Origin of the sequence: Streptomyces sp. NBC_00009, assembly GCF_045040855.1 — a bacterium.
GTDB classification, from domain to species: Bacteria; Actinomycetota; Actinomycetes; order Streptomycetales; family Streptomycetaceae; genus Streptomyces; species Streptomyces aureus.
In genome coordinates this window covers 6,731,794-6,960,832 of the sequence record NZ_CP108312.1, presented here as the reverse complement: position 1 = coordinate 6,960,832, position 229,039 = coordinate 6,731,794, and the positions used below count along the sequence as shown (strand labels likewise).

The 229,039-nt window shown below is 71.2% G+C and carries 204 protein-coding genes, 3 rRNA genes, 1 pseudogene and 2 riboswitches (2 of these 210 running past the window's edge); of the genes and pseudogenes, 78 read left to right on the top strand and 130 right to left on the bottom strand.

Annotation, left to right across the window (positions count from 1 at the left end; all coding sequences use genetic code 11):
- Positions 1-667, top strand: partial view of a GNAT family N-acetyltransferase gene (locus OHA58_RS31500; RefSeq protein ID WP_405482953.1) — the 3' portion only. It extends 785 nt beyond the left edge of the window; the window shows 667 of its 1,452 coding nt (coding positions 786-1,452); its start codon lies off the left edge, out of view; its stop codon occupies positions 665-667.
- Positions 668-755: 88 nt separating this feature from the next.
- Here OHA58_RS31500 and OHA58_RS31495 read toward each other — a convergent pair whose 3' ends face one another.
- Entirely contained in the window at positions 756-1,967 is a 1,212-nt protein-coding gene (locus OHA58_RS31495) for a trans-sulfuration enzyme family protein (RefSeq protein WP_405482952.1), read from the bottom strand.
- Positions 1,968-2,027: 60 nt separating this feature from the next.
- Between OHA58_RS31495 and OHA58_RS31490 the strand changes: the two genes are divergently transcribed.
- Positions 2,028-2,522: an Lrp/AsnC family transcriptional regulator gene (locus tag OHA58_RS31490; RefSeq protein ID WP_266566899.1), complete on the top strand. Its 495-nt coding sequence runs from the start codon at positions 2,028-2,030 to the stop codon at positions 2,520-2,522.
- 35 nt (positions 2,523-2,557) lie between these two features.
- Positions 2,558-4,261, top strand: coding sequence for a DUF885 domain-containing protein (locus OHA58_RS31485; protein ID WP_405482951.1), 1,704 nt, complete (start codon positions 2,558-2,560; stop codon positions 4,259-4,261).
- Between the two features lie 59 nt (positions 4,262-4,320).
- On the opposite strand, the gene OHA58_RS31480 is transcribed toward OHA58_RS31485, so the two are convergent.
- The gene (locus OHA58_RS31480; protein ID WP_405482949.1) at positions 4,321-4,806 is read right to left on the bottom strand and encodes a rhodanese-like domain-containing protein; all 486 of its coding nucleotides are present in this window, start codon (positions 4,804-4,806) and stop codon (positions 4,321-4,323) included.
- Between the two features lie 146 nt (positions 4,807-4,952).
- On the opposite strand from OHA58_RS31480, the gene OHA58_RS31475 reads away from it, so the two are divergent.
- On the top strand, positions 4,953-5,408 hold the full coding sequence (locus OHA58_RS31475) for an Lrp/AsnC family transcriptional regulator (protein WP_116500112.1): 456 nt from the start codon (positions 4,953-4,955) through the stop codon (positions 5,406-5,408).
- Between the two features lie 27 nt (positions 5,409-5,435).
- Here OHA58_RS31475 and OHA58_RS31470 read toward each other — a convergent pair whose 3' ends face one another.
- From OHA58_RS31470 to OHA58_RS31460, 3 genes are all read right to left on the bottom strand, one after another.
- Positions 5,436-8,432, bottom strand: coding sequence for an AAA family ATPase (locus OHA58_RS31470; protein ID WP_405482947.1), 2,997 nt, complete (start codon positions 8,430-8,432; stop codon positions 5,436-5,438).
- Positions 8,429-9,592: an exonuclease SbcCD subunit D gene (locus OHA58_RS31465; RefSeq protein WP_405482945.1), complete on the bottom strand. Its 1,164-nt coding sequence runs from the start codon at positions 9,590-9,592 to the stop codon at positions 8,429-8,431. The genes OHA58_RS31470 and OHA58_RS31465 overlap by 4 nt, the downstream gene beginning before the upstream one ends.
- Positions 9,593-9,688: 96 nt before the next feature.
- Entirely contained in the window at positions 9,689-10,315 is a 627-nt protein-coding gene (locus OHA58_RS31460) for a YigZ family protein (protein ID WP_266566891.1), read from the bottom strand.
- Between the two features lie 172 nt (positions 10,316-10,487).
- Here OHA58_RS31460 and OHA58_RS31455 point away from each other — a divergent pair, with 172 nt between their 5' ends.
- The 4 genes from OHA58_RS31455 to OHA58_RS31440 all read left to right on the top strand — a co-directional run bounded on the left by OHA58_RS31455 (position 10,488) and on the right by OHA58_RS31440 (position 14,383).
- On the top strand, positions 10,488-12,464 hold the full coding sequence (locus tag OHA58_RS31455) for an amino acid transporter (RefSeq protein WP_405482944.1): 1,977 nt from the start codon (positions 10,488-10,490) through the stop codon (positions 12,462-12,464).
- A 76-nt stretch (positions 12,465-12,540) separates the two neighbouring features.
- Positions 12,541-12,957, top strand: a complete 417-nt coding sequence (locus OHA58_RS31450) for a BlaI/MecI/CopY family transcriptional regulator (RefSeq protein WP_405482943.1) — start codon at positions 12,541-12,543, stop codon at positions 12,955-12,957.
- 8 nt (positions 12,958-12,965) lie between these two features.
- Positions 12,966-13,898 carry a M56 family metallopeptidase gene (locus OHA58_RS31445; RefSeq protein WP_405482941.1) on the top strand — a complete coding sequence of 311 codons (933 nt, stop codon included), beginning with the start codon at positions 12,966-12,968 and terminating at the stop codon, positions 13,896-13,898.
- A 77-nt stretch (positions 13,899-13,975) separates the two neighbouring features.
- The gene (locus OHA58_RS31440) at positions 13,976-14,383 is read left to right on the top strand and encodes a CoA-binding protein (RefSeq protein ID WP_405482939.1); all 408 of its coding nucleotides are present in this window, start codon (positions 13,976-13,978) and stop codon (positions 14,381-14,383) included.
- A gap of 39 nt (positions 14,384-14,422) precedes the next feature.
- Here the strand turns inward: OHA58_RS31440 and OHA58_RS31435 are convergent, their stop codons facing one another.
- The 4 genes from OHA58_RS31435 to OHA58_RS31420 form a co-directional block, all read right to left on the bottom strand.
- Positions 14,423-15,193: a cupin gene (locus OHA58_RS31435; RefSeq protein WP_405482938.1), complete on the bottom strand. Its 771-nt coding sequence runs from the start codon at positions 15,191-15,193 to the stop codon at positions 14,423-14,425.
- A gap of 115 nt (positions 15,194-15,308) precedes the next feature.
- On the bottom strand, positions 15,309-16,145 hold the full coding sequence (locus OHA58_RS31430) for a hypothetical protein (protein WP_405482937.1): 837 nt from the start codon (positions 16,143-16,145) through the stop codon (positions 15,309-15,311).
- 113 nt (positions 16,146-16,258) lie between these two features.
- A complete protein-coding gene (locus tag OHA58_RS31425; protein WP_405482936.1) occupies positions 16,259-16,816 on the bottom strand; it encodes a YbaK/EbsC family protein in 558 nt (185 codons plus the stop codon).
- A gap of 43 nt (positions 16,817-16,859) precedes the next feature.
- The gene (locus tag OHA58_RS31420; RefSeq protein ID WP_326714133.1) at positions 16,860-17,432 is read right to left on the bottom strand and encodes an XRE family transcriptional regulator; all 573 of its coding nucleotides are present in this window, start codon (positions 17,430-17,432) and stop codon (positions 16,860-16,862) included.
- Between the two features lie 103 nt (positions 17,433-17,535).
- On the opposite strand from OHA58_RS31420, the gene OHA58_RS31415 reads away from it, so the two are divergent.
- Entirely contained in the window at positions 17,536-18,402 is an 867-nt protein-coding gene (locus OHA58_RS31415; RefSeq protein WP_405482934.1) for an EamA family transporter, read from the top strand.
- 197 nt (positions 18,403-18,599) lie between these two features.
- Here OHA58_RS31415 and OHA58_RS31410 read toward each other — a convergent pair whose 3' ends face one another.
- Positions 18,600-19,364 (bottom strand): acyltransferase, encoded by a 765-nt coding sequence (locus OHA58_RS31410; protein WP_405482933.1) that lies wholly within the window; start codon positions 19,362-19,364, stop codon positions 18,600-18,602.
- 144 nt (positions 19,365-19,508) lie between these two features.
- Between OHA58_RS31410 and OHA58_RS31405 the strand changes: the two genes are divergently transcribed.
- Entirely contained in the window at positions 19,509-20,042 is a 534-nt protein-coding gene (locus tag OHA58_RS31405; protein ID WP_405482932.1) for a gamma carbonic anhydrase family protein, read from the top strand.
- Between the two features lie 9 nt (positions 20,043-20,051).
- Here the strand turns inward: OHA58_RS31405 and OHA58_RS31400 are convergent, their stop codons facing one another.
- Complete coding sequence (locus OHA58_RS31400) at positions 20,052-20,687, bottom strand: DedA family protein (protein WP_405482930.1); 636 nt, start codon at positions 20,685-20,687, stop codon at positions 20,052-20,054.
- Positions 20,688-20,788: 101 nt separating this feature from the next.
- Positions 20,789-21,226 (bottom strand): DUF4442 domain-containing protein, encoded by a 438-nt coding sequence (locus OHA58_RS31395; protein WP_376692806.1) that lies wholly within the window; start codon positions 21,224-21,226, stop codon positions 20,789-20,791.
- Positions 21,227-21,313: 87 nt separating this feature from the next.
- Here OHA58_RS31395 and OHA58_RS31390 point away from each other — a divergent pair, with 87 nt between their 5' ends.
- The 3 genes from OHA58_RS31390 (at position 21,314) to OHA58_RS31380 (ending at position 24,931) form a co-directional block, all read left to right on the top strand.
- Positions 21,314-22,288: a hypothetical protein gene (locus OHA58_RS31390; RefSeq protein ID WP_405482928.1), complete on the top strand. Its 975-nt coding sequence runs from the start codon at positions 21,314-21,316 to the stop codon at positions 22,286-22,288.
- 95 nt (positions 22,289-22,383) lie between these two features.
- Entirely contained in the window at positions 22,384-23,421 is a 1,038-nt protein-coding gene (locus tag OHA58_RS31385) for a hypothetical protein (RefSeq protein ID WP_405482926.1), read from the top strand.
- 205 nt (positions 23,422-23,626) lie between these two features.
- Positions 23,627-24,931: an MFS transporter gene (locus OHA58_RS31380; protein WP_405482925.1), complete on the top strand. Its 1,305-nt coding sequence runs from the start codon at positions 23,627-23,629 to the stop codon at positions 24,929-24,931.
- Here the strand turns inward: OHA58_RS31380 and OHA58_RS31375 are convergent.
- The 4 genes from OHA58_RS31375 to OHA58_RS31360 all read right to left on the bottom strand — a co-directional run bounded on the left by OHA58_RS31375 (position 24,893) and on the right by OHA58_RS31360 (position 29,076).
- On the bottom strand, positions 24,893-25,738 hold the full coding sequence (locus tag OHA58_RS31375) for a spermidine synthase (protein WP_405482924.1): 846 nt from the start codon (positions 25,736-25,738) through the stop codon (positions 24,893-24,895). The two genes, OHA58_RS31380 and OHA58_RS31375, sit on opposite strands and share 39 nt — an antisense overlap.
- Before the next feature lie 199 nt (positions 25,739-25,937).
- On the bottom strand, positions 25,938-26,777 hold the full coding sequence (locus OHA58_RS31370) for a patatin-like phospholipase family protein (protein WP_405482923.1): 840 nt from the start codon (positions 26,775-26,777) through the stop codon (positions 25,938-25,940).
- 88 nt (positions 26,778-26,865) lie between these two features.
- Positions 26,866-28,044: an elongation factor Tu gene (gene tuf / locus OHA58_RS31365; protein ID WP_362909984.1), complete on the bottom strand. Its 1,179-nt coding sequence runs from the start codon at positions 28,042-28,044 to the stop codon at positions 26,866-26,868.
- A 327-nt stretch (positions 28,045-28,371) separates the two neighbouring features.
- The gene (locus tag OHA58_RS31360; protein WP_405482922.1) at positions 28,372-29,076 is read right to left on the bottom strand and encodes a DNA alkylation repair protein; all 705 of its coding nucleotides are present in this window, start codon (positions 29,074-29,076) and stop codon (positions 28,372-28,374) included.
- 50 nt (positions 29,077-29,126) lie between these two features.
- On the opposite strand from OHA58_RS31360, the gene OHA58_RS31355 reads away from it, so the two are divergent.
- Positions 29,127-29,852 (top strand): TVP38/TMEM64 family protein, encoded by a 726-nt coding sequence (locus OHA58_RS31355; protein ID WP_405482921.1) that lies wholly within the window; start codon positions 29,127-29,129, stop codon positions 29,850-29,852.
- Positions 29,853-29,886: 34 nt separating this feature from the next.
- Here the strand turns inward: OHA58_RS31355 and OHA58_RS31350 are convergent, their stop codons facing one another.
- Positions 29,887-31,056, bottom strand: a complete 1,170-nt coding sequence (locus OHA58_RS31350) for a thiolase family protein (protein WP_405482920.1) — start codon at positions 31,054-31,056, stop codon at positions 29,887-29,889.
- Between the two features lie 119 nt (positions 31,057-31,175).
- On the opposite strand from OHA58_RS31350, the gene OHA58_RS31345 reads away from it, so the two are divergent.
- Both OHA58_RS31345 and OHA58_RS31340 read left to right on the top strand, forming a co-directional pair.
- The gene (locus OHA58_RS31345; protein WP_405482919.1) at positions 31,176-31,646 is read left to right on the top strand and encodes a winged helix-turn-helix transcriptional regulator; all 471 of its coding nucleotides are present in this window, start codon (positions 31,176-31,178) and stop codon (positions 31,644-31,646) included.
- A 193-nt stretch (positions 31,647-31,839) separates the two neighbouring features.
- The gene (locus OHA58_RS31340; RefSeq protein ID WP_405482917.1) at positions 31,840-32,715 is read left to right on the top strand and encodes an undecaprenyl-diphosphate phosphatase; all 876 of its coding nucleotides are present in this window, start codon (positions 31,840-31,842) and stop codon (positions 32,713-32,715) included.
- Positions 32,716-32,752: 37 nt separating this feature from the next.
- Here OHA58_RS31340 and OHA58_RS31335 read toward each other — a convergent pair whose 3' ends face one another.
- The gene (locus OHA58_RS31335; protein ID WP_405482916.1) at positions 32,753-34,381 is read right to left on the bottom strand and encodes a TROVE domain-containing protein; all 1,629 of its coding nucleotides are present in this window, start codon (positions 34,379-34,381) and stop codon (positions 32,753-32,755) included.
- Between the two features lie 487 nt (positions 34,382-34,868).
- Here OHA58_RS31335 and OHA58_RS31330 point away from each other — a divergent pair, with 487 nt between their 5' ends.
- Positions 34,869-35,045 (top strand): hypothetical protein, encoded by a 177-nt coding sequence (locus OHA58_RS31330; protein ID WP_165914285.1) that lies wholly within the window; start codon positions 34,869-34,871, stop codon positions 35,043-35,045.
- A 49-nt stretch (positions 35,046-35,094) separates the two neighbouring features.
- Here OHA58_RS31330 and OHA58_RS31325 read toward each other — a convergent pair whose 3' ends face one another.
- Positions 35,095-35,733 carry a hypothetical protein gene (locus OHA58_RS31325; RefSeq protein WP_405482913.1) on the bottom strand — a complete coding sequence of 213 codons (639 nt, stop codon included), beginning with the start codon at positions 35,731-35,733 and terminating at the stop codon, positions 35,095-35,097.
- A gap of 86 nt (positions 35,734-35,819) precedes the next feature.
- Between OHA58_RS31325 and OHA58_RS31320 the strand changes: the two genes are divergently transcribed.
- On the top strand, positions 35,820-36,332 hold the full coding sequence (locus OHA58_RS31320) for a nuclear transport factor 2 family protein (protein ID WP_405482912.1): 513 nt from the start codon (positions 35,820-35,822) through the stop codon (positions 36,330-36,332).
- Between the two features lie 93 nt (positions 36,333-36,425).
- Positions 36,426-38,120, top strand: coding sequence for an apolipoprotein N-acyltransferase (gene lnt, locus OHA58_RS31315; protein ID WP_405482911.1), 1,695 nt, complete (start codon positions 36,426-36,428; stop codon positions 38,118-38,120).
- Here the strand turns inward: lnt and OHA58_RS31310 are convergent.
- Together OHA58_RS31310 and OHA58_RS31305 are read right to left on the bottom strand one after the other, a co-directional pair.
- Positions 38,044-38,949: a Gfo/Idh/MocA family protein gene (locus tag OHA58_RS31310; RefSeq protein ID WP_405482909.1), complete on the bottom strand. Its 906-nt coding sequence runs from the start codon at positions 38,947-38,949 to the stop codon at positions 38,044-38,046. The two genes, lnt and OHA58_RS31310, sit on opposite strands and share 77 nt — an antisense overlap.
- A gap of 35 nt (positions 38,950-38,984) precedes the next feature.
- Entirely contained in the window at positions 38,985-40,247 is a 1,263-nt protein-coding gene (locus OHA58_RS31305) for an FAD-dependent monooxygenase (protein ID WP_405485273.1), read from the bottom strand.
- Positions 40,248-40,403: 156 nt separating this feature from the next.
- On the opposite strand from OHA58_RS31305, the gene OHA58_RS31300 reads away from it, so the two are divergent.
- Positions 40,404-41,018 carry a TetR/AcrR family transcriptional regulator gene (locus tag OHA58_RS31300; protein WP_405482907.1) on the top strand — a complete coding sequence of 205 codons (615 nt, stop codon included), beginning with the start codon at positions 40,404-40,406 and terminating at the stop codon, positions 41,016-41,018.
- Positions 41,019-41,094: 76 nt separating this feature from the next.
- Positions 41,095-41,562, top strand: coding sequence for a hypothetical protein (locus OHA58_RS31295; protein WP_405482906.1), 468 nt, complete (start codon positions 41,095-41,097; stop codon positions 41,560-41,562).
- A gap of 79 nt (positions 41,563-41,641) precedes the next feature.
- On the opposite strand, the gene OHA58_RS31290 is transcribed toward OHA58_RS31295, so the two are convergent.
- The 7 genes from OHA58_RS31290 to OHA58_RS31260 all read right to left on the bottom strand — a co-directional run bounded on the left by OHA58_RS31290 (position 41,642) and on the right by OHA58_RS31260 (position 47,812).
- Entirely contained in the window at positions 41,642-42,193 is a 552-nt protein-coding gene (locus OHA58_RS31290; protein ID WP_405482905.1) for a hypothetical protein, read from the bottom strand.
- A 164-nt stretch (positions 42,194-42,357) separates the two neighbouring features.
- Positions 42,358-43,041, bottom strand: a complete 684-nt coding sequence (gene ung / locus OHA58_RS31285; RefSeq protein ID WP_266668154.1) for a uracil-DNA glycosylase — start codon at positions 43,039-43,041, stop codon at positions 42,358-42,360.
- A 105-nt stretch (positions 43,042-43,146) separates the two neighbouring features.
- Complete coding sequence (locus OHA58_RS31280) at positions 43,147-44,652, bottom strand: ABC transporter substrate-binding protein (RefSeq protein WP_405482904.1); 1,506 nt, start codon at positions 44,650-44,652, stop codon at positions 43,147-43,149.
- 240 nt (positions 44,653-44,892) lie between these two features.
- Positions 44,893-45,660 (bottom strand): SDR family oxidoreductase, encoded by a 768-nt coding sequence (locus OHA58_RS31275; protein WP_405482902.1) that lies wholly within the window; start codon positions 45,658-45,660, stop codon positions 44,893-44,895.
- Between the two features lie 17 nt (positions 45,661-45,677).
- Positions 45,678-46,439, bottom strand: coding sequence for a 3-oxoacyl-ACP reductase FabG (fabG, locus tag OHA58_RS31270; RefSeq protein ID WP_266566823.1), 762 nt, complete (start codon positions 46,437-46,439; stop codon positions 45,678-45,680).
- A gap of 159 nt (positions 46,440-46,598) precedes the next feature.
- Positions 46,599-46,988 (bottom strand): DUF3037 domain-containing protein, encoded by a 390-nt coding sequence (locus OHA58_RS31265; RefSeq protein ID WP_376569977.1) that lies wholly within the window; start codon positions 46,986-46,988, stop codon positions 46,599-46,601.
- Positions 46,985-47,812 (bottom strand): HipA family kinase, encoded by an 828-nt coding sequence (locus OHA58_RS31260; RefSeq protein ID WP_405482900.1) that lies wholly within the window; start codon positions 47,810-47,812, stop codon positions 46,985-46,987. Before OHA58_RS31260 ends, OHA58_RS31265 begins: the two co-directional genes overlap by 4 nt.
- Positions 47,813-47,931: 119 nt before the next feature.
- Between OHA58_RS31260 and OHA58_RS31255 the strand changes: the two genes are divergently transcribed.
- Positions 47,932-48,390: a Rieske (2Fe-2S) protein gene (locus OHA58_RS31255; protein ID WP_405482899.1), complete on the top strand. Its 459-nt coding sequence runs from the start codon at positions 47,932-47,934 to the stop codon at positions 48,388-48,390.
- Between the two features lie 9 nt (positions 48,391-48,399).
- Here the strand turns inward: OHA58_RS31255 and OHA58_RS31250 are convergent, their stop codons facing one another.
- Positions 48,400-49,044: a cysteine hydrolase gene (locus tag OHA58_RS31250; protein ID WP_405482898.1), complete on the bottom strand. Its 645-nt coding sequence runs from the start codon at positions 49,042-49,044 to the stop codon at positions 48,400-48,402.
- Between the two features lie 124 nt (positions 49,045-49,168).
- Between OHA58_RS31250 and OHA58_RS31245 the strand changes: the two genes are divergently transcribed.
- On the top strand, positions 49,169-49,636 hold the full coding sequence (locus OHA58_RS31245; RefSeq protein ID WP_405482897.1) for a pyridoxamine 5'-phosphate oxidase family protein: 468 nt from the start codon (positions 49,169-49,171) through the stop codon (positions 49,634-49,636).
- A 44-nt stretch (positions 49,637-49,680) separates the two neighbouring features.
- On the opposite strand, the gene OHA58_RS31240 is transcribed toward OHA58_RS31245, so the two are convergent.
- On the bottom strand, positions 49,681-50,601 hold the full coding sequence (locus OHA58_RS31240) for a LysR family transcriptional regulator (RefSeq protein ID WP_405482895.1): 921 nt from the start codon (positions 50,599-50,601) through the stop codon (positions 49,681-49,683).
- Positions 50,602-50,676: 75 nt separating this feature from the next.
- Between OHA58_RS31240 and OHA58_RS31235 the strand changes: the two genes are divergently transcribed.
- The gene (locus tag OHA58_RS31235) at positions 50,677-51,666 is read left to right on the top strand and encodes a DMT family transporter (RefSeq protein ID WP_405482894.1); all 990 of its coding nucleotides are present in this window, start codon (positions 50,677-50,679) and stop codon (positions 51,664-51,666) included.
- Here OHA58_RS31235 and OHA58_RS31230 read toward each other — a convergent pair.
- Positions 51,657-52,988 carry an aminotransferase class I/II-fold pyridoxal phosphate-dependent enzyme gene (locus OHA58_RS31230; RefSeq protein ID WP_405482892.1) on the bottom strand — a complete coding sequence of 444 codons (1,332 nt, stop codon included), beginning with the start codon at positions 52,986-52,988 and terminating at the stop codon, positions 51,657-51,659. The genes OHA58_RS31235 and OHA58_RS31230 overlap by 10 nt on opposite strands.
- Positions 52,989-53,023: 35 nt before the next feature.
- Between OHA58_RS31230 and OHA58_RS31225 the strand changes: the two genes are divergently transcribed.
- The gene (locus OHA58_RS31225) at positions 53,024-53,722 is read left to right on the top strand and encodes a pyridoxamine 5'-phosphate oxidase family protein (RefSeq protein WP_405482891.1); all 699 of its coding nucleotides are present in this window, start codon (positions 53,024-53,026) and stop codon (positions 53,720-53,722) included.
- A gap of 75 nt (positions 53,723-53,797) precedes the next feature.
- Here the strand turns inward: OHA58_RS31225 and OHA58_RS31220 are convergent, their stop codons facing one another.
- From OHA58_RS31220 to OHA58_RS31210, 3 genes are all read right to left on the bottom strand, one after another.
- Positions 53,798-54,703: a DMT family transporter gene (locus tag OHA58_RS31220; RefSeq protein WP_405485271.1), complete on the bottom strand. Its 906-nt coding sequence runs from the start codon at positions 54,701-54,703 to the stop codon at positions 53,798-53,800.
- 283 nt (positions 54,704-54,986) lie between these two features.
- A complete protein-coding gene (locus OHA58_RS31215) occupies positions 54,987-56,048 on the bottom strand; it encodes an EamA family transporter (protein ID WP_405482890.1) in 1,062 nt (353 codons plus the stop codon).
- A 235-nt stretch (positions 56,049-56,283) separates the two neighbouring features.
- Positions 56,284-56,796, bottom strand: a complete 513-nt coding sequence (locus tag OHA58_RS31210; RefSeq protein WP_405482889.1) for a Clp protease N-terminal domain-containing protein — start codon at positions 56,794-56,796, stop codon at positions 56,284-56,286.
- A gap of 220 nt (positions 56,797-57,016) precedes the next feature.
- Here OHA58_RS31210 and OHA58_RS31205 point away from each other — a divergent pair, with 220 nt between their 5' ends.
- Positions 57,017-57,184, top strand: a complete 168-nt coding sequence (locus OHA58_RS31205) for a hypothetical protein (protein WP_405482888.1) — start codon at positions 57,017-57,019, stop codon at positions 57,182-57,184.
- Between the two features lie 123 nt (positions 57,185-57,307).
- Positions 57,308-57,736 carry an SRPBCC family protein gene (locus OHA58_RS31200; protein ID WP_116500040.1) on the top strand — a complete coding sequence of 143 codons (429 nt, stop codon included), beginning with the start codon at positions 57,308-57,310 and terminating at the stop codon, positions 57,734-57,736.
- Between the two features lie 90 nt (positions 57,737-57,826).
- Here OHA58_RS31200 and OHA58_RS31195 read toward each other — a convergent pair whose 3' ends face one another.
- Positions 57,827-58,444, bottom strand: a complete 618-nt coding sequence (locus tag OHA58_RS31195; protein WP_405482886.1) for a PadR family transcriptional regulator — start codon at positions 58,442-58,444, stop codon at positions 57,827-57,829.
- A gap of 140 nt (positions 58,445-58,584) precedes the next feature.
- Between OHA58_RS31195 and OHA58_RS31190 the strand changes: the two genes are divergently transcribed.
- Positions 58,585-59,394, top strand: coding sequence for a PhzF family phenazine biosynthesis protein (locus OHA58_RS31190; protein WP_405482885.1), 810 nt, complete (start codon positions 58,585-58,587; stop codon positions 59,392-59,394).
- 68 nt (positions 59,395-59,462) lie between these two features.
- Here OHA58_RS31190 and OHA58_RS31185 read toward each other — a convergent pair whose 3' ends face one another.
- Positions 59,463-60,263, bottom strand: a complete 801-nt coding sequence (locus OHA58_RS31185; RefSeq protein ID WP_405482883.1) for a CPBP family intramembrane glutamic endopeptidase — start codon at positions 60,261-60,263, stop codon at positions 59,463-59,465.
- A gap of 164 nt (positions 60,264-60,427) precedes the next feature.
- On the opposite strand from OHA58_RS31185, the gene OHA58_RS31180 reads away from it, so the two are divergent.
- Positions 60,428-62,200 carry a substrate-binding and VWA domain-containing protein gene (locus tag OHA58_RS31180; protein ID WP_405482882.1) on the top strand — a complete coding sequence of 591 codons (1,773 nt, stop codon included), beginning with the start codon at positions 60,428-60,430 and terminating at the stop codon, positions 62,198-62,200.
- Positions 62,201-62,224: 24 nt separating this feature from the next.
- On the opposite strand, the gene OHA58_RS31175 is transcribed toward OHA58_RS31180, so the two are convergent.
- Complete coding sequence (locus OHA58_RS31175) at positions 62,225-63,745, bottom strand: glutamate-cysteine ligase family protein (RefSeq protein ID WP_405482881.1); 1,521 nt, start codon at positions 63,743-63,745, stop codon at positions 62,225-62,227.
- Positions 63,746-64,236: 491 nt separating this feature from the next.
- Here OHA58_RS31175 and OHA58_RS31170 point away from each other — a divergent pair, with 491 nt between their 5' ends.
- Together OHA58_RS31170 and OHA58_RS31165 are read left to right on the top strand one after the other, a co-directional pair.
- On the top strand, positions 64,237-64,824 hold the full coding sequence (locus OHA58_RS31170) for a hypothetical protein (protein ID WP_405482880.1): 588 nt from the start codon (positions 64,237-64,239) through the stop codon (positions 64,822-64,824).
- Between the two features lie 341 nt (positions 64,825-65,165).
- Positions 65,166-65,363 (top strand): DUF5999 family protein, encoded by a 198-nt coding sequence (locus tag OHA58_RS31165; protein WP_165914281.1) that lies wholly within the window; start codon positions 65,166-65,168, stop codon positions 65,361-65,363.
- A gap of 89 nt (positions 65,364-65,452) precedes the next feature.
- Here the strand turns inward: OHA58_RS31165 and gcvP are convergent, their stop codons facing one another.
- On the bottom strand, positions 65,453-68,338 hold the full coding sequence (gene gcvP, locus OHA58_RS31160; RefSeq protein WP_405482879.1) for an aminomethyl-transferring glycine dehydrogenase: 2,886 nt from the start codon (positions 68,336-68,338) through the stop codon (positions 65,453-65,455).
- Positions 68,339-68,522: 184 nt separating this feature from the next.
- A riboswitch (glycine riboswitch) is annotated at positions 68,523-68,618 on the bottom strand.
- A 114-nt stretch (positions 68,619-68,732) separates the two neighbouring features.
- Between gcvP and OHA58_RS31155 the strand changes: the two genes are divergently transcribed.
- The gene (locus OHA58_RS31155) at positions 68,733-69,116 is read left to right on the top strand and encodes a PRC-barrel domain-containing protein (protein WP_405485269.1); all 384 of its coding nucleotides are present in this window, start codon (positions 68,733-68,735) and stop codon (positions 69,114-69,116) included.
- Here the strand turns inward: OHA58_RS31155 and OHA58_RS31150 are convergent.
- The 13 genes from OHA58_RS31150 to OHA58_RS31090 form a co-directional block, all read right to left on the bottom strand.
- Positions 69,102-70,532, bottom strand: a complete 1,431-nt coding sequence (locus OHA58_RS31150) for a DNA polymerase IV (protein WP_405482877.1) — start codon at positions 70,530-70,532, stop codon at positions 69,102-69,104. The two genes, OHA58_RS31155 and OHA58_RS31150, sit on opposite strands and share 15 nt — an antisense overlap.
- 56 nt (positions 70,533-70,588) lie before the next feature.
- Positions 70,589-71,233, bottom strand: coding sequence for a MerR family transcriptional regulator (locus OHA58_RS31145; protein WP_405482876.1), 645 nt, complete (start codon positions 71,231-71,233; stop codon positions 70,589-70,591).
- 197 nt (positions 71,234-71,430) lie between these two features.
- Positions 71,431-71,904, bottom strand: a complete 474-nt coding sequence (locus OHA58_RS31140) for a bifunctional nuclease family protein (protein ID WP_100597640.1) — start codon at positions 71,902-71,904, stop codon at positions 71,431-71,433.
- Between the two features lie 86 nt (positions 71,905-71,990).
- Entirely contained in the window at positions 71,991-72,734 is a 744-nt protein-coding gene (locus OHA58_RS31135; RefSeq protein WP_405482874.1) for a MerR family transcriptional regulator, read from the bottom strand.
- A gap of 16 nt (positions 72,735-72,750) precedes the next feature.
- Entirely contained in the window at positions 72,751-73,596 is an 846-nt protein-coding gene (locus tag OHA58_RS31130) for an FHA domain-containing protein (protein ID WP_405482873.1), read from the bottom strand.
- A 199-nt stretch (positions 73,597-73,795) separates the two neighbouring features.
- On the bottom strand, positions 73,796-74,665 hold the full coding sequence (locus OHA58_RS31125; protein WP_405482872.1) for a DUF881 domain-containing protein: 870 nt from the start codon (positions 74,663-74,665) through the stop codon (positions 73,796-73,798).
- Positions 74,666-74,670: 5 nt separating this feature from the next.
- The gene (locus tag OHA58_RS31120) at positions 74,671-75,003 is read right to left on the bottom strand and encodes a small basic family protein (protein ID WP_100597644.1); all 333 of its coding nucleotides are present in this window, start codon (positions 75,001-75,003) and stop codon (positions 74,671-74,673) included.
- Positions 75,000-75,908, bottom strand: coding sequence for a DUF881 domain-containing protein (locus OHA58_RS31115; RefSeq protein ID WP_405482870.1), 909 nt, complete (start codon positions 75,906-75,908; stop codon positions 75,000-75,002). The genes OHA58_RS31120 and OHA58_RS31115 overlap by 4 nt, the downstream gene beginning before the upstream one ends.
- 89 nt (positions 75,909-75,997) lie before the next feature.
- The gene (locus OHA58_RS31110) at positions 75,998-78,493 is read right to left on the bottom strand and encodes a sugar phosphate nucleotidyltransferase (protein WP_405482868.1); all 2,496 of its coding nucleotides are present in this window, start codon (positions 78,491-78,493) and stop codon (positions 75,998-76,000) included.
- A 115-nt stretch (positions 78,494-78,608) separates the two neighbouring features.
- Positions 78,609-79,217: a CDP-alcohol phosphatidyltransferase family protein gene (locus OHA58_RS31105; RefSeq protein ID WP_227293547.1), complete on the bottom strand. Its 609-nt coding sequence runs from the start codon at positions 79,215-79,217 to the stop codon at positions 78,609-78,611.
- Positions 79,218-79,388: 171 nt separating this feature from the next.
- A 5S ribosomal RNA gene (gene rrf, locus OHA58_RS31100) occupies positions 79,389-79,505 on the bottom strand.
- Positions 79,506-79,595: 90 nt separating this feature from the next.
- Positions 79,596-82,720, bottom strand: a 23S ribosomal RNA gene (locus tag OHA58_RS31095).
- A gap of 311 nt (positions 82,721-83,031) precedes the next feature.
- Positions 83,032-84,559: ribosomal RNA gene (locus OHA58_RS31090) — 16S ribosomal RNA — on the bottom strand.
- Together the 16S, 23S and 5S rRNA genes form the textbook arrangement of a ribosomal RNA operon.
- A 693-nt stretch (positions 84,560-85,252) precedes the next feature.
- Here OHA58_RS31090 and OHA58_RS31085 point away from each other — a divergent pair.
- Together OHA58_RS31085 and ptsP are read left to right on the top strand one after the other, a co-directional pair.
- A complete protein-coding gene (locus tag OHA58_RS31085; RefSeq protein WP_361046331.1) occupies positions 85,253-85,702 on the top strand; it encodes a PTS glucose transporter subunit IIA in 450 nt (149 codons plus the stop codon).
- A 74-nt stretch (positions 85,703-85,776) separates the two neighbouring features.
- The gene (gene ptsP / locus OHA58_RS31080; protein WP_405485267.1) at positions 85,777-87,447 is read left to right on the top strand and encodes a phosphoenolpyruvate--protein phosphotransferase; all 1,671 of its coding nucleotides are present in this window, start codon (positions 85,777-85,779) and stop codon (positions 87,445-87,447) included.
- Positions 87,448-87,509: 62 nt separating this feature from the next.
- On the opposite strand, the gene OHA58_RS31075 is transcribed toward ptsP, so the two are convergent.
- The gene (locus tag OHA58_RS31075) at positions 87,510-88,412 is read right to left on the bottom strand and encodes a hypothetical protein (RefSeq protein ID WP_405482867.1); all 903 of its coding nucleotides are present in this window, start codon (positions 88,410-88,412) and stop codon (positions 87,510-87,512) included.
- A gap of 78 nt (positions 88,413-88,490) precedes the next feature.
- Entirely contained in the window at positions 88,491-90,467 is a 1,977-nt protein-coding gene (locus OHA58_RS31070) for an acetoacetate--CoA ligase (protein ID WP_405482865.1), read from the bottom strand.
- 214 nt (positions 90,468-90,681) lie between these two features.
- On the opposite strand from OHA58_RS31070, the gene OHA58_RS31065 reads away from it, so the two are divergent.
- Positions 90,682-93,039: a glycoside hydrolase family 31 protein gene (locus tag OHA58_RS31065; protein ID WP_405482863.1), complete on the top strand. Its 2,358-nt coding sequence runs from the start codon at positions 90,682-90,684 to the stop codon at positions 93,037-93,039.
- A gap of 37 nt (positions 93,040-93,076) precedes the next feature.
- Here the strand turns inward: OHA58_RS31065 and OHA58_RS31060 are convergent, their stop codons facing one another.
- Positions 93,077-93,610, bottom strand: coding sequence for an NUDIX domain-containing protein (locus tag OHA58_RS31060; protein ID WP_405482862.1), 534 nt, complete (start codon positions 93,608-93,610; stop codon positions 93,077-93,079).
- Positions 93,611-93,682: 72 nt separating this feature from the next.
- Between OHA58_RS31060 and OHA58_RS31055 the strand changes: the two genes are divergently transcribed.
- The 6 genes from OHA58_RS31055 to glpK all read left to right on the top strand — a co-directional run bounded on the left by OHA58_RS31055 (position 93,683) and on the right by glpK (position 100,704).
- Positions 93,683-94,507, top strand: a complete 825-nt coding sequence (locus tag OHA58_RS31055) for a M15 family metallopeptidase (RefSeq protein WP_405482861.1) — start codon at positions 93,683-93,685, stop codon at positions 94,505-94,507.
- A gap of 59 nt (positions 94,508-94,566) precedes the next feature.
- Entirely contained in the window at positions 94,567-95,013 is a 447-nt protein-coding gene (locus OHA58_RS31050; RefSeq protein WP_329058326.1) for a zinc ribbon domain-containing protein, read from the top strand.
- Entirely contained in the window at positions 95,010-96,200 is a 1,191-nt protein-coding gene (locus OHA58_RS31045; RefSeq protein ID WP_405482860.1) for a lipid-transfer protein, read from the top strand. The genes OHA58_RS31050 and OHA58_RS31045 overlap by 4 nt, the downstream gene beginning before the upstream one ends.
- A gap of 106 nt (positions 96,201-96,306) precedes the next feature.
- Entirely contained in the window at positions 96,307-97,995 is a 1,689-nt protein-coding gene (locus OHA58_RS31040) for an EAL domain-containing protein (protein WP_405482859.1), read from the top strand.
- A 363-nt stretch (positions 97,996-98,358) separates the two neighbouring features.
- Positions 98,359-99,111, top strand: a complete 753-nt coding sequence (locus OHA58_RS31035) for an MIP/aquaporin family protein (RefSeq protein WP_405482857.1) — start codon at positions 98,359-98,361, stop codon at positions 99,109-99,111.
- Positions 99,112-99,186: 75 nt separating this feature from the next.
- Positions 99,187-100,704, top strand: a complete 1,518-nt coding sequence (gene glpK / locus OHA58_RS31030) for a glycerol kinase GlpK (RefSeq protein WP_405482855.1) — start codon at positions 99,187-99,189, stop codon at positions 100,702-100,704.
- Between the two features lie 129 nt (positions 100,705-100,833).
- Here the strand turns inward: glpK and OHA58_RS31025 are convergent, their stop codons facing one another.
- The 5 genes from OHA58_RS31025 to OHA58_RS31005 form a co-directional block, all read right to left on the bottom strand.
- The gene (locus tag OHA58_RS31025) at positions 100,834-101,439 is read right to left on the bottom strand and encodes a GTP-binding protein (RefSeq protein WP_405482853.1); all 606 of its coding nucleotides are present in this window, start codon (positions 101,437-101,439) and stop codon (positions 100,834-100,836) included.
- Entirely contained in the window at positions 101,420-105,067 is a 3,648-nt protein-coding gene (locus tag OHA58_RS31020) for a hydantoinase B/oxoprolinase family protein (RefSeq protein ID WP_405482851.1), read from the bottom strand. The genes OHA58_RS31025 and OHA58_RS31020 overlap by 20 nt, the downstream gene beginning before the upstream one ends.
- 73 nt (positions 105,068-105,140) lie before the next feature.
- Positions 105,141-105,545: a DUF742 domain-containing protein gene (locus OHA58_RS31015; protein ID WP_405482850.1), complete on the bottom strand. Its 405-nt coding sequence runs from the start codon at positions 105,543-105,545 to the stop codon at positions 105,141-105,143.
- A gap of 9 nt (positions 105,546-105,554) precedes the next feature.
- Positions 105,555-105,995 (bottom strand): roadblock/LC7 domain-containing protein, encoded by a 441-nt coding sequence (locus OHA58_RS31010; protein ID WP_100597501.1) that lies wholly within the window; start codon positions 105,993-105,995, stop codon positions 105,555-105,557.
- On the bottom strand, positions 105,992-108,853 hold the full coding sequence (locus tag OHA58_RS31005; protein ID WP_405482847.1) for a nitrate- and nitrite sensing domain-containing protein: 2,862 nt from the start codon (positions 108,851-108,853) through the stop codon (positions 105,992-105,994). The genes OHA58_RS31010 and OHA58_RS31005 overlap by 4 nt, the downstream gene beginning before the upstream one ends.
- Positions 108,854-109,267: 414 nt before the next feature.
- Between OHA58_RS31005 and OHA58_RS31000 the strand changes: the two genes are divergently transcribed.
- On the top strand, positions 109,268-109,705 hold the full coding sequence (locus tag OHA58_RS31000) for a hypothetical protein (protein ID WP_405482846.1): 438 nt from the start codon (positions 109,268-109,270) through the stop codon (positions 109,703-109,705).
- A 136-nt stretch (positions 109,706-109,841) separates the two neighbouring features.
- On the opposite strand, the gene OHA58_RS30995 is transcribed toward OHA58_RS31000, so the two are convergent.
- Both OHA58_RS30995 and OHA58_RS30990 read right to left on the bottom strand, forming a co-directional pair.
- Entirely contained in the window at positions 109,842-111,029 is a 1,188-nt protein-coding gene (locus tag OHA58_RS30995) for an NAD(P)/FAD-dependent oxidoreductase (protein ID WP_405485265.1), read from the bottom strand.
- A 32-nt stretch (positions 111,030-111,061) separates the two neighbouring features.
- The gene (locus OHA58_RS30990) at positions 111,062-111,382 is read right to left on the bottom strand and encodes a bifunctional 3-phenylpropionate/cinnamic acid dioxygenase ferredoxin subunit (RefSeq protein WP_116503570.1); all 321 of its coding nucleotides are present in this window, start codon (positions 111,380-111,382) and stop codon (positions 111,062-111,064) included.
- Between the two features lie 176 nt (positions 111,383-111,558).
- On the opposite strand from OHA58_RS30990, the gene OHA58_RS30985 reads away from it, so the two are divergent.
- From OHA58_RS30985 to OHA58_RS30945, 9 genes are all read left to right on the top strand, one after another.
- Entirely contained in the window at positions 111,559-112,377 is an 819-nt protein-coding gene (locus tag OHA58_RS30985) for an IclR family transcriptional regulator (protein ID WP_405482844.1), read from the top strand.
- A gap of 203 nt (positions 112,378-112,580) precedes the next feature.
- Positions 112,581-113,666 (top strand): S-(hydroxymethyl)mycothiol dehydrogenase, encoded by a 1,086-nt coding sequence (locus tag OHA58_RS30980; RefSeq protein ID WP_405482843.1) that lies wholly within the window; start codon positions 112,581-112,583, stop codon positions 113,664-113,666.
- Entirely contained in the window at positions 113,663-114,283 is a 621-nt protein-coding gene (locus OHA58_RS30975; RefSeq protein ID WP_405482841.1) for an MBL fold metallo-hydrolase, read from the top strand. The genes OHA58_RS30980 and OHA58_RS30975 overlap by 4 nt, the downstream gene beginning before the upstream one ends.
- Positions 114,284-114,316: 33 nt before the next feature.
- Complete coding sequence (locus tag OHA58_RS30970) at positions 114,317-116,785, top strand: FAD-dependent oxidoreductase (RefSeq protein ID WP_405482840.1); 2,469 nt, start codon at positions 114,317-114,319, stop codon at positions 116,783-116,785.
- An 18-nt stretch (positions 116,786-116,803) separates the two neighbouring features.
- Positions 116,804-117,958, top strand: coding sequence for an N-methyl-L-tryptophan oxidase (gene solA, locus OHA58_RS30965; RefSeq protein ID WP_405482839.1), 1,155 nt, complete (start codon positions 116,804-116,806; stop codon positions 117,956-117,958).
- 41 nt (positions 117,959-117,999) lie between these two features.
- Positions 118,000-119,100, top strand: coding sequence for an aromatic ring-hydroxylating dioxygenase subunit alpha (locus OHA58_RS30960; RefSeq protein WP_405485263.1), 1,101 nt, complete (start codon positions 118,000-118,002; stop codon positions 119,098-119,100).
- Positions 119,093-120,595, top strand: a complete 1,503-nt coding sequence (locus OHA58_RS30955; protein WP_405482838.1) for an aldehyde dehydrogenase family protein — start codon at positions 119,093-119,095, stop codon at positions 120,593-120,595. Before OHA58_RS30960 ends, OHA58_RS30955 begins: the two co-directional genes overlap by 8 nt.
- Positions 120,592-122,163 (top strand): APC family permease, encoded by a 1,572-nt coding sequence (locus OHA58_RS30950; protein WP_405482837.1) that lies wholly within the window; start codon positions 120,592-120,594, stop codon positions 122,161-122,163. The genes OHA58_RS30955 and OHA58_RS30950 overlap by 4 nt, the downstream gene beginning before the upstream one ends.
- Positions 122,164-122,183: 20 nt before the next feature.
- The gene (locus tag OHA58_RS30945) at positions 122,184-123,734 is read left to right on the top strand and encodes a GMC family oxidoreductase (protein ID WP_405485261.1); all 1,551 of its coding nucleotides are present in this window, start codon (positions 122,184-122,186) and stop codon (positions 123,732-123,734) included.
- Positions 123,735-123,747: 13 nt separating this feature from the next.
- On the opposite strand, the gene OHA58_RS30940 is transcribed toward OHA58_RS30945, so the two are convergent.
- The 4 genes from OHA58_RS30940 to OHA58_RS30925 all read right to left on the bottom strand — a co-directional run bounded on the left by OHA58_RS30940 (position 123,748) and on the right by OHA58_RS30925 (position 131,887).
- The gene (locus OHA58_RS30940; protein ID WP_405482836.1) at positions 123,748-128,463 is read right to left on the bottom strand and encodes a hypothetical protein; all 4,716 of its coding nucleotides are present in this window, start codon (positions 128,461-128,463) and stop codon (positions 123,748-123,750) included.
- 66 nt (positions 128,464-128,529) lie between these two features.
- Entirely contained in the window at positions 128,530-129,426 is an 897-nt protein-coding gene (locus OHA58_RS30935; RefSeq protein ID WP_405482835.1) for a hypothetical protein, read from the bottom strand.
- 91 nt (positions 129,427-129,517) lie between these two features.
- The gene (locus tag OHA58_RS30930; protein WP_376541420.1) at positions 129,518-131,044 is read right to left on the bottom strand and encodes a hypothetical protein; all 1,527 of its coding nucleotides are present in this window, start codon (positions 131,042-131,044) and stop codon (positions 129,518-129,520) included.
- A gap of 138 nt (positions 131,045-131,182) precedes the next feature.
- A complete protein-coding gene (locus OHA58_RS30925; protein ID WP_405482834.1) occupies positions 131,183-131,887 on the bottom strand; it encodes a GntR family transcriptional regulator in 705 nt (234 codons plus the stop codon).
- A gap of 159 nt (positions 131,888-132,046) precedes the next feature.
- Here OHA58_RS30925 and OHA58_RS30920 point away from each other — a divergent pair, with 159 nt between their 5' ends.
- The 5 genes from OHA58_RS30920 to OHA58_RS30900 are packed head-to-tail and all read left to right on the top strand — an operon-like array spanning position 132,047 to position 136,510.
- On the top strand, positions 132,047-133,348 hold the full coding sequence (locus OHA58_RS30920; protein ID WP_405482833.1) for an MFS transporter: 1,302 nt from the start codon (positions 132,047-132,049) through the stop codon (positions 133,346-133,348).
- Positions 133,345-134,202: a putative hydro-lyase gene (locus OHA58_RS30915; RefSeq protein WP_405482832.1), complete on the top strand. Its 858-nt coding sequence runs from the start codon at positions 133,345-133,347 to the stop codon at positions 134,200-134,202. The genes OHA58_RS30920 and OHA58_RS30915 overlap by 4 nt, the downstream gene beginning before the upstream one ends.
- A gap of 33 nt (positions 134,203-134,235) precedes the next feature.
- The gene (locus OHA58_RS30910) at positions 134,236-135,027 is read left to right on the top strand and encodes a LamB/YcsF family protein (protein ID WP_405482830.1); all 792 of its coding nucleotides are present in this window, start codon (positions 134,236-134,238) and stop codon (positions 135,025-135,027) included.
- Positions 135,024-135,644 carry an allophanate hydrolase subunit 1 gene (locus OHA58_RS30905; protein WP_405482828.1) on the top strand — a complete coding sequence of 207 codons (621 nt, stop codon included), beginning with the start codon at positions 135,024-135,026 and terminating at the stop codon, positions 135,642-135,644. The genes OHA58_RS30910 and OHA58_RS30905 overlap by 4 nt, the downstream gene beginning before the upstream one ends.
- Positions 135,641-136,510 (top strand): biotin-dependent carboxyltransferase family protein, encoded by an 870-nt coding sequence (locus OHA58_RS30900; RefSeq protein ID WP_405482827.1) that lies wholly within the window; start codon positions 135,641-135,643, stop codon positions 136,508-136,510. Before OHA58_RS30905 ends, OHA58_RS30900 begins: the two co-directional genes overlap by 4 nt.
- Positions 136,511-136,588: 78 nt before the next feature.
- Here OHA58_RS30900 and OHA58_RS30895 read toward each other — a convergent pair whose 3' ends face one another.
- From OHA58_RS30895 to OHA58_RS30875, 5 genes and pseudogenes are all read right to left on the bottom strand, one after another.
- Entirely contained in the window at positions 136,589-137,446 is an 858-nt protein-coding gene (locus tag OHA58_RS30895; protein WP_405485259.1) for an SGNH/GDSL hydrolase family protein, read from the bottom strand.
- 108 nt (positions 137,447-137,554) lie between these two features.
- A pseudogene (locus tag OHA58_RS30890) lies at positions 137,555-138,685 on the bottom strand (glycosyltransferase); the annotation flags it as partial.
- Complete coding sequence (locus OHA58_RS30885; RefSeq protein ID WP_405482826.1) at positions 138,682-139,806, bottom strand: glycosyltransferase family 4 protein; 1,125 nt, start codon at positions 139,804-139,806, stop codon at positions 138,682-138,684. The gene OHA58_RS30885 and the pseudogene OHA58_RS30890, both read right to left, overlap by 4 nt.
- A gap of 140 nt (positions 139,807-139,946) precedes the next feature.
- Positions 139,947-141,365, bottom strand: coding sequence for a HEAT repeat domain-containing protein (locus OHA58_RS30880; protein ID WP_405482825.1), 1,419 nt, complete (start codon positions 141,363-141,365; stop codon positions 139,947-139,949).
- Positions 141,366-141,643: 278 nt separating this feature from the next.
- Entirely contained in the window at positions 141,644-142,036 is a 393-nt protein-coding gene (locus tag OHA58_RS30875; protein ID WP_405482824.1) for an ankyrin repeat domain-containing protein, read from the bottom strand.
- Positions 142,037-142,318: 282 nt separating this feature from the next.
- Between OHA58_RS30875 and OHA58_RS30870 the strand changes: the two genes are divergently transcribed.
- Both OHA58_RS30870 and OHA58_RS30865 read left to right on the top strand, forming a co-directional pair.
- Positions 142,319-142,513, top strand: coding sequence for a hypothetical protein (locus OHA58_RS30870; protein ID WP_266668277.1), 195 nt, complete (start codon positions 142,319-142,321; stop codon positions 142,511-142,513).
- 36 nt (positions 142,514-142,549) lie between these two features.
- Complete coding sequence (locus OHA58_RS30865) at positions 142,550-144,190, top strand: hypothetical protein (RefSeq protein ID WP_405482822.1); 1,641 nt, start codon at positions 142,550-142,552, stop codon at positions 144,188-144,190.
- A gap of 19 nt (positions 144,191-144,209) precedes the next feature.
- Here OHA58_RS30865 and OHA58_RS30860 read toward each other — a convergent pair whose 3' ends face one another.
- Positions 144,210-145,709: a PLP-dependent aminotransferase family protein gene (locus OHA58_RS30860; protein WP_405482821.1), complete on the bottom strand. Its 1,500-nt coding sequence runs from the start codon at positions 145,707-145,709 to the stop codon at positions 144,210-144,212.
- A 99-nt stretch (positions 145,710-145,808) separates the two neighbouring features.
- Here OHA58_RS30860 and OHA58_RS30855 point away from each other — a divergent pair, with 99 nt between their 5' ends.
- From OHA58_RS30855 to OHA58_RS30840, 4 genes are all read left to right on the top strand, one after another.
- Positions 145,809-146,477: a YitT family protein gene (locus tag OHA58_RS30855; RefSeq protein WP_405482820.1), complete on the top strand. Its 669-nt coding sequence runs from the start codon at positions 145,809-145,811 to the stop codon at positions 146,475-146,477.
- On the top strand, positions 146,474-147,241 hold the full coding sequence (locus OHA58_RS30850; RefSeq protein WP_405482818.1) for a glycerophosphodiester phosphodiesterase: 768 nt from the start codon (positions 146,474-146,476) through the stop codon (positions 147,239-147,241). The genes OHA58_RS30855 and OHA58_RS30850 overlap by 4 nt, the downstream gene beginning before the upstream one ends.
- Positions 147,242-147,287: 46 nt before the next feature.
- Positions 147,288-148,646, top strand: coding sequence for an MFS transporter (locus tag OHA58_RS30845; protein WP_405482817.1), 1,359 nt, complete (start codon positions 147,288-147,290; stop codon positions 148,644-148,646).
- A gap of 254 nt (positions 148,647-148,900) precedes the next feature.
- Positions 148,901-149,275 carry an RNA polymerase-binding protein RbpA gene (locus OHA58_RS30840; RefSeq protein ID WP_081223278.1) on the top strand — a complete coding sequence of 125 codons (375 nt, stop codon included), beginning with the start codon at positions 148,901-148,903 and terminating at the stop codon, positions 149,273-149,275.
- Between the two features lie 151 nt (positions 149,276-149,426).
- Here the strand turns inward: OHA58_RS30840 and fxsA are convergent, their stop codons facing one another.
- The 4 genes from fxsA to OHA58_RS30820 form a co-directional block, all read right to left on the bottom strand.
- Positions 149,427-150,008, bottom strand: coding sequence for an FxsA family membrane protein (fxsA, locus tag OHA58_RS30835; RefSeq protein WP_405482816.1), 582 nt, complete (start codon positions 150,006-150,008; stop codon positions 149,427-149,429).
- Between the two features lie 69 nt (positions 150,009-150,077).
- Complete coding sequence (locus OHA58_RS30830; protein WP_405482814.1) at positions 150,078-150,845, bottom strand: polyprenol monophosphomannose synthase; 768 nt, start codon at positions 150,843-150,845, stop codon at positions 150,078-150,080.
- Between the two features lie 518 nt (positions 150,846-151,363).
- Entirely contained in the window at positions 151,364-152,998 is a 1,635-nt protein-coding gene (locus OHA58_RS30825) for an amidohydrolase (protein WP_405482812.1), read from the bottom strand.
- 69 nt (positions 152,999-153,067) lie between these two features.
- Complete coding sequence (locus OHA58_RS30820) at positions 153,068-153,508, bottom strand: Lrp/AsnC family transcriptional regulator (protein ID WP_100597468.1); 441 nt, start codon at positions 153,506-153,508, stop codon at positions 153,068-153,070.
- A 245-nt stretch (positions 153,509-153,753) separates the two neighbouring features.
- On the opposite strand from OHA58_RS30820, the gene OHA58_RS30815 reads away from it, so the two are divergent.
- A complete protein-coding gene (locus OHA58_RS30815; protein WP_405482811.1) occupies positions 153,754-154,194 on the top strand; it encodes a hypothetical protein in 441 nt (146 codons plus the stop codon).
- Positions 154,195-154,201: 7 nt separating this feature from the next.
- On the opposite strand, the gene OHA58_RS30810 is transcribed toward OHA58_RS30815, so the two are convergent.
- The gene (locus OHA58_RS30810; protein ID WP_405482810.1) at positions 154,202-155,296 is read right to left on the bottom strand and encodes a phosphotransferase family protein; all 1,095 of its coding nucleotides are present in this window, start codon (positions 155,294-155,296) and stop codon (positions 154,202-154,204) included.
- A 12-nt stretch (positions 155,297-155,308) separates the two neighbouring features.
- A complete protein-coding gene (locus OHA58_RS30805) occupies positions 155,309-156,433 on the bottom strand; it encodes a hypothetical protein (protein WP_405482809.1) in 1,125 nt (374 codons plus the stop codon).
- 409 nt (positions 156,434-156,842) lie between these two features.
- Between OHA58_RS30805 and OHA58_RS30800 the strand changes: the two genes are divergently transcribed.
- On the top strand, positions 156,843-157,103 hold the full coding sequence (locus OHA58_RS30800; protein ID WP_405482807.1) for a hypothetical protein: 261 nt from the start codon (positions 156,843-156,845) through the stop codon (positions 157,101-157,103).
- Here OHA58_RS30800 and OHA58_RS30795 read toward each other — a convergent pair.
- On the bottom strand, positions 157,066-158,238 hold the full coding sequence (locus tag OHA58_RS30795; RefSeq protein WP_405482805.1) for an acyl-CoA dehydrogenase: 1,173 nt from the start codon (positions 158,236-158,238) through the stop codon (positions 157,066-157,068). The genes OHA58_RS30800 and OHA58_RS30795 overlap by 38 nt on opposite strands.
- A 479-nt stretch (positions 158,239-158,717) precedes the next feature.
- Here OHA58_RS30795 and OHA58_RS30790 point away from each other — a divergent pair, with 479 nt between their 5' ends.
- On the top strand, positions 158,718-159,959 hold the full coding sequence (locus OHA58_RS30790; RefSeq protein ID WP_326714029.1) for a glycosyl hydrolase family 18 protein: 1,242 nt from the start codon (positions 158,718-158,720) through the stop codon (positions 159,957-159,959).
- Between the two features lie 61 nt (positions 159,960-160,020).
- On the opposite strand, the gene OHA58_RS30785 is transcribed toward OHA58_RS30790, so the two are convergent.
- Positions 160,021-160,680, bottom strand: a complete 660-nt coding sequence (locus OHA58_RS30785) for a TetR/AcrR family transcriptional regulator (RefSeq protein WP_405482803.1) — start codon at positions 160,678-160,680, stop codon at positions 160,021-160,023.
- Between the two features lie 111 nt (positions 160,681-160,791).
- On the opposite strand from OHA58_RS30785, the gene OHA58_RS30780 reads away from it, so the two are divergent.
- The 3 genes from OHA58_RS30780 to OHA58_RS30770 are packed head-to-tail and all read left to right on the top strand — an operon-like array spanning position 160,792 to position 163,228.
- Positions 160,792-161,397, top strand: a complete 606-nt coding sequence (locus OHA58_RS30780; protein WP_405482802.1) for a DUF6230 family protein — start codon at positions 160,792-160,794, stop codon at positions 161,395-161,397.
- Positions 161,394-162,329, top strand: coding sequence for a DUF6114 domain-containing protein (locus tag OHA58_RS30775; protein WP_405485257.1), 936 nt, complete (start codon positions 161,394-161,396; stop codon positions 162,327-162,329). The genes OHA58_RS30780 and OHA58_RS30775 overlap by 4 nt, the downstream gene beginning before the upstream one ends.
- Positions 162,326-163,228, top strand: a complete 903-nt coding sequence (locus tag OHA58_RS30770) for a hypothetical protein (RefSeq protein WP_405482801.1) — start codon at positions 162,326-162,328, stop codon at positions 163,226-163,228. The genes OHA58_RS30775 and OHA58_RS30770 overlap by 4 nt, the downstream gene beginning before the upstream one ends.
- Here OHA58_RS30770 and OHA58_RS30765 read toward each other — a convergent pair.
- Complete coding sequence (locus OHA58_RS30765) at positions 163,206-163,352, bottom strand: SCO1431 family membrane protein (protein WP_116503494.1); 147 nt, start codon at positions 163,350-163,352, stop codon at positions 163,206-163,208. The two genes, OHA58_RS30770 and OHA58_RS30765, sit on opposite strands and share 23 nt — an antisense overlap.
- A 282-nt stretch (positions 163,353-163,634) precedes the next feature.
- Complete coding sequence (locus tag OHA58_RS30760) at positions 163,635-165,002, bottom strand: peptidase C39 family protein (protein WP_405482799.1); 1,368 nt, start codon at positions 165,000-165,002, stop codon at positions 163,635-163,637.
- Positions 165,003-165,203: 201 nt separating this feature from the next.
- Between OHA58_RS30760 and OHA58_RS30755 the strand changes: the two genes are divergently transcribed.
- Positions 165,204-165,845: a uridine kinase gene (locus OHA58_RS30755; RefSeq protein ID WP_405482798.1), complete on the top strand. Its 642-nt coding sequence runs from the start codon at positions 165,204-165,206 to the stop codon at positions 165,843-165,845.
- A 433-nt stretch (positions 165,846-166,278) separates the two neighbouring features.
- A complete protein-coding gene (locus tag OHA58_RS30750; protein ID WP_405482796.1) occupies positions 166,279-168,153 on the top strand; it encodes an AAA family ATPase in 1,875 nt (624 codons plus the stop codon).
- Between the two features lie 54 nt (positions 168,154-168,207).
- Here OHA58_RS30750 and OHA58_RS30745 read toward each other — a convergent pair whose 3' ends face one another.
- The 9 genes from OHA58_RS30745 to OHA58_RS30705 form a co-directional block, all read right to left on the bottom strand.
- Entirely contained in the window at positions 168,208-169,305 is a 1,098-nt protein-coding gene (locus tag OHA58_RS30745; RefSeq protein WP_405482794.1) for a hemolysin family protein, read from the bottom strand.
- Positions 169,302-170,636 carry a hemolysin family protein gene (locus OHA58_RS30740; RefSeq protein ID WP_405482792.1) on the bottom strand — a complete coding sequence of 445 codons (1,335 nt, stop codon included), beginning with the start codon at positions 170,634-170,636 and terminating at the stop codon, positions 169,302-169,304. The genes OHA58_RS30745 and OHA58_RS30740 overlap by 4 nt, the downstream gene beginning before the upstream one ends.
- A gap of 231 nt (positions 170,637-170,867) precedes the next feature.
- The gene (locus tag OHA58_RS30735) at positions 170,868-171,329 is read right to left on the bottom strand and encodes a PH domain-containing protein (protein ID WP_405482791.1); all 462 of its coding nucleotides are present in this window, start codon (positions 171,327-171,329) and stop codon (positions 170,868-170,870) included.
- Positions 171,330-171,340: 11 nt separating this feature from the next.
- Positions 171,341-172,189, bottom strand: coding sequence for an ATP phosphoribosyltransferase (hisG, locus tag OHA58_RS30730; RefSeq protein ID WP_266566648.1), 849 nt, complete (start codon positions 172,187-172,189; stop codon positions 171,341-171,343).
- Positions 172,190-172,251: 62 nt separating this feature from the next.
- A complete protein-coding gene (locus tag OHA58_RS30725; RefSeq protein WP_100597453.1) occupies positions 172,252-172,524 on the bottom strand; it encodes a phosphoribosyl-ATP diphosphatase in 273 nt (90 codons plus the stop codon).
- 34 nt (positions 172,525-172,558) lie between these two features.
- Positions 172,559-173,044, bottom strand: coding sequence for a 6,7-dimethyl-8-ribityllumazine synthase (gene ribH / locus OHA58_RS30720; protein ID WP_100597452.1), 486 nt, complete (start codon positions 173,042-173,044; stop codon positions 172,559-172,561).
- A 66-nt stretch (positions 173,045-173,110) separates the two neighbouring features.
- Positions 173,111-174,409 carry a bifunctional 3,4-dihydroxy-2-butanone-4-phosphate synthase/GTP cyclohydrolase II gene (locus tag OHA58_RS30715; protein ID WP_405482790.1) on the bottom strand — a complete coding sequence of 433 codons (1,299 nt, stop codon included), beginning with the start codon at positions 174,407-174,409 and terminating at the stop codon, positions 173,111-173,113.
- Positions 174,406-175,050, bottom strand: a complete 645-nt coding sequence (locus tag OHA58_RS30710; protein WP_326778742.1) for a nicotinamide mononucleotide transporter family protein — start codon at positions 175,048-175,050, stop codon at positions 174,406-174,408. Before OHA58_RS30710 ends, OHA58_RS30715 begins: the two co-directional genes overlap by 4 nt.
- Before the next feature lie 2 nt (positions 175,051-175,052).
- Positions 175,053-175,661 (bottom strand): riboflavin synthase, encoded by a 609-nt coding sequence (locus OHA58_RS30705; RefSeq protein ID WP_100597450.1) that lies wholly within the window; start codon positions 175,659-175,661, stop codon positions 175,053-175,055.
- Between the two features lie 302 nt (positions 175,662-175,963).
- A riboswitch (FMN riboswitch) is annotated at positions 175,964-176,094 on the bottom strand.
- Between the two features lie 130 nt (positions 176,095-176,224).
- On the opposite strand from OHA58_RS30705, the gene OHA58_RS30700 reads away from it, so the two are divergent.
- Entirely contained in the window at positions 176,225-177,106 is an 882-nt protein-coding gene (locus OHA58_RS30700) for an RNA polymerase sigma-70 factor (RefSeq protein WP_405482788.1), read from the top strand.
- Positions 177,107-177,209: 103 nt separating this feature from the next.
- A complete protein-coding gene (locus OHA58_RS30695) occupies positions 177,210-177,956 on the top strand; it encodes an SDR family oxidoreductase (protein WP_405482786.1) in 747 nt (248 codons plus the stop codon).
- A 19-nt stretch (positions 177,957-177,975) separates the two neighbouring features.
- On the opposite strand, the gene OHA58_RS30690 is transcribed toward OHA58_RS30695, so the two are convergent.
- Positions 177,976-179,166 carry an ROK family transcriptional regulator gene (locus OHA58_RS30690; RefSeq protein WP_405482785.1) on the bottom strand — a complete coding sequence of 397 codons (1,191 nt, stop codon included), beginning with the start codon at positions 179,164-179,166 and terminating at the stop codon, positions 177,976-177,978.
- A gap of 141 nt (positions 179,167-179,307) precedes the next feature.
- On the opposite strand from OHA58_RS30690, the gene OHA58_RS30685 reads away from it, so the two are divergent.
- The gene (locus OHA58_RS30685; protein ID WP_405482784.1) at positions 179,308-180,528 is read left to right on the top strand and encodes an MFS transporter; all 1,221 of its coding nucleotides are present in this window, start codon (positions 179,308-179,310) and stop codon (positions 180,526-180,528) included.
- Here OHA58_RS30685 and OHA58_RS30680 read toward each other — a convergent pair.
- Positions 180,488-180,946, bottom strand: coding sequence for an acyl-CoA thioesterase (locus tag OHA58_RS30680; RefSeq protein WP_405482782.1), 459 nt, complete (start codon positions 180,944-180,946; stop codon positions 180,488-180,490). The genes OHA58_RS30685 and OHA58_RS30680 overlap by 41 nt on opposite strands.
- Positions 180,947-181,043: 97 nt before the next feature.
- On the bottom strand, positions 181,044-182,315 hold the full coding sequence (locus OHA58_RS30675; protein WP_405482781.1) for an alginate lyase family protein: 1,272 nt from the start codon (positions 182,313-182,315) through the stop codon (positions 181,044-181,046).
- Positions 182,316-182,519: 204 nt separating this feature from the next.
- Between OHA58_RS30675 and OHA58_RS30670 the strand changes: the two genes are divergently transcribed.
- Positions 182,520-183,929 carry a uracil-xanthine permease family protein gene (locus OHA58_RS30670; protein ID WP_405482779.1) on the top strand — a complete coding sequence of 470 codons (1,410 nt, stop codon included), beginning with the start codon at positions 182,520-182,522 and terminating at the stop codon, positions 183,927-183,929.
- On the opposite strand, the gene OHA58_RS30665 is transcribed toward OHA58_RS30670, so the two are convergent.
- The gene (locus OHA58_RS30665) at positions 183,911-185,035 is read right to left on the bottom strand and encodes a glycoside hydrolase family 6 protein (RefSeq protein WP_405485254.1); all 1,125 of its coding nucleotides are present in this window, start codon (positions 185,033-185,035) and stop codon (positions 183,911-183,913) included. The two genes, OHA58_RS30670 and OHA58_RS30665, sit on opposite strands and share 19 nt — an antisense overlap.
- 180 nt (positions 185,036-185,215) lie before the next feature.
- On the opposite strand from OHA58_RS30665, the gene OHA58_RS30660 reads away from it, so the two are divergent.
- Both OHA58_RS30660 and OHA58_RS30655 read left to right on the top strand, forming a co-directional pair.
- Positions 185,216-185,920, top strand: coding sequence for a DUF5995 family protein (locus OHA58_RS30660; RefSeq protein ID WP_405482777.1), 705 nt, complete (start codon positions 185,216-185,218; stop codon positions 185,918-185,920).
- Positions 185,921-186,024: 104 nt separating this feature from the next.
- Positions 186,025-186,954, top strand: a complete 930-nt coding sequence (locus OHA58_RS30655) for an LLM class F420-dependent oxidoreductase (RefSeq protein WP_405482776.1) — start codon at positions 186,025-186,027, stop codon at positions 186,952-186,954.
- A 40-nt stretch (positions 186,955-186,994) separates the two neighbouring features.
- On the opposite strand, the gene OHA58_RS30650 is transcribed toward OHA58_RS30655, so the two are convergent.
- The 11 genes from OHA58_RS30650 to fmt form a co-directional block, all read right to left on the bottom strand.
- Positions 186,995-188,698 carry a flavin monoamine oxidase family protein gene (locus OHA58_RS30650; RefSeq protein ID WP_405482774.1) on the bottom strand — a complete coding sequence of 568 codons (1,704 nt, stop codon included), beginning with the start codon at positions 188,696-188,698 and terminating at the stop codon, positions 186,995-186,997.
- Positions 188,699-188,757: 59 nt separating this feature from the next.
- Positions 188,758-189,555, bottom strand: a complete 798-nt coding sequence (locus OHA58_RS30645; RefSeq protein WP_405482773.1) for a carbon-nitrogen hydrolase family protein — start codon at positions 189,553-189,555, stop codon at positions 188,758-188,760.
- Positions 189,556-189,943: 388 nt separating this feature from the next.
- Complete coding sequence (locus tag OHA58_RS30640; protein WP_127828554.1) at positions 189,944-190,396, bottom strand: Lrp/AsnC family transcriptional regulator; 453 nt, start codon at positions 190,394-190,396, stop codon at positions 189,944-189,946.
- 10 nt (positions 190,397-190,406) lie between these two features.
- Positions 190,407-191,903, bottom strand: coding sequence for an amino acid permease (locus tag OHA58_RS30635; protein WP_405482771.1), 1,497 nt, complete (start codon positions 191,901-191,903; stop codon positions 190,407-190,409).
- Between the two features lie 335 nt (positions 191,904-192,238).
- Positions 192,239-193,681, bottom strand: coding sequence for a GuaB1 family IMP dehydrogenase-related protein (locus tag OHA58_RS30630; protein WP_405482769.1), 1,443 nt, complete (start codon positions 193,679-193,681; stop codon positions 192,239-192,241).
- 109 nt (positions 193,682-193,790) lie between these two features.
- Positions 193,791-194,147: a barstar family protein gene (locus OHA58_RS30625; protein WP_405482768.1), complete on the bottom strand. Its 357-nt coding sequence runs from the start codon at positions 194,145-194,147 to the stop codon at positions 193,791-193,793.
- Complete coding sequence (locus OHA58_RS30620; protein ID WP_405482767.1) at positions 194,144-194,572, bottom strand: ribonuclease domain-containing protein; 429 nt, start codon at positions 194,570-194,572, stop codon at positions 194,144-194,146. The genes OHA58_RS30625 and OHA58_RS30620 overlap by 4 nt, the downstream gene beginning before the upstream one ends.
- A gap of 69 nt (positions 194,573-194,641) precedes the next feature.
- Complete coding sequence (locus OHA58_RS30615; RefSeq protein ID WP_227293623.1) at positions 194,642-195,685, bottom strand: sugar-binding transcriptional regulator; 1,044 nt, start codon at positions 195,683-195,685, stop codon at positions 194,642-194,644.
- Positions 195,686-195,763: 78 nt separating this feature from the next.
- The gene (rpe, locus tag OHA58_RS30610; RefSeq protein WP_405482765.1) at positions 195,764-196,450 is read right to left on the bottom strand and encodes a ribulose-phosphate 3-epimerase; all 687 of its coding nucleotides are present in this window, start codon (positions 196,448-196,450) and stop codon (positions 195,764-195,766) included.
- 658 nt (positions 196,451-197,108) lie between these two features.
- Positions 197,109-198,575, bottom strand: coding sequence for an RsmB/NOP family class I SAM-dependent RNA methyltransferase (locus OHA58_RS30605; protein ID WP_383095343.1), 1,467 nt, complete (start codon positions 198,573-198,575; stop codon positions 197,109-197,111).
- Between the two features lie 34 nt (positions 198,576-198,609).
- Positions 198,610-199,554, bottom strand: a complete 945-nt coding sequence (fmt, locus tag OHA58_RS30600; protein WP_405482764.1) for a methionyl-tRNA formyltransferase — start codon at positions 199,552-199,554, stop codon at positions 198,610-198,612.
- 260 nt (positions 199,555-199,814) lie between these two features.
- Between fmt and OHA58_RS30595 the strand changes: the two genes are divergently transcribed.
- A complete protein-coding gene (locus tag OHA58_RS30595) occupies positions 199,815-200,354 on the top strand; it encodes a hypothetical protein (RefSeq protein ID WP_405482763.1) in 540 nt (179 codons plus the stop codon).
- 145 nt (positions 200,355-200,499) lie between these two features.
- Here OHA58_RS30595 and OHA58_RS30590 read toward each other — a convergent pair whose 3' ends face one another.
- The 14 genes from OHA58_RS30590 to pyrR form a co-directional block, all read right to left on the bottom strand.
- Positions 200,500-202,650 carry a primosomal protein N' gene (locus OHA58_RS30590; RefSeq protein WP_405482762.1) on the bottom strand — a complete coding sequence of 717 codons (2,151 nt, stop codon included), beginning with the start codon at positions 202,648-202,650 and terminating at the stop codon, positions 200,500-200,502.
- A 124-nt stretch (positions 202,651-202,774) separates the two neighbouring features.
- Positions 202,775-203,983, bottom strand: coding sequence for a methionine adenosyltransferase (gene metK / locus OHA58_RS30585; RefSeq protein ID WP_405482761.1), 1,209 nt, complete (start codon positions 203,981-203,983; stop codon positions 202,775-202,777).
- Between the two features lie 249 nt (positions 203,984-204,232).
- Entirely contained in the window at positions 204,233-205,483 is a 1,251-nt protein-coding gene (gene coaBC, locus OHA58_RS30580) for a bifunctional phosphopantothenoylcysteine decarboxylase/phosphopantothenate--cysteine ligase CoaBC (RefSeq protein WP_405482759.1), read from the bottom strand.
- 131 nt (positions 205,484-205,614) lie between these two features.
- The gene (rpoZ, locus tag OHA58_RS30575; RefSeq protein ID WP_005319902.1) at positions 205,615-205,887 is read right to left on the bottom strand and encodes a DNA-directed RNA polymerase subunit omega; all 273 of its coding nucleotides are present in this window, start codon (positions 205,885-205,887) and stop codon (positions 205,615-205,617) included.
- A gap of 91 nt (positions 205,888-205,978) precedes the next feature.
- Entirely contained in the window at positions 205,979-206,536 is a 558-nt protein-coding gene (gene gmk, locus OHA58_RS30570) for a guanylate kinase (protein ID WP_405482758.1), read from the bottom strand.
- Between the two features lie 58 nt (positions 206,537-206,594).
- The gene (locus tag OHA58_RS30565; RefSeq protein WP_026246651.1) at positions 206,595-206,918 is read right to left on the bottom strand and encodes an integration host factor; all 324 of its coding nucleotides are present in this window, start codon (positions 206,916-206,918) and stop codon (positions 206,595-206,597) included.
- 481 nt (positions 206,919-207,399) lie between these two features.
- Positions 207,400-208,245 (bottom strand): orotidine-5'-phosphate decarboxylase, encoded by an 846-nt coding sequence (pyrF, locus tag OHA58_RS30560; RefSeq protein WP_266668356.1) that lies wholly within the window; start codon positions 208,243-208,245, stop codon positions 207,400-207,402.
- The gene (locus OHA58_RS30555) at positions 208,242-209,351 is read right to left on the bottom strand and encodes a quinone-dependent dihydroorotate dehydrogenase (protein WP_405482756.1); all 1,110 of its coding nucleotides are present in this window, start codon (positions 209,349-209,351) and stop codon (positions 208,242-208,244) included. Before OHA58_RS30555 ends, pyrF begins: the two co-directional genes overlap by 4 nt.
- A 57-nt stretch (positions 209,352-209,408) precedes the next feature.
- A complete protein-coding gene (gene carB, locus OHA58_RS30550; protein WP_405482755.1) occupies positions 209,409-212,717 on the bottom strand; it encodes a carbamoyl-phosphate synthase large subunit in 3,309 nt (1,102 codons plus the stop codon).
- Complete coding sequence (gene carA / locus OHA58_RS30545) at positions 212,710-213,861, bottom strand: glutamine-hydrolyzing carbamoyl-phosphate synthase small subunit (protein WP_405482754.1); 1,152 nt, start codon at positions 213,859-213,861, stop codon at positions 212,710-212,712. The genes carB and carA overlap by 8 nt, the downstream gene beginning before the upstream one ends.
- Positions 213,858-214,541, bottom strand: a complete 684-nt coding sequence (locus tag OHA58_RS30540; RefSeq protein WP_405482753.1) for a hypothetical protein — start codon at positions 214,539-214,541, stop codon at positions 213,858-213,860. Before OHA58_RS30540 ends, carA begins: the two co-directional genes overlap by 4 nt.
- On the bottom strand, positions 214,538-215,824 hold the full coding sequence (locus OHA58_RS30535; RefSeq protein ID WP_405482752.1) for a dihydroorotase: 1,287 nt from the start codon (positions 215,822-215,824) through the stop codon (positions 214,538-214,540). Before OHA58_RS30535 ends, OHA58_RS30540 begins: the two co-directional genes overlap by 4 nt.
- Positions 215,825-215,829: 5 nt before the next feature.
- Positions 215,830-216,807 carry an aspartate carbamoyltransferase catalytic subunit gene (locus OHA58_RS30530; RefSeq protein WP_100597419.1) on the bottom strand — a complete coding sequence of 326 codons (978 nt, stop codon included), beginning with the start codon at positions 216,805-216,807 and terminating at the stop codon, positions 215,830-215,832.
- Between the two features lie 81 nt (positions 216,808-216,888).
- Complete coding sequence (pyrR, locus tag OHA58_RS30525; RefSeq protein ID WP_405482751.1) at positions 216,889-217,464, bottom strand: bifunctional pyr operon transcriptional regulator/uracil phosphoribosyltransferase PyrR; 576 nt, start codon at positions 217,462-217,464, stop codon at positions 216,889-216,891.
- Between the two features lie 243 nt (positions 217,465-217,707).
- On the opposite strand from pyrR, the gene bldD reads away from it, so the two are divergent.
- Positions 217,708-218,208: a transcriptional regulator BldD gene (gene bldD, locus OHA58_RS30520; RefSeq protein ID WP_100597417.1), complete on the top strand. Its 501-nt coding sequence runs from the start codon at positions 217,708-217,710 to the stop codon at positions 218,206-218,208.
- A 170-nt stretch (positions 218,209-218,378) separates the two neighbouring features.
- Here the strand turns inward: bldD and nusB are convergent, their stop codons facing one another.
- The 11 genes from nusB to alaS all read right to left on the bottom strand — a co-directional run.
- On the bottom strand, positions 218,379-218,813 hold the full coding sequence (gene nusB / locus OHA58_RS30515) for a transcription antitermination factor NusB (protein WP_100597416.1): 435 nt from the start codon (positions 218,811-218,813) through the stop codon (positions 218,379-218,381).
- A 2-nt stretch (positions 218,814-218,815) separates the two neighbouring features.
- Positions 218,816-219,382 carry an elongation factor P gene (gene efp, locus OHA58_RS30510; RefSeq protein WP_266566568.1) on the bottom strand — a complete coding sequence of 189 codons (567 nt, stop codon included), beginning with the start codon at positions 219,380-219,382 and terminating at the stop codon, positions 218,816-218,818.
- Positions 219,383-219,433: 51 nt separating this feature from the next.
- Positions 219,434-220,552, bottom strand: a complete 1,119-nt coding sequence (locus tag OHA58_RS30505; protein WP_405482749.1) for an aminopeptidase P family protein — start codon at positions 220,550-220,552, stop codon at positions 219,434-219,436.
- Between the two features lie 93 nt (positions 220,553-220,645).
- Positions 220,646-221,620 carry a Pro-rich N-terminal domain-containing protein gene (locus OHA58_RS30500; protein WP_405482747.1) on the bottom strand — a complete coding sequence of 325 codons (975 nt, stop codon included), beginning with the start codon at positions 221,618-221,620 and terminating at the stop codon, positions 220,646-220,648.
- Positions 221,621-221,743: 123 nt separating this feature from the next.
- On the bottom strand, positions 221,744-222,838 hold the full coding sequence (gene aroB, locus OHA58_RS30495; RefSeq protein WP_266668377.1) for a 3-dehydroquinate synthase: 1,095 nt from the start codon (positions 222,836-222,838) through the stop codon (positions 221,744-221,746).
- On the bottom strand, positions 222,835-223,317 hold the full coding sequence (locus OHA58_RS30490; RefSeq protein WP_405485252.1) for a shikimate kinase: 483 nt from the start codon (positions 223,315-223,317) through the stop codon (positions 222,835-222,837). The genes aroB and OHA58_RS30490 overlap by 4 nt, the downstream gene beginning before the upstream one ends.
- 29 nt (positions 223,318-223,346) lie before the next feature.
- Complete coding sequence (aroC, locus tag OHA58_RS30485) at positions 223,347-224,531, bottom strand: chorismate synthase (protein WP_405482746.1); 1,185 nt, start codon at positions 224,529-224,531, stop codon at positions 223,347-223,349.
- A gap of 144 nt (positions 224,532-224,675) precedes the next feature.
- A complete protein-coding gene (locus OHA58_RS30480) occupies positions 224,676-225,500 on the bottom strand; it encodes a shikimate dehydrogenase (RefSeq protein WP_405482745.1) in 825 nt (274 codons plus the stop codon).
- Positions 225,500-227,155 (bottom strand): endolytic transglycosylase MltG, encoded by a 1,656-nt coding sequence (gene mltG / locus OHA58_RS30475; protein ID WP_405482744.1) that lies wholly within the window; start codon positions 227,153-227,155, stop codon positions 225,500-225,502. The genes OHA58_RS30480 and mltG overlap by 1 nt, the downstream gene beginning before the upstream one ends.
- Before the next feature lie 123 nt (positions 227,156-227,278).
- Positions 227,279-227,743, bottom strand: coding sequence for a Holliday junction resolvase RuvX (ruvX, locus tag OHA58_RS30470; protein WP_116503402.1), 465 nt, complete (start codon positions 227,741-227,743; stop codon positions 227,279-227,281).
- On the bottom strand, positions 227,743-229,039 hold the 3' portion of the coding sequence (gene alaS, locus OHA58_RS30465; RefSeq protein ID WP_405482742.1) for an alanine--tRNA ligase. The gene runs 1,373 nt beyond the window's last position; only the last 1,297 of its 2,670 coding nucleotides appear in the window; its start codon lies off the right edge, out of view — the gene reads right to left on this strand; its stop codon occupies positions 227,743-227,745. The genes ruvX and alaS overlap by 1 nt, the downstream gene beginning before the upstream one ends.

The following is a 229,039-nucleotide window of genomic DNA, read 5'->3' as shown; positions in this document are numbered from 1 at the left end:
CGAAGGCGGCGTGATCACCGTGGAGCGGCCGTATCTGCCGTTCACGCCCACCGAGTTCGCGCGCGCCCGCGCCCTGGTCGAGCTCGACGCGCGGCTCGGCCCGCGCATCCCCCGCAGCCAGGACGTCCTGACGCTCCCCGAGGGCAAGGCGATCACCGTGCGCCGGGCCGACTCGAACGACGTGGAGGCGGCCAAGGCGATGCAGGAGCGCTGCTCCCGCGCGACGCTGAGCAAGCGCTACCACGGGCCCGTCGGCGACGCGGACCGCTACCTCAACCACCTGCTCAGCCCCCGCTTCGGCCGCACGCTCGCCGCGCAGACGGCGTCGGGCCGGATCGTCGCCCTCGGGCATCTGCTGTGGGACGGCGACGAGACGGAGATCGCACTGCTCGTCGAGGACGACTGGCAGCGCCGCGGCATCGGCACCGAGCTGCTCGGCCGCCTGGTGGCGATGGCGGTCGAGGCGGGCTGCGAGAGCGTGTACGCGGTCACGCAGGCGTCCAACACCGGGATGGTCGCGGCGATGCGCGGCCTCGGGCTGCCCCTCGACTACCAGATCGAGGAGGGCACGCTGGTGATCACGGCTCGTCTGGAGGCGACTCCGGTCAGGTCGCGGCTGCCGTACGAGGGGCCCCGCTCGGCGTACGAGCAGGCCGAACAGCACTGAGGGCCGGGCCGGCCGGGACCGACTCCACGCGAGCCGGCCCGGACCGGTCCCCTCCTCTTTCCGGCCGGTCCGGGCAGGCGGCTCTACGTCACCTGGGAACCCCCAGGCGCGCCGCGGTCGCACGCCCCGTACCACCGCCCGGCTCCCCCAGCGCCTGGTCCAGGTCCGCCCACAGGTCCTCGACGTCCTCGAGACCCACCGACAGCCGCAGCAGCCGGTCGCTCACCCCGGCCGACCTGCGGTCGCCGGCATCGACGATGCGGTGGCTGATGGACGCCGGGTGCTGGATGAGCGAGTCGACGCTGCCGAGGCTGACCGCCGGTGTGACCAGCCGGACCGTTCGGATCACTTCGTGCGGGTCACCCACGGTCTCGAAGGCGACCATCGCGCCGCCGATTCGCGGATAGTGCACGCGAGCCACGCGCGGGTCCCGGGACAGCCGCGCCGCCAGTTCGGCCGCCGTCGCCGACGCAGCCCGCACGCGCACCGGCAGCGTCGCGAGGCCGCGCAGCAGCAGATAGCCGGCGAGCGGATGCAGCACGCCGCCCGTCGCGAACCGCACCTGGCGCAGCTGCCGGGCGAACGCCTCGTCGCACGCCACGACCCCGCCCATGACGTCCCCGTGCCCGCCGAGGAACTTGGTCGCGCTGTGCAGCACCAGCCGCGCGCCGTGCTCGACGGGCCGCTGGAGCACCGGCGTGGCGAAGGTGTTGTCCGCGAGGAGCGGGACCGTTCCGCAGGAGTGGGCCACGGCCCGCAGATCGAGTTCGGCGAGCGTCGGATTGGCGGGTGACTCCACCATCACGAGCCCGGTGTCGGGCCGGATCGCGTCCGCGATGCCCGCCGGATCGACCCAGGTCACCTCGGTGCCGAGCGCCCCGGCGGTGAGCAGGTGGTCGCTGCACCCGTACAGCGGCCGGACGGCGACGACATGGCGCAACCCTGCGCCGTTCCGTACGAGCAGCACCGCGGTCAGCGCGGCCATGCCGCTCGCGAAGGCGACCGCGCTCTCGGTCCCTTCGAGCCGGGCGAGCGCGGTCTCGAAGCGGCCGACGGTCGGGTTGCCGAGCCGGGCGTACACCGGCGGGCCCTCGTCGACGACGCCGTCCGCCGCGAACGCGTCGATGCGGGCGGCCTCGCCGCGGCTGTCGTACGACGGGTACGTGGTGGACAGGTCGATGGGCGGGGCGTGCAGCCCGAGTCCGGCGAGGTCGTCGCGGCCGGCGTGCACGGCTTCGGTGGCCAGGGCCCGCCGGTGGGCGGGGCCCGGGCGCGTCCCTGCGTACAGGTCGTTGTCCATGGACGACAGCCTGAACAACGGCCGGGCTTCACTGGAGGAACCCCGTGCTATGTTCGGATGATGGCCGATTCTGTCGTACTCGATCCGGTTGATCTGCACATACTGCGCCTCCTCCAGAACGATGCCCGCATCACCTACCGGGACCTCGCCGCGCAGGTCGGTGTCGCGCCGTCCACCTGCCTCGACCGCGTGACCCGGCTGCGCCGGTCCGGCGTGATCCTCGGGCATCAGCTGCGCCTCGACCCGGCGAAGCTGGGCCGCGGGCTCCAGGCCCTGCTCTCGGTGCAGGTGCGGCCGCACCGGCGCGAGCTGGTCGGCCCGTTCGTGGAGCGGATCCGGGCGCTGCCGGAAGCGCGGTCCGTCTTCCATCTGACGGGCCCCGACGACTACTTGGTGCATGTCGCCGTCCGCGACACCGCCGATCTCCAGCGGCTCGTGCTCGACGAGTTCACCGCGCGCCACGAGGTGGCGCGCGTCGAGACGCGGCTGATCTTCCAGCAGTGGGAGTGCGGCCCGCTCCTGCCCCCGTCGGCCGACGCCGTCGGTGAATCCTGATGACGCGGCCCCCCACCCCGTACGACGATGGCGGCATGTCAGATTCGTCAGCCACAGCAGCCGCTGTCACCGGACCGCTCCCGCGCGAAGTCGCCGACGCCTACGTCGACGAGCTCATCGCCCTCGACCCCGTCACCGGCACCTACCTCGGCGTACCCGAGAGCCACAGCAAGCTGCCCGACCTCTCACCCGCCGGTCTGGAGGCCCTCGCCGCTCTCGCGCGGGCGACCCTCGCGCGGCTCGACGAGGCCGAGCGCAGGCCCGGCGCCGACAGTGCGGTCGAGCGCCGCTGCGGGCGGCTCCTGCGGGAGCGGCTCACGGCCGAACTCGCCGTGCACGACGCGGAGGAGAACCTTCGGGCCGTCACCAACCTGGGCGGGCCCGTGCACAACGTGCGGGAGGTCTTCACCCTCACGCCGACCGCGACGGACGCGGACTGGGCGGCCGTCGCCGAGCGGCTGCGCGCCGTGCCGGGGGCGCTCGCGGGATACCGCGAGACGCTGTCGCTGGGCCTGGAGAAGAAGCTCCACGGGGGACCGCGTCCCACCGCCACGTTCATCGAGCAGCTCACCGAGTGGGCCGGCGAAGGGCGCGGCTGGTTCGAGGACTTCACCGCGGACGGGCCCGACGCGCTGCGCGCCGAGCTGGACGCGGCGGGCGCCGCCGCGACGGCCGCGGTGGTCGAGCTTCGCGACTGGATGCGCGACGTGTACGCGTCCGCGATCGAGGGCTCCCCCGACACGGTGGGCCGTGAGCGGTACGCCCGCTGGTCGCGCTACTACAACGGCACGGACCTCGACCTGGACGAGGCGTACGCGTACGGCTGGGCGGAGTACCACCGCCTCCTCGGCGAGATGAGGACCGAGGCGGAGAAGATCCTGCCGGGCGCCGCGACGCCGTGGGTCGCGCTCGCGCACCTCGACGAGCACGGCACGCACATCGAGGGCGTGGAGGAGGTGCAGCGCTGGCTGCAGGAGCTGATGGACGAGGCGATCGAGGCCCTCGACGGCACCCACTTCGAACTCGCGGAGCGGGTACGGAAGGTGGAGTCCCGGATCGCCCCGGCGGGCAGCGCCGCGGCGCCCTACTACACGGCGCCGTCCGAGGACTTCACGCGGCCGGGGCGCACCTGGCTGCCGACGATGGGCCAGACCCGGTTCCCCGTCTACGACCTGGTCTCCACCTGGTACCACGAGGGCGTGCCCGGCCACCATCTCCAGCTCGCGCAGTGGACGCACGTCGCGGACAGCCTCTCCCGCTACCAGGCGGGCATCGGCACGGTGAGCGCCAACGCAGAGGGGTGGGCGCTGTACGCGGAGCGCCTGATGGACGAGCTGGGCTTCCTCACGGACGCCGAGCAGCGGCTCGGGTATCTGGACGCGCAGATGATGCGCGCGGCCCGCGTCATCGTCGACATCGGTATGCATCTGGAGCTGGAGATCCCGGCGGACTCTCCGTTCCACCCGGGCGAGCGGTGGACGCCCGACCTCGCGCAGGAGTTCTTCGGGGCGCACAGCAGCCGGCCCGCGGACTTCGTGGAGAGCGAGCTGACCCGCTACCTGTCCATCCCCGGGCAGGCGATCGGCTACAAGCTGGGCGAGCGCGCGTGGCTGCTCGGCCGGGCCAACGCGCAGGGCAGGCACGGGGACGCGTTCGACGCGAAGGCCTGGCACATGGCGGCTCTCTCGCAGGGGTCGCTCGGCCTCGACGACCTGGTGGACGAGCTGTCCCAGCTGTAACTCCGTTGCGGGCGGCGGCTGTTGTAGCCGCCGCCCGCACGGCGTTCCCTCTCGCGGTGTCAGCAGCCGCAGTCGTCCGAGTCGACCGGCGCCGTCAGCGGGTCGGCGTCGCGCCGCGCGGGCCCCTCCCACGTCTCGTACGCGAAGCCCTCCCGCGCCCAGTACTCGAAGCCGCCGAGCATCTCCTTGACCTGGAAGCCGAGTTCGGCGAGGGCGAGGGCCGCGCGCGTGGCGCCGTTGCAGCCCGGGCCCCAGCAGTACGTGACGACGGGCACCGTCCTGTCGAGGAGCTGCCCGGCCTGCTCGGCGATGAGCGCGGTGGGCAGGTGGACGGCGCCGGGTACGTGTCCCTGGTCCCACGAGGCGGTGGAGCGGGTGTCGATGACGACGAAGCCCGGGTCCCCGTCGGCGGCGAGCGCCGAGGCGACGTCGGACACGTCGGCGTGGAAGGCGAGGCTCGCGCCGAAGTAGGCGGCGGCCGCGGCGGGGGACGCCGGGGGCACACGGAGCACGGCGTTGGGGGTGACGGTGGTGGTCGCGGTCATGATGTCGGCCTCCCTGGCGGATCTCTGCGGGCCGCACGACCGTGCCGCCCTCGACCAGAAATCTACGGTCCGTGACGATCTTCCTGAAGTGACGATCCCCGGCATCCCTCTTGATCGGCCGGGGATGTCCCTGCTATTCCTGCCACATGACCGGTGAATCCCCGTACACCCCCGATGCCACCGACTGGCGCATCCTCGACGTCCTCCAGCGCGAGGGCCGGGCGAGCTACGCCGAGCTCGCGCGGGCCGTCTCCATGTCCGCGAGCGCCGTCACCGAGCGGGTGAAGCGCCTCGAGGAGGCCGGGGTGATCGCGGGGTACGCGGCGGTGGTCGTCCCCGAGCGGATCGGCCTGCCCATCCTGGCGTTCGTACGGCTGCGCTATCCGAACGGTCACTACAAGCCCTTCCACGACCTCGTCGAGGTGACGCCAGAGATCCTTGAGGCGCATCACGTCACCGGCGACGACTGCTTCGTCATCAAGGTCGCGGCGCGCTCGATGAAGCACCTGGAGGAGGTCTCCGGCCGGATCGGTGCGCTCGGCTCGGTGACGACCAGCGTGGTCTACTCGTCCCCGCTCCCCCGGCGGCCGCTCGGCCACTGACCCGACGCCGGGCGGCCACGGCCGGGCTCAGGTCCGCTGCCGTACGACCGACCCCGACCGCCCCTTCACGATCTCGAGCTGCGCGTGCACCCGGCGGCGCAGGTCGGCGACGTGGCTGACGATGCCGACGCTGCGGTCCCGCTCGCGCAGGGAGTCCAGGACGTCGAGCACCTCGTCCAGGGTCTGGTCGTCGAGGCTGCCGAAGCCCTCGTCGATGAAGAGGGTGTCGAGACGGACACCGCCCGCCTCGTCCGTGACGACGTCCGCGAGGCCGAGGGCGAGGGCCAGCGACGCGAAGAACGTCTCCCCGCCGGAGAGTGTCGCGGTGTCCCGCTCGCGCCCCGTCCACGCGTCGACGACGTGCAGGCCGAGGCCCGAACGGCCGCGCCCCGTACGGCCGTCGGAGTGCACCAGCGTGTACCGGCCGGACGACATGCGGGCCAGTCGCGCGGTCGCCGCGGCCGCGACCTGTTCGAGCCGGGCCGCGAGCACATAGGACTCCAGGCGCATCTTGCGCTCGTTGTCCGCGGACGTGCCGGCGGCGAGACCCGCCATGCGCGCCACTCGGTCGTACGCGGCGCGCAGCGGCGCGAGCCGGCGCACTGCCGTGGCGCAGCGGGCCGAGAGCCGGTCGATCTCGGTGCAGCGGCGGTCCGCGTCGTCGCGCGCGGAGGCCGCGTCGCGCACCCTCCGGTCGGCCGCCTCGGCAGTGTGCTGCGCCGCGGGCACATCGGCGGGCGACTGCCGGGCCGCCGCCGCGGTGTCGTCCTCGGCGAGCACGGCGCGCACCGAGGCCTCCTCGGACTGGCGGGCGTCGAGCCGGTGTTGAAGGTCTCTGTGCTGGGCGTCGTCCAGGAGGGCGGCGTCCGCGGCTTCCGGCGTGTCGAACCCGGCGCGGAACGCCGCGTCGGCGAGTCGCGCGTCGGCGTCCTTGAGCCGCTTGGCGGCCTCGTCGGCGCCCCGGGCGGCGTCCGCAGCGGCCGTGAGCTGCGCGGCGAGGCGCTCCAGCTGCGCGGCGCGCGCACCCACACTGGCCTCCGACCCGCGCGCCTGGGCCAACTCACGCTCCAGGACGCCCTGTTCGCGATCGACGCTCTCGCGCAGGGTGGCTCGGGCGACGGCGCGACGTGCGGCTTCCTGCTGCGCGGCGAGTCTGCGGTCGCGCTCGCCCTCGGCCTGGCCGAGGGCCTCACGTGCGGCGTGCAGCCCGGAGGCGAGGCCGCGCGCCTCGGCGTGTCGGGCGCGCAACTCCTCGGCCGCATCGGCGAGTTCCCGGGCGGATGTCTCTCCGGCGGCGGCCGTCGCGCCGGCGAGGGACTCGCGCACCGCGGCGAGCCGGCTCTCCTGCGACGTGCGCGCGTCCTCCGCGCGGCGGTACGCGGCGAGGGCGGACTCCTCGGCGTCGCGGCCGACATGCTCCGCCGTCTTGCGCATGGGGTCGGGGTGCTCGGTGGATCCGCACACGGCGCAGCTCTCGCCGGGGACGAGCTGCGCGGCCAGTTCGGCCGCGATCCCGTTCAGCCGCTGTTCCTTGAGGCCGAGCCAGTGTTCATGGGCGGCCGCGGCCTCCTCGCGGGCCCGCAGGGTGCGCGTCCGGGCGTCGGCGGCCTCGCCGGAGAGCCGGTCGCGGCGCCGGGCGGCCTCCAACCTCTGCTGTGCGGGCTCCAGTTGACCCGCCAGGTGCTCGGCGCGCGTCGCGGCCTCCTGTGCGGACTCGACGGCTTCCTGGAGCGCGGCCCGGGTGCTGTCCCAGCCGTCGAGCCAGCTCGCCGCGTCCTGGAGCAGCTCGTCGTCGGCGCGCTCCTCGCGGTCGAGTCCCCGGCGCTGCCCGGCGAGTTCCGTCAGGCGCAGTTCGGCGCGCCGGGCGGACTCCAGGCCGCCCAGCTCCTCGGCCGCCTTCCGCGCAGCGGCGGCGAGGCCCGACGCGCCGGCGCCGTCGAACGACTCGGGCAGCGCTGCACGCGCGCGTGCGTCCTCGCTCGTGGCCCTGCGGTGTTCGGTCTCCGCGGCCTCGCGCAGCGCGAGGGCGGGCGCGACGGCCTCGGCCTTGCGGCCCCGCTCCATGCGTTCCTGGACCCGCCGGTGCTCGTCGGCCCGCTCGTCGAGCCGCGCGGCCCGCTCCCGCGCCTCCTCGAACCGCCGCTGGAGCCGGTGCACTTCCTGTACGCCGGTCAGGTCGCGCTGTGCCTCGGTGCGGGCCGCGTCGGCGGCGGTCAGCGCGAGGTGCGCGACGGTGAGCCGCTCGCGGGCGGTGGAGCGGGCGACGGCGGCCCAGGTGAGGACGGAGTCGGCGAGCCCGGGGTCACCGGGCGCGGCGTCGGTGGCGGGCAGTTCGACGATGTTCCCCGCGGCCTGCTGCATGCGGTGCGCGTCGGCGAGCAACTCGGCGTCCGCCGCGCGTACTTCGCTCTCGGCGGCGCGGCGCTGCTCGGCGAGCCGCTGCTCGGCCGCGGCGAAGCGCCGCGTGTCGAAGAGCCGGCCGAGGAGCTTGCCGCGGGCCTCGGCGTCGGCCCGCAGGAACCGTGCGAAGTCCCCCTGCGGCAGCAGGACGACCTGGCAGAACTGCTCCTTGCTCATCCCGAGGAGCTGGCTGATCTCCTCGCCGATCTCCTGGTGGGAGCGGCTGAGATCCTTCCAGGTGCCCGCCGTGGCGTCGTACTCGCGCAGCCAGCTCTGGGCCTTGTCCATGGTGGTGCCCGTGCCGCGCTTCTTCGGGCGCTCCCACGGGGGCTGCCGCGTCAGCTCCAGACGGCGTCCCGCGACGGTGAGGTCGAGGGTGACCTCGGTGCGGGTGCCGGGCGCGGCGTGGTCGCTGCGCAGGGACGTGCCCTGGCCGCTGCCCTGCCGGGCGCCGGGTACCGAGCCGTACAGGGCGTAGCAGACGGCGTCGAGGACGGAGGTCTTGCCGGCGCCCGTCGGGCCGTGGAGCAGGAAGAGGCCCGCCGAGGACAGGTCGTCGAAGTCGACTTCCTGGCTTGCCCCGAAGGGTCCGAAGGCGGTGATCCGCAGCTGGTGGAGCCTCATCGGGCGACCTCGCGCCGGGTGTCGTCGACGCGTACGGCGTCGAGTACCTCGCGCAGGACGGCGCGCTCGCGCTCGTCGGGTCCGGCGCCGCGCACGTGCGTCACGAAGTCCTCCGCGATCTGCTGGTCGTCGCGCCCCTTGAGGCGCTGCGCGTACGAGACGTCGGGGTCCTCGGGGGCGCGCTGCGGGTCGAAGGCGAGGCTGAGGGTGTGCGGGAACCGCTCGGTGAGGCGGGCCATGGGGTCGTCGGGCCTGACCGGGTCGGTGAGGGTGGCCTCGACCCAGGACTCCTCGTGCGCGGTGAGGTCCGGGCGCGCGAGCAGGTCCGCGAGGTCCCCGCGGATCCGGGCGAGCGGCCTGGGCACCGGGCAGTCGACGCGCTCGGCGGCGGCGAAGCCGTCCGCGTCCAGGTCGACTAGCCACATGCTCTTGCGGTGGTCGGCCTCGGAGAAGGAGTACGGGAGCGGCGAGCCGGAGTAGCGCACGCGCTCGGAGATGACCTGGCTGCCGTGCAGATGCCCGAGCGCCACGTAGTCGACGCCGTCGAAGACGCCGGAGGGGACGGCGGCGACTCCGCCGACGGTGATGTCGCGCTCGCTGTCGCTGGCCTCACCGCCGGTGACGAAGGCGTGGGCGAGGACGACGGACCGGGTCCCTGCCGGGCGCTCGGCGAGATCGGCCCGCACCCGGTCCATGGCGGCGGCCAGGACGGCCTCGTGGCCCGGCTTCGACACCGCGAACTCGTCCTTCACCAGCGCCGGTTCGAGATAGGGCAGCCCGTAGAAGGCCACGTCACCTGTGGCGTCCGGGATCAGCACGGGGGTCGCGCACGCGCCGGGGTCGGTACGCAGGTGGATGCCGGCGCGGCCGATGAGCCCGGCGCCGACGCCGAGGCGGCGCGCCGAGTCGTGGTTCCCGGAGATCATCACCGTGGGGATGCCCTGCTCGGCGAGGCGGTGCAGGGCGTCGTCGAACAGCTCGACCGCGGCGAGGGGCGGCACCGCACGGTCGTACACGTCGCCCGACACGACCACCGCGTCGACGCCCCGCTCACGGACGGTCGCGACGAGGTGACCGATGAACTCGGCCTGGGCGCCGAGCATGTTCACCCGGTGGAACGCCCGGCCGAGATGCCAGTCGGAAGTGTGCAGCAGCCTCATGATCCCCGAGACTAACGGGCGGGTCGGACATCACGGGCGGCTACTGGCGTATCGGCCCCCGCTCCGCCGCGCACGGGCCCCGCCCGCCGGTGCCGGTCACGCGTCCCCGTACGCCTCTCCCCCGAGCTCGAACTCCGCGGTGCCTGCGGTGACATCGGCCAGCCACGCGCGGAACGCGTCCACGTCGGCGTCCGGCAGACCGATCTCGATCGTGACCGCCTCCCCGTAATGGACGTCACGCACCTCACGTCCCGTGGACCGCAGATCGTTCTGCACCTTGCCGGCGCGCTGGTGGTCGACGGTGACGGTGGCGAGCCGGAAGCGGCGCCGGGTGAGGGTGCCCAGCGCGTCGAGCGCCTCGCCGACGGCTCCTCCGTAGGCGCGGATGAGACCGCCCGCGCCGAGTTTCACGCCTCCGTAGTAGCGGGTCACGACGGCGACGACGTACCGCATCTCGCGGCGCGTGAGCATCTGGAGCATGGGGACGCCGGCCGTGCCGCCCGGTTCGCCGTCGTCGCTCGCCTTCTGCACGGAGGCGTCGGCGCCGATGACGTACGCGTAGCAGTTGTGGGACGCGGTGGGGTGCTCCTTGCGGATGCGCGCCACGAAGTCCTGGGCCTCGCGCTCGGTGGCCGCAGGCGCGAGGGCGCACAGGAACCGGGAGCGGTTGATCTCGGTCTCGTGCACGCCCTCACGGGCCACGGTTCGGTACTCGTCCTGCATCCGGCCAGCGTATGCCGCATGCCGGCGTTCGCTCGCCCCCGCCCGTCGCCCCGGTCACGCGGTGGTGAATACTCGCTCGTCGTCGCAGCGCTGGCGGGACGTCCCTTCCCGTGGCTTCCTGCGCGGATGCACCCCCGGGTCCGTACCGGCACGACAGAAAGCAGTTTCGCCCATGACCGGCACGCAGGCCGAACGCGTCGAAGGCACGGCCGTCCGGCCACCGTCCCCACGATGGCGGCCCTGGCTCCTCCAAGGTCTGAGCGAGACGACGGCCCGGCATCCGGGACCGCACGGCACGCCGCCGGCCGAGCACAAGGGCCACACGTGGTGGCGGGTGATGTGCCTGACGGGCGTGGACTACTTCTCGACCCTCGGCTACCAGCCGGGCATCGCCGCCCTCGCCGCGGGGCTCCTGTCCCCGCTGGCCACCCTCGTCCTGATCGCGCTCACGCTCGGCGGCGCGCTGCCGGTCTACCGCCGCGTCGCCAAGGAGTCCCCGCACGGCGAGGGTTCCATCGCGATGCTGGAGCGGCTCCTGCCGTGGTGGGCGGGGAAGCTGTTCGTCCTCGTGCTGCTCGGGTTCGCCGCCACCGACTTCATGATCACGATCACGCTGTCGGCGGCCGACGCCGCGGCGCACGTCGTCGAGAACCCCTTCGCGCCCGCGTCGCTCGACGGCGCGAACACCTGGATCACGCTGTTCCTGGTGGCGGGGCTCGGCGCGGTGTTCCTCAAGGGGTTCCGTGAGGCGATACGGGTGGCGGTCGTGCTCGTCGCCCTCTATCTCATACTGAACGTGGTCGTCCTCATGACCGCCGCCTGGCACGTCCTGACCGAGCCGGTGAAGATCGGCAACTGGTGGGACGCCATGACCGCCGCGCACTCCTCGCCCGCCGCGATGATCGGAGTGGCGCTCCTCGTCTTCCCGAAGCTGGCGCTCGGCATGTCCGGCTTCGAGACGGGCGTCGCCGTGATGCCCCAGGTGCGCGGCGACGCCACGGACACGTACGCGCATCCCAAGGGACGGGTGCGGGACACCCGCAAGCTGCTCACCACGGCCGCGCTGATCATGAGCGGTTTCCTGCTGCTCTCCAGCCTCGCGACGACGATCCTCATCCCCCAGTCCGCGTTCGAGAGCGGCGGCCCGGCCAACGGCCGCGCCCTCGCGTTCCTCGCGCACCAGTACCTGGGCGAGGCCTTCGGCACGGTGTACGACATCTCGACCATCGCCATCCTGTGGTTCGCCGGAGCCTCTGCGCTCGCGGGGCTCCTCAACCTCGTGCCGCGCTACCTGCCGCGTTACGGCATGGCCCCGGAGTGGACGCGCGCCGTCCGTCCGCTGGTGCTCATGTTCATGGCGATCGCCGTCTTCATCACGCTCTGGTTCAACGCGAACGTCGACGACCAGAGCGGCGCGTACGCGACCGGTGTCCTGGTCCTGATGCTGTCGGCGTCGTTCGCCTCGACGGTCGCGGTGCGCTCGCGCGGGCGCAAGGCCGCGACCGTCGGCTTCGGGGCGATCACCGCCGTGTTCGGGTACACGCTCGTCACGAACGTCATCGAGCGGCCCGACGGCATCAAGATCGCCCTCCTCTTCGTCGTCGGGATCCTCCTCACCTCCTTCGCGTCGCGCGTGCACCGCGCCTTCGAACTGCGGGCGGGCGACGTGACGTTCGACGAGACGGCGGCGCGGATCGTCGACGAGGCCGCGGGCCACGGCCCGCTGCGGATCATCGCGAACGAGCCCGACGAGCACTCCAAGGCCGAGTACCGCGCCAAGGAGTACAGCCAGCGCGAGCAGACCCACATCCCGGACGGGCGGCCCGTCCTGTTCCTGGAGGTCTTCGTCCACGACTCGTCGGACTTCACCGCGCCGGTCGAGGTCCACGGCGACGAGAAGCACGGCGTACGCCGCCTGCGCGTCCAGGGCGCGGGCGTGCCGAACACCATCGCGGCCGTCCTGATGAGCCTGCGGGCCCGCACGGGCGAGGTGCCGCACGCGTACTTCAACTGGACCGAGGGCCATCCCGTCAGCCATCTGCTGCGCTTCCTGGTGTTCGGCGACGGCGAGGTCGCGCCGGTCACCCGCGAGGTGCTGCGCCGCGCCGAGCCCGACACCGCCCGGCGGCCCCGCGTCCACGTGGGCTGACCTGCGCCCGCATCCCTGCGGAATAGGATGTGGCGCCCACGTGTGGGTGACGGCCGGGGCGGAGGGCGGACGGGACATGACGCGGGACGGACACGACGGCCGGCGGCCGCGGCGCCGGGGGCAGGGCGAGCTGGAGGCCCAGGTCCTCTCGGCGCTGTGCGAGGCGCCGGGTCCCGTGACGGCGGCCTGGGTCCAGGAGCGGGTCGGCGGCGACCTCGCCTACACGACCGTGGTGACGATCCTGACGCGGCTCCTCGCGAAGAGCGCGGTGACCCGCGCCCGCGACGGCCGCTCCTTCCTGTGGACCCCGGCTGCCGACGGGGCGGGGCTCGCCGCGCTGCGGATGCGCAAGGTGCTCGACGGCGAGACGAACCGCGAGGCGGTCCTCGCACGCTTCGTCACCGCGCTTCCTCCGGGCGACGAACAACTGCTGCGGGACCTCCTCGAACAGGCGGAACGGCCGGACGAAGCCCCCGGCCCCGGCGAGGGCTGAGCCGGGCGATGGGGGTCTTCGTCTTCCTGCCGCTGGTGCTGCCGCTGACGGCGTGGCCTGTGGCCCGCCTGGCCGAGCAGCATCTCCACCCGCGCACCGCGACCCGTCTCCTGACGGCCGTCACGGGAGTGATGGCCCTGTGCAGCACGCTGTGCCTGGCGCTGCTCATGGTCGTCGGCACGGCCCAACTGCCCGGAAACCCCCTCCCCGACGGCTGGTCGGACCCCGAGGTGCGGGCGGCCGTGCCGTACGACGAGGTGGCGGGCAGGGCCGCGATCCCCGCCCTCGCCGTCGTGCTCGTAGTCTGTACGCGGGTCGTCGTCCGGCACCACTTGGTGCGGCGCCGGGCCCGGCGGGCGCTCGCCGGGCTGCACGACCGGGGTGTCGCGGTCGTGCCGGACACGGTGCCGTACGCGTATGCCCTGCCCGGTGGCGACCGTGACCGGGTGGTGGTCACGACCGGGCTCCTGGGCGTGCTCACCGGGCCGGAGCGCAGGGCGCTGTTCGCGCACGAGCGGGCCCATCTGGCGGCCCGGCACCATCGTCATCTGCTGGTGGCGCAGTTGGCGGCGCGAGCCAATCCGTTCCTGCTGCCGCTGCGCACGGCGGTGGCGTACTCGACGGAGCGGTGGGCCGACGAGGACGCGGCGCGCTCCGTGCACGACCGCCGCGTCGTGGCCCGTGCGATCGGCAAGGCCGCTCTCGTCTCGCGCGCCGCGCCGGCCCCCACGCTGGCGGGCCTCGCGGCGCCGGGCCCGGTCCCGCGCCGGGTCGCGGCCCTCCTGCGCCCGGCCCCTACGGCGCACAGCTGGCCACCGGTCGGCACGGGGATCGGCCTCGCGGCGTGGGCGGCGGCCGTGGGCACGGCGGTGTCGGCGATGTCGTCGGCGAACTCTGCGGTGACCATGATCCGCATCCTGCACGCGGCCACGTTCCTCTGACCTCGTCCGGGGGGGAATCCCGCACGGCACCGCCCTGTTGACCACGGTGGACACCCGTCGACCCCAGGAGGCAGCGCATGTACGGCGATCAGGAGACGGTCCGCAGGATCCTCACGGAGCTCGGTGACACCTGGGCGGTCGTGGGCCTCTCCTCGAACAGGGCACGCGCCGCGTACGGCGTCGCCGAGGTCCTCCAGCGCTTCGGCAAGCGCGTCGTCCCCGTCCACCCGAAGGCCGAGACGGTCCACGGCGAGCAGGGCTACGCGTCCCTCGAAGAGATCCCGTTCAAGGTCGACGTGGTCGACGCGTTCGTCAACTCCCATCTCGCGGGCCAGGTCGCCGACGAGGCCCGGTCGATCGGCGCGGAAGCGGTCTGGTTCCAGCTCGGCGTGATCGACGAGACGGCGTACGAGCGCACGCGCGATGCGGGGCTTGCGATGGTCATGGACAAGTGCCCGGCGATCGAGATCCCCCGCCTGGGCTGAGTCGCTCCACCCCGGAACCTGTCGCACTCGAGGCGGCAGTTACCCGTCACGCTGCGGCAGCGTCATCCCGGGCAGCTCGTACTCGTCGCGGCGGCCGCACATGCCGTAGCCGCCCCGCCGGGTGGGACCCGTGTCGTACGAGGCGGATCCCGTGAGGTAAGAGGGGTCGCCGGATTCGAGGGCCGCGAGCTGGGCGCCGGTGCGCTCGGCGGCGGCCAGCGCGCCGGCCCGCCACAGCTCGCGCCAGGCGGGCACCTTGTCCCGGACGAGGCGCGCCGCGGCCCGCTGGAACTCCAGGTAGGGCACGTCGTCCCCGGCCAACAGCGCCTCGCGCAGCGGCAGATAACCCTCGACGGCGAGGTCGCGCCGCCGCCGTGCGGCCGCCTCCGCCAGGGGTCCCGTCCGCGCCGGGAGTGTCGCGGCAGCGGCATAGCGCTCGGGGTCGGCGAGCACATCGGGCGGGAAGGTGAAGACGGCGTCCCCGGCCTCGGGCAGACCGCTGTTCTGCATCAGGACGGTGATGCGCAAGTCGCCGCGCTGCACCATCCGGTGCACGGTGCCCGGCGTGAACCACGCCACCGAGCCTGCTTCCAGGGGGACTTCGCGGTAGCCGCCGGGGCTGAGTGTCTGGACGGCGCCGCGTCCGCCGGTGACGACGTAGGCCTCCGTGCACACCAGGTGCAGATGCGGGGTGCCGCCGCACACACCGTCGGCGGCCTCCCACTCGTAGGCGTTCAGATGGGAGAGGCCGACGGCGCCGGGCAGCGGATGTGAGAAGTCGGTCGACGGGAGGGCGGTTTCGGAGGGCATACGGGGGCTCCTCATCCAGGCCGTGCGGAGCGGGACAGGGGCGAGCGGGACAGAGGCGAGTGGGACAAGGCATGGAAAGCGCTTGCCCCTGGAGGGAGCCTAAGCGCCCCCGTCCTCACTTGCACGCGATCCGCTCGATCGCCCCCGGCCACCGCTCCACGCCGCCCCCGGTCCTCACATACGCCTCGGACCCGTCGGCGGAGAGCCACAGTTGGCGCCGCCCGTCGCGGTACCCGGTGTCCCTGGCCCCCGCGGGCAGCCGCGTCTTCGGCGCGTACGAGGAGTGCAGGAGTTCGCGGGGCAGCGCGTGCTCGGGGTCCCGGAGGTACTGGCGGTCGCCGAGGTGCAGGAACTCCGCCGACTGCCAGTCGCAGTGCTCGGGCCCGGCCGCGCTGAAGATCTCGGACGTGGGGACCGGACGCCCCTCCCGGTCCGCCCACACCCGGATGTCGAGGTGGGCGCGGTCCCGGCGGGCGAACTCGGACGGATCGCACTGGGCATACGTCTCCAGACCCCAACCCGGCCTGCGCGGCAGGTCCTTGGCGACGATCACGGCCACACGGGTGCGGCCGCCGACGTCGTACGAGTACAGGACGCGGCGGCCCGCCTCGCGCTCGACGCGATAGCCGCGCCGTGGCAGGGACCGGGCGAACTCGTCGGCCACGAGCGCGTTCAGGGCCTGGTCCGGCGCGTCCGCGCCGTCCGACGCGCCCCAGCCGTCGTCCCCGCCGCCGCCCTGGTACGGCTTGCCCGCGCATTCGAGGGCGAGGACGGAGGCACCCCCGCCCTGGACGTTGTCCTCGTCACCGTCGATGTCGGGCGCCTTCGCCTTGAGCGGACCGCGGTAGGGGGCGGCCGGCGCGGAGCCGGTCACCACCAGATCCTCGGGGACTTCCGTGCCACAGGCCGCCACGGACGCCAGCGACCCCAACGCCGCAGCCAGCACGGCCACCGTCCGGATTCTCATACCTCGCCCCACCCGTTTCTCCGCCCCTGCCCCGCGCCGCTGCGCGGAGCCGCTCCTCAGACGCGGCGGCCTCCGGATTCGTTCACCGGCGGGCGGGGTCAGTTCACGCCGAGCCCCTCGAGGACCACCGCGCCGGGCAGGTCGAGGAAGGCCTTGCCGGGCACGATGAGCTTGCCGCGGCGCGTTCCGCTGCCGATCAGGACATGCGGCCGGTCGACGACGGCCGCGTCCACGAGGAGCGGCCAGTCGGCGGGCAGCCCGATCGGGGTGATGCCGCCGTACTCCATGCCGGTGGCGCCGGTGGCCGTCTCCATCGGGGCGAACGACGCCTTACGGGCGCCCAGTTGACGGCGTACGACTCCATTGACGTCGACCCGGGTGCCGGAGAGGACCAGGCAGGCGGCGAGGGTCGTCTCGCCGCCGCGCTTGCCCGCGACGACGACACAGTTCGCGGAGTCCTCGAGCAGCTCGGGGCCGTAGTGCTCGACGAACGTGGCCGTGTCCGCCCACTCGGGCTCGGTGTCGACATGGATCAGCTGCTCCGCCGGGACCGTGCCGTGCCAGTTGCGTACGGCGTCGGCCACCGGGTCCGTCAGCAGGTCGAGCGCCTCGGGAGCGGGGCGGACGTGGTCGAAGTTTCCGATGGGTGCGCGCATGTCGGCACGCTAACAGCCGTTCGCGGCGGCCGAGTCGGGCGTCTCAGCGTACGGGCGGCACCGACACGGCCATGGTCATCTCCATCGTCTCGGTGCCGTCGTTGCGGTAGGTGTGCGAGGCGTCGGCCTCGAACGAGACGCTGGATCCGGCGGGCACGCGGTACTCGGCGCCGTCCACGACGAGGGTCAGCTCCCCGGCCGTCACATGGAGCAGCTCCACCGTGCCCGCGGGGTGCGGGTCGGAGCCGCTGCCGTCGCCGGGTTCCAGGTGCCAGTCCCACATCTCCAGGGGGCCGGGGGCCTCGGTTCCGGCGAGCAGCCGGTTGTAGCTGCCGGCGTCCGTGCTCCACAGGCGTACGGCCTGCTCGGGCGGGACGATGCGGACCTTCGGGCCCTGTTCGTAGTCGAGCAGGGTGGTGATGCTGATGCCGAGCGCGTCACCGATCTTGACCACGGTGCCGATGCTGGGGTTGGTGCGGGCCTGCTCGATCTGGATGAGCATGCCGCGGCTGACTCCGGCGCGCGTCGCGAGACCGTCGAGGGTGAAGCCTCGCTCGGTGCGCCAGCGCTTGACGTTGCGGCCGAGGGACTGGGTCAGCAGGTCGAGGTCCGACACATTCCGTCCAATATTCTGGATGACAGCGTTCAATTCATTGAACTAGCGTGTGGTGCAACAAAGCATTCACCGATGTTCACCACACTGTACTGCGAGGCAGACCATGACAGCACTCTTCGCCCTGGCCACGAGCCTCATGTGGGGCCTGGCCGACTTCGGCGGAGGGCTCCTCACCCGACGAACGCCCGCACTCACGGTCGTGGTGGTCTCGCAGAGCATCGCCGTCGCGGTGCTCGGCGCGATCGTGGCGGCGACGGGCGCCTGGAGCGAGGCGGGACCGCAGCTGTGGTTCGCGGTCGCGGCCGGTCTCGTCGGCCCGGTCGCCATGCTCGCCTTCTACAAGGCGCTCGCCCTCGGCCCGATGGGCGTCGTCTCGCCCCTCGGCTCGCTCGGCGTCACCGTCCCCGTGGCCGTCGGCCTGGTGCTCGGGGAGCGTCCGGGACTGCTCCAGTTCGCGGGCATCGGCGTGGCCGTCGCGGGAGTCGTCCTGGCCGGCGGTCCGCAGTTCAGGGGCGCGCCCGTGCAGCGGCAGGCCGTCCTGCTCACGCTGCTCGCCGCGTTCGGCTTCGGCGCGGTGATGGCCCTGATCACGGAGGCCTCGACCACCGTGACGGGACTCTTCCTGGCGCTCTTCGTGCAGCGGGTGACCAATGTGGCGGCGGGCGGCACGGCCCTGTACGTGTCCGTGCGGCGCGGCGGCCGGGCGCTTCCCGAGGACGGCGGGATGCAGGTCGTCCGGTCGGCGCTCCCGGCGCTCGCGTTCGTGGGCCTCGCCGACGTGGCGGCCAACGGCACGTACGCGATGGCGGCGCAGCAGGGCCCGGTCACCGTGGCCGCCGTGCTCGCCTCGCTCTACCCCGTCGTGACGGCGCTGGCCGCGCGCGGATTCCTGGGCGAGCGGCTTCGCGGGGTGCAGGCCGCGGGGGCGGGCCTCGCACTGGTGGGCACGGTGCTGCTGGCGACGGGTTAGGGCCTTTCGTTTGGATCGGGCTGGATCAGGGAGCGGGGTCATGGGGGTCCCCCCTGCTCGAGCGAAGCCGAGAGCTTGGGGGAGCGTGCAGCTGCAAGGCGGAGGATTGAGGCGACGCGGAGCGTCGGTGATTGACGACAACGCGGCAGATGTGCGTGCCAGACCCCGCGAGCCCAGCCTGATCCAAACGAAAGGCCCTAGGCGCTCGCGCCCGGCTGGACGCCCTCTTCCAGCTCCTCCAGGTCGGCGAGCGCGAGGAGCTGCTCGGGGGTGACGCCTTCGGGGATCGGGGCGGGGGCGGGTGTGCGCAGCGGCGGCTGCCACCCGTTCTCCTCGTCCCAGCTCCGTACGACTCGGGCGGGCGCACCGGCCACGACCGCGTGGTCCGGCACCTCTCCGCGCACGACGGCACCGGCGGCCACCACGACGTTCCGGCCGATCCGCGCGCCCGGCAGGATCACCGCACCGGTCCCGATCCAGCAGCCGGGCCCGATCTCCACCGGCTCCATGCGCGGCCACTGCTTGCCGATGGGCTGGTGCGGGTCGTCGTACGAGTGGTTGGTCGAAGTCACGTAGACGTACGGCCCGAAATAGCAGTCGCTGCCGATCGTGACCGTCGTGTCGGCGATGACATGGCTGCCGCGGCCGAGGACGACGCCGTCACCTATGCGCAGGATCGGCTCGGACCCGAGGTCGAGGTCGGGCATCAGGCCCGCGGTGAGAGTGACCTGTTCGGCGATGATGCAGTGCGCGCCGAGATGGATCCAGGGCTCGCCGAAGACCGTGCCCTGCGGGAAGGCCAGCTTGGTGCCGCGCCCGAGGGATCCGAAGCGGTAGCGGCCGGGATGCGCGGCGGTCACGGCGCCCGCACGCTGCGCCAGGCGCCAGCCCGCCTGCACCGCGCGATGGGCGAGGCGTCCGGTGAAGTCGCGGGATGAGAACGCGTTCCAGTTCTTCGGCACAGCCTCACGTTACTCAGCCGTACGCCACCGCGCAGAGCCGTGGCCTGTGATCTTCGCCCCACGCGCCACCGGCTCGGGGCCGTCCCGTACGGTTCGCTCTGGCGCGACACAGTCGGTGCGGAAGACGGAAGAGGAGACACAGCGATGGGCCAGCAGGCACTCATCACCGGGATCGGCGGCAAGGACCCGGACCTCGACCAGGAGGCGTTCGCCGCGCCGACCTCGGTCGTGATCGGCGAGGTCACCCTGCACGCCGGGGCGAGTGTCTGGTACGGCGCGGTGCTGCGCGCGGACTGCGGCCCGATCGTGCTCGGCGCCGACAGCAACATCCAGGACAACTGCACCGTGCACGTCGACCCCGGCTTCCCGGTGACGGTCGGCGAACGGGTCTCCGTGGGACACAACGCGGTCCTGCACGGCTGCACGGTCGAGGACGACTGCCTCGTGGGTATGGGCGCCACGGTCCTCAACGGCGCGGTGATAGGCGCCGGTTCCCTGGTCGCCGCCCAGGCGCTCGTCCCGCAGGGGATGCAGGTCCCGCCGGGTTCACTCGTCGCCGGGGTGCCCGCCAAGGTGAAGCGGCCCCTGACCGACGAGGAGCGCGTGGGCATCACCCTGAACGGCACGCTCTACGTGGAACTGGCGAAGGCGCACCGCGCGGCGCACGAGGACAGCTGACCGGCCTGGTCAGTCGGCGGCCGGGACCGGCTCTGCCTCGGCCGCCGCCTTCTTCGCCTTGCGCCTGACGATCAGCATGGACGCCAGGCCGATCAGCGCGGCCGCGGCGAGCCCGTAGTACGAGAACCGCTTGAGCCAGTCCTCGGCGACCACACCGATGTAGTAGATGACGGCGGTCGTGCCGCCGGCCCAGACGACCCCGCCGAGGAAGTTCGCGATGAGGAACTTCCAGTACGGCATGTGCAGCACGCCCGCGAGCGGGCCCGCGAAGATGCGCAGCAGGGCGACGAAGCGGCCGAAGAAGACCGCCCACATGCCCCACTTCTCGAAGGAGCGCTCGGCGGTCGCGACATGGGCCTCGCCGAAGTGGCGTGGGAACTTGTTGCCGAGCCAGGCCAGCAGGGGGCGTCCGCCCTTGCGGCCGATCGCGTATCCGATCGAGTCGCCGACGACGGCTCCCGCGCTGGCGCAGGCGCCGAGGATGATCGGGTTGACGTCACCGTGCTGGGAGGACAGCAGCGCAGCCGAGACCAGGACGATCTCTCCAGGCAGCGGGATGCCCAGGCTTTCGAGCCCGATGACGCCGGCCACCAGGGCATAGACGGCGACCGCCGGTACCGTGTCGAGCCACTCCTGGACGTGCAACGCCGATTCCTCCCGTGTCGGTGGGCGTGTGCCCGGCGCACGCTCCCCCGGGTGCGCATGCCGGGCAGCCTACCTGTTCAAGGCAAACGGAGATGTCCGGCTCAGCTGTTGGGGCGCAGCGTCCAGACGACGGACATTTCCCCCGTCACCGCACCGTCGGCGCGCTGGATCGCGACGGTCACCGGGAACTCGGGGCGCTCCCCCGCGTCGAGCTCGGCGACCACGTCGGCGGCCGGTCGGCCGAGCGTGGCCGTCGCCGTGACGGGGCCCATGGCGAGCTTCTTGTACGCGATGTCGGCGCGCACGGCGAGCGGCACCGCCCGCGAGAGCTGGTCCCCGAAGGCGGCGAGGACGATCGCGCCACTCGCGGACTCGCCGAGCGTGAACATCGCTCCGGCGTGCGGTCCGCCGACGTGGTTGTGGTACTCGCTCTGGTCCGGCAGGGCCACGACGGCCTTCTCCGGGGTGGTCTCGAGGAATTCGATGTTCAGGGTCCGGGCCATCGGCACGGTGGCGGCGAGCATCTCGCCGATCGACATCTGTTCTGCGCTCATGGTGCGTGATGTTACCCGCGAGTAGCGACCTTGGCCATCCTCGCTCCGGCGGCGGCTCTATCGTTGCTCGCCATGTGGCCAGGAGAGCAGGGTCCCGGGGGCGAGCAGAACCCGCAGGGCCGCCAACCGAATCCGTACCAGCAGCCGAACCCGTACCAGCAGCCGAACCCGTATCCGCAGCCGTCCGGACAGCAGGTCTGGAACGCGCCCACGATTCCCGCCGGTTCACCCCAGCCGTCGCCCGAGCCCCCGAAGCGCGGACGGACGGCTCTCATCGCCGTGGTGGCCGCCGCCGCGGTCGTCGTCGCGTCCGTGGTCACCGGGGTCCTGGTCCTCGGCGGCGATAAGGACAAGAAGGACGACAACGCCGGGCCCGGCCCCACGAAGTCCTCGGCGGCCGCGCCGAGCGCGACCGGCAACCCGCGCGCGGGCGGCGGTGTCGAACCCACCGTGCACGGCTGGAAGACCGTGGTGAACACCGACCACGGCATGGCGTTCGACGTTCCCTCCACCTGGCTGGTGAAGTCGAACGGCTGGGTCAACTGGGTCTCCAAAGACGGCGACCCGCGCGAGAAGCCGCTCATCGCCATGAGCAACCCGGCGTTCCTCGAAGAGAAGTGGTGCGTCTCCGACGACGACAAGGACGGCAACGAGGAGGAGTCCTCGCTCGGCGCGACCGGGTCGCGGGGCAACAACGGCTCCAAGAGCACCGAGGACGCCGCCACCAAGGACGCCACGATGTGGGTCTACGGCGCGTACTCGCAGCCCGACAAGAAGAGCATCGCCACGAAGCCGGCGGAGTCGTACACCACCGCGTCCGGCCTCACCGGCAGCCTGGTGACCGCCTCTTCGACGGGCGTCAAGCAGAAGAAGCACGGCAAGTGCTCCTCCGACGGCAAGGCCGCCGTGTTCGCCTTCAAGGACGCCGACGGCGACTTCGCGTCCTGGTCGTTCTTCGGGCCCACGGGCGTCAAGGGCGAGGTACCCGACGCGACGGTCAGGAAGATCGTCAGCACCGTGCGGCTCGTGGACGTCAGCGACTCCTGAGACACGGCGCGCCAACGCGGCTGCCGGCGAACCGTTGCACGTCCGGTACAGGGCGACGGTGCCGGCGGCTGCCGGGACCTCTATTGTTGTGCGCCATGTGGCCAGGACAGCAGCCGCCCGGGGGCGAGCAGAACCCGCAGGACCAGAATCCGTACCAGCAGCCGGGGTACCAGCAGCAGCCCAACCCCTATCAGCAGCCGGGCTACCAGCAGCAGCCCAATCCGTACCAGCAGCAGCCCGGGCAGCAGCCTCCCGGGCAGTGGGGCGCCCCCACCGTCCCGCTCGGCGCTCCCCAGCCGCCGAGCGGTAACGGCGGCGGCAACAAGACGAAGATCACCGCGATCGTCGCGGCCGCGGCCGTCGTGGTCGCCGCCGGCGTCACCGCGTTCCTCGTACTCGGGGGCGACAAGGAGGACAAGGCGGACCCCAAGCCGTCCAAGTCCCCCACGAAGTCCGCCTCCAAGGACCCGAGCCCCGACGCGAGCGACGACGTCAACCCGCGCGACCCGTCGAACGCGCCGAAGGCCACGATCGCGGGCTGGCAGGTCGTCGTGAACCCCAAGTACGGGACCGCGTTCGACGTACCGGCCGACTGGGCCGTCAAGTCGGACGGCCTGATCACCGGCTTCGACGATGCGAAGGACGACGGCGCCAAGCCCCTCATCACGATGTCCGCACCCGCGTTCCTCAAGGAAAAGTGGTGCACGTCCGACGACGACAAGGACGGCACCGAGGACGACAGCGCCCTCGCCGCGGCGGGCACCAAGGGGCAGAACGGCGCCAAGAACACCCAGGACGTCGCGCGCAACGACTCGGCGTGGTGGGTGTTCGGCGGCTACACCGACCAGAAGGACTCGTCGAAGAAGCTCCTGAAGATCGGTAAGCCGAAGGACTTCACGACCGCTTCCGGCGTCAAGGGCAGCGTGGCGACCACTACATCGTCCGGTGTGCCGAAGACCGGCAAGTGCGACACGGACGGCAAGGCCACCGTGTTCGCCTTCAAGAACTCCCAGGGCGACTTCGTCTCCTGGACGTTCTACGGCGCCAAGGGCGTGAAGGACGAGGTCCCCGACGCCACGGTGCAGAAGATCCTCAGCACCGTACGGCTCCAGGGCGACCCCAGCGTGGACTGAGCCGCACACAGCACAGCGTCCGGACCGCCCGCGGTGCAGGGCAGGCCGGACGCTGTCAGCGGCGTCGTGATCCGATCAGCGCAGGTTCACGGCCGCGTTCGCCGAGAACGAGGAGTGGACCGGCACTTCTCCTCGGCGATCACGTTCGGCCAGGCCGAAAGAATCTCGTTTGGCAAGTCGGACCCACTGCGGCGATAGTCCCTCAGTGAACTCTGCCGCCGCCTCCCCGCTCAGACCCCGCCGACCCGCGTGGGCGGGCCGCAACTACAGCCTGCTGGCGTTGGCGGCGTTCGTGACGACCCTCGGCAGCAATGGCGCGCTGATCGCGTCCGCGTTCGCGGTGCTCGAGACCGGGGGCGACGGCGGGGACGTCGGCCTCGTCGCCGCGTCACGCACCCTGACGCTCGTCCTGTTCCTGCTCGTCGGCGGAGCCGTCGCCGACCGGCTGCCGCGCCACCACGTGATGGTCGCGGCCAACGCGCTCAACTTCCTCTCCCAGGGCGCCTTCGCGCTGCTCGTCCTGACCGGGAAGCCCGAGCTGTGGCAGATGATGCTGCTCAGCGCGCTGGGCGGCACCGGGCAGGCCTTCTTCAACCCCGCCGCCGAAGGCATGCTGATGTCGTCGGTCGAGCGGGAGCAGGCGAGTCGCGCCTTCGCCCTCTTCCGGATGGCGATGTCGGGCGCGGCCGTGGGCGGCGCGGCGCTCGGCGGCGCGATGGTCGCGGCCGTCGGGCCCGGCTGGGTGCTCGCCGTGGACGCGGTCGCGTTCGCCGTCGCGGGCGCCCTGCGCTCGTTCCTCGACGTCAGCCACATCGCGCCGCGCGAGCCCGGCGGTGGCCTCCTCGCCGATATGCGGGACGGCTGGCAGGAGTTCATCGGCCGGCCGTGGCTGTGGGGCGTCGTCGCACAGTTCTCCGTCGTGGTCGCGGTGGTCGGCGCCGCCGACGCGGTCTTCGGCCCGCTGGTCGCGCGCGACTCCCTCGGCGGACCCGGGCCCTGGGGGCTCGCGCTCGGCGCGTTCGGCGTCGGGACCGTCGCCGGGGCGTTGCTGATGATGCGGTGGAAGCCGCGGCGGCTGCTGCTCGCCGGGACCCTGTGCGTGTTCCCGCTGGCGCTGCCCTCGGCGGCGCTCGCGGTACCGGTGCCTCTTGCCGTGCTGGTCTGCGTGATGTTCGTGAGCGGCGTGACGATCGAGGTGTTCAGCGTCTCCTGGATGACAGCACTGCACCAGGAGATCCCGGAGGACAAGCTGTCCCGCGTCTCGGCGTACGACTGGTTCGGCTCCGTCGCGATGGTGCCGGTCGCCACCGCGCTCGCGGGCCCCGCGGAGGCCGCCTTCGGCCTGACCCCGTCGCTGTGGGGCTGCGCGGCGCTCGTCGTCATCGCGACGGGCGCGGTCCTGTTCGTGCCGGAGGTACGCCGGCTGACGCGCCGCCCCGACACCGCCGAGCAGCCCGCGCCGGAGCTCGTCTCAGCCGATGCCGAAGGAGCCGCCGGGCGGCTCGGGTGACGGCACCGCCTCCTCGTCCCGTACGGGCTTCGCGTTTCCGGTGAAGCGGCGCAGCTGAGCGCCGTGCTCGACGCGGGCCGGGAACGCGTCGGCCGCGGCGCGCCGGGCGAGCCCCGCGATGTCGAGTTCCTCGTGAGAGGCCACGAGGACCGTGTTCCCGAAGCGCCTGCCGCGCAGCACGGCGGGCTCCGCGATCAGCGCGAGATGCTCGAACACCGTTGAGAACGTGGCGAGTTGGGAGCGGAGGAAGGCGAACGGCGTGCCGTCCGCGAGGTTCGCCGCGTAGATGCCCGTGGGGCGCAGGACCCGCTCGGCGGCCTCGGCGTACGCCACGGTGGTCAGGTGGGCCGGGACGCGGGAGCCGCCGAAGACGTCCGCCACGAGTACGTCGGCACTCTCGGCGTCGGCCGACTCCAGCCAGGTGCGGGCGTCGGCTCCGTGGACGGTGATCCCGGCGCCGTCGGGGACGGGGAGGTGTTCGGCGACCAGGGCGAGCAGCCCCCGGTCCGCCTCGACCACGTCCTGACGCGAGCCGGGCCGCGTCGCCGCCGCATAGCGCGGCAGGGTCAGCGCGCCACCGCCGAGATGCAGCACGTCGAGCGGCTTTCCGGGTTCGTCCGCACAGTCGAGGACATGCCCGAGCCGGCGCGCGTACTCGAATTCGAGGTGTTCCGGCGCGTCCAGATCGACGTACGACTGCGGCGCCCCGTCGACCGTGAGCAGCCAGGCCCTGCGCCGGTCCACGTCGGGCATCAGCTTGGCGGTGCCGTGATCGACGGTCCTGGTCACGGGTATCGGCTCGTCCACGCGTCCATTGTGCCGGGCGGTGGGGGTGGCGGGGGCCGGGCGGGGTTCACGGGGGGCCGCAGGGAGCTTGACGGGCGGCGTTTTGCCGGGCGTGCCGGGTGTGCGGGCGGTGGGGCCGGGCGCCGCACGGCACTCGCCACGGCGCGGGCAGCGAGGCCGCCGGCTGCCGGCTGCCGCACGGCGCTCGCCAGGGCGTTGCTCAGCCCCACACCTCTGCCACGCCCGCCGCGTGCGCCGGCGCCTGTTCCCGGCCCGCGCGGGCCGAGGGGGCGCGGTGTGTCGGGTCGAGGCTGTTGTGGCCCATCGCCTTTCTGGTGGTGCGGTTCGGGGTGATGAGCGTGACCCTCGCCCCGCCCGAGGTGAGGCGTTCCGCCTGGGCGCGGGCCGATTCGAGGGTGCCGCCGCCCACGGCGATCGGGGCGATGATCACGATACGGTCGTGGCCTTCGGCGAGGTGCGCGTTGGCCGGGGAGCGGACGCCGCCGTCGATCCACCGGCCGTCCTCGAACGTGACCGGCGGCCAGACGCCCGGCACGGCGCAGCTGGCCGCGACGGCGTCGACCAGGCCGACGCCACTGCCCCGGTCGAGGACACGGAACTCGCCGGTCGTCGCCCGTACCGCCGTCACCAGGAACGGCCGCTCGGGCCAGCTGTGGGAGACGAGCCGCCCCGCGATGACCGCGCGGCGCGTCGCCTCGTCCGGGGTGTCGGCGGCCAGCGCGATGTGCCCCACCTTGCGGCCGAAGTCCTCGGGCGTACGGGAGGAGAGCGCGGCGCGGGCGTGGCGGAGGGTGGCGGCGGCGCCCAGGTGCCCGGCGATCTCCCCTACGGGCGCGGCGAGTTGGCGCTCGTACAGCTCGGCGGGGGTCAGTCTGCCGGAGGTGAGCTGGGCGCCGACGACGGAGCCCGCGGAGGTGCCGATCACGGTGTCGGCGTCCCACAGGTCGGCGCCGGCCTCGGCGAGGCCGTGGAGGATTCCGGAGATCCAGCCGATGCCGGAGAGGCCGCCGCCCCCGAGTACGAGTGCCCTGCCCGCCACTTGAGACCTCCCTGCCGGCGCCGGCGTCCAGTGTGGCCGACGTGCGACCGCCCGCCTCCCGCGGGGTGCGGGAGGCGGGCGGTGCGGTTCAGCCGACGGAGCTGACGGTGCCCGCGCCGACGGTGCGCCCGCCCTCGCGGATGGCGAAGCCGAGGCCCGCCTCCAGGGGCATGTCGCGGCCGAGCTCGACCGTCATCGTGACGGTGTCCCCGGGCCGGGCGACGGCGCTCTCGCCGAGGTCGACGTCGCCGACGACGTCCGCGGTCCGCAGGTAGAACTGCGGCCGGTAGCCGGTGGCGACCGGTGTCGTGCGGCCGCCCTCGGCCGCCGAGAGGACGTACACCTGGGCCGTGAAGCGGCGGCTCGGGCTGACGCTGGCCGGGGCCGCGACGACGTCGCCGCGGCGGACTGCGTCGCGGGGCACTCCGCGCAGCAGCAGCGCCACGTTGTCCCCGGCCTGCGCCTCCTCCATGGGCTTGCCGAAGGTCTCCAGGCCGGTGACCACGGTCGCCGCCGCGTCGGTGTCCGCGCCGAAGATCTCGACGCGGTCGCCGACGCGCACCCTGCCGCGCTCGACAGCCCCGGTGACGACCGTTCCGCGTCCGGTGATGGTGAGCACGTTCTCCACCGGCAACAGGAACGGCGCGTCCACGTACCGCTCGGGCATGGGCACATACGTGTCCACGGCGTCGAGCAGCGCGTCGATCGCCCCGGTCCAACGGGGGTCGCCCTCAAGGGCCTTGAGCCCGGAGACCCTCACCACGGGGACGGAGTCGCCGCCGTACCCGTGCGCGGAGAGCAGCTCGCGGACCTCCAGCTCGACGAGGTCGGTGAGCTCCTCGTCCCCCGCGTCCGCCTTGTTCAGCGCGACGACGATGTGGTCGACGCCGACCTGGCGGGCGAGCAGGACGTGCTCGGCGGTCTGCGGCATGATCCCGTCCAGCGCGGAGACCACGAGGATCGCCCCGTCGAGCTGCGCGGCCCCCGTGACCATGTTCTTGACGTAGTCGGCGTGGCCGGGCATGTCGACGTGCGCGTAGTGGCGGGTGTCGGTCTCGTACTCGACGTGCGCGATGTTGATGGTGATGCCGCGGGCTGCCTCCTCCGGGGCGCGGTCGATGCGGTCGAAGGGCACGAACGTGCCGGCGCCGCGCTCGGCGAGGACCTTGGTGATGGCGGCGGTGAGGGTCGTCTTGCCGTGGTCGACGTGGCCCATGGTGCCGATGTTGAGGTGCGGCTTGGTGCGCACGTATGCCGTCTTGGGCATGACTGGGTGGTTCCTCCCGGAACGTGCTCCTCGGCGGAGCAGGGTGTGAAGGCCTCCTTGATGAGGCGGGGACCCCGGATTCCTACCGACCCTCCCCCTGCGGGGTCCGCCGGAATGTCCGGAGAGGGTCAGCTTCGGGCGCCGTCTGCTGCGGCGGCCAGGAAGACGGCAGCCTTCGCAGCGTCCGCGACTGCGGACGTGGCTGCGGGGAAGGCGTACCGGAACATGACGCCGATCATTGCCGAAGAAGCGGCGCAGGTCGAATGGTTTTCCGGCGGCACGGGCGGCTCGGCGGGTGGCCCGGACTTCCTTGGGGCGTAAGGGAGTTCAGGGTCCGATGTTCTTCAGGGCCTCGCGCACCGACAAGGGCGCGAGCCGGTCCCGGTGGGCGGCGACGAAGGAACGTACGGCGTCCGGGTCGGTCTTCGCGTACTCACGCAGGCACCAGCCGACGGCCTTGCGGATGAAGAAGTCGGGGTGCGGCGCCTGGCGCAGGCAGTAGCCGAAGAGGCGCTCCGTGTCGGTCGTCTCCCTGCGGCGGAGCTGGTGCAGGAGCGCGGTGCGGGCGGTCCACAGGTCGTCGTCCTCGATCCACGCGTCCATGTCCTTCGCCAGGCGCGGGTCGGCCTCGACGAGCGCGCCGACGACGTGCGCGGCGAGCAGGTCGACGGTGTCCCACCACGGGACCGTCGACACGAGGTGCCGGGCGACGGGCAGGAAGCCGGACGAGCAGCGACCCGCATGCCGGCGCAGGTAGTCGACCGCGAAGTACGCGTACTCGCGCTCGGGCAGCTCCCAGCAGCGCAGCGCGAGCGCGGTGCAGTCGGTCTCGTCGGGGCGCGGGGCACCGGCCAGGACCGTCCGCGAGAGTGTGCGGCGTACGGGGGTGGTGAGACCGAGGAAGGGGGCCACGTCCTTCATGTACGCGCGCATCTGCCCGGCCCGCTCGGGGTCGGCCGCCGTGGGGTACACGGCGGTGAGCCGCTCCAGCAGGGTGTCGGCCAGCGCGCTGCGCGGGACTGTGACGGTCATGCGACACAACCCTACGGCGAACTTACATATCGGTCGGTTAGTCTCCCCGGATGCCCGACACCGTCGCGACCCGTCCCGAGGGACTCGCCGCCGCCCGGCCGGCGGGCCTTGCCCTGCGTTGCACGAGAGTTCTGCTGTCGCCGTGGTCGCGGCTGTCGCTCCTGGTGGCGCTGCTCGCCGCGGGCGGGGCCACGGTGTTGCTCCTTCAGCCGCAGCGGCTGCTCGCGGACGGCCGGCCACCCCAGATGAGCGGCGCCGCCGCGGTCGTCCTGTTCGGCGTCGCGTACGGCCTGTGCACGGTGGCCTTCGTTCCGCGGCCTTTGCTGAACCTCGCGGCGGGCGCGCTGTTCGGTTCGCAGCTCGGCACCCTGGCGGCGCTCGGTGGGACGGTGCTCGGCGCCGGGGTGGCGTTCGGGCTCGGCCGGGTGCTCGGCCAGGAGGCGCTGCGGCCCCTCGTACGCGGCCGCTGGCTGAAGGCGGCCGACGGGCAGCTCAGCCGGCACGGCTTCCGGTCGATGCTGGCGGCGCGGCTGTTTCCGGGGGTGCCGTTCTGGGCGGCCAACTACTGCGCCGCGGTCTCGCGCATGCGCTGGGCGCCGTTCCTTCTCGCCACGGCGATCGGCTCGGTCCCCAATACGGCGGCGTACGTCGTCGCCGGGGCCAGGGCCTCGACTCCGACGTCGCCCGCGTTCCTGATCGCGATGGGGTTCATCGCGCTGACCGGCCTCGCGGGTGCGGTGGTCGCGTGGTGCAAGCGCCACCGCCTCCGCGGCTGACGCACCCCCGGAAGCTCAAAGCGCTTCCGAAGACTCAGAGCGCTTCGAGGACGGTCGCGTTGGCGAGCCCGCCGGCCTCGCACATCGTCTGGAGTGCGTAGCGTGCGCCGCGGGCGCGCATCGCGTGGACCAGGGTGGTCATCAGGCGGGTGCCGCTCGCGCCGAGCGGGTGGCCGAGCGCGATGGCGCCGCCGTGCACGTTCAGCTTCGCCGGGTCGGCTCCGGTCTCCTGGAGCCAGGCGAGGACGACGGCCGCGAACGCCTCGTTGACCTCGAACAGGTCGATGTCGCCCAGCTCGAGACCCGCCCTGCGCAGCACCTTCTCGGTGGCGGGGATGACGCCCGTGAGCATCAGCAGCGGGTCCGAGCCCGTGACGGCGAAGCTGTGGAGGCGGGCGAGGGGGCGCAGGCCGAGCCTGGCCGCGTTCTCGCTCGTGGTGATGAGGACGGCGGAGGCGCCGTCGTTGATGGGGCTCGCGTTGCCCGCGGTCACCGACCAGTCGATCTGCGGGAAGCGCTCGGCGAAGTGCGGATCGTAGTAGGCGGGCTTGAGCCCGGCGAGGATCTCGGCGGTGGTGCCGGGGCGCACGGACTCGTCTCGGGTGACGCCTTCGAGGGGCGCGACCTCGGCGTCGAAGAGCCCGTCCGCCCAGGCCTGGGCGGCCTTGCGGTGCGACTCGACGGCGTAGGCGTCCATCAGGTCACGGGACAGCGACCACTTGGCGGCGATCAGCTCCGCACTGACGCCCTGCGGGACCAGCCCCTCCGGATAGCGCGCGGCGACGCCGGGACCGAACGGGTCGGCGCCCTCGGGCACGTTCGACCACATCGGCACGCGGCTCATGGACTCCACGCCGCCGGCGATCACCATGTCGTAGGCGCCGGAGATCACGCCCTGCGCGGCGAAGTGCACGGCCTGCTGGGACGAGCCGCACTGGCGGTCGACGGTCGTGGCGGGCACGGACTCCGGGAAGCCCGCCGACAGGACGGCGTACCGGGTGGTGTTCATGGCCTGCTCGGCGACCTGGTCGACCGTGCCGCCGATGACGTCGTCGATCTGCGCGGGGTCTACCCCGGCGCGGCGGACGAGGGTGCGCAGGGTGTGGGCGAGGAGTTCGACGGGGTGGACGTGAGCGAGCGTCCCGTTCGGCTTGCCCTTCCCGACGGGGGTGCGTACGGCTTCGACGATGACTGCGTCACGCATGGTGCGGGCCTCCTTGGCCGACGGGTCGGTGCCCGGCACCGATTACCAGTGAGTAGGAAAACTGAACTCACCATAGCCCCGTCGGTTGGAAAAACAAACCCTCGCTTACACTGATGCGCATGCCAGCTGCCAAGGACCCGCGCCCCTGCTCGATCGCCGACACGCTGGCCGTGGTCGGCGAGAAGTACTCACTCCTGGTCCTGCGCGAGGTGTGCCTCGGCAACGGACGCTTCGACCAGCTGGTGCGCAACATCGGGGCGCCGCGCGACATCCTGGCGACGCGCCTGCGCCGCCTCGTCGACGCCGGCATCCTCAAGAAGGTCGCCTACCAGGAGCGCCCGCAGCGCTTCGAGTACCGGCCCACCACGGCGGGGCTCGAACTGGAGCCGGTCCTCATGACCCTCATGGCGTGGGGCGACCGTCATCTGCGCGACGACGGCGACCGCCCGATGGTGATCGAGCACACCTGCGGCAACGAACTGGCCCCCGTCGTGACCTGCTCCGCGTGCGGCGGCACCGTCCACCACGAGGACCTCAGCGCCCATCCGCAGGCCCCGGGCTGGACCACGGCGGGCCCGGCCGCGGCGTAGCGCCGTCCGGGTGAAGAGGCCCTGTCATCGTCTCTTCACACAAGGGCGCTACGCTGCCCCACGGCGGGCGCCCTTCCACTTCCGTACCCCTTGACCCGTACGGCCTCGCCCGCCCGTCCGTCCTTCCTCCGTGTCCGCCTCTGGCCTGCGCGTCTGCGGTCAGCTCACGTCAGCACTTGGATCGCGTAACTTCATGTCTTGGTTCGAATCATTCATCCTCGGGCTCGTCCAGGGGCTGACCGAGTTCCTGCCCATCTCGTCGAGCGCGCACCTGCGGCTGACCGCGGCCTTCGCGGGCTGGCACGACCCGGGGGCCGCGTTCACGGCGATCACCCAGCTCGGCACGGAGACGGCGGTGGTCATCTACTTCCGCAAGGACATCGCGCGGATCATCTCCGCATGGTTCCGCTCCCTCACGAACAAGGCGCTGCGCAGCGACCACGACGCGCAGATGGGCTGGCTCGTGATCGTGGGCTCGATTCCGATCGGCGTGCTCGGTGTCGCGTTCAAGGACCAGATCGAGGGCCCGTTCCGCGATCTGCGCCTGACCGCGACGACCCTCATCGTGATGGGCATCGTCCTCGGTGTCGCCGACCGTCTCGCGGCGCGCGACGAGGTCGGCGGCAAGCACCGCGCGGTGCGGGAGCGCAAGGGGCTCAAGGACCTGAGCGTCAAGGACGGGCTCATCTACGGCATCTGCCAGGCCATGGCCCTGATCCCCGGAGTCTCGCGCTCCGGCGCGACCATCAGCGGCGGCCTCCTCATGGGGTACACCCGTGAGGCCGCGGCCCGTTACTCGTTCCTCCTCGCGATCCCCGCGGTCCTCGCCTCCGGAGTCTTCGAGCTGAAGGACGCCGGGCAGGACGGCTCCGTCTCCTGGGGCCCGACCGCCTTCGCGACGATCATCGCCTTCGGGGTCGGGTACGTGGTGATCGCCTGGTTCATGAAGTTCATCTCGACGAAGAGCTTCATGCCGTTCGTCTACTACCGGATCCTGCTCGGCATCGTGCTGATCGCGCTGGTGACGGCGGGCGTCCTGAGCCCGCACGCCGGGGAGTCGGCGGGCTGACCCCGCCCGGCCCGAGCCGGACGGGACCACCCCTCGCTCACCTCTCCCGCTGCTTCTCCCACGGCCAGCGCGCGTCGCCGCCCCGCTCGATGAGCGGGATCAGGCGGAACGCCTGGTCGGTGAGGCCGCCGAAGGCGTGCCGGTTCGCGCCGCCCGAAGGGGTCGCGCTCACCTTGTATCCGGCCATGTTCCACATGTAGACGGGCACATCCCTCGGCACGAGCGCGTCGATCTCGGTCTCGGCCATGCCGCCGTGGTCGCGGGCGTTCGACGGGAACCAGCCGGGCCGGGTCTGCTCGTCGGTGACGACGACCACGCGGTCGTGCCCGGTGAAGTGCTTCTTCACCGCGGTCGGGATGTCGGTGCCGGAGATCTGCCCGAACCGCTCGACGAGCCGCAGAAGACTGCCGCCCTTCCGGAAGTTCAGGCGCCGGCTCTCCATCCCGAACTCGACGAGCGTCGGCACCTCCGCGCGCATGGCGAGCGCGGCGCCGAACACCGCCGCCTGCTCGGCGAGCGGGATGTCCGAGCGGTGCGGCGTCGAGAACCCGTAGCCGGGGAACATCGACGGCGACCGGTCCACGAGGATCAGCGAACGGCCGGGCAGCGCGGGCACACCGGCCAGCGAGTGCGCGAGCGCCCGCTCCAGAGCGTGCCCCCAGCGCAGCGACGGGGCGTGCTTGTACGCGGCCCAGAAGCGGAACGGGAACATGCGCGAGCGACGCACCTCGTCCGCGTCGGCGAACCGCGCCGCCACCCGCTGCGCGACCTCGTCCGGGACACCGGCCTCGTCGAAGTTGCGCAGGTTCCGCGCGAGAGCCATCAGACCCATGGACGGAATGATCGCCTCCCACGCCGCCGCGTCCATCGGCCGCTGAAGCCAGCCCGCAAGCGACTCCCACGTCATGGCCGCCTCGGCGAGCCGGCCGGTGTCCGTGGTGAGCACCGCGTGACGCTCCTCCACCGGTACGCGCATCAGCCGCTCGCGGGCGCGCAGGGTGCGCAGCCGCTCCGGGATCTCCTCGGCGTTGCCGTGCCGGCGGTCGAGGGCGTGCTGGAACAGGTCGCCCTGCCACGGCTTGTCGGTGGCGGGCGCCGGGTGCGCGAGGTTGAGGACGTCACCGAACCGGTAACCCTTGGAGTCGGTGTCGTACTTGAGGAGCGAACGCTCGTTGTAGAGCCGCTGGACGGCGTCGGCGATGCCGCGCTTCACCGGCTTCGGCAGGCGCCGGCCGTGCCGCGAGGTCCAGTAGCCGAGCAGCTCGCCCGGCTCGTCGGCGCGCTGGAGGACGCTGTCGACGGCCTGACGGGAGTGGCCGGGCTCGCCCGCGTCGATGCGGGCCATGACGAACTCGGCGGCGCCGACGAGCGCGGCGGTCCGCATGTTCCCCTCTCCGCGCAGCCAGCCGAGCAGGCCCGCGGTCCACTCGGGGTCCTCGACGGCGAGCTGCCGTACGAGGGCGCTGTAGCGGTCGTCGCGGTCGTCCGCGGACTCGTAGAAGGCGTCCGTGGCGACGAGGTTCGAGACGGCGAGCAGGAACAGTTCGCTGCGCGCGTCGCGCAGGTATCCGGTCGCGCCCTCGTGCGTGCGCGCCCGCTCGCCCGCCACGGTGGCGATCGGCGACCGGCCCACCGGGCGGGTGCCGCGGGTGTTGAAGCGTGCCATGAGGCGGCCCCTCTCTGTGGAGAGGAGGCACCGCGTGCGGGCATGCCGAACCGGGGCGCGGCGCTGCTGGGTGCCTCCCGAGATCGGATCGGTCCGCGGCGTGCGTTCACCACAAGAAGTAGCCGCGGACCTGCGCACCGGGAGGTGCGTGACGTGTGCTGCCCAGAGATCAAGTTCGGTGCAGGTACAAGGTGCTCTAACCGACTGAGCTACGCCGACCTGAAGCCGACGACGGGACTCGAACCCGCGACCACCCCATTAACAGTGGAAGTAACCCGCTCCTTCGCACCTGGGCATGCTGCAACTGTAGTGACGGGACGCGACGCTGCCACCTGGTTTTTCACCGGCCGGTCCAAACATGATCCGCCCCTCCCCGACGGCCGTTGCCAGGGACTGGCAGCCAACTGATCGATGTTTACGATCACTTGGCGAATATGTTCCGTCGCTTAGGGTTCCCAGTGGGCGGCACGCACCCTAGCCTTACCGCATGCCGCTTGAGTGTTCGGGTTCCGCGCGGTCTGCCGAGGAAGTCAACGAGCAGATCCGCGGGTTGTGGTTGCGCGCGGGTGGCCGGCTCTCCACCGAGCAGCGCGCCCAGTACGCGCGGCTCGTCACCGAGTGGGCGATCGCGGTCCGTACGGAGGTCGTCCAGGCCGCGGCCTGACGTTCCGTCAATTTCTTGTCGTGTCCGGCTCGGTCAGCGTGTCGGACTGTTAGCGCACTTCGGCGTTCCAGCGCCAGGACGTGAGCCGCTCCCTGCCGGGCAGCTCGCCGCGCCCCGTCGCCCACAGCAACGTACGCCAGGGGTCGTCGCCCTGCGGCGCGCCGGGGAACAGCCGGGCGAGAGCCCGGGCGCAGAGGCCGGCGGGCGGGGTCCAGTCGAGGCCGAGGCCTTCGGCGATGTCCTGCGTGTGGACGAGGGTCTCCACGACGCCCATCGCGCCGAAGCCCGCGGGGTCCGAGAGGCCGAACACGTGGTGGGCGCGGGTCTCGGGCGCGGCCGTCCGCACCATCGCGACCAGCAGGGCGCCGCTCGCGTCGAGCACCTGGAGCAGTCCCGCCGGGCCCGCGTCGCGGTTCGCGAAGATGACGTTCGCGGGGCCGTCCGGCCTGCGGCGCGTCCAGTCGAACGGCACTTCGGTGTCCAACGGCGGCTTCGACGGGCCGAGTTGGGCCGCGTACGCGAACAGGTCGTCGGCCAGATGCTCGGCCGTCTCCCAGCAGTCCCACTCCAGCGAACCGGCCCTGACGCCCCAGTCGGCGCCCAGGGCCCCGCCGAAGGTGTCCACCGCGAGCCGCACGGAGTGCGCGAGGTCGTCGGCGGCGGTCTGTGAGGTGCTCTCTCGGGACATGCCGAGAAGGTACCGATGATCACTGTCGCGGGCCTCTCCCCGTCGCGCCCCTTGGATCTGCGGTTCCGGTGCCCAAGACTGACTCAATGACACAGCGCGTAGAACTCGCCACCGTGATGGACCGACTCGCCATCGAGGAGCTGATCACCGACTACGCGGTGTCCGTGGACGACGGGGACTGGACGGCGTACCGCGGACTCTTCAGTCCCGACGGGCGCGCCGACTACCGGCGGGCCGGCGGCATCGAGGGCAGCGCGGCCGAGATCACCGAGTGGCTGACCCGGACGATGGAGCTGTTCCCGATGCGCCAGCACCTGATCGCCAACCGGCGCCTGCGCTTCGGCCGCCTCGACAACGACATCGGGGACACGGCCGAAGTGCAGGCCGACTACATCAACCCGATGCGGTTCGCCGGCGACGGCGCGGGCAGCGCCTCTGACGCGCCCTCCAATGCGCCCGCCGGTGCGCCCGACTTCGTGTGCGGCGGCCGCTACGCCTTCACCCTGGTGCGGACGCACTCCGGCTGGCGGCTGCGCGGGGTGACGGTGCACGAGAAGTGGCGCCGCACCGAGGGCGCCGCGGCGGCCACCGCGCCCTGACGCGAGCGCCCCCCGATGCCCACTGTCAAAGATCGTCCCGGGCGCGCACACTGAAAGCACGTACCGGGCGTCGGACGACGAGGGAGGCGGCGCATGGACGGGTCGGGCGGGAACGGTCGGTCGCGCTCGTCGAGTACGACGCAGTCGTGGCCGGCGTCGGCGCTGCCGGCGGCGTGGGCGGCGCCCGCCGCGTCGTGGCAGGGCATCGCTCCCCGCCTCGCGGCGTCCCCCTGGTGGCGTGGCGTCGCCGCCGTGTGCGCCGGCGCGCTGCCCGCGCTCGCGTTCCCGGCGCCGTCGCTGTGGTGGCTGGCCTACGTCGCGCTGGTGCCGTGGATGCTCCTTGCCCGCTCCGCCCGCACACCGCGCCGCGCGGCCCTCGACGGCTGGCTCGGCGGGCTCGGGTTCATGCTGGCGGTGCACAACTGGCTGCTGCCGAGTCTGCATGTGTTCACGGTTGTGATCGCGGCGCTGCTCGGCGCGCTGTGGGCGCCCTGGGGCCGGCTCGTGCGGCGGCTGCTCGGCGGCACGCCCACGCGCGGGCAGGCGGCCGCTGCCCTGGTCGCGGTGCCGTCGGCGTGGCTGATGGTCGAACTGGTGAGGTCCTGGCAAGGGTTGGGCGGCCCGTGGGGGCTCATCGGGTCGAGCCAGTGGCAGGTGCAGCCCGCCCTGCGCGTCGCGTCGGTGGGTGGGGTGTGGCTGGTCAGCCTCCTCGTCGTGGCGGTCAACACCGCCGTCACGGTCCTCCTCGTGACGCGCAGCGCCCGTACGCCCGCGGTGGCGGGGCTTCTGGTGACGGCCACGGTGACGACGGCCTCCTGGGCCTGGGCCCCGCGCCCTGAGCCGGATGGCCAGGTCAGGGTCGCCGTCGTCCAGCCGGGCCCCATAGGCGGCGCCGGCAGCGGCGAGAAGCGCTTCGACCGGGAGGAGCAGCTGACGCGCGGCCTGGCCGGGCAGGGCGTCGACCTGGTGGTCTGGGGCGAGAGCAGTGTCGGCTTCGACTTCTCGCAGCGGCCGGACCTCGCGCGCCGGGTCGCGGCGCTCTCGCGCGAGGTGGGCGCGGACGTCATGGTGAACGTGGACGCGCGACGCGTCTCACCCGGGGGCGCCCCCGGCATCTTCAAGAGCTCGGTCCTGGTGGGCCCGGACGGTCTCACGGGGCAGCGCTACGACAAGATGCGGCTCGTCCCCTTCGGTGAGTACATCCCGGCGCGCCCTCTGCTCGGCTGGGCCACGTCGGTGGGCAAGGCAGCGGGCGAGGACCGGTTGAGCGGCACTCGGCAGGTCGTGATGGACGCACGGTCCGCGCGGGACAGCGACCTGCGGATCGGCCCGCTCGTGTGCTTCGAGTCGGCGTTCCCCGACATGACGCGGAGGCTCACACGCGACGGGGCTCAGGTGCTGCTCGCGCAGTCCTCGACGTCGACGTTCCAGCACAGCTGGGCGCCCGAGCAGCACGCGTCGCTCGCGGCCGTGCGCGCCGCGGAGACGGGCCGTCCGATGGTGCACGCGACGCTGACCGGGGTGTCGGCCGTGTACGGCCCGGACGGATCACGCGTCGGTCCCTGGCTCGGCACATCGGCGAGCGCGGCCCGGGTCTACGAGGTGCCGACGGCGCACGGCACGACGCTGTACGTACGGTTCGGCGACTGGCCCGTGCACGCGGCCGTCACCGTGCTCGCCCTGCTGGGCGCGGCGGAGGCCGTCCGCCAGTTCAGGCGGCGAACCGCTGCACCTCACGTACGACCTGCTCGCACAGCACATGCGTCTCCAGCGCGTCCTTGGCGCTGACGACCTTGCCCGCACGCACGGCGTCGAGGAAGCCGAGCACCACCTGCTCGATGCCGCGCTGGCGGGCCACCGGCACCCAGTCGCCTCGGCGGCGCACCGTCGGCTGACCCTTGTGGTCGATGACTTCGGCGAGGTTGACGACCTGCCGCTTGGTGTCCTGCCCGGAGACCTCGACGATCTCCTCTGTCGAGCCGCTGAGCCGGTTCATGACGCCGATCGCCGTGAACCCGTCCCCGCAGAGCTGGAGCACCACGTGGTGCAGCAGGCCGTCCTCGACCCGGGCGCGCACCGACACGTCGTCGATCGGACCGGGCACGAGGTAGCGCAGGGTGTCGACGACGTGGATGAAGTCGTCGAGGACGAGCGTGCGCGGCTCCTCGGGCAGCCCGATCCGGTTCTTCTGCATCAGGATCAGCTCGCGGGGGTGGTCGGCGCACTGCGTGTAGCCGGGCGCGTGACGGCGGTTGAAGCCGACGGCGAGGCTGACCCCGCGCTCCTCGGCGAGCCGCACGAGGCGCTGCGAGTCGGCGAGTTCGTAGGCGAGCGGCTTGTCGACATAGGTGGCGACGCCCGCTTCGAGCAGCCGCGTCACGATCTCGGGGTGGACGGCGGTCGGCGCGTGCACGAAGGCCGCGTCGAGCCCCTGCGCGAGCAGCGCGTCCAGGTCGGTGTGCCGGTGTTCGGCGGGGATGTGATGCGTGTCCCCGACCCGCCGGAGCGTCGCGGGCGTGCGGGTCTGCAGGTGCAGCTCGACCCCCGGCAAGGTGGTGAGCACCGGCAGATACGCCTTCTGCGCGATGTCTCCGAGTCCGATGCAGCCGACCTTCACGTCCGTCTTCCCCTCGCCCCGGGCCGTCCGTCCGGCTAAGCCCTCTGTGTCTGGGCAGCATACGGCCGCTGCGGTGGCCGCCAGTCCGCGATCTCGTCGAATCCGCGCAGCATGACGGCGGGTCCGGTCTTGTCGAGAGCGGCGATGAGGGTGTTGCGCAGCGCCATCGCGGGCCGGTTGCTGAGCATGTTCACCCGGCCGACCGCGACGGCCTTGCGGGCGATGGCGGTCGTACGCGGCCTGCGTGCGGCGGTGTACGCGGCGAGGCCCGGGGCGTCGGGCTGCGCGGGGTCCGCGTGGTGGGCGAGCACGACGGCGTCCTCGATGGCCTGGTTGCCGCCCTGGCCGAGGGTCGGCGGCATGGCGTGGGCCGCGTCGCCGAGGAGCGCGACCCGGCCGTGGTGGAAGGCCGGCAGGGGTTCGGTGATGTGGTGGACGTCGTGGCGCAGGATCTCGTCGGGCGCGGCCGCGTCGATGATCGCCGGGATCGGGTCGTGCCAGTCGCCGAAGCGGCGCAGGAGCTCGTGCTTCTCGTCGTCGGGGGCGTGCTCGCCGGCGGGTGCGACGGCGGCGCCGTAGGCGTAGACCGTGCCGTCCGCGAAGGGGTGCGTCCCCCAGATGCGGCCGCGTCCCCAGGTCTCGTGCTGGGCGAATGGCCGGCCGAGGGACGGGACGAGGAGGCGCCAGGTGGTGAAGCCGGCGTAGACCGCGCCCGGGTGGGCGGGGAAGAGCGCCGTGCGCACGGCGGACCTGATGCCGTCGGCGCCGACGACGAGTTCGGCTTCGAATGCGCCTTCCGGAGTGGTCACCCGGGCGGGGCGGGCCGGGTCGCCAACGACGCCGGGGTCGGCGAGGGCCGCGGCGGACGCGGTGTGGACGACTCCGTCGGGGAGCCGGGACGCCAGCTTGTCGATCAGGGTCGCGCGATGGAGGAGCACGAGGGAGCCGCCGAAGCGCTCGGCGGCGGCCTTCGCGTCGGAGCGCGAGAGCCAGCGGCCGCTGGGGGTGCGCAGGCCGCCCTCGCCCTCCCAAGCGGCGAGAGACCGGATCTCCTCGCCGAGGCCGATGACGTCCAGGGCCCGCTGCGAGTTGGGGGCGAGGGAGATCCCGGAGCCGACGGGCTTCAGCTCGGCGGCCCGTTCGAGGACGGTGACGTGCCAGCCGCGCAGGTCGAGCGCCACGGCGGCGGTGAGGCCGCCGATTCCGCCGCCCACGACGACCGCGCGGGGCCGCCGCCCGCGGCCGGCGGCGGTGCGTGCTTCCGGTCTCGCCGGCGTCTTCCCCGTCGAGTCGGTCAGTTCGGTGGGAACCGCTGAATCCATCGGTTCGGCAGTCATGGCTTCGCGCTCCTTACGTCTCACAACGCCCGGCTCGGCCCGTCAAGGCTCACTACACCTGTAGTGTGCCCGGTTCCGAACGTACTACATCTGTAGTTCCGGCGGTAGGTTGGGATCATGCCCCCTCGCAACAGCGCCACCGGCGCCACCGGCGCACCTCGCGCCGAAGTCATCGCCGACGCCGCACTCGATCTGCTCGCCGAGCGCGGGATGCGGGGCCTGACGCACCGAGCTGTCGACGAGACGGCGGGCCTGCCACAGGGGTCGACGTCGAACTACGCACGGACCCGGCTCGCCCTCCTGGAGGCGGCGGTGCGGCGCCTCGCCGTGCGCGAGTCACGGGTGCTCGCCGTGGACGAACTGCCGGATCCGGCCGGCGGGATCCACTCGCTCGTCGACGGCATGGCGCTCGCGCTGCACCGCTATCTGACCAGCCACCCTCAACTGCTGGTATGCCGTTACGAGTTGGCGCTGGAGGCGACGCGGCGGCCGGAGTTGCGGGCGTTCTTCGACGAGACGGGTCGGCAGTTCCACGAACCGCTCACCGCGCTGCTGCGGGCCGCGGGGTCCCGGGATCCGGAGCGGCACACGCTGTCGCTGGTGGCCTGGTCCGAGGGGATCATGTTCTCGTGCGTGGCCGGGGCGTTCCACGCGTCGGTCCCGGACCTGGCGGAACTGCGGGCGGGATTCGGGGAACTGCTGCGCGGGATGCTCGACGCGTCCCCGTCCTGACCTGCGCGTCACCCGTGCGGGGCATCATCGGCCGACGGGCCCGCCACGAGGTTCCGTACCCGACAGAGTTGCGCGAGTGCATCGATCGACGACCTCAGCAGCGCTTCTGCTCACGGTGGCGGCCACGGCCGCCGCGGTGTCCGGTTGCGTGAGCGTACGGCAGCCGGAGCCTCCGGCCGCGTCCCCCAGCGCCCCCGCCGTTCCGGCGGCGCCCCGCCCCGACGGCCGGGCGGACCCTCAGGTCGTGCAGGCGCCGGTGCGGGAGGCGCTGGACAGGATGGGCCGCACGCCACCGGCCCACTCGCCCTCACCCGAGCCGACCCGTGCGCCACGCCCGCCGCAGCCGCCACGCCACGAAGCCCCGCACCGGTCGGGCCCCGGCCACGCGGCACGCCCTGCGGCGCCTCCGCCGCACCACCCGCACACCGCCGCCCCCGCGGCACCCGGCGTCCCGGGCGATGTGTGCGCCCTGGGCAACCAGTACGGCAAGTGGAACCCGGACAGCCCCGAGGCCCGCATCTGCCGGGAGACGTACGGAGGGTGAGCCGGGCGGAAGGTGAAGTGCGACGGAGGATGAGGCGAGGCGGCGGCGCATCGAGCGGGGCCGGTGAGGGGGCGGCCGCCTACGAACTCCGTCTGGGCGGCCCCAGCGGCTCGCCCCCGGCGGAACCGCGGCCGGGGCCCTCGTCCCTTCCGGGCGGCATCGCCGCGACCCGCGTTTCCAGGCGGGCGATGGCCGCCCGTACGCCGTCCCCGTAACCGTCGTCCCCGAGCGCGCCCACCACGGCGCGCGCCTGCGTCAGATGGCAGCGGGCCGCGTCGGGGCGGCCGAGCTTCACATAGTCCGCCGCCAGGTTGAGATGCAGCGAGGGGTAGAGCGCGCGGACCGCGAGCGACTGCTCGTGGCGCGCGAGCCGCGCCTCGGTCAGGCCCTCGGCGGCGGACAGGGCCCGCAGGTCCCACGCCAGCTCGTCGTCCGGGTCGTCCTGGGCGTCCGCCATGTAGTGCGCGAGCGTGCAGCGGTGGAGGGGGTCGCCGTCCTCTCCGATCTCCGCCCAGAGGCCCAGGTACCGGTCCCTGGCCTCCTCTCGGTCGCCGGCGTGATGGAGCATGATCACCTGCCCGATCCGGGTCATCATGACGTCGTCCGCCGCCTGCTCCCGCTGCTCAGCCACAGGTCCTCCACGCTCGTATGCCGATCGTCCAAGCTGATAACGATTCCGACGCTATAGGCAGCCGCTGACAATCCCGGTCAGGCGCGGGCGGGGGTCCCTCCGGGGGCCGGGCGATCACCGCACGCGGAGCTGCACGCACCCGGAGGGACAAGCACCCGGGGGCGTCAGCCCAGGTTCGGAATCCGCCAGTCGATCGGCGTGTGGCCCTGCGCGGCCACCGCCTTGTCGATCTGCGTGAAGGGATGCGAGCCGAAGAACTTCTTCGCGGAGAGCGGCGAGGGATGCGCGCCCTTCACGACGACGTGGCGCTCCTCGTCGATGAGGGGGAGCTTCTTCTGCGCGTAGTTCCCCCACAGGACGAACACGGCCGGGTCGGGACGGTCGGCCACCGCGCGGATCACCGCGTCGGTGAACTTCTCCCAGCCCTTGCCCTTGTGCGAGTTGGCTTCGCCGGCCCGCACCGTGAGCACCGCGTTCAGCAGGAGGACGCCCTGCTCGGCCCACGGCATCAGATACCCGTTGTCCGGGACCGGGTGGCCGAGCTCCTCCTTCATCTCCTTGTAGATGTTCCGCAGGGAGGGCGGTGTCTTCACGCCGGGCCGCACGGAGAAGCACAGACCGTGCCCCTGCCCCTCCCCGTGGTACGGGTCCTGGCCGAGCACAAGGACCTTGACCCGGTCGTACGGAGTCGCGTCGAGCGCCGCGAAGACCTCCTCGCGCGGCGGGTAGACGGGACCCTTCGCGCGCTCCTCCTCGACGAACTCGGTGAGCTCCTTGAAGTAGGGCTTCTGCAGCTCCTCGCCGAGGACGCCGCGCCAGGACTCGGGCAGCATCGCGGTGTCGGTCACGTCAACAACCTCCGGGGTACGGTCACTTCACGGCCGTACGAGGCACGGCCGCTGCACACCCCAGAACCTACCCGCGGCCACTGACAACGGGCCCCGGCGGCCCGCCTACCAGCTGGTCTTGCGCTGCAACTCCCACATCATCATGATCGTCGACGGGTCGAGGGCCCGCTCGCCGCCCGAGATCTCCTCGCTGGCCGCGATGTACTGCTTGCCCTGCCACAGCGGCAGCAGCCGGGCGTCGTCGACGAGTATCTGCTGGGCGCGCTTGAACTGGCCCACCACGGCGGCGCGGTCGCTCTCGCGGCGCGACTGTGGCAGCAGATCGTCGGTGATCTCCTTGGACGCGTAGGGCGTTCCGAGCGCGTTCTGCTGGCCGACGAAGGGGGCGATGAAGTTGTCCGCGTCCGGGAAGTCGGGGAACCAGCCGCGTCCGAAGACGGGGTACTCGCCCTTGCGGTATCCGGCCTCGAACGTCTTCCAGGGGCGTCCCTTGACCGTGACGTCGAACAGTCCGGACGCGTCCAGCTGTCGCTTGAGCTCGGTGAACTCGGCGCCGGTCGCGGACCCGTAGCGGTCGGTGGTGTACCAGAGGGTGAGCGGGACCCGGTCCGTGATGCCCGCCCGGGTGAGGATGTCCCTGGCCTTGGCCGTGTTCGGGTCGCCGAAGTCGTCGAAGAAGCCGGTGGTGTGCCCGGTCAGGCCCCTCGGGACCATCGAGTAGAGCGGTTCGACGGTGTCCTGGTAGATCTTGTGGGCGATCGCGCCGCGGTCGACGACCTGGGCGACGGCCTTGCGGACGGCGGACTTGCGCGCCCAGGGGTCCTTGGGGTTGAACACCAGGTAGCTGATCTCCATGCCCGCGCCCTCGACGAGCTGGATGCCGTCCTTGGCCTGCTTGCCCTGGAGCCCCACGACGTCCGACGCGGCGAGCCCGCGGTACGTGGCGTCGATCTTCTTGGCGCGCAGGGCGCCGACCATCGAGGCGGAGTCCTTGAAGTAGCGGATGGTGACGGCGCTGTTCTTGCGCTCGGCGAACCCGTCGTAGTGGTCGTTCTTGACGAGCTCCGCCTTGTCGCCGTCGGTGTACGCGTCGAGCGCGTACGGCCCGGAGCCGGCGATCTGGCCGTCGTCGCGGACCGCGTCGGCCGGGTACTCGGCGGGGTCCACGATGGACATCGCCGGTGTCGCGAGCACGAAGGGGAAGGTCGCGTCGGGCTTGTTCAGTTTGAAGGTGACGTCACGGTCGCCCTTGACCTCGACCGACTTCAGGCTGCCGAGGAGCCCCTCGGGGCCGCCCTTGACGTTGATCCTGCTGATGCGGTCGATGGAGTACTTGACGGCCGCCGCGTCGAGCTTGTCGCCGTTCGAGAACTCCATGCCCTCGCGCAGCTTGCAGTGGTAGACGCTGTTGGAGGGGTCGGTGAACTCGCAGCGCTCGGCGGCGTCGGGCTTCGGCTCGGAGGCGCCGGAGGGGAAGCTGACGAGGGTCTGGTAGACGTTCCTGAACAGCTCCCAGGAACCGTCCCAGGACGCGGCCGGGTCGAGGGTGCTCGGCGCGCTGGTGGTCCCCACGACGATGGGTTCGGTGTCGTCGGACTCTCCGGAGGACATCAGTCCGCATCCGGCAAGGAGCGATATGCACGTTATCGCCGCCAGTTGACGGGGGCCCTGGATCCGGTTGAACACGCGCGCGCTCCTCGATCGGCCATGCCACAGGTCGGCAGACCATACCGCAGTGCCCCGCCGGGCCAACGAGGCACTCCGGCAGGGCACTTGATGCGTACGTACGCGACGTACGCGGGGAACTTCACTTAGGCGAACTTGGTCCGATACGCCCCCTGCGGGGGTTTGTCAGGCGACGCCCGCATTGAGGAAGATTCCGCCGTCCACCACGAGGGTCTGACCGGTGATCCAGTCGGACTGCTGCGAGGTCAGGAAGGCGGCGGCGCCGCCGATGTCCTCGGGCACGCCGAGCCGGGCCAGCGGGTAGGCGGCCGCGGCCTCCTCCTCGCGCCCCTCGTAGAGGGCCTGCGCGAACTTCGTCTTGACGACCGCCGGGGCGATCGCGTTGACCCGCACCTTGGGCGCGAACTCGTGCGCGAGCTGGACGGTCAGGTTGATCATCGCCGCCTTGCTGATGCCGTACGCGCCGATGAACGGGGACGGGGCGAGGCCCGCGACGGAGGCGATGTTGACGATCGCCCCGCCGTTCTCTCCCTGCCACGCCTTCCACGTCTGCTGGGCGAAACCGAGCGCGGAGACGACGTTGGTCTCGAAGACCTTGCGCGCCACGTTCAGGTCGAGGTCGGCGATGGGGCCGAACACCGGGTTCGTACCGGCGTTGTTGACCAGGAAGTCGACGCGGCCGAAGGCCTCCATGGTGCGCTCGACGGCGGCGGCCTGGTGCGCCTCGTCGTGGGCCTTGCCGGCGACGTACATGGCCCGGTCGGCGCCGAGCTTCTCGACAGCCTCCTTGAGGGCGTCCTCGCCGCGTCCGGTGATGCACACGCGGTCACCGCGGGCGACGAGCGCCTCGGCGACGCCGTAGCCGATGCCGCGACTCCCGCCGGTGACGAGGGCGACCTTGCCGGAGAGCTCCGGGAGCTGGGATGAAGTCATGTCCGTTTCCCCCGGCCCTAGTTGAGCGGTCCGCCGGCGACGTACATGACCTGTCCGGAGACGAATCCGGCCGCCTCGCCGGTGAAGAAGGCGATGGCGTTGGCGATGTCGTCGGGCTTGCCCACGCGCTGGACCGGGATCTGCGTGGCGGCGGCGGCCTGGAACTCCTCGAAGCCCATGCCGACGCGGGCGGCGGTGGCGGCCGTCATCTCGGTGACGATGAAGCCGGGGGCGACGGCGTTCGCGGTGACGCCGAACTTGCCGAGCTCCTTGGCGAGGGTCTTGGTGAAGCCCTGGAGGCCGGCCTTGGCCGCCGAGTAGTTGACCTGGCCGCGGTTGCCGAGCGCCGACGACGAGGACAGGTTGACGATGCGGCCGAACTTGGCGTCCACCATGTGCTTCTGGACGGCCTTCGACATCAGGAACGCGCCGCGCAGGTGCACGTTCATGACGGTGTCCCAGTCCAGGGCGCTCATCTTGAACAGCAGGTTGTCGCGGAGCACGCCCGCGTTGTTGACGAGGATCGTCGGCGCGCCGAGCTCCTCGGCGATGCGCGCGACCGCGGCCTCGACCTGCGCCTCGTCGGCGACGTCGCAGCCGACCGCGAGGGCCTTGCCACCGGCGCTGGTGATCTGCTCGACGGTGTCCTTGCAAGCGGCCTCGTCGAGGTCGATCACGGCTACGGCGCGACCCTCGGCGGCCAGACGTACGGCGGTAGCGGCGCCGATGCCGCGTGCGGCACCGGTGACGATCGCGACGCGCTGCTCAGTGGTGGACATGCTCTTCGGTCTCCTCGCCCTAGAGTGCGGCCCTCACGTCCCAACTCGGTGAGCGACCGCTTAGTACCCTGTGGACGTGACGCTAGAAGTCCTGGCACCCGGTGTCAACGTACCCACCGGGTGCGCCTGATCACTCACCGCGAAGGGGCCGCCGCGAGGTCACCTCACCAGGAGGTCGAGAAGCCTGTCGGCCTCGGCCTCGGGGTCCTCGGTGAGACCGGTGTGCACGGGTCCCGGCTGCACGACCGTGGAGCGCGGCGCGACCAGCCACCGGAAGCGCCGGCCCGCGTCGTCGTCCGCCGCCTGGCCCGCGTCGCCGCCCCCTCGGCAGTGGCTCTCGACGGCGGCGAGCGACGCGCGGACGCCGGTCACGTCCGCCTCCGGGTCGAGGGCGCGCAGTTTCGTCTCGTCGAGGTGCGTGAGCGCGCGGACGTAGGACTTGGCGCGGCAGTAGACGACCACGCCGGCGTTGATCTGCTCGCCGCGCTCGACGCGCGGGACGACGCGCAGCAGCGCGTATTCGAAGACGTCTCGGGTGGTCGTGGTCACCGGGTGCCGCCCTTCACACTCGCCGTGCCGGTCAGCCAGCCCGGGGTGCGCTGGACGCGGTCGGGATCCGGCTCGGGCAGGCCGATCCGCTCGTGGACGGTCGCCGCGCGGGGCAGCAGCACGGCGGCGTACGCGCGCCGCACCGCGTCCGGGTCGTCGAAGCCCGGCTCGTCGGCGAGCCAGGCGTCCGGGACGTCGGCGGTGACCTCGGCGAGCAGCTCCTCGGTGAGGCGCGGCGCCAGCTCCGCGGCGGCCGCCGCGACGTCGGGCGCGAAGGGGGCGAGGGCGTGGTCGAAGGCGTCGAACGGCCGGGCCGCCGCGGCCTGGGCGCCGCGCCAGTTGTGGTGCCAGATCATGCTCGCGCCATGGTCGATGAGCCACAGGTCGCCGTGCCAGACCAGCATGTTGGGGTTGCGCCAGGAGCGGTCGACGTTGTTGATCAGGGCGTCGAACCAGACGACGCGGCCCGCCTCCACGGGATCCACCGCGTAGGCGAGCGGGTCGAAGCCGAGGGCGCCGGAGAGGTACTCCATCCCGAGGTTCACGCCGCCGCTCGACTTGAGGAGGCCCTGCACCTCCTGGTCGGGCTCGCCGAGGCCGATCACGGGGTCGAGTCCGATCCGTACGAGCCCGGGCACCCGGAATCCGAGCCGCCGCGCGAGCCCCCCGCAGATCACCTCCGCGACGAGCGTCTTGCGGCCCTGTCCCGCGCCGGTGAACTTCATGACGTAGGGGGCGAGATCGTCGGCCTCGACGAGCCCGGGGAGCGATCCGCCCTCCCTCATCGGGGTGACATAACGGGTCGCCGTGACTTCGGTGAGCATTGCCCCAGGTTAGGCGAGACATCATCGCCGTACGAAAGTCCGTCCGGTGTTGAACATTCCGGTCCCGCGGCCCGTACGGGAGTGGGCCACCCCCCTCGAACCGAAGGGAAACACCAGTAATGACCGCTTCGCGAGAGTCCGTATCCGCCCCGACCCGCCGCACCGTCGTCGCGGCCGTGGGAGCCGCCGGTATCGCCGCCGCGCTCACCGCGTGCGGGAGCTCGGACGATTCGTCGTCCTCCGAGCCGGCGGGAAACGCGGCCAAGGACGGCGCGGCCAAGGACGGGGCAGGCAAGGAACTCGCCAAGACCGCCGACATCCCCGTCGGCGGCGGAAAGATCTTCGGTGACGCGGGCGTGGTGGTCACGCAGCCGAAGAAGGGCGAGTTCAAGGCCTTCACGAACATCTGCACCCACAAGCAGTGCCCGGTCACCGCGATCGAGGGCGGCACCATCAACTGCCCGTGCCACGGCAGCAAGTTCTCCATCGAGGACGGCAGCGTGAAGCACCCGCCCGCCGCGCAGCCCCTGGCCGCCAAGGAGATCACCGTCTCCGGCGACTCGATCACGCTCGCGTAGCGACGCGGGTCAGCGGCCTCGGCGCGGGCGCTTCCAGCAGGTGAGCACGTCCTGTGTGGACGTCACGGTGGCGACGAGGGCGAGCGTGTTGCGGATCATCGCGGGGGTGTAGTCGGACGGCACCCCCGCGACGGCGTCGGCGGGCACGGCGACGGTGTAGCCGCGGTTCACCGCGTCGAAGACGGCGTTCGGTATGGCGACGTTCGCCGAGACGCCGGTGACGATCAGCGTCCGGCAGCCGAGGTTGCGCAGCAGGGCGTCCACGTCGGTGCCCGCGATGGGTGAGAGGCCGTGCAGCCGGCGTACGACGATGTCCTCGTCCGCCACCTCGACGGGCGGCGCGATCCTGACCGCCTTGGTGCCGGAGATCTGCTGTACGGGCAGGCGCGCGGCGGCACGGAACAGCCGTCCGTTGTGGTTGGCACCGCGCCCGTCGGGCCGCCGCTCCGCCACGGCGTGCAGCACCTGTACGCCGCTCTCGTGGGCGCCCGAGACGAGTCGCGCCACATTGCCGAGCGCCCCGGACGACCTGGCCTCCTGGGCGAGTTCGGGCAGGGCGCTGTCGGGGCCGACGACCCCCTGCTGGCACTCCACGGTCAGCAGCACCGTGGTGGCCGGATCGAGCAGTTCGGCGAGCTCTTCGTACGACGGCACGGGGTCCCCCTGTCGCAGGCGTCCTGAGCGGCGAGAGATTAGCCACCATTGCGCCATGGGGGAAGACACCGCATGCTTCTGATCTGACACACCGTCAGCGAGAAGCCCGCGAAGGGGAGTACGCATGGCCGTCACACAGCGTCGGGGCCGCAGGATCATGATGACGCCGGCCGAGCTGGACGAGTTCCTGGGATCCCAGCGCACCTGCCGCGTCGCCACGGTCTCGCCCGACGGCTCCCCGCACGTCAGCACCCTGTGGTTCGTCTGGGACGGCGCCTGCCTGTGGCTGTACTCGATCACGCGCAGCCGCCGCTGGGCCGACCTCCTCAAGGACCCGCGCATCGCCGTCGTGATCGACGCGGGCGAGGAGTACGGGGAGCTGCGCGGCGCCGAGCTGTCGGGCACGGTGGAGTTCGTCGGGGAGAGCCCGCGCACCGGCGAGCCCGTACCCGAACTGGACGTCCCCGAGCGGCTGTTCGCCCGCAAGAACTTCGCGATGGACGAGATGGTGCACGACGGCCGGCACGCCTGGGCCCGGCTCACGCCGGACAAGATCGCGTCGTGGGACTTCAGGAAGCTGGCGTCGCTCTAGCTCTCTCCTGTGGAGCCCTCTCCCGGGCTCTCTCCTGGGGAGCCCTATCTCGGGGCGACGTCCCCGCCCAGACTCGCGCCCACACTCCGGAGCGCCTTCACCGCCGCCCTGATCGACGGCCGCCGGTCCGCGTCGGCCCGCCACACGACGTAGACGTGCCGGCGTACGCGCTGACGCACCGGCACGGTCACCACGCCGTCCGGCACCGGATCGCGCCCGAGGAGCGGTGCCACGCACACACCGAGCCCGGCGGCGACGAGGCCGAGCTGGGTGTGGGTCTCGGCGGCGCGATGGCCGATGCGGGGCTCGACGCCCTTGGCGCGCAGCGTGAAGAGCAGCCACTCGTGGCAGAACTCGCCCTCGCCCCACGTGATCCACTCGTCGTCGGCGAAGTCCTCCAGGCCCACCTCGCGGCGACCGGCGAGGGGGTGGTCCGCCGGCATCGCGACATCGGCGGGATCGTCGAGGATCGCCGCCTTGACGAGGCCGTCGGGGAGCGGCATCGGCTTGTTGTACCAGTCGAGCACGACCGCCAGGTCGAGGTCGCCGCGCACGACCCCGGCGACCCCCAGTTCGGGCTCCAGTTCCTGCGAGCGCAGCCGCAGGCCCGGGTGCTCCGCGCGCAGGTCCGCGAGGGCGCGCGGGAAGAGGCCGCGGGCCGCGGTCGGGAACGCGGAGATCCGCAGCTCCCCCACGACCTGCCCGCGGTGCGCCTCCAGGTCCGACTGCGCGAGCTCGACCTGGGACAGGATCCGCCCCGCATGCTCGGCGAGCAGCCGCCCGGCGTCGGTGAGGCGCACTCCCCTGCCGTTCTTGGCGAGAAGCTGCTGGCCGACCTCGCGTTCCAGCTTGGCCATCTGCTGCGAGACGGCGGACGTCGTGACGTGCAGCCCTGCCGCGGCGCCGCTGACGGACCCGTGGCGGGCGAGGGCGTCGAGGGTGCGCAGGCGCTCCAGGTTCAACATGTAAGCGATGCTAAGCGATACCAGGGAACAAGTCTCGCTTGTGCTAAGAGGTTGTGGGGCGGCATCGTTACGCCCATGAGCACCGTCGCCTCCTCGTCGCCCCCTGCGACTCCGGCCCCCGCGCCTTCCGGCATTCCTACGGAAACACCTGCCTCCGCACGGCCCCGCCGCGCCCTCGACTGGCGCGTCCGCTTCGGCGTCCTGTCGCTGATCTGGGGCTTCAGCTTTCTCCTCATCAAGGTCGGCACCGACGGCTACGCGCCGTTCCAGGTGACGCTGGGGCGGCTCGCGTTCGGTACGGCGGTGCTCGCCGTGGCCATGGCCGTGAAGCGTGAGCGGCTGCCGAGGGGCCTGCGGACGTGGGGGCACATCGCGGTGGCGGCGCTGCTGCTCAACTCCCTGCCGTTCTCGCTGTTCGCGTTCTCCGAGCAGACGATCCCGTCGACGCTCGCCGGTATCTGCAACGCGACGTCTCCGCTGTGGGGCATGGCCCTGTCGCTGGTGGCGCTCTCCGAGGACCGGCCCACGCGCCGCCGGGTCGCGGGGCTCGGCATCGGCTTCCTCGGGGTGCTCACGGTCCTCGGCGTGTGGCAGGGCTTCCACGGCCTGGACCTGTCCGGCACGGCGATGGCACTGCTCGCCTCGCTGAGCTACCCGGTCGGCTGGATCTATCTGCGCCGTACGCTGGCCGGGACCGGCCACTCGAACCTGTCGCTCTCCGGCGCCCAGCTCCTGATGGCCACGGTCCAACTGGCCGTCGTCACCCCGGTGTTCTCCACACTCCCGGCTCACCTCCCAGTCGTGCCCCTGCTCGCGATCGTCGCCCTGGGCGCACTCGGCACCGGCCTCGCCTTCCTCATCCAGTACGGCCTGGTGGCGGAGGTCGGTCCGACCACGGCGCAGATGGTCACCTATTTCATCCCGGTGATCGCGACGGCCGCGGGGGTCGCCCTGCTCGGCGAGTCCCTGACCTGGTCCACCCCGATCGGCGCGGTGATCGTGCTGGCGGGCGCGGCGCTCACACAGTCCAGGGCGCGGCCCCCTCGGCGCAGCGCTCAGCCGTAACGGCGCGCGGGGGCCGGCCCGGTGGCGGACGCGACGGCGTCGGCCACCGGGCCGATGTCGTCCGCGCCGAGCGTCGACACGGTGATGCGCACCCCGGGCGCCGCCCCCATCCGGAAGCGCGCCCCGGGCGCAACGGCCCACCCGGCGTGCAGCAGCCGCGCGACCGCCCCCGTCTCGTCCGGTACGGGCACCCACACGTTCATGCCGCTGCGCCCGTGCGCCTCGACCCCGCGCTCGGCGAGGGCCGCGATGAGAGCGTCGCGCCGCTGCCCGTACGACGCGGCGACGGCGCGCGTGTCCACCGCGCCTTCGGTCCACAGTCGGGCGACGGCCCGCTGAAGGATGCGGCTCACCCAGCCGGGGCCGAGGCGCTGCCGCCCCTCCACCCGGTCGACCGTGACCGCGTCGCCCGTCAGCACGGCGAGCCGCAGGTCGGGCCCATAGGCCTTGGCGGCGGAGCGTACGAACGCCCAGTGCCGCGTCACACCGGCCAGCGGATGCAGCGGCAGGTCGACGATCCCGTGCCCGTGGTCGTCCTCGATGAGCAGTACGTCCTTGTGGGCCGCCAGAACTTTGCGCAGCGCACGCGCGCGTGGCGCGGTGACGGCGGCGCCGGTGGGGTTCTGGGCGCGGTCGGTGACCACGAAGGCTCGCGCGCCCGCGCTCAGGGCCCGCTCCACCTCGTCGGGCAGCGGCCCGTCGTCGTCCATGCCGACGGGCACCAGACGCAGCCCGAGCGCCGGAACGAGGTCGAGCATGCTGCCCCAGCCCGGGTCCTCGACGGCGACGCCGTCTCCGGGCTTGAGGTGCGCGGCGAGCACCCGCTCAATGGCGTCGAGGGAGCCCGATGCGACGGCGACGGGGCCCTCCGGGATCCCGTCCTTGTCGAAGGCCACGCGCGCGTGGCGTGCCAACTCCGGCTCCAGTGGCCCGTCGCCGTACAGGACGGGCGCCTTGTCGGCCTGCGCGGCCGCCCAGGCGAAGGCCTCGGCGAGCGGGGGCAGCAGGGCCGTATCGGGGTTGCCGTTCGAGACGTCGCGCACGCCGGCCGGTACGTCGACGCGGATCAGCTCGCGCGCCGTCGTGGCCGGCTTGGACCGCACGCGGCTGCCGCGGCGCCCGGCGGTCTCGATCACTCCGCGCTCACGGAGGGTGCGATAGGCGGCCGCGACCGTATTGGGATTGACCCCGAGATGCTGGGCCAACTCCCTCATCGGCGGCAGAAGTTGACCCGGCTGCAGGTCACCCCCGCCCACCGCGCGCTCCACGCTGGCGGCAATCTCTGCTGCGCGCCGTCCTTCGATCGGATACTCTCCTAGCACAAAGCAGATTATGCACTAGTGCAATGGAGTTTGCAATGAGCGTGGCATCCGAGCCCGGCACCGTCGCTTCCGGGGACGCCTCCGCCTCCTACCCGGCGACCGACCGCACCGTCCCGGCCCGCATGCGCGAGCGGACGCACTACGACCGTGAGCTGGTCCACTCGATACTCGACGAGGCGTACATCTGCCATCTCGGGTTCGTCCGCGACGGCTCCCCCGTCGCGCTGCCGACCCTGTACGGACGCGTCGGCGAGACCCTCTACGTGCACGGTTCGACGGGCGCGCGCGTCCAGCGCATGGCGGGCGCGGCCGACCCCGGACTGCAGGTCTGCCTGACGGTCACCCACGTCGACGGTCTCGTGCTCGCGCGCTCCGCCTTCCACCACTCGCTCAACTACCGCTCCGTGGTGGTGCACGGCCTCGCCCACCAGGTGACCGACCCCGACGAGAAGCGCACGGCCCTCGACGCGCTCGTCGACCACGTGGTGCCGGGCCGTTCCCAGGACTCGCGCCCCGGGAACGACAAGGAGCTCGCGGCGACATCCGTCCTGCGCCTCGACCTCGCAGAAGTCTCCGCGCGGGTCCGCGCCGGCGGCCCGGACGACGACGAAGAGGACCTCGGCCTGCCGTACTGGACCGGCGTCGTCCCGCTCACCAAGGGCCACGGCGCGCCGATCCCGGCCGACGACCTCGCGCCGGGCATCGCGGTGCCGGACTACCTGACGGGTCTGTAGGGCGCTTCTATGGCGCCTGTTGGGACGAGCCCGCCCCGGTGAGCGTCGGTACGCGCACCGGGGCGCCCTCCCCGGCTACCTCGCGCGCGCCTCGGCGACGGCGAGCCCGGTCACCGCGGCCAGCATCAGGACCGTGCCCGCCACCGTCGGCGCGGTCAGCCGCTCACCGAGGAGCACGACCGCGATGACGGCGGCGCTCACCGGTTCGAGCAGCATGATCACCGAGACGGTCGCGGACCTGACGACCGCGGCGCCCGAGAAGTACAGGGCGTAGGCGAGCGCAGTAGGTACTGACGCGATGTAGACCAGCATCCCCAGCACCTGGAGCGGCTGGGAGGTGTGCGGCACCAGACCCTCCAGCGCGCCGAGCGGCAGGAGGCTCACCGCGGCGACGGCGAACGTCAGGACGGACGTGTCGAGTTGATCGCCCGACCGGCCGTCCCGCCCGAACCACCGCGTCAGCAGGGTCATCACGGCGTAGCCGGCCGCGGAGACCAGGGCCCAGGCGACCCCGGCGGGACGCACGGCCGCGCCCCCGCCGCCGAGCACCAGGACGGTAAGGCCCGCGAGCGCGCCCAGGACGGCCAGCAGCCCGCCGCCGCCGAGGCGTTCGCCCATGGTCAGGCGCGCGCCGAGCGCGATGAGTACGGGTCCCGCGCCCAGGGTGACCACGGTGGCGACGGCGAGTCCGGTCGCCTGGACCCCCGCGAAGTACGCGGTCTGGAAGACGCTCAGGGCGATCCCGGTGACGACGATCCGCACCGCCTTGCGCAGGCGCGGTTCCGCCGCGGGCCGGGTCCTGCGCGGTCGCAGGGCCCGCGCCACGAGCAGCAGGGCGAGGCCGCCCAGGCAGCGCCAGAACGACAGGGCGGCGGGGCCGAGGTCACTGGCCCGGAAGACCAGCGAGGCGGCCGCGCCCGCGGTGCCCCAGGCGGCGCCGGCGACGACGAGGTAGAGGAGCCCGCGCCCGACGGGCAACAGCGGTGCTGCTCCGGCGGGCGACGTACGGGACGAGGTGTCGGCTGAGTCAGCCGCGACAGTGTGCGACACGTGGTTCTCCACGAGGAATGGCCTCCGCGCCCCATGGATGGGGGCGGGGCAGGGACACGGACTGTCGTCTGCGGGCAGCCGTGACCCGCTCGGGTCGTCCCGAGCCGGATCTTCGTCAGATGGGCCGCCGGAGCGCGATGCTCCGGACGGCCACCGCCCGCGTCAAGCGACCGGGGGCGGAAGCACGAGTGCGCGTGAATGCATGATCAACACCTTAGTTCGCGCTGCCACGGCCGGACAACGTCATATCCGGCGACTCCGGGGACGCCTCGTTCGGGGCAGCCCTGTCCGAGGCAGCCCTGTCCGAGGCAGCCTCAACGGCAACGGCGACGACCTCGGGCTTCGCCGGAGCCGAGGACTGCGCGATGAACGCACCGACCAGGACGACCGCGCCGCCGACGATCTGCGGTGCCGACAGATGCTCGCCCAGGAGCACCCAGGCCAGCACGGTCGCGATGACCGCTTCCAGGCAGGCCACGACCCCGGCCACCTGCGGCGAGAGCCGGCGCACCGAGAGGACTCCGGTGACGTAGGCGATGACCGTGGCGATCAGCACGATCCAGCAGAGCAGCAGCCACGCGGGCACGGAGGTGCCGTTCATCGAGGCGCTGCCGCCGAGCACGGACCAGTCCATGCCCCAGGGGCGCGCCACGACCGTCAGGACGAGGGTGCCGACGAGCAGCCCGTACGCGATCACGCCGAGCGGGTCCGGCGCCCGGTCCCCCGCGTCGCTGCCCTGGTCGGACAGGACGAAGTAGCCGACCTGGCAGCAGGCGGCGGCGAGGGCGAGCAGCAGGCCGATCAGGTCGACGCTGAGGCCCGCCCACACCTCGACGACGCAGGCGAGGCCGCCGACGGCGAGGACCACGCCGAGCGCGGCGGCGCGCGTCACGGGCCTGCGCTGCACGAAACGCACCCAGCCGAGGACGAGCGCGGGGGCGAGGTACTCGATGAGGAGCGCGACACCGACGGGGATACGGGAGATCGCGGCGAAGTAGCAGGCCTGTACACCGGCGACGGCGAGCAGGCCGAAACCGGCGAGCAGCGCGGGCCGCTGGACGACCAGGGCGCGGTGCCGCCAGGCGACGGGCAGCATGACGAGCGCGGCGCCGGCGACGCGCAGCCACACCACGTGGAGCGGGTCGAGACCCGCCTCGATCAGCGGCTTCGCCGCCACACCGGAACCGCCGAAGGCGAGCGCCGAGACAAGGGCGAGCCCCAGTCCGACACCTCGCCCGCGGTTCGCCTGAATCCCCTGAGACGCATGCACCGGCACATCATGACAGCCGGCGTCATGACCGTCATCCCCGATGACCCCTGTCTCACGTGCCGGACGCGCCGGGCATGACGAACGGGGGCACGACCTCAGGAGCCGCACCCCCAAACAGAACCAAGCCTCGACACAAAGCCGGGCCTCGACACAAAGCCGGGCCTCAGCCCGAAAGCGCTCGCCTCAACCCGAAGCGCTCACCTCAACCCGAAGCGCTCACCTCAGCCCGAAGGCGCTCGCCTCAGCACCCGGCCTCGACATGCCGCCGCAGGCTCTCCGCATCGACCCCGGCCCGCCCGAGCACCTCGACGGCGCGGCACTCCCGGTCCGCCGCGAGCGAGGCGAGGAGGTCGACGCCGCGCGCACGCGGGTCGCCGCGGCGCTCGGCGCGGTCGAGCGCGGCTTCCATCGCGGCGGCCGCGGTGGGCGACCAGCCGAGCCCCGTCACGACGGGCACGGCTCCGGAGTCCTCGACCCTGCCCTGCCACTGGAGGCCGTAGCCGATACTCCGCTGCACGAGGTAGCCGAGGAGGCGGGCGAGCTGCGGTCCGCCGTCGAAGGCCTCGCGCACCTGCGGGTCGGTCTCGAGGAGCGAGTGCAGGAGATGCGCGGTGTCGATCTGGCGGTCCCCGTCACGGACGGCTCTGCGGCGCGCGCCGGCCACCACCGAGGCGAGCTCGGGACTGAGCCTGGAGTCAACATCTGCACGGCTGTGGCCGCTTGCGGCGGCCTCGGACGGGGTAGGGCTTTGCACATCTCCCACCTCATCAGCCCCTGTCCGGCCGGGCATCCCCGGCGGGAAGCATTTCCACGTCCGACACAAGGTGGGCACGCATGAGCGGGTTCTCCTCCTTACGGATGAGATCGCGCCTTTTTACCCCGAGGGGCGCGCGCCGCCTTGCATTGCGCCCCTCACGCAACCGCAGACGTACCGGAACTCGTCCTTCACAAGTATGAAGAGCAGGTGCTGGCTCGTGGCCCTGCCAGCGATCGACGGCAGACAGTACGTGTACCGGGTGTACGCACCTGACGACGCGCTGCTCGCCGACCTGTTCTGGGACGCCTGGCACTGCCACGACGAGGGGCCGTTCCCGCGCGCCCCGGACCTCTTTGACGCCGCGGTCATCGAGAAGCTCGGCTGACCGCGGTTCCTCCCCCAGCTGTTTCTGACACTTCATCAGTATTGAATGTTCGAGGCCCTGCGGCTACTTTCCGCGACACCACGGCTGCGCCCGCCGCAGCTCTCGTCGAGAAGGGGTGGTCGCATGGCCGAAGTCAGCGCGGAAGCACGGATCGGGGCGCCCGCGGAGAAGGTCTGGGCCCAGCTCACCGACTTCACCGCGTACGGGGAGTGGAACGCCACACACACGAGCTTCCCGAAGGGCGCCCCCACGGCGCTCGAAGTGGGCGGCACGTTCGAGGAGAACATGAAGCTCATGGGCTTCCCGGCGGAGGTGACCTGGACCGTCGAGGACCTGGAGACCACCCGCACCCTCGCCATCAGGGGCAAGGGTCCGATGGGCGTCAACGTCGGCACGCGCTACACCCTGACCGCGGACGGCGACGGCACGACGGTCCGCATCGACGGCGAGTTCACCGGCGCCGCGGTGTCCCTGATGGCGGGCAAGCTCAAGGACTCGGCGACCGCCGCGCTCAACGAGTCGCTGCGCAAACTGGCCGGCCTCGTCGCCTGAGCCGGACACGCCGGCGAACACGCGAAGGCGCCCCGCACACTCGGTGCGGGGCGCCTTCATCTGTCGGTACGGGGCATCACCCCGAGGACGTCAGTCCTCGTCGGCGAGGATCAGGTACAGCTTCTTGCGGGCGTCGTTGATGACGGTCAGCGCCTTCTCGCGCTGCTCCTTGCTGCCGGTCTTCCAGACCTGCCCGAACGCCTCCATCAGACCGAAGCCGGCCTGCCGGATCTCGTTCAGGGTGTCCCAGTCGACCCCGCGCCCGGCCTCTTCCCAGGGGGCGTCGGGTCCTTCGTCGGCCGCGGAACGGCCCGAGTCGGTGAGCGCGAACAGCTTCTTGCCGCCCTCGCTCTCGCTGGCGATGAGGCCCTCGTCCTCCAGCAGCTGGAGGGTCGGGTACACCGAACCCGGGCTGGGCTTCCACGCCCCGCCGCTGCGCTCGGCGATCTCCTGGATCATCTCGTAGCCGTGCATCGGACGGTCCTTCAGGAGGGCCAGGATCGACGCGCGTACGTCGCCGCGTCGTGCCCTTCCACGAGGTCCGCCCCGGCCGTCGCGCCCGCCGCCGCCCCAGGGTCCCGGACCGAAGCCCGGCCCGAAGGGGCCGAAGGCGGCGCGCCGCCCTTCGAAGCCGCCCCGACCGGGATGGCCGGGCCCGCACTGTCCATGTCCGTGTCCGTGCTCATGCTCGTGGCCATGGGAACGCATCGCAATCATTCCTTCCATCGTTGATCGGTCGCGATGCGTCAACGATATATCGGAACTGTTCGGCTGACAACCCTCGGCCGGTCCAGCTCTTCCGAATTGGCCTTGGCCTGCGCTTTCGCCGTCCCCGTAGCGTCGGCCCCATGCGCATTCGAATCGTGGACGCCTTCACCGACCGCCCCTTCGCCGGCAATCCCGCCGGGGTACTACTCCTCGACGCCTTCCCCGACGACACCCGCCTCCAGACGATCGCCACCGAGGTCAACCACGCCGAGACGGCTTTCGCCCACCCGCTGCCCCCGGGCGGCGACGCGGACTGGGCGCTGCGCTGGTTCACCCCCGCCACCGAGGTCGACATGTGCGGCCACGCCACCCTGGCCACCGCGCACGTGCTGCACAGCACCGGCGCGACCCACGGCCCGGTCCGCTTCGCCACCCGCAGCGGCGTGCTCGTCGCGACCCCGCGCGAGGACGGCACGATCACGCTCGACTTCCCGACCGCGCCCCTGACCCGTATCGACAGCCCCGAAGGGGTTGCGGCAGCCCTGGGCGCCGAGCCGCTCTCGGTGCACGACACGGGCCGTCAGGTGGGCGACCTGCTCATCGAGCTCGCGGACGAGAAGACCGTGCACGCCCTCGCACCCGACCTCAAGGCACTCGCCGCCCATTCGGAGCGCGGCGTGATCGCCACCGCCCGCGCCGCGGACCCCGACGGCGCCTACGACTTCGTCTCCCGCTGCTTCTTCCCGCGCGTCGGCATCGACGAGGACCCGGTCACCGGCAGCGCCCACACGGCCCTCGCGCCGTTCTGGTCCGCGCGCCTCGGCCGCGCCGAACTCACCGGCCTCCAGGCCTCCGCCCGCACGGGCTTCGTGCGCACCGAACTGCGCGGCGCCCGCACCCTGCTGACCGGCCGCGCCGTCACGGTCATCGAGGGCGACCTGCTCGCCTAGGGCCTTTCACGCCGCAGGGGGCGTACGAAGATCTCGTACGCCCCCTGCCTCCGGCACCCGCCCCGGCCTCACGCCGTGGGCAGCCACCCGACCTTCCCCGCGAGCAGCGCATATCCGACGAACGCGCCGATGTCGAGCAGCGAGTGCGCCACCACCAGCGGCCCGACCCGCCCCCACCGCCGGTACAGATACGCGAAGACCAGGCCCATCGCGAGGTTCCCGAAGAAGCCGCCGATGCCCTGGTAGAGGTGGTACGAGCCGCGCAGCACCGAACTGGCCACGATCGCCGTGCCGGGCGTCCAGCCCAACTGCCCCAGCCTGCGCAGCAGATAGCCGACGACGATCACTTCCTCGAGGACGGCGTTCTGGATCGCCGAGAGAATCAGGACCGGGAACTTCCACCACACGTCGGGCAGCGCCTCCGGCACCACCGTGAGGTTGAAGCCGAGGCCACGGGCCGCCAGGTAGAAGGCGATGCCTGTGCTGCCGATGACCGCCGCGATCACCGCGCCGCGGGTCGCGTCGAAGAGTGGTCTCGTACGGTCGAAGCCGATCGTCCGCATCCCGACACCCTCGCGCAGCAGCAGGTGCGCGACGAGCGCGACCGGGACGAGCGCGCTCGCGATCCCGAACAACTGCCATGCCAGATCAAGCCACGGCCGCCCGGGAGCCGCCGAGGCGTTCAGGGTCGCCGCCTGGTCCTTCAGACCCCCCGGTTTGGTGACCGATCCGACAAAGCTGATCAGCGCGGACACTCCGCTCGCACCGAGCGAGAGCGCCAGGACGAGCAGTGTCTCGTTCCGAAGAATCTGTCGCGAGAGCCGCTCGTTCGGAAAAGAATCGGCCACCGCACCCGCCTCCGCCTGCACACCTGCCTCCAGTTGAGTAATCCCGCCTCATCCCCCACTCAGCCCCGCTAGGGTCTCGAATACAGGTACGAAGATCGCGCGCGACAGGCCGGGGGGACGAAGGCCGTTCTTTGGTGTACCTCTCCCCTTCCGTCGGGCCGGGACCCGAGGAAGGGCACCACCGCATGGGACGTCACAGCTTGCCCGACGAGTATGGGACGGACCCGGTCGCCCCCCGCCCTCGCACGCGCGGCCGGACCGTCGCCATCGCCACGGCCCTGGTCCTCGTGGTCGCCGGGGGCACGGCTCTGGCGGCCAGGAACGGCCTGCTCTCCTTCGGCGGGGCCTGCGACGGCAAGACGGTCCACCTCGACATCGCCGCCTCGCCCGACATCGCCCCCGCACTGCGCGACGCCGCGGACCTCGCCCGCAAGAACCATCTGACCTCCGACGGACAGTGCCTCGACACCCGCGTGCAGGCGGGCGACTCGTACAAGATCGCCGATGCCCTGCGCAAGGGCCGCAAGGGCACCGGGGACTACGAGGCGTGGGTGCCGGATTCGAGTCTGTGGATCCAGCGCGCCGGCCTCGGCGGGAACGCCACTCCGGTCACGGCGATGGGCAACATAGCCTCCTCCCCCATCGGCATCAGCATGGTGCCGTCGGCCGCGAAGAGCATGGGCTGGCCCGCGAAGAAGTACACCTGGGCGCAGTTGACCGGCGCGGCCATGGAGGGCGACAAGCTGCGGCTCGGGACCGCGGACCCCGCGCGCAGCGCGACCGGTCTCCTCGCCCTGACCCAGCTGGGCGCCTCCGCCAAGAAGTCCGGGTCGGAGGGCGACACCCAGGCGGCCGCCATGGCCAAGGCGCTCTCTCAGCGCACCACCGACAGCGACGGCCAGCTGACCGACACCCTGGCGCGCGACTCCTCCGGCACCGAGCAGGGCAATCCGCGCCGCAATCAGGCGCTGATCCTCTCCGAGCAGTCCTCGTTCCGGTACAACGCGACCGCCGGCGACAAGGACGGGCTCGAACTCTTCTACCCGAAGGACGGCTCGCCGCAGCTGGACTACCCGTTCGCGCTGGTCGACGAGGGCGTCAAGTCGACGGACGAGCGACGGGCCGCGATCCGCTTCATGACCCTGCTCGGCGAGGACGCCGGCATCAGGATCCTGGACAAGCACGGCTTCAGGACGGACGACGAGGAGCCCTCGGACGCGCTGGTCGCCGGGGCAGGCGGCCGCAGCCCGCAGCCGTACGCGGCGTCGGACTCCGAGCCGCCGACGGACAAGGAGCTCCAGGAGACCCTCGGCATGTGGACGATCACGGTGCAGAGCGCCCGGATCACCGTCGTCGTGGACGCCTCCGCCTCCATGGCGAACTATGTGCCGGGCCGCAACCAGTCCCGTATGGAGGTCACGAAGGCCTCGATGCTCCAGGCGCTCGCCACGTTCACGCCCGAGGACGAGATCGGCCTGTGGGAGTTCGCCACGCTCCTCGACGGGACCCGCGACTACCGCAAGCTCGTACCCACCGAGCGCCTCGGCGACCGCAAGGGCGGCGGCACCCAGCGCGACAAGCTGTCCGAGGCCTTCAGCGGCCTGCAGCCCGTGCCGGGCGGCGCCACGGGTCTTTACGACACCACGCTCGCGGCCTACGAGGAGGCCACCTCCTCCTACCGGAACGGCAAGTTCAACGCCCTCGTGGTCGTGACCGACGGCGCGAACCAGGACCCCGGGTCCATCTCGCGCAGCAACCTCGTCTCACGGCTCCAGAGCCTCGCCGACCCGCAGCACCCGGTGCCGCTCATCGCCATCGCGGTCGGCCCGGACGCGGACAAGGACGAGGTCGAGCAGATCGCCGGGGCCACCGGCGGCTCCGGGCACCAGGTCAGCGACCCGGCCGAGATCCACGCGGTGATCCTCAAGGCGATCGTGGAGGCGGGCGCCAAGGGCTGAACCCGGGCTGAACCGCCGCGCCGGTCAGCCCAGTTGCACCGCCGGCGCCGGGAGCCCCACCGGCCACGTGTGCACCGGGTCGCCCGCGTGCATCAGCTCGCAGTAGCGCCGGGTGGTCGCCGCGAGCGCCGCGTCGCGCTCCAGGCCGCTCTCCAGCGCGCAGTGGAACGTGGCCGCCTGCCACGAGGCCCCGTTGACCCGCCGCCGGCAGCGCTCCTCGATCACCCCGAGGTAGAAGTCACGGTCGGCCGCCTCGACCCCCCAGGCGTCGAGCCCGGCAGCGGCCAGCGGCAGCAGCTCGTCCCGTACGAGGTTGACGGCGGGCACCTTCTCGACCCCGCCGAAGCGGCCCCGGCGCGGCCAGTCGAGGCGCGCCTCGATCCCGTACCGGCAGGCCTCGTCGAAGTTGCGGGCCGCCGCGTCGAAGGGCAGCCGGGTCCAGACGGGGCGGGCGTCCTCGGCGAGGGCGCGTACGACGCCGTAGTAGAAGGCGACGTTCGCGATGACGTCGGTGACGGTGGGGCCCGCGGGCAGAACGCGGTTCTCCACGCGCAGGTGCGGCATGCCGTCGGCTATGCCGTACACGGGCCGGTTCCAGCGGTAGACGGTGCCGTTGTGCAGGACGAGCTCGCCGAGCGCCGGCACTCCGTCGTCGTCGATGACGCGGAGCGGCTCCTCGTCGTCACACAGGGGCAGCAGCGGGGGGAAGTAGCGCAGGTTCTCCTCGAAGAGGTCGTACGCGCTGCTGATCCAGCGCTCGCCGAACCAGGTGCGCGGCCGGACCCCTTGGGCCTGGAGCTCGGGCGGGCGGGTGTCGGTCGACTGCTGGAACAGGGGCGGCCGCGATTCGCGCCACAGCTCATGTCCGAACAGGAACGGAGAGTTGGCGCCGACCGCGACCTGCACGGCCGCGACGGCCTGCGCCGCGTTCCACACGTCGGCGAAGCGGGCGGGCGTGACCTGGAGGTGCAACTGCACGGAGGTGCACGCCGCTTCGGTCGCTATGGACCCCGAGCTGCAGCGCAGGTGCTCCACCCCGTCGATGTCGACCACGAAGTCCTCGCCGCGCGCGGCCACCATCTGGTCGTTGAGGAGGCTGTAGCGGTCCACGTCCGACAGGTTCGCGGAGACGAGATCATCGGGCACGAGCGTCGGGAGAATGCCGATCATCACGATCCCGGCGTCCACCTCGTTCGCTTTCCGGTGGGCATAGGCGAGGCCGGTCCTGAGCTCCTCGGCGAGCCGGTCGAGAACGCGGCCTTCCAATCGATGGGGGGCAATGTTCACTTCCAGATTGAACATTCCGAGTTCGGTCTGGAAATCACGGCTCGCGATGCGCTCGAGAACTTGCGCATTCATCATTTTCGGCATGCCGTCGGGCCCCGCGAGATTCAACTCGATCTCCAGGCCCATCAGATTCCTCGGACGATCGAACCTCTCCTCCTCCAGGAGTCTCGCCAGCCCCGCCAGACACTGCTGCAGCTTCCTGCGGTAGTGCCGCCGATCGGACAGGTCGAACGCGCCCGCCACGACCTTCTCCCCCATGGAAGCGTCCCTCCTCACATGGACGACACGGCCGCCCGGCCGCTGTGTCACGGTGGATGATGCCCAGGCAATGTGATCGATAACGCCCCGCTCTTCGCCGCGGGCGAGTAGGCTCGCAGCAGTTGTCACGGGGCACATTCACGGGGCATGCAGCATGTCGAGGAGTCGATTCCACCTAGCCTGGTGATAAACACCGACGAGAATCGGCCGTCCGCTTGCCGTGAAGATTACGAGGTCACGAACCCAACCCCGCTGGAAATCGGGAGATTTCCCTCATCTCGGCGACCGGATAACGCCTTGCCGAGCATTTTCGCGACAGCTAGCCGAAACACTGCGTGAACACGTGTCGTATAAACTTCGCGAACGAGGCAGAGAGTTGGCGCTCGCGGTACCTGCCCCCGCCCCCTCTGGCCCGGTCAGCAGACAGCGCCGTCCGCTCGTCCCGCCACGCCCTCGATCCACCGTGCCTGTCGAATGAGAGGCGACCCACCATGCCGCTGCATGTCCCTCCGGCTCCCGCGCCCGCCCTGCGCACCGTCCTCACGGCCCTCGGTTCCCCCACCGCAGTCCGCGAGGCCCGCACCCCTTCCCTGCGCTCCGCCCAAGGACCGGCGAGCCCCGAACTCCCCTTGCCCGTCCACGTACTGGACCGGGTCACGGGCAGCGCGGGCCCCTCGCCGACCCGACTCGCCGGCTGGCGGTTCCTGATCCGCTGCGGGGAGCGCGCGGTCGCCGCCGCCGACACGATGCTGACCGCCGACGGCTGGGCGTTCTCGCACTTCTTCGAGGGCCCGTACGTCGCGGCCACCGAACGCGCGCTGCGCCAGGCCGAGTCCATGCCCGCGGCCTACCAACCGCGCCTGCTCTCGGTCCCGGAGCTGTACATGCTCACCCTCTGGCTGCACGGGGACTGCAACGCCGACGCCTCCACGGGACATCCCGCGGCCAGTGACCTCCTGGTCCCGCTCGCGCCCGCGCCGCCCGGCATCGCCGCCCACCGCCCCCACCGGGTCGCCGAACTGCTGCCCGTCCTCACCCATCGACTGACCCCCGCACCACTTCTGGGCTCACCCGCCTGACGCGACCGGGCCGTCCGACGCGCCCGCGCCCCGCTGCCGATGCCGACCGGTCGCGGGGCGCAGCCGTGCCCGCGCGGGCACGTCCGGACTAGCCCGGTCAGGCCACCCCGAACCACCCGAAGGGACAGTGCAGTTGGGGTGAACCGTCCGCACGGGTGACGCGTCCTCATCCAGTGAGGACCGCTGCGACGAAATACCTGCGGATTGACGCCCGTGGGGCAACACTGGGTTCCGGACCGACCGACAAACGGGGGGCGGCCATGAACAACGCTTCGAGCCGCAGGACAGACAGCGACATCACACCCATCACCGACATCACTTCACAGGGAAAGATCCCATCCATGTGCCAGCACCAGCCACCGTGCCCGTCCGCAGACTCCGCCGACCGCGAGGCCGCGCTCCCTGTGGCCCACCACCCCGAACAGGGCTGGAGTCTGCTCTGCAACGGCGTCCTGCTCTTCGAGGACACCGGTGAGCTGCTGCCCAACGGCCAGATCATCGCTCCGCACCGCCCGGTGCACGTCGTGACCGCAGCCTGAGCGCATCCGGACGCCGACGGCGTCCCCAGTACGAAAGGGCCGGCCCCGGGAAACCCCGGAACCGGCCCTGACGCATGTCAGCGTGAGTATCAGTCCTCGTACGCGTCCATGGGCGGGCACGAGCAGACGAGATTCCGGTCGCCGTACGCCTGGTCGATGCGGCGGACCGGCGGCCAGTACTTGTCGGCGGCCACGACACCGGCGGGGAAGACGGCCTCCTCGCGGCTGTACGCGTGCTCCCACTCACCGCCGAGCGCGGCCGCGGTGTGCGGCGCGTTGCGCAGCGGGTTGTCCTCGGCGGGCCACCGGCCCGAACCGACCTTCTCGATCTCCCCGCGAATGGCGATCATCGCCTCGCAGAACCGGTCGAGCTCGATCAGGTCCTCGCTCTCGGTCGGCTCGATCATGAGCGTCCCGGCCACGGGGAACGACATGGTCGGCGCGTGGAACCCGTAGTCGATGAGCCGCTTGGCGATGTCGTCGACGCTGACGCCGGTCGCCTTGGAGATCGGGCGCAGATCGATGATGCACTCGTGCGCGACGAGGCCGCCGGGGCCCGTGTACAGCACCGGGAAGTGCGGCTCGAGCCGCTTGGCGATGTAGTTGGCGCTGAGCACCGCGACCTGCGTGGCCCGCTTGAGGCCCTCGCCGCCCATGAGACGCACGTACGCCCATGAGATCGGCAGGATGCCCGCGGAGCCCCACGGCGCCGCGGAGATCGGGCCGACGCCGGTCTCGGGTCCGGCGGCGGGCTGCATCGGGTGGTTGGGCAGGTACGGCGCGAGGTGCGCGCGGACGCCGACCGGGCCGACGCCGGGGCCGCCGCCGCCGTGCGGGATGCAGAACGTCTTGTGCAGGTTGAGGTGCGAGACGTCGCCGCCGAAGTGGCCCGGCTTGGCGAGGCCCACCAGGGCGTTCAGGTTGGCGCCGTCGACGTAGACCTGACCGCCGGCGTCGTGCACCTGCGCGCAGATGTCGGCGACGTGCTCCTCGAACACACCGTGCGTGGACGGGTAGGTGATCATCAGGACGGAGAGCTCGTCGGCGTACTGCTCGATCTTGGCGCGGAGGTCCGCGACATCGATCTCGCCGTCGTCGGCCGTCTTCACGACGACGACCTTCATGCCGGCCATCACGGCGCTCGCGGCGTTCGTGCCGTGCGCGGACGACGGGATGAGGCAGACGGTGCGCTGGTCGTCGCCGTTGGCGCGGTGGTAGCCACGGACGGCGAGCAGACCGGCCAGCTCGCCCTGCGAGCCGGCGTTCGGCTGGAGCGACACGTTGTCGTAGCCGGTGACCTCCGCGAGGCGCTCCTCCAGCTCACGGATGAGCGTGAGGTAGCCCTGCGCCTGCTCGGCGGGCGCGAAGGGGTGCAGCTGGCCGAACTCGGGCCAGGTGACCGGCTCCATCTCCGTCGTCGCGTTGAGCTTCATCGTGCAGGAGCCCAGCGGGATCATGCCGCGGTCGAGCGCGTAGTCACGGTCGGCCAGCTTGCGCAGGTAGCGCAGCATCGAGGTCTCGGAGCGGTGCGTGTGGAACACGGGGTGCGTCAGGTAGTCGTCGCCGCGCAGGAGGCCCGCGGGCAGCGTGTCCACGGCCGCCGCGTCGAGCGCGTCGACATCGGCCTCGACACCGAACGCGGTCCAGACGGCGCCCAGTTGGGTACGCGTCGTGGTCTCGTCGCACGAGATTGACACATGGTCGGCGTCCACGAGGTGGAGGTTGACGCCACCTTCGCGCGCGGCGCTCACGACGTCGGCGGCCCGGCCCGCGGCCTTCACGGTCAGGGTGTCGAAGTACGCGCCGTGCACGACCTCCACACCGCCGGCCTTGAGGCCCTCGGCGAGCAGCGTCGCGAACCGGTGCGTGCGCCGCGCGATGCCCTTGAGGCCGTCCGGCCCGTGGTAGACGGCGTACATGCCGGCCATGACGGCGAGCAGCACCTGAGCGGTACAGATGTTGCTGGTGGCCTTCTCGCGCCGGATGTGCTGCTCACGGGTCTGCAGCGCGAGGCGGTACGCCTTGTTGCCGTCGGCGTCGACGGAGACGCCCACGAGGCGGCCGGGCAGGCTGCGCGCGAACTTCTCGCGTACGGCCATGTAGCCGGCGTGCGGACCTCCGAAGCCCATGGGGACACCGAAGCGCTGCGTCGTACCGACGGCGATGTCGGCGCCGAGCTCACCGGGCGAGGTCAGCAGCGTGAGGGCGAGCAGGTCGGCGGCGACGGTGACGACGGCGCCCAGCTCGTGGGCCTGCTCGATGACGGGCTTGATGTCGCGGACGGCACCGGAGGCGCCCGGGTACTGGATCAGGACGCCGACGACGCCGCGCTCGGCGACCTCGGCCGGGATGCCCTCGGACAGGTCCGCGACGACGACCTCGACACCGGTCGGCTCGGCACGCGTCCGGATCACGGCGATGGTCTGCGGCAGCGCGTCCGCGTCAACCACGAAGGCGCCGTTCTTGATCTTGCCCATGCGCCGGGACAGCGCCATGGCCTCGGCCGCGGCCGTGCCCTCGTCGAGCAGCGAGGCGCCCGAGGTAGGCAGGCCGGTCAGCTCGGCGACCATCGTCTGGAAGTTGAGCAGCGCCTCGAGCCGGCCCTGCGAGATCTCCGGCTGGTAGGGCGTGTACGCCGTGTACCAGGCCGGATTCTCCATGACGTTGCGCAGTATGACGGGCGGCGTGAACGTGCCGTAGTAGCCCAGTCCGACCATCGAGTCGAGGACCTGGTTGCGGTCGGCGAGGGAGCGGAGCTCTGCGAGCACCTCGGCCTCGGTGCGGGCCCCGGGAAGATCGAGCGCCTCGGCGCTCTTGATCACGTCCGGGACCGCGGCCGCCGTCAGCTCGTCGAGCGAGCCGTACCCGACCTGCGCGAGCATCTTGGCCTGCGCTGCTTCATCCGGACCGATATGGCGCTGCTCGAAGGGGATTCCCTGCTCCAGCTGGGAGAGCGGAATACGGTTGGCGGTCATTGGCGAGGCCTCCTGGTCATTGCGACCTGCGAGGGGCACCACGGCGCGGGTGCCCGGACGGCCTCCCCCTCTGTCATCTCAACCTGAGAGTTTCACCGGCACACCCCACATCACGAAGGGCATGACGACTTTCACCGTCGGTGAGAGCGGAGGCCTGAACGCCCGCCCTGCTTTCCAGAGTGACCTCGTCCGTGCGGTACAGGGGCCTGAGAGATTCCGGGGAGGAGTTGCTCCTTCGGCGCCTCCGGTGTCATCCGGAGGACTCTCCCGCACGGGGTCAGCAGCCATCGCCAGCCTACCAGCGGCAACAACACCCCCAGCCTCGAGTGGCCGCCTTCCCCAATGTGCACTTTGGTAGTGCTTACGGATGAGTTGCGAGCAGCTGGAGGGCCCCGTGCAGACCGATGTCGATCCGCGCAACCTGATCGGCCGCAAGGCGTTCGACCGCAACGGAGCCAAGATCGGGACCGTCGACGAGGTCTATCTCGACGACGCGACCGGTGTCCCCGAGTGGGCGGCGATACGCACTGGCCTGTTCAGCCGGGACGCCTTCGTCCCCCTGGAGCCGAGCGAGCTGGTGGAGGGCACCCTGCGCATCCCCTTCGAACGCTCCCTGATCAAGGACGCCCCCGACTTCGGGGTCGGCCGTCACCTCTCCCCCGAACAGGAGCTCCAGCTCTACCACCACTACGGTCTCGACATCTCGGCCCCGGACGACCCCGAACCCCCTGAGGACCGCGAATTCGGCAAGATCGCCCGCCCGTCAGACGACACCTGACCCGGCATCCGGCTCCCGCGCCGCAAAGCGCCCGGCCCCGCCCTCCACCAGCGGCAGCGGCTCCGCCGGTACGAGCGCGGGGTCGTCGGTCCGGAACGTACGCACCCGCCCCGGCTCCGAGTACGGCGTCTCGAAGCGCACGGTCACCCGCCCGAGCCCGCTGCCCTGCACCCACCCGTGCCCGAACTGCTCGTGCCGCACGTCGTGCCCGGCCACCCAGCGCCGGTCCGCGGCCTCGGCGACCTCTTCGGCAGCCGCCTGCCCCTCGTCCCCCGCACCACCCGCACCTTCCGCCTCGCCCTCACGCTCCCCCTCGGCCGCGTGCGCATCGGCCTCGGCCTGCGCCCGCGCCTGCGCGAACAGGTCCTCCTGCGTGTAGTCGGCCAGGCCTGTTACCCCCACGCCGAGCAGCCGCACCCCGCCCGTCGTGTCCACGGACTCCAGGAGCCGGGCGGCCGCCTCCCGCACCACGGCGGGGTCGTCGGTGGGCCCGCGCAGCGTTTCTGATCTCGTCAGCGTGGAGAAGTCGTAGCGCCGCACCTTGAGGACCACGGTCCGCCCGGACCGCTCCGCCCCCCGCAACCGCTGCACGCACCGCTCCGCAAGCCGCTGCACCTCGGTCCGCACCCGCACCCGGTCGTGGATGTCCACGTCGTACGTGTCCTCGACCGACACCGACTTGGCGTCACGCTCGGCGACCACGGGCCGGTCGTCGTGCGCGAGGGCCATGGCGTACAGCGACGCCCCGTGCGACTTCCCCAGCAGCCGTACGAGCTCGTCCTCGCCTGCCTCGGCGATCTCTTCGACCGTGGTGATCCCGGCACGTCTCAGATGGTCCCCGGTCGCCGGCCCCACGCCGGGCAGCGTGCGCACCGACATGGGCCCGAGCATGGCGCGCTCGGTGCCGGGCACGATCAGCACCAGACCGTCCGGCTTCGCTTCCTCGGAGGCGATCTTCGCCAGCATCTTCGACGCCGCGAGCCCCACCGACCCGGTCAGACCAGTCACGGCCTTGATCTCGTCCCGCAGCCGCTCACCGACGAGCCGCGCCGACGCGGCGTCCCAGGCCGCCTCACCGGCCTCCAGATCGACGAACGCCTCATCGAGGCTCAGCGGCTCCACGAGCGGCGACAACTCCCGCAGCAGCCCCATCACCTGCTCGCTGACCTCCCGGTACAGCTGGAAGCGCGGCACGAGATACGCGGCATTGGGCGCGAGCCTGCGCGCCTGCCCTATAGGCATCGCCGAGTGCACCCCGAACACCCGGGCCTCGTACGAGGCGGTGGCCACCACCCCACGAGGCCCGATCCCGCCCACGACCACGGCTTTCCCGCGCAGACTCGGCTTCGATGCCTGCTCCGCCGAGGCGTAGAAGGCATCCATGTCGAGATGCAGGATCGTGGGCGCGGTTCTCACATGTCCGATGCTGCCCTACGGCACTGACAATGCCCCGGCTGACGCATCGGCCCCGCTCACACCGCGCGGTGGCGCCGTCTCGCCAGCTCGTCCGCCGGGTTGTTCCCGAGGAGCGTCTCGCCGGTGTCGATGCGCTCCCCGTGCAGCTGCGACAGGGCGCTCTCGACGTCCCGCCACACCACACCGACAGCGATACCGAAGATTCCCTGACCGCCCTGGAGCAGATCGTGGACCTCCGCCGGCGAGCTGCACTCGTAGACCGTGGCGCCGTCGCTCATGAGGGTCAGCCGCTCCAGATCGCTGAAGCCGCGCTCGCGCAGATGCTGCACCGCGGTGCGGATGTTCTGCAGTGAGACACCGGTGTCCAGAAACCGCTTCACGATCTTCAGGACGACGACGTCCCGGAAGCTGTAGAGCCGCTGGGTCCCCGACCCGTGGGCCGGGCGCACACTCGGCTCGACCAGTCCGGTCCTCGCCCAGTAATCCAGTTGCCGATAGGTGATACCGGCCGCCGCGCACGCGGTGGGTCCCCGGTATCCGACCTGCTCGGGCGTCGCGTCGTCATCCCCCTGAGCGACCACCGGCAACACCGTCGGCCGACGCGGAATGTGACCGGCCGCGTGGCCGTGAAGCGAGTACGGGCCGCTCTCCGCCGGACTGTGTCCGCCGCCCCCAGCCGTACCGTCGCCGCTGCTTCTCACGCCGACCTCCTCTTTGACCTGCCTTCTCGACGGTAGGCAGTCACCAGGGGTGCGTCAACGATCGCCACACTCGGCACGCCGAGTGATAATCACCCTACGAGTGGTTTCCCGTGCCTCACCGCGGGGAAAGGCTAGCCGAATGGTCCGGCCGGGCCCCCGGCGCGGCAGCGGCCGCCTTGCGACGGCCGCTCGCGTCGTCACTGACTGTTGGTCCCGAAATCCTCAGGCGAGATCTGGTCGAGGAACTCGCGGAACTTCTCCACCTCGTCCTCCTGCTCATCCGGGATCGCGATCCCGGCATCATCGAGCACACCGTCACTGCCGTAGATCGGCGTACCGGTGCGCAGCGCGAGCGCTATGGCGTCCGACGGGCGGGCACTGACCTCGACCCCGCTCGAGAACACCAGTTCCGCGTAGAAGACGCCTTCGCGCAGGTCCGTGATGCGTACTTCCGTGAGCTCCTGCCCGACCGCCTCCAGCACGTCCTTGAAAAGGTCGTGCGTCAGCGGGCGCGCGGGGGCCATGCCCTGCTGTGCGAAGGCGATGGCCGTCGCCTCCCCCGGTCCGATCCAGATGGGGAGGTAACGGTCGCCTCCCACTTCACGCAGGAGCACGATCGGTTGGTTGGAGGGCATTTCGACCCGGACACCTACGACGTCGAGCTCGTTCACACAGCAACCCTAGGACGTGCCCGGCAGGTTTGGGTAGTCGGGCACCCTTCGATCGCCGGACGCACACCGAGCGCGCACCCCTCGGATCAAGGCAGACGCACGCCGAGCGCGGTCTGCACAAGCGCGCCGTGAAGCTTCACCGTCAGCCCCGCCAGCTCCTTCGCGCGGGCCTGCGCATGCGCCCTGGTCTGGGGATTGCGGTGCCGTCGCAGCGGCGCGACGACCTGGTCGACCAGACCGGCCTCCCGGTCAGCCGCGGCCTTCATCGCCCGCAGATGCCGCGGCTCGATCCCGAAGCGGCCCAGTTCCATGACCAGCTCGGCGACGGTGACCGCCTCCGCGTCGTATCCGCCGTCGGGCAGCGGCGCGATGAGGCCGTACGACTCCCACTCGTCGAGCTCGGGAGACTCGATGCCGGCGGCGGCAAGCAGCTCGTCACGGCCCACACGGGCCACTGTCGGCCCTTCGCCGCCCTCCGGGGCCCTGCCGTCCTCGCCGTCGCCCTGCCGTCCCGGAGAGGGCAGCGTGATCGCTTCTCCCCGCTCCAGGGCGTCGAGCTGTTCCTTGATGACCTTCAGCGGCAGGTAGTGGTCCCGCTGCATACGCAGTACGTGGGCGAGTCGCTCGACGTCGTCCGGGCCGAACTTGCGGTACCCCGAGGGGGTTCGCTGCGGCTCGATCAGCCCCTCCGACTCCAGGAACCTGATCTTGGAGATGGTGACTTCGGGGAACTCGTCGCGCAGCACGTTCAGCACGGTGCCGATGCTCATCAGCCGACTGTCCGTGAGGGCGATGCCGTGACCGGCACCGCCCTTCGGTGTTTGAAGCATGGACCTTCCTGACAGGTCAGATGCCCCGCTGGCTCGCGTAGAAGACCAGCCGGTACTTGCCGATCTGCACCTCGTCGCCGTTCGACAGCGTGACCGAGTCGATCCGCTCCCGATTGACGTACGTGCCGTTGAGGCTGCCCACGTCGCTGACGGTGAAGGCGCCGTCGGCACCGCGACGGAACTCCACGTGGCGGCGCGAAACGGTCACGTCGTCAAGGAAGATGTCGCTCTGCGGGTGCCGTCCCGCCGTGGTCAGTTCGCCGTCGAGGAGGAAGCGGCTGCCCGAGTTCGGACCGCGTCGCACCACCAGGAGCGCCGAGCCGAGCGGCAGGGCGTCGACAGCGGCCTGCGCCTCCGGGGAGAGCGCCGGCGACAGCGTCTGACCGGTGACTTCGGCGTCGTAGGCCTCAAGGCCCGAAATGGAAATCGTCGAGGTCGTCTCGGACGGACGCTCGGCTGCGGCGCGCAGAGGCGCCCCGCAGTTGGAGCAGAACCGGCTCGCCTCGGCGTTGCGGTTTCCGCACCTCGTACACACCAGTGCCGACATGGACGGATCCTCCTGCCGCTGCTGCCCCGCGGGGGCATGGGACGCATACGGATCGGGGGTAAACCCTCCACCCGCACTTGAGGTTGACGATTCCCCGAAACCTATGCGGCCGGACGCGGCAGGGTCAACAGACGACGCGCCCTGTCCGCCCGAAATGTCACCACCCTGAGGACCGACCTCATCGCGGAACAGCGGACGCTCCGTCCCCTGCACCTCCACGTCCTGGGTGCGCGGTGCACGGTGGCGGGCAGTGGCATTGGCGTTGCCGCTGTCCTCACGTGCGCTCTTGCCGAACAACTTCGCAAACAACTTCACGGGCGATTCCCCTTGACCGAAACAGACCCGCCCGTGGGGCAGGACGAACCCTGATTGCACACACCGCCGTACATCGGCGACACAGACATCCTCACAACGTCCGTATCCGCCAAACAGTTTCCACCACGCACCCCGCTTACGGTGCGCCGACCCCCCGCAACCTCATGCCCTGGCCGGAACGCCGCCATGCGCCCCCGTCTCACTGGGACGACGACTGAGCGTAGTCAGGCCGCTTCGCCGGTCGCAAGGCGTCCACGACGATCTTCTGCGCCTGTGTCACGGTAACGGTGGCCTGCTCCTTCTCCAGAGTCTGAACCACCCCACCAGGGATGTTGAGCGCCGGCTCCAGGTCCTGCGGCTTGCCGATGACCTTGAAGACGAAAGGCTCGCCGATCTTGTGACCGTCCACACTCACCTTCCCGCCGCTCGCATCCGTCAAATACGTGTCGGCCACGACCCGGACGTCGTTCACCTGGATCGCCTCGGCACCCGCCGCGCGTAGCTCCTGGATCGCATCGAGCAGCATGTCCGCCTGCACCGCGCCCTTCTTGTCGGTGATCGTCAGCGTGATCCCGGGGCCCTGCGCCGCCACGGTGCCCGCCAGAATGCCGAGTTGCCGTTCCCTCTCGACCGTCTGCTTGCGGGCCTCCTCGGCCTGGTCCGAGCTGTTCTCCAGCTCGGTGCGCTGCCCCTCGAGACGCTGCTTCTCATCTCCCAGACGCTGAGTACGGTCATCCAGTTCATCGAGGATGCGTACGAGATCTTCCTGACGTGCGCCGCGCAGCGCGCTGCTGTCGCTGTTGGACCGGACCTGGATGGCCAGGCCCAGGCCGAGCACGAACAGCAGGACGGCGACGATGAGTTGCGCACGGGAGACCCGCGGCGGCCACAGACCCTTGGCCAGCCGCTGACGTCCGGTCAGTGACGGGTTCTTCGTCTCCGCGGCCGGCGTTTCCTCATCGTCAGCGCCGTCTGCGCCGTCCGCCGCTTCGGGAGCGACCTCGTCCGGCAGTTCCTTGCGCAGGCGGTGCTGCTCGTCGTTCTTGTTCTTGTTCTCGTCCTCGGACATCGGCCTCACGCCCGGAAGATGTGCCGCCGGATGGCGGCCGCGTTGGAGAAGATGCGGATTCCGAGCACCACGACGACGCCGGTGGACAGCTGCGCGCCCACGCCGAGCTTGTCGCCCAGGAACACGATCAGGGCCGCCACGACGACGTTCGACAGGAACGACACGACGAAGACCTTGTCGTCGAAGATCCCGTCGAGCATCGCCCGCAGGCCCCCGAACACCGCGTCGAGGGCCGCCACCACGGCGATCGGAAGATAGGGCTCGACCACCGCCGGAACCTCGGGCCGGACGAACAGTCCGACCACAACTCCCACGACGAGGCCCAGTACGGCGATCACGATGTGCCCTTCTCTGTTCTCGGCTGTGCTGTACGTACGGTCACGCTCGGCGCTGCGGGCAGGCGGACGTCGTCCTGGGCGGAAATGCTGGTCCGGATCCCGAAGTTCTCCTGCAGGGCGTGCAGGTACAGGCCGTCAGGGCTGTTCTGGAACCGGGTACTCAGCCGCTGGCCGTCCCCCACCGCGAGCACCGTGTACGGCGGCACGAGCGGTCTGTTGTCGACCAGTATCGCGTCACCTGCCGCGCGGATCGCGGACAGGGCCGTCAGCCGCTGTCCGTTGATGGCGACCGCTTCGGCACCGGACTGCCAGAGCCCGTTGATGACCCGCTGCATGTCCCGGTCGCGCACCCGCCCGGTGTCCGAGAAGCCGGCGCTCTCGCGCGGCCCCCCTCCGCCCTGGTCGGCCTCCTTGGCGTCGTCGACGACCAGCTTCACTCCCGGACCGTGCACCGCCGTGGCCCCGGAGAGCAGACCGACCAACTCGCCTTTGTCGCCGCCGTGTTTCTTCAGCGCCTCACGCTGGCGGTCGCTCACGTCGTTACGGAGCGTGTCCACCCTGCGCTCGAGCTTGTCCGCGGCCGCCGTCTCCCGGTCGATACGGGCGATGAGCTCCTCGCGCTCCTTCGCCACGACCGGCGCCGCGACCCGCGCCTGCGCCGCCCCCACCGTCACCACGAGCGCCGCGAGGACGAGCCCCGCCGCGAGCCCGAGCTTGGCCCGCAGGGTGCGCGGCATGCCTCCGCTGCCCTCGGCCTTCTTACGGGCCGCCGCCTCCGCGTATCCGTCGTCGAGGCTGTGGTCCATCACGTTCGTCAGCAGCGACATGGAGGCGTCGAGACGCCTGGGGCTCACGGGGCGTGAGGGACTGCTCCGATCGGGGGGCTGCTGAGGCATGCCGCACATCGTCGCACGTGCTGGCCCCTACCTCCGAATGGCCCCACCGGCGTACCGGTCGGCGCCCGTGACAGGCGCCGACCGGCCCGTACGACGGCTCAGCGACCAGCGCTGTCCACGACGGCCGCCCACTCGTCGAGCAGCTGTTGTGCCGACGCGTCGTCGGGCCCCTCGGCCCACAGATGGGTGACTGCCTCGGCCGGGTCGGGCAGCACCATCACCCAGCGCCCGTCGGCCTCGACGACCCGCACACCGTCGGTCGTGTCGACGGACCGGTCGCCGGCCTCCTCGACGACCCGCCGCATCACGAGCCCCTTCACCGCCCACGGAGTCGCAAGGTCCCGCTTGAGCACGTGCGCCCGCGGGATCCGCGCATCGATCTGGCTCAAGGTCAGCTGCGTCCGCGCCACGAGCCCGATCAGCCGGACAAAGGCGGCCGCGCCGTCGAAGACGGAGCTGAACTCGGGAATGATGAACCCGCCCCGACCGTCACCGCCGAAGATGGTCCCCTCGTCCCGTCCGACCCGCGTGAGGTCGTCGGGCGACGTGGTCGTCCACTCCACCTGCGTCCCGTGGTACGCGGCCACCTGCTCGGCGATACGCGTCGTGGTCACCGGCAGCGCGACCCGGCCGCTGCGCCGCTCGGCGGCCACCAGGTCCAGCATGACGAGCAGAGCACGGTCGTCCTCGACGATGCGGCCCTTCTCGTCGACCAGCGACAGCCGCTCGCCGACCGGGTCGAACCGGACGCCGAACGCGGCCCGCGCGGACGCCACGATCTCACCGAGGCGCACGAGCCCGGACCGGCGCGCGTCCCGCGTCTCCGTCGGCCTGGACTCGTCGAGCCCCGGGTTGATCGTCAGCGAGTCGACACCGAGCCGTCCGAGCAGGCTGGGCAGCACCAGACCGGCACTGCCGTTCGACGCGTCGACGACGACCTTGAGCCCCGCCTCGGCAATCCCCGTCGTATCGACATTCCGCAGCAGGGAACCGGTGTACGAGTCGAAGACGCTCGACGGGAAGTGCAGATCGCCGATCTCCCCGGGGAACGCCCGCCGGTACTCCTGCCGCGCGTACACCCGGTCCAGCTTCCGCTGGCTGGCCTGCGAGAGGTCCGCTCCCCGCTCGTCGAAGAACATGATGTCGACGGAGTCCGGCACGCCAGGCGTCGTACGGATCATGATCCCGCCGGCGCTGCCCCGCGCGGTCTGCTGCCGCGCGACGGGCAGTGGCACGTTCTCCAGGTCGCGTACGTCGATTGCGCTCGCCTGCAACGCGGAGATGACCGCCCGCTTCAAGGCTCGCGCACCACGCGAGTGGTCACGGGCCGTGGTGACGGTCGAGCCCTTCTTGAGCGTCGTGGCGTACGCCCCCGCGAGCCGCACGGCGAGCTCCGGGGTGATCTCCACGTTGATGATGCCGGAGACGCCACGGGCGCCGAAGAGATGTGCCTGCCCCCTGGACTCCCAGATCACCGAGGTGTTGACGAAGGCACCGGCCTCGATGGTCTTGAACGGATAGACCCGTACGTTGCCCTGGATAATCGATTCCTCGCCGACGAGGCACTCGTCGCCGATGACGGCGCCGTCCTCGACGCGGGCGGCCCGCATGATGTCGGTGTTCTTGCCGATGACGCAGCCGCGGAGATTGCTGTGCGGCCCGATGTACACGTTGTCGTGGACGACGGCCTTGTGCAGAAAGGCCCCGCTCTTCACGACGACGTTCGAGCCGATCACGGTGTGCTCGCGCATCTCCACGTCGGCTTCGACCTTGGCGTAGTCGCCGATGTACAGCGGACCGCGGAGCACGGCGTCCGGATGGACCTCGGCACCTTCGGCGACCCACACTCCGGGCGAGATCTCGAATCCGTCGATTTCGACATCGACCTTGCCTTCGAGCACGTCGGCCTGCGCCTTGACGTAGCTCTCGTGCGTGCCGACGTCCTCCCAGTAGCCCTCGGCGATATAGCCGTAGACCGGCTTGCCTTCCTTCATGAGCTGCGGGAAGACATCACCGGACCAGTCGACCGACACATCGGCCTCGACGTAGTCGAATACCTCGGGCTCCATGACGTAGATGCCCGTGTTCACGGTGTCGGAGAAAACCTGACCCCAGGTGGGCTTCTCGAGGAAGCGCTCGACCTTTCCCTGTTCATCGACGATGGTGATGCCGAATTCAAGGGGGTTGGGAACGCGGGTCAGGCAGACCGTGACGAGCGCGCCCTTTTCCTTGTGGAAATTGATGAGGTCGGTGAGGTCGAAATCGGTCAGAGCGTCACCGGAGATCACAACGAAAGCATCGTCCTTGAGTGCTTCCTCTGCGTTCTTCACGCTGCCGGCTGTGCCGAGTGGCTTCTCCTCATTGGCATAGGTGAGCTCCATTCCGAGCTCTTCGCCGTCCCCGAAATAGTTCCTGACGAGAGATGCCAGGAACTGCACGGTGACGACGGTCTCGGTGAGCCCATGCCGCTTGAGCAACCGCAGCACATGCTCCATGATCGGCCGGTTCACAACCGGCAGGAGCGGCTTGGGCATACTCGAGGTCATGGGGCGCAGGCGCGTGCCTTCGCCTCCAGCCATTACGACGGCCTTCATGTCGGAAGCGTCCTCCTTGAAGAGACGACTGTCTAGCCGACTTCGCCCGTCCGGATGGACCCGCAGATCTCAGACTGCGGGCCGACCTGGCCTCGAATACCGCCATATGGAGAGCTCAATCGGCCGTGGAGTCCGCCCTGACCAGTCGGCGGACCTGTACTACGTAGAGGATCCCTGCCCACCAGTAGAGCGTTGTACCCCATCCTGCGAACGCCCATCCGAAAATAGCAGCGAGCGTGTTGATCCAGCCGCTTCCGTCGCTGAGGAGCAACAGGGGGAACGCATACATGAGGTTGAACGTGGCGGCCTTGCCGAGGAAGTTCACCTGCGGCGGCGGATAGCCGTGCCGGCGGAGGATACCCACCATCACCAGGAGAACCAGTTCCCTGGCAAGCAGTACGGCCGTCAACCAGATCGGCAGAATCTCGCGCCAGGTGAGTCCTACCAGCGTGGACAGAATGTAGAGCCGGTCGGCGGCAGGGTCGAGCAGCCGGCCGAGGTTGCTGATCTGATTCCAGCGCCGGGCGAGCTTCCCGTCGAGATAGTCGCTGACACCGCTGAGCATCAGGACCAGGAGGGCCCAGCCATCGCTTTTGGGCCCGCCGAACTCGGGCCTGAGGATGAGCCACAGGAACAGGGGTACGCCAAGGAGACGCGCCATGCTGAGGATGTTCGGGATGGTGAGCACCCGGTCCGTCTGGACACGGGTCTCCTGGACCTCCACCCGGGGGCCTCCTGTGGGGAAACGAGCCAACGATGCCCCCTGACCCTACCCTCAGCTCACATGGGGCCCTACAGAGGGGTGCACAAGAATTGCCGCACAACGCTTGACGCACAACGCAGAAAACCCCCGTAACAGGATTCTCATCCGTTACGGGGGTTTTCTTCAAAAATTGTTCGGCGGCGTCCTACTCTCCCACAGGGTCCCCCCTGCAGTACCATCGGCGCTGTGAGGCTTAGCTTCCGGGTTCGGAATGTAACCGGGCGTTTCCCTCACGCTATGACCACCGAAACACTATGAAACTGTCAACCGCACCAAAGTCGTGGCCCGACAATGGGGTTGTTCGTGGTTTCAGAACCAACACAGTGGACGCGAGCAACTGAGGACAAGCCCTCGGCCTATTAGTACCAGTCACCTCCACCCGTTACCGGGCTTCCAGATCTGGCCTATCAACCCAGTCGTCTACTGGGAGCCTTAACCCCTCAAAGGGGGTGGGAATACTCATCTCGAAGCAGGCTTCCCGCTTAGATGCTTTCAGCGGTTATCCTTTCCGAACGTAGCCAACCAGCCATGCCCTTGGCAGGACAACTGGCACACCAGAGGTTCGTCCGTCCCGGTCCTCTCGTACTAGGGACAGCCCTTCTCAATATTCCTACGCGCACAGCGGATAGGGACCGAACTGTCTCACGACGTTCTAAACCCAGCTCGCGTACCGCTTTAATGGGCGAACAGCCCAACCCTTGGGACCGACTCCAGCCCCAGGATGCGACGAGCCGACATCGAGGTGCCAAACCATCCCGTCGATATGGACTCTTGGGGAAGATCAGCCTGTTATCCCCGGGGTACCTTTTATCCGTTGAGCGACGGCGCTTCCACAAGCCACCGCCGGATCACTAGTCCCGACTTTCGTCCCTGCTCGACCCGTCGGTCTCACAGTCAAGCTCCCTTGTGCACTTACACTCAACACCTGATTACCAACCAGGCTGAGGGAACCTTTGGGCGCCTCCGTTACTCTTTAGGAGGCAACCGCCCCAGTTAAACTACCCATCAGACACTGTCCCTGATCCGGATCACGGACCCAGGTTAGACATCCAGCACGACCAGAGTGGTATTTCAACGACGACTCCCCCTGAACTGGCGTCCAGAGTTCAAAGTCTCCCACCTATCCTACACAAGCCGAACCGAACACCAATATCAAACTGTAGTAAAGGTCCCGGGGTCTTTCCGTCCTGCTGCGCGAAACGAGCATCTTTACTCGTAGTGCAATTTCACCGGGCCTATGGTTGAGACAGTCGAGAAGTCGTTACGCCATTCGTGCAGGTCGGAACTTACCCGACAAGGAATTTCGCTACCTTAGGATGGTTATAGTTACCACCGCCGTTTACTGGCGCTTAAGTTCTCAGCTTCGCACACCCGAAAGTGCACTAACCGGTCCCCTTAACGTTCCAGCACCGGGCAGGCGTCAGTCCGTATACATCGCCTTACGGCTTCGCACGGACCTGTGTTTTTAGTAAACAGTCGCTTCTCGCTGGTCTCTGCGGCCACCCCCAGCTCATGAAGTAAATTCAATCACCGGTGATGGCCCCCCTTCTCCCGAAGTTACGGGGGCATTTTGCCGAGTTCCTTAACCATAGTTCACCCGAACGCCTCGGTATTCTCTACCTGACCACCTGAGTCGGTTTAGGGTACGGGCCGCCATGAAACTCGCTAGAGGCTTTTCTCGACAGCATAGGATCATCCACTTCACCACAATCGGCTCGGCATCAGGTCTCAGCCTTAATGTGCGACGGATTTACCTATCGCACGGCCTACACCCTTACCCCGGGACAACCACCGCCCGGGCTGGACTACCTTCCTGCGTCACCCCATCACTCACCTACTACAAGTCTGGTCCGTCGGCTCCACCACTTTCCTTTCCCCGAAGGGTCCGGAACGGCTTCACGGACTTAGCATCGCCTGATTCAATGTTTGACGCTTCACAGCGGGTACCGGAATATCAACCGGTTATCCATCGACTACGCCTGTCGGCCTCGCCTTAGGTCCCGACTTACCCTGGGCAGATCAGCTTGACCCAGGAACCCTTAGTCAATCGGCGCACACGTTTCTCACGTGTGTATCGCTACTCATGCCTGCATTCTCACTCGTGAACCGTCCACAACTCGCTTCCGCGGCTGCTTCACCCGGCACACGACGCTCCCCTACCCATCCATACTCCCGTTGGGGATATGTGTATGAATGACACGACTTCGGCGGTACGCTTGAGCCCCGCTACATTGTCGGCGCGGAATCACTAGACCAGTGAGCTATTACGCACTCTTTCAAGGGTGGCTGCTTCTAAGCCAACCTCCTGGTTGTCTGTGCGACTCCACATCCTTTCCCACTTAGCGTACGCTTAGGGGCCTTAGTCGATGCTCTGGGCTGTTTCCCTCTCGACCATGGAGCTTATCCCCCACAGTCTCACTGCCGTGCTCTCACTTACCGGCATTCGGAGTTTGGCTAAGGTCAGTAACCCGGTAGGGCCCATCGCCTATCCAGTGCTCTACCTCCGGCAAGAAACACACGACGCTGCACCTAAATGCATTTCGGGGAGAACCAGCTATCACGGAGTTTGATTGGCCTTTCACCCCTAACCACAGGTCATCCCCCAGGTTTTCAACCCTGGTGGGTTCGGTCCTCCACGAAGTCTTACCTCCGCTTCAACCTGCCCATGGCTAGATCACTCCGCTTCGGGTCTTGAGCGCGCTACTGAATCGCCCTATTCGGACTCGCTTTCGCTACGGCTTCCCCACACGGGTTAACCTCGCAACGCACCGCAAACTCGCAGGCTCATTCTTCAAAAGGCACGCAGTCACGACTGTATGTGCAAGCACATACAGCGACGCTCCCACGGCTTGTAGGCACACGGTTTCAGGTACTATTTCACTCCGCTCCCGCGGTACTTTTCACCATTCCCTCACGGTACTATCCGCTATCGGTCACCAGGGAATATTTAGGCTTAGCGGGTGGTCCCGCCAGATTCACACGGGATTTCTCGGGCCCCGTGCTACTTGGGTGTCTCTCAAACGAGCCGCTGATGTTTCGACTACGGGGGTCTTACCCTCTACGCCGGACCTTTCGCATGTCCTTCGCCTACATCAACGGTTTCTGACTCGTCTCACAGCCGGCAGACTGTGAAAGAGAGATCCCACAACCCCACATGCGCAACCCCTGCCGGGTATCACACGCATATGGTTTGGCCTCATCCAGTTTCGCTCGCCACTACTCCCGGAATCACGGTTGTTTTCTCTTCCTGCGGGTACTGAGATGTTTCACTTCCCCGCGTTCCCTCCACATACCCTATGTGTTCAGGTATGGGTGACAGCCCATGACGACTGCCGGGTTTCCCCATTCGGAAACCCCCGGATCAAAGCCTGGTTGACGGCTCCCCGGGGACTATCGTGGCCTCCCACGTCCTTCATCGGTTCCTGGTGCCAAGGCATCCACCGTGCGCCCTTAAAAACTTGGCCACAGATGCTCGCGTCCACTGTGCAGTTCTCAAACAACGACCAACCACCCGTCACAACCCACCGAAGCAGATCTTTACCGGGGTCGGCATCGAAGGACAGGCTCTAGCCCGTACCTTCAGACACCCAACAGCGTGCCCGACCCAGTCAGTTGATGTGATTCGCGTTCCACGCCGAAGCAGTACTGGCAAACCCATCTAACTCACTGTGCCGAATAGTCAACGTTCCACCCTTGAGCAACCACCGTCGAACATTTGCCGACGAAATGGCTCTTGGACCACCAAGTGAAACCTGGCAGCCAAAGTGCTCCTTAGAAAGGAGGTGATCCAGCCGCACCTTCCGGTACGGCTACCTTGTTACGACTTCGTCCCAATCGCCAGTCCCACCTTCGACAGCTCCCTCCCCACAAGGGGGTTGGGCCACCGGCTTCGGGTGTTACCGACTTTCGTGACGTGACGGGCGGTGTGTACAAGGCCCGGGAACGTATTCACCGCAGCAATGCTGATCTGCGATTACTAGCAACTCCGACTTCATGGGGTCGAGTTGCAGACCCCAATCCGAACTGAGACAGGCTTTTTGAGATTCGCTCCGCCTCGCGGCATCGCAGCTCATTGTACCTGCCATTGTAGCACGTGTGCAGCCCAAGACATAAGGGGCATGATGACTTGACGTCGTCCCCACCTTCCTCCGAGTTGACCCCGGCAGTCTCCTGTGAGTCCCCATCACCCCGAAGGGCATGCTGGCAACACAGAACAAGGGTTGCGCTCGTTGCGGGACTTAACCCAACATCTCACGACACGAGCTGACGACAGCCATGCACCACCTGTATACCGACCACAAGGGGGGCACCATCTCTGATGCTTTCCGGTATATGTCAAGCCTTGGTAAGGTTCTTCGCGTTGCGTCGAATTAAGCCACATGCTCCGCTGCTTGTGCGGGCCCCCGTCAATTCCTTTGAGTTTTAGCCTTGCGGCCGTACTCCCCAGGCGGGGAACTTAATGCGTTAGCTGCGGCACCGACGACGTGGAATGTCGCCAACACCTAGTTCCCACCGTTTACGGCGTGGACTACCAGGGTATCTAATCCTGTTCGCTCCCCACGCTTTCGCTCCTCAGCGTCAGTAATGGCCCAGAGATCCGCCTTCGCCACCGGTGTTCCTCCTGATATCTGCGCATTTCACCGCTACACCAGGAATTCCGATCTCCCCTACCACACTCTAGCCTGCCCGTATCGACTGCAGACCCGGGGTTAAGCCCCGGGCTTTCACAACCGACGTGACAAGCCGCCTACGAGCTCTTTACGCCCAATAATTCCGGACAACGCTTGCGCCCTACGTATTACCGCGGCTGCTGGCACGTAGTTAGCCGGCGCTTCTTCTGCAGGTACCGTCACTTTCGCTTCTTCCCTGCTGAAAGAGGTTTACAACCCGAAGGCCGTCATCCCTCACGCGGCGTCGCTGCATCAGGCTTTCGCCCATTGTGCAATATTCCCCACTGCTGCCTCCCGTAGGAGTCTGGGCCGTGTCTCAGTCCCAGTGTGGCCGGTCGCCCTCTCAGGCCGGCTACCCGTCGTCGCCTTGGTGAGCTTCTACCTCACCAACAAGCTGATAGGCCGCGGGCTCATCCTGCACCGCCGGAGCTTTCAACCCCCTCCCATGCGAGAGAGGGTGTTATCCGGTATTAGACCCCGTTTCCAGGGCTTGTCCCAGAGTGCAGGGCAGATTGCCCACGTGTTACTCACCCGTTCGCCACTAATCCACCCCGAAGGGCTTCATCGTTCGACTTGCATGTGTTAAGCACGCCGCCAGCGTTCGTCCTGAGCCAGGATCAAACTCTCCGTGAATGTTTCCGGGTAATCCCGGTGAACACCACGAGAGCGGAACCGTCGGGAGGAATAATCCCCACGATTCACTGCGTCCTCGCTAGTGCGCCTCACCCCGGTGTGGGAGTGAGGACTTTTTCAAAGGAACCTCCAACCCACCAAAGGTGGGCCGGGGTTGTCAATCTGGCGTTGACTTTTGGCACGCTGTTGAGTTCTCAAGGAACGGACGCTTCCTTTGTACTCACCCGAGAGACTCTCTCAGGCTTTCCTCCGGGCAGTTTCCCTTCGATCTTGCGTTTCCGACTCTATCAGACTCTTTCGTGTCCGATTTCCTCGGTGCCTTTCAGGTTTCCGCTCCGGCCTTTCGGCTTTTCGCGTTTCCCTTTCCGGCGGTCCAAACACTATCAGTCATTTTCCGCTGCTCTGACCGTGAGCTCCTGCGGGCATGCGGAAGTCGATCAAAGCTAGGATCTGTCGTGATAGTTGCCGCTGAGCCGCCAGGCACTCGAAGGTGCCGCTCGGCCTCAAGCAGAGGTACGACAGTACATGGGGGTGAAGGGCAGGCGCAAATCGTTTGCGTGCACCCTCTACGTCAGCCAACCGGTACCTCTCATGCGGAACCGGGACTTTTTATGACTTACGCTTCTGAAACGGTACGCCGTCCAGGACAGGCAGTGACGGTGACCATCAATCTCCACCCCTGGGAGGCTTGCCATGACCAGTGTGACGTCCCCGCTCGCCGGACGCGCCATTGGACTCACCGCCGTTCCTGACCCGGTCTTTTCCGGTGCGATGGTCGGTCCCGGCACCGCCATCGACCCGGTGCGCGAGCCCTCGGCGGCTGTCGCACCCGTCGACGGCATCGTCGTCTCTCTTCACCCCCACGCCTATGTAGTAGTGGACGGGCAGGGCCACGGCGTCCTGACGCACCTGGGCATCGACACCGTGCAGCTCAACGGCGAGGGCTTCGAGCTGCTCGTCAACAAGGGCGACACCGTGCAGCGCGGTCAGGAGATGGTGCGCTGGGACCCGGCCGCCGTCGAAGCCGCCGGCAAGTCCCCGATCTGCCCGATCGTTGCCCTCGAGGCCACCGCCGAGTCCCTCTCCGATGTGATCGAGGACGGCGACGTCAAGTCCGGCGACGCGCTGTTCAGCTGGAAGTGACGCGGGCCGTCGCTGGCGGCATGCAGGTCAACCACCGCGGCGGCTGGGCCCGCCGCACTATCGGAGACGGTGAGATGGAGACAACGCTGCGAGGCGTCGGCGTGAGCCACGGTGTGGCGATCGGCGAGGTTCGGCACATGGGGACGGCGGTTCTCGAGCCGCCGGCCAAGCAGATTCCGACGGAGGACGCGGAGCGCGAGCAGGGGCGCGCCCGTCAGGCCGTGGAAGCTGTGGCGGCCGATCTGGTTGCACGCGGCAATCTGGCCGGTGGCGAGGCACAGCACGTGCTCGAGGCCCAGGCCATGATGGCGCAGGACCCGGAGCTCATGGCCGATGTCGACCGCCGTATCGCGGTCGGCAGCACGGCGGAGCGTGCGGTGTACGACGCCTTCGCGTCTTATCGGGCGTTGCTGGCCGGTGCCGGTGAGTACCTCGCGGGTCGTGTCGCCGACTTGGACGATGTGCGGAACCGGATCGTGGCGCGGCTGCTCGGGGTACCCATGCCCGGTGTCCCGGACAGCGACAAGCCCTACGTGCTGATCGCGCGGGACCTGGCTCCCGCGGACACGGCGCTGCTCGACCCGACGCTCGTACTGGGCTTCGTCACCGAGGAGGGCGGGCCGACCAGTCACAGCGCGATCCTGGCGCGTGCGCTCGGAGTGCCGGCCGTGGTCGCGCTGCCCGGCGCGGGTGAGCTCGCCGAGGGCACGGTGATCGCTGTCGACGGCAGCACGGGCGACATCTTCGTCGATCCGAGTCCGGAGAAGCGGGCCGAGCTGGAGGCCGCCTCCGCCGCGCGGAAGGCCGCGCTGGCCGCGTCGTCCGGTCCGGGTGCGACGTCCGACGGTCACAAGGTGCCGCTGCTGGCCAACGTCGGCGGTCCGGCCGACGTGCCTGCTGCGGTCGAGGCCGGTGCCGAGGGTGTCGGTCTCTTCCGTACCGAATTCCTGTTCCTTGACGACAGCAGCAGGGCTCCTTCCGAGGAGAAGCAGGTCGAGGCGTACCGGAAGGTTCTCGAGGCGTTCCCCGAGGGCCGAGTCGTGGTGCGCGTCCTCGACGCCGGTGCGGACAAGCCGCTGGACTTCCTGACGCCCGCCGACGAGCCGAACCCGGCTCTGGGTGTGCGTGGTCTGCGTTCTCTTCTCGAGCACCCCGAGGTTCTGCGTACGCAGCTGACCGCGCTGGCCAAGGCCGTTGAGGGGCTGCCGGTCTACCTCGAGGTGATGGCGCCGATGGTCGCCGACCGTGCCGACGCGAAGGCCTTCGCCGACGCGTGCCGTGAGGCGGGTCTTGAGGCGAAGTTCGGTGCGATGGTCGAGATTCCGTCGGCCGCTCTGCGGGCGCGTTCGATCCTTCAGGAGGTCGAGTTCCTTTCGCTGGGGACCAATGACCTCGCGCAGTACACATTCGCCGCTGACCGGCAGGTCGGTGCGGTGTCCCGGCTTCAGGACCCGTGGCAGCCCGCGCTGCTCGACCTGGTCGCGCTGTCCGCGGACGCGGCGAGGGCCGAGGGCAAGAGCTGCGGTGTCTGCGGTGAGGCCGCGTCCGACCCGCTGCTCGCGTGCGTCCTGACCGGTCTGGGCGTCACCTCCCTTTCCATGGGTGCGGCGTCGATTCCTTACGTGCGGACGGCGCTCGGCAAGTACACGCTGGCGCAGTGCGAGCGTGCGGCCTCGGCCGCGCGTGCCGCGGACTCCGCCGAGGAGGCCCGCAAGGCCGCTCAGGCGGTGCTGTCCGGCGAGTAGCCGGAGGCCGGTTCGTTGTCGTGGGGCGCTTCACCTTCGTGGTGAAGCGCCCCACGGTCGTTTCAGTGGGTGTGCCCGCCCTGGGGACCGGTGTCTCCGAGGTCGGGTGCCGCGCAGTAGTCGACGCCGGACTCGGGTGCGACGAGGTCGCCGGACTGGGCGTCGGTGCAGTAGGCGTCGAATACTTCCGCCGCGGTGAGGGGTAGCAGGCGTTCGTCGCGCAGGCGCCAGCCCTGGACGCGGTCGTCCCTGTCCGGGGTGGTGGTGCGCATGACGAGGCCGCCCGGGCTTGCGGTGGCGAGGCCGAGGGCCAGGACCGTGGTGAACTCGAGCGCCTCCTTCTCGTCGAGTCGTGTGCTGTCCTCGGTGTAGCGGTCGACGTGGAGCACCGACAGCAGTGATTCGGCGTCGGTGGGGACGCTGCACACGAGGTGGTGGGCGCCGATACCTGCCGTGTCGAGGACCCGCGTCAGGAGGAGCGAGGCGCGGGCGAAGGCGTCCCTCCCGATGTCCCGGCCGCAGGCGCCGCACACTCCGATCCGGGCGAGGACGGACGAGGCGTACTCCCAGGTGGCCTGCCGGACGGCTTCGTCGACGAGGTCGGGCAGGAGGTCGGCCAGGGGCTGGCCTTCGTAGGGGACGGTGGCGCCCATGACGGCCAGTTCGGCGGTGAACCGGGTGCGGCTGGTGGGGGTGTCCGGTTCGAGGCCGCTCTCGGCGCAGAACTCCGCGTACTCCTCGGGGTCGAAGAGGGCGACGGTGGTGTGTCCGCCCTGGGCGGCGAGGGCCTGGAGGAGGCTCTCGACCTGCTGGAGGTACGTGTCGTGGTCGTCGAAGGCGAAGGTGCGGTAACTCCGCATCGCCGTGAAGTCGCGTTCGTCGGCGAGGAGGCCGATGATGCCCGCGACTTCACGGCGCAGGACGCGTCGCATGCCGGCGTGCCGGGTGTTCTGGGTGTGCGCCATGGTTCCCCCTGAGAGCTGTAGGTCAATGCTCACTCACAGTAATCGTGGGCACTGACAACGGCGGGGAACCGGGTTCGGTCAGGTGCGGTTGCGGGCGATGTCCTCGTAGAAACGCAGGAGTTCGACGCTGTCGACCGAGCCGAGGTTGACGGCCTTTTCCAGGGGTGTGCCTTGGAGGAGGCGTTTGACGGGGACCTCGATGCGCTTGCCGGTGAGGGTGTGCGGGACGCCGGGGGCTTCGATGATGTCGTCGGGGATGTGGCGCGGGGAGAGGTTCTCGCGGATGGTCTGCTTGATGCGGGCGCGGAGGTCGTCGTCGAGTACGGCGCCCGGTGCGAGGTGGACGAACAGAGGCATCCAGTAGCCGCCGTCGGGCTGTTCGAGTCCGATGACGAGGGACTCGCGGATTTCGGGGAGGCGTTCGACGGCCTCGTAGATGTCGGCCGAACCCATGCGGACGCCCTGGCGGTTCAGGGTGGAGTCCGAGCGGCCGTGGATCACGACCGAGCCGCGGGAGGTGAGGGTGATCCAGTCGCCGTGCCGCCAGACGCCGGGGTAGGTGTCGAAGTAACTGTCGTGGTAGCGGCTGCCGTCGGGGTCGTTCCAGAAGCGGATCGGCATCGAGGGCATGGGGTTGGTGACGACGAGTTCACCGACCTCGTCGATGAGCGGCTTGCCTTGCGGGTCCCAGGACTGGAGGTCCGTGCCGAGGCAGGGGGCCTGGAGTTCGCCGATGTGGACGGGCAGGGTCGGGACGGCTCCGGCGAAGCAGGAGCAGACGTCCGTGCCGCCGCTGACGGAGGCGATCCAGAGGTCTTCTCGCACCTCGTCGTGCAGCCAGCGGAAGCCGTCGGGCGGGAGCGGCGAGCCGGTCGTGGCGACGCACTTGACGCGGGAGAGGTCGTGGTCGCGCGAGGGGTGGACGCCGGCCTTGCGGCAGGCCATGACGTAGGCGGCCGAGGTGCCGAAGAGGGTGGCTCCGGTGCGTTCGGCGACGGCCCATTGGGCGCCGGTGTCGGGGTAGCCGGGGCTGCCGTCGTAGACGACGATCGTGGTGCCCGTGAGGAGGCCGGAGGCAAGGAAGTTCCACATCATCCAGCCGGTGGACGTGTACCAGAAGAAGCGGTCGCCGGGGCCGAGGTCGCAGTGCAGGCCGAGCTGTTTGAGGTGCTCGATCAGGATGCCGCCCTGGGACTGGACGATCGCCTTGGGGAGTCCGGTCGTGCCTGAGGAGTACAGGACCCACAGCGGGTGGTCGAAGGGGACGGCTTCGAAGACGGGCTCGGTGTCGGCGGAGGTGAGCTCCGACCACTCGAGGGCCCCTTCGGGGGCGTCCGTGCCGAGCAGCGGGATGTGGACGACCGCGCGGAGGGTGGGCAGTTCGGCGCGGAGTTCGCTGACCGTGTCGCGGCGGTCGTGCTCCTTGCCTCCGTAGCGGTAGCCGTCGACGGTGAACAGGACGACGGGCTCGACCTGCTGGAAGCGGTCGAGGACGCTGCGGGCGCCGAAGTCCGGTGCGCAGGACGTCCAGACTCCGCCGACGGCCGCGGTCGCGAGGAGGGCGACGACGGCCTCGGGGATGTTCGGCAGGTAGCCGCTGACGCGGTCTCCCGGGCGTACGCCGATGGCGCGCAGTTCGGCGGCGAGCGAGCCAACCTGGCGGCGCAGTTCGGCCCAGGTCACGGGGCGGGGCTCGTGTGTCTCGTCCACATGGAGGATGGCCGGGGTGTCCGCGCGCGCGGGGTCGGTGGCCGTGCGCAGGGCGTGTTCGGCGTAGTTCAGGGAGGCGCCGGGGAACCATTCGGCTCCGGGCATGGAGCGGTCGCCGAGCACGCGCGTGTAGGGGGTGGTGAACCGGATGTCGAACCAGTCGGCGACGGCCTTCCAGAACGTGTCGAGTTCGGTCACCGACCAGCGGTGCAGTGCTTCGTAACCGCCGTCGGCGGGGGCTCCGTAGTGTTCGGACGCCCAGGCCTGGAAGCGCGTGATCTGCGCCTCGGCGATGAATTCCTCGTCGGGCTTCCAGAGCGGCGTCGGATTCGCTGCGGACGGCATGGGGCGGCTCCCGGATGTACGCGTGGTGTGCGTCGGTCCCGCGCACGGGCCGGTGTGTGCGCGTGACGCGGCTGACAGGGACGATGCCACGTGATCGACTTCCGCACCAGGTTGTGCCCCACATAGTCCGTGTTGTGAAGGTGTGCTGCCACCACGGATGAACGGCAGTTGAACGACTCACCTTTGCGCGCCGCGCAATGACAGGGTGAGCAGCATGAACGGTCGTGACCTGGTACGCGCGGTGAGGGCGGTTGGCTTGGTGGGTGCGGTCCAGGGGTTGCGGGCGGTGCGGTCCTCGTGGCGCAGGAGGCGGGCCGACGCGGTGGGTCTGCGGCGCCGGGGGCCGGAGCGGGCGAGGGTGCCGGGGCAGGTGACCGGGGCCGAGCCGGCGCCCGGTGGTGGTGTCGTCCGGTTCACACGGTCCCAGCTGCGGATCACGGTGACGGTGACGGGTGCGGTCTTCTGGGGCTGGGACGGGGCGAATCCCGAGCCGTCGTACGCGCTGGCGGGTTCCTGTCCGCAGCCGGATCCGCGGGCCGTCCTGGAGCCGGACAAGGACGGTGGCTGGCGGGTGGTGTCGGAGCGGGTGACCGTCGTCGTGTCGCGGCACGGCGCTGTCTCCGTGTGTACGCCGGGCGGTGTGGTGCTGCGGCGGGATCTGCCGCCGCGCTGGTGGGAGCCGGTGGATGGCGGCGAGGCGCGGTGGGTGCAGCGGTCCGAGGTGGCCGCGGATGCGCGGTTCTACGGTCTGGGCGGCCGGGCCTCGGGGCCACGGCTGCGGGACGGCGCGTACCGGCTGTGGAACACGGATCCGGGCGGTTCGTTCGGGCCGGGGGACGATCCGCTGTATCTGACCATGCCGGTGCAGATGGTGGTCGCCGACGCGGGCACCCATCTGGTGTTCCACGACAACTCGTGGGACGGCATGGTGACGCTTTCGGAGGGCGAGGAGGGGGCCGGTTCCGGGCACGACCGTGCGGGGACGTGCGAGGTTCGGATGGAGGGCGGTCCGCTGCGCTGTTGGGTCATGGTGGGTGCCCCCGCGCGCGTGCTGCGCGCGTGGGCGTCGCTGACCGGCGCGCCCGCGCTGCCGCCGGCCTGGGCGCTCGGGTATCAGCACGCGCGCTGGGGCTTCGGCGGGGGGAACGAGGTGCGGCGGATCGTCGCGGGCTACCAGGAGCGGGGGCTTCCGCTCGACGCGGTGCATCTGGACATCGATCATCTCGACGCGTTTCAGGTGTTCACGGTCGACCAGGAGACGTATCCGGGGCTCCCGCGGCTCGCCGAGGACCTTCGCCGGGACGGTGTGCGGCTGGTGTCGATCGTCGACCCCGCGGTCAAGGCGGAGGCGGGGAACGCCGTGTACGACGCAGGAACGTCCGCTGACGCCTTCGTGAAGGACGCGGCGGGGAGGCCGGTGCGGGGCGTGGTGTGGCCGGGTGAGTCCGTGTACCCCGACTTCACCGACCGCGCGGTGCGCAAGTGGTGGGGCGGTCTGTACGAGGAGCGGCTCGCCCAGGGGTTCTCGGGGTTCTGGCACGACATGAACGAGCCGGCGTCGTTCGCCGCGTTCGGTGACCCGACACTGCCCCGCTCGGCACGGCACTCCCTGGAGGGGCGGGGCGGCGACCATCGGGAGGCGCACAACGTGTACGGGCTGTGCATGGCGCGCGCCGGCCACGAGGGGCTGCGTGAACTGCGGCCCCAGGAGCGGCCGTTCCTGTTCTCGCGCTCGGGCTGGGCGGGGATGCAGCGCTACGGAGGGACGTGGTCGGGGGACGTTGCCACGGGGTGGCCCGGTTTGCGCGCCTCGTTGTCCTTGGTGCTCGGGCTCGGGCTGTGCGGGGTGCCGTACTCGGGGCCGGACGTGGGCGGGTTCGACGGGGAGCCGTCTCCGGAGCTGTATCTGCGGTGGTTCCAGCTGGGTGCGTATCTGCCGCTGTTCCGTACGCATGCGGCGCTGCGGGCGGGGCGCCGGGAGCCGTGGGAGTTCGGTGACGAGGTGCTGGGGCATGCGCGCGTGGCGCTCGTCGAGCGCAGGCGGCTGCTGCCGTACTTCGTGACACTGGCCCATCTCGCGCGGCGTACGGGTGCTCCGTATGTGCGGCCTGTGTGGTGGGGTGCTCCGGAGGACAGGGCGTTGCGGGACTGCGAGGACGCGTTCTTGTTGGGTGACTCCTTGTTGGTGGCTCCGGTCCTGGAGCCGGGTGCGGACCGGCGGGCGGTGCGGCTGCCGCGCGGGCGCTGGTACGACACGGAGAGCGGGCAGGCGCACGAGGGGCCCGGTCAGGTTCTGGTGGACGCGCCGCTGTCCCGTGTTCCCGTCTTCGCGCGCGCGGGCGCGGTGATCCCGGTGCGGGGTGAGGACGGGGAGCTGTGCCTGGAGGTGTGGGCTCCGGCGCGGGGGCGCACCGGCGGCGGGGTTGTCGTGCCCGACGTCGGTGACGGCTGGGAGACGCCGGACGTCCAGCGCTACACCTCACGGTGGAGCGGCGGCAGTCTGGTGGTGGAGCGGCAGGACGAGGGCGGGCCGGCCGAGCCCGCGTACCCGGTGCGGATCCGCGGGCTCTGAGCGTTTCAGAGGGCTGGGTGGTTCATGCGGCGGGGTGTCACACGTAGCGGCCCTCGAACCAGGCGCGGACGGCCAAGGTATGGAGGGGGAAGGCGAGTTCGGTCGGGCGGCGCAGGAGGTGCCAGCCTTCCGTCTCGTCCGTGACGGCGGGCTCGGGCAGTTCGGCGGCCGGGCGTTCCGGGAGGAGGCCGAACAGGAGCAGGTGTCCGTCGGGTGAGCTCATCGCGTCGGCGAGGCGTACGTCGCGGCTCGCCGCCTCGATGCCCGTCTCCTCCTTGAGCTCACGGACGACGGCGTCGCGCCAGTCCTCCCTGTGGTCGACGAACCCGCCGGGCAGGGCGACTCCCCCGCGCGCGGGGGCGATGGTTCGAGTGATCACGACGAGAGCGGAACCGCGGCTGTCGTAGACGGCCTGGAGGGCGACCGCGACCGGCAGAGGGTTGCGGTAGCTCACGTCGGCGCAGGCCGGGCACGTGCGCGGCCATCCCGAGACGTCGGGTCCGTAGGCGGTTCCACAGCTCGAACAGTGGGAATCCGGAACGGGGTTGGTTATGCGGTGGGGTGCTGACACGCCGCGGACTGTATCCGATCGTGAAGCGCGGCTCTTCCCTGGCCACCATTGATCCTGATAGATGCAGGGTTCATGACACGAACCGCAACTGCCGTACGCAGACTCGCCGTCACCGCCGCCGCCGCGCTCCTGTGGACGGCCACCGCTCCCGGCGCCGCCCAGGCGAAGCCCGAGCCCAAGGCTCCCCCGCAGTTCGTGGCGCTGCGGGACGTCGACCCGACGATCATCCAGGAGATCCGCTACATCACTCCGCACAACTTCGTCGGGGCGCCCGTCGACGGCTACGAGAAGCCGATGTGCATCCTCACCCAGCCTGCCGCGAAGGCGCTCCACAAGGCGCAGGCCGGGCTCCTGAAGCGGGGTTACTCGCTGAAGGTGTACGACTGCTACCGGCCGCAGCGGGCGGTCGACCACTTCGTGCGCTGGGCCAAGGACCTCGACGACCAGCGGATGAAGGCGGAGTTCTATCCGCAGGTCGACAAGACGCGGCTGTTCGCGGACGGTTACATCGCGGAGAAGTCCGGGCACAGCCGGGGCTCGACGCTCGATCTGACCGTCGTGAAGCTGCCGGCGCTGCCCACGCGCGCGTACGTGCCCGGTGAGCGGCTGGCGCCCTGTTACGGGCCGAAGAAGGAGCGTTTCCCCGACAACTCGGTGGACATGGGCACGGGCTTCGACTGCTTCGACACGCTCGCCCACACCGACGACCCACGGATCAAGGGGGCGCAGCGCGCGAACCGTGACCTCCTGCGTGACGCCCTGGCCGCGCAGGGGTTCGCGAACCTGCCGGAGGAGTGGTGGCACTTCACGTACAAGCCGGAGCTCTTCCCGGACACGTACTTCGACTTCCCCATCTCGCGGCGTTCCCTGAGTGGCCAGCCCATGGCACACTTCTGACGGTCCATCAGATCTGCTGGTGTTCTGGTGGCGTCGTCGGATCCAGCGCGGGAGGGGCCTTGTCGCGTACGCGCACACCTGTCGTGGCCGATTGGTTCACCGGGGAGGGAGAGGACTTCCGGCTGCTCGGCACGCGATGCTCGGCCTGCGCCTCGGTCTTCTTCCCCCGCGAGGACACCTTCTGCCGCAACCCCGGCTGCGCCGGAGGGGAGCTGCTCTCCGTGCCGCTCTCCCGGCGCGGCCGGGTCTGGTCGTACACGGACAGCCGGTACCGGCCTCCGGCACCGTACGTGTCCGATCCGGAACTTCCTTGGCAGCCCTACACGTTGATCGCTGTGGAGCTGGAGGCGGAGCGCCTGGTGGTGCTCGGGCAGGCGGTTCCCGGGGTCTCCGTGGCCGACCTGGAGGTGGGCATGGAGGTGGAGGTCGTGCCCGGCGTGCTCGACGAGGACGGGGACACGACCTGGACGACGTGGCACTGGCGGCCGACGGGGGTGGCGGCATGACGGACGACGTGGCGGTGCTCGGCGCGGGCATGCACCCCTGGGGCAAGTGGGGGCGCGGCTTCGTCGAGTACGGGACGGTGGCGGCGCGGGCGGCGCTCGCCGACGCGGGGGTCGACTGGCGCGACGTGGACTCCGTCGTGGGCGCGGACACGGTACGGGGCGGGTACCCGGGCTACGTGGCGGGCGCGACGTTCGCGAAGGCGCTCGGCTGGCAGGGCGCGCGGGTCGCGAGCGTGTACGCGGCGTGCGCCTCGGGCGCCCAGGCGGTCAACGCGGCGCGTACGCAGATCCTCGCGGGGCTCGCCGACGTCGTGCTCGTGGTGGGTGCCGACGCCGCGCCCAAGGGGTTCTTCCGGCCCGCGGGCGGGGACCGGCACGACGACCCGGACTGGCTGCGGTTCCGGGTGCTCGGCGCGACCAATCCTGCGTACTTCGGTCTGTACGCGCGCCGGCGCATGGCCGTGCACGGGGACACGCTGGAGGACTTCGCGCAGGTCAAGGTGAAGAACGCGGCGGCGGGCGCGCTCAATCCGAACGCCCGGTACCGCAAGACGGTGACCGCCGAGGAGGTGGCCGCGTCGGCTGTCGTCGCCGATCCCCTGCGGCTCCTGGACATCTGCGCCACGTCCGACGGGGCGGCCGCGCTCGTGCTGTGCGGCATGGACTTCGCACGCAAGCACGGAGTGCGCAACCCGGTGCGGATCCGCGCGGTGTCGACGGTCACGCCGACGTATCCGAACACGGTGCTCGACCTCCCGGACATCGCCACCGACTCGGCCGCGGTCGTCGAGCCGGACGGCGTCACCTTCCGCGCCTCGATCGCGCGGGCGGCGTACGAGGAGGCCGGGATCGGCCCGGAAGACCTCTCCCTCGCCGAGGTGTACGACCTGTCGACCGCTCTGGAGCTCCAGTGGTACGAGGATCTGGGGCTGTGCGGCGAGGGCGAGGCGGCGAAGCTGCTGAGGGAGGGCTCGACGGCTCCCGGCGGGCGCATACCCGTGAACGCCAGTGGCGGACTCGCGTCCTTCGGAGAGGCGGTCCCCGCGCAGGCCATTGCCCAGGTCTGCGAGCTGACGTGGCAGTTGCGCGGCACGGCGGGCGCCCGGCAGGTGGCTGACGCGCGCGTGGGGATCACGGCGAATCAGGGACTGTTCGGGCACGGCTCGTCCGTGGTCGCGGTCCGCTGACCGGCGCCCGCCGGGGGATCCGTACGCTGCGTGTTCGGCCGAAAAGGGTGCGTGAACAGCTCGTGAACTGCGCCTGGGCGCGCGCCGGGGGCGCCATTATGCTTCCGTGCCTTCCTGGACGGACGCTCTCCGTTTCGCCTTCCAGCCGGTCGTCAATCTGACGACCGGAGCCGTGGCGGCCCTGGAGATACTCGCCCGTCCGGAGGTCGGCGACGTGCTGGCGCAGGCCCGGCGCGACCCCGAACTCGACGGCCGTCTGGCCGCGTTGGCGGTGCGCTCGGCGGCGCAGCGGGAGACGCTGCTGCCGCTGCACGTCAATGTGTTCGCCGGGACGGTGGCGGATCTGGGTGGCCTCGCCGCGCTGCGGGACGCCGTCCGGGACGTGGGGCGGCTGCCCTGGGAAGTGACGGTCGACATCGGTCCCCCGTTCACCCACGTGCCGCACCGGGCGCTCCTGGAGGGGGTCACGGCCCTGCGCGACGAGGGCTTCCGGGTCAGCGCGGACGGCGTCGGTGACGGCGACCTGCCGCTGCGGCTCCTGGTCGACCTTGCGCCGGACCTCGTAAAGCTGGATCCCTCGTTGCTGTCGCGTCCCGCGTCGGTGAGCGCGATGCGGACGCTGTGCGAGGGGCTGGGCGCACTGCTCGCCGTCGAGGGCGTGGAGACGGAACTGCAATGCGGCGCCGCACGGGAAGCCGGGGCGCAGCTGGCGCAGGGCGAGCTGTTCGCGCCGCCGTCGCGGCTGCCGGCGGCCGATGTGTACGTGCCGGCGCTCACTCCCCCGGTGGCGGCGCCGCCGCCTTCGGGGCCGCCGGTGCGCCAGTTCGTGCGGCCTGCCGCGCTGCTGCCCGCTTCGGCCTCGGCGGGGCGGGTACGCGCGCTGCTCACCGGGTCGCCCGACGTGTCCGGCGTGCTGCTGGTGGACTCGGCGGGCGCACCGGTGCGTTCGGTGCAGCGGGACCGCTTCCTGTTGTCGCTCTCGGGCCGCTACGGGCATGCGCTCTACGCCGATCGGCCGGCCGCCCGCCATGGTGACCGGCCGCGCACGGTGGGCGTGGACGCCACCGCCTGGGAGGTCCTCGACGTGCTCGCGGACGGCGAGCGCAGCCGTACGGCCGACGATGTCGCGGTCGTCGACAAGCGGGGGCGGTGCGTGGGCATCGTACGACTCGCCGATCTCGTACGCGCTCTGGCCGAAAGCCGCGTCGAGGAGGCGGCCGCGCTCAATCCGCTGACGCGGCTGCCCGGTTCGGACGCCATCACGGGCGAGGTGGACCGGCGGATCGCGCAGGGGCGCGGGTTCGCCCTGAGCTGGCTGGACATCGACGGGTTCAAGCAGGTCAACGACGGTGCGGGGTTCGCCGCGGGTGACGATCTGATCCGTGAGGTGGGCAGGTCCCTGGAACGGGCCGCGTCGGGCACGACCAGGGTGGGGCACATCGGGGGCGACGACTTCCTGGTGCTTGCCGATCAGGACGGGCTCGATCCGCTGGCGTCCGCGGTGCTCGACGTGCCCTGGGCGGCGGGCGGGCGGCCCGTCACGCTGTCGCTCGCCACGGTGCTGTGCGCGGCGGGCAGCGTCGCCGACCACCGGCAGGCGGCGGCGTCGCTGGCGCCGCTCAAGCAGGCCGCCAAGGCGCTGCCGGGGGCGAGTTGGGTCATCGGCCGCTCGGACACTCCGGGACACGAGGTGCGACGGGGTGTGCGTGCGGGGGTGGCCCCGGCGTCCGGGACGGCGTGGACGGGGACCGGGCCGCGCGCGGAAGCGGAATCGGGCCGAGCAGCCGCTGGATGACGCGGGCGCGGGCCGTGCGTGCGGGCGCCACCAACCGTTCCGGTCCACGACCTTGACGCTCCATCACGGCCGGTGAACACTTCCGGGTGTCAGTCGGCATCGCCGCACGTCGTCCCACCGCCGCTCAGGGCCCCAGCCTGTCCGTCGGGCTCCTCCTGTCGCGTTCGGGCAGGTCAGGGCCTTCCCCCACCGGCGAAACGAGTGATCCGACTGAACGGGAACGCCTGTCGCGGGCGCCGGGCGGGGCGCGGGAGACCCTGCCGTCGGCCGTTGCAGCCAGAGCCGTCCGGAACCAGCCATGGAAAACGCACCCTGCACTGAGGACCGGGGCGTATCGCTCCGGGCGAAGGCCTAGGAGCCGCCATGAGCAATGGAGACATCTTCGTCGGTGAGGTCATCGGGACCGCGATCCTGATTCTGTTCGGCGCCGGCGTGTGCGCCGCGGTCACGCTCAAGCATTCCAAGGCGAGAGCCTCGGGATGGGTCGTCATCGCGTTCGGGTGGGGCTTCGGCGTGCTGGCCGGGGCGTACACCGCCGCGCCGCTGTCCGGGGGCCAGCTCAACCCGGCGGTGACGATCGGCATCGCCGTGGACACCGGCAAGTGGGACAAGGTCTGGGTCTATCTGCTCGGCCAGATGGTCGGCGCGATGCTGGGCGCCGTGCTGGCCTATCTCGTCTATCTGGCCCAGTTCAACGCCAACGTCACGTCGGGGTCCGGCGAGAGCGAAGCGGACGACGACGGGCCCACTCCGACGCTCGGGATCTTCTCCACGATCCCCGAGATCAACAACCCCGTGGCCAACCTGATCACCGAGATCATCGCGACGATCGCCCTCGTGCTGCCCATCCTCGCGTTCGGGCTCACCAAGGGGCTCGGGGAGTCCGGCACGACGGTGCTCGTCGTGGCTCTCCTGGTCGTCGGGATCGGTCTCTCGCTCGGCGGGCCCACCGGGTACGCCATCAACCCTGCGCGCGACCTCGGGCCGCGCATCGTGCACTCGTTCCTGCCGATCCCCAACAAGGGCACGTCCGGCTGGGGTTACGCCATCATCCCGGTGGCCGGGCCGCTGATCGGCGGCGCGCTGGCGGGACTCATCTACAACGCGGCGTTCTGACCGCGGCCGGGCCGCGCCACGTCGCTATCGCGTCCCCGCGCGCGGGGACCTCAGACGAAGACGAAGGGGAGTCACATGCCCGACAACAATGTGAAGTACGTCGCCGCCATCGACCAGGGCACCACCTCGAGCCGCTGCATCATCTTCAACCACGGCGGGGAGATCGTCGCCGTCGACCAGCGCGAGCACCGGCAGATCTTCCCGAAGCCCGGCTGGGTGGAGCACGACGCCACCGAGATCTGGTCCAAGGTGCAGGCCGTGGTCGCCGGCGCGCTCGCCAAGGCCGGGCTGCGCGCCGACGACCTGAGCGCGCTCGGCATCACCAACCAGCGGGAGACGACGGTCCTTTGGGACCGGGCCACGGGCCGGCCGGTGCACAACGCGATCGTGTGGCAGGACACCCGTACGTCGGCCCTGTGCAACGAACTGGGCGGCGCGGACGGGCAGGACCGCTTCCGCGAGCAGACCGGTCTGCCGCTCGCGAGCTACTTCTCCGGGCCCAAGGCGGCCTGGCTGCTCGACCACGTGCCGGGGCTGCGCGCCCGCGCCGAGCGGGGCGAGATCGCGTTCGGCACCATCGACTCCTGGCTCATCTGGAACCTGACCGGCGGCACGGACGGCGGCGTGCACGTCACCGACGTCACCAACGCCGGTCGCACCATGCTGATGAACCTGGAGACGCTCCAGTGGGACCAGGGGATCCTGTCGGCGATGAACGTGCCGGAGGCGGTGCTCCCGGAGATCAGGTCGTCGGCCGAGGTCTACGGGACGGCCGTCGGCCAGCTCTCCGGGGTGCCGGTCGCGTCCGCGCTCGGCGACCAGCAGGCCGCGATCTTCGGGCAGGCCTGCTACGACACGGGGACGGCCAAGAACACGTACGGCACAGGCAGTTTCCTGCTGCTCAACACCGGGAACCGGCCCGTCCCCTCGAAGCACGGACTGCTCACCACGATGGGCTACAAGATCGGCTCCGAGGCGCCGGTGTACTGCCTCGAAGGGTCGATCGCGATCACCGGCGCCCTGGTGCAGTGGTTCCGCGACCAGCTCGGGATCATCCGCACGGCCGACGAGATCGAGACGCTCGCGGCGAGTGTGAGTGACAACGGCGGCGCCTACATCGTGCCGGCGTTCTCAGGCCTGTTCGCGCCGTACTGGCGCTCGGACGCGCGCGGTGTCGTCACGGGGCTGACGCGGTACGTCACCAAGGCCCATCTGGCGCGGGCCGTCCTGGAGGCGACGAGCTGGCAGACGCGCGAGGTCGTCGACGCGATGTACCAGGACTCCGGCGTGCAGATCACGACGCTGAAGGTCGACGGCGGCATGACCAAGAACAATCTCCTGATGCAGCATCAGGCAGATGTCCTCGGGGTGCCGGTGATCCGGCCGCGGGTGTCGGAGACGACGTGCCTGGGCGCCGCGTACGCGGCCGGGCTCGCGACGGGGGTGTGGAACGACCTGGACGAGCTCAAGGCGCACTGGCAGCGCGACGCGGAGTGGACGCCGGCCATGGACGGCGCGACGCGTGAGCGCGAGTACCGCAACTGGCGCAAGGCCGTGGAGAAGAGCTTCGGCTGGCACGACGACGAGGCGTGACGGTCGGCGCGCGCCTCTTGTGACTGGCGCGTGGTCCTGGTGAGGGCCACGCGCGCGTGGACGACGGTCCGCACCCCGGTCGGCGAGGGTGCGGGCCGTTCCCATGTCCTCCGTCGGCGCGCGGGCGGTTCAGGTGGTGGCCGGCTGGCGGCGGCGCGCGCCCACGGCCATCGCGTGCTCGACGACACCGATGAGGACCTCCTTGACGGTCTCCTTCTCGCGCGCGTCGCAATGCAGGACGGGCACGTCGGAGTCGAGGTCGAGGGCCTGCCGTACGTCGTCGGCCGGGTAACGAGCCGATCCCTCGAAGCAGTTGACGCCCACGACGAACGGTATGGAGCGCCGCTCGAAGTAGTCGACGGCGGCGAAGCAGTCCTCCAGGCGGCGGGTGTCGGCGAGGACCACGGCACCCAGAGCGCCGGTCGCCAGCTCGTCCCACAGGAACCAGAAACGGTCCTGCCCGGGGGTGCCGAAGAGGTAGAGCACCAGGTCCTCGCGGAGCGTGATCCGGCCGAAGTCCATGGCGACCGTGGTGGTGTGCTTGCCCTCGACGCCCCGGGTGTCGTCGAGCGGGCGGCCCGCCTCGCTGAGCAGCTCCTCGGTGCGCAGGGGTTTGATCTCACTGACCGCACCGACGAGCGTCGTCTTGCCCACGCCGAATCCGCCGGCCACGAGGATCTTGAGCGTGACGGGCTCCACGGGGGGCTTGCCGCGCTCAGAACGCCCGAAGATCATGGGTCTCTTCTCCTGCCTCACTGCTGTCGCTGTGGTCGTTCCCGGCGGGCGGCGGCGGACCGTATCCGCCGCCTCCGGGGGTTTCGATGACGAGTACGTCGCCGGGGAGCACGTCCGCCGAGTCGCTGCCAGCGAGCCGGTCGACCGTGCCGTCGGGGTGCTCCACGGAGTTGGCGCCCAGGGCCCCCGGCCCGCCGCCCGCCATGCCGTACGGCGGGACCCTGCGGTGCTGCGAGAGGGTGGACACGGTCATGGGTTCGAGGAAGCGGAGGCGGCGTACGGCGCCGTCGCCGCCGTGCCACCGTCCGGGGCCCCCGCTGCCGCGCCGCACGGCGAACTCCTCGAGCAGGACGGGCAGTCGCCACTCCAGAACCTCGGGGTCGGTGAGCCGCGAGTTGGTCATGTGGGTCTGTACGACGGGCGCTCCGTGGAAGCCGTTGCCGGCGCCGGAGCCCGAGGCCACGGTCTCGTAGTACTGGTGGCTCTCGTTGCCGAAGGTCACGTTGTTCATCGTCCCGGAGCCCTCGGCCTGGACGCCCAGGGCCGCGTAGAGGGCGCCGGTGATGGCCTGGGAGGTCTCCACGTTGCCGGCGACGACGGCGGCGGGCGGCTCGGGGGCGAGGAACGAGCCGGGCGGGACGACGATGCGCAAGGGGCGCAGGCAGCCGTCGTTGAGGGGGATGTCGTCGTCCACGAGGGTGCGGAAGACGTACAGGACGGCCGCGTTGACGACGGCGAAGGGCGCGTTGAAGTTGGTGGCGAGCTGTGGTGACGTGCCGGTGAAGTCGACGGTCGCGCTGCGCTGTTCGCGGTCCACGGTGATCCGGACGCGGATCACGGCGCCCGAGTCGGTCTCGTAGGCGAACTCGCCGTCCTGTAGTGCGTCGACGACGCGGCGCACCGCTTCCTCCGCGTTGTCCTGGACGTGCTTCATGTACGCCTGGACGACGTCGAGCCCGAAGTGGTCGATCATGCGGGCGACTTCGTCGACGCCCTTCTGGTTGGCGGCGATCTGGGCGCGCAGGTCGGCGAGGTTGGTCCGCGGGTTGCGCGACGGATACGGGCCGCCGGTGAGCAGGCCCAGGGTCTGCGTCTCGCGGAAGCGGCCCCCTTCGACGAGCAGCCAGTTGTCGAAGAGGATGCCTTCCTCTTCGATGGTGCGGCTGCCCGCGGGCATGGAGCCGGGGGCGATGCCGCCGATCTCCGCGTGGTGGCCGCGCGAGGCGACGTAGAACAGGATCCGCTCACCCTCCGTGTCGAAGACCGGGGTGATGACGGTGACGTCGGGGAGGTGGGTGCCCCCGTGGTAGGGGTCGTTGACGGCGTACGTGTCCCCCGGCCGCATGCGCGTGCCGCGGCGGCGGATGACCTCCTTGACGCTTGTGCCCATGGATCCCAGGTGGACGGGGATGTGGGGGGCGTTCGCGACGAGGCTGCCGTCGGGGTCGAAGAGCGCGCAGGAGAAGTCGAGGCGCTCCTTGATGTTGACCGACTGGGAGGTGGACTCCAGGCGGGCGCCCATCTGTTCGGCGATCGACATGAAGAGGTTGTTGAAGACCTCGAGGAGTACGGGGTCGGCTGCCGTGCCGATGTCGGAACTCTCCGTGACCGCCGCGCGTTCCATGATCAGGTGGCCGTCGTCCGTCACGGCCGCTCGCCAGCCGTCGTCCACGACCGTCGTGGAACCGGACTCGGCGATGATCGCGGGTCCGGTGACGCTTTCGCCGGGCGGCAGTTGGTCGCGTCGGTGCAGGGGCACGTCGCGCCAGGCGCCGCCGGTGTGGAGGCTGACGGTTTCCGGGGCGGCGGGCGGGGCCGAGCGGGGTGCGAGGGCGGACAGATCGGGGGGTGCGGTGAGGCCGGTTGCTTCGACGGAGAGTGCTTCGACGACGAGAGGGCGGTCGAGGGTGAAGGAGTAGGTGGCGCGATGGCGTTCTTCGAAGGCGGCGCGCATCGTGTCGGGGTCCGTGAGTTCCACGGTGAGCGTGGTGTCGGTGCCGTCGTAGCGCAGTTGGGCCCGGCGGGTGACGCGGACGCGGTCCTCGGGCACGTCCTCGGCGAGGAGTTCGGCGCGGGCCGCGCCCTCCAGGTCGTCGGCGGTCTTGTGGACGTGCAGCATGGCGGACGGTTCGAGCGGCGCCTCGACGGACTGCTCGCGCATGGCGGTCGTGTCGGCGAGGCCGATGCCGAGAGCGGACAGGACTCCCGCCATGGGCGGTACGAGGACGGTGCGGATGCCGAGTGAGTCGGCGACCCGGCACGCGTGCTGGCCACCGGCTCCGCCGAACGTGGTGAGGGCGTAGCGGGTGACGTCGTGGCCCTTTTGGACGGAGATCCGCTTCACGGCGTTCGCGATGTTGGCGACGGCGATCTGCAGATAGCCCTCGGCGACCTGTTCGGGGGTGCGGTCGTCGCCGGTGCGGTCGCGGATCTCGCGGGCGAGCGCGGCGAAGCGGTCCCGTACGAGGGTGTGGTCCAGGGGCTGGTCCCCCTCGGGGCCGAACACTCTGGGGAAATGGGCGGGTTGGATGCGCCCGAGGGCCACGTTCGCGTCGGTGACGGTGAGCGGGCCCCCGCCGCGGTAGCAGGCGGGGCCCGGGTCGGCGCCCGCGGAGTCGGGGCCCACGCGGTAGCGGCTGCCGTCGAAGTGGAGTACGGACCCGCCGCCGGCCGCGACGGTGTGGATGTCGAGCATGGGGGCGCGCAGGCGCACGCCGGCGATCTGCGTGGTGAAGACGCGCTCGTACTCCCCCGCGTAGTGCGACACGTCGGTGGACGTGCCGCCCATGTCGAAGCCGATGACGCGGTCGAAGCCGGCGAGGCGGGAGACCCGGGCCATGCCGACGATGCCGCCGGCTGGTCCGGACAGGATGGCGTCCTTGCCGCGGAACTGTCCGGCCTCGGTGAGCCCGCCGTTGGACTGCATGAACATCAGGCGTACGCCAGCGAGTTGGTCCGCCACCTGCTGGACGTAGCGGCGAAGGACCGGCGACAGGTAGGCGTCGACGACCGTCGTGTCCCCGCGCGGGACGACCTTCATCAGGGGGCTGACCTCGCTGGAGAGCGAGATCTGCGGGAAGCCGATCCTGGCCGCGAGGGCGCCGATCCGCCGCTCGTGGTCGGGGTACAGATAGCTGTGCATGCAGACGACGGCGAGTGCCCTGATCCCGTCGTCGTACGCCTGGCGCAGCGACACTTCGAGTGCGTCCGTGTCGAGGGGGGTGAGGACGGCGCCGTGGGCGTCGACGCGCTCGTCGGCTTCGATGACCCGTTCGTGGAGCAGCTCGGGCAGTTCGATGCGGCGCGCGAAGATGCGGGGCCTGTTCTGGTACGCGATGCGCAGGGCGTCGCGAAAGCCCCGGGTGACGACCAGGGCGGTGCGTTCGCCCTTGCGTTCCAGGAGGGCGTTGGTGGCGACGGTGGTGCCCATGCGGACGGAGTCGACGCGGGTGTGCCCCGACTCGCCCTCGCTGTCGAGGAGTTCACGGATCGCAGCGACGGCGGGGTCGCGGTAGCGGGCGGGGTTGTCGGACAGGAGCTTGTGGGTGAGCAGGCGCCCGTCGGGGTGCCGCGCGACGACATCGGTGAACGTGCCGCCTCGGTCGATCCAGAACTGCCAGCCTGTCACGCGCGTCTCCGTTGTTCGCCCCGCTGCTCGCCTGGTCCCCACCCCCCGTGTGTGGCCTCGGTGTACGCGTGGGTCAGAGCGCCCTGAGACCGTTGATCACGTCGCGCAGAATACTCTCGTCCGGGAGCTCGGCAGGGGGTACGGGCCGGGTCACATGGACCAGTTCCCCGTCGACGAGATCGCCGATGAGGACGCGTACGACACCGATGGGAAGGTCGAGTTCCGCGGCGAGTTCGGCCACGGACTGAGGGCTGTGGCGGCACAGCCCGACGATGTCCACGTGCTCCGGGGACAGCGTCTGGTCGGCGGCGGGGTCGCCGCTGCGGTGTTCTGCGACGACGACCGCGATCAGGTCGAGACGATGCTGGGCCGCGCTGGTGGTGCGGCCGCGTGTCATGGCGTACGGGCGAACCACCGGTCCGGCGTCGTCGTCGAACCAGTGGTACGTCTCCTGCGTCCCCTCCCCGTCAGGACTCATACCGGCCCACTACCCGCCGGCGGACAGATCGGTGCGCGGAGCGGTCCCCAGATGCACGCCGACCCGCTTGACCAGCAAGGTCATCTCGTACGCGACGAGACCGACGTCGGAGTCCGCGTCCGACAGGACGGCGAGGCAGCTGCCGTCGCCGGCGGCCGTGACGAAGAGGAAGGCGTCGTCCAGCTCCACGACGGTCTGGCGGACGCTGCCCGCCTCGAAGTGCCGGCCGACCCCCTTGGCCAGGCTGTGGAAGCCGGAGGCGACGGCGGCGAGGTGCTCGCTGTCCTCCCGGGTGAGGTCCTTGGAGACCCCGGTCGGGAGGCCGTCCCCGGACAGCACGAGCGCCTTGCGGATACTGGCGACGCGCTCCACCAGGTCGTCCAGGAGCCAGTTCAGCTCCCCGGAACCGCCGTTCGCGGTGGTGTGTGCTGCGGCCTTCGGTGCGGTCATCGACCGTCCCCCTCAGATGTCGTTCCCTGTGCTGTGCCGTCGGAGGCGTCGTCGCCTGCGGCGTTCTCCTCGCGGCCGCGGCGCCAGCCCCGCTGGAGCGAGGCCATCCTGTTGCGGACCTCGTCGGCGTCGCGCTCGGCGGGGCTGTCCGAGTGGTTGGGCCCCTCCCGGTCTGCGGCGCGGTCGGCGCGCAGGTCGGGTCCTTCCTTGAGCTGCGGGGCGAGATTGGCCTGCCGCACACGGCGGGGCAGACCGCTCGGCGCGGGGGCGTCGGCGGCCGGTTCCGGCGCGGGGTCGCGCACCGGCTCCGGGCGACGTGCAGGAGTCACGTCCCCCGTGGCCTCGGCACGGGCGCGCCTGCGCGGCAGGTCCGGCGCGGACGCCGACGTGAGACGGCGCTCGCGGGGTCCCTCCGGGGCTTCCGGACGGTACGTGTCCCCGGAGGTGTCCGGGGTCGGGGCCGTGGGCTCGGGTGGGACGCTGCCCGGGGTCCCGGGCTGCGCGTCCGTGCTGCGGTTGTCCGGTTCCGGCTCTCCGGACCTCGTGTGGGTGACGGGCCTGCCGTGCGAGCTGACGAGCTTGGGCGCCCTGCGGCGCGGCAGCGGCACGGGCGCTTCATCGGCGTCGGGGCCTTCGGGTCCACCGGCGCGGTGGGTCGGCTCGGGCCGGTTCTCGAACTCGTCGCGCGCGTGCTGGTGCTGCTCTCCGGGGAGCCCGGCGGAGCGGCGGCGCGGCCGGAAGAGCCCGCCTCGTTCGCTGTCCTCGTCGTCGAGTGCGCCGGGGAAGGGCGCGAGGCCCGACGCCGCCAGAGGCGCCTCCAGCTCCACGGGCCCGTCCAGGAGGGAGGCGGGAAGGCCCGGGAGCGGGCTGCCTGCCGTGGAGAGCTTCGGGGAGCGCACGCCGGGGCCCTCGCCGCGCCCGGAGCTGTTCGGACGGTCGAGACGGAAGCCGGCGCCCTCGGTGTCGGGGGCCTCGGTGAGCAGAGTGTCCGGGATGAAGACGACCGCGGTCGTGCCGCCGTACGGGGACGGCTGGAGCGAGACGCGGACGTTCTGGCGCTGGGCGAGCCGGCTGACCACGAAGAGGCCGAGCCGGTCGGTGTCGGAGAGTTCGAACTCGGGCGTCTCGGCCAGCCGCAGATTGGCGTCGAGGAGCGCGTCGGCCGCCATGCCGAGGCCCCGGTCGTGGATCTCCAGGGTGAAGCCGTTCGCGACGCGCTCGCCGATGACGTGCACCGCGGTGTGCGGCGGCGAGAACACCGTGGCGTTCTCCAGGAGTTCGGCCACGAGGTGGGTGAGGTCGGCGACGGCGGGGCCGGTGACCGCGATGCGCGGCAGGCGCCGGACCTCGATGCGCTCGTAGTCCTCCACCTCGGCGACGGAGGCCCGGACGATGTCCATGAGCTGGACGGGCCTGCGCCACTGCCGGGAGGGGGCAGCCCCGGAGAGGATCACCAGGCCCTCCGCGTGGCGCCGCATGCGTGTGGTCAGGTGGTCGAGGCGGAACAGGTCGGCGAGTTCGTCGGTGTCCTCGGTCCTGCGCTCCATCGTGTCGAGCAGGGTGAGCTGCTTGTGGAGGAGCACCTGGCTGCGCCGGGCGAGGTTGACGAAGACCTCGGAGACGCCGTGGCGCAGTTCGGCCTGTTTCACGGCCGCCTCGACGGCGGAGCGCTGAAGGGTGTTGAGCGCCTGTCCGACCTGACCGATCTCGTTCTTGTCGTACTCCAGGCGGGGGGCCTCGGTCTCCACGTCGACGCGTTCGCCGGCCGCGAGGCGGCGCATCACGCTGGGCAGCCGGACACCGGAGGCCTCGTGGGCCTCCAGGCGCAGCCGCCGCAGGTCGCGGACGAGGCTGCGGCCGATGCGTACGGACAGGAACAGCGAGAGCAGCAGCGCGAGCAGGCCGAGCACACCGGCGGCTCCGGCCTGCAGGAAGACGTTGATCGCGACGGGGCGCGCCCGGTCCTGGTAGCGCTCCGTGGCGGCGGTGTCGCGCTTGACCAGCTCGTCGAGCACTTGGCCCGAAGCGTCGTTCCAGGCACGTGCGGTGACGCCCCTGGGGGTGCCCGCCGTGGAGTCGGCGAGTGTGTTCTCCGCCGTGCGCAGGGCCGCCGTGTCGGCGCTCTTCCAGTAGCGCTCGAACTCGGCGCGGTCGTCGTCGGGGAGCAGCGCGAGGCTGGTGTCGTACAGGATGCCGCGCTGGGCGACGAGGTCGGAGACCTGACGGAGTTCCTTGTGCGTGATCCTGCGGGCGACGAGCGCCGAGCCGACCAACGCGTCCTCGCGGGACAGCAGTTCACGCGCGCGCAGCACGCCGATGACGGCGCGGCCCTGGCGGTCCATCGTCGAGTTGTCGAAGGAGCTGAGCGTGAGCAGGAAGTCGTACGTCGGGTCGATGAGGCGGTTGTAGAAGTCGAGGGCCTGCTCGCGGGTGACGGTTCCTTCGTCGACGTTGCGGCGCAGGGACTCGATGCCGTCGAATCCCTCGACGACGGTGGAGATGCGGCGCCGGGAGTCGTCGCTCATGTCGTCGCGGATCCCGGAGTTCTCGGCCTTCGCCTTGATCTGGGCCATCGCCTCGTCGGAGGCGCTGCGGCGACTGCGCAGCTTGGAGAGGGCGTCGGAGGCCCGGGGGTCGGCCAGATAGACAAGGGTCTGGCGGCGCTCTTCCTGAAGGATCCGGCCGGCGTCGGCGATCGGGTAGCCGATCTCGTCCGCGACCCTCCCCGACGACAGCAGCTGCGTCGCGGCGCGGCCCGTGATCACCGTGGAGAAAGCCCAGATGGCGGTCAGGGATACCAGCGGCACCAGGAGCAACGCCACGATCTTCCGGCGGATGGACTTCCCGCGAAAGCGCATGGCCTCCCCCAGATCGACCCCTGCGGTCAGGGGTACACATGTGCGGCAACAAACGGCGCGAGCCTACTACTGACGCAGGTGCAACTCGAAGGGCTGTCCGGATGCTGTCCGGTGGCAGGTGGAGTGGGACGTCAGCATGTGTCCGGGCATTGCGGGAGATTGCATCCCGCAAAGTGGCTCTCGGAATCCGGCACCATCCGGCCGGACTCGGGCGGCAGTTGGCCGGAATCGATCGATCTTCGGCGGGGCGGAAGTGACCGCCGCAATTCGGGGGAATCTTTCGACGCCGCCGTACGTCCTTCCTTACGGGGCATACGCGATGAGGCCCGCACGAGGTGAGCGGGCAGCGTAAAGCGGCGCAATCCGGGCAGCCATCGAAGGGCCCCGGTGCGGGAGCACCCAGGGCGGCGGGCTGTGACGGCGGTGGGGAGTGGCGAACTGATGGGCACGGCAGAGCGGCGCGGGGAGTTGTGGGTCGAGGAGCCGGCGGGGCGGCGCCGGATGCCTGATCCGGTGCGGACGGCGGCGGTACGGGCGGTGCTCATCGTCGCGCTGACCCTGATGCAGGCGGTGATCGCGTTCCTGTGCACCGTCGCCGACTCATGGCTGGCGTTCCCGATGGTGCTGAGCAGCGTGGGGAGCACGGTCGTGGCGACCTGGGGCGTGCTGGACGTCTGGGTGACCCGACAGGTTTGGAACCAGCGCAACGGCGTGGTGTCCGCGCCCAATAGCACGGCGCGGCAGTTGCGCAGGGAGCGTCGCCAGGCCCGCCGGCAGGCACGCGCGCAGGGCCGTCCGGCCCCGGAACGCATACGGAGGCGTGGCGGGGCCGGACAGTTGACGCATACGTAGACGCGTGCAGCTGGCTCGTCGGTAGTCAGGTGCGCGTGAGTGCGCCTGCGTAGGTGGGTGGGATGGGATCGGTGGCAGTCACGTAGCGCTGGGACAGGTGTCGGCTACCTACGCGCGCCCGAGGCGAGAGCCGCCGTCACAGCGCCACCGCCTCCGCGACGTTCTGCACGACCGGTCGCGCCTCGCCGCGCGCCAGCTCCCGGCGCACGCGTGTGAAGGGTCGCGGCCGGTCCACCGCGAGCGCGGCCGTGGTCACGCCCGCGCGCTCGTAGAGTGCGAGGAAACTCCCGTCCTCCACGGCGCCTTCGACGACTCGGACCAGGTCCCCGTCCCTTCTGCGCCCGGCGAACTGGATGCGCGAGCCGTACTGGTCCGACCAGAAGTACGGCAGCGGCCGCACGGTCTCGACGGCGCGGCCCGCCAGCAGGTTGCGCACGGCGACCCGCGGCTGGGCCGTGGCGCTCGTCCAGTGCTCGGCCCGCGCCCCGCCCACGCGGGCCACATCGCCCACGGCCACGACCTGGGGCAGCGCCGTGACGCAGCCGTCGTCGCAGAGCACGCCGTCGTGCAACGCGAGTGTCGAACCGGCGAGCCAGCCCGTGTTGGGCACGGCACCGATGCCGACGACGACCACGTCGGCGGGCAGCACACGCCCGTCGGCCAGCTCCACGCCGTGGACCGTGCTGTCACCGTGCAGTGCCGCGACCCCGACGCCCGTGACCAGTTCCACCCTGCCGCGTGCGTGGAGCCCCGCGCACACCGCGGCCATCTCCGGCCCGAGTTGAGGCAGGAGCGGCAGCGGCGCCGCCTCCACGACGGTGACAAAGTGGCCGAGCGCTGCGCACGAAGACGCTGTCTCGGCGCCGATGAACCCGCCGCCGATCACGACCACGCGCCGCGGCCCGCGCAGCAGTTCGGCACGCAGGGAGCGAGCGTCGTCGAGGGTCCTGAGCGTGTGCACGCCGGTGAGGGCGGGGCCGGGCAGCCGGCGGGCGCTCGCCCCGGTGGCGATGACGACCCCGTCCGTGGACACCGTGCGGCCGTCCTCCAGGAGGACGGTGCGGCCGCGCGCGTCGAGCCCGCGGGCCCGCACGCCGAACATCCACTCGGCGCCCAGTTCCAGCGTCTCGTCGACGTCGGACAGGGCGAGCTGGTCCTCGCCGGCCTTCCCGAGGAGGAAGTCCTTGGACAGCGGCGGGCGGTCGTACGGGCGGTGCGGCTCCTCGCCCACGATGACGAGACGCCCGTCGAAGCCCTGGGCCCGCAGTTCACGCGCGGCGTACAGCCCGGCGAGCGAGGCGCCCACCACGGTCACGGTCCTCATGCCGGATCCCGTCCTCATTCCGTTGACAGTGCTCATGCGGCGGTACCTTCCTCGGCGGCAGGATGGACGTGGACCACGCCGTCGTCGACGGTCACCCGGTGGGTGCGTACGGGGCGGCGGGCGGGCAGGCAGGTCGGCCGCCCGGTGCGGAGATCGAATGAAGCCTCGTGGAGCGGGCATTCGACCAGACAGCCCTCCAGCCAGCCCTCCGACAGGGAGGCGTCCTGGTGGGTGCAGGTGTCGTCGATGGCGTACAGCTCACCGTCAGCATTGAAGACGGCGATGGGCGGTGCTGTGTCGATGCGGACGGATCCGCCCTCGGGGAGGTCTTCAAGGCGGCAGACGGGAATCACGGGCCCCCCTCTTTGGTCCAGGACTGTCTGGCTCAGGACTGTTCGGTAACATGAAGTTTCGTATGGCGCACGAGGGAGCGCTATGCGCAACAGAATCCGGTCGAGATGCCCGCCGCGTCAAGGGCTTCTCGAAGATGCGACCCGCCAAGGGGTCGCAAGGTGGTGAGAGTTGAGTGATGACCCGCAAGGAATTGCAGGCTGAGCCAGGCACGAGGACACCGGAGAAGACCCCGAAGGGCGCGGCCGGCGCCGTCCAGTCCGTGGACCGCGCGGTGAGTGTCCTCGAGATCCTCGCCCGGCTCGGCGAGGCGGGGGTCACCGAGATCGCCGACGAGCTGGACGTACACAAGTCCACCGCGTTCCGGTTGCTCGGAGTGCTGGAGAACCGCGGCCTGGTCGGGCAGGCCAAGGACCGCGGCAAGTACTACCTGGGGGCGGGGGTACTGCACCTCGCGGGGGCGGCGGCAGTGCGCCTGGACATCTCACAGGAGGGCGTGCCCGTCTGCCGTGAACTGGCCGACGAGCTGGGCGAGACGGTCAACATCGCGATCCTCGACGACGATGTCGCCGTCAACATCATGCAGGCGCGCGGCTCCGCCTCCGTGACGGCGCAGAACTGGCTGGGCAGACGCACCCCCCTGCACGCCACATCGAGCGGCAAGGTGCTGCTCGCCCATCTGCCGTCCGCGCTGCGCGAGGGCCTGCTCGCCCGCCCGCTGGCGCGCTTCACCCCGCACACGGCGACCGGGGCGGCGTCGCTGCGGGCCGAGCTGGAGGCCGTGCTCGACCAGGGGTACGCCGTCGCCGTGGAGGAGCTGGAGGTCGGCCTCGCCGCGGTCGCGGCCCCCGTGTTCGCCCACGACGGAAAGGTCATCGGCGCGATCAGCGCGTCGGGTCCCGTGTACCGGCTGACCGAGGAACACCTCCCTGAGCTGGCCAAACGCACCGTCGCGGCTTCGACCGAACTGTCGCGCCGGATGGGATACGGCTACTAGCAGGACGTTCCGCAGCACGGTTACTGAACGCGGGGTCAGGGAAACCTGGCCCCGCGTTCTGCGTGTGTCGACGAGGTTTCGGTGCGGCCGATCGTTTTGCCAAGCATTAACTCCCACCTCTTGACGGGGCCTTGATGGCGTTTCCAAGATGTTCCTCATCGCGCAACTGAGCGTGCATTGCGCAACAGCAGAGGAGTTTGGTCGTGCCACATGAGGTCCGCGCCGTCGTTGCTGTGAAGAAGGGCGCACCCGTCGAGGTGCAGACGATTGTCGTGCCCGATCCCGGCCCGGGCGAGGTTCTGGTCAAGGTGCAGGCGTGCGGGGTCTGCCACACGGATCTGCACTACCGGGAGGGCGCCATCAACGACGACTTCCCGTTCCTGCTCGGCCATGAGGCGGCCGGCACCGTCGAGTCCGTCGGCGAGGGGGTCACCGACCTCACCCCCGGCGACTACGTGGTGCTCGCCTGGCGCGCCCCCTGCGGCAACTGCCGTTCCTGCCGCCGCGGCCGCCCCTGGTACTGCTTCGACTCGCGCAACGCGACGCAGCCCATGACGCTGCTCGACGGAACGCCGCTGAGCCCCGCGCTCGGCATCGGCGCCTTCGCCGAGAAGACCCTGGTCGCGGCAGGACAGGCGATCAAGGTCGACCCTGCGGCGCGTCCCGAGGCCGCGGGCCTGATCGGCTGCGGCGTGATGGCCGGCTACGGCGCGGCCGTGAACACGGGCAACGTCCAGCGCGGCGACACCGTCGCCGTGATCGGCTGCGGCGGCGTCGGCAACGCGGCCATCGCGGGTGCCTGTCTCAACGGCGCGCGCCGCGTCATCGCCGTCGACATCGACGACAAGAAGCTCGACCAGGCCGAGAAGTTCGGCGCCACGCACACGGTCAACTCGCGTGGCACGGACGCGATCGAGGCGGTGCGTGCACTCACCGACGGGTTCGGCGTCGACATCGCCATCGACGCGGTCGGCCGCCCCGAGACGTACAAGCAGGCGTTCTACATGCGCGACCACGCGGGCGTGCTGGTCCAGGTCGGCGTGCCCGAGCCGGACATGACGCTGGACATTCCGCTCATCGACCTGTTCTCGCGCGGCGGCGCCCTCAAGTCCTCCTGGTACGGGGACTGCCTGCCGAGCCGTGACTTCCCGGTCCTCATCGACCAGTACCTCTACGGGCTGCTCGACCTGAACGGGTTCGTGACCGAGACGATCGCCCTCGACCAGGTGGAGGAGGCGTTCGCGAAGATGCACCGCGGCGAGGTGCTGCGCTCGGTGGTGGTCCTGTGAGCCCTGCGGTCCGTGCCGAACGCGTCGTCACCTCCGGCACGTTCAGCCTCGACGGCGAGACCTTCGACGTCGACAACAACGTCTGGCTGATCGGCGACGACGAGGAGGTCCTGATCGTCGACGCGGCGCACGACGCGCGGTCGATCACTGCCGCCGTCGCCGGACGCCGCGTCACCGCGATCGTCTGCACCCACGGGCACGACGACCACATAGGCGCCGCGGCCGATCTCGCCGAGGCGACCGGCGCCCCCGTTCTCCTGCATCCCGCCGAGCACGAGCTGTGGGAGGCGGTGCACCCGGACCGCAAGCCGGACGCGGAGCTCACCGACGGGATGCTCCTGACCGTCGCCGGGGTCGACGTCCAGGTCCTGCACACCCCCGGTCATTCCTGGGGCAGTTGCAGCCTCTACGTGCCGTTCCTCGACGCCGTGTTCACCGGCGACACCCTCTTCCACGGCGGCCCGGGCGCTACCGGCCGCTCGTACTCCGACGCCCCGACGATCGCGGCGTCCATCCGCGGCCGGCTCCTCACCCTGCCGGGCGGCACGGTTGTCCACACCGGCCACGGCCAGGACACGACCATCGCCGCAGAGCGCGCCAACATACCTGCCGCATAAGGCCATTCCATCCCCACCAGCATGAGGAGGGGCATGTCCAGCACGCCCGAAAAGCCCGGAACATCCAGCCCTCGCGTCGTCGTCATCGGCGCCGGAATCGTCGGCTGCTCCCTCGCCGACGAACTCACGGCCCGCGGCTGGACCGACGTCACCGTCCTCGAACAGGGCCCGCTGCCGGCCCCCGGCGGCTCCACCTCGCACGCGCCGGGACTGGTCTTCCAGACGGGTCCGTCCAAGACCCTCACGGAGTTCGCCCGGTACACGGTGGAGAAGTTCAACACCCTTGAGGTGGACGGTCTTTCCTGCTTCAACCCGGTGGGCGGCCTGGAGCTGGCGACCACCCCCGAACGCTGGGCCGACCTGCACCGCAAGGCCGGCTACGCCGCCTCCTGGGGCGTGCGGGGCGAACTCGTCAGCGCCGCCCGGTGCAAGGAGCTGTGGCCCCTCATCGACGAGTCGGCCGTACTCGGCGGCTTCCACACTCCCGACGACGGCCTGGCCCGCGCACTGCTCGCCTCCCGCGCCCAGATGGAACGCGCCCGCGGCCGCGGCGCCACGTTCCTCGACCGGCACACGGTCACCGGCATCGAGCAGGAGGACGGCCGGGTCACGGCGGTGGTCACCGACCGCGGCAGCTTCCCCGCCGACCACGTCGTCTCCGCCGCCGGATTCTGGGGCCCGGTGATCGGCCGCATGGCAGGCGTGGACGTCCCGCTCCTGCCCCTCGCGCACCAGTACGCGAAGACCGGGCCCATGGCGGAGCTCGCAGGGGCCAACGACCCCCGCACGGAAGCCTCGAAGCCGATCCTCCGCTTCCAGGACCGTGATCTGTACTTCCGTGAGCACACCGACCGCATCGGCATCGGCAGTTACGCCCACAAGCCGCTGCCCGTCGATCCGTTCAAGGTCCTCGACTACGACGAGGCGCGGGCGAGTCAGCTGGACATGCCGTCGTCGCTGCCTTTCACCGAGGAGGACTGGGCTCCCAGCTGGAAGGACTGCCGGTGGCTGATCCCCGCGCTGCGTGGGACGGAGATCGAGGAGGGCTTCAACGGCGTCTTCTCCTTCACGCCCGACGGGATGCCGGTCCTCGGCGAGACCCGTGCGCTGCGCGGATTCTGGCTGGCCGAGGCAGTGTGGGTGACGCATTCGGCGGGCGTCGCCAAGGCGGTCGCCGAGTGGATGGTCGACGGGCGGCCCTCCGTCGACGTGCACGAGTGCGACCTCACCCGCTTCGAGGACGCCCAGCGCTCCCCCTCCTACGTGCACGACCGCGGGGCGCAGCAGTTCGTCGAGGTCTACGACGTCCTGCACCCGCTCCAGCCGGCGGAGCAGCCGCGCCCGCTGCGGGTGAGCCCCTTCCACGCCCGCCAGGAGCAGCTCGGCGCGTACTTCCTGGAGGGCGGCGGCTGGGAGCGTCCGCACTGGTACGAGGCAAACGCGGACCTGCCCACCGGCGATCTGCCCGAGCGCGACGCCTGGTCGGCCCGCTACTGGTCGCCCATCGCGGCCGCCGAGGCAAAGGCCACCCGCGAGAAGGTCGCCCTCTACGACATGACGCCGCTGCGCCGCCTGGAGGTCACGGGTCCGGGCGCCCTCGACTTCCTCCAGCGCATGACGTCGAACAATCTCGCGAAGAAGCCGGGCGCGGTCACGTACACGCTCCTCCTGAACGAGGCGGGAGGCATCCGGTCCGACCTGACCGTCGCCCGTCTCGCGCCGGACCTGTTCCAGATCGGCGCGAACTCCCCCGCCGACCTGGACTGGCTCACGCGCCACGCGCCCGGTGACGTACAGATCCGGGACATCACCTCCGGGACCTGCTGCATCGGCGTCTGGGGCCCGCTGGCCCGCGACCTCGTCCAGCCGCTGACCCGCGACGACTTCTCGCACGAGGGCTTCGGCTACTTCCGCGCCAAGCAGACCTACCTCGGCCACGTGCCCGTCACCGCGATGCGCCTGAGTTACGTCGGTGAGCTGGGCTGGGAGCTGTACACCACCGCCGACCTGGGGCTGCGCCTGTGGGACACGCTGTGGGAGGCGGGGCGGGAGCACGGCGTGATCGCGGCCGGGCGCTCGGCCTTCAACAGCCTGCGCCTGGAGAAGGGCTACCGCTCCTGGGGCCACGACATGACCGAGGAGCACGACCCGTACGAAGCGGGCGTCGGATTCGCCGTCCGCATGGATCGCGGTGACTTCCTCGGCAGGGCCGCACTGGAGCGGAAGGGCGAGCAGCCGGCCCGGAGGCTCACGCCGCTCCTCCTGGACGACCCCGCGGCCGTCGTCCTCGGCAAGGAGCCCGTGCACGTCGAAGGGGTCCCGGCCGGTTACGTCACCAGCGCGTCGTACGGCTACACGCTGGGCCGCTGTGTCGCGTACGCGTGGCTACCGCCGCTCGCCGCCGGTACCGGCGTCCACATCGAGTACTTCGGCGAGAAGATCCCCGCGACCGTCGCCGACGAGCCCTTGTTCGACCCGAAGATGACCCGCATTCGCCGCTGACCGCACGGAGGTTCGGACATGTCACCCACCTACGACGTGATCGTGATCGGCCTCGGCGGCATGGGCAGCGCCGCCGCCCACCACCTGTCCGCCCGCGGCGCACGCGTGCTCGGCCTGGAGAAGTTCGGCCCGGTCCACAACCGCGGCTCCAGCCACGGCGGTTCCCGCATCACCCGGCAGTCCTACTTCGAGGACCCGGCGTACGTACCGCTGCTGCTGCGCTCGTACGAGCTGTACGCGGACCTGGAGCGGGCCACCGGGCGGGAGGTCGCCACCCCGTGCGGCGGCGTCATGCTCGGCCGCCCCGACTCGCGCACCGTCTCCGGGTCCCTGCTGTCCGCCCTGCAGTGGGACCTGCCGCACGAGATGCTCGACGCCCGCGAGATCCGCCGCCGCTTCCCGACGCTCACCCCGAGGGACGACGAGGTGGCGCTGTACGAGGAGCGGGCCGGTCTGGTGCGCCCCGAGAACACCGTCGCCGCCCACCTCCAGCTCGCCACCCGTCAGGAGGCCGACCTGCACTTCGAGGAGCCGATGACGCGCTGGGAGCCGTACAAGGACGGGGTGCGCGTCCACACGGCCGAGAACACCTACACGGCAGGCCAGTTGGTGATCTGCCCGGGGGCGTGGGCGCCCGGTCTGCTGACCGATCTCGGGGTGCCGTTCACGATCGAACGGCAGGTCATGTACTGGTTCCAGCCGACCACGGGAACCGCCCCGTTCCGTTCGGAGAACCACCCGGTCTACATCTGGGAGGACGCGGCCGGCGTCCAGACCTACGGCTTCCCGGCCATCGACGGACCCGACCTCGGCGCGAAGGTCGCTTTCTTCCGCAAGGGCGTCGAGTGCACCCCGGAGACCATCGACCGCACGGTCCACGACCACGAGGTCGCGGCCATGGCGGAGCACCTGGCGGGCCAGATCCCCAGCCTGCCCGGGACCTTCCTCAAGGCTGCCACCTGCATGTACTCCAACACACCCGACGAGCACTTCGTGATCGCCCGGCACCCCGCCCACCCCGAGTCCGTCACCGTGGCCGCCGGGTTCTCCGGCCACGGCTTCAAGTTCGTGCCCGTCGTCGGCGAGATCGTCGCCGACCTCGCGCTCACCGGCACCACCGCGCACCCCATCGACCTCTTCGACCCCAGCCGCCTCGCCGCCGCGCCCGCCTGAGGAGTACGCACGTGACGACGACCCCCATTGCCCCCAGCCTGATGGCCACGCTGCCCGGGCACTACTACACCGATCCGGAGATCTTCCGGCAGGAGCAGGAACGCATCTTCGAGTCGATGTGGTTCTGCGCCGTGCGTTCAGCCGACCTCGACAAGCCGGGCGCGTTCCGCACGGTCCAGGTCGGCCGAGAGAACGTCCTCATCACCCGGTCCCGCACCGGCGAACTACGGGCATTCCTCAACGTCTGCCGCCACCGCGGCGCCCGCCTGTGCACCGAGGAGTCGGGCCAGGTCCGCCGCAACCTCCAGTGCCCGTACCACGCGTGGACGTACGACCTCGACGGCAAGCTCATCGCTGCGCCGAACCTCGTGCGGATGCCGGACGTCGACCGCACCCAGTACGGCCTCGTCAAGGTCGCCCTGCGCGAGTGGCTCGGCTACGCCTGGGTCTGCCTGGCAGATGAGCCGCCCTCCTTCGAGGAGACGGTGGTCGGCGCGGCCGTCGAGCGGCTCGGCGACACGGCCTCGATCGAGCGCTACCACACCCAGGATCTCGCCCTCGGCAAGCGCATCACGTACGACGTGAAGGCCAACTGGAAGCTGATCGTCGAGAACTTCATGGAGTGCTACCACTGCGCGACGATCCACCCCGAACTGACCGACGTCCTGCCGGAGTTCGCGGACGGCTACGCCGCCCAGTACTACGTGGGCCACGGAGCCGAGTTCGGGGACGGCGTGAAGGGCTTCACCGTCGACGGCAGCGAGGGCTTCGGCCGGCTGCCCGAGGTCGCCGACGACCAGGACCGCCGCTACTACGCGATCACCGTGAGGCCGACGGTCTTCATCAACCTCGTCCCCGACCATGTGATCCTGCACCGGATGTTCCCGCTGGCCGAGGACCGTACGGTCGTCGAGTGCGACTGGCTCTACGCGCCCGAGGTCGTCGCGTCAGGCGCCGATGTCTCCAAGTCCGTGGAGCTGTTCCACCGGGTCAACGCCCAGGACTTCGAGGCCTGCGAGCGGACCCAGCCGGCGATGGACTCCCGTGCCTACCGGCGCGGCGGCGTGCTCGTCCCGACCGAGCACCACATCGGGATCTTCCATGAATGGCTGACCTCGAAGCTGGGCGGTGCCCATGCCTGACCTGTTCATCGGCGGCGTGTGGACCACCGCCCGGGACGAGCGGACCCGAGAGATCCGGTGCCCCGCGGACGGCTCGCTCGTCGCCGTGGTCGACGAGGCGGGGGCCAAGGACACCGCCGACGCGATCGCCGCGGCCCGCCGGGCCTTCGACGAAGGCCCGTGGCCCCGGATGACGGCGGCCGAGCACGGCGACCTCCTCCTGCGCGTCGCCGACCTGCTCGTGCGCGACAAGGACGCACTGGCCCGCGCCGAGTCCCTGGACACCGGGAAGCGGCTGGTCGAGAGCGCGTACGACATCGACGACATCGCGAACTGCTTCCGCTACTTCGGGCGGCTCGCGGCCGCCGACACCGGACGCGTCGTGGAGACCGGGACGGAGGGCGCCGAGAGCCGGGTCGTATACGAGCCGGTCGGGGTGTGCGCCCTGATCACCCCGTGGAACTACCCGCTCCTGCAGACCGCGTGGAAGGTCGCCCCGGCGCTCGCCGCCGGCAACACCTTCGTCCTGAAGCCGAGCGAGCTCACCCCGCACACAGCGATCCATCTGATGCGGCTGCTCGACGAGGCGGGGCTGCCCGCGGGCGTCGCCAACCTGGTCCTCGGCGCGGGCCCGGAGGCGGGCGCGCCGCTCGGCGACCATCCGGACGTGGACCTCGTGTCGTTCACGGGCGGTCTGCGGACGGGACGGCTGCTCATGGCCGCCGCGGCGGGCTCCGTCAAGAAGGTCGCCCTCGAACTCGGCGGCAAGAACCCGAACATCGTGTTCGCGGACGCCGACTTCGACGCGGCCGTCGACATGGCGCTCACCGCGGTGTTCCTGCACTCGGGGCAGGTGTGTTCGGCCGGCGCGCGGCTCCTCGTGGAGGACTCACTGCACGACCGCTTCGTCGACGAGGTCGTGCGGCGCGCCGAACTCATCAGACTGGGCGGCCCGTTCGACGAGGAAGCGCAGACGGGGCCGCTGATCTCGGCCGCGCACCGCGCCAAGGTCGAGGCGTACGTCGCACGGGGCGTCGAGGAGGGGGCCGTGCTGCGCTGCGGCGGCGCACGGCCGAAGTCGGCCGCGTACGAGCAGGGCTTCTACTATCGGCCGACCGTCCTCGACGAGTGCACGAGCGGCATGTCCGTCGTGCAGGACGAGTCCTTCGGCCCGGTCCTGACCGTCGAGCGGTTCACCGACGAGGAGGAGGCGGTGCGTCTCGCGAACGACTCGATCTACGGGCTCGCGGGCGCCGTCTGGACCAGCGACGAAGGGAAGGCCGCGCGGGTCGCGGCCGGCCTGCGCCTCGGCACGGTCTGGATCAACGACTACCACCCGTACGTCCCCCAGGCGGAGTGGGGCGGCTACAAGCAGTCCGGCACCGGGCGCGAACTCGGCCCCTCCGGGCTCGCCGAGTACCGCGAGACCAAGCACATCTGGCGCAATACGCAGCCCGTCGCGCAGGGCTGGTTCGGCGCGCCGCCGGAGTGTCCTGAGGATGGTGACCCGTCATGAGCCAGGACGCGAGCACACAGGAGAGCCGGAGCGGGGACGACGCCGAGCTCGCCGAGTTCGGCTACCGGCCCGAACTCAAGCGCACGCTGGGCAACTTCCACACCTTCGCCGCGGGCATCAGCTACATCTCCATCCTCACCGGCACCTTCCAGCTCTTCTACTTCGGATACGCGAACGGCGGCCCCGCCTACTGGTGGTCCTGGCCGATGGTGTTCGGCGGCCAGTTCATGGTCGCCCTGTGCTTCGCCGAACTGGCCGCCCGCTACCCCGTCGCGGGTTCGGTCTACAACTGGGCGAAGAAGGTGGGCAATCCGCACATCGGCTGGCTCGCCGGGTGGATGATGCTGCTCGCCTCGGTCGTGTCGATCGCGGCCGTCGCGCTCGCCTACCAGCTGACGCTGCCGCAGATCTCGTCGGCCTTCCAGTTCATCGGGGACGGCACCGGCCCGTACGACGTCGCGACCAACGCCGTCGTCCTGGCCTCCGTACTGATCCTGTTCACGACGCTCGTCAACGCCTTCGGCGTGAAGCTGATGGCGACCATCAACACGGCCGGGGTCTTCCTCGAGCTGATCGCGACCGTCGTCCTGATCGTGCTGTTCGCGGTGCACATCGTGCGTGGCCCGCAGGTCGTGACGCACACGGCGGGGGCGGGCCACGGCCAGCCCTTCGGCTATCTGAGCGCGTTCCTCGTCGCGTCGCTGGCCTCCGCGTACGTCATGTACGGCTTCGACACGGCGGCCTCGCTCGGCGAGGAGTCCCTCGACCCGACGCGGGGCGCGCCGCGCGCCATCATCCGCGCGATCGTCGCCTCGTTCGTCCTCGGCGGGCTGATCCTGCTGCTCGCCCTGATGAGCGTGTCGAGCCTGACCGGCAAGAAGCTGTCGACGGACGGCCTGCAGTACGTCGTCCTCGACGTGCTCGGCCCGACGGCGGGCAAGGCGATGCTGTGGTGCGTCCTGATCGCGGTCACGGTATGCGCGCTCGCCGTGCACACGGCGGCGATCCGCCTCGCCTTCGCGATGTCGCGCGACAACAACCTGCCGGCGTCGTCGGTCCTCGGCCGCGTCAGCCCGCGCTTCAAGACACCGGTCGCCCCGGCCGTCGTCATCGGCGTCCTGGCGCTCGCGATCCTGGTCGTCAACATCCGCCAGCCGCAGATCTTCACCGTGGTCACCAGCATCGGCATCATCATGATCTACCTCGCCTATCTGCTGGTCACCGGCCCGATGCTGGTGGCCCGCCTGCGCGGGAAGTGGCAGCCGGCGGGCGACGGGAAGTTCTCCCTCGGCCGCTGGGGACTGCCCGTCAACATCATCGCCGTGCTGTGGGGCGGCGTCATGACGCTCAACCTGATCTGGCCGCGCGCGGCCGTGTACAACGCCGTCGCCCCCTACCACTGGTACCTGCGCTGGGGCGCCGTCCTGTTCATCGGAGTGATCGCGGGCGGCGGCTTCGCCTACTACTGGTTCGTCCAGCGGCACCGCACCGGTGTCCTCGCCGAGCACGCGGCCCAGCCTGCCCCGTCCGATGATTCCGTTGCCCTGGAGGAGGTCACCACACCGTGAACCAGCCCGTGAACCAGCCCGTGAACTCCGATGTCTTCGACTACGTCGTCGTCGGCGGAGGCACCGCCGGAAACGTCGTCGCGGCGCGCCTGTCCGAGGATCCGTCCGTCACCGTGTGCGTCCTGGAGGCGGGGCCGAGCGACGTCGGCGACGACAACGTCCTCCAACTGGACCGCTGGATGGCCCTGTTGGATTCCGGATACGACTGGGACTACCCCGTCGAGCCCCAGACCAGCGGCAACAGCTTCATGCGGCACGCCCGCGCCAAGGTCCTCGGCGGCTGCTCGTCCCACAACTCGTGCATCGCCTTCTGGGCGCCGGCCGAGGACCTGGACGACTGGGCGGCGGCGGGCTGCACGGGGTGGAGCGCCGCGGATGTGTTCCCGCTGTACAAGCGCCTGGAGAACAACGACGCCCCCGGGGACCACCACGGCCGCTCCGGCCCGGTGAAGCTGCGCACGCTCAAGGGCGCGGACCCGTGCGGCAGCGCGCTGCTCGCGGCCTGCGCCGAGGCCGGCATCCCGACCACGGCGTTCAACTCGGGCAACACGGTGGTGCGCGGCGCCAACTGGTTCCAGATCAACTCCGACGAGAACAACATCCGCCAGTCGTCCTCGGTCGCCTATCTGCACCCGGTCATGGGCAAGCGGCGCAACCTGACGGTGCGGACCGGGGTACGGGCCAAGCGGCTCGTCTTCGAGGGCCGGCGCTGCGTGGGCGCCGAGTACCTCGACCCCGATCTCATCCACACCAGGACGGTGCGGGCCCGCCGCGAGGTGATCCTCTCCTGCGGCTCCATCGACTCGCCCAAGCTCCTCATGCTGTCCGGAATAGGCCCGGCCGGTCATCTGCGCGAGATGGGCGTGGACGTGCTCGTGGACTCCCCCGGGGTCGGCGAGAACCTCCAGGACCACCCCGAGGGCGTGATCATGTGGGAGGCGAAGCAGCCGATGACCACCACGTCCAGCCAGTGGTGGGAAGCAGGCATCTTCTACGACACCGAGCCCGGCCTCGACCGGCCCGACCTGATGTTCCACTACGGCTCCGTACCCTTCGACATGAACACCGCGCGGTACGGCTATCCGACGTCGGAGAACGCCTTCTGCCTCACGCCCAACGTGACGCGCGCGAAGTCACGCGGCACCGTGCGGCTGCGCACCCGCGACTACCGGGACAAGCCGCTGGTCGACCCGCGGTACTTCACGCACGAGCACGACGCGCGCGTGATGACGTACGGGCTGAAGCTGGCGCGGCGCATCGCGGAGCAGCCCGCGCTCAGCGGCTGGGCGGGCGCGGAGCTGGCTCCCGGGCCGGATGTGCGCACCGATGACGAGCTGCTCGACTACATCCACAAGACGCACAACACCGTCTACCACCCCGCGTGCACGGTGAAGATGGGCGCGGACGACGACCCCTCGGCCCCGCTCGACGCGCGGCTTCGCGTGAAGGGGACCGAGGGCCTGCGCGTCGCCGACGGCTCCGTGATGCCGGACCTCGTCACGGTCAACCCGTGCATCACGACGATGATGATCGGCGAGAAGTGCGCCGATCTGCTGCGCGCGGACGCCTGATGCGACTGGCTCTCTAACTGGGCCGGCTCGCGGGGCGCTTGTACATGCGCGTCGCCGTGATCTCCCCGTGCACGGTCTCCTCGGCCGGGTCCTGCTGCGGCAGGCCCGGCCGCAGGTGCTCCTCGACGCTGATGTACTTCAGCCCGGCTCTGAGGTCCGCGTCGTTGCGCAACCTGATGACCAGCGGGAACTCGGCGAGTGCCGTCGTGTCGAACAGGCCGGTGGTGTAAAGGAGCTGCACGCCGAGCGCGTCCGACACGGCCCGCTGGAGTTCGAGCAGGTACGTGGCGTTGGCGCGGCCGATCGGGTTGTCGAGGAACAGCGTGCCCGCGTGCCGGTGCTTGTCGCGGCCCCGGTCGTTCGAGCGCAGGGCGGCCATCGTGCAGTACAGGGCGATGGCCGCGGTGAGCAGCTGGCCGCCGGAGAACACGTCGCCCATCTGTCCGACGGGGACCCGCTCGGCGCGCAGCACGGCGTCCGGCTTGAGGATCTCGACGGCGATGCCCTTGGGCTGGAGCGCTGCGGCGACGCCGCGCAGGAGCAGCGACATGCCGTCGCGGCGCAGGTCGGAGTTCTTCTTGACGGCGGCGCGGGTCGCCTCGTCGACGACCTCACCGAGCCGCTCCACGAGGGTCGCCTGGTCGGGCTCCTCGAAGCGGATGCGCACGAACTCCTGGCCCGACCACTCGCCGAGCCCCTCCGGGAGGCGGGACAGTCGCTGGGCGGAGCGCAGCGTGGCGAGCGCCGACTCGACGAGTCCGCGCAGCCGGTCCACGATCGAGTCGCGGTTGCGCTCCAGCTGCTCCAGCTCGTCGGTCAGGACGCGCAGCCGGGGCGCGAAGGCGTCCGCCCACTTCTGCGCGTGCTCCGGCAGCGACGAGGCGGGCAGCTCGCGGATCTGCTGCCGGGCCGGCGTGCGTACCTGCTCGTAGCGCGTGGCGTTCGCATGCCGTACGAGGATGTCGCTCGCGTCGCGCACGGAGGCCTCGGCGGCGGACAGGTCGGCGGCACAGCCGCGCAGGGAGCGCCGGGCCTCGGCCGCCGCGTGCCGGGCCTCTTCGAGGGTGCCGGGGTAGGGCTCGGGCTCGTCCTGCTCGGACTCGTGCCGGTCGGGGTGTTCGCGCAGCAGGTCCTTGAGGAGCGCGGCGGTCTCCTCGAAGCCGCCGGTCGCGTCCTCGGCAGCGCGGTGGGCGTCGAGGAGTTCGGTGTGGGCGGCGCGTGCCACGGTCAACGCGTCGGTACGCGCGGCCAGTTCGCCCGTGGCGGTGCGCAGGAGCGTCTGGGCGTGCTCGGCGCCGGTGGGGACGAGGTCGTCGGGCAGCTCGGTGTGGGCGTCGTCGCCGTCCCCGGGCGCGTGCCGCTCGGCCTCGCCGCGCAGGCGTCCGAGCTGCTCGCTGGCCGTGGAGACGCGGGCCTCCAGGATCTGGACCAGTTCGTCGGCGCGGGCCGCGGCGGCCTGCCGTGACGGTCCGTCGGAGCCGTCGGGGGATTCCAGGAGCTGGGCGGCGCGGGTGCGGACCTTGTTGCTGAGCCGGTCGAGCTCGGCGAGCGCGGCGCTCTCGTCGCTCTCCGCGCGGGCCTGCTCGGCGCGCAGGTCGGCGCCGACGCCGACCTTCTCGTAGACCTGGGATGCCGCGCGGTACGCCTCGCGCAGCGCGGGCAGCGACGGCTTCGGCGCGGCGCTCTCCGAAGCAGGCTGCTCCGGGTCCGCCGGTACGTCGTCGGGGGCGCCGGCGATCTCCGCGCGTTCGGCACGCAGGGCGCGGGCGGTACGGCGGGCGTCGTCGGCGGCGCGCTGGGCCGCCCTGCGGTCCTCGTCGGCGGAGCGGGCGCGCTCCAGGCACGTCTGGGCGCGTGCCTCCGACTCGACGGCCTCGTCGGCGAGTTCGCGCAGCTTGACCTGCCAGCCGGCGCGCTCGCGCAGCCGGAACGCGAGGCCTGCGAGGGCATCGGCGACGCGCCGCGCGCGCTGGGCCGCGTCCTGCCGCTCGTCGCGTACGCGGGTTGCCTCGACCGAGGTTTCGTCGGCCTCTGCGCGGACCGTGCGGGCCTCGGCGAGTTCGGCCTCGGTCTCGTCGGCGAAGGCGCGTGCCTCCTGTGCGGCGGCGGCCAGTTCGGCGAGGCGTCCGGCCGGGCAGCCGGTGCGCCACGAGCCGATCCGGGCGGCGAGCTCCCGGTCCTTGGAGAGCCGGGCGGCCAGGGCGCGGATCTCCTCGTCGCGCTCCGTCGCGCGCGTGCGCAGCGCCTGCCGCTCCTCGTCTGCGGCGTGCTCGTCGTGCATCGCCGGGTTGGGCGGCACGAGGAATACACCGAAGACACCAGAGACGCCGCTATCGCCCGGCTCCTCGTGGGGTGTCGGCGCGAGCAGGGCGGCCGCCGTGCCCACGGCTACGGCGGAGCGGGGCAGCAGGGCGGCGCCGCCGAGGGCCTCGCGGGCCCGGGCGTGCGTGTCGGGGTCGGTGATGACGACGCCGTCGACGAGCTCGGGGCGTGCGGCGAGCACGCGCGCGTGATCCGCGGGGTCGACGGCCTGGGCGAGGTAGCGCCAGCCGGGCAAGGCCGGAATGCCGTGCTCGCCGAGGAACTCGACGGTGGCGAGGACGTCGGGTCCCGGCGGCAGGAGCCCACCGTCGCCGAGCGCGCCGAGGATGCGGGCGTCGTCGGCCGCGGCCGTGCGCAGGTCGAACAGCTGGCGTTCGGCGGAGGCGACACCGTCGTCGAGGAGTGCCTTGAGGTCGTCGGCCGCGCGGTCCAACTCCTCGGCCGTGAGCGGGGTTTCGGTGAGGTCGCGGGGGACGGTCGCCACGCGGGCGTGCCCGGTCGCGGCTCCTTCGGCCGCCGCGTCCCGGGGTGCGGGCACCCCCGCGGCGGGGATCCGCGGGACTCCGGACAGTCCGAGCAGCTCCGCGACGCGCTCCTCGCGCGCGAGGGCATTGGCGGCGCGGTGCTCGGCCCCGTACGCGTTCTCGGCGGCCGTGGCGGCGTCCGCGGCGCGGGCCGCGGTGAGTTCGGCGCGGGCCTCGGCGCCCGCCGCCTCCCGGGCGTGCTCGCTCGCGCGCCGTGCGGCGTCACGCGCCGTGTCCCAGGCGGCGACCGTGGTCTTCTCCGCGTCGCTCGCGGCGAGTGCCGCGCGCGCGGGGTCGGCGTCGGGTGCCGTGTCGTCGAGCCAGCCGGCCCGTACCGCCTCGGCGGTCTCCTGCTCGACCTCGGAGAGCCGCTGCCGCAGGTGCCCGACCTCGCTGCGGGCGCGCTGCGCCTCCGTCGCGGCGACGGTCGCGTCACGGTGAGCGGTCTCGCCCGCCTCCTGGAGCGCGGCGGAACGCTCCTCGCCCTCGTTGGCCAGCTGCTCGGCGCTCTCGGCCGCTCCGTGCAGGGCGCGTACGAGGTCGGCGGCGGCCTTGGCGCGGGCGGCGAGGGCCGGGGCGGCGTCCCGCTCGGCCTCACGGATGGCGACGGCCACGCGCGCGGAGCGGTCGGCGGCCGCGCGGTGACGCAGGACGGCCTCGGCGGCCTGCCAGGCCGCGTGCAGGGTGCGCGCGTCGGCCAGCTCGCGCTTCTGCGCGGCGGCGGCCTTCTCGGCTCCGGCGAGCGCCAACGAGGCGTGCCGGTACGCCAGTTCGGAGGCGATGAGGGCGCTGCGGCCGCGGGCCTGCTCCGCCTCGCCGACGGTGTGCGCGGCTGCCGTGACCTGCTGGGCGAGGTCGGCGGCGCGGCCGCGTTCCAGGGTGGCGCGGGCGGCGAGCCTGCGGGCCAGGGTGCGGGTGCGGCGCTCGGCCCCGACATGCACGTCACGCGCGCGTGCCCGGGTGTCCGCGGCGTCCACGATGCGGCCGAGCAGGTCCACGGAACCGGCCGTGAACTCGCGTTCGGCGATCAGCTCGGCGCGCCGCCCCAGCTTGTTGCCGAAGCCGCTGACCAGGTCGGCGAGCCCGTCCGTGTCCCGCGTGTCGGTGACGGCGCGCAGGAGCAGGTCGGTGAAGTCGGAGTCCTTCTTGACGGCGAAGAGACCGGCGGCCTCACCCTCGTCCGCGTTCATCTCGCGCTGGTAGCGGAAGAGTTCGGGGTCGAGGCCGAGGTCGCCCAGGTGCTCGTTCCACCGGTCGTGGATCTCTTCCCAGTGCACTTCGAGGTGCGGGTACGCCTTGCCCGCGTCCGTGAGCGCGTCCCGGAAGCCCTTCATGGTGCGCCGCCGCCCCTGCGCGCCCGAGACGCCCTCGGCCGAGGCCCGTACGGCAGAGGACTCGGCGACGGGCAGCGAGTCCAGGCTCATGCCGGGCCCGGGCCGCAGTGAGTACCAGGCCTCGGCGAACTTCCGCGGGTCGTTCGAGACCTGCCGCCCCCGCCACTCGCTGACCTTGCCGACGACGACGCACTCGCCCGTGAGGGTGTGCTGCCACTCCAGGGCCACGTGCCCGCAGTCGTCGGCGAGCAGGAACTTGCGCAGGACGCCGGAGCTGGCGCCGCCGAGCGTGTTCCGATGGCCCGGCAGCATCACGGAGAAGATCAGCTTGAGGAGGACCGACTTGCCGCCACCGTTCTCCAGGAAGAGCACGCCGGCGGGCGCGGGGCGGCGCGGCGGCCCGACGGGCTCGTCCTCGAAGAACTCCGCCTGGGTGGGCGCGGGGTCGGGCACGGGCTCGCCGACGCCCCGCAGGTCCAGGACGGTGTCGGCGTAGCGCGCACCGGCGGGCCCGATGGAGTAGAGGCGAATCCGGGACAGCTCGTACATGGCGGCGGACTCTCGTCGTAGTAAGTCGGTAAGGCGGTACGTCGTGGGGCGGTGGTGCGTGGCCGGTCAGGAGTGGAAGGGGAGTCCTGCGTCGGCCACGAGTTCCCCGTCGTCCTCGTCCGCGGGCGGCAGGAGGCTCGCGGAGCCGTCCGTGACGGGCACGATGCCGAGGTCCGCCAGTTCGGAGAGGGCGGCGGTGCCGGCCAGATCGCGGACCTGGAGCTGATAGCGGGCCGTGGTGCGGTAGGTGCCGCCCGAGTCGTCGCCGGTTCTCTGCAGGAACCCGGAGTCGGTGAGGAACGCGACGGCCTTGCCGACGATGCCGGTGGTGGATCCGGCGAGGCGGCGCGCGTCCTTCGTGGCGCCGGTCGAGCTGCGCCGGGCCCAGATGCGCCACGCGGCCTCGAGGCCCGGGGCGTCGGAGGCCGGGTCGGTGTTCTCGCCCTGCTCCTCGGCGCGCTCCTCCAGGCGGCGGCAGGCCTGGCGGACGAAGGCGTCCACGCCGTTGACCGTGACGCGGCCGATGTACCCGTCGTCGGCGAGGTCCTCGGGGCGCGGGAACGCCATGGCGGCGACGGCGAGGTGCGCGAGGCCGTGCAGGAAGCGGTCGGTTCCGTCGGCGGAGGTGCGGCGCGCGTAGTCGCCCATCCGGACGGCGAAGACGGAGTCCTCGGCGGCGGTCACGGCCATCCCCGCGCGCGTGGAGACCTCCAGGACGACGAGGCCGAGCCCGGCGGCGACGGCGTCGGCGAGCCGCGCGAACGGCGGGTCCTCGCGGTAGCGCCGCAGCAGCTCGGCGTACTCCTGGTCGCGGGCGGGCTGCAGCTTGGGCTGGAGGCCGAAGGCCACGAGCCGGGCCGCGTCGGCGGCGTCGGCCGGGGTGACGGGCGCGCCGGCCGCCGGAGCCTCGGAGGGCTCCGCCTCGCCCCACGCGGCGTGCTCTGCGGGGTGATCGGTGGTCACGGCTGGTGCTCCTTGGTCAGGTCTGCTGCGAGGCTCGGGTGTAGGTCAGTGGAAGCGTGCGGCGCGGAGGCCCGGTGCGCTGAGATCGGCACTACGCGGCCTCCGTCCGGTCGGCCGCCATGCCCGCGGCGTCCAGCAGGGCCGTGCCGACGATGAGGTCGGCACCGCCGAACTCGGGGTCGTCGAGCTCGGTGCCGTCGTCCACGGCGAACAGCAGCTTCTCCTCGCCCTGCCGGTAGGCCGTGCCGACCGGCGGGCTGGCCGCGTGGACGGACAGCAGGGCGACCAGATAGGGCAGTTCGGGGTCGCGGCGGCGCGCCTCGGCGAGCAGTCCGGAGAGCCGTCGCGGCGCGTCGGAGGGGAGGTCGAGCAGCTCCATGGCGCTCGCGAGCTGCTCCTCGCTGAAGCGGCTGTCGTCGGGCGTCGCGATCAGGTCGGGCTCGGGCATCTCGACGCCGAGGTGCTCCCGCTCCTGGGGCGGCGTGAGGAGTATGTCGATGAGGTCCCCCACCCGTACGGACACGGGCGTCCGCATGCCCGTGCCGCGCGCGAAGAACGCGTCGGTGACGCGGCCCGCCTGCTCGACGGGCAGCGGCAGCAGGGGTGCGACGAGCTGCCCGTACAGATCGAGGCCCGCGCGCGCGGACGGCGCGGCGAAGGCCTGCCGGTCCTGCTCGGCGCGGAACAGCGGGCCCGCTTCGAGGAGGCGGGACTGGAGCTGCGTGTGGCGGCGGATGCAGTCCTTGACGATGTCGACGAGCTCGGCTGCCCGCCGCTTGTGCTCGGGGTCCTCGGACTCGTCGCGGGCCTTGCGGATGTTCGTGAGGATCGCGTTCTCGTGGCGGTACCGGTCGGCGACGTGGTCGAGCGCCTCGGCGATCATGTCCGGGACGGCGTTCAGCCAGTCCACCGCTCGGACGTTCCTCCGGGTCGCGTCCAGGGCCCTTCGCAGGGTCTCGGAGTACTGCACGGTCCGATACCTGGCCTGCTCGGCGGCGAGCTGGGCGTCGGCGAGACGGCCGCGGCTGATCAGCACCTCCAGCTTCACCTCGGCGGCGATCTGGGCGCTGGTGACGTCGGTGTCGAGGGCGCCCACCAGGACGTTGACCGCTTCGTCCGTGGTGCGGAGGTAGACGCTGCCCCCGTAGCCGGGGACCTCCTCGATCAGCTTGAAGTCGTAGTCCCTGCGGACATAGGAGCCGTCGGGCGCGAACGTGCCGTACACGGCGCGGAAGCCGCGGTCGACGCTGCCGACGTTGATCAGGTTCTCCAGGACCCAGCGGGCCACGCGCTCGTGCTCGGCGACGGGGCGCTGCGGGGCCTGTGCGCCGACGCGGGGGATGAGCCTGGCCACTATCTGCTCGTGGTCGGCGCCCGTGTCGAAGTCCATGTTGAGTGTGACGAGGTCGATGGCGGAGAGCGCCACCTCGGCCATGCCGTATCCGGAGTACTCGCCCGCGAGATTGGCCTTGCGCACGTCGAGGTCGTGCAGCGGCGCGGTGCAGGCGAGCGCGCGAAGGCGGCGCGCGAGCCCTTCGTCGGCGGCCGGGCCCGGTGCGGGCCGCGGCCCCGCGCTGAGCTGGGGCGGAACGGATTCCGTGGTGGCAGGCGAAGTCACGGAGCACAGACTAGGTCCTAGGTCTGACAACGGTCGAAACGGCGCAGAAGCGACCGCCCGCACCGCAGGCCCTGCGACCGCCCAGACCGCACGCCCCGCGGACGCCGCGCCGCCGGGTGCGGAGCCCTCCGCGGGCCGTCAGCCGTCCGGCTGTTCGCCCTCGGCGACCCGTCGGCCGTACACGTCGACCAGGCCCTCGCGGGAGTCGTCGAGGTACTGGGCGAGCAGCCGCTCGGCGTCGTCGCGGCGCCCCGCCTCCAGGGTCTCGAGGATCTCCTTGTTGCGGGCGAGATAGGGCTCGTGCAGGCGGCGGGGGTCGTCCACGACGTGGAACGCGAGGCGCAGTTCGGCGAAGACGCTGCGCATCAGCTCGTCGGTCCGCGCGCTGCCCGCGAGTGCCACGAGCTCCCGGTGGAAGTGGATGTTGGCGGTGGAGACGCCCTTCCACTCCCGCGCCTTTGCGGCTCGGAGCCCGTCGGCGACCGCGTCGGCCACGGCACCGAGGTCGTACGGGGGCCGGCCGAGGCCGCGTACGACGGCGCACTCGACGAGGCGGCGCGTGAGGTAGATGTCCTCGACGTCCTCGACGGTGAGTACGCGTACGAAGACACCACGGTTGAGCTGGTGCACCAGGAGCCGCTCGTGGGTGAGCAGCCGGAACGCCTCGCGCAGCGTGTTGCGCGAGACGCCGAGTGCGCCGCCGATGCTGTCCTCCGACAGCCGCGTCCCGGGCGGGAAGTACCCCTCCGCGATGCGGCTCCTGAGGATGTCCGCGACCCGCTCTGCGGTGCTGGTGCGCCCCAGGAGCGCGCGGTCGTCCGCCAGTCCGTTCAGTTCGGCCACGCCCGAATTCAAGCGCAGATACCAGAACGAAACAACATGGGTATTGAGGGATCGTTCAACGATCCTCTACCTTGGCGGGCAGACGCGGGTCCCCCCACGCTCCGCGTCCATCGGTTCAGCCCACTCAGGAAGCACCCATCCCCCTCCTGCGAGGTGCCCATGAGCACGACCCCACCGCCCGACGCGACAGCGACCGCATCTCCCGCGCGCCCTGGTGAACTCCCGCCCTCCGAGGGCGCGTTCGGCTGGCTGCGCGATCTCGGCCCGCGCGGCCGGCGCGCCTTCGGGGGCGCCTTCGGCGGCTATGCGCTCGACTCGTTCGACTACTTCACGCTGCCGCTGAGCATGGTCGCGCTGGCCGCGTACTTCGGGCTCGACAGCGGCCAGACCGGCCTGCTGACCACGGTCACGCTCGTCGTCTCCGCGATCGGCGGCGCCGTGGCCGGCGTCGTCGCGGACCGCTTCGGCCGCGTGAAGGCCCTGCTGATCACGGTCGTCACGTACGCGGTCTTCACCGTGGCCTGCGGCTTCGCCCCCAACTACGAGACCCTGCTGGTCTTCCGCGCCCTCCAGGGGCTCGGCTTCGGCGGCGAGTGGGCGGTCGGCGCGATCCTCGTCGCCGAGTACGCCACGGCCAGGAACCGCGGCCGCACCCTGGGGGCGGTGCAGAGCGCGTGGGCGGTCGGCTGGGCACTCGCCGTGGTCGTCTACACGCTGGTGTTCCAGTTCCTGGGCGACGACCTCGCGTGGCGCGTGATGTTCTGGACCGGGGCGCTGCCCGCACTCCTCGTCCTGTGGGTACGGCGCCGGGTGCAGGACGCCCCCAAGGCGACCGAACAGCTGGACACGAGCGCGCAGAAGGGCTCCTTCTCGGCCATCTTCGCTCCCGGCCTGCGGCGCGTCACCCTGTTCGCCGTCCTCCTGTCGACGGGTGTCCAGGGCGGCTACTACACGCTCGCCACCTGGGTGCCCACGTACCTCAAGACGGAGCGCGGCCTGACCGTCGTCGGCACCGGCGGCTATCTCACGTTCCTGATCTCCGGCGCCTTCGCCGGCTATCTGGCCGGGGGCTATCTCACCGACCTTCTCGGCCGTAAGCGCAACATCGCGCTCTTCGCGTTGCTGTCCGCGGTGAGCATCGCCGCCTACACGAGCATCCCCGACGGGGCCAACGGCCTTCTCCTTGTGCTCGGTTTCCCGCTCGGCTTCTGCATGTCGGCCATTTTCAGCGGCTTCGGCTCGTTCCTCAGCGAGCTCTACCCGACGGCCGTGCGCGGCACGGGACAGGGCTTCACGTACAACACCGGGCGTGCCGTCGGAGCCGTCTTCCCCACGCTCGTCGGGTACCTCGCCGACAGCTGGGGTGTCGGCGGCGCCCTGATCTTCGGTGCGGTGGGGTACGCACTCGCTGTGATCGCCCTCTTCGGACTGCCCGAGACCCGTGGAAGGGAGCTCCTGTGAACCGCACGCAGGACCGCCTCACGGAGACCCTCACCCCCGGCTCGCCCGCGAGCGGTACGGAACTCGTCGACAGCCACGCGCACGCGTGGAGCCCGGCCGAGGCCCGCGCCCGCATCCGCGCCGGCGCCTCGGGGCCGACCGCGGGCTGGTCGCGCGGCCACACGCAGGCCAACCTCATCTCGGTTCCCGCCGACTGGGCCTACGAGATGCTGCTGTTCTGCCAGCGCAACCCCAAGCCCTGTCCCGTACTCGACGTCACGGACGCGGGAGCCTGGACCACCCCGCTGGCTCCCGGCGCCGATCTGCGCACCGACCTGCCGCGCTACCGGGTGTGGGAGCACGGTGTTCTGGCCGACGAGCCGACGGACGTCGTCGACCACTGGCGCGACGACCTCGTGTCGTTCCTCATCGGGTGCAGCTTCACGTTCGAGTGGGCGCTGTCCGAGGCCGGTGTGCCGATGCGCCACATCGAACAGGGCAGCAATGTCGCGATGTACACGACCAGTCGCCAGTGCCGGCCCGCGGGGCGGCTCCGGGGGCCGATGGTGGTGTCGATGCGCCCGGTCCCGCCGGAACATCTCGCGGCGGCGATCCGGGAGAGCGCGCTGCTGCCCGCCGTGCACGGCAGCCCGGTGCACTGCGGTGAGCCGTCCGGGCTCGGCATCGAGGATCTCGGGCGGCCGGACTTCGGCGATCCCGTCGCGCCGCAGCCGGGCGACATCCCGGTGTTCTGGGCGTGCGGCGTCACCCCCCAGGCCGCGGTGATGGCCTCACGGCCGCCGTTCGCCATCACGCACGCGCCCGGCCGGATGTTCCTGACCGACGCCCGCGACGAGCAGTACCGCGTCGCCTGATCCCGCAACACCCCACCGGAAGAAGAGGGTTCCATGACCTCACTGACCACGCAGGCCCCGCCGACGGCGGTGACCATCGACCTGAACGCCGACCTGGGCGAGGGCTTCGGCCGCTGGCGCCTCACCGACGACGAGCAGCTCCTGTCCGTCGTCACGAGCGCCAACGTGGCCTGCGGCTTCCACGCCGGGGACGCGGCCACGATGCGCCGCGTGTGCGCCCTCGCGGCCGAACGCGGTGTCCGGGTCGGCGCCCAGGTCTCGTACCGGGATCTGGCGGGGTTCGGGCGGCGCGCCATGGACGTGCCGCCCGACGAGCTGGCGGCCGAAGTGGCGTACCAGATCGGCGCCTTGGAGGTCTTCACGCGCGCGGCGGGCACGCGCGTGGCCTACGTCAAGCCGCACGGAGCGCTCTACAACCGTGTCGTCCACGACGAGGAACAGGCCCGCGCGGTCGTCGACGGTGTCCGACTCGCGGATGACGCACTGCCCGTCCTCGGGCTTCCCGGATCACGCTTCCTGGAGGTGGCCGGCGAGGCCGGACTGCCCGTGGTGACCGAGGCGTTCGCGGACCGGGCCTACACCGCGCGGGGCACGCTCGTGCCGCGCGGCAGCGAGGGCGCCGTGGTGACGGACCCCGAGTCCGTGGTCGAGCGGTCCGTCGGCCTGGCCCGCTTCGGAACGGTCACCTCGCACGACGGGTCGCGTATCGCGGTACGCGCGCGCTCCCTGTGCCTGCACGGGGACACCCCGGGCGCGGTGGACCTCGCCCGACGGGTGCGGGCGCAGCTGGAGTCGGCGGGCGTCCGGGTGGAGGCCTTCGCATGAAGGCCCTTCCGGTCGGCGACCGCGCGCTGCTCGTCGAGGTCTCCGGAGGCGAGGAGGCCGCCGCGCTCCACGCCGAGCTGCTGCGCCGCCGCGCCGCCGGCGAACTGCGCGTACGCGAGATCGTGCCCGCGGCCCGCACGGTCCTCCTCGACGGCCTCGACGAGCCCGCGGGCCGCCTCGCCGCACAGCTGCCCCACTGGGAGCTCCCGCCACTGCCCCCGCGCAAGGACGACGCCGTGCACATCCCCGTCCGCTACGACGGCCCCGACCTGGCGGACGTCGCCGCGCTGTGGGGCGTTGCCGTCGAGGAGGTGCCGCGCATCCACGCGGCAGCCGAATTCCGGGTCGCCTTCTGCGGGTTCGCGCCCGGCTTCGGCTATCTGACAGGGCTACCGGCCCGCTACGACGTGCCGCGCCGGTCGACGCCGCGCACGTCCGTCCCGGCAGGCTCCGTGGCGCTCGCGGGGCCTTACACGGGCGTGTACCCGCGCTCATCGCCCGGCGGCTGGCAGCTGATCGGGACGACGGACACCGTGCTGTGGGACCACGCGCGCGTGCCCGCCGCGCTGCTCGCCCCGGGGACCCTGGTCCGCTTCGTACCGGAGGTGACCAAGTGACGGACCGTGCCATGGCCGTCGTCCGGGCCGGAGCGCTGACCACCGTGCAGGACGAGGGCCGGCCCGGACACGCGCATCTCGGGGTGCCGCACTCCGGCGCGCTCGACCTCCCCACGGCCCGCCTCGCCAACCGGCTCGTCGGCAACCCGCCCGGGGCCGCCGTCCTGGAGACCACCCTCAACGGGTGTGCCCTACGGCCGCGTTGCGAGGTGACGGTCGCCGTGGTGGGCGCGCCGTGCACGGTGACCGTGGACGGACGGCCGGTCGCCTGGGGCACGCCCGTACGGGTCCCGGCCGGCGCGCTCCTCGACCTCGGACCCGCGCTCTCCGGAGTACGCAGTTACGCGGCGTTCGCCGGTGGGGTGGCCGTCGAGCCGGTCCTCGGCAGCCGGTCGACCGACCTGCTCTCCGGGCTCGGCCCGGCCCCCCTCGCGGACGGCGCGGTGCTCCCTCTTGGCACGGTGTCGTCGGCGCACGCGCGCGTGGACGTGGCCCCGCAACCGGGGCCGCCCCGTGAGTTGGTGCTGCGGATCTCACTCGGGCCACGCGCGGACTGGTTCACAGCGGCGTCCTTGCGCACGCTGACCACGCGCGCGTACCGCGTGTCGTCGGCGAGCAACCGCATCGGCCTGCGAACGGAGGGCCCGCCCCTGCTCAGGGCGTCGGAGGGCGAACTCCCCAGTGAGGGAATGGTCCTGGGGGCCGTGCAGGTACCGCCGGACGGCAGGCCGGTCGTGTTCCTCGCCGACCACCCGACGACGGGCGGCTATCCCGTGGTCGCGGTCGTACGCCAGGAAGACCTGCCCGCCGCGGCGCAGGCGACCCCGGGCACACCGGTCCGTTTCGTCCCGGCGGCGGGCCGCTGACGGGAGACCGCACAGCGACCACCGACCCCCGGGGCCGGACCCGCCCACTACCACGTCACCTCACGCGCCGTCCGCCCCTCACGCCACGTCCGCCTGTTCCCCGCCCGCCAGCGCCGCGAGCGCCGAGACCACCGAGCTGGACGCCCGCAGGTCGAGGCGGGCGCTGGTGCCACGCGCCCCGTGGCGCAGTTCGTCCGCGGCGAGGGTGAGGAGCTGGGGGAGCAGGTCGGTGCACCGCCGTGCGACCCAGCCCGTGCCCGCCGTGGCGAGCCACAGCAAGGTCGCCGAGCGCGTGGGCGCGGGCCGTTCGGGCTGCGGCGACGGCGACGTGCCCTGGGCGCGCCCGTCGGCCGCGAGCAGGGCGTGGAACCGCGCGGCGAGCATCCGGTGCCCCCGTTCGCCGGGGTGCAGCCGGTCCGCGCTCCACATGGAGCGGTCGGCGACCCATGCCCCCTCGGCCGCGTGCAGATGCACGGCGCCGTAGCGCTCGGACAGGGCGTGGACGACCGAGTTCACCGCCTGCTGGCGCCTCGCGAGAGGCCGGCCGAGCAGGCCGGGCAGCCCCAGCATCGTGCCGGGGTCGGGCAGGCACGCCGTGAGCAGGACCGCGCCCTGTTCCGTGAACGCCGCGTACACGTGATCGAGGCGGGCCGCCACGGCGTGGATGTCGAACGTGCGGCGCAGGGTGTCGTTGACGCCGACGAGGACGGAGGCGATGTCGGGCCGCAGGGCGAGCGCCTGGGGCATCTGACGGGCGAGGACGTCAGATGTCTGGGCGCCGCTCACCGCGAAGTTGTGAAACTCCACGGGTGTGCCCTCCGGGGCGAGCCCGGCGGAGAGCAGCTCGGCCCAGCCGCGCCAGGCGTCGCCCACCGGGTCGCCGACCCCTTCGGTGAGGGAGTCCCCGAGGGCGACGAACCGCAGGACCGCGCTCATACGGCATCCCGCCCGGTCACCCGTATCGGCACGTCGACCGTCCCCGGGAGAGGAACGTCGCCCGTCCCCCGGAGAGCTACATCGGCCGCCCCCCCGGAGAGGCACATCGGCCCTCACCCGTACCGCGTCATGCGCGTGCAGGAAGGCGTCCACCGCGGCGCCCCACCCGAAGCACTCCGCACGCGCGCGTGCGGCCTCACGGCGTTCGTCCCGGGGCCGTGCGACGAGCTCCGTCACCGCGACGGCGAACGCCTCACCGGTGTCCTGTGCGACTCCCCCGGCGGGGCCCACGACCTCGGGCAGCGCCGACGACGCGCTGGCGACCACCGGTGTGCCGCAGGCCATGGCCTCGAGCGCGGCGAGCCCGAACGTCTCCGCGGGACCCGGCGCGAGGCACACGTCGGCGGCGGCCTGCAACGCCGCAAGCTGTCCGCGGTCCGCGACGTGCCCGAGGAACCTCACCGGCAACCTCCGTGCGCGCGCCTGCTGTTCGAGCCGCGCCCGCAACGGCCCGTCCCCGGCGATGACAAGCACCGCCTGCGTCCCCCGGAGACGCAGGGCGGCCAGCGCGTCGAGCGCGGTCCCGGGCCGCTTCTCCACCGACAGACGGGAGCACATGACGAGCAGCACCTCACCCACGCGCGCGTACCGCTCCCGCACGGCAGGGTCCCGCAGGCCCGGGTGGCAGCGCTCCAGATCGACGCCGAGCGGGGCGCGTACGACGTTGCGCGCCCCGATGCGGATGAACTCGCGCTCGGCGTACTCGGTCGTGCACACCACGCGCGCGTAGGCGTGCGCGGTGCGGGAGTTGAGCGCGTCGGCGGCGCGCAGGGCGACCTTCTCGGGCAGGCCCCAGGTCCGCAGGACGCCGTCGGCCGTCTCGTGGGACACCATCACGGCAGGCACCCGGGCACGCCGCGCCCACTCCCCCGTCCACCTCAGGGTCGTACGGTCGGACACCTCGATCCGGTCGGGGGCGAGACGCTCGAGCAGTTCGGCCACGCGCCGCCGGTCGGTGAGGACTCGGTAGCCGCCGGTGCCGGGAAGCAGCGTCCCCGGCAACGTGATGACGCGGCCCTGCGCGCTCTCGTGCTCGCCGGCCCGCTCCCCCGGCACGATCAGGACGGGCTCGTGCCCAGCGGCGCGGTAACCGGCCCCCAACTCCCGCAGGGCGGTCCGCAGTCCGCCCGAAGCGGGCGCGACGAAGTTGGCGAGACGCACGATCCGCAGCCCGCTCATGCCGCCACCGCCGTCCGCGCGTCGAGGACCTCTTCGTAGTGGCCGACCAGCTGGTCGCCGACGGCCTCCCAGGTCCGTCCTTCGACCGTGCTGCGGCCGGCTGCCCCGTAGGCGAGGCGACGCAGCGGGTCCTCGGCAAGCGACCAGACGGCGTCGCGCACGGCGGCCGCGACGCCGGGTGTGACGAGGAGCCCGGTCCGGCCGTGCGCGACGAGGTCCAGCGGCCCGCCGGCGGCGGGCGCGATCACCGGCACGCCGCTGGCCATGGCCTCCTGCACGGTCTGGCAGAACGTCTCGTAGGGGCCCGTGTGGGCGAAGATGTCCAACGAGGCGAAGATGCGGGCGAGTTCGGCACCGGTGCGGCGGCCGAGGAAGACGGCGCCGGGGAGTGCCTCACGCAGGCCGGGCTCGCTGGGGCCGTCGCCGACGACGACCACGCGCACGCCGTCGAGGGCGCACGCGCCTGCCAACAAGTCGACTTGTTTCTCCGGGGCGAGCCGGCCCACGTAGCCGACGATCAGCTCGCCGTTGGGGGCGAGTTCGCGCCGCAGGGCTTCGTCGCGCAGGTCGGGCCGGAAGCGGACGGTGTCCACCCCGCGCGGCCAGAGCCGCACGCGCGGCACCCCGTGCACCTCCAGGTCGCGCACCGCGGCGCTGGACGGGGCGAGTGTGCGGTCGGCGGCACCGTGGACGCTACGGATCCGCCGCCACGCGGTGGCCTCACCGGCCCCCATGTACGTACGCGCGTAACCGGCGAGGTCGGTCTGATAGACGGCGACGGCGGGGATCCTCAGCCGTGATGCAGCGGCCATGCCGCGCACGCCGAGGATGAACGGGCTGGCCAGATGGACGAGTTCGGCGCCGTGCGCGGCCAGGGCGGCGGCGACCCGGCGGCTCGGCAGCGCCACCCTGACCTGCGGGTAGCCCGGCAGGGGCAGGGACGGCACCCGTATGACGGGGCAGGGGGCGTCGGTGTCGGTGTCAGGGCCCGGCGCGGTGGCCGGGGCGATGACGAGGGGGTCGTGGCCGCGGGCGGCGAGGTGCCGGGCGGTCTGCAGGGCGCAGTGAGCCACACCGTTGATGTCGGGGGGAAAGGACTCGGTGACGATGACGACACGCATACCGGTGTTGTCGTCGCGTCGAGCGTGGGCACGTCAACGTGGATCTTTCCTGGCGAGGAACGTCCCATGAGCGTTGGCCCTCGCCCGCCGGCGGCCGGGAGGCAGCGTCCTTCGAGCGTTGCCTCCCGGAAAGCCGCCGGTCACAAAGCCGTCGCGTCCGGTCCTATTCTGCTGCGCACCGCGGTCTGCACCTCGGCCTCCTCGGCCGGGTCGGCGGCGAGTCTCCGGAGCTGGTCCACGACGCGCGCGTCGCCCGTCTCCGCGTGGCGCGCGGCGACCTCGCGGGTCGATTCCTCGCAGTCCCACAGGCATTCGACGGCGAATCCGGCGGCGAAGGACGGGTCGGTGGCGGCCAGGGCCTTGGCGGCGTGGCCGCGCAGATGGGACGAGGCGGTCTCTCGGTAGACGTGACGCAGGACGGGGGCGGCGCAGGCGATGCCGAGGCGTCCGGCCCCGTCGACCAGGGGCCACAGTGTCGGTGCGTCGGCGCCTTCGCCGCGCACCGCCTCGCGCAGTGCAGCCAGGACCAGTTCGGCGTCCTGGGCGCCGCCTCGGCAGGCGAGCATGCGTCCCGCGGCGGCGCCGAGGGCGTCGGGCCTTGGGGCCCAGCGGCGGGCGCGCTCCAGGGAGGCGACCGTCCGCATGCGTTCGAAGGCGTCGAGGGCGGCGTCCACGACGGCGTGCGAGGGGCTCTCCACAGCGGCCTCGATCAGATCGAGTACGTCGGGATCATGGGCGTCGGCGAGATAGCGCAGGGCCGTGCTGCGGGCGCCGTCGTGCCCGGTGAGCGCGGCCTGGACGATCTCGGCCCTGTCGCCGGGTCCGGCGACGGCGGTCAGGCAGCGCGCGGCGGGCACGTACAGGACGGCTCCCCGTTCGAGACCTTCCTGGGCCCAGTCGAAGACGGCCCGTACGCTCCATCCGGGGCGTGGCCCGGAGGGGCGCATCTGGCGCTGCCACTGGTCGAAGGAGCCGCGTTCCCGGGCGGCGCGCACGCGGGCGCCGATGGCTTCCCTGGGGTCGTCGGCCCACAGCCGCCAGGGGCGCGGTTCATAGGCGTCGCGCACGGCAGCGGCGAGTTCGGCGTCGCCCTCGGCGTCCTCGGGGAATCTGTCGAGGATGGGGGCGGCGAGCACGCGCAGCCCCGCGTCGTCGTCGCGCAGGGCCAGCTCGTCGAGCGCCCAGGCCCAGCTGGACCCGAAGGCGGCGTAGCGGCGCAGCAGCTCCAGGGCGTCGCGCCTGCCGTACGAGGCGAGGTGGCCGAGGACCGCGAGCGCGAGGCCCGTGCGTGACTCGTCCGTATTGAGGACGTCGTCGGGGTCGAAGAGGTGCCGCTCGATCTCCCCGAGCTCTCCGTGGAGGTCGAGGTAGAGACGGGCGTAGTAGAGCGAGCGGTTCTCCACCTGCCAGTCGTGGCGGGGGTCGCTCAGTACACAGTGATTGAGAGCCGCGAGCGCTTCGGCGCGCGGCGCCGTCAGCGCGTGCAGGGTGCCGTCGCCGCGGCCCCTCTGCAGCAGGCCGAGCAGCGTACCGCTGGGCGCTATGACCGGATCGAACATGGGAAACAGCCTCACATCAAGCGTCGACGCAACCGGGGGAACTGCACTACCTGGCCGCGCGACAACACTGCGGGGCGCCCGCCGTCTCTTGCTTGCTGTAGACCATCTTCCTCTGCCTCTCGTCTGTGGCCCGAATCGGACCGTTCACGGCCCACGCGGTGTGGCACCATCTGCCCCGCCGTCGCGTCCGTAAATCACGTCGTCATGATGACCCAGCGGTTCTTCCTGCCGCGACCACATTTCCTGCTCCCCCGTTCTGGCTGGTCAAAGCCGGTGTCTCAGGAAGTGCCGAAGAGCTCCAGAAGCTCCGCCTTGCCGAACATCCGGGCGGTGTCGACCGCCGACGGGGTCCCCGCCGCCGGGTCGGCGCCGCCGTCCAGCAGTGCCCGGATCACTTCGTCCGCGCCCTTGAAGACGGCGCCCGCGAGCGGGGTCTGGCCCCGGTCGTTGGCGCGGTCGGCGTCGGCGCCGCGCGCGAGGAGCGCGCGGACCGCGTCGGCGTGCCCGTGATAGGCGGCGAGCATCACGAGGGAGTCGCCACGGTCGTTCGTGAGGTTCGCCGATACGCCCGCGTCGACGTAGGAGGCGAGCTGTTCGCTCTCGCCCCGGCGCGCAAGATCGAAGATCTTGGTCGCCAGTTCCACGACCTCGGGGTCGGGGACTTCGCTCATCGGAACAGACCGCCTTTGCGTATACGGAGTGCTACGACCGTGCGGCCGTACGAGTGAATCGACAGAGTACTGCCCGGTTCGGCACATGAGCAGCGCCGACCGAGGCAAAGATCACGAAGAGCCCTGACGGCGGTACGGCACACACTCAGGAGGCTCACCGGGCGCCTGCCGAACGGGTGAAATCAAGAATATTCCACCCGTTTGCACCTTTTATCGTATAGATACATGCTGTGAGCCTGGAAGAACTCATGGTGACTGTCCCCATCGACCAGGAGAACTCAAATGATCCTGTCCATCTCAGGCGTGGTGCTGCTCGGAATCATCGCCTTCCTCTTCTTCCGCAAAGACGGACTCAAGCCATCGCACGGCCTGACCTGCGCCCTGTTTGGGTTCTACCTCGCGGGGACCGCCATCGCCCCGAGCATCAAGGCCGGAGGCGCGAGCCTGGCCGGCCTGCTCGGCGGGATCAAGTTCTGACCCCTCCCCCCTCGCACGCACCATCAGGAGACAGACGTGGCTCGGCGCCCCCTCCCCCGCATTCTGAGCAACGGCAGCGCCCCCATCGCCCGGAGCCGGGAACTGGCACGGACGGCAGCCGACGGGGCCACCGACGTACTCCATCCCCTGATCACGATCACCAAGGGCCTGGGCCGCCTGGCATCCGCCGGGCGGCACAAGTGGGCCGACACCCCAAAGGACCGGCGCGGACCGCTGTTGTTCCTGGTGGCGGCCCTGATCCTGGTCGTGGTGCTGATTCCGTACGGGCCGCTGCTGGCGCTCATCAGCCTGATGGCAGCGGCCGCGTGGAAGGGCCGGGACCACACCCCGCCGGCGCCGTCCGGCCCCGACAAGTCCCAGGTCGAGCGGCTCACCGCGCTCTACGAGGCGCTCGTCCCGTACTTCTCCGTCCCAGAGGACCCGAGCCCGCTCTTCGCCCACGGCGGCGAGTGGGAGAAGGCCTTCGAGTCGTACGACTTCGACGACGACGGGCGCGTCTCACGCATCGTGGTGCGCTACCCGGCGTATTTCACGGACGGCGAGGCCGACTCCCGCGCCCGCATCGAACAGCTCCTGCACGCCAAATCGGGCCGGGGCCGCGAGTACCACTTCGAGTGGGACGAGGAGGGCAACCGGCTGGCGGTCACCGTCCTGCCCCCGCTGCCCACCGACATCGCCGCCCAGCGCTTCGTCACGGCACCGGGCGAAACGGTCCTCGGCTTCACCGACGAGAGCGGCACCCAGCGGACCCTCCCCCTCGGTGACGGCGACAAGCAGCGCGATGTGCCGCCCGTCGTCTGGCGCACAGGCTCGCGCTCCACCGAGCCGCATCTCCTCGCCGTCGGCCACCCCGGCAGCGGGACCACCTCACTCCTGCGCTCGATCGCTCTCCAGGCCCTCCAGAACGGTGACGTCCTCATCGTGGAGGGCAACGGAACGGGCGACTACGCGTGCCTGACCGGACGCAGCGGTGTCCTGGCCGTCGAGTGCGGACTCGCCGGCGCGCTGGCCAGCCTGGAATGGGCGGCCAACGAGACGGAGCGGCGCCTGATCGCCGCGAACCGGGCGCGCCAGGCCGGCCACCCCGCGCCCGAAGACACCCGGCGCCCTCTGTGGATCCTGTTCGACCGGCCCAGCGTCCTCGGTCATCTGGCCGCGGCCGACGGGCGCAAGGACCCGCAGACCCTGCTCCAGGTCCCTCTGCGGCACGGGCGCGCGGCCAACGTCACGGTCGTCGTGGCCGACCAGTTCGACAGCCTCGACTCCCTGACCGACGCCGTCTGTCAGCACACACGCGCGCGCGTGGTGCTCGGCCCGGCCACGTACGACCAGATCGAGGACGTCCTCGGGGTCGCGCCCCACACGACGCCCACACCGGACGTCCCGGCAGGACGGGGCTACGCGCGCCTCGGCGCGGGGGCCGTCCACCGCCTCCAGGTGCCGGCCACCCCCGACCCGTACGACGACGCGACGAGTGACGCGGACCGACAGGCGGTGCTCGCGCTCCTCCCGCAGCGGACGACGCCGGCCGACGACAGCCCGGAGGCCGAACCAGTCGTCGAAGCGGCCGAGCCGGTCGAAGCCGTGGAAGCGGTGGAAGCGGTGGAAGCGGTGGAAGCGGTGGGTACGGTGCGGACGGTCGCCGCCGAGGGGTGACGGCCGGGCCCCACCGGCCCTATGCGATGAGCGTCCGCGGCGGCTCCGCCCCGGACGCTCCGCCTTCTCGCACGAGCCGCGCCGCCGCCCCGAGCCGCACCGCCGCCTCGTCGGCGACCGCCCCGGAAACGGTGAACGGCAGCCGCACATAGCCCTCGAAGGCGCCGTCCACCCCGAAGCGAGGCCCCGAGGGCACCCGTACGCCGACGCGTTCGCCGACCTCTGCGAGCCGGGACCCCGACAGACCACCGGCGCGCACCCACAGCGTCAGCCCGCCGACCGGCACGTCGAACTCCCAGTCGGGCACCTCTCGGCGCAGCGCGGCGACCAGCGCGGCGCTGTTGTCCCTCGCCTGGCAGCGGCGCAGCTCCACGGCCTCCTCCCAACCGCCCGTGCTGAGCAGCCAGTTCACGGCCAGCTGCTCCAGGACCGGCGTGCCGAGGTCGGCGTAGGCGCGCGCGGCCACGAGGCTGCGGATCACATCGGGCGCCGCTCGCACCCAGCCGATGCGCATGCCCGCCCAGAACGCCTTGCTCGCCGAGCCGACCGTGATGACGGTGGAGCCCGCCGGGTCGAAGGCGCAGACGCGGCGGGGCATGTCCAGGTCGGGGTCGAAGTGGAGCTCGGTCATGGTCTCGTCGACGACGAGCACCGTGCCGGCCGAGCGCGCCGCCTCGACGAGCTGTCTGCGCTGGTCCTCGTCGGCGAGCGCCCCGGTGGGGTTGTGGAAGTCGGCGACGACGTAGGCGAGGCGGGGCGCCGCGTCGCGCAGGACCTGCCGCCAGCGGCCGAGGTCCCATCCCGCGAGCCCCTCGGCCATGGCGACCGGGACGAGCCGGGCGCCCTCCTCGCGCATGAGCTGGAGGATGTTGGCGTACGAGGGCGACTCGACGGCGATGCGCTCGCCGCGGCCCGCGAACAGATGACAGATCGCGTCGATCGCGCCCATCGCGCCGGTGGTCACCATGATCTGCTCGGGCATGGTCGGAATGCCGCGGGCGGTGTAGCGCTCGGCCAGCATCTCGCGCAGCGCGGGCAGGCCCGCCGGGTAGTCGCCGTGGGTGTGCGCGTAGGGCGGGAGTTCGCCGAGCGCGCCCTGGACGGCGCGGGTCAGCCAGGGCTCGGGGGCCGGCAGGGCCGCGGTGCCGAGGTCGATCATCGAGCCGAGGGCCTCGGGCGGCAGGGGCTCGAGGCCGCGCGCGGGCAGCGGGTTCCCGGCCGGCACGGCCGTCCAGCTGCCCGCTCCCCTGCGTGATTCGAGGAACCCCTCGCCGCGCAGCGCCTCGTAGGCGGCGGCAACGGTCGTGCGGCTGACGGCCAGGGAGACGGCGAGCTCGCGCTCGGCGGGCAGGCGCGCCGCGACGGGCACGCGCCCTTCGAGGACGAGGAGGCGGATGCCGTCGGCGAGGGCGCGGTAGGCGGGCGGACGGCGGCTCCCGGGACCCGGAGGGCGCGTCTGCTGGGAGGTGAGCAGCCGGGCGAGCTGAGCCGCGCCGACCGCCGAAGTCCACTGAGCCATGGAGTCCAGTCCACCTTCCCCGAATTGGCCATGGTTGGCCTACGTTCCCAAGCCACAGAGTGTCATGCGACAGGCCACTACCACCACAGGGGGCTCCACTTGTCCGCGTCGTCCACGCCACCCGGCCCGGGTCTCACCCGGCGCCTTCTCCAGCTCTATGTCGGCCTGGCGCTGTACGGCGTGAGTTCCGGCCTCCTCGTGAAGGCGGGGCTCGGCCTGGAGCCGTGGAACGTGCTCCACCAGGGCCTCGCCGAACTCACGGGGCTCTCCATCGGCGTCGTGTCGATCATCGTGGGCGCCCTGGTGCTGCTGCTGTGGATCCCGATCAAGCAGCGCCCCGGCCTCGGCACCGTCTCGAACGTCTTCGTGGTCGGCATCGCGATGGACGGCGCGCTGGCCGTCGTCCCCGATGTGCACGCCCTCGGGATCCGGATCCCGCTGATGGCGGCGGCGATCGTCCTGAACGGCGTGGCGACGGGCCTCTACATCGCCGCCTCCTTCGGGCCCGGCCCGCGCGACGGCCTGATGACGGGGCTGCACCGGCGCACCGGCCGCTCGCTCCGTCTGGTGCGCACGACCATCGAGGTCGCGGTGGTCGTGACGGGCTTCGTCCTCGGCGGCACCATCGGCGTCGGCACCGTCCTGTACGCCGTGGCGATCGGCCCGCTGGCCCAGGTGTTCCTGAAGGTCTTCGCCGCCCCCGCGCCGCCCGAGGCACCCGCCTCGGTCGCCGGCACGTCACCCGAAGGGGCGATACTTCCGCGGTGACCACGCGCGTACGCCATCCGTATCTCGACCGTTCCGGACCGCTGGCCTTCGCCCATCGCGGCGGGACGGCCGACGGTCTGGAGAACACGATGGCGGCGTTCCGGCGCTCCGTGGACCTCGGCTACCGCTACATCGAGACCGATGTGCACGCCACGTCCGACGGCACGCTCGTGGCCTTCCACGACGCGACGCTCGACCGGGTCACCGACGCGGCGGGCCGGATAGCGGACCTCCCTTGGAGCGATGTGCGCCACGCGCGCGTGGCGGGCCGCGAACCGGTGCCGCTCTTCGAGGAACTCCTGGAGACCTTCCCCGACGTTCACTGGAACGTGGACGTCAAGGCCGAACCCGCGCTGCTCCCGCTGCTCGGTCTGATCGGCCGCCTGGACGCGTGGGACCGGGTCTGCGTCGGCTCGTTCTCGGAGGCCAGGGTCGCCAGGGCGCAGTCCCTCGCGGGCCCCCGCCTCGCCACGTCGTACGGCACGCGTGGCGTGCTCGGCCTGCGGCTGCGGTCCCTCGGGCTGCCCGCGGCGCTGCGCCCTTCGGCGGTGTGCGCCCAAGTACCCGTGGCCCAATCGGGGATACGCGTCGTCGACCGGCGCTTCGTCCGCGCGGCCCACGCGCGCGGGCTCCAGGTCCACGTGTGGACGGTCAACGACCGCGCACAGATGGGTGAACTCCTCGACCTCGGCGTGGATGGCATCATGACCGATCACATCGAGACGCTGCGTGACGTGCTCAAGGACCGGGGAGCCTGGACCTGACGGCCCGCCGGCCGCGTCCGGACACGGGGACAGCGAGGGGGCGCGGGTGGGCAGCGACACCGTGCGGGCGGAGCCGGCGGGCGACGAGGCGGCGCAGCGGCGCCGGGAGCAGCGCGGCTGGTACTTCTACGACTGGGCGTGCTCGGTCTACTCGACGAGCGTCCTCACGGTGTTCCTCGGGCCGTATCTGACGGCGGTCGCCAAGTCGGCGGCGGACGCGGACGGCTTCGTGCACCCGCTGGGGATACCGGTCCGGGCCGGCGCCTTCTTCGCGTACACCGTCTCCGCCTCGGTGATCATCTCGATCCTGGTGATGCCGCTCGCGGGTGCGGCCGCCGACCGTACGGGCCGCAAGAAGCCGCTGCTCGCGGTCTCGGCGTATCTGGGGGCCGCGGCGACCGCCGGGATGTTCTTCCTGGACGGGGACCGCTATCTCCTGGGCGGGTTCCTGCTCGTCGTCGCCAACGCCTCACTCGCGGTGTCGATGGTCCTCTACAACTCGTATCTGCCCCAGATCGCGCCCCCCGAGGAACGCGACGCGGTCTCCTCGCGCGGCTGGGCGTTCGGCTACGCGTCCGGGGCGCTCGTCCTTGTGGCGAACCTCGTCCTGTACTCCGGACACGACGCCTTCGGTGTGTCCGAGTCGACGGCGGTACGGATCTGCCTGGCCTCCGCGGGCGTGTGGTGGGGCGCGTTCACGCTCGTACCGCTACGGCGCCTGCGCGACCGGCGCACGGCACCCGCGGGTGACGAAGCGGCCACCGTGCCCGGCTGGCGTCAACTGGCCTCGACCGTGCGCGGCATGCGCCGCCGCCCGCTGACGCTCTCGTTCCTGCTCGCCTATCTGGTCTACAACGACGGCATCCAGACGGTGATCTCGCAGGCATCCGTGTACGGCTCGGAGGAGCTCGGCCTCGACCAGTCGACGCTGATCGTGGCGGTGCTGCTGGTCCAGGTCCTTGCCGTGGCGGGTGCGCTCGCGATGGGGCGCCTCGCCCGTACGTACGGCGCGAAGAACACGATCCTCGGCTCGCTGATCGCCTGGACGGTCACGATCGGGGCCGGTTACTTCCTGCCGTCGGGGGCGCCGGTGTGGTTCTTCGCGCTGGCGGCCGGGATCGGGCTCGTGCTCGGCGGCACGCAGGCGCTGTCCCGTTCCCTTTTCTCGCATCTGGTGCCGGCCGGCAAGGAGGCCGAGTACTACTCCGCATACGAGATGAGCGACCGGGGAATGAGCTGGCTCGGACCGCTCGTTTTCGGCCTCGCGTACCAGCTGACCGGCAGTTATAGGGACGCCATCGTGTCCCTGGTGGCGTTCTTCATGATCGGCTTTGTGCTGCTTGCCCGGGTTCCGGTGAGGCAGGCGGTGCGCGACGCGGGAAATCCCGTACCCACCCGGATTTAGCACCTGGAGCCAAAGGCCGGTAGTGTACGCGTTTGGCCTGCCAGGCGTACCGTTACTGCACGTCAATATCGCAAAACGCTGGGTGACATCTGCTGGCAGATGTGACAAACCGGGCGCCGGTGGGTACAACAAGGGGCGGCTACGACGGCGACGCATGACCCGGAACGGGAATCTTTACCGCCGACCGGACGTTGACCGGATGACGACGACAGCGACACCTGTCCTGTGGGCGACAAGCCCGGGAGGCACGATTCATGAGTGAGCGAGCTCTTCGCGGCACACGCCTCGTGGTGACAAGCTACGAGACGGACCGCGGCATCGACCTGGCCCCGCGCCAGGCCGTGGAGTACGCATGCGAGAAGGGACATCGCTTTGAGATGCCCTTCTCGGTGGAAGCCGAAATTCCGGCTGAGTGGGAGTGCAAGGTCTGCGGGGCCCAGGCACTTCTCGTGGACGGCGACGGCCCTGAGGAGAAGAAGGCCAAGCCGGCGCGTACGCATTGGGACATGCTGATGGAGCGGCGCACTCGCGAGGAGCTCGAAGAGGTCCTCGAGGAGCGGCTGGCCGTTCTCCGATCAGGTGCCATGAACATCGCGGTGCATCCGCGCGACAGCCGCAAGTCCGCCTGATCCTTCGGGAGCAGGGGAGCGCGACTGAAGAAGGCCGTGGGCCGGACACACGTCACGTGTGTCCGGCCCACGGCTTTTCGCACGTCCGGCGCCGGCCTTCGCATGTCCGGTGCCGGACGGGGCTCAGTGAGCTTCTGAGCCCCGCGCGGGCTCAGGGAGTGATCGGGGGGCGCGGACCCGCGTCGGGGCGCTGTGCGGGCCGCTCATCGTCCTTGATCACCTCGCCCTGGATGACCGTGCCGTCGGGCCGGTGCATCCGGGCCTGCTGGAAGGCGTCGCCGAGGGTCCCGGGGGTGGCCGACTGCATCTTCCGCTCGATGGTCCGCTCCGTGTAGCGGCTCAGGGCCGTGCGGACGGGCGGGACGAGCAGGAGAAGGCCCAGGGCGTCGGAGACGAGGCCGGGGATCATCAGGAGCAGGCCCGCCAGCATCAACAGACCGTTGCCCCCGGAGCGCTGCTCGCCCGCCGGGACCGCGCCGCTCTGCTGCTGTTGCAGCGTCTCGCTCAGATTCTTGAAGGCCCGGCGCCCGGCGCGCTTGATGACGACGGCGCCGAGGACGATCCCGGCGAGCAGCAGCAGGAAGACGGTGAACCCGCCGGCCGCGCCCGCCACCACGGTCAGCAGCCAGATCTCCAGGACCAGCCATGCGGCGATACCGAGCGGCAGGAACGTGCGGACCCGGGAACGCCGGGGCGTGGCGGGGCGCGAAGGGGGCGGTGTGCCTGTGGTCATGCCCCCAGTGTGCCTGGGCCCCGGCGCGAGTGGCGTAAGCGGGAGATCAAGATCGACAAAGGGTGCGGCTCAGGGCTGCTTGCGGCCGATCACACGTCCCACGCGCTCCCCCACACCCCACGCGGTGACCCGCCACAGCGCCTCGACGACGATGTCACGGCTCATCTTGGAGTCGCCGAGCTCGCGCTCGACGAACGTGATGGGCACTTCGACGACGTGATAGCCGGCCCTGACCGCACGTCGCGCGAGGTCGACCTGGAAGCAGTAGCCCTGGGAGGAGACCTCGCCGAGCCCGAGGCCTTCGAGGGTCTCGCGGCGGAAGGCGCGGAAGCCGCCGGTGACGTCCCGGATCGGCACGTCGAGCAGCAGCCGCGAGTAGGTGCTGCCGCCGCGGGAGAGGAACTCGCGTGACTTGGGCCAGTTGACGACCCGTCCGCCCGGCACCCAGCGCGAGCCGAGCACGAGGTCGGAGCCCTTCAGCGCGGTCAGCAGCCGGGGCAGTTCCTCGGGCTGATGGGAGCCGTCGGCGTCCATCTCCACCAGGACGCCGTAGCCGCGCTCCAAGCCCCAGCGGAAACCCGCGAGATAGGCCGCGCCGAGACCCTCCTTGCCCTGTCGGTGCAGGACCTGGACCTGGTCGTCGGCCGAGGCGAGCTCGTCGGCGAGCTTTCCCGTGCCGTCGGGGCTGTTGTCGTCGGCGACGAGGACATGCGCCTCGGGCACGGACGCGCGCACCCGGCCGACGATCGACTTGATGTTCTCCGCCTCGTTGTAGGTCGGGATGATCACCAGCGCCGTACCGAGAGGACCGAACTGCCGCCCACCGCCGTCGTTCACAGCTTCCCCTTAAGACTCCTGTACGAGGGGACCACCATAGCGAGGCCGCTTGTCGGCGCAGGTAAGGCGCCCTGCACGAAGCTGCGGGATCGGGGCCCGGTGCCCTTCGGGCCGGCCTGGGACCCGCTGGCTGCGGGTCTACCGAGAGCCGTTGTCTACTGAGCTTCCGGGCCCCACCCGGGTCGCACCGTCCCCCGTGCTCCCTCGGAGCAGGGAGGGACCGCCATCCGGCCGGAACGTTCCAGCGCCCCATGGCGCGGGTGCTGGGCCTGGCTCCCAGTGGCGGTGCACCGGTGCGGCGCACCGCCCCATGACCCAGCGGCGTTCATCGACTGCGCGGAGGTTCCCCGGCCGGACGTCCAGTGGTGGACCCGGCAGAACCTACCCGTCGACCGCGCCCAGCTGTCAACACCCGTTTGGCCTGCGGTGATTGGGGAAACCGCCTGGTCAGTGCCGAGGATCCGCAGGTCGCGCGAACGTGCGGCGGACCGCGATCGGCGGTACGGCGACCGCCGACATCACTCGTCCGGCCCTACGTACACGGTCCGCCCGCCGACCACCGTGCGCAGGCAGAGCGGCAGTTGGGCCCCTGGCGTGAGATCCGGGAGGCCCGGAGTCCCCGAGCGCGGGTCGGTCGACCAGCGCGCGACGCGGTCGTCCGGCGCCTGCACGACGAGCTCCTCGGTGCGCCACACGGCGTAGTCCGCCGGGGCGCCCGGGACCAGGATGCCCGCGTCGTCCCGGCCGACGGCGCGCCAGCCGCCGCGTGTGTGCGCGGTGAACGCGGCCCGCACGGACACCCGGTGCTCGGGCGTGCGGTGGAAGGCCGCGGCGCGGACCGTGCCCCACGGGTCGAGCGGGGTGACCGGGCTGTCGGAGCCGAAGGCCAGCGGGACCCCGGCGCGCAGGAGGGCGGCGAACGGGTTGAGGGCGCGGGCCCGTTCAACGCCGAGACGGTCGGCGTACATGCCGTCCTCGCCGCCCCACAGGGCGTCGAAGGCGGGCTGCACGGACGCGGTGAGGCCGAACTCGGCGAAGGAGGCGATGGTCTCCGGCGACAGCATCTCGGCGTGCTCGACGCGGTGCCGTGCGGCCCTGACGCGGGCGAGGCCGACCTTCTCGGCGGCGGCGCGCACGCCGTCCACCACGGCGGTCACCGCGGCGTCCCCGATGGCGTGGAAGCCCGCCTGGAGCCCCGCCTCGGTGCAGGCGACGATGTGGGCGGCGACAGCGTGGGCGTCCAGGTAGGAGGTGCCGGTGTGCCCGGCGGCCGCGTCTGCGTACGGCTCGTGCAGGCAGGCCGTGTGGGAGCCGAGGGCGCCGTCCACGAAGAGGTCACCGGCGGCGCCGACGGCTCCCAGCGCGCGGGCCCGCTCGATGTCCAGGTCGGCCCAGTAGCCGACGACCCGGGGGCCGGACTCCTCGGCGGCCAGGCGCAGCAGGCCCGCGAAGTCGTCCTCGGAGGAGATGTCGGGGCCGCCGCACTCGTGCACGGAGCCGATCCCCAGGGAGGCCGCGCGCCGCAGGGCCGCGCGCTGGGCCTCCGTGCGCTGCTGCGGGGTGACGGCGGCGTGGGCGGCGCCGCGCACGGCGTGGTGGGCGTCGCGGGTGAGCGGCCCGTCGGGGGTGAATCCGGGGCGGTCCGCGATGCCGGTGACGAGGTCGAGCAGGGCCGTGGTGACGGCGGCCGAGTGGACGTCGATGCGGGAGAGGTAGAGCGGGCGGCCGCCGGTTGCCTCGTCGAGCTCGGCGCGCGTGAGGGGCTCGCCGTCGGGCCAGCGGGCGGCGTCCCAGCCGTGGCCGAGGAGGATCCGGTCCGTGGGGCGGGCGGCCGCGTGGGCGCGGACGAGGGCGAGCGCCTCGCCCCGGTTGCGGGCCGCGGAGAGGTCGAGGCCGGTCAGGGCCAGCCCCGTCGACGTGGTGTGGACGTGGGCGTCGGTGAACGCGGGAGTGACGAGGGCGCCTTCGAGGTCGACGACCTCGTCGACCCCCTCGGCGAACGCGTCGGCCGCGCCTTCGGAGCCGACCCAGGCGACATGCCCCCGCTCGACGACCATGGCCGTGGCGAAGGGGTCGGCGGGGCTGTGGACGTCGCCACCGCGCAGAAGGACGGTGCGGGACTCTGCCGGTGCGGGCGTGGGGGTCGTACTCATGGGGACAGTTTCCCGCGTTTGTGCCGCCGAGCCGCACCCGGGGGCCCGCAGTGGTCGGACCCGTGCCGGTCAGACGCGGGGCGGCCGTGCCTCGTACGGGGTGGAGAGGACCACGGTCGTGCGGGTGGAGACGCCGGCCAGGGAGCGCACCCGGGCGAGCAGGTTCTCCAGGTCGTGCGGGGTCTCCACGCGAACCTTGAGGATGTAGTTCTCGTCTCCGGCGACGCTGTGGCAGGCCTCGATCTCGGGGACGCCGGCCAGGCGTTCCGCGATGTCGTCGGGGGCGCTGGGGTCGAACGGTTTCACCGAGATGAAGGCGGTGAGCGACAGGCCGACCGCCTCGGGGTCGACAACTGCGGCATAGCCGCGGATGACCCCGCGCTGTTCGAGGCGGCGCACGCGCTGGTGCACCGCGGACGTGGACAGGCCGGTGGCCTTGCCCAGGTCGGTGTAACTCATCCGCCCGTCCTTGACGAGCAGCTGCACGATCTGTCGGTCGAGCTCCTCCATGGCGCAGAACCTACAGTGCCCTTGATCCCCGCGGATAGCCGAGTGATCTCCGGGGATACCCGAGCGGACCATGGCGGCGGACACGCCTACCTGCCGCCGGGCATCCGCAATCACCATGTGACGAAGACCACACCTGTCGAACCGTGTCCAGGCGCGTGCCACGATTACCCCCACGACGGGACGGGAAGTGCTTGCTGTGGTCGAGGCCGCAGCGCCTTGTCGGCCCACCCGAGGGGGAGAGTCCCATGCAGAATGTGAAGCGTCCCGGTCGTCCTGCCCGCAGTCGGCAGCAGCCGGTGATCGAGCCCGAGCCGGAGGGTGTCGAACCGGAGGACACCGGAATCGACGCGTTCGACGCGTACGACACCTTCGAGATGTACCGGGTGTTCTGCCCGGACTGCGCGCAGCCGATCGCGCTGCTCGCCGACGAGGACGAGCTGCCCGAGCACGCGCTGTGCGCCTCTCCGTGGAACCCGTTCGGTCTCACGGTCTGTGCCGGTACGGGCCGCGCGGCGGCCGACGCCCGGCCCGCCGACGACTCGACGGAGGCTCAGGAGCAGGACGCCGCACTCCTGTTGACGCTCCCTCAGGGGCTCGACTGGCGGATGCAGCCCTTCTCGCACGTGGCCGGCCCGGGTTCGCGCCCGCTGCGCATCCCCGAGCAGGTGCGCCGCACGGCCGCCTGACGACGTCTCAACTCCAGTAACTGCCCTGCACCATGGCCCGCAGACTGGCGTGGTGCAGGATCAGTGTGTCCGGATCGTCCGGCACGGCCACCTCTCCGAAGTACGCCTGCCGGTAGGCGACGCGCAGCATCACGATGGCGTGGCGCAGGGCGGCGTACAGGGTGTGGAAGTCCATGTCGCGCGGTGTGTGGCCGGTGAGTTGGGCGTAGCGCCGCTCGATGTCCGCGCGGCGCAGGAAGCCGGGCAGGCCGGCCTGGCCGAAGCTCTCGGTCAGGTCCTGGAAGAAGCGGTGCAGGTACACGGTCCAGCCGAGGTCGACCTCGCGCGGGGCCAGGGCCGCCATTTCCCAGTCGAGCACGGCGGCCGGTTCGAAGCCGTCGTAGATGATGTTCCCGATGCGGGCGTCGCCCCAGTTGAGGACGGGTTCGCCCTCGTCGGCGGGCCAGAGTTCGGCGAGCCGGTCGAAGGCGCTCTCGATGAGCGGTGAGGGCGGCAGCCCGTCCACCACCCAGGCGTAGTAGGCGCGTTGGGCCTCGACGTGGCGGCGCAGGGCGCTTCCCTGGCCGGGCGCGGCGAGGAACTCGGCCTCGGACGCCGGGACTCCGTCGTGCAGGCGGGCGATGAGGCCCACGGTCGCGTCCTGGAGCCGCGCGCGCTCGGCGTCCGTCGCGGAGTGCAGCCAGTTGCCTTCGTACGTGTAGGGCATGACGTCCGGCGGTACGCGGCCCTCGACGCGCTCCATCACGAAGAACGGGGCGCCCAGCGGCCCGGGATCCTCCTCGAGCCACAGAACCCGCGGCACCGGCAGCCCGGTGCGCTCGGCGGCGAGCCGCATCGTGCGGTACTGCCGCGGCATGTCGTAGTCGGGGAAGATCGTGTACGCGGACGGGTCGGCGGCGAGTCTCAACGCACAGGAGCGGACCGGGGGTTCGGGGTGTTCGATGTCGAAGAGCAGGGTCTCGCTGGACATGCCGTTGGACTCGGGGACGGTCACGTTCACCGCTTTGGCGCCCGGTAGACGGACGGCCAGCCACGAGGTGAGCTTCCGGGCCACCTCCTCCGGGTCGCGGGTGCTGGTGCGCGGTCGGGGTGCTGTCGCCATCGCAGGCTCCTTTCAGGGCGCCACGGAGTCGTAGCCGGTGAAGCCGCTCGGGTCGTGCCTGCCGAAGCTGCCGTGCTCGAAGATGCCGTGGCCGACCTGGCCGTCCAGGGTGAAGCGCGCCGCGTGGTCGATGACGCCGTAGGCGGCCAGTGGGTGGGCGGCGGGGTCGGAGAGGTCGTAGCTGCGGCGGTCGGTCCAGTCGCGGCCGCGCCAGGTGCCGTGCTGCCAGTCGTCCGCGGGCGGGTAACCGGCGCCGACGGCGAGCGGGGACGAGGCGAGGATCTCGACGCCGAGTTCCAGAGGTTTACGGGAGAGCGGGTCGGTGAGGTGGACGACGGCGCTCTCGGGGTGGCGGGTGCCGGTCCGGTAGGTGATGTCGGCCTGGGGCCAGCCGAGTTGGAGGTCCGGGTGGCCCTCGCGGACGAGGGTGGCGTCATTGAGGGTGCGGTAGCCGTCGGCGTCCTCCTGGACGATCACCATCAGGAAGCGGTCGTCGAAGCGGACCGGCGACCAGATCCAGTGGAAGCCCTCGGTCCTGTTCTCCTCCGCGAGCCGGCCGCCCTCCTCGCCGGGGACCGGGCGCACGCCCCAACTGCGGTCGCGGGTGCCGGTCCAGCCGTCGAGGGACACCTCGCGCCCGCCGACGCGGAGCCGGCCGTCACAGCGCCCGGCCTGCACGAAGCGCCTGCCCTCAAGGGTGAGGCGGCCGCCGCGGCGCTGCGTGTGATGGGGCTCCCAGAGGGCCGGGAAGGCCGCCGACCAGTTGATCTCGTACGAGAGTCCGTCGGGGTCGTCCGGGTCGGCCTCGCAGGTCAGGACGAAGTCCTTCAGGGGACGTTCCACCTGGATCCGGAGCGGGCCGACGGCGAGTTCCATGCGGGTGTCGTCGCGCAGGGCGTCGGAGGCGCGGACCGCGTGGAGGGTGTCGCCGACGCGCAGGGTCGCGTACGCGTCGATGACGCCGAGGTTCGGGTAAACGCCGAGGCCGAGGATGAGAAGGAACTCCCCGGTGGGGTCGACGAGGTGGAAGATGCACCGGTCGTAGGCGTTGCGGTCACCGGTCGCGACGTGCTTCATGGACAGCGGGACCTGGTGGACCGGGTATTCGTCGAGTGCGACGGGGCGGTCGTCTGCCACGCGTTTCCTCCCTGGGCGTACGGCGGTTGACGTCGCCCGGAGGGGTGCGGCCCCCGGCGGCGGAGTTGACGGTACGTCAGCTGAGCCGCCGGAGCCAGATGCGTGCGCCGACCCGGATGCGGCGACGGCCGGATCAGGCCGGGCTCGCGGGGCCGGCCTGATCCGGCCCGGTCCGAACGGGGGCCCTAGGGCCTCTCGTTTGGATCACGCCGGGCTCGCGGGCCCTGGCACCGCACCTCGCGGCGTTGTCGTCAGCCCCCCGACTCCCCCCTGCTCGGCTGCGCTCGAGCAGGGGGGACCCCCCATGACCCCGCTCCCTGATCCGGCCTGATCCAAACGAGAGGCCCTAGAACGCACGCCCCCATGTCCCGAAGGGTGACCCGCCCGGCGCGGGCGCGTTGGCCTGGGCATGACCCTTACGCAGACCGCCACCGGCCGTCGCCGGCGCCTCCTGGTCCCCGCCACCGCAGAATCGGTTCCCCAGCCGCCGCCCCCGGAGCGCCCCGCGCCCCAGGACCCGCCGATCTACCGCGCCCTGGTCAGCCACTGGGCCGACCGCGGCAAGACCCTGCCGGGACGCCACGATCCGGAGTGGGCCCGGCTGGTGGCGTCCCCGGTCAGAACCGGGCAGTTCAGCGGCTTTCAGGACCGGCGAGGTGCCGCGCGATGACCATGCGCTGGATCTGGTTGGTGCCCTCCACGATCTGCAGCACCTTGGCCTCGCGCATGTAGCGCTCGGCCGGGAAGTCGGCCGTGTAGCCGTACCCCCCGAGTACCTGGACGGCGTCCGTGGTGACCTTCATCGCCGTGTCCGTGCACATCAGCTTGGCCATGGCCGCCTGCTTGGAGAAGGGCCGGCCCGCGTCGCGCAGGCGCGCCGCCGTCAGATAGAGCGCACGGCCGGCCTCGATCTGCGTGGCCATGTCGGCGAGCATGAAGCGCAGGCCCTGGAAGTCGGCGATGGGCCGCCCGAACTGCTCGCGCTCCGTGGCGTACGAGACGGCCTCGTCGAGGGCCGCCTGGGCCACGCCGATCGCGCAGGCGGCGATGCCGAGCCGCCCCGAATCGAGGGCGGAAAGCGCGATCGCGAAGCCCTGCCCCTCGTCGCCGATCCGCCGCGCGTCGCTCACACGCACCCCGTCGAAGTGCACCTGCGCCGTAGGCGAGCCCTTCATCCCCATCTTCTTCTCGGGCGCCGCCGCGCTCAGCCCCTCGGCGTCACCCGGGACCAGGAACGCGGTGATGCCACGCGCCCCCTCGCCGCCGGTGCGCGCCAGGACGGTGTAGAAGTCGGCGACGCCGCCGTGCGTGATCCAGGCCTTGGTGCCGGTGATCACCCAGTCGTCGCCTTCGCGGACCGCCTTGGTCCGCAGGGACGCGGCGTCCGATCCCGAGGACGGCTCGGAGAGGCAGTACGCGCCGAGCAGGCCGCCGCCGAGCATGGCGGGCAGATGCTCGGTCCGCTGCTCCTTGGTGCCGAAATTGGCCAGCGCGTGACAGGCCAGCGAGTGGACGCTGACGCCGAGGCCGACGGTGAGCCGGGCGGCGGCGAGCTCCTCCAGTACCTGGAGGTAGACCTCGTACGGCTGGTCGCCGCCGCCGAAGTCGGAGTCGTAGGGGAGGCCGAGCAGACCCGCCTCGGAGAGCAGTGAGAACGTCTCGCGCGGGAAGCGTCCGGCGTCCTCCTCCTCGGCCGCGCTCGGGGCGATCTCGCGCTGCACGAGCTCACGTACGAGCGAGAACAGATCCCGGGCCTCGTCCGTGGGCAGTTGACGGTCCACCGGCTGCGGGGCGCGGTCGGGCATATCGACGCTCTCCTCCCTGTCGGGCGCTGCGGCGGTCGCGCGCGGGGTGGTGCGGCGGCGCCGTGTTCAAGCCGCCGCCGAGGGCTCCCCTCCGGGTCTCGGACGGGTGCTGACCAGCGGCTGCGGCCCGTTGAGTATGCCTGTTCGACGGCGGCCAGTCACCAGTTAACGACCGCTTACTTCAAAGATACCGAAAAGACGGCGGAGAGGCGGCCGGGAGCGGCCCGGAGCCCCCGCGGGAAGCCACAGGAGCCCCGACCCGAAGCCGCCGGCCGCCGGAACCGAAAGCCGCCGAGCCCCGAGTCCCGAGTCCCGAGCGCATTGGTCCGCACCATTGACCCCACTGGTCTAGTCCTCCTAATGTTCCCTGCAACGTCTTAACGCGTTCATGCCAAAGACCCATGGCACGGATCGCGTGACGACGCCCACGAGGTCCACAGCAAATCCCCCCACGCTCCCCTCCCCCACGAGGAGACACGATGCTCAGACCGCACCGTCCACGCGCCTCCTTCCGGGCGCTCCTGTCCGCCGCGTGTTGCGCCGTTCTCGGCGCCGGACTGCTTGCCTCCGCGGGCACCGCCGCGGCACAGAACGACGTCGGCCCCCAGGAAGCCGCGGCTGGTTCGAAGGTCGTCGGCTACTTCACCGAATGGGGTGTCTATGACCGGAACTACCACGTCAAGAACATCGAGACGTCCGGCTCGGCCGACAAGCTCACGCACATCAACTACGCCTTCGGCAACGTCACCGGCGGCAAGTGCGCGATGGGCGACTCGTACGCCGCCACCGACAAGGCGTACACCGCCGACCAAGCGGTGGACGGCGTCGCCGACACCTGGGACCAGCCGCTGCGCGGCAACTTCAACCAGCTGCTCAAGCTGAAGAAGCTGCACCCGAACCTCAAGATCCTCTGGTCCTTCGGCGGTTGGACCTGGTCGGGCGGGTTCACCGACGCCGCCAAGGACCCGGCCGGGTTCGCGCAGTCCTGCTACGACCTGGTCGAGAACTCCAAGTGGGCCGATGTCTTCGACGGCATCGACATCGACTGGGAGTACCCCAACGCCTGTGGCCTGTCCTGCGATACGAGCGGGCGCGACGCCTACAAGAACCTGATGAGCGCGCTGCGTTCGAAGTTCGGCTCCAGCGCGCTGATCACGTCCGCGATCCCGGCCGACGCCTCCGACGGCGGCAAGATCGACGCCACCGACTACGCCGGTGCCGCCCAGTACGTCGACTGGTACAACCCGATGACGTACGACTACTTCGGGGCCTGGGACGCGCAGGGGCCGACCGCCCCGCACTCGCCCCTGACCTCGTACAGCGGCATCCCCAAGGCGGGCTACAACACCGACGCCACCATCACCAAGCTCAAGGGCCTCGGCGTCCCGGCGTCGAAGCTGCTGCTCGGCATCGGCTTCTACGGGCGCGGCTGGACCGGCGTCACGCAGTCGGCGCCCGGCGGCACGGCCACGGGCCCGGCGGCCGGCAAGTACGAGCAGGGCATCGACGACTACAAGGAGCTCAAGTCGAAGTGCCCGGCGACGGGCACGGTCGGCGGCACCGCCTACGCGTACTGCGGCAACAACTGGTGGAGCTACGACACCCCGGCCACCATCGCCGGGAAGATGGACTACAAGAACCAGCAGGGCCTCGGAGGCACCTTCCTCTGGGAGCTCAGCGGTGACACGACGAACGGCGAGCTGATCAAGGCGATCAACTAGCCGCTCGGATACGGCACTTGGGGCGGGGGATGCGCGGCGTCCCCCGCCCCTTCGCGTCGCGTCAGGGCCTCGCGGGCGCCGGGCAGTCCGGCTCGAACTGCTCGATCACTCGCAGGGTCTCGCCGAGCAGGCGCGCCAGGAGTTCGCGCACCGTGTCCCTGTCAGGGGTGCGGTCGCCGATCCAGTCGAGCGTGATCCCCTCGACGCTGCACAGCCAGCCGAGCAGCGCCATCCGCGCGACCCGGGGAATGTCACGGCGTCCGTACACGCCCTCGGCGATGGTGGCGATCACCGCCTCGCGCACCCCGTCCCGTATGGCGTGCACCTCGGCGTCGAAGCCGACGCCGCCGCTGATGATGGTCCGGTACGCGGCCTGGTGGTGCTCGGCGTAGCGGAGATAGCCGTCGATGGTGCGGTGCACGCGGTCCACGGGCGTGAGGTCGCCGACGCCGCCCGCGCGCGCGACCAGGTCGGCGACGGACTCCTCGACGATCGCGAGGTAGTAGCCGCGCTTCGACTTGAAGTAGTAGTAGATCAGCCCCTTGGCGACGCCCGCGTGCCGGGCGATGTCGTCCATCGACAGCGCGTCGTAGGACGTGTCGGCGAACAACTTCCGTCCGATGGTGATGAGTTCGGCGCGGCGTGCCACGGACCGGTCGGTGCCGCGCGCCTGCGGGCGCCCGAGACCGGAGCCCGTTCCGCGCTGTTGACTATTATTCAATTTCAGCCCTAGTCTCCAACTGCCGGCGGGACATCCGCGGTTCGAACCTTCCCACGCACTCCCCCTTTCCCGCGCGCTCCCTGCGCATGCGGACGACGTACGGGAGGAACAGTGAGCGAAGCACACCGGCACGGCAGAACCAACTGGAAGAAGACGGCAGTTGTGGCGCTGCCCGCGGTCCTCGCGGTCGGCACGATGGCCTCGGTGATGGCGCAGGGCGCGCTCGCCGCGTCGTTCGCCGTTTCCGGTACCAGCTTCCAGGTCTCCTCGGGCAACCTGAAGAGCCAGGGGCTCTCGTCGTACGTCCAGACGGACCGGGACGCCGACGGCAAGGGGCACCCCGTGGCGCTCCTCGGGATCGGGAACGCGACGCTGAGCGACATCTGCCAGGCGGCGGAGGTCAAGACCCCTGTCGGGACAGTGATGTTCAAGCTGACGGCGGGCGGTGACGCGGGCAAGGTCACCGCGAGCAATCTCGTCATCGACGGCGAGGACCTGGTGGGCGACGCCCGGTTCGGCACGGCCGAGATCGGGCGCGACGCGTCCACCCTGGACGCGGTGAACGGGGTCAGTGGTGAGCGGGGGAAGTTCGGGCTGCAGGCGCGCGGCATCGAGGTCTCCCAGGTCAGATCGCACGCCTGGTCCGCGACCGGCGGCAACTTCCGGCTCAGGGGCATGAAGGTCGATGTCAGCATCGGCGGCAAGAAGTGCTTCTGAGGGACGGATGGCTGGACAGGCGGCCGGACGACCGGCTGCCGCTGAGAGAACTGCGCCGGGTGGTGCGCGAGTGGCGCAGGACGCGGCCGTTCTGGGCGGGGCTGCTGCTCATCCTCGGCGGCGCCGAACTCCTTCTCGTGCCGCTGTCCCCGCTGACGGTCCTGGTCAGCCTGGGGCTCGGCGGGATCGCGGCCATCGGCATCGGGACCGCCCTGGTCGTCGCGGGCGGCTTCCTGTGGCTGCTGCCGCACACCCGCCATTACGTCAGCCTCAACGCCCTGATCCTGTCCGTCCTTTCCTTCGCGGCGTCGAATCTCGGCGGGTTCCTCGTCGGCATGATTCTCGGGATCGCCGGCAGCGCGATGGGGTTCGGCTGGACACCCACGCGGGAGGAAACGGCTGGGCGGACGAAGGTACGGGACCACCAGGGCACCCGTACGCTCGCCGTGCTCCTGCCCGTCGTGATCGCCGGTGCGTCGCTGCACGGCAGCCCCGCACGGGCGGCCGAAACGGGTGGCGGCATCACGGCAGCGCGCACCCCGCCGACCGTGACCACGACGCTCTTCGCCCCCAAGGGCTTTCTCCTCGCCGGCGTCCGCACCATCCCCACGGCTGACGGCCCACTGAAGGTGATGGTGCTGCGCATGGACGCCGCCTCGCTGACCGACTACCGGCTGAGCACCCGCGACGGCAGCCGTGAACTCGCCCTGGGCGCCAACACGTTGGACCTCAGCGGCAAGGTGACGCTCTATCTGACGAGGTTCAGCGGCTGCCTGGAGGGCGTGCTCTGCCTGACGTTCACGCCGGACCGGCTGCCGGTACCACCCGTCGTGCCGCCGTTCGTCTTCATGACGGACGTCGACGCCGAACAGGCCCTGGTGACCTCCGACTCCATCGTGGCGGGCGGGCTGACGCTGGGGGCGCGGCCGTGATCGAGATCCAGGCGGCCCTGTTCTGGGCGTACGGCGCGGGCGCGACCTCCGCGCTCTCGGCGGGGCGTCAACTCCAGCTGTGGGAACGGCTGAACGCGGATGAGGGCCCGCGCACCCGCAGCCGCGCCGCGAACCCTTACCTCACGCTGACCCTCGCGTTCGCGTCGGTCCTGATGGTCCCGACGGGTCTCTTCCTGCTCTGGCAGAACCCGTCGTGGGCGACGATGCACGTGGCCGGCGGGCACGAGGGCGTGTGGGCCGGGTTCGTACTGCTGTACGCGGGCGGGATCCCGGTCGGCGCGGTCCTCGGGTTCCTCGCGGCGCAGACGCTCGTCCTGGTGGGCGCGGGGTACTGGGCGTACCTGCAGTGCGTGGGCGGGTACTTCCTGCTGTTCGGGACGCTGATCCACGGCTGGGACGGGCGAGGCTACGAGCGGTTCCTGTCCCCCGGCGCCGGCGACTTCGCGCACTGGCCGCGGGACAGCGTGGTCAACCACGTGCTCGACTTCCTGACCTCCGGCACGTTCCTCGCACTGCTGGTCCTCGGCACGGCCGTCATCGGCACCATGCTCCTGACGGAGATCGGCTGGCTCGTGGAGGGGTGGTCGCTGCCCGGCGCGGACGAGGACCGCGGGGTGCCCCGGGTCGTCGCGGTGGCGATCGCCGGGGCCGGCGTGTACGGGCTGCCGTTCGCCGGGGCGCTGTGCGCGAGCGTTCTGGTACGGCTGGCGGGCGCCTGGGTCGGGCTGCCGCTGTTCGCGGTGCTCGCGGGGCTCGTCCTGCTGCCCCGGCGCTCTCCCGTGCGGTGGCTCTACGGGCTCGTGGGGCTCCCGGACCGGCACTGGCGCGTCGGGCCCGGCGCCGGGGAGAGCCGGGTCACATCAGGCCGGCCTGCGTGACGAACATGGCGAGGACCACGACGAAGGTCCAGCCGAGAACGTGCTCCAGGATCTTGGGGCCGTTGTCCTTGGGACCGCCCGTGCGGGTCCGGGCGGCGCGGTTCGTGACGGTGGTCGCGGTCATGGCATCTCGCTGAGGTCGTCCGGCAGTGGCATCCCCCCACTGACCCGTCCACCATGCCACCGCCGCGGCCGGTTGTGGGCGAGAGCTTGGTCACGCACAACTACCCTGCGGCGCCGTGCGCCTCACATCGGTGACACATCTGCGAGGGAAAGACCGCCGGCACCGATGCCGGGCCACCCGGACCGGGGCGTGGATCCGGTCACGAGCCGATCCGCTCGTGGAGTCGTCGCGGGCATGCCACGGCCCCTCCCGGTCGCGTCGGGAGGGGCCGTGGCGGGTGCCTCAGCGAACGCCGACCGCCTCGAGCGCGCGGCGCTGCTTCGGGGTCGGGTGGGCCGGGAAGTACAGGTAGCAGACGCCGCCGGTGCCGGAGACGACCTTGCCGGTGGCGTTGTACCGCTTGGTCCTGAGCCAGATTTTTTCCCACTCGGCCCGCTTGTAGACGCGGCGCACGGCCGTGTCACTGGGCGACGCCGGGTCGTTGGCGATCACGTCGCCGTCCGCGGTGAAGCCGATCACCGTCATGAGGTGTCCCGAGGTCCCGTACCCCGCGCCCGTCAGCTCCTCCTTGAGGAACGACTGCGACGTTATGGCCGGGATACCCGCCGCGATCAGGGTCTCCAGATCACCGAGCGAGCCGAGCCGCGTGACGACTCCCTGGAGGTCCTTGTACGTCGCCGCGTAGGCCGCGTTGAAAGGCCAGTTGCCGCAGCCCTCGTACTGGTAGTCGTACGTGAAGCGGGCCGCGTGGCAGACCTGCGGGTCTGCGTAGTCCGGGTTGACCCAGGAGAGGTCGCCCGAGGAGGGCTCGCGGCCCCAGTACTCGATGATCATCTGCGAGGACGTGGGGCTGCACCAGGCCTCGCCGCCGTTGTCGTACTCGGGGTACTGGCCCGCGTGGATGCTCTGCGAGTAGCGCGGAACGGACAGCTCCTCGGCGAGCCCCGGCTCCGAGGCCGGGACCGAGAAGCGGTCGGGGACGTCGGAGCCCATGGCCCCGAGCCGCCACACGAGGGGCGAGGTCTTGGAGCCCGGCGAGCGGTACAGGGTCAGCCGCAGGCGGTACGAGACGAGGCGCAGTCCCGAGGCCGCGTCGTCGATCGAGAAGGTGTCCGTCCAGATACTGGACTTGCCGTCCGACTGGTCGTCGACGGAGGTCCGCCGGATGTCCTGGTCGCTCGCGGCCCAGCGGCCCATCACGTACCAGGGCGTCGCCGCGCCGTCGGAGTACGTGCCCTGGAGTTCGATCTGGATCCAGGTACCGGCCGGGGTGCGCGCGTTCCAGGAGGCGATGACCTCGGTGGCGGGCACCGAGAGGCGATGGGCCGGGGAGGTCCACCGGCCGTACTCCCAGGTGGCGGTCTTGCCCGTGTGCGGATCCGTGTAGTCGGTGCGGCCCTCGGGGGTCGCGAGCGTCAGGCCGGGGCGGGACCCGGCGACCGCGCGGGTGCCGGCCGCCGTTCCGGAGCGCCAGTCCGAGTGCGAGGTCCAGGCGTGGTTGTCCACGAGGCGCGGGGCCGCGTGGGCGGGGGCCGGTGCGCCGGTGCCGGCGACGGCGGTACCCGCGGTCGTGGCGAGCGCCGCTGCGCCCGCGGTGGCCGCGGCGGCGGTGAGCAGGGTTCTGCGGGACAGAGGTTCGGGTCGGGTCATGGGCGGGGCTCCCCCAGTCGACGAGATATCCGTAAAGGGGCGGGTGAGGTGCACGACAGTGCGCCAACTATGGCCGGTACCCGCTGACTTCCACCAGCGTTTCCGGGCCTGTCGTGGCTACCAATATTGGCCTGTACCACTGGCATGACCTGCGGCGGCGCGCGGGAAACCGGCCGGGCGCCTCCCGTACCCTTGCGGGCGATGACCTTCCAGCACATGCCGCTCCCCCGGCTCGCCGCGACCCTGCGCGTCCTGCCGCCCTCCTGCGGCCCGGTCCGGCTGATCGCCGTCGACGGCCACGCGGGCTCCGGCAAGTCGACGTTCGCCGCCCGGCTCGCCGAGGCGCTCGGTCAGGCGCCCGTCCTGCACCTCGACGATCTCGCCAGCCACGACGCCCTCTTCGACTGGACGGCGCGGCTGCGCGAGCAGGTCATCGAGCCGCTCTCCCGCGGCGAGAGCGCCCGGTACGAGCCGTACGACTGGAACGCCCGGCGCTTCTGCCCGCCGCGCGCACTGGCGCCCGCGCCGGTGGTCCTGATGGAGGGCGTGGGCGCGGGCCGGCGCGCGGTACGGCCGTTCCTGGCGGGGCTGTTGTGGATGGACACACCCGAGGAGGTGTCCTGGGAACGGGGGCGGCGACGGGACGGACCGGCGCAGAGCGAGTTCTGGGACGGCTGGATCCGCGCGGAGCGCGCGCACTTCGCCGACGACCCCTCGCGCCCCTTCGCCCAGACATTGGTACGCGAGTGTCCTGAGGGCTACGAGGCACGTCAGATGCCTCCCGGGACCGGACTTTCGGTGCCTTCCGTCACTCACCGTGAAGGGCCGTCGGCAGCGCGCTGACCCCTCCCGAAGTGCCTTCCGCCAGTTTCCGCGAGTGCCTCAACTCGGCTTGACCGAGGGGCCGTACAGGACTTACGTTCTGAATGTGCGGCCTTTCGGGGCCGCCGGCAGACGCGAAGCCCCCGGTTGTTCCCCCGTGATCGGGGGCTTCGTTCTGCCCTGTTCACCCCTTCGAGGGTGCGGCGAGCCCTGATTTGTTCACCCTCGGTCACCGTCCGGCCCCGCCCCCACCTGCGCCGTCCGCCTCGGATCCGGCCCTGCGGCGCCCTCGGCCGACGCCCCCTGCGCAGGTACGATGCCTCTCGGTGCGGCCTACGGACGGCTCGCGGTCCGCACCATGACAACTCCCGTCCACAGCACATCGGTTCGGCGCAGGAGCCGGCGGGCACCGGCCCGGCGGCGTACCACGGGGGCACGGTTTGTGGGGGACGTGATGGACTTCGGCACACAGGGCTCGCCCGGCCCGGCCGACCTCGCCTGGGTGCGTGGCGTGGACGCCTACACCATGGGCGCCTATCCGCAGGCCGAGGAGGAGTTCCGGGCCGCGGTCCGGATGGATCCCGGCATGGCCGACGGCTGGCTGGGGCTGCACGCGTTACGCATCGACACGACGACGGCGCTGCTGCGCATGTTCCGGCACCGCGACCGGTTCGGCGAGCAGCGCACCCGGCACCGGCGCACCCTGAACTCCTGGTACTGGCTCGGCTGGTGGGTACAGCCCGTCCTGGAGCGGCCGCGCGATCTGCTGCTCGCGCACGCGTCGCACTGGCTCGACGGGCGCCATGTCCCGGACCTGGACGGGGCGTTGGCGACGCTGCCGCGGGTGGACGCCGATCCGCAGGTGCGGTTCCTGCACGCCTGCCGCGCCTACCTCGTCAAGGACTGGGAGCAGCTGGTCCGGCACACGGACCCGCTGCTCGACGACGGGCTCCTCGGCATCGAGGCCGGGCTCTTCGGCGGGATGGCCCGGGTGCGCCTGGAGATGTACGGGCAGGCCGAGCCGCTCCTGTCCGCTGCGCTGATGCGCTGCCGGAGCGAGCAGCCCCAGCGCAAGGAGCTGCGCTACTGGCTGGCCCGCGCGCACGAGGGCACCGGCCGCTCCGCCGCCGCGCTCCCCCTGTACCGGGCCGTGCACCGCGTGGACCCCGCCTTCATGGACACCTCGGCCCGCCTCGCGGCCATCGCCGAGAGCGACGGGTACGGCGACTTCGGCGACGGCACGGACCTCAGTCCCCTCACGATGACCGGGCTCGGCCAGGACGTGCTGGACGGCTCCGAGTCGATGGACCCGCTGTACGAGGGCGACGGCCGGGACCTGAAGGTGAGCGAGCCCGATCTGCCGCCGCCCGGTGCCGTGTCCGCCGAGACCGACGCGGTCCGCGAGAAGGCCGTCGTACCGATCACGCCGCAACTGCCGGCCGGCCCCGCCGACCCCGCACTGCTCGAGGAGGCCCTCGCCGAGCTGGAGCGAATGGTCGGCCTGGAACCCGTGAAGCGGCAGGTGAAGGCGCTCTCGGCGCAGTTGAACATGGCGCGCCTGCGGGCCGGGCAGGGCCTGCCCGTGCAACCGCCGAAACGGCACTTCGTCTTCTCGGGCCCCTCCGGCACCGGCAAGACCACCGTGGCCCGCATCCTCGGCCGCGTCTTCTACGCGCTCGGGCTGCTCGGCGGCGACCATCTCGTGGAGGCCCAGCGGGCCGACCTGGTCGGCGAGTATCTGGGCCAGACGGCCGTGAAGGCGAACGAGCTGATCGACTCGGCGATCGGCGGCGTCCTGTTCGTCGACGAGGCGTACGCCCTGTCGAACTCGGGCTACGGCAAGGGCGACGCGTACGGCGACGAGGCGCTCCAGGTCCTCCTGAAGCGCGCCGAGGACAACCGGGACCACCTCGTGGTGATCCTCGCGGGCTACCCGGAGGGCATGGACCGCCTCCTCGCGGCGAACCCCGGACTGTCCTCGCGCTTCACGACGCGGGTCGACTTCCCCTCGTACCGGCCCCTCGAACTCACCGCGATCGGCGAGGTGCTCGCCGCGGAGAACGGGGACGTGTGGGACGAGGAGGCGCTCGACGAGCTGCGCTCCATCAGCGGACACGTCGTCGACCAGGGCTGGATCGACGAGCTCGGCAACGGAAGGTTCCTGCGGACGCTGTACGAGAAGTCGTGCGCCTACCGGGACCTGCGGCTGACGGGGTACACGACGACTCCGACGCGGGACGACCTGTCGACGCTGCGGCTGCCCGATCTGATGCAGGCGTACGGCGAGGTCCTCTCGGGGCGCGGGCCCCAGGATCCGTCCGCGACGTGACATGGCGAAGGGGCGGGCCCGATCCGGGACCCGCCCCTTCGCCGTGTGCGCCTGTCAGCCGGCCAGCGCCTCCTCCGGCGCCTCGGCCCGCGGCTCCGCCACCCACGCCCCGGGCGCCGGAGCGTCCCGGTGCGCGGGGTCACGGACCTCGCCGACGAGCATCTCCAGGACGTCCTCCAGGGCGACCAGGCCGAGGACGCGGCCCGAGGCGTCGGCGACCTGCGCGAGGTGCGTCGCGGCGCGGCGCATCACCGTCAGGGCGTCGTCGAGCGGGAGTTCGGCGCGCAGCGTCGTCATGGGACGCCAGATCTGCTGCGGCACCGCGCGGTCGTGGTCGGCGGAGTCGATCAGGTCGAGGACGTCCTTCACATGCAGATAGCCCATGAAGGCGCCCCCCTCCGCGCAGACCGGGAAGCGGGAGTAGCCCGTACGGCCGGTCAGCTCGATGACCTGGCCGGGGGTGACCGAGGGGCCGACCGTGACCAGGGACGCCCGGTCGAGCAGGACGTCGGTGACCGGGCGCGAGCCCAGCTCCAGGGCGTCCTCCAGGCGTTCCTGCGCCTCGGGTTCGAGCAGCCCCGCCTGTCCGGAGTCCTCGACGAGCCGGCCGAGCTGCACACTCGTGAAGACCGCCTCGACCTCGTCCCTCGGCTCCACCCCGAACAGCTTCAGCACGAGCCGGGCACAGGCGCCGAGAGCGACGGTGACCGGCCGGCACAGCCGGGCGAAGGCAACGAGGCCGGGGCTGAACCAGAGGGCGGTCTTCTCCGGCGCCGCCATCGCGAGGTTCTTCGGGATCATCTCGCCGATGACGAGGTGGAGGCTGACAACGGCGGCGAGCGCGATGACGTAGCCGAGGGGGTGGATCATTCCCTCGGGCAGGTGCATCGCCTCGAAGAGCGGCTCCAGCAGATGGGCGACCGTCGGCTCGGCGACCGCGCCGAGCGTCAAGGAGCAGACGGTGATGCCGAACTGGGCCGCCGCCATCATCTGCGGCAGGTGCTCCAGGCCGTACAGGACCTGGCGGGCCCGCTTGGTGTCCAGGGGCTCGATCTGGCTGCGGCGCACGGAGACGAGCGCGAACTCGGCGCCCACGAAGAAACCGTTGGCCAGCACGAGGAGGAGGGCGAGGAACAGTTGGAGCGCGCTCATCGGGCGGCCTCCGCCGGCTGGGCGGCGTCCGCGGTCCGTACGATCCGGACGCGCTCCGCGCGGTAGTGGTCGACCTGACGCACCGCGAGCCGCCAGCCGGGCAGCTCGGCCCGGTCACCGGGCGCGGGGATCCGGCCCAGCAGATCGGCGACGAGACCTGCGACGGTCTCGTACGGGCCTTCCGGTACGTCGAGTCCTATGCGGCGCAGGATGTCGACCCGGCAGCTGCCGTCGGCGTCCCAGGCGGGGCGGCCGTCCTCGGACGGGGCGACCGCGAGCTCGGGCAGGTCGAGGCGGTCGTGCTCGTCGCGGACCTCGCCGACGAGCTCCTCGACGATGTCCTCCAGGGTGACGACGCCGGCCGTGCCGCCGTACTCGTCGACGACGACGGCTATGGGCTGCTCACTGCGCAGGCGCTCCAGGAGGGGCTGCACGGGCAGCGTCTCCGGGACGAGCAGCGGGGCCTGGGCGATGCGGCTCACGGGAGTGCGCAGCCGCTCGTGCGCGGGCACCGCCAGGGCGTCCTTGAGGTGCACCATGCCGACGATCTCGTCGATCCGCTCGCGGTAGACCGGGAAGCGGGAGAGGCCGGTGGCGCGCGTGAGGTTGACGACGTCCTCGGCGGTCGCCGAGGACTGGAGCGCGCTGACCTTCACGCGCGGCGTCATGACGTGCTGGGCGGTGAGCTCACCGAGGGACAGGGTGCGGACGAACAGGTCCGCCGTGTCCTGCTCCAGGGTGCCCGCCTGCGCGGAGTGCCTGGCCAGGGAGACGAGTTCACCGGGGGTGCGGGCCGAGGCCAGCTCGTCGGCGGGCTCGACGCCCAGGGCGCGTACGGCGCGGTTGGCCACGGCGTTGAGCAGCGCGATCACGGGCCTGAAGAGGCGCGAGAACACGTGCTGGGGGCCCGCGACGAACCGTGCGACCTGGAGCGGCTTGGACACCGCCCAGTTCTTCGGCACGAGCTCGCCGATCACCATCTGCACGGCGGAGGCCAGGAGCATGCCGAAGACGACGGAGACGCCGCCGACGGCGCCTTCCGGTACACCGACGGCGGTGAAGGGCGCCGCGAGCAGCGTCGCGAGCGCCGGTTCGGCGAGCATGCCGACGACCAGTGAGGTGATGGTGATGCCGAGTTGGGTGCCGGAGAGCTGGAAGGACAGCTCCTTGAGGGCGTTCACGACGGTACGGGCCCGTCGGTCGCCGTCGGCCGCGGCCTTCTCGGCGTCGGCGCGCTCCACCGTGACGAGGCCGAACTCGGCCGCCACGAAGAAGCCGTTGGCCAGGATCAGCAGGAATGCCGCTCCGAGGAGCAACAAGGGGATGGTCATGCCGCCGCCTCCGCGCACACAACGCGCAATTCGGTCGCGCTATGTCGGGAGGGGGCGGCGCATGTACTGCAGGACGAACCGTCCATCGCCGGAGGGAGTCACTCCTCGGTTAGCAGGAAACCCCCGGGGCCCTGGCGGACCCGTAGTCGGGAGCGGGGCGGCGATGTGCGCGCGCCCCGCCACCAGATTAATCAAGACAGGGGTGGAAGCGTCAGGGCGTGCGGCCCTGAGTCAGCCCTGAAGTTCCCCGGATCGCCCGGAAACCACGGCACGGGCCTCGGTGAGGCCGCGCAGGGCACGCGCGTCGGCGAGGGCACGCTCCTTGGCCATGGCGGGCTGGATGCCCATGGCGGCCAGGCTCGTGCCGTCGCTGAGGTTGAGGAACACCCAGGGGTCGCCGGGCCGCAGGGTGACCTGGACGATCTCCGCCCAGGCCAGGCGGCGGCTGCGGGCGATGTTCACCACGGTGACACCCTCGTCGTCCGCCACGACCTTGGGCCGGGCGAGCAGGACGAGCCCGCCGGCGAGGAGCGCCCCGGTGAAGACGAAGGTGAGGCGGTCGCCCGGGTTGAGGCCGCCCAGCATGAGGGCGATGGCAGTGAGAGTGACGAACATCGCGCCGCCGAGGCCGAGCAGGACGGCCCGGGTGCGGGCCGGCCGGAAGGTGACGGGCAGCGTGGGGACTTCGGACATGAGTGCGGTCCTCAGAGGCGGCAGGCGTGGATGGCCGTGGTCAGGATGGCCCGCGCGCCGAGTTCGTACAGGTCGTCCATGATGCGCTGGGCGCCCTTGGCGGGGACCATCGCGCGGACGGCGACCCAGCCCTCGTTGTGCAGGGGCGAGACCGTGGGCGACTCGAGACCCGGGGTGAGGGCGACGGCCTGCTCCAGGTGCTCGGCGCGGCAGTCGTAGTCCATCATCACGTACGTCCTGGCGACCAGGACGCCCTGGAGACGGCGCAGGAACTGCTGGACCTTGGGCTCTTCGGCAGCCGCGCCGGAGCGGCGGATCACGACGGCCTCGGACTTCATGATGGGCTCGCCGAAGACCTCGAGGCCCGCGTTGCGCAGGGAGGTGCCGGTCTCGACGACGTCCGCGATGACCTGGGCGACGCCCAGCTCGATGGCCGTCTCGACGGCGCCGTCGAGGTGGACGACGGACGCGTCGACGCCAGACTCGGCGAGGTGCTTGCCGACGATGCCCTCGTAGGAGGTGGCGATCGTCTTGCCCGCGAGGTCCTCGAGGCCGGAGACGGTGCCCGGCTTGGCGGCGAAGCGGAACGTGGAGCGGGCGAAGCCGAGCGGCAGGATGACCTCGGCGTTGACGCCGGAGTCGATCAGCAGGTCCTCGCCGGTGATGCCGATGTCGAGCTTGCCCGACGACACGTAGATCGCGATGTCCTTGGGCCGCAGGTAGAAGAACTCCACCTCGTTGACCGGGTCGACGAGGACGAGCTCCTTGGACTCCTTGCGCTGCTGGTATCCGGCCTCATGGAGCATCGCCGACGCAGGTCCGGACAGTGAACCCTTGTTGGGGACGGCGATGCGCAGCATGAGGTCGGATTCCTTTGCGTTCAGGAGGGGTGTGACGTGCGAGTGGGAACCGGGCGCCGGCTCTAGAGGTGGGCGTAGACGTCGTCGAGGGAGATTCCCCGGGCGACCATCATCACCTGGACGTGGTACAGCAGCTGCGAGATCTCCTCGGCAGCGGCCTCCTTGCCCTCGTGCTCGGCGGCCATCCAGACTTCGGCGGCCTCCTCGACGACCTTTTTGCCGATGGCATGGACGCCCTTGTCCACCAGTTCGGCGGTGCGGGACGTCGCGGGGTCGCCGTTCTTGGCCTTGAGCTGAAGCTCGGCGAAGAGCTCTTCGAAGGTTTTGTTCGCCATGATGGCCCTAAGACTACGGGGTACGCCCGGCCACTCAGCGCCAGGGTTCGCTGACCGAGCGCAGTGTGGCCGCCGTGGCGACGGCCGCCGTGACGGCCTCGTGGCCCTTGTCCTCGTTCGAGCCCTCGATTCCGGCGCGGTCGAGGGCCTGCTCCTCGGTGTCACAGGTCAGCACGCCGAAGCCGACGGGGACGCCGGTGTCGATGGTGACCTGGGTGAGCCCCATGGTGACGCCCTGGCACACGTACTCGAAGTGCGGGGTGCCGCCTCGGATGACGACGCCGAGGGCGACGATCGCGTCGTAGCCGCGGCCCGCGAGAACCTTGGCGACGACGGGGAGCTCGAAGCTGCCCGGGACCCGAAGGAGGGTCGGCTCGTCGATGCCGAGCTCGTGCAGGGCGCGCAGGGCGCCGTCCACGAGGCCGTCCATCACCTTCTCGTGCCACTGCGCCGCGATGACGGCGACGCGCAGGTCACCGCAGTTTCGTACGGACAGTTCGGGTGCGCCCTTGCCACTCACGTTGCTCCTCAGTGCTTGTGTGGTGCTGTGTTCGGTGTGCGGTGTGTCGTCTGAAAGGGGTACGGGCTACTGGTTCGCGCAGGTCGTGGACGCGGGGGCGTCCAGCCAGGGCAGGTCGTGGCCCATCCGGTCCCGCTTGGTGCGCAGGTAACGGAGGTTGTGCTCGCCCGCCTGAACCGGCATGGACTCGCGGGCGACGACCTTGAGGCCGTGCCGCAGGAGCGCGTCGGTCTTGTCGGGGTTGTTGGTCAGCAGGCGCAGGCCGCGCACGCCGAGGTCCTCGAGGATCTGGGCGCCCGCCGCGTAGTCCCGCGAGTCGGCCGGAAGGCCCAGTTCCAGGTTGGCGTCCAGCGTGTCGCGGCCGCGCTCCTGGAGCTCGTAGGCGCGCAGCTTGGAGAGCAGGCCGATGCCGCGCCCCTCGTGGCCGCGCAGGTAGACGACGATGCCGCGTCCCTCCTCGGTGATGCGCCGCATCGACTCCTCCAGCTGGGGGCCGCAGTCGCAGCGCAGCGAGTGGAAGACGTCGCCGGTGAGGCATTCGGAGTGGACCCGCACGAGGACGTCGTCGCCGTCGCCGATCTCGCCGTGGACGAGGGCGACATGCTCGACACCGTCGACCGTGGAGCGGTAGCCGTAGGCGGTGAAGTCGCCGAAGGCGGTGGGCAGATTGACCTCGGCCTCGCGGCGGACCTTCGGCTCGGAGGAGCGGCGGTAGGCGATCAGGTCCTCGATGGAGATGATCGTCAGGCCGTGCTTGCGGGCGAACGGGATGAGCTCGGGCAGGCGCAGCATCGTGCCGTCCTCGCCCGCGATCTCGACGATCGCGCCGGCGGGGCGCAGGCCCGCGAGCCGGGCGAGGTCGACGGCGGCCTCGGTGTGGCCGTTCCTGACCAGGACGCCGCCGTCCTTGGCGCGCAGCGGGAAGATGTGGCCCGGCCGCACGAAGTCGCCGGCCTCGGCGGTGCCGCCGGCCAGGAGCTGGAGCGTGGTGGCGCGGTCGGCGGCGGAGATGCCGGTGGTCACGCCGTGCGCGGGGCCCGCGTCGACGGAGACCGTGAAGGCCGTGCGCATCGACTCGGTGTTGTTCTCGACCATCTGCGGCAGCTGGAGGCGCTCCAGCTCGTCGTTCTCCATGGGAGCGCAGATCAGGCCGCGGCACTCGCTCATCATGAAGGCGACGATCTCGGGGGTGGCCTTCTCGGCCGCGATGACGAGGTCGCCCTCGTTCTCGCGGTCCTCGTCGTCGACGACCACGACGGGCCGGCCGTTCGCGATGTCGCGGATGGCCTGCTCGACGGGGTCGAGGGAGAGGTCCGAGGTGTCCTCGTCGTGCGAGGTGGCGTACCAAACGGGTGCCGTTGTCATGCCGGGGCTCCTTCCAGGGCGGGCTGCGAGGCCGAGCGGGACCGCAGCCACCAGTCGCGCATGCCCCACAGGACGAGCGCGCCGTAGATCACGTAGACGAAACCGGAGAAGGCGAATCCGTTGGCGAAGTTCAGCGGTACGCCCACCAGGTCGACGAGCAGCCAGGCGAACCAGAACTCGACCATGCCGCGCGCCTGGGCGTACATGGCGACGATCGTGCCGACGAATATGTACGCGTCCGGCCAGGGGTCCCACGAAAGCGTGGGGAAAGCGGTGAACAGGCCGCCGACCGCCAGGGTGCCGAGTGCGGCGGCGCCCAGCAGGTAGCCGCGCTCGCGCCAGGTGGCGAACCGGACGGCGAGGGAGCCGTCCTGGGCCTGCCCCTTGCCGCGGTTCCACTGCCACCAGCCCCACGCGGCGACGACGATGACCACGAGCTGCTTGCCCGCGCTGCCCGAGAGGTGGGCGGTCGCGAAGGCCGTGAGGAGGATGAGGCCGGAGACGAGCTGCGCGGGCCAGGTCCAGATCGAGCGGCGCCAGCCGAGCGCTAGGGCGACCAGACCGACGGTGTTGCCGATCATGTCGGACCACATGATGTGCTGGCCGAAGAGCGTGAACGCCTCGGAGTTCAGCCAGTTCAGGCTCACTTGGTGGCCTCCTGGGCACGGTCGCCGAGCAGCCGCTCGACGTACTTGGCGATGACGTCGACCTCGAGGTTGACCGGGTCGCCGGCCTGCTTCAGGCCGAGCGTGGTCAGGGCGAGGGTGGTGGGGATGAGGCTGATGGTGAAGTAGTCGGGGCCCGCGTCGACGACCGTGAGGCTCACCCCGTCGACGGTGATGGAGCCCTTCTCGACGACGTAGCGGGCGAGGTGTGCCGGGAGCGAGACCTTGACGATCTCCCAGTTCTCCGACGGCTTGCGCTCGACGATGCTGCCCGTGCCGTCGACGTGTCCCTGCACGATGTGTCCGCCCAGGCGGGCGCCAACGGCGGTGGGGCGCTCCAGGTTGACCCGGGAGCCGACCGCGAGGGCGCCGAGGCTGGACCGGTCGAGGGTCTCCGCCATGACGTCGGCGGTGAACTCGTCGCCCTCGTGCTCCACGACCGTCAGACAGACACCGTTGACGGCGATGGAGTCGCCGTGGCGGGCCCCTTCGGTGACGACGGGGCCGCGCAGCCTGAAGCGGGAGGCGTCGCCGAGTTCTTCGACGGCAGTGATCTCGCCCAGCTCTTCGACGATTCCGGTGAACACTTCAGTGCTCCTTCGCTGCAGGGGCCGCGGGGCCGACAAGGGCGGCGGTGAGGCGCAACGCCTCATGGCCGGCGGGGATTCCTGAAGGAGCGAAGGACGCGTGCGGGCGCACGGCTGCTCGCCGGGCGGGCACTGCGGAAGTGGTGGCCACCGGGTCCTCCTGCCTCTTCGGGCACGGACTCCGGGGCACTGTCGCGATAGGCGACAGAACGTACGGGCGAGGACACCGAGGCCGACGCCGAATGAGACCTGTCCCTGAGGACAAGTCGAAACAGACGGCGGCGCGCACGAATGCCCGCCCGCCGCGCACTGCCTCCCATCCGGACTTTAACCGTCGGTCCAGGAATTTCACCTGGTCAACCGGCCGCTGGAAGCGACCGGGTCGCGGACTGTAACCGCCGGTTCGGACTTTCACCGACCCCGGAGTGCGCTGCTTCTGGTACAGGGCCAGTGTGCCACGTCCACGCGTGGGCCAAACGGGTGATCGACTGTGGGCTGGCTCACAGGCCGTGTGCGTGGACTCGCGCAGCGTTCCGGGCGGTCGCCCCTGCCAGGGTAAGAGCGTGACGATCGCAACCGCCGACGAGTTCGAGTCCCACCGTCCGCGCATGTTCGGGCTCGCGTATCGGATGCCCGGTTCGGCCGAGGAGGCCGAGGACACGGTGCAGGACGCGTATCTGCGCTGGAGCGGCGCGGACCGGGACGCGATCGGGCGGCCGGCCGCCTGGCTCGCGAAGGTGGTCACGAACCTCTGCCTCAACCGGCTCACCTCGGCCAGGGCGCAGCGCGAGCGGTACGCGGGGCCGTGGCTGCCGGAGCCCGTGCTCACCTCGGACGGCACCCTCGGCCCCCTGGAGTCGGCGGAGCGGCGCGACGCTGTCTCGACTGCCCTCCTGGTGCTGCTCGAACGGCTGAGCCCGACGGAGCGGGCGGTCTACGTGCTGCGGGAGGCGTTCGCGTACGGGTATCGGGAGATCGCCGGGGTGCTCGACCTGGGTGAGGCCAACTGCCGCCAGCTGTACCGGCGGGCGGTGGAGCGTGTCGCGGCTCCGGAGGCCAGGTTCGAGGCCACGCCCGAGGTCCGGCGTGGGCTGATCGACGCGTTCGTGGCGGCGGCCCGCGAGGGTGATGTCGCCGGTCTGGAGAAGCTGCTCGCGGCCGATGTGACCTGGTGGGCGGACGGGGGCGGCAAGGTCACCGCGGCCCGGCGGCCGATTCTCGGGCGCGAGAAGTTGCTGCGGTTCCTGGCGAGCGGGTCCGTGCGGGCGGGTCTCGACTTCACGGTGTCGGAGGTCAACGGCGCGCCCGCGCTCGTGGCGTGGGTGGGCGACGTGCTCGCCGGGGTCGTCTCGTTCGAGGTCCGCGGCGGGCTGATCGCACGGATGCGGGCCGTCATGAACCCCGACAAGCTGGTGTTCGTGGGGCGTCAGCTTGCGCGTTCCTGAGCCGTCCCGCGGGCGCTGTCACATTCTCGGGCTGTCGCCGGTTCTGAGTGGGCGAGGGACGTTCCACCGGGGAGCGTCCTCGGTGCGAAGGAGCTGAACTGCGATGACCACGATCCTGGTGACCGGCGGCACGGGAACCCTCGGCAGTCTCGTCACCGAGCGGCTGCGGGGGGACGGGCACGAGGTGCGGGTGCTCAGCCGGCACGCACGGCCGTACGCGGTGGACCTGCGGGAGGGCGGGCCCGGACTGGACGAGGCCGTCGCGGGTGTGGACGCGATCGTGCACTGCGCGAGCACGCCGCGCGGCGGCGACGAGAAGGCGGCCGGGCAGCTGATCGAGGCGGCGCGGCGGGCCGGTGTGCCGCATCTGCTGTACATCTCGATCGTGGGCGTGGACCGGGTGCCGCTCGGCTACTACAAGGCCAAGCTCGCGGTCGAGAAGCTGATCGAGGGGTCGGGGCTCGGCTGGACGGTGCTGCGCACGACGCAGTTCCACGACCTGGTGTTCCAGGGCCTTCAGGCGCTGGCCAAGCTGCCGGTGATGCTCCTTCCGGCGGAGGTCGCCGACCAGCCCGTCGAGGTCGCCGAAGTGGCCGACCGTCTGGCGGAGTGGGCGACGGGCGCACCTGCGGGGCGCGTGGCGGACATGGGTGGTCCCGAGGTGCATACGGCCCCGGATCTGGCCCGTGCCTACCTGCGCGCGAGCCGTCGGCGTCGGCCGGTCGTCGAGGTGCGCCTGGCCGGGAAGGCGTACAAGGGCATGCGGGACGGCGGGCATCTGACGCCCGAACGGGCGGTGGGCAAGGGCACGTTCGAGGAGTTCCTCGCGCGGCGGTTTCCCGCGAGCTGACCCGGACCGTGCGCGGGGTTCAGCGGTCCGTCGGCGCGAAGAGGTCGTCCTGCGCCCCGTCCCGCGCCATCAGCAGCGCCCCCCGCAGCACCGCGGCGCCGCCGAGGACGCCGGCCCGCACCTCGGTGGGCAGGGGGGACATGGCGGCGAGGCGGGTGGCGACCAGGGTCGCGAGGCGGTCGCCTCCCGCGCGGCCGACCTCGCCGCCCAGGACGAGGCAGCCTGGGTCGAGGACGGCGACGACGGAGGCGGCCCCGAGGACGAGCCGGTCGGCGAGTGCGTCGAGGAAGCAGGCGGCGGGCGTCCCGGGCTCCGCCCGTACCGCTTCGCGGACGAGCGCCGCGGCGGCCGGCTCCCCCGCTGCGGCCGTCGGGCCCACCAGGCCGTGGGCGCGGGCGAGTTCGGCGACGGCGGCGGATCCGGCCAGCGAGTGGAAGCCTCCGTCGCACCCGGTCGCGGACGGGAGTCCGGCCGTGCCCGGCACGGGCAGGAAACCGATCTCGCCGGTGCCGCCGGAGGCCCCGCGGCGCAGGACGCCGTCGAGGACGACCGCGGCGCCGATGCCGTGGCCCAGCCAGAGCAGGGCGAACGTGTCGCGGTCGCGGGCGGCGCCGTCGCGCTGTTCGGCGAGGGCGGCGAGGTTGGTCTCGTTCTCCACCAGGACGCGGGCCGGCAGGCGTTCGTGGAGGGCGGCGACGAGGCGGCGGTGCCACTCGGGCAGGCCCGACGAGTCACGGAGTTCACCGGTGACGGGGTCGATGAGGCCGGGGGCGCCGATTCCCACGGTGTGCAGGGGCTCGGCGCCCGCCTCCTTCGCGGTGCGCTCGACCAGGGCGACGGCCCGTTCGACGGCGGGGCCGGTGCCCTCCTCGTCGCCGATGGGCGCGGACGCCTCGGCGAGGACGGTGCCCACGAGGTCGGCGACGGTGAGGGTGACGCCCTCGGTGCGGACGTCGAGCGCGGCGAGATGGGCGAGCCCGGAGACGATCCCGTGGAGTTTGGCGTTGGGGCCTCGGCGCTGGGCGCCGGCTTCGCCGACGACCTCGATCAGGCCCTGGGCCGTGAGCCGCTCGACGAGGTCGGCGACGGAGGGCCGGGACAGGCCGGTGAGCTCCTTCAACTGCCCGGCCGTCAGGGGCCCTTCGCTCTGGAGGAGGCGCAGCGCGAGCCGGTCGTTGATGGCCCTGGCGGTACTCGGTGATGCGGGCATGGCGCGGATCCTTCCAGATCGCCTTCGCTGCCGGGACCGGGGCCGTACGGGGAGACCGGTGGGAAACCGACTATTTATCAGGCAGGGTTCCTGATAGTTTACGCCAGCAGCCTGGGGACGGTATCGGGAGGGGCACGCCGGATGAGCGAAGTCGGTTACGGGGCAAGGGAGTTGAAGCGCGCACGCTATGCGGTCGCGACCGTCTTCTGCGTCCATGGAGCGGTCACCGGGTCCTTCGCGACCCGGGTGCCCTGGATCCAGGACCACGCGGGGGTCAGCGCGGGCCAGCTCGGTATCGCGCTCGCCTTCCCCGCGCTCGGCGCCTCGGTGGCGATGCCGCTCGCGGGCTGGGTGAGCCACCGGTTCGGCGCGCGCACGGCGCTGCGCGGCCTGCTCGCCCTGTGGACGCTCGCGCTGATCCTGCCCTCACTCGCGCCGAATCTGGCCGTGCTGTGCGTGGCGCTGTTCGCGTACGGCGCGTCGGCGGGCATGTCGGACGTGGCGATGAACGCGCTGGGTGTCGAGGTCGAGAACCGCCTCGACCGGTCGATCATGTCGAGCCTGCACGGCATGTGGAGCGTGGGCGCCCTCATCGGTTCGGCGGCCGGCACGCTGGCCGCGCACCTCGGCTCCGACGCGCGTCTGCACCATCTGCTCGCCGCGGCGACCCTGACGGTCGTGGGCTTCATCGCCTGTGGCGGCGTGCTCGATCTGCGCCCCACGGAGGACGAGGAGCCGCCGCCGCGCTTCGCGCTGCCGCCCAGGTCGGCGCTGCTGATCGGCGCGGTCGGCTTCTGCGCGGTCTTCGCCGAGGGGGCGAGCCTCGACTGGTCGGCGGTCTATCTGCGGGACGCCCTCGACACCTCCGCCGGACTCGCGGCCGCGTGCACCACCGCGTTCACGCTCACGATGGCCGTGGCGCGGCTCGCCGGCGACAGGATCGTGGACCGGTTCGGCGCGGTGCGCACCGTGCGGGTCGGCGGGGTCGGCGCCGCGCTCGGCGGACTGCTCGTGGTGGTGGCGCCGAACCCGGCGGTCGCGATGGCCGGGTTCGGCCTGATGGGCCTCGGGATCGCGGTGGTCGTGCCGCTCGCCTTCGCGGCGGCGGGGCGCAGCGGACCGAATCCGAGCCAGGCCATCGCGGGCGTCGCCACCATCACGTACACCTCGGGGCTCATCGCGCCCTCCGCGATCGGGACGGTCGCCGACGCGACGAGTCTGGTGGTGTCGTTCGGCCTGGTGACGTTCCTGGCGTGCGGGCTCGCGGTGTTCGCTGGGGTGCTGCGCACGGGGGACCGTACGCGGACGAAGCAGGCCGAGGTCAGTCCTGCGTCCGCAGGAGCTCACGGCCAAGGGTCCTGAACATCTCGCTCCAGGGGGCGGGGCGCAGGGTGGCCGGGTCGAGGCGGACGAGTACGCGGGTGCCGTGGGCGTAGGTCGTCCCACCGTCCGCCGAGCAGAAGCGGAAGCCGTACGTCAGGCCGGTGGTGCCGAGCCGGTCGAGCCAGAGGTGCACGGCGTACGCGCCGGGGCGGTTGACCGGCGCGTCGTACGTGATGCGCAGTTCCTTGACCGCGTTGCAGAAGTCGCCGGCCGCCACCCAGTCGCCCTCGAAGACGAGGCCGCGCTCCGCCCACAGCGCGGTCCAGGCGCGCTCGACCATCACCGGGTAGCGGGCGTTGTGGAGCAGGCCGAGCGCGTCGAGGTCGTCGAAGTGGACGGTGACGGGGACGAGCTGTCCGTGGGACTGGGCGGGGCGGGCGAGGGCTTCGGCGGTCACGGGTGGGGCTCCTGATGCGGTACGTACAAGAGCCCCATCGTACGACCTTGAACTAAGCAAACGCTCAGCAGGCCAGGTCGGGGCGTGACGGGGCCGCTCAGCCCGCGATCGAGTCGAGCTGTTCGGCCGCCGGGCGCAGTGCCCACAGGTCCCCGCCGGGCGGCGTCTCCAGATGCGGGACCGCCCGCTTCGCCGCGGCGCTCCCGGCGTCTGCGGCAGCGTGCACGACGTCGCTCGCAGCGAACCGGTGGAACTCCAGCTCGGGGTGCGGCCACGCCGCCGCCCCGGTGGCCGCGGGCAGCAGATAGTCGACGGCCTTGAACAGGCTCTGCCCGTCCAGGCCCCGGTACGACCACAGGTCCACGCCGACGTGCCGCCCGATCGCGGCGAGCCGGGTGTAGGCGACCAGGTCGAAGGTCGAGTAGTGCCAGCTGCGGGTCCTGGCGAGCTCCTGCGGCTGGCTGCCGTCGCCCGCGATCTGCGGGGCGATGCGCTTGGCGCGGGCATCGAGGACGGTGCGGCGGGCGAGGGCGGTGTCGCCGGCGGTGTAGGCGAGGGCCGCGACCTGGAGGTCGTAGAACGTGCCGTGGTTGTTCTCGGCGGCGCCCTCCTGCGCACCGAAGTCGCTGTTCACCAGCCAGCCGAGGAAGTCCTTGTTCCACTCCCCCATCGCCGAGCGGTCGCCCTTCGACCAGCCGGGGGCGCCCGCGCCAAGGAGGGCGACGGCGTCGGTGACGCTCGTGTACGACTGCGAGAAGTCGATGATGCCGATGGCCCGGCCGTCGTACTTGCAGGGGATGAACTGGGCGTGGTCCAGGTTCGGGTTCATGCGCGTGTCCGGGTCGAGGAACCAGGTGCGCAGGACCGTGGCGGCCTTCTCCGCGTACTCCTTGCGGCCCGTGTAGTACCAGGCGAGGGCGAGGTCGTACGTCGAGTCGAAGACCTTCTCGACGTCCTGGCGGTCGGTCCCGGTGTCGACCTCGGGGTTGCGCTGTCCGTCGCGCTGGACGTAGGGGCAGCCCCAGGGGTTGTCGGCGGTGGGAGTCTGTGAGGGCCACCAGTAGGGGGCCTGGCTCAGGTAGTCGTGGACGTCGCCGCCGGGCGCGGGCTTCGGTTTGTCGACGACGGTCCAGGGGCCCTGGTCCAGCCAGGTGTCGGCGCGGTCCGTCAAGTCCCTTACGGCGCGCTGGAGTTGCGGGTCGCCGTGGTCGAGGCGCTGCTTGGTCCGCAGCAGGTGCTCGCCGTCGAGGACGGCGGTACGCGGGGCGCTCACGCCGGCCGTCGCGGACTGGGCCGGGACCAGGACGGCGGTGAGGGCCGCCGCCGCGGCGAGCAGGGCACCGAGACGCACACGGGATCTGGCACGCATCACAACTCCCATCACGTATATGAACGACGTTCATGGATCGAGCCGTGCGAGCGTAGGGCTCCGAGGTGGACGTGACAATGCCCCTGACAAGGATTCATGGATGGGATCGGGGCCGTCGACCGTGGCGCGAGAAGGGCCTTACGGCGCATTAACATGGCGGCGATCATTTCGAGCCACAAAAGCACCACAGAAAGCAGAACTCACATGGACCTCGGTGTGCGCTGGAAACTTCACGGCGACGGGCGCACCCCGGCTCCAGGCGCCGTCGTGCGCCCGGACGAGCGGCTCTCCTGGCCGCGCACGCTCGGGCTCGGCGCCCAGCACGTCGTCGCGATGTTCGGCGCGTCCTTCGTGGCGCCCGTCCTGATGGGTCTCGACCCGAACCTCGCGATCATGATGTCCGGCGTCTCGACCGTGATCTTCCTGCTCGCCACCCGCGGCCGCGTGCCCAGCTATCTCGGCTGCTCGCTCTCCTTCGTCGGCGTCGCCGCGGTGATCCGGGCGCAGGGCGGGACCAGCGCGACGGTGACCGGAGCGGTGTTCGTGGTCGGCGCCGCGCTGTTCCTGGTGGGGCTGGCGGTGCAGAAGTTCGGCGCGCGGATCATCCACGCCGTCATGCCGCCGGTCGTCACCGGTGCGGTCGTCATGCTGATCGGCTTCAACCTCGCGCCGGTGACGGCGTCGACGTACTGGCCGCAGGACCAGTGGACCGCGCTTCTCGTGATGCTGTTCACCGGTTTGGCCGTGGTGTGCCTGCGCGGTTTCTGGTCCCGCATCGCGATCTTCCTCGGGCTGCTCTTCGGCTACGGCATCTCCTGGGCCTTCGACCGGATCTTCGGCCGGATCCACTCCGTGACCGGCGGCGCCGAGGCCGTCGACCACTGGCGCCTGAACCTGTCCGGCGTCGGCAAGGCCGAATGGATCGGCCTGCCCTCCTTCCACGCCCCGTCGTTCCAGTGGTCGGCGATCCTCGTCGCGCTGCCCGTCGTGATCGCGCTGATCGCCGAGAACGCGGGACACGTCAAGGCCGTCGGCGAGATGACCGGCGCCAACCTCGACGACAAGCTCGGCACCGCGATCTCCGCCGACGGCGTCGGCTCCATGCTCTCCACCGCGGTCGGCGGCCCGCCCAACACCACGTACTCCGAGAACATCGGCGTGATGGCCGCGACCCGCGTCTACTCGACCGCCGCGTACTGGGCGGCCGCCGGTTTCGCCCTGCTCTTCGGCGTGTGCCCGAAGTTCGGCGCGATCGTGGCCGCCATCCCGGGCGGCGTCCTCGGCGGCATCACCGTGATCCTTTACGGCATGATCGGCCTGCTCGGCGCGCAGATCTGGATGAACGCCGGGGTGGACCTGCGCAATCCCCTGAATCTGGTGCCGGCCGCGGCGGGCATCATCATCGGCATCGGCAACGTCTCCCTGAAGTTCACCGACAACTTCTCGCTGAGCGGCATCGCCCTCGGCACGCTCGTCGTCATCACCGGCTACCACGCGCTGCGCGCCATGGCTCCCGCGCATCTCAAGACGCAGGAGCCGCTGCTCGACGAGGGGACCTCTTCGTACGACGATGCGGCCGGCGACACTGCCGACGGTCAGTCCGCCAAGTCGTAGGCGTAGTCGGGGGCGAACGATCCCGGCTCGCCCTTGCAGCCGTCCGACTCCCCCGGCAGCTTCACCCACAAGTAGGCGTCGATCCCGCGCTCCCCGGTGCGCAGGGTCGGCGCCTGCCCCAGTTTGCGGCCCGAGGGGTCGCACCACGCGCCGTCCGCCGGGGCGCCGTTGCCGTTGCGGCTGGTGTCGATCACGGCGCCCAGGGACGGCGGGCCGCCCATCGCCGCCAGGACCCGGCGGGCGTAGGCCACTTCGGCGGAGGTGCGGTTGAAGTTGGAGACGTTCGTGAAGACGCCGTCGGACGAGGCCGGCGACGCGGCGCCCGCCGCTCGCAGCCGGGCCGCCTGGGTACCGGCGGGGTTCCAGTCGGAGTGCCCGGCGTCGTAGTACACCCTGGCCCTGGGGTTCGCCGACTTGAAGGCGCGGCCCGCGCGGGCCAGCGCCGCGTACCGGTCGGCGAGCTGCCCGCCGGAGAGGCACTCGGTCTGGGAGAGCGCGTCGGGTTCGAGGATCAGGACGACCTCGCCGGAACCGAGGCCCGCCGCGAACTTCTGCGCCCAGCTGTCGTAGGCGGCGATGTCCGGCGCCCCGCCCTCCGACGCGCCCCCGCAGTCGCGCTCGGGTATCGCGTACGGCACGAGCACGGGCACCCGGCCCTCGCGTGCCGCCGTGGACGTCACCGCCCGCACCCGGGACGTGATGGTGTCGGGCGTGAAGTCGGCGAACCAGACCGCGGCGGGCCGGTCGGCGATCCGGGACTCGATGAGGGGGCGCCGCGGGTCCGAGCGGTTGGCCCTGACCCAGTCGAGCACCTGGGAGTCGGTGTGCCGGTACAGGCGCGTGGAGGCGGGCGCCACGCGCCGCCCGGTGGACGCCCTCGGAGCGGGCTTCGGCTTCTTCTTCGCCGTCTTCGAATTCGACGGAGAGGACGACGGGCCGGGTGAGGCCGGGGCGGATGTCGCGGTCGGTACGGCGGGCAGCGGAAGCAGGTCGGGCGACTGCGTCACCCGGGACCGCGCCACATCGCCGCCCTCGGACCCGTCGAGCGCCGACAGCATCCCGGCGACCGTGCCGACCGCGGCGACCAGCGACGCGGCCGCCGCCATGGCCCCCCGGCGGGCGGCGACCCTGCGCTCGGCGCGACGCTCGGCCAGTCGCTGCGCACGTAAGCCTGACACGCTGTTCTCCCCTTCCCCCCACGCACGGTGCCCGGCCCGTTCCCCCGTTCTGGGGAAGCCCCCGGCCAGGCGGCACGCGCGCCAGCCTAGGCTTGAGAACCTGCCCCCATGGCGCAGTTGGAACGGTTCGCGAAGTGCACGCCCGCCGCGCGCGGGGTCGACTCCGTGGTGGCCCGGATGCGTGAGCTGGCCGCGTCCTGGCCTGCCCGCGACGGTGTGGCCGTCTTCAACCGGGTCTATCTGTCCGTCACGGAAGAGGTCGACCGGCACATCGACGGCGGCCGGTTCGCCGACGCCGAAGCCGCGACCACGCTGGACGTTCGGTTCGCCGGGCGCTATCTGGCGGCCGTCGAGACCCGCTCCACCGACCACCGTCCGCCCGCCTGCTGGCGTCCGCTGCTCCAGTACCGCCGCCATCCAGGCGTACGCCCGCTGCAGTTCGCCCTCTCGGGCATCAATGCGCACATCGGCCACGATCTTGCGCTCGCCGTCGTGGACACCTGCCGTACGCTCGGCTGCGAACCGGCCGACGTGGAGGATGAGTTCGACCGCGTGGGCGATCTCCTCGTCTCGCTGGAGGAGCGCATCCGCGAAGATCTGATGCCGGGCCCCGATCTGCTCCAGATCGCCGACCCGCTGACCCATCTGCTCGGCTCCTGGACCCTGGAGCGCGCCAGGGACGGCGCCTGGGCGGCGGCCCGCGCCCTGTGGGTGCTGCGTGAATTCCCGGACGTCACCGAGGAGTTCGTCCGGCGCCTCGACACCTCTGTTGGGCTGGTCGGCCGCATGATGCTCACACCTCTGCCGGACTGATCCGGCCACGCACCCGCCTTCACCCCGGAACTCCCCCGTGATCGCTGTACGTTGACGAGGAGTTACGCGAGCGATCCCTGATGCGAACGCGAAGGAGCACCGGCATGGCGACCCGACTCGGCCTCAGCCTCCCCCAGATGAAGCAGTACGACATCGGGCGCGACATCCCGGCGGTGGCCCGCGCCGCCGAGGAGATCGGTTACGAGAGCCTGTGGGTCTTCGAGCGGATCCTGTTCCCCGAGCCCGCCCGCCAGGGCCTGTACGGGATCCCCGGCCTCCCCTGGCCGGACCAGTACCGCTCGGTCGCCGACCCGCTGGTCTCCCTCACCCTGGCCGCCGCCGTCACCGAGCGGGCCCGGCTCGGCACGAGCGTGCTTGTCGGCCCTCTGCACGTGCCGTTCCAACTGGCGCGCGCCCTCGCCTCGTTGGACGCTGCGAGCGGTGGCCGCGTCGTCGCGGGCATCGGCACGGGGTGGTCCCACGACGAGTACGCGGCCGCCTCCGTGGCCCCGTTCGAGAAGCGCGGCCAGGTCCTGGACGAGCTGCTCGACGTGTTCGAGGCCGTGTGGGGCCCCGACCCCGTGAGTTACGAGGGTGAGCTGACGACCATCGCGCCGTCCGTGGTGGGGCCGAAGCCCGCCGGGCCGATCCCGGTGCTCCTGCCGGCGAACAGCCCGAAGGCCGCGCGCCGGCTCGTGGACCGCGCGGACGGCTGGATGCCGGGGGCCGCGGGCGCGGAGCAGCTCGCCGAGCAGTGGCGCGGCCTTCAGGAACTGGCCGAGGAGCGCGGCCGCAAGGAGCCCATCCAGAGCGTGCTGCGGGTCAACACGATCTACACGCGGGACGAGTACAAGGGCGATGACCGCCGCCCGTTCCAGGGCAGCGTCGCGCAGATCGTCGAGGATCTGGTCGCGCACAACGCGGTGGGACTCGAGGAGATCCTGATCGACCTCCAGGGTCTCGTCCGCGACGCGGACGAGCTGACGGATGTCGCGGCCGAGGTGTTCACGGCCGCGCGCGAGGCCGGGGTCTGAGCAATGCGGGCCCCGGTGTCTGCCGGGGCCCGCACGCCGATCAGTCCTCGGGCAGCTCGACCGGTGCGATCTCGTCGTACGCGTCGCCGGGGCCGGGGTTGGTGCCGTCCGTCGCGCCGCCCAGCTGGTGCATGACGCCCCAGACCGCGTTGAGCGCGGTCTGCACGGCGCCCTCGGCCCAGCCGGCCGTCCAGGAGATGTCGTCGCCCGCGAGGAAGATGCCCCGCTTGTCCTCGGGGAGGCGGTCCTGCATGAAGTGCGTGAACAGGCGGCGCTGGTAGCGGTAGTGACCCGGCAGGTTCGCCTTGAACGCGCCCATGAAGTAGGGCTCGTTCTCCCAGGACACGGTCACCGGGTTGCCGATGATGTGCTTCCTGATGTCGACCTTCGGATAGATCTCGCCGAGCGACTTGAGCATGACCTCCATGCGCTCGTTCGCCGACAGGGGCAGCCACTTCAGGCTGTCGTCGCACCAGGTGTACGACAGGCAGATGGTGGCCGGCTTGTCCGGGCCGTCGTCGAGCAGGTAGGTGCCGCGCGTCATGCGGTCGGTGAGCGTCATGGACATCGTGTCCCGCCCCGTCTCCTCGTCCTTGTCCAGCCAGAACGGCCGGTCCACCGGGACGAAGAGCTTCGAGCTCTCCATGTAGTGCGTGCGCTCGATCGCCGTCCAGTGGTCGATCGGGAAGAGCGAGTCGTCGCACGCGACCTTGGACAGCAGCATCCAGGACTGCGCGGTGAAGATCGCCGCCTGGTAGGTGCGGATGTCACCCGACGCGTCGGTGACCGTGATGTGGTTGCCCGCGGTGCGGTGCAGCCGGGTCACGGCCGGGCGCGGCTTCCGGCTGTCGTGCAGCTCGGCGAGCGAGGTGCCGTACGCCCAGTGGACGATCTTCTCCGGCTCGCGCTCCCACAGGCGCAGCGGCAGCTGCTGGGAGCCGCCGACGATGCCGCGGTGGTGGTCGTCGGCCTCGGTGTAGACGACGCGCAGGATCTCCAGGATGGAGTTCGGGAAGTCGGTGTCCCAGCCGCCGGTGCCGAAGCCGACCTGGCCGAAGATCTCGCGGTGCCGGAAGGACTTGAAGGACTCGGAGTCGCAGAGGAACCCGTAGAACGTCTGGTTGTCGAGCTTGTCGACGAGCTTCGACCAGATCTCGCGGATGCGCGGCACGTCGCGCTCGCGCATCGCGCGGTTCATGTCGGAGAAGTCGGCGCCCTCTTCGAGGCAGGCGTTCCACGCGTTCATGACGTCGCGGTAGACCTGCGGCAGGTCGTCGACGGTGTTGGCGTAGTGGGACTCGCCCTTGAGGTCGACGACGGTCGACGGGGTCTCGGGGGCAAGCGGGTTGGGGAAGGGCCGCGTCTCGAGGCCGACCAGGTCGATGTAGTGCTGGAGCGCGGTCGACGACGGCGGGAAGCGCATCGCGCCCATCTCCGCGGTCAGCCCGGCGGCCTCGGCGGGGGTGCCCTCGAAGCCGACCGTGCGCAGCCGGCCGCCGATCTCGTCCGCCTCGTAGACGACGGGCTTGAGGCCCATCTTCATCAGCTCGTACGCGGCGACGATCCCGGAGAGGCCGCCGCCGATGACCGCGACCTCGGTGCCGTGCTCGGTCGCCGGTATCTGGCCGAGGCCCGCGGGGTGCGCGAGGAAGTCGTCGTACGCGTACGGGAAGTCCGGCCCGAACATCGTGATGGGGGGCTGCGCGTCGGTGTGCTGGACGGCGTTGGGCACCGTGGACGTCATGGGGTACGGACTCCTTGCGGGAACTGAGGTACTGAAGGTTCGGGGCGGCGGCTCTGGGCTCAGACCAGCGGCGTGTACAGGCCGGGGCGGCGGTCGCTGAGGTACGGGTTGGCGTCGCGGGACGCGGCCAGGAAGGCGGGGTCCACGTCGGCACAGATCAGCTCGTCACCGCGGCCTGCGCGCGCCCTGGCGACCCCGTCGGGCCCGGCGAGCGTGGAGAGCCCGACGAACTCGAACTCCCCTTCCTGGCCGACCCGGTTGACGTACGCGACGTACATCTGGTTCTCGAAGGCCCGCACGGGCACGACCGATTCGGCGACGAACTGGTACGGGTGCATCTGGGCCGTCGGTACGAGCAGCAGGTCGGTGCCGGCGAGGGCGTGCGCGCGCACGTTCTCCGGGAACTCGACGTCGTAACAGATCATGAGGCCGATGCGGACACCGTCGAGCTCGGCCTGGACGACGGCCTGGTCGCCGGGAGTGAACGAGTCGCGCTCGAAGCAGCCGAAGAGGTGGGTCTTGCGGTAGTTCGCGAGGCGGGTGCCGTCGGGGGCGATCAGCTGGGCCGAGTTGAACACCAGCTCCCCGTCGCGCTCCGGGTAGCCGTAGGCCACCGCGACGCCGTGCCGGGCCGCGATCTCGGCGATGGCCTGCGCGGAGGGTCCGTCGGCGGGCTCGGCGAGGCGGGCCACGTCGTCGCCGATCGCGTACCCGGTCAGGAACATCTCGGGGGCCGCCAGGAGCCGGGCTCCGGTCGCGGCGGCGCGGCCCGCGGCGTCATCGAGCACCTTGAGGTTCTCGGCGACGGACCCGGGGCGGCCGGAGCTCTGGAGCAGGGCGGTGCGCAGCGGCGGCATGGGCGTCCTAGGGAGCGTGCGAAAAGGGGGAGGGGGATCGGATAAGACGGTACGTTTCCGCGGACCGGCGGGACAAGACGGGACTGTTGCGTCTTCTCGTACGATCCGTTGCGCCTGATGGGCCGGCGGCGGCGATTTGTTGCGCGTCCGGGTGAGCTGTCAGTCGCAGTCCGTACGGGGCGGCCTCCGCCGCCCGGCGGAGGGGGAAGCCGACCGTGGTCCGACGTGCCGGGTGGGGATCCTGGGCTGCACCTGGCTGAGCCCCGACACGGAAAAGACGCAGGTGCCGCGGAGCCTGGGCTCGGCGGCACCTTCTGGAGGGTCAAGCAGGGCACCGGCGACTTCACGGTGCTGCCGTGGCGCCCAGTGCATCCCACGAAGTGAGGCGTTACGCGGGCGAGCCCGATGTGTAGCGCCGCATCAGCGGCGACAGGACGAGCACCGACTTGGTCCGCTCCACGAACGGCTCCCCCGCGATCCGTTCCAGGACCCGCTCGAAGTGCCGCATGTCCGAGGCGAAGACCTGGACGATCGCGTCCGCGTCACCGGTGACGGTGGACGCGGACGCGACCTCGGGATAGCGCTCGAGGCCGCGCTTGATGGCCTCGGGCGAGGTGTTGCGCCGGCAGTACATCTCGATGAACCCCTCGGTCTCCCAGCCGAGCGCGGCCGGGTCGACCCTGACCGTGAAGCCCGTGATGGCTCCGGTGGCCCGCAGCCGGTCCACGCGCCGCTTGACGGCGGGCGCGGACAGGCCGACGATTTGGCCGATGTCGGCGTAGGAGCGGCGGGCGTCCTCGGCGAGGGCGTGCACGATGCGTTCGTCGAGATCGTTCAGCAAGGCAGGTGTTTCACTTCTCTTCGGCAGGCGCGCCGGCGAACTGCTCGGCGGGCGCGGTGGCCAGTCGGGAGCGACGGGCTCCGTAAAGGAAGTAGAACACGAGGCCCGCCGCCATCCAGCACCCGAAGACCACCCAGGTGACGGCGTCGAGGCTGAACATGTTGTATGCGCAGAAGATGAAGCCGAGGACCGGGAAGACCGGCCCGAGCGCCACCTTGAAGGTGCGCGGCATGTCCGGGCGGGTGTAGCGGAGCACGATGACCGCGATGTTGACCAGGCCGAAGGCGAACAGGGTGCCGATGCTGGTGGCGTCGACGAGCTTGCCCAGCGGGATGAGCGAGGCGAGCAGGCCGCAGAAGAGCGACACGATGACCGTGTTCACGCGCGGGGTGCCGGTCTTGCCGCTGACCTTGCCGAAGACCTTCGGGACCAGGCCGTCGCGGGACATCGCGAAGAGGATGCGGGTCTGGCCGTAGAGGACGGTGAGGACGACGCTGGCGATGGAGATGACCGCGCCGGCGGCGAGCATGGTGCCCCAGAAGGTCTGCCCGGTGACGTCGTTCATGATCGCCGCGAGCGTGGCCTCGGAACCCGCGAACTCCTTCCAGTTCCACGCCCCGACCGCGACCGCGGCGACCAGGACGTAGAGAACGGTGACGATGAGCAGTGAGAGCATGATCGCGCGGGGCAGGTCACGCTTCGGGTTCTTGGCCTCCTCGCCGGCCGTGGAGGCGGCGTCGAAACCGATGTACGAGAAGAACAGGCTGGCGCCGGCGGCGCTGACACCCGCCGTGCCGAGCGGCATGAAGTCGCGGTAGTTGCCGGACTTGAAGCCCATGAAGCCGATCGCGCAGAACAGCGCGAGCGCGACGATCTTCACCGCGACCATGATCGTGTTGACCACGGCGGACTCGCGGGCGCCGCCCAGCAGGAACACCATCGCGAGCAGGACGACGACCAGACCGGGCAGGTTGATGACGCCGCCCTCACCCGGGGCCGACGAGATCACGTCGGGGAGGGTCACACCGATGGTGCCGTCGAGCAGCTCGTTGAGGTACTCGCCCCAGCCGACGGCCACGGCGGCGACGGAGACGCCGTACTCCAGGACCAGACACCAGCCGCAGACCCAGGCGACGAGTTCGCCCATCGTTGCGTACGCGTACGAGTACGAGGACCCGGCGACCGGTATGGTGCCGGCCAGCTCGGCGTACGAGAGGGCCGAGAACAGGGCCGTGAGGCCGGCGATGACGAAGGCGATCGTGACGGCGGGGCCGGCCTTCGGGACGGCGTCGCCGAGGACGACGAAGATGCCGGTGCCGAGCGTGGCGCCGATGCTGATCATGGTCAGCTGCCACATGCCGAGCGAGCGGCGCAGAGTGCCGCCCTCCCCGTGGCCGCCCTCCGCGACCAGGTGTTCTACCGGCTTGCGCCGCATCAGCCGGGCTCCGAGCCCCGGGGCGGGGGTCTCGGTGGGGAGGGTGCGCGGTGGTGCGCCGTGGTCGAGCACGGGCTGGCTCCTTCATCGCTGCCGGTCAGGGTGACGGAGGCCGACAAGCAGCGGCAACCCGCACCCGGAACCGGGGGGACCGCCGAGCAGGCCGTCCCCGCCACGCCACGTACAGCGCCTGACTCTAAGGGGTTTCTCTTCCCAGCTGTAATGCAGCAACCTTGCGTATACGTGCATGAACGTTGCGTGGTGCGGGCGGGTGCGGACGAACGTTGCGCGGTCCGTTTCGTCCGTTGCGTTCCGGTCACCCGGAGGGAACGCCGGCGACGCCTCCCGGAAACGCCGACGGCCCCCGCGGAACGAGTCCGCGGGGGCCGTCACAGAGACGCCGGGCACTAACTCCAGCTGGCATGCAGCGGCTTGCCCTCCGCGTAACCGGCAGCGCTCTGGATGCCCACGACGGCCTTCTCCTCGAACTCCGCCAGGGAGTTCGCACCGGCGTAGGTGCAAGAGGAGCGGACGCCCGCGATGACCGAGTCGATCAGGTCCTCGACGCCCGGACGCTGCGGGTCGAGGAACATGCGCGAGGTGGAGATGCCCTCCTCGAACAGCGCCTTGCGGGCGCGGTCGTAGGCGGACTCGTCGGAGGTCCGGTTCTTGACGGCGCGGGCCGAGGCCATGCCGAAGGACTCCTTGTAAGCACGCCCCTGGGCGTCGTGCTGGAGGTCGCCCGGGGACTCGTACGTGCCCGCGAACCAGGAACCGATCATGACGTTCGACGCACCGGCGGCGAGCGCCATGGCGACGTCGCGCGGGTGCCGGACGCCACCGTCGGCCCAGACGTGCTTGCCGTACTTCTTCGCCTCGGCGGCGCACTCCAGGACGGCTGAGAACTGCGGCCGGCCGACGCCGGTCATCATGCGCGTGGTGCACATGGCGCCGGGGCCCACGCCGACCTTGATGATGTCGGCGCCGGCCTCGATGAGGTCCTTGACGCCCTCGGCGGCGACGATGTTGCCCGCGACGATGGGCACCTGCGGGTCGAGGCCGCGGACGGCCTTGATCGCGGAGATCATCGACTCCTGGTGGCCGTGCGCGGTGTCGACCACGATGGTGTCCGCGCCGGCGTCGAGGAGCTGCTTGGCCTTGCCCGCCACGTCGCCGTTGATACCGACGGCGGCGGCGATGCGGAGCTTGCCGTTCGCGTCGGTGGCCGGGGTGTAGAGCGTCGCGCGCAGGGCGCCCGTGCGGGTCAGGATGCCCGCGAGGCGGCCGTCGGCGCCCACGGCGGGGGCATAACGGCGGTTGGCGTGGTCCAGCTTGTTGAAGGCGTCGCGCGGGTCGATGTCCGCGTCGAGCAGGAGCAGGTCCTTGGACATGACCTCGGTCAGCTGCGTGAACCGGTCGACGCCGGTCAGGTCGGCGTCCGTGACGACGCCGACGGGCCGATGCTCCTCGTCCACGACGACACCGGCGTTGTGCGCGCGCTTGTTCAGCAGGGCGAGCGCGTCGGCGACGGTCTGGTGCGGGGCGAGGACGATGGGGGTGTCGAGGACCAGGTGGCGGGTCTTCACCCAGGAGATGACCTCGGTGACCACCTCGATCGGGATGTCCTGCGGGATGACGACGAGGCCCCCGCGGCGGGCGACGGTCTCGGCCATGCGGCGCCCGGCGATCGCGGTCATGTTGGCGACGACCAGCGGAATCGTGGTGCCGGTGCCGTCGGGGGACGCCAGGTCGACCGCCTGACGGGAACCCACGGCGCTGCGGCTCGGCACCATGAAGACGTCGTCGTAGGTCAGGTCGTACGCAGGCTGGATGTCGTTGAGGAAACGCACGTGCTGCTCATCCCAGTCGATCAGAGGTGGCCCCCGGGCAGGTCAGCCCGTGGGGGAAAAGCACGTACTTCAGTGTCCCATGCCACCGCTACCACATGCCCACGGACGATTACACAGGCGGCTGGGAGGGGGTGTGGTCGGATCCTCCAAGGGTCAGTGCGATCACCAGCCTCGGGTCCCGGCCACGCCTGCGGTCGACCGCGTCGGTGAACACGTCGAGCGCGGTCTCCCAGTCCTCGGGCCTGGCACTGGCGTAGGGCCGCCAGCCCACCACGGACAGGAGCAGCGCCTGCTCACTGCCGTCGGGCCAGAAGGAGACATCGGTCAGGACGTCGAACAGCGCGTCCCAGTTGCGGCCGAACCAGTCCGGCAGCTCCAGGTCGCGCACGCACCGGTCCATGAACCCGGCCTTGTCCTTGACGCCTTCGAGGTCGAGGACGCGGATCCTGTCGGGACCTCCGGTCATCTCAGCACCGCCTTGAACGACTCGTAATGGTCATCGGTGTAGTACGTCTCGTGGCTCTGCCCTGTGACGATGCGCCGGGCGCCGCGGTCCCGCTCGCCGGGGGTGGGGACGGTGTACTCGTGGTAGTAGCCGCGGCTCTGCCGGGGCAGCTCCCGCTCGAAGTTCCCGAAGACGGCACCGTCCTTGGCGTACGGGAACGGCCCGCCCTTGTCGATGAGGGTCAGGGTCGTACGGGCCTGGGCGGGGAGCCCGGACTCGGGGAGCGTGGGCATGCCCCGCGCCCAGTCGGGTGTGGAGCGGCCCGGGGCGGCCGGTGTGTCCTGTTGCGTGTCCTGGACGGAGCACCCGGTGACCAGCAGGGCGAGGGCGACGAGCAGAGCCCCCGGCAGCAAAGTGGGGAGGCGGGTGAGAAGCCGCGGCAGCATGCCGACGATGCTGCCACAGCCGCCTCCGGTGAGCGCGGTACGCGACGCGAGTACCGCGCCCGACGGGGCCTAGGCCCCGTCGGGGTCCGCCCGGTTCAGCGCCGGCTTCGGCGTGGGGCCCGCGGTGAGGAGGAAGTCCGCGGCGGCCGTGTCCGTGACGAGGCTGGTGACGAGCCCCGACCTGAGCACCGCGTCGATCGCGGCGGCCTTGCGCTGGCCGCCCGCGATGGCGACGACCTCCGGTATCCGCCGCAGGCGGTCCGCCTCGACCGTGATGCACCGCTCGCCCAGGTCACGGCCGACCCGGCGGCCCTCGGCGTCGAAGAGGTGCGCGGACATCTCGGCGGCGACGCCGAGCGAGGCGTAGTGGGCCCGCTCCTCGTCGCTGAGCATGTCGTGGACGGTGGAGATGCCCGGCTCCCAGGAGCCGATGGAGACGCAGGCGACCGTGACCTTGTCGAAGTACTCGAAGGCGCGGGCGATGCCCGTCTGGCTGCGCAGCGCGGCCGCGGTGGCCGGGTCGGGCAGGAGCATCGGCGCGTAGATCGGGTGGGCCTCGCCGCCGGAGACCTGGGCGGCGCGCCGCACGGCCTCGACGGACCCGCGCTCGGCGGTCCCGGCGTCGTACACGCCCGTGAGCTGCACGACCGTGCAGGGCGGCAGCCGGTCGAGCGCAGCCGCCATGTGGATGGTCGAGCGGCCCCACGCCAGGCCGAGCACATCGCCCTCGGAGACCAGCTCGCCCAGGAGGTCGGCCGCGACCTCGCCGAGGTTCTCGGGGTCGGGCGACTCCTCGGCCTCGGCCGGGGACTCGACCACCACGGCGTGCCGCAGGCCGTAGCGGGCGCGCAGCGCGTCGGAGCGCTCCGCGTCGAGCTCGGCCGGTACGCGGATCTCGATGCGTACGAGATCCCGTTCGAGCGCGGTTTCCAGGACCCTGGCCACCTTGAAGCGGCTCACGCCGAACTCCTCGGCGATCTGGATCTTGGATTTGCCCTCGAGATAGAAGCGGCGGGCCATGGCCGCCGCCTGCACCAGCTCCGCGGGTCCCATCCGCATCGCTGAGCGACCCGGCGACAGTGCCGACACGGCGATCTCCTCACTGCTGTTCACAACCTGGACTCGCCGTTCATCCTTGCAGATGTGGCGGACTTGATCTGCCCTGATGGGCGGCGTTCACGTTCCTGTGGCTCAGTGGCCGCATGCCCAGGCCGCGGCGGCCGACACCGTCTCCGCCTGCGTGCGCAGTGCACGTACCGCCTGGGCGGGGTCGGCGGCGCCGTAGACGGCGGAACCGGCGACGAAGACGTCGGCGCCCGCCTCCGCGCAGCGCTCGATGGTGGAGGCCGAGACGCCGCCGTCGACCTGGAGCCAGAGTTCGAGGCCGTGCTTGCTGATCAGCTCACGGGTGCGGCGGATCTTCGGCAGCATGATGTCCAGGAAGGCCTGCCCGCCGAAGCCCGGCTCGACCGTCATGATCAGCAGCATGTCGAGCTCGGGGAGCAGGTCCTCGTACGGCTCGATCGGGGTCGCCGGCTTGAGCGCCATGGAGGCGCGGGCGCCCTTGGCGCGGATCTCGCGGGCCAGCCGGATGGGGGCGGCCGCGGCCTCCGCGTGGAAGGTGACGGACCCGGCGCCGGCCTCGACGTACTGCGGCGCCCAGCGGTCGGCGTCCTCGATCATCAGATGGCAGTCCAGCGGGATGTCCGTAGCCCGCGCCAGGGACTCCACGACCGGCACCCCGAGGGTCAGGTTCGGGACGAAGCGGTTGTCCATGACGTCGACATGGAGCCAGTCGGCGCCCTCGACGGCCTTTGCCTCCTCGGCAAGGCGGGCGAAGTCCGCGGACAGGATGCTGGGGTTGATCTGCACGGCCATGACCCAAGACTGCCATGCCCGGCGCCGGTTGCTCCCCCCGGTCCAGACCTGTCTCGCTCCCCGGATGCCGCACCCTGTCCCCCGTGCCATGCTGAGCGCCCCGGGGAAAGCACCGTGCGGGCAGCCGGAGGACCGCCATGGCGGACGTACCGAAGTTGGCCCGAGGTCGCTCGGTGGCCCGGCCGGTCTGCGGACGGCGCTCCAAGTGGCTGGTGGTCGCGCCCTGACTCATCGCCCTCGTGGTGGCCGTGCCCCTCGCGCAGAAGCCCTCGGACACACAGGAACAACGACGCCACCACACAGGACAACGACGCCTCGTCCTGACCGCCCGGCTCCGCCGAATCCACGCAAGTCCTCGACATCTCCGAGGACTTGCGTCCCCGAGACCGTCCCCGCGGTCATGATCTGCGCGATCTCCGCCCGCGAGTGCGGGCTCACGGCCCGGGACCGCCCGCGGATCACCGAGGACGTATGGCAGATCAAGGCCCCGCACTCCCATGGGATCCGCGGGCCCCGGACCCGCGGCCCTGTCTTCGACAGGCCGGTCCCGGCGGCGGCGCGGGCCACGCAGATGCCTCCCCCGGCGCCCACCACCGCAAAGACCGCCGGCCCCGGCACCGGACGGCGCGCGGGACCGACGGTCAGCCGTGCGTCGGTGTCAGGCGGTGCGCCGGATCAGCGCCAGATACATCGCGTCCGTGCCGTGCAGATGCGGCCAGAGCTGGATGTCGGGGCCGTCCCCGAGCGCCGGTACGCCGGGCAACAGGGGGCGCGCGTCGATGAGTTCGGCGCCGGGGTGGTGCTTCATGACGTCGTCCACGACGGCGCGGGTCTCGGCGAGGTGCGGCGAGCAGGTCGCGTAGCCGACGACGCCTCCCACCCGTACGGAGTCGAGGGCGGTGGTCAGGAGCGAGCGCTGGAGCGGCGCGAAGCCCTCCAGGTCCTCGGGGCGCCGCCGCCAGCGCGCCTCGGGCCTGCGGCGCAGCGCACCGAGACCGGTGCAGGGCACGTCCATGAGGACGCGGTCGAACGTACCGGGACCCCACGGCGGGCGGGTGCCGTCGGCCGCGATGACCTGGTACGGGCCCGGGTTTCCCGCGAGCGCGTTCGCCACGAGGCGGGCCCGGTGGGGCTGCTTCTCGGCGGCGAGCAGGGCCGCGCCCCGTTCGGAGGCGAGTCCGGCGAGCATGGCCGCCTTGCCGCCGGGGCCGGCGCAGCCGTCGAGCCACTTCTCGTCCCGGCCCTCCAGGGGCGCGTTCGCGAGGGCGATCGCGACGAGCTGGCTGCCCTCGTCCTGGACACCGGCCCGGCCGGTCCGCACGGGGTCGAGCGAGCCGGGCTCACCGCCCTCGGTGAGCCGCACGGCGTACGGCGACCAGCGCCCCGGCAACGCCGACTCCTCGCCGACCTCGTCCAGGACGACGTCCGCGGTCGTCCGGCCCGGCCGCGCAACGAGCGTGACCTCGGGCCGCTCGTTGTCGGCCTCCAACAGGTCCTCGATGCCCGCCCGGCCGCCGCCTAGCGAGTCCCACAGCGCCGACACGATCCATCGCGGATGCGAATGCACCACGGCGAGATGGTCCTCGGCGTCCTCGTCGTACGGGGGCGCGACCTTCTCCACCCACCCGTCGAGGTCGTCCTGCGCGACCTTGCGGAGCACGGCGTTCACGAACTTGGCGCGCCCATCACCCAGCACGACCCGCGCCAGCTCCACGGAGGCCGACACCGCGGCGTGCGTGGGGATCCGCGTGCCGAGCAGCTGGTGGACGCCCATGTTCAGCACGTCGAGAACCGGCGGGTCGACCTCCCGCAGCGGCCGGTCGATACAGGCGGCGACGATCGCGTCGTACGTGCCCTGCCGGCGCAGCGTCCCGTACACCAGCTCCGTGGCCAGCGCCGCGTCACGGGCGTCGAACTTTTCGGGCCCCTCCTTCTCTCGGGCCTTGCGCAGCAGCGGCGGGAGCACGAGGTTCGCATACGCATCGCGCTCGTCCACGGCCCGCAGCGCCTCGAAGGCGAGGTAGCGGACCGGGTCCTTCTGAGGACGGCGGTACGGCTTTCCCTGCTTCCCGGGGGTGCCGGGCTTACCTGACTTCTGGGGACGCCGGCCGGGCTGGTCGTTCAAAGGTGCTCCGCTGCTGGTATCGGCTCGAACCCATTCAGCCTACGTCGGTCCCGCCCAGGCGCTCGCCCGGGGCGATCCGCACCCCGCGCGCCCAGTCGGCCGCGGCCATCGGCTTCTTGCCCTGGGCCTGCACCCACAGCAGCTCCACCGCGTACGAGCCGGTCCCCACGTACAGGTTCTTCTTGCCGACGGCGAGCTCGCCGGGCGCGAGATCGGTGCGGTCCGGGACGGGGACGGCCTGGATGAGCTTGAGGCGCTCGTCCCGGAAGACGGTCCAGGCGCCGGGCGCGGGCGTGCAGCCGCGGACGACGCGGTCGACGCGCAGGGCGGGCGCCGCCCAGTCGACGTGCGCGTTCTCGACGGTGATCTTCGGCGCGACCGTGATGCCGTCGGCGGGCTGCGGCAGGGCCTTCAGGGAGCCGTCCTCGATGCCGTCCATGGTCGCGGAGAGCAGTCCGGCGCCCGCGAACGCCAGCCGGGTGAGCAGGTCGCCGCTCGTGTCGGTGGGACGCACCATCTCCGTCACCGTCCCGTAGAGCGGCCCGGAGTCGAGCCCCTCCTCGATCAGGAACGTGGACGCACCGGTGATCTCGTCTCCGGCCATGATCGCGTGCTGCACGGGGGCGGCACCGCGCCAGGCGGGCAGCAGCGAGAAGTGCAGGTTGACCCAGCCGCGCGCGGGGACGTCGAGGGCGACCTTCGGCAGCAGCGCGCCGTAGGCGACGACCGGGCAGCAGTCGGGCGCGATCTCGCGCAGCCGGGCCAGGAACGCCTCGTCGCGCGGCTTCACGGGCTTGAGGACCTCGATCCCCGCCTCCTCCGCGCGCTCGGCGACCGGACTGGCGACGAGCCTGCGACCGCGGCCCGCGGGAGCGTCCGGCCGGGTGACGACCGCGGCGACCTCGTGACGGTCGGAGGCGATCAGGGCGTCCAGAGCGGGAACGGCGACCTCGGGGGTGCCTGCGAAGACGAGCTTCATAGGTGTCTTTCGGCCTCTCGGGGCAGGGACTTGACGGGCAGCACACCAGTCTATGGCCGTTCCACGGGCCCGTTCCCTCCGTTATTCGGGGCCGCCCGTCCCTGGGGGCGTACGCATCGACGCGCGCCCTGCGCATATGCGCATACGCCCCTCCAGCGTGACCCCTCACCAACTGGCGCGTTGGTCAAGGAAGAGTTGACCAACCAAGGGCCCCAGATGCGGCCCGATCCGTTTCAACGCCGGTCTCGAGAGGCTTGTTCATGGCCGACCACGCAACCCACGACGCCCAGGCACGGGCCAGCCTGCACCTCCTGGTACGGGACATCGAGCGGGTCCGCCGGCAGGTGGACGCACTGCGCACCCTCACCGCCCAGCTCGGCAACGTCTATCGCCCGCGCCGCTCCGGCCCCTCCGCGGGCTTCGTCGTCTACGGGCGCGCTCCCGCCCCGACCGTCCGCCTTGCCCAGGAGCTGCGCGACAGCGTCGAGACCCTGGTGACCGCCGCCGTCGACTTCGACCGCTCGCTGGGCTTCTCGTGGGACGCCGTGGGCTCCGCGCTCGGGGTGACGAAGCAGGCCGTACACCGCCGGTACGGGGCCCGCAGGGCCGCGGCGCAGGCGGCGGCCGACGCCGAGCGCGCCACAGAGACGGTGGGGACACGGCCCCCCGTCCCCATCGGCACGGCGACGATCCCGTCCGTCCCCGCCGCCCGCTCCATGCCCACGCAGCCGACAGCGGGCAGCCAGGCGCTCCGCGAGGAGTCCCGCCCGACGGCCTTCCCCGGCCCGCGCAACGGCTGACCTCACTCACCGCCTCCCCGCGTGTCAAGTGCGGGGAGGCGGAGGTGTGTTGGGGGTGCGCATGGCGTTCTTTCCGGGCAGCACCCGGGCCAGGCCGATTGCCACCGGCCCTCCGGGCGCGCCGGCCCGCACCACGCACACCACGTCAGCCGATGTCCGGCGGATCCACCCGCACGCGTACCGGCTCCGTGCCGCCGCGGGCCATCCGGGCCGCCTGCGCGTGCTTCAGCGCCGACGCGAGTGCCGCGCCGCTGCCGGGCGGGACCCTGACCAGGACGCGCTCCCAGTGCTCCCCAGGCGGCGGGGCCCCAGGGCGGCGCGACGGTCCCGGCGCCGCGTCCGGCACCGGGACAGGGCCCAACACCTCGGCGTCACCCGGCAGTTCCACCGCCGCCAGGAACCCGGCGAGCGCCTCGGGCGCTCCCGAGACCGCCGCCATCCTCGACACCGGCGGGAAGCCGAGCTCGGCCCGCTCGGAGAGCTCCCGCACGGCGTGCCCCACCGGATCCCACCGCACCAACGCCTGCACGGGACGCAGTGTCGGCTCGGCCACGATCACTACCGTGCCGCCCGCCCCCTGCGGTCTGACCAGCGAGGCCGCCGCGATCCAGCGCCGCAGCGCGTCCTCCCCCGCCCGCAGATCGGGGCGGCCCAGCATCGCCCAGCCGTCGAGCAACAGCGCGGCCGCGTACCCGCCTTCGGCCACCGGCTCCGCGCCCGGCGTACTCACCACCAGAGCCGGCGCCCCCGGCACCGTGTCGAGGACCTGCTCCCGCCCGGACGTGCGCACCGGCACCGCCGGAAACGCACGCCCCAGCTCCTCCGCCGTCCTGCGCGCCCCCACGACCTGCGCCCGCAGCCGGAACCCCCCGCACTCCTGGCAGTGCCAGACACTCTCCTCCTGGCCGCACCAGCCGCACGTCAGGCTGGACGTCCCCTCACTCGCCTCCAGCGGCCCGGCGCAGTGGCGGCAGCGCGCGGGCTCGCGGCACCGCTCGCACGCGAGCCGCGGTACGTAGCCGCGCCGCGGCACCTGCACCAGAACCGGCCCGCTCTTCAGCCCTTCCCGCACCACCTGCCACGCGAGCGAGGGCAGCCGCGCGGCCCGCGCCGCCTCGTCGCGCGCGAGATCCCCGTCCCCCACCGTCCGTACGAGGGGTGCGGCGCCCCGCACCTGCTCACGCCCCGCGATGAGGGGCGCGGCCCAACCGCTCTCGACGAGCTGCGCGGCCTCGACCGTGCAGCTCCAACTCCCCAGCAGAAAAGCACACTTGTCGTGCGCGGCCCGCAACAGCAGCACATCGCGCGCATGCGGCTGCGGAGCATGCGGCTCGGCGTGGCTGGAGTCGCCGTCGTCCCAGATGACCACGAGCCCCAGATCCCGCACGGGGGCGAACATCGCGGCCCGGGTGCCCACGACCGCCCGTACCGACCCACGCCGCACGCCGAGCCACTCGCGGTACCGCTTCTCGGGACCCGCGTCGGCGGTCAGCACGGCATGCCGTCCCTCGCCGAGTACGGCGCCCAGCGCGGCGTCGACCCGCGCGACCGCCCGCCCGTCGGGCACGACGACCAGGGCCCCGCGCCCGGAGGAGAGGGTCGCGGCGACGGCGCGCGCCACTTCGTCGGCCCACTCGGGTCCGGGCAACGCGGTCCACACGGCCCGTGGCGCGCCGCCCGACGCGAGAGCCTCCAGGAATCCGGCCCCGCGCTCGTACCGCCGCCAGCTGCCCGCGTCCGGCGTCGGCGGAGGCGGGAGCGGCTCGGGCGACGGCTTCTTCTCCGCGCGCGCGTTCCGCGGCGGGACGGCCAGCTGGAGCACGTCGGCAAGGCTTCCCGCGTACCGGTCGGCGACGGCGCGGGCGAGACCGAGCAGCTCCTCCCCGAGCACGGGCTCGGGCGATACGACCTGTGCGAGGGCGGCGAGCGGCCCCTGATACTCGGACGCGGCGACCCGCGCGACGACGAACCCGTCGATCAGACCGCCCCCCTCGCGGCGCCCGTCCCGCACGGAGTGCTTCCCGGCGCCGAACCGCACGCGCACCCGCACCCCCGGCTGCGCGTCGGCGTCGAGCTCCTCGGGCACCGCATAGTCGAAGTACCGGTCGAGATGCAGCACGCCCTTGTCCACGAGCACCCGCGCCACGGGCAGCTCCTTGGCGAGGGCGGCCCCCCGCCACGTACGCGGCTTCGCCCGTGGCACCTTGGCCTGCCGCACGGTCTCCCGAATCAGCGCAAGCTGCTCGGGCGGCGCACCCTCACCGCCGCCGTCGCCCTGCCCGTTCTCGCTGCTCACAGCCAAATTCCTACCAGACCGCACTGACAGCGGCCGCCGCGATGGGGCGAAGACGCGCGACGGCCCCGGACCGAACCGGTCCGGGGCCGTTCACGTACAGGCGTCGTCCGCCGTGCGGTCCCGCTTAGAGGCCCGCGGCCTTGCGCAGCGCGTCCACGCGGTCCGTGCGCTCCCACGTGAAGTCGGGGAGCTCGCGGCCGAAGTGGCCGTACGCAGCGGTCTGCGAGTAGATCGGGCGGAGCAGGTCGAGGTCGCGGATGATCGCGGCGGGGCGGAGGTCGAAGACCTCGCCGATCGCGTGCTCGATCTTCTCCGTGTCCACCGCGGCCGTGCCGAACGTCTCGACGAACAGGCCCACGGGCTCGGCCTTGCCGATCGCGTACGCGACCTGGACCTCGCAGCGGGTGGCGAGGCCCGCCGCGACGACGTTCTTGGCGACCCAGCGCATCGCGTACGCGGCCGAGCGGTCGACCTTGGACGGGTCCTTGCCGGAGAAGGCGCCGCCGCCGTGGCGGGCCATTCCGCCGTACGTGTCGATGATGATCTTGCGACCGGTCAGGCCGGCGTCGCCCATCGGGCCGCCGATCTCGAAGCGGCCGGTCGGGTTCACCAGAAGGCGGTAGCCCTCGGTGTCCAGCTTGATGCCGTCCTCGATGAGCTGGCCCAGGACGTGCTCCACGACGAACTCGCGGATGTCGGGGGCGAGCAGCGACTCGAGGTCGATGTCCGACGCGTGCTGGGAGGAGACCACGACCGTGTCGAGGCGGACGGCCTTGTCGCCGTCGTACTCGATGGTGACCTGGGTCTTGCCGTCGGGGCGCAGGTACGGGATCGTCCCGTTCTTGCGGACCTCGGACAGGCGCCGCGAGAGGCGGTGCGCGAGGTGGATCGGGAGCGGCATCAGCTCGGGCGTCTCGTCGCACGCGTAGCCGAACATCAGGCCCTGGTCGCCCGCGCCCTGCTTGTCGAGCTCATCCTCGTCACCCTCGACACGCGACTCGTACGCCGTGTCGACGCCCTGGGCGATGTCCGGGGACTGCGAGCCGATGGACACCGACACGCCGCAGGAGGCGCCGTCGAAGCCCTTCTTCGAGGAGTCGTAACCGATCTCGAGGATCTTCTCGCGCACGAGCTGCGCGATCGGCGCGTACGCCTTGGTCGTGACCTCACCGGCGACGTGCACGAGGCCCGTGGTGATGAGCGTCTCCACGGCGACCCGGGAGGTCGGGTCCTCCCGCAGAAGCGCGTCGAGAATGGTGTCGCTGATCTGGTCAGCGATCTTGTCGGGGTGACCCTCGGTCACGGACTCCGAGGTGAACAGGCGACGGGACACAACGCTCCCTGTGGTTGCAGCGGCTGCTGGCTGATCATTTGCGGACGGCCGGGAGCTGCGCCCGGCGACGTCCGTGACCAGTTTATCGGTCACTCTCGGCCGTCGGACCACGCGTCTCGCCACTTGGGAGCGCTGTGACCAGCGGCACTGCATTCTGCGGTACGACGATCGCTCTTAGGAAGAGGTGAAGCTGCCCGAATTGTAAGGGATTCATACGGTTCGGGGCCTCCGCTGGAGCGAAAGTGGCATTCACTCGCCGTCGTAGATCCGCTCCTGGGCCCGTGCGTCGCCGATGGGCAGCAGCCGGACGACCTCGTCCCAGATCGTGTCGGAGAGCGCTTCCTTCGGGCCGTACGGGACCGGGGTCTCGCTGCCGTCCGCGCCGAGCAGGACGGCCTCGTTCTCCTCGGAGCCGAAGGTCTTGCGCTCCCCCACCTCGTTGACGACGAGCAGGTCACAGCCCTTGCGGGCCAGTTTCTTGCGGCCGTTGGCAAGGACGTCGTCCGTCTCGGCGGCGAATCCGACGACGATCTGCCCGGGGCGCGGCCGGTCCGCCGAGAGCTCGGCGAGGATGTCCGGATTACGGACCAGGACGATGGGCTCCGGCTCCTGCCCGTCCTTCTTCTTGATCTTTCCTGTGGCGTACGTCTCGGGGCGGAAGTCGGCCACCGCGGCCGCCATGACCACCGCGTCCGCCTCCGGCGCCGCCTCGAGGACGGCCTCGCGCAGCTGTACGGCCGTCCCGACATGGACGACATCGACACCGGCCGGGTCGGGCAGCGTCGCGTTTGCCGCGAGGAGGGTGACGCGGGCGCCGCGGGCGACCGCCGTGCACGCGAGGGCGTACCCCTGCTTGCCCGAGGAGCGGTTGCCGAGGAAGCGGACCGGGTCGAGGGGCTCGCGGGTGCCGCCGGCGCTGATGACGACGTGGCGTCCGGTGAGGTCCTGGACGGTCGCCCGATCGCCGCGCGCGAGGACCCGGCGTACGAATTCGAAGATCTCCACCGGGTCGGGGAAGCGGCCCTTGCCCGTGTCGACGCCGGTGAGGCGGCCGACGGCGGGCTCGATGACGAGTGCGCCGCGGCGGCGGAGCGTGGCCACGTTCTCCCGCGTCGCCGGGTGCTCCCACATCTCCGTGTGCATGGCGGGGGCGAAGACGACCGGACAGCGGGCGGTCAGGAGCGTGTTCGTGAGGAGGTCGTCGGCCAGGCCGTGCGCGGCCTTGGCGAGCATGTCGGCGGTGGCGGGCGCGACGATCACGAGGTCGGCGTGCTGCCCGATGCGGACGTGCGGGACCTCGTGGACGGACTCCCACACCTCGGTCGAGACGGGGTTGCCGGACAGCGCCGACCAGGTCGCCTCGCCCACGAAGTGCAGGGCGGACTCCGTCGGCACGACGCGTACGTCATGTCCCGACTCGGTCAGCCGGCGCAGGAGCTCGCACGCCTTGTAGGCGGCGATTCCGCCACTGACCCCCAGAACGACCTTGGGCTTGTCCACCGTCCGTGCCTCCCCGCACTCGGATTCCCGCACTCGGGAACGTACGACTCCCCTCGGAGGCGTACGACTCCATGACACACCACAGGCCCGACAGTCGCGCTGCCGGGCCTGTGGTGAAGAAAACTGATTGATTACTGAGCCGGACCCTCGATGGCCTCGGACGTCAGCAGCCCCGCGTTGATCTCGCGGAGCGCGATCGAGAGCGGCTTCTCGTGGACGTGGGTGTCCACCAGCGGGCCGACGTACTCGAGCAGGCCCTCACCGAGCTGCGAGTAGTACGCGTTGATCTGGCGCGCGCGCTTGGCGGCGTAGATCACGAGGCTGTACTTCGAGTCGGTCGCCTCGAGCAGCTCATCAATCGGCGGGTTGATGATGCCCTCGGGCGCGGTAATGGAAGAGGACACTCTCTGCCTTCCGATGGGATTGAAGATCACATGTGATCAGGAAAACGCGGGATTGCTCCGGCGGAATTCGAGATCACAAATAGATCGAAGATCAAACAACTCTCATCAAGGCTAGCAGCTCGCGGGCCACGTCCTCGACGGAGGTGTTGACCAGGGTCGTATCGAACTCCGCCTCGGCGGCGAGCTCGATCTTGGCGGCCGCGAGTCTGCGCTCGATCACCTCGGGGGCCTCGGTCCCCCGGCCGGTGAGCCGGCGGACCAGCTCCTCCCAGCTCGGCGGGGCGAGGAAGACCAGCTGGGCCTCCGACATCGACTCGCGGACGAGCCTGGCGCCCTGAAGATCGATCTCGAGGAGGACGGGTTCGCCCGACTCGAGACGGTCCAGGACGGCTCGGCGCGGGGTCCCGTACCGGTTGCCCGCGAACTCGGCCCACTCCAGCAGCTCGCCGTTGGCGATCAGCTTGTCCATTTCCTCGTCGGTGACGAAGAAGTAGTGGACACCGTGCTTCTCGCCGGGGCGGGGCTTGCGGGTGGTGGCCGAAACCGACAACCAGACCTCGGGGTGTTCCTTGCGCATATGAGCGACGACCGTGCTCTTGCCGACCCCGGAGGGGCCGGAGAGCACGGTCAGCCGCGGACGTTCACTCATGCAGCGATTATTCCAGCTATCCCCGCGTGCCCGGACCAGTCGGTCCGGGCACGGAGGACTAGGCGCCGGTGCTGCCGAACTCGCGCTCCAGGGACGCGATCTGGTTGGAACCGAGTCCGCGCACGCGGCGGCTCTCGGAAATTCCGAGCCGCTCCATGATCTGCTTGGCGCGGACCTTGCCCACGCCCGGGAGGGACTCAAGGAGGGCGGAGACCTTCATCTTGCCGATGACGTCGTTCTCCTGACCCTGCTTGATGACCTCGTGCAAGGAGGCGCCGGAGTGCTTGAGTCGATTCTTGACCTCGGCCCGCTCCCGGCGAGCCGCGGCGGCCTTTTCGAGCGCGGCTGCGCGCTGTTCAGGGGTAAGGGGCGGAAGAGCCACGCCTACGTCACCTCGGATGTCGAACTGTCGGATACGGACCGGTGAGGAACCTAGTCGCCCCTCACCTGGGGAGCAACGAGCAAAGCGCTCGCCCGTTTCTCCCCCACTGCCTTGAGAGCGTGGGAGGTGCCCCCACTCGACGGAGACTAGCGGCCAGGACCGCCTGAGTCAGCGAGAACAGACGAAAAGTCCTGGTCAGCCTCCGTCGAGCCAGACATTACAGACATATGACCCCGGATTTCTGCCCGGATCCGGATGCGAGCCCCTCCTCGAGGCCCCGCTGAAACATCACGGAATGGTCAAGGAGGCTCTCGATGGCCCCCGCGAAGACCGTTTTCGCACCTCGGCAGCGCCTCTCAGCGCCTCTCAGCACCAAGAACAGCTGCGAATCCGTGACCTGGTGCCCGCATTCCGGATGCCTCACGGGCATGCCGAAGGCCCCCGCACGCGCGTGCGGGGGCCTTCGGGCGTTCGAAACGGGTCAGGCGGCGACGACCGCCGCACGGACCTCGTCGGCGAAGCGGACCGACGCCTCGCGCAGGGCGGCGACCGAGGGGCCCGCCTTCAGGACGGCGCGGCTGACGTTCGGGACGACGTTGCGCGCGGCCGCGCCGAAGACGCCGGGCAGATCCGCCGGGGTCGCGCCCTGGGCGCCGATACCCGGGGCGAGGAGCGGGCCGTTGATGTCCAGGTCGTACGAGGACAGATCTCCGAGCGTCGCCCCGACGACGGCGCCGAACGAGCCCATGGGCGTCTCGCCGGCGTTCTCCTCGGCGAGGTGGGCGAGCATCGTCGCGCCCACGTTGCGCCCGTCGGCGCGCACAGCGTGCTGGACCTCGCCGCCCTCCGGGTTCGAGGTGAGGGCGAGGACGAAGAGCCCGGCGCCGGACTCGCGGGCCAGGTCGACGGCCGGCTTCAAGGACCCGTAGCCGAGGTACGGCGAGACGGTCAGGGCGTCCGAGAAGAGCGGGGAGTCCTTGTGCAGGAAGGTCTCCGCGTACGCGGCCATGGTGGAGCCGATGTCGCCGCGCTTGGCGTCCATGACGACGAGCGTGCCGGCGGCGCGCAGGTCCGCGACGGCGCGCTCCAGGACGGCGACGCCGCGCGAGCCGAAGCGCTCGAAGAACGCCGACTGCGGCTTGACGACGGCGACGGTGTCGGCGAGCGCCTCGACCGAGATCCGCGTGAAACGCTCCAGGCCGTCGATGTCGTCGTTCAGGCCCCAGGCCGACAGGAGCGCCGCGTGCGGGTCGATGCCCACGCACAGGGGGCCACGCTCGTCCATCGCGCGGCGCAGGCGGGCGCCGAAGGGTTCGAGAACCGTCATGTGTGGGCCTTCTTCACGTCGGCGCCGACGGCGTCGGCGAGGGTGGCGTACGGCGAGGTATTCAGGCGGGCGGCGAGGCCCTTGTGGATGGCTCGGGCGTAGAAGGGGCCCTCGTAGATGAAGGCGCTGTAGCCCTGGACGAGGGTGGCGCCGGCGAGGATGCGCTGCCAGGCGTCCTCGGCGTTCTCGATGCCGCCGACGCCCACCAGGGTGATCCGGTCGCCCACGCGCGCGTAGAGGCGCCTGAGGACCTCCAGGGAGCGTGCCTTGAGGGGCGCGCCGGACAGGCCGCCGGTCTCCTTCACGAGGGATGGGTCGGAGGCCAGGCCGAGACTGTCGCGCGCGATGGTGGTGTTCGTGGCGATGATCCCGTCGAGACCGAGCTCCACCGCCAGGTCGGCGACGGCGTCGACGTCCTCGTCGGCCAGGTCGGGGGCGATCTTCACCAGGAGGGGGACGCGGCGCGAGGTGACGGTGCGGTCGGCGGCCTCGCGCACGGCGGTCAGGAGCGGGCGCAGCGCCTCGGTGGCCTGGAGGTTGCGCAGGCCGGGGGTGTTCGGCGAGGAGACGTTCACGACGAGGTAGTCGGCGTGGGCGGCGAGCCGCTCGGTCGACTTCACGTAGTCGCCGGCCGCCTCCTCCTCGGGCACGACCTTGGTCTTGCCGATGTTCACGCCGACCGTGGCCTTGAAGGCGGGCCTGCGGGCCGCCAGGCGCTCCGCCACGGCCGCGGAGCCCTCGTTGTTGAACCCCATGCGGTTGATCAGCGCGCGGTCCGGCACGAGGCGGAACAGGCGCTTCTTGGGGTTGCCGGGCTGCGGCTCGCCCGTGACGGTGCCGATCTCGATGTGGTCGAAGCCGAGCATCGTCATGCCGTCGATCGCGACGGCGTTCTTGTCGAAGCCGGCGGCGAGCCCGAAGGGGCCGTGCATGCGCAGGCCGAGGGCCTCTGTGCGCAGCTCCTTGTGGCGGGGCGCGAGGACGGCCGCGACGAACGTGCGGAGCACGGGGACGCGGGCCGCGAGGCGGATCCAGCGGAAGGCCAGGTAGTGGGCCTTCTCCGGGTCCATGCGCTTGAAGACGAGGTTGAAGAAGAGTTTGTACATCGTGGGTGTCCTCACACGGAGGGGGACACCGTTTCCGATGTCCCCCTCAGTGGGCTGCTAGTCGCGGGCCGCGGTCAGGTGTTCCGCGTGTTCCTGGAGTGAACGGACGCCCACGTCACCGTGGTTGAGGGCGTCGATGCCCTGTACGGCGGCCGCGAGGGCCTGCACCGTGGTCAGGCACGGGACGCTGCGCGCCACCGCCGCCGTACGGATCTCGTAGCCGTCGAGGCGGCCGCCCGTGCCGTACGGGGTGTTGACGATGAGGTCGACCTGGCCGTCGTGGATGAGCTGGACGATCGTCTTCTCGCCGTTCGGGCCCTCGCCCTCGCTGAGCTTGCGCACGACCGTGGCGTTGATGCCGTTGCGGCGCAGCACCTCGGCGGTGCCGGACGTGGCGAGCAGCTCGAAGCCGTGCGCGACGAGCTCGCGCGCCGGGAAGATCATCGTGCGCTTGTCCCGGTTGGCGACCGAGATGAACGCGCGGCCCTTCGTCGGCAGCGGGCCGTACGCGCCGGCCTGCGACTTGGCGTACGCCGTGCCGAAGACCGAGTCGATGCCCATGACTTCACCGGTGGAGCGCATCTCCGGGCCGAGGACGGTGTCGACGCCGCGGCCCTGGATGTCGCGGAAGCGGCTCCACGGCATCACGGCCTCCTTGACGGAGATCGGCGCGTCCAGCGGCAGGGTGCCGCCGTCGCCGGTCTTCGGGAGCAGGCCCTCCGCGCGCAGCTCGGCCACGGTCGCGCCGAGCGAGATGCGCGCGGCGGCCTTGGCGAGCGGCACCGCGGTCGCCTTCGAGGTGAAGGGGACGGTGCGCGAGGCACGCGGGTTCGCCTCGAGGACGTACAGGATGTCGCCGGCCATGGCGAACTGGATGTTGATCAGGCCGCGGACGCCGACGCCCTTGGCGATGGCCTCGGTCGAGGCGCGCAGGCGCTTGATGTCGAAGCCGCCCAGCGTGATCGGGGGCAGGGCGCACGCCGAGTCGCCGGAGTGGATACCGGCCTCCTCGATGTGCTCCATGACGCCGCCGAGGTAGAGCTCGGTGCCGTCGTAGAGCGCGTCCACGTCGATCTCGATCGCGTCGTCGAGGAAGCGGTCGACGAGGACGGGGCGGGACGGGGAGATCTCCGTGGACTCCTCGATGTACGAGGAGAGGCGGGTCTCGTCGTACACGATCTCCATGCCGCGGCCGCCGAGGACGTACGACGGGCGGACGAGGACCGGGTAGCCGATCTCGTCGGCGATGGCCTTGGCCTCGGAGAAGGTGGTCGCCGTGCCGTGCTTGGGCGCGGGCAGTCCGGCCTCCGCGAGGACGCGGCCGAAGGCGCCGCGGTCCTCGGCGGCGTGGATGGCCTCGGGCGGGGTGCCCACGACCGGTACGCCGTTGTCCTTGAGCGCCTGCGACAGGCCGAGCGGGGTCTGGCCGCCGAGCTGGACGACGACGCCCGCGATCGGGCCCGCGAGGGACTCCGCGTGGACGATCTCCAGGACGTCCTCGAGCGTCAGCGGCTCGAAGTACAGGCGGTCGGAGGTGTCGTAGTCCGTGGACACGGTCTCCGGGTTGCAGTTGACCATCACGGTCTCGTAGCCGGCGTCGCTCAGCGCGAAGGAGGCGTGGACGCAGGAGTAGTCGAACTCGATGCCCTGGCCGATGCGGTTCGGACCGGAGCCCAGGATGATCACCGCGGGCTTGGTGCGCGGCGCGACCTCGGTCTCCTCGTCGTACGAGGAGTAGAAGTACGGGGTCTTGGCGGCGAACTCGGCGGCGCAGGTGTCGACCGTCTTGTAGACCGGGCGGATGCCGAGCGCGTGCCGGACCTCGCGGACGACATCCTCGCGCAGGTTACGGATCTCGGCGATCTGCGCGTCGGAGAAGCCGTGGCGCTTGGCCTCCGCGAGGAGGTCCACGTCGAGGCGCTCGGCGGCGGCCAGCTCGTCCGCGATCTCCTTGATGAGGAAGAGCTGGTCGACGAACCAGGGGTCGATCTTCGTGTACTCGAAGACCTCTTCCTGGGTGGCGCCGGCGCGGATGGCCTGCATGACGGTGTTGATACGGCCGTCGGTCGGACGTACGGCCTCGGCCAGGAGCTCGGCCTTGTCGCCGGGCTCACCCACGAAGGTGAACTGGCTTCCCTTCTTCTCTAGGGAGCGCAGCGCCTTCTGGAGGGCCTCGGTGAAGTTGCGGCCGATCGCCATGGCCTCGCCCACCGACTTCATAGTGGTGGTGAGGGTGGAGTCGGCTGACGGGAACTTCTCGAAGGCGAACCGCGGGGCCTTCACGACCACGTAGTCGAGCGTCGGCTCGAAGGAGGCCGGCGTCTTCTCGGTGATGTCGTTCGGGATCTCGTCGAGCGTGTAGCCGACGGCCAGCTTGGCGGCGATCTTGGCGATCGGGAAGCCGGTGGCCTTCGACGCGAGCGCCGAGGAGCGGGAGACGCGCGGGTTCATCTCGATGACGATGATCCGGCCGTCGGCCGGGTCGATCGCGAACTGGATGTTGCAGCCGCCGGTGTCGACGCCGACCTCGCGGATGATCGCGATGCCGATGTCGCGCAGGCGCTGGTACTCGCGGTCGGTGAGCGTCATCGCCGGGGCGACGGTGATCGAGTCACCCGTGTGGACGCCCATCGGGTCGAAGTTCTCGATGGAGCAGACGACCACGACGTTGTCGTTCTTGTCGCGCATCAGCTCGAGCTCGTACTCCTTCCAGCCGAGGATGGACTCCTCCAGGAGCACCTCGGTGGTGGGAGACAGGGTCAGGCCCTGGCCGGCGATGCGGCGCAGCTCCTCCTCGTCGTGCGCGAAGCCGGAGCCCGCGCCGCCCATCGTGAAGGAGGGGCGGACGACGACGGGGTAGCCGCCGAGCGTGTCGACGCCCTTGATGACGTCGTCCATGGTGTGGCAGATGACCGAGCGGGCGGACTCGCCGTGTCCGATCTTGGCGTTGACGGCCTCGACGACGCCCTTGAAGAGGTCGCGGTCCTCGCCCTTGTTGATGGCCTCGACGTTGGCGCCGATGAGCTCGACGCCGTACTTCTCGAGGACGCCGTTCTCGTGCATGGAGATCGCGGTGTTGAGCGCGGTCTGGCCACCGAGGGTGGGCAGGAGCGCGTCGGGGCGCTCCTTGGCGATGATCTTCTCGACGAACTCGGGGGTGATCGGCTCGACGTACGTGGCGTCGGCGATCTCCGGGTCGGTCATGATCGTCGCCGGGTTGGAGTTCACGAGGATGACCCGCAGGCCCTCGGCGCGCAGGATGCGGCAGGCCTGGGTGCCCGAGTAGTCGAACTCGGCGGCCTGGCCGATGACGATCGGTCCGGAACCGATGACCAGGACGGACTGGATATCGGTGCGCTTAGGCACGCTGGGCTCCCTTTTCTGCCATGAGCTCTACGAAGCGGTCGAACAGGTAGGCCGCGTCGTGCGGGCCCGCCGCTGCCTCGGGGTGGTACTGGACGCTGAACGCCGGCTGGTCGAGGAGGTGCAGACCCTCGACGACCTGGTCGTTCAGGCAGACGTGGGAGACCTCGGCGCGGCCGAAGGGGGTGTCGGAGACCTTGTCGAGCGGGGCGTCGACGGCGAATCCGTGGTTGTGCGCGGTGACCTCGACCTTGCCGGTCGTGCGGTCCTGCACCGGCTGGTTGATGCCGCGGTGGCCGTACTTCAGCTTGTAGGTGCCGAAGCCGAGGGCGCGGCCGAGGATCTGGTTGCCGAAGCAGATGCCGAACAGGGGGGTCTTCCGGGAGAGGACCTCACGCATGACCGCGACGGGGCCGTCGGCGGTGGCCGGGTCGCCCGGGCCGTTGGAGAAGAACACGCCGTCGGGCCGGACGGCGTAGATGTCCTCGGCCGTGGCCGTCGCGGGCAGCACGTGCACCTCGATGCCGCGCTCGGCCATCCGGTGCGGGGTCATGCCCTTGATGCCGAGGTCGACGGCGGCGACGGTGAAGCGCTTCTCACCGATCGCGGGGACGACGTACGTCTCCTTGGTGGCGACCTCGGCGGCGAGGTTCGCGCCCTTCATCTCGGGCGCCTGGCGCACCTCGGCGAGCATCGTGCCTGCGTCGGGCAGCGCGTTGCCGGAGAAGATGCCGACGCGCATGGCGCCGCGCTCGCGCAGGTGGCGGGTGAGGGCGCGGGTGTCGATGCCGCTGATGCCGACGACGCCCTGCTTGCGCAGCTCCTCGTCGAGGGAGCGCTGCGAGCGCCAGTTGGAGGGCACGCGCGCGGGGTCCCGCACGACGTAACCCGCGACCCAGATCTGCTTCGACTCGGGGTCCTCGTCGTTCACGCCGGTGTTGCCGACGTGCGGGGCGGTCATCACGACGACCTGGCGGTGGTACGACGGGTCGGTCAGCGTCTCCTGGTAACCGGTCATGCCGGTGTTGAACACCGCCTCGCCGAAGGTCTCCCCCACGGCCCCGTAGGCGCGGCCGCGGAAGATGCGGCCGTCCTCCAGGACGAGTACGGCGGGAGCGTTGGCGGCTCCCCGGGTGGAGGTCGTCATCGTGCGGTGCCTTCCGTCGTGATGGTCGTGCTGTTCATGCTGCTTGTGTTGCTTGTACTGCTTGTGCTGTTCGTGTCGATCATGTTGTTGAGGGTCTCGACCCACTCGGCCTGCTCCGCTGCGTGGTCGGAGCGGAAGCCTGAGTCGATCAGCTTGTCCCCGTGCCCCCAGGTGACGATCAGGAGACCGCCCTCCGTGAGGACCTTGCCGGCGATGCCCTTGTCGAGCCGGGCCTCGCGCAGCTGCGCGACGGGGATGAAGAAGTCCGTGGCTCCGGGGCGTACGACGTCCAGACCCGCGTCCGTGAGCGTGAGCTCGACGCGGCTGCGGGTGCCGAGGCCGTGCGCCACGATGCGGTCGAGCCACTGCCCCGCGGTCGTGGAGCCGTGATACCGGCCGCTCAGCTCAAGTCTGGCCGGACCCGGCGCGGACGGCGATCCGGGCAGCGGCGGCTCGCCGCCTCCGTTGAGGGTGGTGGTGGGAGACGGGCGGGCGGGGAGCGGCGGCAGGTCGCCCTGGAGGGTGCCGCGCCACTTCCAGCCCTGGCGCATCAGCCAGTAGACGAGCGTGATGAAGAGCAGCAGTCCCACGATCCAGCCGATCCGGTCGGGCCAGTCCGTCACGTCCGCCGACTTCTGTTCCGCGGCGAGCACTGCCAGTGGTTGCGTCAGTCGTGTCACGCGAGCTTCCCGTCGACGAGCGTGGCCTTTCCCCGCAGCCACGTGTGCGTGACGCGCCCGGGCAGCTCACGCCCCTCGTAGGGCGTGTTGCGGCTGCGCGAGGCGAAGCCGGCGGGGTCCACGGCTCCACGGTAATCGGCGTCGACCAGGACGAGGTTCGCGGGCTCACCTGCCGAGACGGGCCGGCCGTGGCCGCCCGCCCGGCCGATCTGCGCGGGCTTGACGGACATGCGGTCGGCGACGCCGGCCCAGTCGAGCAGCCCGGTCTCGACCATCGTCTGCTGCACGACCGACAGGGCGGTCTCGAGCCCGACCATGCCCATGGCGGCCGCGGCCCACTCGCAGTCCTTGTCCTCGTGCGGGTGCGGGGCGTGGTCGGTGGCGACGATGTCGATCGTGCCGTCGGCGAGCGCCTCGCGCAGGGCCATGACGTCGCGCTCGGTGCGCAGCGGCGGGTTGACCTTGTAGACGGGGTTGTACGTGCGCACCATCTCGTCGGTGAGGAGCAGGTGGTGCGGGGTGACCTCGGCGGTCACGTCGATGCCGCGGGACTTGGCCCAGCGCACGATCTCGACGCTGCCGGCCGTGGACAGGTGGCAGATGTGCACGCGGGAGCCGACGTGCTCGGCGAGCAGCACATCGCGGGCGATGATCGACTCCTCGGCGACGGCGGGCCAGCCGCCGAGCCCGAGCTCGGCCGAGACGATGCCCTCGTTCATCTGGGCGCCCTCGGTCAGGCGGGGCTCCTGCGCGTGCTGGGCGACGACGCCCCCGAAGGCCTTCACGTACTCCAGGGCGCGGCGCATGATCACCGCGTCGTCCACGCACTTGCCGTCGTCGGAGAAGACGGTGACGCCGGCGGCGGACTCGTGCATGGCGCCGAGCTCGGCGAGCTTCTTGCCCTCCAGGCCGACGGTGACGGCGCCGATGGGCTGCACGTCGCAGTAGCCGGACTCCTGGCCGAGCCGGTAGACCTGCTCGACGACGCCGGCGGTGTCGGCGACGGGGAAGGTGTTGGCCATCGCGAACACGGCGGTGTAGCCACCGGAGGCGGCGGCCCGGGTGCCGGTGAGGACGGTCTCGGAGTCCTCGCGGCCCGGCTCGCGCAGGTGGGTGTGCAGGTCGACGAGGCCCGGCAGGAGGACCTTGCCGCCGGCCTCGACGACCTCGGCGCCCTCGGCGGACAGGCCGGTGCCGACCGCCTCGATGACGGAGCCGTCGATCAGGACGTCCTGCTGCTCGCCGCCGAGCACCTTCGCACCACGGATAAGGATCTTGCTCATGGTTCTTACTTCTCCTCGGTACGGGTGTGGGTGACGGCGGGCTCGTTGCCGCCCAGAAGCAGGTACAGGACGGCCATGCGGATGGAGACGCCGTTGGCGACCTGCTCGATGACCGTGCAGCGGTCGGAGTCGGCGACCTCGGCGGTGATCTCCATGCCGCGGACCATCGGGCCCGGGTGCATCACGATGGCGTGCTCGGGCATCTTCGCCATGCGGTCGCCGTCCAGGCCGTAGCGCCGCGAGTACTCGCGCTCGGTCGGGAAGAAGGCGGCGTTCATCCGCTCGCGCTGAACGCGCAGCATCATGACGGCGTCGGACTTCGGCAGCGTGCTGTCGAGGTCGTACGAGACCTCGCAGGGCCAGGTCTCGACGCCGACCGGGACGAGGGTGGGCGGGGCGACGAGGGTGACCTCGGCGCCGAGGGTGTGCAGCAGGTCGACGTTCGAGCGGGCGACGCGGCTGTGCAGGACGTCCCCGACGAGCGTGATGCGCTTGCCCTCGAGGTCCTTGCCGAGTCCGGCGTCGCGGCCGACGAGGCGGCGGCGCATCGTGAACGCGTCGAGGAGCGCCTGCGTGGGGTGCTGGTGGGTGCCGTCGCCCGCGTTGATGACCGGGGCGTCGATCCAGCCCGAGGTGGCGAGGCGGTAGGGCGCGCCGGAGGCGCCGTGCCGGATGACGACGGCGTCGACGCCCATCGCCTCCAGGGTCTGGGCGGTGTCCTTGAGGGACTCGCCCTTGGAGACGCTGGATCCCTTGGCGGCGAAGTTGATGACGTCCGCGGAGAGGCGCTTCTCGGCGGCCTCGAAGGAGATCCGGGTGCGGGTCGAGTCCTCGAAGAAGAGGTTGCAGATCGTGCGGCCGCGCAGGGCGGGCAGCTTCTTGATCGGCCGGTCGGCGACCCGGGCCATCTCCTCGGCGGTGTCGAGGATGAGGACGGCGTCGTCGCGGGTGAGGTCGGCGGCCGAGATGAGGTGTCGCATCATCGGGGAGGCTCCGTAGGAAAGTTCAGGAGTATTCGGGCATACGGGCGCGCGGCGGCACCCTCAGGGTCGGGCTGAGGGTGGCTACTGCTCGCCGGCCGGAGCGGCCCGCTTGGCGCCGAGCAGCACGGAGTCGCGTCCGTCCTCCTCGGCGAGCTGGACCTTGACCGTCTCCCGCAGCGACGTGGGGAGGTTCTTGCCGACGTAGTCGGCGCGAATGGGGAGTTCGCGGTGGCCGCGGTCGACGAGGACCGCGAGCTGCACGGCGCGGGGGCGCCCGATGTCGTTCAGGGCGTCGAGTGCCGCGCGGATCGTGCGGCCGGAGAAGAGCACGTCGTCGACGAGGACGACGAGGCGGCCGTCGATGCCGTCGGCGGGGATCTCCGTGCGGGCCAGCGCACGCGGCGGGTGCATGCGCAGGTCGTCGCGGTACATGGTGATGTCTAGGGAGCCGACCGGGATCTTCTGTCCGGTGATCTCTTCGAGCTTGTCCGCGAGCCGGCGGGCCAGGAAGACGCCGCGGGTGGGAATGCCCAGGAGCACGACGTCTTCGGCGCCCTTGGCGCGCTCGACGATCTCGTGAGCGATGCGGGTCAGTACCCGCGCGATGTCGGGGCCCTCGAGTACGGGGCGTGCCTCATCGGAGCTGCTGATGTCCATAAAAAACGGACCTCCTTCTCCGCCTCACGGGACGGACCTTAAAGGACGTCGGATTTGCGCCATCCACGGTACCAGGCCCGCAACGCCACCGATCACCCCCCTGGAGGTGCGAGACACGCCGTTCCGAGGGAAGGTCGATAACGGACCACTCGGCTTGACGCAGCCAAGTAACGCTGCGTAACCTCACAGTGAGTTACCAGCCACGCGGCGGAGCCGCACGTTGATACAGCGTCCGGGAGCTATATGTCCAGCGAATACGCCAAACAGCTCGGGGCCAAGCTCCGCGCCATCCGCACCCAGCAGGGCCTTTCCCTCCATGGTGTCGAGGAGAAGTCCCAGGGACGCTGGAAGGCGGTCGTGGTCGGTTCGTACGAGCGCGGCGACCGTGCCGTGACCGTGCAGCGCCTCGCCGAGCTGGCGGACTTCTACGGGGTGCCGGTGCAGGAGCTCCTGCCGGGCACCACGCCGGGCGGTGCGGCCGAGCCCCCGCCGAAGCTCGTTCTCGACCTGGAGCGCCTGGCCCACGTCCCGCCGGAGAAGGCGGGTCCCCTGCAGCGCTACGCGGCGACGATCCAGTCCCAGCGCGGTGACTACAACGGCAAGGTGCTGTCGATCCGCCAGGACGACCTGCGCACCCTCGCCGTCATCTACGACCAGTCGCCCTCGGTCCTCACCGAGCAGCTCATCAGCTGGGGCGTCCTGGACGCCGACGCGCGTCGCGCTGTCGCTCACGACGACCTCTGACAGACAGAAATCGGCAGAAACGTCACGCCGGAGGGGCGGGCCCGCGTTTTCGCGGCCCGCCCCTGCGGCGTTTCCGGGCCGCTCCCCCGCGTACAAAAGACATCAGGCCCGGTGCGGAACATGGTTCATGTTCCGCACCGGGCCTGATGTGCTGTCGCTGTCTGCGCCTGCTACGCCTCGTCGCGGCGCAGCGTCGGCTTCAGGTCCTTGAAGCGGCCCAGAAGCCCGTTGACGAAGGCCGGGGAGTCGTCCGTGGAGAACTCCTTGGCGAGCTGCACGGCCTCGTCGAGCACCACGGCGTCCGGGGTGTCGTCGACCCAGACGAGCTCGTAGGCGCCCAGGCGCAGGATGTTGCGGTCGACGACCGGCATCCTGTCCAGGGTCCACCCGACGGCGTACTGCGAGATGAGCTCGTCGATGCGGGCGGTCTTGCGGGCGTAGCCCTCGACCAGCTCCATCGTGTACTCGCTGACCGGCGGCTGCCGGGTGTCGCTCCGGGAATGCCGGATCCAGTCCGCGAGGACCGTCTGGACGTCGACTCCGCGCTGGTCCGCCTCGAAGAGGATCTGGAAGGCGCGCTTGCGGGCCGTGTTGCGAGCAGCCACGGTTAGCTGTTCACCCGGCCGAGGTAGTCGCTGGTGCGGGTGTCGACCTTGATCTTCTCGCCGGTCGTGATGAAGAGCGGCACCTGGATCTGGTGGCCGGTCTCCAGCGTGGCGGGCTTGGTGCCACCGGTGGAGCGGTCGCCCTGGACGCCCGGCTCGGTCTCCTGGACGACGAGCTCGACGGCGGCCGGCAGCTCGACGAAGAGCACCTCGCCCTCGTGCTGCGCGACGGAGGCGGTGAAGCCCTCGATCAGGAAGTTGGCGGCGTCACCGACGGACTTGCGGTCGACCATGAGCTGGTCGTACGTCTGCATGTCCATGAAGACGAAGTACTCGCCATCCATGTACGAGAACTGCATGTCGCGCTTGTCGATCGTGGCCGTCTCGACCTTGACGCCGGCGTTGAAGGTCTTGTCGACGACCTTCCCGGACAGCACGTTCTTGAGCTTGGTGCGCACAAAGGCAGGGCCCTTGCCGGGCTTGACGTGCTGGAACTCGACGACGGACCAGAGCTGGCCCCCGTCGAGCTTGAGCACCAGGCCGTTCTTGAGGTCGTTCGTGGAAGCCACGGTTGCGGAATCTCCTGGACTGACGATGGACGACCCCGGGGGCGCGCGCCGTTACAGCGCGAGCAGCTCCTTGGTCGTAATGGTGAGTAGCTCGGGTCCGCCGTCCGCCTCGGGGCGCACGACGAGCGTGTCATCGATCCGGACACCGCCCCGGCCCGGGAGGTGGACCCCCGGTTCGACGGTGACCGGCACACAAAGGTCCAGTTTACCCATGGCCGCGGGGGCCAACTGCGGCTCCTCGTCGATTTCGAGTCCGACACCGTGTCCGGTGAGCTGTGAGAGGCCGTCCGCGTACCCCGCGGAGTCCAGTACATGGCGTGCCGCCCGGTCCACCTCACGGCACTCGGCGCCGGGTGCGAGGCTCTCCCGGCCGGCCCTCTGGGCTGCGAAGACCAGGTCGTACAGGTCGATCTGCCAGTCCGCGGGCGAGGTGCCGATGACGAACGTACGGCCGATCTCGCAGCGGTATCCGCGGTAGGCGGCGCCGAGGCAGACCGAGAGGAAGTCACCCTCTTCGACGCGGCGATCGGTGGGGCGGTGGCCGCCGCGGCCCGAGTTCGGCCCGGTGCCGACCGAGGTCGGGAAGGCGGGGCCGTCGGCGCCGTGGTCGACCAGGCGGCGCTCCAGCTCCAGGGCGAGATGGCGTTCGGTGCGGCCGACGAGGATCGATTCGAGCAGTTCACCGAGGGCCTGGTCGGCGATCTCGGCGGCGATGCGCAGGCAGGAGATCTCGTCCTCGTCCTTGACGAGCCGCAGCTGCTCCACGGCGCCGCCCAGGTCGGCGAGGCGCAGCCGGGGCGCCACGGAGCCGAGCGCCCGGTGCCTGGCCACGGTCAGATGGTGTTCCTCCACGGCCAGCGAATCCGCCCCCAGGGAGAGCGCGACGTCGGCGGCGGCGACGGCGGGGTCCCCGCCGGGCGCATCGAGCACCTGGATGCGCAGCGACTCGTCGGGCCGTCCCTCGGCGGGCTGCTCGCTGGGCGGCAGCCGGCACATCAGGACGTCACCTTCGGCGTCGGGGCCCTTCCCCAGCAGGAGTACGGCGCCGTGGGGCGCCGCGCCCGCGAGATAGCGAACGTTGGCGGGGCGCGAGACAAGGGCGGCGGCACTGCCGCCCGCCGCAGCGCGCTCCCTCAGCCGGTCCCTACGGGCCGCGTACACCTCTGACATGAATCGAGCGTACGAGTGACAGAGGTGCGCGGCCTGGTCAGCGCGTCCGGACGGGCGGCGAGGTGGCCTCTCCAGGGTGCTCTGCGCGGCCCGCTACCACTGGGGCGGGCTCGCGATCGAGCGGGCGAGTACGTCGTCCAGGACGCGGGCCGTGGTGGGCACGTCCATCTGGGAGTTGTCGATGATGGGCAGGCCCGAGCCGTACCAGCCGGCCATGCGGCCGTGGATGCGGGCGACCTCCTCGTCCGTGAGGCGGCGGTTCCCGCTGCGCTCCGCGTTGCGCTCGAGGACGATCTCCAGGCCGGGGAGCAGCACCACGGGCAGCAGGCCGGGGCCCACGTGCCGCTTCCAGCCGCCGAGACCCACGACCGGGCGGTCCGGGAAGACGGCGTCGTCGAGGATGCACGAGATGCCGTTGGCCAGGAAGTTGCGCGCGGCGAAGCCGCAGGTGCGGCGGGCGAGGCGGTACTGGGCCTCGGAGTGGTCGTTCCACCCCGACTGCGGGTCGGCGAAGCCGGAGCGCACCCACTCGCGTACGTCGTCGAGGCTGATGTGGGCCGTGGGGACGCGGCGCTGGTCGGCCCAGTACTTGGCGACGCTCGTCTTGCCCGCGCCGGCGGGGCCGATGAGCAGGACTGCGAGCGTCGTGGCGGTGGCGTCGGCGGTGCCGGCCGCGGGCGGCGGGCTCGGCATGGCGACGGGGCCGCCGGGCGGGAGCTGCACATGGCCCGTGGTGTCCCGCGAGGGGGGTTGCGGGGACTGCTGGGGGGCGTGCTGAGGGACGACGCCCGGGTGCGGGGGCTGGCCCTGCGGCGGCTGGGTGTGCGGGGCCTGGGGGTGCGGCGCGGGTTGGTGCGGGGCGGGCGTCGGAGCGTGCGGCGCGGGTGCGTGCGGGGCCGGGCCCGAGGGGCCGGGTGGGCCCGCGAAGCCCGGGGCAGGGTGTGGCGGACCCGCCGGTCCGGGGCCCGGGTGGGCGCCCGGGTGATGCGCGGCCTGGGACCAGCCGGCGGCCGGTCCGTGCCCCGGCTGAGGGGGCGGCGGCAGCGGCGAACCCACTGCGTGCTGCATCCGGTGCGACTCCGTCTCGTACAGGCAACTGGCGCCGGCGAACAAGGCGCTACCGAACGGTACCTTCCCCGGCCGCCGTTGTGTGAACGGCCGGGGAGGTCGCGAAGTGCCCGAAGGCGGGGGCTATTCGGCCACTTCGCCGTACGCCGCGAGGAGCACGGCCGGGTCGGGTCCTTCGAGGACCGTCGGCTTGGCGAGGCCGTCGAGGACGATGAACCGCAGCAGGTTGCCGCGGGACTTCTTATCGACCTTCATGTTCTCCAGCAGCTTGGGCCACTGGTCGTAGCGGTAGCTCAGGGGCAGCCCGACCGACTCGAGGACGGTGCGGTGCCGGTCGGCGGTCGCGTCGTCCAGGCGTCCGGCGAGACGGCCGAGTTCGGCGGCGAAGTGCATGCCGACGGAGACGGCGGCGCCGTGCCGCCACTTGTACCGCTCGTTCTTCTCGATGGCGTGCGCCAGGGTGTGCCCATAGTTGAGGATCTCGCGCAGGCCCGACTCCTTGAGGTCGCCGGAGACGACCTCGGCCTTGACCTTGATGGAGCGCTCGATGAGCTCGGCGGTGTGCGGGCCCTGCGGGGAGCGCGCCGCCTCGGGGTCGGACTCGATCAGGTCGAGGATCGCCGGGTCGGCGATGAAGCCGGCCTTGATGATCTCCGCGAGGCCGGACACGAAGTCGTTGACCGGCAGCGAGTCGAGGGCCGCGAGGTCGCAGAGCACGCCGGCCGGCGGGTGGAAGGACCCCACGAGGTTCTTGCCCTCGGCGGTGTTGATCCCGGTCTTGCCGCCGACGGCCGCGTCCACCATGCCGAGCACGGTGGTCGGCACGGCGATCCAGCGCACCCCTCGCAGCCAGGTCGCGGCCACGAACCCGGCGAGGTCCGTGGTGGCGCCGCCGCCCACGCCGACGATGACGTCGGTGCGGGTGAAGCCGGACTGGCCGAGCGCCTTCCAGCAGTAGGCGGCGACCTCGGCGGTCTTGGCCTCCTCGGCGTTGGGCACCTGGATGGCGACGACCTCGAAGCCCTGGTCGGCGAGGTCGCCGCGCAGCGCCTCACCGGTCTCGGCGAGCGCCTCGGGGTGGATGATCGCGACGCGCTGGGCGGACTCGCCGATCAGACCGCCGAGTTCACCGAGGAGCTGACGTCCGACGAGGACCTCGTACGGGTCGGTGCCCGCTGTGCCGCCGACCTGGATCCGGGTCACCTGCTGCTCGGTCATGCCTTCTTCAACTCCAGGGCGTCGAGGACCGCGCGGGCGACCTCTTCGGGGGTGCGGTCGTCGGTGGGTACGACGACGCGGGCGACTTCGGTGTACAGGTGGCGGCGGGCCTCCATCAGCTCGCGCCACTGGCGGCGCGGGTTGACGGCGAGCAGCGGACGGGCCGTGTTGAGGCCGGTCCGCTTGACCGCCTCCTCGACGTCCATCGACAGATAGACGACGGGGAGCGGAGCGAGCAGCGCGCGCGTCGACTCGTCGAGGATCGCTCCGCCGCCGAGTGCGAGCACACCGCTGTGCTCGGCGACAGCCGCGTGCACGGCCTGCCGCTCGAGTTCGCGGAAGCGGGGCTCGCCCTCGTCCACGAAGATGTCCGCGATGGGGCGGCCCTGAGCGGCCACGATGTCGGCGTCGGTGTCCCGGTAGGGGCAGCCCAGCCACTCGGCGAGCAGCTCCCCCACCGTGGACTTGCCTACGCCCATGGGGCCGACGAGTACGACCAGCGGGCCGGTCACCGGATCTGGAGGTGGTCGAGGTACGACTGCACGTTGCGCCGGGTCTCGGGGACGCTGTCGCCGCCGAACTTCTCCGCGACGGCGTCGGCGAGGACGAGCGCGACCATGGCCTCGGCGACGATGCCTGCGGCCGGGACCGCGCACACGTCTGAGCGCTGGTGGTGGGCCTTCGCGGCCTCGCCGGTCGCCACGTCGATGGTGGCCAGCGCGCGCGGGACGGTCGCGATGGGCTTCATCGCGGCGCGCACACGCAGCAGTTCACCGGTGGTGAGGCCGCCCTCGGTGCCGCCGGAGCGGCCCGACGTGCGCTTGATGCCGTCGTCCGTGGTCACGATCTCGTCGTGCGCCTTCGAACCGGGCACGCGCGCGAGCTCGAAGCCGTCGCCGACCTCGACACCCTTGATGGCCTGGATGCCCATGAGGGCCCCCGCGAGCCGGGCGTCAAGACGCCGGTCCCAGTGCACGTGCGAGCCGAGGCCCACCGGCACGCCGTAGGCGAGGACCTCGACGACGCCGCCGAGGGTGTCGCCGTCCTTGTGGGCCTGGTCGATCTCCGCGACCATCGCCTTCGACGCGTCCGCGTCCAGGCAGCGCACCGGGTCGGCGTCGAGCTTGTCGACGTCGGCCGGGGTCGGGTAGACGCCGTAGGGGGCCTTGGCGTTCGCCAGCTCGGTGACGTGGCTGACGATCTCGATGCCGGCCGTCTCCTTGAGGTAGGAGCGGGCGATGGCGCCGAGCGCGACGCGGGCCGCCGTCTCACGGGCGGAGGCGCGCTCCAGGATCGGCCGGGCCTCGTCGAAGCCGTACTTCTGCATACCGGCGAGGTCGGCGTGACCGGGGCGGGGCCGGGTCAGCGGCGCGTTGCGCGCCAGATCGGCGAGGATCTCGGGGTCGACCGGGTCGGCCGACATGACCTGCTCCCACTTGGGCCACTCGGTGTTGCCCACCATGACCGCGACCGGCGAGCCCATGGTGAGGCCGTGGCGCACGCCGCCGAGGAAGGTCACCTCGTCGCGCTCGAACTTCATCCGCGCGCCGCGTCCATAGCCGAGCCGCCGCCGGGCCAGGTGGTCCGCCACCATCTCCGTGGTGATCGGCACGCCGGCGGGAAGTCCCTCCAGCGTCGCGACAAGTGCGGGTCCGTGGGACTCCCCAGCGGTCAGCCAGCGCAACCTGCTCAACGGTGCTCCTCTTGCTCGCGCCTCGAACTGCGATGGCGCGGCCGGGTGCGCGGCCCTGGCCCGCCACCCCCGATCCTCCCACGTCCGCGCACCCGACCCGGCCCCCGGTCCATCAGACGGACGCCTGGACGGACGCGGCCCGGGTCAGCCTGCGAGCGCCCGCTCCCCCGCCCGGCGCATCGCACCGAGCGGCGCCGGGGCGCGCCCCGTCATCTGCTCGACCTGGAGGACGGCCTGGTGCACCAGCAGGTCGAGCCCGCTGACGACCGCTCCGCCGTACCCGGACCAGCGGGCCGCGAGCTGTGTCGGCCAAGGGTCGTAGAGGACGTCGAAGAGGGTGCCGGGCCGTTCGGGGATGTCGGCGGCGAGGGCGTCCGTGGTTCCGGCGGGCGTCGTGGCGACGACCAGCGGCGCGGTGAAGGCACGCGCCGCGTCCGACCACTTCCCGATCTTCACGTCCACGTCGAGCCGCTCGCCCCACTCCCGCATCTCGGCGGCGCGGGCGTCGCTGCGTACGTACGCGACGATCTCGCCGGCGCAGATGCGCGACAGGGCGGCGAGCGCGGAGGAGGCGGTGGCGCCCGCGCCCAGGATCGCGGCGGACTCGACCTTGTCGATGCCGCGCTCGGCGAGGGCGGCGACCATGCCGGGGATGTCGGTGTTGTCGCCGATCTTGTGCCCGTCCTCGGTGAGGACGACGGTGTTGACGGCCTCGACGGAGGCGGCCGTGTCACTGATCGTGTCGAGCAGCGGGATCACGGCGCGCTTCAGCGGCATGGTCAGCGAGAGGCCCGCCCACTCGGGCCCGAGCCCGGCCAGGAAGTCGGGCAGAGCCACCTCGTCGACCTCGAAACGGTCGTAGGACCAGTCCGTCAGGCCCAATTCCTCGTAGGCGGCGCGGTGCAGCACCGGGGAAAGGGAGTGGGCGATGGGCGACCCGAGTACGGCCGCCCTTCTGATTGCTGACATCAGTTCTTCCTCGACGCGTTCCACTTGTCGACCAGCTTCTGGTGTTCGTCGTTCGTCTTGGTGAACTCGCTGGTCTTGCCGTCCATCGAGATGAAGTAGTACCAGCCGTCGCTGGTCGGGTCGGTGGCGCCCTTCAGAGCTTCCTCACCCGGGTTTCCGATCGGCCCGGGCGGCAGGCCCTTGTAGTAGTACGTGTTGTAGCGGTTGTCGTACTTGCGCAGCGCGGTGAGGCTCAGGTCGATCTTGCTCTGGTTCTTGACGTAGTTGTATGTGGAGTCGAACTCCAGCATTCCGTTCGTCTGCTCGTTGCCGGGCTTGAGGCGGTTGTAGACGACCTCGGCCATCTTGCGGAAGTCGTCGTGGCTCGTACCCTCGGCCTGCGCGAGGCTCGCCACCGTGATCAGCTGCCACGGGCTGTCGAGGCCAAGGCTCTTGGCCTTCTTCTCGACGCCGTAGGCCTCGTACTTCTCGGTCGCCCGCGACACCATCTGCTTCAGGACCGTCTCGGGCTTTCCGCCCTTGGCGACGCCGTAGCTGGACGGGTAGAGGAACCCTTCCAGCGGGTCCTTCACATTCGGCTCGTTCATGGCCCAGGAGGGCAGTCCGAGCTTCTTGTAGTCCTTCTTCGCGACCTCTTGCGTGGTCCCCTTGGCAATGCCGAGCCGCTTGTCGATCTGCTGGTAGACCCACACGTTACGGCGGCCCTCGGCGATGATCAGGTTGTTCCGGCTGCTCGGGCTGAGCATCATCTCGAGCGCGCTTGCGGCCGACATTTCCTTCTCGAGCGTATATCCGCCGTCCTGAATGGACGTGCCCCGCGGATTCTGCTCCTGCGCCGCAACGAAGGCGTCCACGCTCTTGATGACGCCCGCGTCCTTCAGACGCTGGCCGATGACATAGCCGCCCGCGCCCGGGGGAATGTCCACGGAAACGGGTTCGCCATTTCCGGACCCCGCGTAATCCGGCGCCGATCCGAAACGGTCCTGATAGAACTGGTAGCCGAAATAGCCGACACCGCCGACGCCGCCCGCGAAGACCACGGTGAGGACCAGGCAGGCGCATCCGCTGCGCCGCTTCTTCGGCTTCTTGCCGCCGCGGCCGCGGCGGCTGCCCCGGTCGCGCGGGTCGTCGTAGTCGTCGCCGTCGTCATCGCCGCCACCGGCGAAGAACGCGTGCTCACCCTGGTCGGGGCCCGGGTCCCAGTCCGTTTCCGGCTCCGCGGCGGCCCCGCGCCGACCGGGCGGCTCCGGTGGCGGGTACGCGTCGGGGGTGCCGTAGAGATCCGGCTGCTCACCGCCGTATGCGACAGGCTGCTGCTGACCGCCGTACGGGTCCACCGGGTCGGCATTGTACGGGACATGGCCGTGCTGACCGGTGTCCCAGCCGCCACCCTGCGGCTGACCGCCGTACTGCTGACCGCCGCCGTACTGCTGGCCGTACTGGTCGTGCTGACCGGTGCCCCACTCGCCGCCGTACTGCTGCTGCGGCTGCTGCTGGGACTGAGGATGCTGCTGCGGCTGCTGAGGGTGGTACTGCCCCTGGCCGCCGTAGGCAGGCCGGCCGTCGGCGGCCTGCTGCCCCCACCCCTGGTCCCCGTACAGCGGGTCCTCGGGGTGCCACGGTTCGGAGCCAGGGCCCCGGCCATACTCAGTCATCGATCCCCTACAAGCCGCGAGGCGGCGGCCGCGTCTGGGTGGCAGGGCAACCGGTCCGCCTCTTGATGCTGTGCGGCAGCTGTTCGAACGCCGCCGGTCGCGCGGAACGTTACCGTATCGCGATCAGATGCCCACTTCGACGCCCTCGCCCGGAGCTTTACCTGACGCCCGTTCGGACTCCAGTGCCTGCTGGAGGATGATGACCGCAGCCGCCTGGTCGATGACAGACCGGCCCTTTTTGGACTTCACGCCCGAGGCGCGCAGTCCCTGACTGGCCGTCACTGTGGTCATCCTCTCGTCCACGAGCCGCACGCCGACGGGGGCGATCCCGCCGGCCAGCTCCTGGGCGAACGCGCGGACCTTGACCGCGGCCGGCCCCTCGCCCCCCTTGAGGGAGCGAGGGAGTCCGACGACGACCTCGATCGGCTCGTACTCCTCGACGAGTTGCCGCAACCGCCGGTGGGCGGCCGGGACATCGCGTCCCGGCACGGTCTCCACCGGGGTGGCGAGGATCCCGTCGGGGTCGCACGAGGCGACCCCGATCCGGGCGTCCCCGACGTCGATCGCGAGCCGTCGGCCGCGTCGCATCAGGCGGTTTCCGTGACGAGGCGCTCGACGGCGGCCACGGCGTCACCGATGGCGGCCGGGTTCTGGCCGCCGCCCTGGGCGACGTCCGGCTTGCCGCCACCGCCGCCGCCGAGGGTCTTGGCGGCCGTGCGGACCAGGTCACCGGCCTTCAGACCGCGCTCACGAGCGGCCTCGTTCGTGGCGATGACCGTCAGCGGCTTGCCGTTGACCGTCGTGAACAGGGCCACCACCACGGGGCGTCCGCCCTGGATGCGGCCGCGCACGTCGAGGACCAGCTTGCGCAGGTCGTCGGCGCCGGTGCCGTCCGGGACCTGGCCGGTGACCAGGGCGACCCCGCGCACGTCGGTGGCGCCCGCGGCGAGACCGGCGGCGGCCTGGAGGACCTTCTCCGCGCGGAACTTCTCGATCTCCTTCTCGGCGTCCTTGAGCTTGCCGAGCATCGCCGAGACCTTCTCCGGCAGCTCCTCGGAGCGGCCCTTGACCAGCTCCTGGAGCTGGGCGACGACCGTGTGCTCGCGGGCGAGGAAGTTGTACGCGTCGACGCCCACGAGGGCCTCGATACGGCGCACGCCCGAGCCGATGGACGACTCGCCGAGCAGCTTCACCAGGCCGAGCTGGGCGGTGTTGTGCACGTGCGTGCCGCCGCAGAGCTCCTTGGAGAAGTCGCCGATGGTGACGACGCGGACGCGCTCGCCGTACTTCTCGCCGAACTCGGCGATGGCGCCAGCCTTCTTGGCGTCGTCGATCGACATGACCTCGGCCTGCACGTCGAGTTCGCGCGAGAGGACCTCGTTGATCTTCTGCTCGACGTCCGTCATCACGGCCGTGGGCACGGCGGACGGCGAACCGAAGTCGAAGCGGAAGCGGCCGGGCTGGTTCTCGGAGCCGGCCTGGGCGGCCGTCGGGCCGAGGGCGTCGCGCAGCGCCTGGTGCGTGAGGTGCGTGGCGGAGTGGGCGCGGGCGATGGAGCGGCGGCGCGCCACGTCGATGACGGCCTGGGCCGGGGCGCCGACGGTGACCTCGCCGACCTGGACGACGCCCTTGTGGACGTAGACGCCGGGGACCGGCTTCTGGCAGTCGCGGATCTCGATCACCGCGCCGTTGTCCAGCTTGATGCGGCCGGTGTCGCCGATCTGGCCGCCGCCCTCGGCGTAGAAGGGGGTGCGGTCGAGGACGACCTCGACCTCGTCGCCCTCGGAGGCGGCCGGGGAGGAGACGCCGTTGACCAGCAGGCCGACGATCGTGGACTCGCCCTCGGTCGACGTGTAGCCGATGAAGTCGGTGGCACCGGCGGCG

Excerpts from the sequence above, each read along its gene's own strand:
- OHA58_RS31495 (WP_405482952.1), bottom strand. The coding sequence starts at position 1,967 with ATGGACAACGACCTGTACGCAGGGACGCGCCCGGGCCCCGCCCACCGG.
- OHA58_RS31490 (WP_266566899.1), top strand. The coding sequence starts at position 2,028 with ATGGCCGATTCTGTCGTACTCGATCCGGTTGATCTGCACATACTGCGC.
- OHA58_RS31485 (WP_405482951.1), top strand. The coding sequence starts at position 2,558 with ATGTCAGATTCGTCAGCCACAGCAGCCGCTGTCACCGGACCGCTCCCG.
- OHA58_RS31480 (WP_405482949.1), bottom strand. The coding sequence starts at position 4,806 with ATGACCGCGACCACCACCGTCACCCCCAACGCCGTGCTCCGTGTGCCC.
- OHA58_RS31475 (WP_116500112.1), top strand. The coding sequence starts at position 4,953 with ATGACCGGTGAATCCCCGTACACCCCCGATGCCACCGACTGGCGCATC.
- OHA58_RS31470 (WP_405482947.1), bottom strand. The coding sequence starts at position 8,432 with ATGAGGCTCCACCAGCTGCGGATCACCGCCTTCGGACCCTTCGGGGCA.
- OHA58_RS31465 (WP_405482945.1), bottom strand. The coding sequence starts at position 9,592 with ATGAGGCTGCTGCACACTTCCGACTGGCATCTCGGCCGGGCGTTCCAC.
- OHA58_RS31460 (WP_266566891.1), bottom strand. The coding sequence starts at position 10,315 with ATGCAGGACGAGTACCGAACCGTGGCCCGTGAGGGCGTGCACGAGACC.
- OHA58_RS31455 (WP_405482944.1), top strand. The coding sequence starts at position 10,488 with ATGACCGGCACGCAGGCCGAACGCGTCGAAGGCACGGCCGTCCGGCCA.
- OHA58_RS31450 (WP_405482943.1), top strand. The coding sequence starts at position 12,541 with ATGACGCGGGACGGACACGACGGCCGGCGGCCGCGGCGCCGGGGGCAG.
- OHA58_RS31445 (WP_405482941.1), top strand. The coding sequence starts at position 12,966 with ATGGGGGTCTTCGTCTTCCTGCCGCTGGTGCTGCCGCTGACGGCGTGG.
- OHA58_RS31440 (WP_405482939.1), top strand. The coding sequence starts at position 13,976 with ATGTACGGCGATCAGGAGACGGTCCGCAGGATCCTCACGGAGCTCGGT.
- OHA58_RS31435 (WP_405482938.1), bottom strand. The coding sequence starts at position 15,193 with ATGCCCTCCGAAACCGCCCTCCCGTCGACCGACTTCTCACATCCGCTG.
- OHA58_RS31425 (WP_405482936.1), bottom strand. The coding sequence starts at position 16,816 with ATGCGCGCACCCATCGGAAACTTCGACCACGTCCGCCCCGCTCCCGAG.
- OHA58_RS31415 (WP_405482934.1), top strand. The coding sequence starts at position 17,536 with ATGACAGCACTCTTCGCCCTGGCCACGAGCCTCATGTGGGGCCTGGCC.
- OHA58_RS31405 (WP_405482932.1), top strand. The coding sequence starts at position 19,509 with ATGGGCCAGCAGGCACTCATCACCGGGATCGGCGGCAAGGACCCGGAC.
- OHA58_RS31395 (WP_376692806.1), bottom strand. The coding sequence starts at position 21,226 with ATGTCGATCGGCGAGATGCTCGCCGCCACCGTGCCGATGGCCCGGACC.
- OHA58_RS31390 (WP_405482928.1), top strand. The coding sequence starts at position 21,314 with ATGTGGCCAGGAGAGCAGGGTCCCGGGGGCGAGCAGAACCCGCAGGGC.
- OHA58_RS31385 (WP_405482926.1), top strand. The coding sequence starts at position 22,384 with ATGTGGCCAGGACAGCAGCCGCCCGGGGGCGAGCAGAACCCGCAGGAC.
- tuf (WP_362909984.1), bottom strand. The coding sequence starts at position 28,044 with ATGCCCAAGACGGCATACGTGCGCACCAAGCCGCACCTCAACATCGGC.
- OHA58_RS31360 (WP_405482922.1), bottom strand. The coding sequence starts at position 29,076 with ATGACCGTCACAGTCCCGCGCAGCGCGCTGGCCGACACCCTGCTGGAG.
- OHA58_RS31355 (WP_405482921.1), top strand. The coding sequence starts at position 29,127 with ATGCCCGACACCGTCGCGACCCGTCCCGAGGGACTCGCCGCCGCCCGG.
- OHA58_RS31350 (WP_405482920.1), bottom strand. The coding sequence starts at position 31,056 with ATGCGTGACGCAGTCATCGTCGAAGCCGTACGCACCCCCGTCGGGAAG.
- OHA58_RS31345 (WP_405482919.1), top strand. The coding sequence starts at position 31,176 with ATGCCAGCTGCCAAGGACCCGCGCCCCTGCTCGATCGCCGACACGCTG.
- OHA58_RS31340 (WP_405482917.1), top strand. The coding sequence starts at position 31,840 with ATGTCTTGGTTCGAATCATTCATCCTCGGGCTCGTCCAGGGGCTGACC.
- OHA58_RS31335 (WP_405482916.1), bottom strand. The coding sequence starts at position 34,381 with ATGGCACGCTTCAACACCCGCGGCACCCGCCCGGTGGGCCGGTCGCCG.
- OHA58_RS31330 (WP_165914285.1), top strand. The coding sequence starts at position 34,869 with ATGCCGCTTGAGTGTTCGGGTTCCGCGCGGTCTGCCGAGGAAGTCAAC.
- OHA58_RS31325 (WP_405482913.1), bottom strand. The coding sequence starts at position 35,733 with ATGTCCCGAGAGAGCACCTCACAGACCGCCGCCGACGACCTCGCGCAC.
- OHA58_RS31320 (WP_405482912.1), top strand. The coding sequence starts at position 35,820 with ATGACACAGCGCGTAGAACTCGCCACCGTGATGGACCGACTCGCCATC.
- lnt (WP_405482911.1), top strand. The coding sequence starts at position 36,426 with ATGGACGGGTCGGGCGGGAACGGTCGGTCGCGCTCGTCGAGTACGACG.
- OHA58_RS31300 (WP_405482907.1), top strand. The coding sequence starts at position 40,404 with ATGCCCCCTCGCAACAGCGCCACCGGCGCCACCGGCGCACCTCGCGCC.
- OHA58_RS31280 (WP_405482904.1), bottom strand. The coding sequence starts at position 44,652 with ATGTCCTCCGGAGAGTCCGACGACACCGAACCCATCGTCGTGGGGACC.
- OHA58_RS31275 (WP_405482902.1), bottom strand. The coding sequence starts at position 45,660 with ATGACTTCATCCCAGCTCCCGGAGCTCTCCGGCAAGGTCGCCCTCGTC.
- fabG (WP_266566823.1), bottom strand. The coding sequence starts at position 46,439 with ATGTCCACCACTGAGCAGCGCGTCGCGATCGTCACCGGTGCCGCACGC.
- OHA58_RS31260 (WP_405482900.1), bottom strand. The coding sequence starts at position 47,812 with ATGCTCACCGAAGTCACGGCGACCCGTTATGTCACCCCGATGAGGGAG.
- OHA58_RS31255 (WP_405482899.1), top strand. The coding sequence starts at position 47,932 with ATGACCGCTTCGCGAGAGTCCGTATCCGCCCCGACCCGCCGCACCGTC.
- OHA58_RS31245 (WP_405482897.1), top strand. The coding sequence starts at position 49,169 with ATGGCCGTCACACAGCGTCGGGGCCGCAGGATCATGATGACGCCGGCC.
- OHA58_RS31240 (WP_405482895.1), bottom strand. The coding sequence starts at position 50,601 with ATGTTGAACCTGGAGCGCCTGCGCACCCTCGACGCCCTCGCCCGCCAC.
- OHA58_RS31235 (WP_405482894.1), top strand. The coding sequence starts at position 50,677 with ATGAGCACCGTCGCCTCCTCGTCGCCCCCTGCGACTCCGGCCCCCGCG.
- OHA58_RS31225 (WP_405482891.1), top strand. The coding sequence starts at position 53,024 with ATGAGCGTGGCATCCGAGCCCGGCACCGTCGCTTCCGGGGACGCCTCC.
- OHA58_RS31200 (WP_116500040.1), top strand. The coding sequence starts at position 57,308 with ATGGCCGAAGTCAGCGCGGAAGCACGGATCGGGGCGCCCGCGGAGAAG.
- OHA58_RS31195 (WP_405482886.1), bottom strand. The coding sequence starts at position 58,444 with ATGCGTTCCCATGGCCACGAGCATGAGCACGGACACGGACATGGACAG.
- OHA58_RS31190 (WP_405482885.1), top strand. The coding sequence starts at position 58,585 with ATGCGCATTCGAATCGTGGACGCCTTCACCGACCGCCCCTTCGCCGGC.
- OHA58_RS31180 (WP_405482882.1), top strand. The coding sequence starts at position 60,428 with ATGGGACGTCACAGCTTGCCCGACGAGTATGGGACGGACCCGGTCGCC.
- OHA58_RS31175 (WP_405482881.1), bottom strand. The coding sequence starts at position 63,745 with ATGGGGGAGAAGGTCGTGGCGGGCGCGTTCGACCTGTCCGATCGGCGG.
- OHA58_RS31170 (WP_405482880.1), top strand. The coding sequence starts at position 64,237 with ATGCCGCTGCATGTCCCTCCGGCTCCCGCGCCCGCCCTGCGCACCGTC.
- OHA58_RS31165 (WP_165914281.1), top strand. The coding sequence starts at position 65,166 with ATGTGCCAGCACCAGCCACCGTGCCCGTCCGCAGACTCCGCCGACCGC.
- gcvP (WP_405482879.1), bottom strand. The coding sequence starts at position 68,338 with ATGACCGCCAACCGTATTCCGCTCTCCCAGCTGGAGCAGGGAATCCCC.
- OHA58_RS31135 (WP_405482874.1), bottom strand. The coding sequence starts at position 72,734 with ATGCTTCAAACACCGAAGGGCGGTGCCGGTCACGGCATCGCCCTCACG.
- OHA58_RS31125 (WP_405482872.1), bottom strand. The coding sequence starts at position 74,665 with ATGTCCGAGGACGAGAACAAGAACAAGAACGACGAGCAGCACCGCCTG.
- OHA58_RS31115 (WP_405482870.1), bottom strand. The coding sequence starts at position 75,908 with ATGTGCGGCATGCCTCAGCAGCCCCCCGATCGGAGCAGTCCCTCACGC.
- OHA58_RS31110 (WP_405482868.1), bottom strand. The coding sequence starts at position 78,493 with ATGAAGGCCGTCGTAATGGCTGGAGGCGAAGGCACGCGCCTGCGCCCC.
- OHA58_RS31085 (WP_361046331.1), top strand. The coding sequence starts at position 85,253 with ATGACCAGTGTGACGTCCCCGCTCGCCGGACGCGCCATTGGACTCACC.
- ptsP (WP_405485267.1), top strand. The coding sequence starts at position 85,777 with ATGGAGACAACGCTGCGAGGCGTCGGCGTGAGCCACGGTGTGGCGATC.
- OHA58_RS31075 (WP_405482867.1), bottom strand. The coding sequence starts at position 88,412 with ATGGCGCACACCCAGAACACCCGGCACGCCGGCATGCGACGCGTCCTG.
- OHA58_RS31070 (WP_405482865.1), bottom strand. The coding sequence starts at position 90,467 with ATGCCGTCCGCAGCGAATCCGACGCCGCTCTGGAAGCCCGACGAGGAA.
- OHA58_RS31065 (WP_405482863.1), top strand. The coding sequence starts at position 90,682 with ATGAACGGTCGTGACCTGGTACGCGCGGTGAGGGCGGTTGGCTTGGTG.
- OHA58_RS31055 (WP_405482861.1), top strand. The coding sequence starts at position 93,683 with ATGACACGAACCGCAACTGCCGTACGCAGACTCGCCGTCACCGCCGCC.
- OHA58_RS31045 (WP_405482860.1), top strand. The coding sequence starts at position 95,010 with ATGACGGACGACGTGGCGGTGCTCGGCGCGGGCATGCACCCCTGGGGC.
- OHA58_RS31035 (WP_405482857.1), top strand. The coding sequence starts at position 98,359 with ATGAGCAATGGAGACATCTTCGTCGGTGAGGTCATCGGGACCGCGATC.
- glpK (WP_405482855.1), top strand. The coding sequence starts at position 99,187 with ATGCCCGACAACAATGTGAAGTACGTCGCCGCCATCGACCAGGGCACC.
- OHA58_RS31025 (WP_405482853.1), bottom strand. The coding sequence starts at position 101,439 with ATGATCTTCGGGCGTTCTGAGCGCGGCAAGCCCCCCGTGGAGCCCGTC.
- OHA58_RS31015 (WP_405482850.1), bottom strand. The coding sequence starts at position 105,545 with ATGAGTCCTGACGGGGAGGGGACGCAGGAGACGTACCACTGGTTCGAC.
- OHA58_RS31010 (WP_100597501.1), bottom strand. The coding sequence starts at position 105,995 with ATGACCGCACCGAAGGCCGCAGCACACACCACCGCGAACGGCGGTTCC.
- OHA58_RS31005 (WP_405482847.1), bottom strand. The coding sequence starts at position 108,853 with ATGCGCTTTCGCGGGAAGTCCATCCGCCGGAAGATCGTGGCGTTGCTC.
- OHA58_RS30995 (WP_405485265.1), bottom strand. The coding sequence starts at position 111,029 with ATGAGGACCGTGACCGTGGTGGGCGCCTCGCTCGCCGGGCTGTACGCC.
- OHA58_RS30985 (WP_405482844.1), top strand. The coding sequence starts at position 111,559 with ATGACCCGCAAGGAATTGCAGGCTGAGCCAGGCACGAGGACACCGGAG.
- OHA58_RS30970 (WP_405482840.1), top strand. The coding sequence starts at position 114,317 with ATGTCCAGCACGCCCGAAAAGCCCGGAACATCCAGCCCTCGCGTCGTC.
- solA (WP_405482839.1), top strand. The coding sequence starts at position 116,804 with ATGTCACCCACCTACGACGTGATCGTGATCGGCCTCGGCGGCATGGGC.
- OHA58_RS30960 (WP_405485263.1), top strand. The coding sequence starts at position 118,000 with ATGGCCACGCTGCCCGGGCACTACTACACCGATCCGGAGATCTTCCGG.
- OHA58_RS30955 (WP_405482838.1), top strand. The coding sequence starts at position 119,093 with ATGCCTGACCTGTTCATCGGCGGCGTGTGGACCACCGCCCGGGACGAG.
- OHA58_RS30950 (WP_405482837.1), top strand. The coding sequence starts at position 120,592 with ATGAGCCAGGACGCGAGCACACAGGAGAGCCGGAGCGGGGACGACGCC.
- OHA58_RS30940 (WP_405482836.1), bottom strand. The coding sequence starts at position 128,463 with ATGTACGAGCTGTCCCGGATTCGCCTCTACTCCATCGGGCCCGCCGGT.
- OHA58_RS30920 (WP_405482833.1), top strand. The coding sequence starts at position 132,047 with ATGAGCACGACCCCACCGCCCGACGCGACAGCGACCGCATCTCCCGCG.
- OHA58_RS30910 (WP_405482830.1), top strand. The coding sequence starts at position 134,236 with ATGACCTCACTGACCACGCAGGCCCCGCCGACGGCGGTGACCATCGAC.
- OHA58_RS30905 (WP_405482828.1), top strand. The coding sequence starts at position 135,024 with ATGAAGGCCCTTCCGGTCGGCGACCGCGCGCTGCTCGTCGAGGTCTCC.
- OHA58_RS30895 (WP_405485259.1), bottom strand. The coding sequence starts at position 137,446 with ATGAGCGCGGTCCTGCGGTTCGTCGCCCTCGGGGACTCCCTCACCGAA.
- OHA58_RS30885 (WP_405482826.1), bottom strand. The coding sequence starts at position 139,806 with ATGCGTGTCGTCATCGTCACCGAGTCCTTTCCCCCCGACATCAACGGT.
- OHA58_RS30880 (WP_405482825.1), bottom strand. The coding sequence starts at position 141,365 with ATGTTCGATCCGGTCATAGCGCCCAGCGGTACGCTGCTCGGCCTGCTG.
- OHA58_RS30875 (WP_405482824.1), bottom strand. The coding sequence starts at position 142,036 with ATGAGCGAAGTCCCCGACCCCGAGGTCGTGGAACTGGCGACCAAGATC.
- OHA58_RS30870 (WP_266668277.1), top strand. The coding sequence starts at position 142,319 with ATGATCCTGTCCATCTCAGGCGTGGTGCTGCTCGGAATCATCGCCTTC.
- OHA58_RS30860 (WP_405482821.1), bottom strand. The coding sequence starts at position 145,709 with ATGGCTCAGTGGACTTCGGCGGTCGGCGCGGCTCAGCTCGCCCGGCTG.
- OHA58_RS30840 (WP_081223278.1), top strand. The coding sequence starts at position 148,901 with ATGAGTGAGCGAGCTCTTCGCGGCACACGCCTCGTGGTGACAAGCTAC.
- fxsA (WP_405482816.1), bottom strand. The coding sequence starts at position 150,008 with ATGACCACAGGCACACCGCCCCCTTCGCGCCCCGCCACGCCCCGGCGT.
- OHA58_RS30825 (WP_405482812.1), bottom strand. The coding sequence starts at position 152,998 with ATGAGTACGACCCCCACGCCCGCACCGGCAGAGTCCCGCACCGTCCTT.
- OHA58_RS30820 (WP_100597468.1), bottom strand. The coding sequence starts at position 153,508 with ATGGAGGAGCTCGACCGACAGATCGTGCAGCTGCTCGTCAAGGACGGG.
- OHA58_RS30815 (WP_405482811.1), top strand. The coding sequence starts at position 153,754 with ATGCAGAATGTGAAGCGTCCCGGTCGTCCTGCCCGCAGTCGGCAGCAG.
- OHA58_RS30810 (WP_405482810.1), bottom strand. The coding sequence starts at position 155,296 with ATGGCGACAGCACCCCGACCGCGCACCAGCACCCGCGACCCGGAGGAG.
- OHA58_RS30800 (WP_405482807.1), top strand. The coding sequence starts at position 156,843 with ATGACCCTTACGCAGACCGCCACCGGCCGTCGCCGGCGCCTCCTGGTC.
- OHA58_RS30795 (WP_405482805.1), bottom strand. The coding sequence starts at position 158,238 with ATGCCCGACCGCGCCCCGCAGCCGGTGGACCGTCAACTGCCCACGGAC.
- OHA58_RS30790 (WP_326714029.1), top strand. The coding sequence starts at position 158,718 with ATGCTCAGACCGCACCGTCCACGCGCCTCCTTCCGGGCGCTCCTGTCC.
- OHA58_RS30765 (WP_116503494.1), bottom strand. The coding sequence starts at position 163,352 with ATGACCGCGACCACCGTCACGAACCGCGCCGCCCGGACCCGCACGGGC.
- OHA58_RS30760 (WP_405482799.1), bottom strand. The coding sequence starts at position 165,002 with ATGACCCGACCCGAACCTCTGTCCCGCAGAACCCTGCTCACCGCCGCC.
- OHA58_RS30755 (WP_405482798.1), top strand. The coding sequence starts at position 165,204 with ATGACCTTCCAGCACATGCCGCTCCCCCGGCTCGCCGCGACCCTGCGC.
- OHA58_RS30750 (WP_405482796.1), top strand. The coding sequence starts at position 166,279 with ATGGACTTCGGCACACAGGGCTCGCCCGGCCCGGCCGACCTCGCCTGG.
- OHA58_RS30745 (WP_405482794.1), bottom strand. The coding sequence starts at position 169,305 with ATGAGCGCGCTCCAACTGTTCCTCGCCCTCCTCCTCGTGCTGGCCAAC.
- OHA58_RS30740 (WP_405482792.1), bottom strand. The coding sequence starts at position 170,636 with ATGACCATCCCCTTGTTGCTCCTCGGAGCGGCATTCCTGCTGATCCTG.
- OHA58_RS30735 (WP_405482791.1), bottom strand. The coding sequence starts at position 171,329 with ATGTCCGAAGTCCCCACGCTGCCCGTCACCTTCCGGCCGGCCCGCACC.
- hisG (WP_266566648.1), bottom strand. The coding sequence starts at position 172,189 with ATGCTGCGCATCGCCGTCCCCAACAAGGGTTCACTGTCCGGACCTGCG.
- OHA58_RS30725 (WP_100597453.1), bottom strand. The coding sequence starts at position 172,524 with ATGGCGAACAAAACCTTCGAAGAGCTCTTCGCCGAGCTTCAGCTCAAG.
- OHA58_RS30715 (WP_405482790.1), bottom strand. The coding sequence starts at position 174,409 with ATGACAACGGCACCCGTTTGGTACGCCACCTCGCACGACGAGGACACC.
- OHA58_RS30695 (WP_405482786.1), top strand. The coding sequence starts at position 177,210 with ATGACCACGATCCTGGTGACCGGCGGCACGGGAACCCTCGGCAGTCTC.
- OHA58_RS30690 (WP_405482785.1), bottom strand. The coding sequence starts at position 179,166 with ATGCCCGCATCACCGAGTACCGCCAGGGCCATCAACGACCGGCTCGCG.
- OHA58_RS30685 (WP_405482784.1), top strand. The coding sequence starts at position 179,308 with ATGAGCGAAGTCGGTTACGGGGCAAGGGAGTTGAAGCGCGCACGCTAT.
- OHA58_RS30675 (WP_405482781.1), bottom strand. The coding sequence starts at position 182,315 with ATGCGTGCCAGATCCCGTGTGCGTCTCGGTGCCCTGCTCGCCGCGGCG.
- OHA58_RS30670 (WP_405482779.1), top strand. The coding sequence starts at position 182,520 with ATGGACCTCGGTGTGCGCTGGAAACTTCACGGCGACGGGCGCACCCCG.
- OHA58_RS30665 (WP_405485254.1), bottom strand. The coding sequence starts at position 185,035 with ATGGCGGCGGCCGCGTCGCTGGTCGCCGCGGTCGGCACGGTCGCCGGG.
- OHA58_RS30660 (WP_405482777.1), top strand. The coding sequence starts at position 185,216 with ATGGCGCAGTTGGAACGGTTCGCGAAGTGCACGCCCGCCGCGCGCGGG.
- OHA58_RS30655 (WP_405482776.1), top strand. The coding sequence starts at position 186,025 with ATGGCGACCCGACTCGGCCTCAGCCTCCCCCAGATGAAGCAGTACGAC.
- OHA58_RS30650 (WP_405482774.1), bottom strand. The coding sequence starts at position 188,698 with ATGACGTCCACGGTGCCCAACGCCGTCCAGCACACCGACGCGCAGCCC.
- OHA58_RS30645 (WP_405482773.1), bottom strand. The coding sequence starts at position 189,555 with ATGCCGCCGCTGCGCACCGCCCTGCTCCAGAGCTCCGGCCGCCCCGGG.
- OHA58_RS30625 (WP_405482768.1), bottom strand. The coding sequence starts at position 194,147 with ATGACCGGAGGTCCCGACAGGATCCGCGTCCTCGACCTCGAAGGCGTC.
- OHA58_RS30620 (WP_405482767.1), bottom strand. The coding sequence starts at position 194,572 with ATGCTGCCGCGGCTTCTCACCCGCCTCCCCACTTTGCTGCCGGGGGCT.
- rpe (WP_405482765.1), bottom strand. The coding sequence starts at position 196,450 with ATGGCCGTGCAGATCAACCCCAGCATCCTGTCCGCGGACTTCGCCCGC.
- fmt (WP_405482764.1), bottom strand. The coding sequence starts at position 199,554 with ATGAAGCTCGTCTTCGCAGGCACCCCCGAGGTCGCCGTTCCCGCTCTG.
- OHA58_RS30595 (WP_405482763.1), top strand. The coding sequence starts at position 199,815 with ATGGCCGACCACGCAACCCACGACGCCCAGGCACGGGCCAGCCTGCAC.
- gmk (WP_405482758.1), bottom strand. The coding sequence starts at position 206,536 with ATGAGTGAACGTCCGCGGCTGACCGTGCTCTCCGGCCCCTCCGGGGTC.
- pyrF (WP_266668356.1), bottom strand. The coding sequence starts at position 208,245 with ATGACGGTTCTCGAACCCTTCGGCGCCCGCCTGCGCCGCGCGATGGAC.
- OHA58_RS30555 (WP_405482756.1), bottom strand. The coding sequence starts at position 209,351 with ATGTACAAACTCTTCTTCAACCTCGTCTTCAAGCGCATGGACCCGGAG.
- carA (WP_405482754.1), bottom strand. The coding sequence starts at position 213,861 with ATGACGACCTCCACCCGGGGAGCCGCCAACGCTCCCGCCGTACTCGTC.
- OHA58_RS30535 (WP_405482752.1), bottom strand. The coding sequence starts at position 215,824 with ATGAGCAAGATCCTTATCCGTGGTGCGAAGGTGCTCGGCGGCGAGCAG.
- OHA58_RS30530 (WP_100597419.1), bottom strand. The coding sequence starts at position 216,807 with ATGATGCGACACCTCATCTCGGCCGCCGACCTCACCCGCGACGACGCC.
- pyrR (WP_405482751.1), bottom strand. The coding sequence starts at position 217,464 with ATGGACATCAGCAGCTCCGATGAGGCACGCCCCGTACTCGAGGGCCCC.
- bldD (WP_100597417.1), top strand. The coding sequence starts at position 217,708 with ATGTCCAGCGAATACGCCAAACAGCTCGGGGCCAAGCTCCGCGCCATC.
- OHA58_RS30505 (WP_405482749.1), bottom strand. The coding sequence starts at position 220,552 with ATGTCAGAGGTGTACGCGGCCCGTAGGGACCGGCTGAGGGAGCGCGCT.
- OHA58_RS30500 (WP_405482747.1), bottom strand. The coding sequence starts at position 221,620 with ATGCAGCACGCAGTGGGTTCGCCGCTGCCGCCGCCCCCTCAGCCGGGG.
- aroB (WP_266668377.1), bottom strand. The coding sequence starts at position 222,838 with ATGACCGAGCAGCAGGTGACCCGGATCCAGGTCGGCGGCACAGCGGGC.
- OHA58_RS30490 (WP_405485252.1), bottom strand. The coding sequence starts at position 223,317 with ATGGGCGTAGGCAAGTCCACGGTGGGGGAGCTGCTCGCCGAGTGGCTG.
- OHA58_RS30480 (WP_405482745.1), bottom strand. The coding sequence starts at position 225,500 with ATGTCAGCAATCAGAAGGGCGGCCGTACTCGGGTCGCCCATCGCCCAC.
- mltG (WP_405482744.1), bottom strand. The coding sequence starts at position 227,155 with ATGACTGAGTATGGCCGGGGCCCTGGCTCCGAACCGTGGCACCCCGAG.
- ruvX (WP_116503402.1), bottom strand. The coding sequence starts at position 227,743 with ATGCGACGCGGCCGACGGCTCGCGATCGACGTCGGGGACGCCCGGATC.